Origin of the sequence: Bacillus sp. FSL M8-0166 (genome assembly GCF_038008825.1) — a bacterium.
Taxonomy (GTDB): domain Bacteria; phylum Bacillota; class Bacilli; order Bacillales; family Bacillaceae; genus Bacillus; species Bacillus safensis.
In genome coordinates this window covers 2,356,868-2,587,553 of record NZ_JBBOZZ010000001.1, presented here as the reverse complement: position 1 = coordinate 2,587,553, position 230,686 = coordinate 2,356,868, and the positions used below count along the sequence as shown (strand labels likewise).

The 230,686-nt window shown below is 43.0% G+C and carries 186 protein-coding genes, 2 pseudogenes, 2 riboswitches and 1 other annotated feature; of the genes and pseudogenes, 136 read left to right on the top strand and 52 right to left on the bottom strand.

The annotated features are described in order from the left end of the window. Positions 1 to 99 precede the first annotated feature (99 nt). From rocF to NSS92_RS13165, 28 genes are all read left to right on the top strand, one after another. Entirely contained in the window at positions 100 to 1,011 is a 912-nt protein-coding gene (gene rocF, locus NSS92_RS13300) for an arginase (protein ID WP_251216743.1), read from the top strand. 183 nt (positions 1,012 to 1,194) lie between these two features. Beyond that, positions 1,195 to 1,758, top strand: coding sequence for an RNA polymerase sigma factor SigW (gene sigW, locus NSS92_RS13295; RefSeq protein ID WP_024424449.1), 564 nt, complete (start codon positions 1,195 to 1,197; stop codon positions 1,756 to 1,758). A 14-nt stretch (positions 1,759 to 1,772) separates the two neighbouring features. Beyond that, positions 1,773 to 2,399 (top strand): anti-sigma-W factor RsiW, encoded by a 627-nt coding sequence (gene rsiW, locus NSS92_RS13290; RefSeq protein WP_034284245.1) that lies wholly within the window; start codon positions 1,773 to 1,775, stop codon positions 2,397 to 2,399. Between the two features lie 216 nt (positions 2,400 to 2,615). Further along, positions 2,616 to 3,437 carry a diadenylate cyclase CdaA gene (gene cdaA / locus NSS92_RS13285; protein ID WP_008344027.1) on the top strand — a complete coding sequence of 274 codons (822 nt, stop codon included), beginning with the start codon at positions 2,616 to 2,618 and terminating at the stop codon, positions 3,435 to 3,437. After that, positions 3,430 to 4,839, top strand: a complete 1,410-nt coding sequence (locus tag NSS92_RS13280; protein ID WP_267588159.1) for a CdaR family protein — start codon at positions 3,430 to 3,432, stop codon at positions 4,837 to 4,839. Before cdaA ends, NSS92_RS13280 begins: the two co-directional genes overlap by 8 nt. Before the next feature lie 25 nt (positions 4,840 to 4,864). Next, on the top strand, positions 4,865 to 6,211 hold the full coding sequence (gene glmM, locus NSS92_RS13275; protein ID WP_034284242.1) for a phosphoglucosamine mutase: 1,347 nt from the start codon (positions 4,865 to 4,867) through the stop codon (positions 6,209 to 6,211). A gap of 575 nt (positions 6,212 to 6,786) precedes the next feature. Then, positions 6,787 to 8,589 (top strand): glutamine--fructose-6-phosphate transaminase (isomerizing), encoded by a 1,803-nt coding sequence (glmS, locus tag NSS92_RS13270; RefSeq protein WP_034621707.1) that lies wholly within the window; start codon positions 6,787 to 6,789, stop codon positions 8,587 to 8,589. Positions 8,590 to 8,807: 218 nt separating this feature from the next. After that, entirely contained in the window at positions 8,808 to 9,164 is a 357-nt protein-coding gene (locus NSS92_RS13265; protein ID WP_340868572.1) for a DUF2200 domain-containing protein, read from the top strand. A 162-nt stretch (positions 9,165 to 9,326) separates the two neighbouring features. After that, positions 9,327 to 9,518 carry a PLD nuclease N-terminal domain-containing protein gene (locus NSS92_RS13260; RefSeq protein ID WP_340868570.1) on the top strand — a complete coding sequence of 64 codons (192 nt, stop codon included), beginning with the start codon at positions 9,327 to 9,329 and terminating at the stop codon, positions 9,516 to 9,518. Positions 9,519 to 9,532: 14 nt separating this feature from the next. Further along, entirely contained in the window at positions 9,533 to 10,450 is a 918-nt protein-coding gene (locus NSS92_RS13255) for an ABC transporter ATP-binding protein (RefSeq protein WP_340868568.1), read from the top strand. Beyond that, positions 10,447 to 11,211, top strand: coding sequence for an ABC transporter permease (locus NSS92_RS13250; protein ID WP_340868566.1), 765 nt, complete (start codon positions 10,447 to 10,449; stop codon positions 11,209 to 11,211). The genes NSS92_RS13255 and NSS92_RS13250 overlap by 4 nt, the downstream gene beginning before the upstream one ends. A 115-nt stretch (positions 11,212 to 11,326) precedes the next feature. Beyond that, positions 11,327 to 11,737 carry a RidA family protein gene (locus NSS92_RS13245; RefSeq protein WP_340868564.1) on the top strand — a complete coding sequence of 137 codons (411 nt, stop codon included), beginning with the start codon at positions 11,327 to 11,329 and terminating at the stop codon, positions 11,735 to 11,737. 240 nt (positions 11,738 to 11,977) lie between these two features. Next, positions 11,978 to 12,700, top strand: a complete 723-nt coding sequence (locus tag NSS92_RS13240; protein ID WP_340868562.1) for an ABC transporter ATP-binding protein — start codon at positions 11,978 to 11,980, stop codon at positions 12,698 to 12,700. Further along, positions 12,693 to 14,114 (top strand): sporulation killing factor system integral membrane protein, encoded by a 1,422-nt coding sequence (gene skfF / locus NSS92_RS13235; RefSeq protein ID WP_340868559.1) that lies wholly within the window; start codon positions 12,693 to 12,695, stop codon positions 14,112 to 14,114. Before NSS92_RS13240 ends, skfF begins: the two co-directional genes overlap by 8 nt. 19 nt (positions 14,115 to 14,133) lie before the next feature. Continuing rightward, positions 14,134 to 14,649: a HEAT repeat domain-containing protein gene (locus tag NSS92_RS13230; RefSeq protein ID WP_267587872.1), complete on the top strand. Its 516-nt coding sequence runs from the start codon at positions 14,134 to 14,136 to the stop codon at positions 14,647 to 14,649. Next, positions 14,649 to 15,041 carry a TlpA disulfide reductase family protein gene (locus NSS92_RS13225; protein WP_340868557.1) on the top strand — a complete coding sequence of 131 codons (393 nt, stop codon included), beginning with the start codon at positions 14,649 to 14,651 and terminating at the stop codon, positions 15,039 to 15,041. The genes NSS92_RS13230 and NSS92_RS13225 overlap by 1 nt, the downstream gene beginning before the upstream one ends. Before the next feature lie 47 nt (positions 15,042 to 15,088). Then, the gene (locus NSS92_RS13220) at positions 15,089 to 15,289 is read left to right on the top strand and encodes a hypothetical protein (RefSeq protein WP_267587870.1); all 201 of its coding nucleotides are present in this window, start codon (positions 15,089 to 15,091) and stop codon (positions 15,287 to 15,289) included. Positions 15,290 to 15,429: 140 nt separating this feature from the next. After that, positions 15,430 to 16,557, top strand: coding sequence for a DUF418 domain-containing protein (locus NSS92_RS13215; RefSeq protein WP_340868554.1), 1,128 nt, complete (start codon positions 15,430 to 15,432; stop codon positions 16,555 to 16,557). A gap of 162 nt (positions 16,558 to 16,719) precedes the next feature. After that, positions 16,720 to 17,091, top strand: a complete 372-nt coding sequence (locus NSS92_RS13210; RefSeq protein ID WP_003217079.1) for a GntR family transcriptional regulator — start codon at positions 16,720 to 16,722, stop codon at positions 17,089 to 17,091. A 5-nt stretch (positions 17,092 to 17,096) separates the two neighbouring features. Then, entirely contained in the window at positions 17,097 to 17,978 is an 882-nt protein-coding gene (locus NSS92_RS13205; RefSeq protein ID WP_340868551.1) for an ABC transporter ATP-binding protein, read from the top strand. Continuing rightward, positions 17,956 to 18,561 (top strand): ABC-2 transporter permease, encoded by a 606-nt coding sequence (locus NSS92_RS13200; RefSeq protein ID WP_340868549.1) that lies wholly within the window; start codon positions 17,956 to 17,958, stop codon positions 18,559 to 18,561. The genes NSS92_RS13205 and NSS92_RS13200 overlap by 23 nt, the downstream gene beginning before the upstream one ends. Positions 18,562 to 18,767: 206 nt before the next feature. Continuing rightward, the gene (locus NSS92_RS13195; RefSeq protein WP_251191218.1) at positions 18,768 to 18,983 is read left to right on the top strand and encodes a helix-turn-helix transcriptional regulator; all 216 of its coding nucleotides are present in this window, start codon (positions 18,768 to 18,770) and stop codon (positions 18,981 to 18,983) included. After that, on the top strand, positions 18,980 to 19,279 hold the full coding sequence (locus tag NSS92_RS13190) for a hypothetical protein (RefSeq protein ID WP_106051021.1): 300 nt from the start codon (positions 18,980 to 18,982) through the stop codon (positions 19,277 to 19,279). The genes NSS92_RS13195 and NSS92_RS13190 overlap by 4 nt, the downstream gene beginning before the upstream one ends. Positions 19,280 to 19,334: 55 nt before the next feature. Further along, entirely contained in the window at positions 19,335 to 20,279 is a 945-nt protein-coding gene (locus NSS92_RS13185) for an alpha/beta hydrolase (protein WP_340868543.1), read from the top strand. 435 nt (positions 20,280 to 20,714) lie between these two features. Next, positions 20,715 to 21,347, top strand: a complete 633-nt coding sequence (locus NSS92_RS13180; RefSeq protein WP_340870021.1) for a TetR/AcrR family transcriptional regulator — start codon at positions 20,715 to 20,717, stop codon at positions 21,345 to 21,347. A gap of 50 nt (positions 21,348 to 21,397) precedes the next feature. Next, positions 21,398 to 22,081 (top strand): bacitracin ABC transporter permease, encoded by a 684-nt coding sequence (locus NSS92_RS13175; RefSeq protein ID WP_340868541.1) that lies wholly within the window; start codon positions 21,398 to 21,400, stop codon positions 22,079 to 22,081. A 26-nt stretch (positions 22,082 to 22,107) separates the two neighbouring features. Next, positions 22,108 to 22,866, top strand: a complete 759-nt coding sequence (locus NSS92_RS13170) for a DUF4097 family beta strand repeat-containing protein (protein WP_340868540.1) — start codon at positions 22,108 to 22,110, stop codon at positions 22,864 to 22,866. 219 nt (positions 22,867 to 23,085) lie between these two features. After that, positions 23,086 to 24,474 (top strand): amino acid permease, encoded by a 1,389-nt coding sequence (locus tag NSS92_RS13165; RefSeq protein WP_340868539.1) that lies wholly within the window; start codon positions 23,086 to 23,088, stop codon positions 24,472 to 24,474. A gap of 39 nt (positions 24,475 to 24,513) precedes the next feature. Here NSS92_RS13165 and NSS92_RS13160 read toward each other — a convergent pair whose 3' ends face one another. From NSS92_RS13160 to fabF, 6 genes and pseudogenes are all read right to left on the bottom strand, one after another. Beyond that, complete coding sequence (locus NSS92_RS13160; protein WP_340868538.1) at positions 24,514 to 25,395, bottom strand: glycerophosphodiester phosphodiesterase; 882 nt, start codon at positions 25,393 to 25,395, stop codon at positions 24,514 to 24,516. A 92-nt stretch (positions 25,396 to 25,487) separates the two neighbouring features. Then, the gene (gene glpT / locus NSS92_RS13155) at positions 25,488 to 26,822 is read right to left on the bottom strand and encodes a glycerol-3-phosphate transporter (RefSeq protein ID WP_048238228.1); all 1,335 of its coding nucleotides are present in this window, start codon (positions 26,820 to 26,822) and stop codon (positions 25,488 to 25,490) included. 224 nt (positions 26,823 to 27,046) lie between these two features. Further along, positions 27,047 to 27,817 (bottom strand): SurA N-terminal domain-containing protein, encoded by a 771-nt coding sequence (locus tag NSS92_RS13150; protein ID WP_267587860.1) that lies wholly within the window; start codon positions 27,815 to 27,817, stop codon positions 27,047 to 27,049. 152 nt (positions 27,818 to 27,969) lie between these two features. After that, positions 27,970 to 28,761 carry an AGE family epimerase/isomerase gene (locus tag NSS92_RS13145; protein WP_340870019.1) on the bottom strand — a complete coding sequence of 264 codons (792 nt, stop codon included), beginning with the start codon at positions 28,759 to 28,761 and terminating at the stop codon, positions 27,970 to 27,972. A 780-nt stretch (positions 28,762 to 29,541) separates the two neighbouring features. Beyond that, positions 29,542 to 30,033, bottom strand: a pseudogene (locus NSS92_RS13140) (thioredoxin domain-containing protein); the annotation flags it as partial. A gap of 160 nt (positions 30,034 to 30,193) precedes the next feature. Beyond that, positions 30,194 to 31,426: a beta-ketoacyl-ACP synthase II gene (gene fabF / locus NSS92_RS13135; RefSeq protein ID WP_340868534.1), complete on the bottom strand. Its 1,233-nt coding sequence runs from the start codon at positions 31,424 to 31,426 to the stop codon at positions 30,194 to 30,196. Between the two features lie 103 nt (positions 31,427 to 31,529). Between fabF and NSS92_RS13130 the strand changes: the two genes are divergently transcribed. Then, complete coding sequence (locus NSS92_RS13130; protein WP_340868532.1) at positions 31,530 to 32,366, top strand: helix-turn-helix transcriptional regulator; 837 nt, start codon at positions 31,530 to 31,532, stop codon at positions 32,364 to 32,366. A gap of 54 nt (positions 32,367 to 32,420) precedes the next feature. Here NSS92_RS13130 and NSS92_RS13125 read toward each other — a convergent pair. Together NSS92_RS13125 and NSS92_RS13120 are read right to left on the bottom strand one after the other, a co-directional pair. Continuing rightward, a pseudogene (locus NSS92_RS13125) lies at positions 32,421 to 32,495 on the bottom strand (DUF255 domain-containing protein); the annotation flags it as partial. Positions 32,496 to 32,500: 5 nt separating this feature from the next. After that, a complete protein-coding gene (locus NSS92_RS13120) occupies positions 32,501 to 33,109 on the bottom strand; it encodes a transglutaminase-like domain-containing protein (RefSeq protein WP_340868530.1) in 609 nt (202 codons plus the stop codon). Between the two features lie 1,052 nt (positions 33,110 to 34,161). On the opposite strand from NSS92_RS13120, the gene NSS92_RS13115 reads away from it, so the two are divergent. Continuing rightward, positions 34,162 to 35,382 carry an MFS transporter gene (locus tag NSS92_RS13115; RefSeq protein ID WP_340868527.1) on the top strand — a complete coding sequence of 407 codons (1,221 nt, stop codon included), beginning with the start codon at positions 34,162 to 34,164 and terminating at the stop codon, positions 35,380 to 35,382. A 156-nt stretch (positions 35,383 to 35,538) separates the two neighbouring features. Here the strand turns inward: NSS92_RS13115 and NSS92_RS13110 are convergent, their stop codons facing one another. After that, positions 35,539 to 36,045: a hypothetical protein gene (locus NSS92_RS13110; protein ID WP_340868525.1), complete on the bottom strand. Its 507-nt coding sequence runs from the start codon at positions 36,043 to 36,045 to the stop codon at positions 35,539 to 35,541. Between the two features lie 183 nt (positions 36,046 to 36,228). On the opposite strand from NSS92_RS13110, the gene NSS92_RS13105 reads away from it, so the two are divergent. The 7 genes from NSS92_RS13105 to NSS92_RS13075 all read left to right on the top strand — a co-directional run bounded on the left by NSS92_RS13105 (position 36,229) and on the right by NSS92_RS13075 (position 40,306). Then, the gene (locus NSS92_RS13105; protein ID WP_003217059.1) at positions 36,229 to 36,489 is read left to right on the top strand and encodes a metal-sensitive transcriptional regulator; all 261 of its coding nucleotides are present in this window, start codon (positions 36,229 to 36,231) and stop codon (positions 36,487 to 36,489) included. 122 nt (positions 36,490 to 36,611) lie between these two features. After that, on the top strand, positions 36,612 to 37,094 hold the full coding sequence (locus NSS92_RS13100; RefSeq protein WP_340868523.1) for a DsrE/DsrF/DrsH-like family protein: 483 nt from the start codon (positions 36,612 to 36,614) through the stop codon (positions 37,092 to 37,094). Positions 37,095 to 37,106: 12 nt separating this feature from the next. Continuing rightward, on the top strand, positions 37,107 to 37,460 hold the full coding sequence (locus NSS92_RS13095; RefSeq protein WP_248351639.1) for a rhodanese-like domain-containing protein: 354 nt from the start codon (positions 37,107 to 37,109) through the stop codon (positions 37,458 to 37,460). A gap of 47 nt (positions 37,461 to 37,507) precedes the next feature. After that, on the top strand, positions 37,508 to 38,065 hold the full coding sequence (locus NSS92_RS13090) for a sulfurtransferase TusA family protein (RefSeq protein WP_340868520.1): 558 nt from the start codon (positions 37,508 to 37,510) through the stop codon (positions 38,063 to 38,065). 14 nt (positions 38,066 to 38,079) lie between these two features. Then, a complete protein-coding gene (locus NSS92_RS13085; RefSeq protein WP_340868518.1) occupies positions 38,080 to 39,207 on the top strand; it encodes an MBL fold metallo-hydrolase in 1,128 nt (375 codons plus the stop codon). Between the two features lie 33 nt (positions 39,208 to 39,240). Beyond that, on the top strand, positions 39,241 to 39,471 hold the full coding sequence (locus NSS92_RS13080; RefSeq protein WP_267587851.1) for a sulfurtransferase TusA family protein: 231 nt from the start codon (positions 39,241 to 39,243) through the stop codon (positions 39,469 to 39,471). A 58-nt stretch (positions 39,472 to 39,529) separates the two neighbouring features. Further along, a complete protein-coding gene (locus NSS92_RS13075; protein ID WP_267587850.1) occupies positions 39,530 to 40,306 on the top strand; it encodes a sulfite exporter TauE/SafE family protein in 777 nt (258 codons plus the stop codon). Positions 40,307 to 40,341: 35 nt separating this feature from the next. Here NSS92_RS13075 and NSS92_RS13070 read toward each other — a convergent pair whose 3' ends face one another. Continuing rightward, positions 40,342 to 40,518 (bottom strand): hypothetical protein, encoded by a 177-nt coding sequence (locus NSS92_RS13070; protein WP_165585036.1) that lies wholly within the window; start codon positions 40,516 to 40,518, stop codon positions 40,342 to 40,344. 144 nt (positions 40,519 to 40,662) lie between these two features. Then, positions 40,663 to 42,096 (bottom strand): proline--tRNA ligase, encoded by a 1,434-nt coding sequence (gene proS, locus NSS92_RS13065; RefSeq protein ID WP_340868513.1) that lies wholly within the window; start codon positions 42,094 to 42,096, stop codon positions 40,663 to 40,665. Positions 42,097 to 42,138: 42 nt separating this feature from the next. Further along, positions 42,139 to 42,334, bottom strand: a binding site (T-box leader). A 149-nt stretch (positions 42,335 to 42,483) separates the two neighbouring features. Beyond that, a riboswitch (purine riboswitch) is annotated at positions 42,484 to 42,583 on the top strand. A 77-nt stretch (positions 42,584 to 42,660) separates the two neighbouring features. Here proS and NSS92_RS13060 point away from each other — a divergent pair. Further along, positions 42,661 to 43,848, top strand: coding sequence for an MFS transporter (locus NSS92_RS13060; RefSeq protein WP_340868511.1), 1,188 nt, complete (start codon positions 42,661 to 42,663; stop codon positions 43,846 to 43,848). Between the two features lie 97 nt (positions 43,849 to 43,945). On the opposite strand, the gene NSS92_RS13055 is transcribed toward NSS92_RS13060, so the two are convergent. After that, positions 43,946 to 44,713 (bottom strand): GNAT family N-acetyltransferase, encoded by a 768-nt coding sequence (locus NSS92_RS13055; RefSeq protein WP_340868508.1) that lies wholly within the window; start codon positions 44,711 to 44,713, stop codon positions 43,946 to 43,948. A gap of 201 nt (positions 44,714 to 44,914) precedes the next feature. Here NSS92_RS13055 and NSS92_RS13050 point away from each other — a divergent pair, with 201 nt between their 5' ends. The 5 genes from NSS92_RS13050 to NSS92_RS13030 all read left to right on the top strand — a co-directional run bounded on the left by NSS92_RS13050 (position 44,915) and on the right by NSS92_RS13030 (position 47,523). After that, complete coding sequence (locus NSS92_RS13050; RefSeq protein ID WP_034283105.1) at positions 44,915 to 45,373, top strand: MarR family transcriptional regulator; 459 nt, start codon at positions 44,915 to 44,917, stop codon at positions 45,371 to 45,373. Between the two features lie 106 nt (positions 45,374 to 45,479). Continuing rightward, positions 45,480 to 45,710 carry a hypothetical protein gene (locus tag NSS92_RS13045; RefSeq protein WP_340868505.1) on the top strand — a complete coding sequence of 77 codons (231 nt, stop codon included), beginning with the start codon at positions 45,480 to 45,482 and terminating at the stop codon, positions 45,708 to 45,710. After that, positions 45,707 to 46,168, top strand: a complete 462-nt coding sequence (locus tag NSS92_RS13040) for a DUF523 domain-containing protein (RefSeq protein ID WP_340868503.1) — start codon at positions 45,707 to 45,709, stop codon at positions 46,166 to 46,168. Before NSS92_RS13045 ends, NSS92_RS13040 begins: the two co-directional genes overlap by 4 nt. 29 nt (positions 46,169 to 46,197) lie before the next feature. Beyond that, positions 46,198 to 46,614 carry a DUF5301 domain-containing protein gene (locus NSS92_RS13035; protein ID WP_267587844.1) on the top strand — a complete coding sequence of 139 codons (417 nt, stop codon included), beginning with the start codon at positions 46,198 to 46,200 and terminating at the stop codon, positions 46,612 to 46,614. Between the two features lie 81 nt (positions 46,615 to 46,695). After that, the gene (locus NSS92_RS13030; RefSeq protein ID WP_267587843.1) at positions 46,696 to 47,523 is read left to right on the top strand and encodes an aldo/keto reductase; all 828 of its coding nucleotides are present in this window, start codon (positions 46,696 to 46,698) and stop codon (positions 47,521 to 47,523) included. 51 nt (positions 47,524 to 47,574) lie between these two features. On the opposite strand, the gene NSS92_RS13025 is transcribed toward NSS92_RS13030, so the two are convergent. Next, positions 47,575 to 48,657, bottom strand: coding sequence for an iron-containing alcohol dehydrogenase family protein (locus NSS92_RS13025; RefSeq protein WP_340868498.1), 1,083 nt, complete (start codon positions 48,655 to 48,657; stop codon positions 47,575 to 47,577). A 197-nt stretch (positions 48,658 to 48,854) separates the two neighbouring features. Between NSS92_RS13025 and trhO the strand changes: the two genes are divergently transcribed. After that, on the top strand, positions 48,855 to 49,823 hold the full coding sequence (trhO, locus tag NSS92_RS13020) for an oxygen-dependent tRNA uridine(34) hydroxylase TrhO (protein ID WP_340868495.1): 969 nt from the start codon (positions 48,855 to 48,857) through the stop codon (positions 49,821 to 49,823). Positions 49,824 to 50,165: 342 nt separating this feature from the next. Beyond that, entirely contained in the window at positions 50,166 to 51,785 is a 1,620-nt protein-coding gene (locus NSS92_RS13015) for an APC family permease (protein WP_340868493.1), read from the top strand. 35 nt (positions 51,786 to 51,820) lie between these two features. On the opposite strand, the gene NSS92_RS13010 is transcribed toward NSS92_RS13015, so the two are convergent. Further along, entirely contained in the window at positions 51,821 to 52,021 is a 201-nt protein-coding gene (locus NSS92_RS13010; RefSeq protein WP_034283125.1) for a hypothetical protein, read from the bottom strand. 185 nt (positions 52,022 to 52,206) lie between these two features. Here NSS92_RS13010 and licT point away from each other — a divergent pair, with 185 nt between their 5' ends. The 4 genes from licT to NSS92_RS12990 all read left to right on the top strand — a co-directional run bounded on the left by licT (position 52,207) and on the right by NSS92_RS12990 (position 57,727). Further along, positions 52,207 to 53,043 (top strand): BglG family transcription antiterminator LicT, encoded by an 837-nt coding sequence (licT, locus tag NSS92_RS13005; protein WP_041088833.1) that lies wholly within the window; start codon positions 52,207 to 52,209, stop codon positions 53,041 to 53,043. A 235-nt stretch (positions 53,044 to 53,278) separates the two neighbouring features. Beyond that, entirely contained in the window at positions 53,279 to 55,138 is a 1,860-nt protein-coding gene (locus NSS92_RS13000) for a beta-glucoside-specific PTS transporter subunit IIABC (protein WP_340868486.1), read from the top strand. 19 nt (positions 55,139 to 55,157) lie between these two features. Then, positions 55,158 to 56,579 (top strand): glycoside hydrolase family 1 protein, encoded by a 1,422-nt coding sequence (locus NSS92_RS12995; RefSeq protein ID WP_267587838.1) that lies wholly within the window; start codon positions 55,158 to 55,160, stop codon positions 56,577 to 56,579. Between the two features lie 410 nt (positions 56,580 to 56,989). After that, positions 56,990 to 57,727 (top strand): hypothetical protein, encoded by a 738-nt coding sequence (locus NSS92_RS12990; protein ID WP_087976303.1) that lies wholly within the window; start codon positions 56,990 to 56,992, stop codon positions 57,725 to 57,727. An 11-nt stretch (positions 57,728 to 57,738) separates the two neighbouring features. Here the strand turns inward: NSS92_RS12990 and NSS92_RS12985 are convergent, their stop codons facing one another. After that, on the bottom strand, positions 57,739 to 58,074 hold the full coding sequence (locus NSS92_RS12985) for a hypothetical protein (RefSeq protein WP_024424405.1): 336 nt from the start codon (positions 58,072 to 58,074) through the stop codon (positions 57,739 to 57,741). A 313-nt stretch (positions 58,075 to 58,387) separates the two neighbouring features. Here NSS92_RS12985 and arr point away from each other — a divergent pair, with 313 nt between their 5' ends. After that, positions 58,388 to 58,804 carry an NAD(+)--rifampin ADP-ribosyltransferase gene (gene arr, locus NSS92_RS12980; RefSeq protein WP_024424404.1) on the top strand — a complete coding sequence of 139 codons (417 nt, stop codon included), beginning with the start codon at positions 58,388 to 58,390 and terminating at the stop codon, positions 58,802 to 58,804. A 60-nt stretch (positions 58,805 to 58,864) separates the two neighbouring features. On the opposite strand, the gene NSS92_RS12975 is transcribed toward arr, so the two are convergent. From NSS92_RS12975 to NSS92_RS12950, 6 genes are read right to left on the bottom strand one after another with little or no spacing between them, the layout of a single operon-like run. After that, positions 58,865 to 60,784, bottom strand: a complete 1,920-nt coding sequence (locus tag NSS92_RS12975) for a BglG family transcription antiterminator (RefSeq protein WP_340868479.1) — start codon at positions 60,782 to 60,784, stop codon at positions 58,865 to 58,867. Then, a complete protein-coding gene (locus NSS92_RS12970) occupies positions 60,781 to 61,665 on the bottom strand; it encodes an ROK family protein (protein ID WP_267587834.1) in 885 nt (294 codons plus the stop codon). The genes NSS92_RS12975 and NSS92_RS12970 overlap by 4 nt, the downstream gene beginning before the upstream one ends. Before the next feature lie 57 nt (positions 61,666 to 61,722). Continuing rightward, positions 61,723 to 64,386 carry a mannosylglycerate hydrolase gene (gene mngB / locus NSS92_RS12965; protein ID WP_340868475.1) on the bottom strand — a complete coding sequence of 888 codons (2,664 nt, stop codon included), beginning with the start codon at positions 64,384 to 64,386 and terminating at the stop codon, positions 61,723 to 61,725. A 28-nt stretch (positions 64,387 to 64,414) separates the two neighbouring features. Further along, entirely contained in the window at positions 64,415 to 65,533 is a 1,119-nt protein-coding gene (locus NSS92_RS12960; protein ID WP_106043305.1) for a PTS fructose transporter subunit IIC, read from the bottom strand. Between the two features lie 36 nt (positions 65,534 to 65,569). Then, on the bottom strand, positions 65,570 to 65,899 hold the full coding sequence (locus NSS92_RS12955) for a PTS fructose transporter subunit IIB (RefSeq protein WP_024424400.1): 330 nt from the start codon (positions 65,897 to 65,899) through the stop codon (positions 65,570 to 65,572). Further along, positions 65,896 to 66,417: a PTS sugar transporter subunit IIA gene (locus tag NSS92_RS12950; RefSeq protein ID WP_225315567.1), complete on the bottom strand. Its 522-nt coding sequence runs from the start codon at positions 66,415 to 66,417 to the stop codon at positions 65,896 to 65,898. The genes NSS92_RS12955 and NSS92_RS12950 overlap by 4 nt, the downstream gene beginning before the upstream one ends. A gap of 179 nt (positions 66,418 to 66,596) precedes the next feature. On the opposite strand from NSS92_RS12950, the gene NSS92_RS12945 reads away from it, so the two are divergent. Beyond that, a complete protein-coding gene (locus tag NSS92_RS12945; protein ID WP_340868468.1) occupies positions 66,597 to 69,263 on the top strand; it encodes a S8 family peptidase in 2,667 nt (888 codons plus the stop codon). Positions 69,264 to 69,368: 105 nt separating this feature from the next. Then, complete coding sequence (locus NSS92_RS12940; RefSeq protein ID WP_061110437.1) at positions 69,369 to 69,851, top strand: Ig-like domain-containing protein; 483 nt, start codon at positions 69,369 to 69,371, stop codon at positions 69,849 to 69,851. Positions 69,852 to 69,925: 74 nt separating this feature from the next. Here NSS92_RS12940 and mmuP read toward each other — a convergent pair whose 3' ends face one another. Continuing rightward, on the bottom strand, positions 69,926 to 71,329 hold the full coding sequence (gene mmuP / locus NSS92_RS12935; protein WP_024427433.1) for an S-methylmethionine permease: 1,404 nt from the start codon (positions 71,327 to 71,329) through the stop codon (positions 69,926 to 69,928). A gap of 46 nt (positions 71,330 to 71,375) precedes the next feature. Then, positions 71,376 to 72,314, bottom strand: a complete 939-nt coding sequence (mmuM, locus tag NSS92_RS12930; protein ID WP_267587830.1) for a homocysteine S-methyltransferase — start codon at positions 72,312 to 72,314, stop codon at positions 71,376 to 71,378. 336 nt (positions 72,315 to 72,650) lie between these two features. Here mmuM and NSS92_RS12925 point away from each other — a divergent pair, with 336 nt between their 5' ends. The 4 genes from NSS92_RS12925 to NSS92_RS12910 all read left to right on the top strand — a co-directional run bounded on the left by NSS92_RS12925 (position 72,651) and on the right by NSS92_RS12910 (position 74,644). Beyond that, positions 72,651 to 73,481, top strand: coding sequence for a YitT family protein (locus NSS92_RS12925; protein WP_034283328.1), 831 nt, complete (start codon positions 72,651 to 72,653; stop codon positions 73,479 to 73,481). A gap of 98 nt (positions 73,482 to 73,579) precedes the next feature. Then, positions 73,580 to 73,897 carry a PadR family transcriptional regulator gene (locus tag NSS92_RS12920; RefSeq protein WP_267587829.1) on the top strand — a complete coding sequence of 106 codons (318 nt, stop codon included), beginning with the start codon at positions 73,580 to 73,582 and terminating at the stop codon, positions 73,895 to 73,897. Beyond that, on the top strand, positions 73,890 to 74,477 hold the full coding sequence (locus NSS92_RS12915; RefSeq protein WP_267587828.1) for a DUF1700 domain-containing protein: 588 nt from the start codon (positions 73,890 to 73,892) through the stop codon (positions 74,475 to 74,477). Before NSS92_RS12920 ends, NSS92_RS12915 begins: the two co-directional genes overlap by 8 nt. Next, positions 74,474 to 74,644 carry a hypothetical protein gene (locus NSS92_RS12910; RefSeq protein WP_267587827.1) on the top strand — a complete coding sequence of 57 codons (171 nt, stop codon included), beginning with the start codon at positions 74,474 to 74,476 and terminating at the stop codon, positions 74,642 to 74,644. The genes NSS92_RS12915 and NSS92_RS12910 overlap by 4 nt, the downstream gene beginning before the upstream one ends. Before the next feature lie 17 nt (positions 74,645 to 74,661). On the opposite strand, the gene NSS92_RS12905 is transcribed toward NSS92_RS12910, so the two are convergent. After that, entirely contained in the window at positions 74,662 to 75,879 is a 1,218-nt protein-coding gene (locus NSS92_RS12905; RefSeq protein WP_142946530.1) for a multidrug effflux MFS transporter, read from the bottom strand. A gap of 213 nt (positions 75,880 to 76,092) precedes the next feature. On the opposite strand from NSS92_RS12905, the gene NSS92_RS12900 reads away from it, so the two are divergent. Beyond that, a complete protein-coding gene (locus tag NSS92_RS12900; protein ID WP_267587825.1) occupies positions 76,093 to 76,641 on the top strand; it encodes a GNAT family N-acetyltransferase in 549 nt (182 codons plus the stop codon). Positions 76,642 to 76,688: 47 nt separating this feature from the next. Here NSS92_RS12900 and NSS92_RS12895 read toward each other — a convergent pair whose 3' ends face one another. Then, entirely contained in the window at positions 76,689 to 76,892 is a 204-nt protein-coding gene (locus NSS92_RS12895; protein WP_340868457.1) for a hypothetical protein, read from the bottom strand. A 111-nt stretch (positions 76,893 to 77,003) separates the two neighbouring features. On the opposite strand from NSS92_RS12895, the gene NSS92_RS12890 reads away from it, so the two are divergent. Beyond that, positions 77,004 to 77,543: a DUF402 domain-containing protein gene (locus NSS92_RS12890; protein WP_267587823.1), complete on the top strand. Its 540-nt coding sequence runs from the start codon at positions 77,004 to 77,006 to the stop codon at positions 77,541 to 77,543. 39 nt (positions 77,544 to 77,582) lie between these two features. Here the strand turns inward: NSS92_RS12890 and NSS92_RS12885 are convergent, their stop codons facing one another. Then, the gene (locus NSS92_RS12885) at positions 77,583 to 79,196 is read right to left on the bottom strand and encodes a S8 family peptidase (protein WP_340868454.1); all 1,614 of its coding nucleotides are present in this window, start codon (positions 79,194 to 79,196) and stop codon (positions 77,583 to 77,585) included. A 187-nt stretch (positions 79,197 to 79,383) separates the two neighbouring features. Here NSS92_RS12885 and NSS92_RS12880 point away from each other — a divergent pair, with 187 nt between their 5' ends. From NSS92_RS12880 to NSS92_RS12865, 4 genes are all read left to right on the top strand, one after another. Next, complete coding sequence (locus NSS92_RS12880; protein ID WP_340868452.1) at positions 79,384 to 80,865, top strand: amidase; 1,482 nt, start codon at positions 79,384 to 79,386, stop codon at positions 80,863 to 80,865. A 37-nt stretch (positions 80,866 to 80,902) separates the two neighbouring features. Next, positions 80,903 to 81,475: a TetR/AcrR family transcriptional regulator gene (locus tag NSS92_RS12875; protein ID WP_267587820.1), complete on the top strand. Its 573-nt coding sequence runs from the start codon at positions 80,903 to 80,905 to the stop codon at positions 81,473 to 81,475. An 80-nt stretch (positions 81,476 to 81,555) separates the two neighbouring features. Continuing rightward, entirely contained in the window at positions 81,556 to 82,578 is a 1,023-nt protein-coding gene (locus NSS92_RS12870; RefSeq protein WP_340868450.1) for a quercetin 2,3-dioxygenase, read from the top strand. A 157-nt stretch (positions 82,579 to 82,735) separates the two neighbouring features. Next, entirely contained in the window at positions 82,736 to 83,869 is a 1,134-nt protein-coding gene (locus NSS92_RS12865; protein ID WP_340868448.1) for a zinc-dependent alcohol dehydrogenase, read from the top strand. A 209-nt stretch (positions 83,870 to 84,078) separates the two neighbouring features. Here NSS92_RS12865 and NSS92_RS12860 read toward each other — a convergent pair whose 3' ends face one another. Continuing rightward, the gene (locus tag NSS92_RS12860; protein ID WP_012008812.1) at positions 84,079 to 84,516 is read right to left on the bottom strand and encodes a MarR family winged helix-turn-helix transcriptional regulator; all 438 of its coding nucleotides are present in this window, start codon (positions 84,514 to 84,516) and stop codon (positions 84,079 to 84,081) included. Between the two features lie 263 nt (positions 84,517 to 84,779). On the opposite strand from NSS92_RS12860, the gene NSS92_RS12855 reads away from it, so the two are divergent. From NSS92_RS12855 to NSS92_RS12840, 4 genes are all read left to right on the top strand, one after another. Further along, positions 84,780 to 86,288 (top strand): class I adenylate-forming enzyme family protein, encoded by a 1,509-nt coding sequence (locus tag NSS92_RS12855; protein ID WP_340868446.1) that lies wholly within the window; start codon positions 84,780 to 84,782, stop codon positions 86,286 to 86,288. Between the two features lie 66 nt (positions 86,289 to 86,354). After that, a complete protein-coding gene (locus NSS92_RS12850) occupies positions 86,355 to 87,737 on the top strand; it encodes an amino acid permease (protein ID WP_041106205.1) in 1,383 nt (460 codons plus the stop codon). A 100-nt stretch (positions 87,738 to 87,837) separates the two neighbouring features. Then, positions 87,838 to 88,203 carry a VOC family protein gene (locus NSS92_RS12845; protein WP_267587816.1) on the top strand — a complete coding sequence of 122 codons (366 nt, stop codon included), beginning with the start codon at positions 87,838 to 87,840 and terminating at the stop codon, positions 88,201 to 88,203. A 112-nt stretch (positions 88,204 to 88,315) separates the two neighbouring features. After that, positions 88,316 to 89,176, top strand: a complete 861-nt coding sequence (locus NSS92_RS12840) for an alpha/beta fold hydrolase (RefSeq protein WP_267587815.1) — start codon at positions 88,316 to 88,318, stop codon at positions 89,174 to 89,176. Between the two features lie 39 nt (positions 89,177 to 89,215). Here the strand turns inward: NSS92_RS12840 and NSS92_RS12835 are convergent, their stop codons facing one another. Beyond that, positions 89,216 to 90,643: an alanine/glycine:cation symporter family protein gene (locus NSS92_RS12835; protein WP_267587814.1), complete on the bottom strand. Its 1,428-nt coding sequence runs from the start codon at positions 90,641 to 90,643 to the stop codon at positions 89,216 to 89,218. A gap of 33 nt (positions 90,644 to 90,676) precedes the next feature. After that, positions 90,677 to 91,657, bottom strand: coding sequence for a glutaminase (locus NSS92_RS12830; protein ID WP_267587813.1), 981 nt, complete (start codon positions 91,655 to 91,657; stop codon positions 90,677 to 90,679). Positions 91,658 to 92,174: 517 nt separating this feature from the next. Here NSS92_RS12830 and NSS92_RS12825 point away from each other — a divergent pair. The 3 genes from NSS92_RS12825 (at position 92,175) to NSS92_RS12815 (ending at position 95,684) form a co-directional block, all read left to right on the top strand. Further along, a complete protein-coding gene (locus NSS92_RS12825) occupies positions 92,175 to 93,461 on the top strand; it encodes an ATP-binding protein (RefSeq protein WP_340868441.1) in 1,287 nt (428 codons plus the stop codon). Between the two features lie 4 nt (positions 93,462 to 93,465). After that, positions 93,466 to 94,407 carry a response regulator gene (locus tag NSS92_RS12820; RefSeq protein WP_340868439.1) on the top strand — a complete coding sequence of 314 codons (942 nt, stop codon included), beginning with the start codon at positions 93,466 to 93,468 and terminating at the stop codon, positions 94,405 to 94,407. A gap of 191 nt (positions 94,408 to 94,598) precedes the next feature. Further along, complete coding sequence (locus NSS92_RS12815) at positions 94,599 to 95,684, top strand: SEC-C metal-binding domain-containing protein (protein ID WP_267587811.1); 1,086 nt, start codon at positions 94,599 to 94,601, stop codon at positions 95,682 to 95,684. A gap of 49 nt (positions 95,685 to 95,733) precedes the next feature. On the opposite strand, the gene NSS92_RS12810 is transcribed toward NSS92_RS12815, so the two are convergent. Continuing rightward, positions 95,734 to 96,768 (bottom strand): DUF5105 domain-containing protein, encoded by a 1,035-nt coding sequence (locus NSS92_RS12810; RefSeq protein ID WP_267587810.1) that lies wholly within the window; start codon positions 96,766 to 96,768, stop codon positions 95,734 to 95,736. A 560-nt stretch (positions 96,769 to 97,328) separates the two neighbouring features. Between NSS92_RS12810 and NSS92_RS12805 the strand changes: the two genes are divergently transcribed. Next, the gene (locus NSS92_RS12805) at positions 97,329 to 98,258 is read left to right on the top strand and encodes an aldo/keto reductase (protein ID WP_340868435.1); all 930 of its coding nucleotides are present in this window, start codon (positions 97,329 to 97,331) and stop codon (positions 98,256 to 98,258) included. Positions 98,259 to 98,289: 31 nt separating this feature from the next. Here NSS92_RS12805 and NSS92_RS12800 read toward each other — a convergent pair whose 3' ends face one another. Further along, on the bottom strand, positions 98,290 to 99,255 hold the full coding sequence (locus tag NSS92_RS12800) for a sensor histidine kinase (protein WP_340868433.1): 966 nt from the start codon (positions 99,253 to 99,255) through the stop codon (positions 98,290 to 98,292). 11 nt (positions 99,256 to 99,266) lie between these two features. Continuing rightward, positions 99,267 to 99,968, bottom strand: a complete 702-nt coding sequence (locus NSS92_RS12795) for a LytR/AlgR family response regulator transcription factor (RefSeq protein WP_340868431.1) — start codon at positions 99,966 to 99,968, stop codon at positions 99,267 to 99,269. A gap of 161 nt (positions 99,969 to 100,129) precedes the next feature. On the opposite strand from NSS92_RS12795, the gene NSS92_RS12790 reads away from it, so the two are divergent. Then, positions 100,130 to 100,870: an ATP-binding cassette domain-containing protein gene (locus tag NSS92_RS12790; RefSeq protein WP_025092774.1), complete on the top strand. Its 741-nt coding sequence runs from the start codon at positions 100,130 to 100,132 to the stop codon at positions 100,868 to 100,870. After that, on the top strand, positions 100,870 to 102,045 hold the full coding sequence (locus NSS92_RS12785) for an ABC transporter permease (RefSeq protein ID WP_340868428.1): 1,176 nt from the start codon (positions 100,870 to 100,872) through the stop codon (positions 102,043 to 102,045). The genes NSS92_RS12790 and NSS92_RS12785 overlap by 1 nt, the downstream gene beginning before the upstream one ends. Positions 102,046 to 102,101: 56 nt before the next feature. Here NSS92_RS12785 and NSS92_RS12780 read toward each other — a convergent pair whose 3' ends face one another. Continuing rightward, positions 102,102 to 102,653: a hypothetical protein gene (locus NSS92_RS12780; protein WP_340868426.1), complete on the bottom strand. Its 552-nt coding sequence runs from the start codon at positions 102,651 to 102,653 to the stop codon at positions 102,102 to 102,104. A gap of 344 nt (positions 102,654 to 102,997) precedes the next feature. Then, positions 102,998 to 104,059, bottom strand: a complete 1,062-nt coding sequence (locus NSS92_RS12775) for a DUF4352 domain-containing protein (protein WP_340868424.1) — start codon at positions 104,057 to 104,059, stop codon at positions 102,998 to 103,000. Between the two features lie 527 nt (positions 104,060 to 104,586). Here NSS92_RS12775 and NSS92_RS12770 point away from each other — a divergent pair. Both NSS92_RS12770 and NSS92_RS12765 read left to right on the top strand, forming a co-directional pair. Beyond that, complete coding sequence (locus tag NSS92_RS12770; RefSeq protein ID WP_024424361.1) at positions 104,587 to 105,015, top strand: cell wall hydrolase; 429 nt, start codon at positions 104,587 to 104,589, stop codon at positions 105,013 to 105,015. A gap of 119 nt (positions 105,016 to 105,134) precedes the next feature. After that, entirely contained in the window at positions 105,135 to 105,914 is a 780-nt protein-coding gene (locus NSS92_RS12765; RefSeq protein ID WP_340868422.1) for a glucose 1-dehydrogenase, read from the top strand. 20 nt (positions 105,915 to 105,934) lie between these two features. Here NSS92_RS12765 and NSS92_RS12760 read toward each other — a convergent pair whose 3' ends face one another. Together NSS92_RS12760 and NSS92_RS12755 are read right to left on the bottom strand one after the other, a co-directional pair. Beyond that, positions 105,935 to 106,975 carry an acyltransferase family protein gene (locus tag NSS92_RS12760; RefSeq protein WP_048238171.1) on the bottom strand — a complete coding sequence of 347 codons (1,041 nt, stop codon included), beginning with the start codon at positions 106,973 to 106,975 and terminating at the stop codon, positions 105,935 to 105,937. Positions 106,976 to 107,186: 211 nt separating this feature from the next. Continuing rightward, positions 107,187 to 108,179 (bottom strand): LLM class flavin-dependent oxidoreductase, encoded by a 993-nt coding sequence (locus NSS92_RS12755; RefSeq protein WP_267587803.1) that lies wholly within the window; start codon positions 108,177 to 108,179, stop codon positions 107,187 to 107,189. A gap of 414 nt (positions 108,180 to 108,593) precedes the next feature. Here NSS92_RS12755 and NSS92_RS12750 point away from each other — a divergent pair, with 414 nt between their 5' ends. From NSS92_RS12750 to NSS92_RS12680, 15 genes are all read left to right on the top strand, one after another. Beyond that, positions 108,594 to 109,196: a TerD family protein gene (locus NSS92_RS12750; protein ID WP_048238169.1), complete on the top strand. Its 603-nt coding sequence runs from the start codon at positions 108,594 to 108,596 to the stop codon at positions 109,194 to 109,196. A gap of 20 nt (positions 109,197 to 109,216) precedes the next feature. Continuing rightward, a complete protein-coding gene (locus NSS92_RS12745; RefSeq protein ID WP_039176267.1) occupies positions 109,217 to 109,798 on the top strand; it encodes a TerD family protein in 582 nt (193 codons plus the stop codon). Positions 109,799 to 109,837: 39 nt separating this feature from the next. Continuing rightward, positions 109,838 to 110,416 (top strand): TerD family protein, encoded by a 579-nt coding sequence (locus tag NSS92_RS12740; protein ID WP_034664245.1) that lies wholly within the window; start codon positions 109,838 to 109,840, stop codon positions 110,414 to 110,416. 140 nt (positions 110,417 to 110,556) lie between these two features. Then, positions 110,557 to 111,336 (top strand): TerC family protein, encoded by a 780-nt coding sequence (locus tag NSS92_RS12735; protein ID WP_024424355.1) that lies wholly within the window; start codon positions 110,557 to 110,559, stop codon positions 111,334 to 111,336. A gap of 99 nt (positions 111,337 to 111,435) precedes the next feature. After that, positions 111,436 to 112,623, top strand: coding sequence for an HpcH/HpaI aldolase/citrate lyase family protein (locus NSS92_RS12730; RefSeq protein ID WP_340868416.1), 1,188 nt, complete (start codon positions 111,436 to 111,438; stop codon positions 112,621 to 112,623). Beyond that, positions 112,613 to 113,944, top strand: a complete 1,332-nt coding sequence (locus NSS92_RS12725) for a phosphoribosyltransferase family protein (RefSeq protein WP_267587880.1) — start codon at positions 112,613 to 112,615, stop codon at positions 113,942 to 113,944. The genes NSS92_RS12730 and NSS92_RS12725 overlap by 11 nt, the downstream gene beginning before the upstream one ends. Continuing rightward, complete coding sequence (locus NSS92_RS12720) at positions 113,937 to 115,046, top strand: cysteine protease StiP family protein (protein ID WP_340868414.1); 1,110 nt, start codon at positions 113,937 to 113,939, stop codon at positions 115,044 to 115,046. Before NSS92_RS12725 ends, NSS92_RS12720 begins: the two co-directional genes overlap by 8 nt. After that, entirely contained in the window at positions 115,043 to 115,858 is an 816-nt protein-coding gene (locus tag NSS92_RS12715) for an HAD family hydrolase (protein ID WP_267587800.1), read from the top strand. The genes NSS92_RS12720 and NSS92_RS12715 overlap by 4 nt, the downstream gene beginning before the upstream one ends. A 70-nt stretch (positions 115,859 to 115,928) precedes the next feature. After that, a complete protein-coding gene (locus NSS92_RS12710) occupies positions 115,929 to 117,545 on the top strand; it encodes a YceG family protein (protein ID WP_267587799.1) in 1,617 nt (538 codons plus the stop codon). A gap of 14 nt (positions 117,546 to 117,559) precedes the next feature. Beyond that, positions 117,560 to 118,654 carry a toxic anion resistance protein gene (locus tag NSS92_RS12705; protein ID WP_024427234.1) on the top strand — a complete coding sequence of 365 codons (1,095 nt, stop codon included), beginning with the start codon at positions 117,560 to 117,562 and terminating at the stop codon, positions 118,652 to 118,654. Between the two features lie 398 nt (positions 118,655 to 119,052). Beyond that, the gene (gene opuAA / locus NSS92_RS12700; RefSeq protein ID WP_034283228.1) at positions 119,053 to 120,321 is read left to right on the top strand and encodes a glycine/proline betaine ABC transporter ATP-binding protein OpuAA; all 1,269 of its coding nucleotides are present in this window, start codon (positions 119,053 to 119,055) and stop codon (positions 120,319 to 120,321) included. A 10-nt stretch (positions 120,322 to 120,331) separates the two neighbouring features. Continuing rightward, positions 120,332 to 121,177: a glycine/proline betaine ABC transporter permease subunit OpuAB gene (opuAB, locus tag NSS92_RS12695; protein ID WP_142946592.1), complete on the top strand. Its 846-nt coding sequence runs from the start codon at positions 120,332 to 120,334 to the stop codon at positions 121,175 to 121,177. Continuing rightward, positions 121,177 to 122,058, top strand: a complete 882-nt coding sequence (locus NSS92_RS12690) for a glycine betaine ABC transporter substrate-binding protein (RefSeq protein WP_340868408.1) — start codon at positions 121,177 to 121,179, stop codon at positions 122,056 to 122,058. The genes opuAB and NSS92_RS12690 overlap by 1 nt, the downstream gene beginning before the upstream one ends. A gap of 107 nt (positions 122,059 to 122,165) precedes the next feature. Further along, on the top strand, positions 122,166 to 122,918 hold the full coding sequence (locus tag NSS92_RS12685) for an alpha/beta fold hydrolase (protein WP_340868406.1): 753 nt from the start codon (positions 122,166 to 122,168) through the stop codon (positions 122,916 to 122,918). A gap of 110 nt (positions 122,919 to 123,028) precedes the next feature. Continuing rightward, entirely contained in the window at positions 123,029 to 123,751 is a 723-nt protein-coding gene (locus NSS92_RS12680; RefSeq protein WP_340868404.1) for an SDR family oxidoreductase, read from the top strand. A gap of 49 nt (positions 123,752 to 123,800) precedes the next feature. Here NSS92_RS12680 and NSS92_RS12675 read toward each other — a convergent pair whose 3' ends face one another. Beyond that, positions 123,801 to 124,928, bottom strand: a complete 1,128-nt coding sequence (locus tag NSS92_RS12675) for a M20 peptidase aminoacylase family protein (protein ID WP_340868402.1) — start codon at positions 124,926 to 124,928, stop codon at positions 123,801 to 123,803. A 153-nt stretch (positions 124,929 to 125,081) separates the two neighbouring features. On the opposite strand from NSS92_RS12675, the gene NSS92_RS12670 reads away from it, so the two are divergent. From NSS92_RS12670 to NSS92_RS12660, 3 genes are all read left to right on the top strand, one after another. Beyond that, positions 125,082 to 126,512 carry a YfcC family protein gene (locus NSS92_RS12670; protein WP_024424344.1) on the top strand — a complete coding sequence of 477 codons (1,431 nt, stop codon included), beginning with the start codon at positions 125,082 to 125,084 and terminating at the stop codon, positions 126,510 to 126,512. Positions 126,513 to 126,729: 217 nt separating this feature from the next. Next, positions 126,730 to 127,677 (top strand): L-lactate dehydrogenase, encoded by a 948-nt coding sequence (locus NSS92_RS12665; RefSeq protein ID WP_025092786.1) that lies wholly within the window; start codon positions 126,730 to 126,732, stop codon positions 127,675 to 127,677. A gap of 43 nt (positions 127,678 to 127,720) precedes the next feature. Continuing rightward, positions 127,721 to 129,343 (top strand): L-lactate permease, encoded by a 1,623-nt coding sequence (locus tag NSS92_RS12660; protein WP_087976277.1) that lies wholly within the window; start codon positions 127,721 to 127,723, stop codon positions 129,341 to 129,343. A 246-nt stretch (positions 129,344 to 129,589) separates the two neighbouring features. Here NSS92_RS12660 and NSS92_RS12655 read toward each other — a convergent pair whose 3' ends face one another. After that, on the bottom strand, positions 129,590 to 130,579 hold the full coding sequence (locus tag NSS92_RS12655) for a LacI family DNA-binding transcriptional regulator (protein ID WP_340868396.1): 990 nt from the start codon (positions 130,577 to 130,579) through the stop codon (positions 129,590 to 129,592). Positions 130,580 to 130,688: 109 nt separating this feature from the next. On the opposite strand from NSS92_RS12655, the gene NSS92_RS12650 reads away from it, so the two are divergent. The 7 genes from NSS92_RS12650 (at position 130,689) to NSS92_RS12620 (ending at position 137,264) form a co-directional block, all read left to right on the top strand. Continuing rightward, positions 130,689 to 132,014, top strand: coding sequence for a DegT/DnrJ/EryC1/StrS family aminotransferase (locus NSS92_RS12650; protein ID WP_340868394.1), 1,326 nt, complete (start codon positions 130,689 to 130,691; stop codon positions 132,012 to 132,014). Continuing rightward, positions 131,989 to 132,855 (top strand): HAD-IIB family hydrolase, encoded by an 867-nt coding sequence (locus NSS92_RS12645; protein ID WP_267587791.1) that lies wholly within the window; start codon positions 131,989 to 131,991, stop codon positions 132,853 to 132,855. The genes NSS92_RS12650 and NSS92_RS12645 overlap by 26 nt, the downstream gene beginning before the upstream one ends. Next, positions 132,852 to 133,898, top strand: coding sequence for a Gfo/Idh/MocA family protein (locus tag NSS92_RS12640; RefSeq protein ID WP_267587790.1), 1,047 nt, complete (start codon positions 132,852 to 132,854; stop codon positions 133,896 to 133,898). The genes NSS92_RS12645 and NSS92_RS12640 overlap by 4 nt, the downstream gene beginning before the upstream one ends. A 54-nt stretch (positions 133,899 to 133,952) precedes the next feature. Continuing rightward, the gene (locus NSS92_RS12635) at positions 133,953 to 135,143 is read left to right on the top strand and encodes an MFS transporter (protein ID WP_267587789.1); all 1,191 of its coding nucleotides are present in this window, start codon (positions 133,953 to 133,955) and stop codon (positions 135,141 to 135,143) included. 103 nt (positions 135,144 to 135,246) lie between these two features. Further along, a complete protein-coding gene (locus NSS92_RS12630; RefSeq protein WP_024424337.1) occupies positions 135,247 to 135,876 on the top strand; it encodes a LysE family translocator in 630 nt (209 codons plus the stop codon). Between the two features lie 104 nt (positions 135,877 to 135,980). Beyond that, positions 135,981 to 136,364 (top strand): UPF0715 family protein, encoded by a 384-nt coding sequence (locus tag NSS92_RS12625; RefSeq protein WP_267587788.1) that lies wholly within the window; start codon positions 135,981 to 135,983, stop codon positions 136,362 to 136,364. A 141-nt stretch (positions 136,365 to 136,505) separates the two neighbouring features. Next, positions 136,506 to 137,264, top strand: a complete 759-nt coding sequence (locus NSS92_RS12620; RefSeq protein WP_340868388.1) for a YqcI/YcgG family protein — start codon at positions 136,506 to 136,508, stop codon at positions 137,262 to 137,264. Here the strand turns inward: NSS92_RS12620 and NSS92_RS12615 are convergent. After that, on the bottom strand, positions 137,259 to 138,575 hold the full coding sequence (locus NSS92_RS12615) for an amino acid permease (protein WP_034283246.1): 1,317 nt from the start codon (positions 138,573 to 138,575) through the stop codon (positions 137,259 to 137,261). The two genes, NSS92_RS12620 and NSS92_RS12615, sit on opposite strands and share 6 nt — an antisense overlap. 112 nt (positions 138,576 to 138,687) lie before the next feature. Here NSS92_RS12615 and NSS92_RS12610 point away from each other — a divergent pair, with 112 nt between their 5' ends. From NSS92_RS12610 to NSS92_RS12570, 9 genes are all read left to right on the top strand, one after another. Next, positions 138,688 to 139,284, top strand: a complete 597-nt coding sequence (locus NSS92_RS12610) for a DUF1989 domain-containing protein (RefSeq protein WP_047202087.1) — start codon at positions 138,688 to 138,690, stop codon at positions 139,282 to 139,284. Positions 139,285 to 139,482: 198 nt separating this feature from the next. Then, positions 139,483 to 140,304, top strand: a complete 822-nt coding sequence (gene nadE, locus NSS92_RS12605) for an ammonia-dependent NAD(+) synthetase (protein ID WP_340868385.1) — start codon at positions 139,483 to 139,485, stop codon at positions 140,302 to 140,304. 319 nt (positions 140,305 to 140,623) lie between these two features. Further along, positions 140,624 to 141,481: a citryl-CoA lyase gene (locus NSS92_RS12600; RefSeq protein WP_267587784.1), complete on the top strand. Its 858-nt coding sequence runs from the start codon at positions 140,624 to 140,626 to the stop codon at positions 141,479 to 141,481. Then, positions 141,478 to 142,911, top strand: coding sequence for an aldehyde dehydrogenase family protein (locus NSS92_RS12595; protein ID WP_340868381.1), 1,434 nt, complete (start codon positions 141,478 to 141,480; stop codon positions 142,909 to 142,911). The genes NSS92_RS12600 and NSS92_RS12595 overlap by 4 nt, the downstream gene beginning before the upstream one ends. 9 nt (positions 142,912 to 142,920) lie before the next feature. Beyond that, on the top strand, positions 142,921 to 143,694 hold the full coding sequence (aroD, locus tag NSS92_RS12590) for a type I 3-dehydroquinate dehydratase (RefSeq protein ID WP_340868379.1): 774 nt from the start codon (positions 142,921 to 142,923) through the stop codon (positions 143,692 to 143,694). Positions 143,695 to 143,732: 38 nt separating this feature from the next. Beyond that, on the top strand, positions 143,733 to 145,493 hold the full coding sequence (locus NSS92_RS12585) for a thiamine pyrophosphate-binding protein (RefSeq protein ID WP_340868377.1): 1,761 nt from the start codon (positions 143,733 to 143,735) through the stop codon (positions 145,491 to 145,493). Between the two features lie 23 nt (positions 145,494 to 145,516). Continuing rightward, the gene (locus NSS92_RS12580; protein WP_340868375.1) at positions 145,517 to 145,897 is read left to right on the top strand and encodes a cupin domain-containing protein; all 381 of its coding nucleotides are present in this window, start codon (positions 145,517 to 145,519) and stop codon (positions 145,895 to 145,897) included. 123 nt (positions 145,898 to 146,020) lie between these two features. After that, positions 146,021 to 147,223, top strand: a complete 1,203-nt coding sequence (locus tag NSS92_RS12575) for a CaiB/BaiF CoA transferase family protein (protein ID WP_340868372.1) — start codon at positions 146,021 to 146,023, stop codon at positions 147,221 to 147,223. A 46-nt stretch (positions 147,224 to 147,269) separates the two neighbouring features. After that, positions 147,270 to 148,583 (top strand): MFS transporter, encoded by a 1,314-nt coding sequence (locus NSS92_RS12570; protein ID WP_267587780.1) that lies wholly within the window; start codon positions 147,270 to 147,272, stop codon positions 148,581 to 148,583. 43 nt (positions 148,584 to 148,626) lie between these two features. Here NSS92_RS12570 and NSS92_RS12565 read toward each other — a convergent pair whose 3' ends face one another. Further along, positions 148,627 to 149,985: a hypothetical protein gene (locus NSS92_RS12565; protein ID WP_340868370.1), complete on the bottom strand. Its 1,359-nt coding sequence runs from the start codon at positions 149,983 to 149,985 to the stop codon at positions 148,627 to 148,629. 148 nt (positions 149,986 to 150,133) lie between these two features. Here NSS92_RS12565 and NSS92_RS12560 point away from each other — a divergent pair, with 148 nt between their 5' ends. The 5 genes from NSS92_RS12560 (at position 150,134) to NSS92_RS12540 (ending at position 155,420) form a co-directional block, all read left to right on the top strand. Further along, positions 150,134 to 150,907 carry an IclR family transcriptional regulator gene (locus NSS92_RS12560; RefSeq protein WP_340868369.1) on the top strand — a complete coding sequence of 258 codons (774 nt, stop codon included), beginning with the start codon at positions 150,134 to 150,136 and terminating at the stop codon, positions 150,905 to 150,907. An 85-nt stretch (positions 150,908 to 150,992) separates the two neighbouring features. Further along, positions 150,993 to 151,550, top strand: a complete 558-nt coding sequence (locus NSS92_RS12555) for a shikimate kinase (RefSeq protein ID WP_142946482.1) — start codon at positions 150,993 to 150,995, stop codon at positions 151,548 to 151,550. Positions 151,551 to 151,892: 342 nt separating this feature from the next. After that, a complete protein-coding gene (locus NSS92_RS12550; RefSeq protein WP_041106634.1) occupies positions 151,893 to 152,840 on the top strand; it encodes a dihydrodipicolinate synthase family protein in 948 nt (315 codons plus the stop codon). Positions 152,841 to 152,915: 75 nt separating this feature from the next. Further along, a complete protein-coding gene (locus NSS92_RS12545) occupies positions 152,916 to 153,923 on the top strand; it encodes a LacI family DNA-binding transcriptional regulator (protein WP_095407685.1) in 1,008 nt (335 codons plus the stop codon). A gap of 120 nt (positions 153,924 to 154,043) precedes the next feature. Further along, a complete protein-coding gene (locus NSS92_RS12540) occupies positions 154,044 to 155,420 on the top strand; it encodes an MFS transporter (protein ID WP_267587774.1) in 1,377 nt (458 codons plus the stop codon). Between the two features lie 230 nt (positions 155,421 to 155,650). Here the strand turns inward: NSS92_RS12540 and NSS92_RS12535 are convergent, their stop codons facing one another. Continuing rightward, a complete protein-coding gene (locus NSS92_RS12535) occupies positions 155,651 to 156,424 on the bottom strand; it encodes a class I SAM-dependent methyltransferase (protein WP_163114406.1) in 774 nt (257 codons plus the stop codon). A 116-nt stretch (positions 156,425 to 156,540) separates the two neighbouring features. Here NSS92_RS12535 and NSS92_RS12530 point away from each other — a divergent pair, with 116 nt between their 5' ends. Beyond that, entirely contained in the window at positions 156,541 to 157,446 is a 906-nt protein-coding gene (locus NSS92_RS12530; RefSeq protein WP_340870016.1) for a LysR family transcriptional regulator, read from the top strand. Positions 157,447 to 157,587: 141 nt separating this feature from the next. Here NSS92_RS12530 and NSS92_RS12525 read toward each other — a convergent pair whose 3' ends face one another. Further along, entirely contained in the window at positions 157,588 to 158,373 is a 786-nt protein-coding gene (locus NSS92_RS12525; RefSeq protein WP_340868363.1) for a carbon-nitrogen family hydrolase, read from the bottom strand. Between the two features lie 211 nt (positions 158,374 to 158,584). On the opposite strand from NSS92_RS12525, the gene NSS92_RS12520 reads away from it, so the two are divergent. Then, positions 158,585 to 159,541, top strand: a complete 957-nt coding sequence (locus tag NSS92_RS12520) for an acetylxylan esterase (protein WP_340868361.1) — start codon at positions 158,585 to 158,587, stop codon at positions 159,539 to 159,541. A gap of 35 nt (positions 159,542 to 159,576) precedes the next feature. Here NSS92_RS12520 and NSS92_RS12515 read toward each other — a convergent pair whose 3' ends face one another. Next, positions 159,577 to 159,891 carry a hypothetical protein gene (locus tag NSS92_RS12515; protein ID WP_034283282.1) on the bottom strand — a complete coding sequence of 105 codons (315 nt, stop codon included), beginning with the start codon at positions 159,889 to 159,891 and terminating at the stop codon, positions 159,577 to 159,579. Positions 159,892 to 159,983: 92 nt separating this feature from the next. Here NSS92_RS12515 and NSS92_RS12510 point away from each other — a divergent pair, with 92 nt between their 5' ends. The 5 genes from NSS92_RS12510 (at position 159,984) to NSS92_RS12490 (ending at position 166,193) form a co-directional block, all read left to right on the top strand. Then, a complete protein-coding gene (locus NSS92_RS12510) occupies positions 159,984 to 160,754 on the top strand; it encodes a nucleotidyltransferase domain-containing protein (RefSeq protein WP_340870013.1) in 771 nt (256 codons plus the stop codon). A 161-nt stretch (positions 160,755 to 160,915) separates the two neighbouring features. Continuing rightward, complete coding sequence (locus tag NSS92_RS12505; protein ID WP_340868358.1) at positions 160,916 to 161,833, top strand: proline dehydrogenase; 918 nt, start codon at positions 160,916 to 160,918, stop codon at positions 161,831 to 161,833. Between the two features lie 23 nt (positions 161,834 to 161,856). Then, positions 161,857 to 163,404, top strand: coding sequence for an L-glutamate gamma-semialdehyde dehydrogenase (gene pruA, locus NSS92_RS12500; RefSeq protein ID WP_340868356.1), 1,548 nt, complete (start codon positions 161,857 to 161,859; stop codon positions 163,402 to 163,404). Between the two features lie 125 nt (positions 163,405 to 163,529). After that, positions 163,530 to 164,762, top strand: a complete 1,233-nt coding sequence (locus NSS92_RS12495) for a PucR family transcriptional regulator (protein ID WP_251216849.1) — start codon at positions 163,530 to 163,532, stop codon at positions 164,760 to 164,762. 132 nt (positions 164,763 to 164,894) lie between these two features. Further along, complete coding sequence (locus NSS92_RS12490) at positions 164,895 to 166,193, top strand: arsenic transporter (RefSeq protein WP_324290919.1); 1,299 nt, start codon at positions 164,895 to 164,897, stop codon at positions 166,191 to 166,193. Positions 166,194 to 166,235: 42 nt separating this feature from the next. Here the strand turns inward: NSS92_RS12490 and NSS92_RS12485 are convergent, their stop codons facing one another. Together NSS92_RS12485 and NSS92_RS12480 are read right to left on the bottom strand one after the other, a co-directional pair. Continuing rightward, complete coding sequence (locus tag NSS92_RS12485; protein WP_034283291.1) at positions 166,236 to 166,913, bottom strand: amino acid ABC transporter permease; 678 nt, start codon at positions 166,911 to 166,913, stop codon at positions 166,236 to 166,238. 12 nt (positions 166,914 to 166,925) lie between these two features. After that, the gene (locus NSS92_RS12480; protein WP_267587761.1) at positions 166,926 to 167,798 is read right to left on the bottom strand and encodes a transporter substrate-binding domain-containing protein; all 873 of its coding nucleotides are present in this window, start codon (positions 167,796 to 167,798) and stop codon (positions 166,926 to 166,928) included. Positions 167,799 to 167,979: 181 nt separating this feature from the next. On the opposite strand from NSS92_RS12480, the gene NSS92_RS12475 reads away from it, so the two are divergent. Further along, entirely contained in the window at positions 167,980 to 168,309 is a 330-nt protein-coding gene (locus NSS92_RS12475; RefSeq protein WP_142946724.1) for a YckD family protein, read from the top strand. Positions 168,310 to 168,349: 40 nt separating this feature from the next. Here NSS92_RS12475 and NSS92_RS12470 read toward each other — a convergent pair whose 3' ends face one another. Continuing rightward, positions 168,350 to 169,114, bottom strand: coding sequence for an MBL fold metallo-hydrolase (locus NSS92_RS12470; protein WP_340868349.1), 765 nt, complete (start codon positions 169,112 to 169,114; stop codon positions 168,350 to 168,352). A 115-nt stretch (positions 169,115 to 169,229) separates the two neighbouring features. On the opposite strand from NSS92_RS12470, the gene NSS92_RS12465 reads away from it, so the two are divergent. Further along, a complete protein-coding gene (locus NSS92_RS12465) occupies positions 169,230 to 169,646 on the top strand; it encodes an Lrp/AsnC family transcriptional regulator (protein WP_048238129.1) in 417 nt (138 codons plus the stop codon). 28 nt (positions 169,647 to 169,674) lie between these two features. After that, positions 169,675 to 170,481, top strand: a complete 807-nt coding sequence (locus NSS92_RS12460) for an aminoglycoside N(3)-acetyltransferase (RefSeq protein ID WP_267587757.1) — start codon at positions 169,675 to 169,677, stop codon at positions 170,479 to 170,481. 1 nt (position 170,482) lies between these two features. Here NSS92_RS12460 and NSS92_RS12455 read toward each other — a convergent pair whose 3' ends face one another. From NSS92_RS12455 to NSS92_RS12445, 3 genes are all read right to left on the bottom strand, one after another. Then, complete coding sequence (locus tag NSS92_RS12455; RefSeq protein WP_267587755.1) at positions 170,483 to 170,869, bottom strand: competence protein ComJ; 387 nt, start codon at positions 170,867 to 170,869, stop codon at positions 170,483 to 170,485. Between the two features lie 120 nt (positions 170,870 to 170,989). Continuing rightward, complete coding sequence (locus NSS92_RS12450; protein WP_340868347.1) at positions 170,990 to 172,687, bottom strand: methyl-accepting chemotaxis protein; 1,698 nt, start codon at positions 172,685 to 172,687, stop codon at positions 170,990 to 170,992. Between the two features lie 127 nt (positions 172,688 to 172,814). Then, positions 172,815 to 173,243 (bottom strand): NucA/NucB deoxyribonuclease domain-containing protein, encoded by a 429-nt coding sequence (locus NSS92_RS12445; protein ID WP_048238125.1) that lies wholly within the window; start codon positions 173,241 to 173,243, stop codon positions 172,815 to 172,817. Positions 173,244 to 173,610: 367 nt separating this feature from the next. Between NSS92_RS12445 and NSS92_RS12440 the strand changes: the two genes are divergently transcribed. The 12 genes from NSS92_RS12440 (at position 173,611) to NSS92_RS12385 (ending at position 226,570) form a co-directional block, all read left to right on the top strand. Beyond that, entirely contained in the window at positions 173,611 to 175,680 is a 2,070-nt protein-coding gene (locus NSS92_RS12440) for a hydantoinase/oxoprolinase family protein (protein ID WP_340868346.1), read from the top strand. Then, positions 175,670 to 177,658: a hydantoinase B/oxoprolinase family protein gene (locus NSS92_RS12435; RefSeq protein ID WP_340868344.1), complete on the top strand. Its 1,989-nt coding sequence runs from the start codon at positions 175,670 to 175,672 to the stop codon at positions 177,656 to 177,658. The genes NSS92_RS12440 and NSS92_RS12435 overlap by 11 nt, the downstream gene beginning before the upstream one ends. Further along, positions 177,655 to 178,740, top strand: a complete 1,086-nt coding sequence (locus NSS92_RS12430; RefSeq protein WP_267587750.1) for an ABC transporter substrate-binding protein — start codon at positions 177,655 to 177,657, stop codon at positions 178,738 to 178,740. The genes NSS92_RS12435 and NSS92_RS12430 overlap by 4 nt, the downstream gene beginning before the upstream one ends. Positions 178,741 to 178,748: 8 nt before the next feature. After that, the gene (locus NSS92_RS12425; RefSeq protein ID WP_340868339.1) at positions 178,749 to 179,840 is read left to right on the top strand and encodes an ABC transporter ATP-binding protein; all 1,092 of its coding nucleotides are present in this window, start codon (positions 178,749 to 178,751) and stop codon (positions 179,838 to 179,840) included. Continuing rightward, on the top strand, positions 179,840 to 180,709 hold the full coding sequence (locus tag NSS92_RS12420; protein WP_340868337.1) for an ABC transporter permease: 870 nt from the start codon (positions 179,840 to 179,842) through the stop codon (positions 180,707 to 180,709). Before NSS92_RS12425 ends, NSS92_RS12420 begins: the two co-directional genes overlap by 1 nt. After that, a complete protein-coding gene (locus NSS92_RS12415) occupies positions 180,702 to 181,505 on the top strand; it encodes an ABC transporter permease (protein ID WP_024424298.1) in 804 nt (267 codons plus the stop codon). The genes NSS92_RS12420 and NSS92_RS12415 overlap by 8 nt, the downstream gene beginning before the upstream one ends. A gap of 368 nt (positions 181,506 to 181,873) precedes the next feature. After that, positions 181,874 to 181,967, top strand: a riboswitch (cyclic di-GMP riboswitch). Positions 181,968 to 182,112: 145 nt separating this feature from the next. After that, complete coding sequence (locus NSS92_RS12410) at positions 182,113 to 192,819, top strand: non-ribosomal peptide synthetase (RefSeq protein WP_340868333.1); 10,707 nt, start codon at positions 182,113 to 182,115, stop codon at positions 192,817 to 192,819. Between the two features lie 22 nt (positions 192,820 to 192,841). Then, complete coding sequence (locus tag NSS92_RS12405; RefSeq protein ID WP_340868331.1) at positions 192,842 to 203,536, top strand: non-ribosomal peptide synthetase; 10,695 nt, start codon at positions 192,842 to 192,844, stop codon at positions 203,534 to 203,536. Between the two features lie 47 nt (positions 203,537 to 203,583). Beyond that, positions 203,584 to 207,417, top strand: a complete 3,834-nt coding sequence (locus NSS92_RS12400; RefSeq protein ID WP_340868330.1) for a non-ribosomal peptide synthetase — start codon at positions 203,584 to 203,586, stop codon at positions 207,415 to 207,417. Positions 207,418 to 207,480: 63 nt separating this feature from the next. Next, positions 207,481 to 217,614, top strand: coding sequence for a non-ribosomal peptide synthetase (locus NSS92_RS12395; RefSeq protein WP_340868328.1), 10,134 nt, complete (start codon positions 207,481 to 207,483; stop codon positions 217,612 to 217,614). 13 nt (positions 217,615 to 217,627) lie between these two features. Continuing rightward, the gene (locus tag NSS92_RS12390) at positions 217,628 to 225,823 is read left to right on the top strand and encodes an amino acid adenylation domain-containing protein (protein ID WP_340868327.1); all 8,196 of its coding nucleotides are present in this window, start codon (positions 217,628 to 217,630) and stop codon (positions 225,821 to 225,823) included. Between the two features lie 6 nt (positions 225,824 to 225,829). Continuing rightward, positions 225,830 to 226,570, top strand: a complete 741-nt coding sequence (locus tag NSS92_RS12385) for a thioesterase II family protein (RefSeq protein WP_340868326.1) — start codon at positions 225,830 to 225,832, stop codon at positions 226,568 to 226,570. 36 nt (positions 226,571 to 226,606) lie between these two features. On the opposite strand, the gene NSS92_RS12380 is transcribed toward NSS92_RS12385, so the two are convergent. Beyond that, positions 226,607 to 227,521, bottom strand: a complete 915-nt coding sequence (locus NSS92_RS12380) for a DMT family transporter (protein ID WP_267587731.1) — start codon at positions 227,519 to 227,521, stop codon at positions 226,607 to 226,609. A 130-nt stretch (positions 227,522 to 227,651) separates the two neighbouring features. Between NSS92_RS12380 and NSS92_RS12375 the strand changes: the two genes are divergently transcribed. Continuing rightward, the gene (locus tag NSS92_RS12375; protein WP_340868324.1) at positions 227,652 to 228,989 is read left to right on the top strand and encodes an aminotransferase-like domain-containing protein; all 1,338 of its coding nucleotides are present in this window, start codon (positions 227,652 to 227,654) and stop codon (positions 228,987 to 228,989) included. On the opposite strand, the gene NSS92_RS12370 is transcribed toward NSS92_RS12375, so the two are convergent. After that, positions 228,986 to 229,678: a 4'-phosphopantetheinyl transferase family protein gene (locus tag NSS92_RS12370; RefSeq protein WP_340868322.1), complete on the bottom strand. Its 693-nt coding sequence runs from the start codon at positions 229,676 to 229,678 to the stop codon at positions 228,986 to 228,988. The genes NSS92_RS12375 and NSS92_RS12370 overlap by 4 nt on opposite strands. Positions 229,679 to 229,867: 189 nt before the next feature. Then, positions 229,868 to 230,512: a YczE/YyaS/YitT family protein gene (locus NSS92_RS12365; RefSeq protein ID WP_267587726.1), complete on the bottom strand. Its 645-nt coding sequence runs from the start codon at positions 230,510 to 230,512 to the stop codon at positions 229,868 to 229,870. Between the last annotated feature and the right edge of the window lie 174 nt (positions 230,513 to 230,686).

The following is a 230,686-nucleotide window of genomic DNA, read 5'->3' as shown; positions in this document are numbered from 1 at the left end:
TTGGCAGAGTGAATGTATAACTATTCAAAATGTTGTTGAGTTGAGTCAGAAGGCATCAAGAAAGTAAAATATAAGCATGAACGGAAAGGGGATGTACATATGGGAGAGGAAAAGAAGGTCACGATTGTCGGAGTTCCAATGGACTTGGGGCAAACGAGAAGGGGCGTCGATATGGGGCCGAGTGCGATTCGTTGTGCAGGCGTAAAAGAAAAATTGGAAACGCTCTCATTTGATGTAGAGGATCTCGGTGATATTCCAGTTGAACAAAGAGATGATGAGAAAGGTTTATATACAAGTGAAAAGCTAAAAAATTTGACTGAGAATGCTGGTGCGAATCAGCTGCTTGCTGAGAAGGTTGACAGTATTGTGCAGTCAGGTTCATTTCCACTTATTTTAGGCGGTGATCACAGCATTGCGATTGGCACTCTTGCTGGGGTATCCAAGCATTATGAAAACTTAGGTGTCATTTGGTATGATGCACACGGGGATTTGAATACGGAGGAAACGTCTCCTTCTGGGAATATTCACGGCATGCCGCTTGCTGTCAGTCTCGGTCTTGGGCATGCTGATTTAACGAACATTGGCGGTTATTCTCCTAAATTGAAGCCTGAAAATGTCGTTTTAATTGGTGCTCGATCCTTAGATGAAGGAGAACGGGCATTGATTCGGGAAAAAGGTATTAAAGTGTATACGATGCATGAAATTGATCGTTTAGGGATGACAAGGGTGATGGAGGAAGCCATTGCCTATCTAAAGGAAAGAACAGATGGTGTCCATCTATCACTTGATTTAGACGGGCTAGACCCAGCGGAATGCCCTGGCGTAGGCACACCGGTTGCAGGCGGCATTAGTTACCGGGAGAGTCACCTCGCAATGGAGCTTTTAGAGGAGGCAGGTATTTTAACGTCTGCTGAATTTGTGGAAGTAAATCCGGTATTAGATGAGAAAAACAAAACAGCAGAAGCGGCTGTTGCGTTAATTGGATCGTTAATGGGTGAAAAGCTATTGTAGAGCGGGACTTGTTCCCGTTCTTTTTTGTTTTGGGAAAATTTAAGGATATGTTAAGGTTTTTACCGGTTGATAAGCGTAACACACTGTCAAAAATTTGTTACACTATTTTTTAGAGGAGAATGAAACCTTTTGGAAAGAGGTTCGTATACATAAAGACCGGTGAAGGCAGAGGTTGAATATACTATGGACACAATGATTAAAAAGAGAATTAAGCAAGTGAAAAAAGGCGACCAGAACGCATTTGCAGACATCGTAGACCTGTATAAAGACAAAATTTATCAGCTGTGCTACCGTATGCTTGGGAATGCACACGAAGCGGAGGATATTGCGCAGGAGGCGTTTATTCGTGCCTATGTGAATATCGAAAGCTTTGATGTGAATCGTAAGTTTTCCACGTGGCTGTACCGCATTGCAACCAACCTGACCATCGACCGTATTCGCAAAAAAAAGCCGGATTATTATTTAGATGCAGAGGTGGCAGGAACAGAAGGGTTAAATATGTATTCTCAAATTGCTGCTGATGGCATTTTGCCAGAGGATGAGGTGGTGTCTCTTGAATTATCGAGTACCATTCAGCAAAAAATTCTAAGGTTACCCGACAAATATCGTTCGGTCATCGTATTAAAGTATATTGATGAACTCTCGTTAAAAGAAATTAGTGAGATTCTGAATATACCAGTTGGTACGGTGAAAACGAGAATACACAGGGGTAGAGAGGCTCTCCGGAAACAGTTGAGAGACCTTTGAGTGAGGTGATTTTGATGAGCTGTCAGGATAAAATCGTCCAGCTTATGCATCAGTATTTAGACGGGGACATTGAGCCCCAAGACGAAAAAGAATTAAAAAGCCATCTGCAATCGTGTGAGGAATGCCGTACTCATTTTCAACAAATTGAGAAATCCATCGCGCTAGTGCAGAGTACATCTCATATAGAAGCACCATCTGATTTCACTGCAAAGGTGATGGCAGGTCTTCCAAAGGAGAAAAAGCGTGTGTCGGTTCAAAGATGGATCAAAGCTCACCCGCTGATGGTAGCCGCTGCCCTCTTTCTCATTTTGATGGGAGGCAGTCTGTTTACAAGCTGGAATACCGATCATAATTTCAGTGTGTCAAAGCAGCCGAATCTCGTCGTTGAAAATGATACAGTGACCGTACCAAAAGGGGAAACCGTAAAAGGTGATATCACTGTCAAAAATGGCAAGCTGATTGTAGAAGGCAAGGTTGATGGAAATGTCACCGTCGTCAATGGGGAACAGCTGACTGCTTCTGCCGGACAAGTCACTGGTCAAATTAATGAAATTAATGAAGTGTTTGATTGGATCTGGTACAAAATGAAATCAACAGCACAAAACGTGATGCGGGTCATTGGTCCAGAGGAGCAAAAGTAACTCAAGCGATTTAAGAGCAGTCTCTAAGGGGGCTGCTCTTTTTCTATACATTGGTGAGATTCAAGCATACTAGCAAGTCAGCCAGATATGGCAACTATTTTCCTTGCTGAAACAAAATGTGGTATAATAGCCACGCTATGTATTGATACATAGGCTCTTTTTTTATTAAAAAATGCATCAAACGAAGAATAACTGAAAATTCTGGAGGACGAGGAAATGGCTTTAGGGGATATTCCTTTTTTGCAGTACCTCGGTAATGCTGTTGATATTCTCGTTGTTTGGTATGTGATATATAAATTAATGATGGTCATCCGCGGAACAAAAGCGGTTCAGCTTTTAAAGGGAATTGTGGTCATTGTTCTCGTCAGGATGGGAAGTGCGTATCTCGGTCTTAACACACTTCAATGGCTGATGGATCAAGCGATTACGTGGGGATTCCTTGCGATCATTATTATTTTTCAGCCAGAGCTAAGGAGAGCGCTTGAGCAGCTTGGGCGCGGCCGTTTCTTCTCAAGAAGCGGGACACCTGTAGAGGAACAGCAGCAGAAAACGATCGAGGCAATTACAAAAGCAATTAACTATATGGCAAAACGGAGAATTGGCGCGCTGCTGACAATTGAGCGCGATACTGGAATGAATGATTACATAGAGACAGGAATTCCTTTGAATGCAAAGGTGAGTTCAGAGCTGCTCATTAATATTTTCATTCCGAATACACCGCTTCATGACGGTGCTGTCATTATGAAGCGGGATGAGATTGCAGCTGCAGCTTGTTATTTACCGCTGTCAGAAAGCCCTTTTATCTCTAAGGAGCTTGGGACGCGTCATAGGGCGGCAGTTGGGATAAGTGAAGTGACAGACAGCTTAACTGTCATCGTTTCTGAGGAAACTGGCGGCATTTCTGTCGCAAGAAATGGTGATCTCCACCGAGAATTGACAGAAGAAGCGCTTGAAGAAATGCTGATTGCTGAATTTAGTAAGAACAGCAAAGATGCTTCCTCGACCAAATGGTATTGGAGGGGCAAGAAAAATGGATAAGATTTTGAATAATCGCTGGGCCGTTAAGCTTCTTGCATTGGTCTTCGCTTTATTGCTGTATGGTGCAGTCAATTCAGCGCAAGCGCCCACGCCGAAAAAAATCGGTGAATCCTTTTTCCCAACATCGACGACAGATGAAGCAACTTTAACCGACATTCCTGTTAAAGCGTATTATGATGACGAGAAGTACGTCGTCACTGGTGTGCCGCAGACAGTCAATGTCACGATTAAAGGATCAACTAGTGCTGTGAAAACAGCAAGACAAACAAAGAATTTTGAAATTTACGCAGACATGCAGAACTTATCGACAGGTACACATAAAGTGGAGCTGAAGGCAAGAGATGTATCGAAGGGACTCACACTATCGATTAATCCATCTGTGACGACTGTGACGATACAAGAAAAAACGACAGCTGAATTTCCTGTTGAAACCGAATTTTATAATCAAAATAAAATCAAAGACGGCTATTCACCTGAACAGCCCATTGTGAATCCGAAAAAGGTCTCAGTCACTGGATCAAAGGACGTCATCGACAAAATTTCTGTCATTAAAGCTTTTGTGAACTTAGAGGATGTTGATCAGCAAATTGAAAAAGAAGCGAAGCTCACTGTGTATGATAGCAGCGGGAATGAGCTGCCAGTCGAAGTGAGTCCGTCCGTGGTGGATATTACGGTTCCAATCTCAAGCCCGAGCAAAAAGGTTCCGTTTAAAATTGAGCGGACGGGCAGCTTGCCAGAAGGGATCAGCATCTCAAGCATTGAGACAAGCCCGAGTGAGGTCACAGTGTACGGCTCTCAAAAGGTGCTGGATGCACTTGATTTTATTGATGGTGTCAAGCTGGACCTAAGCAAGATCAAAGATGATACGGAGATTGATGCCGACATTCCCCTGCCAGATGGTGTGAAAAAGGTATCGCCCGAAACTGTTAAGATCAAAGTGAAGGTTTCGACAGCTGAAGAAAAAAAGATCGATAATGTACCGATTTCTGTCGTGGGTTTGAGCAAGGATCTCACATCTGATTTTGTGAGCCCCTCTTCTGGACGGCTCACGTTAACAGCAAAGGGATCAAAGAGTGCGATTGATAAACTAAAGGCTTCAGATGTTGAAGCCTATATCAATGCAGGGGACTTGAACGAAGGAACCCATGAGGTCAAAGTTCAAGTGAATGGTCCTCAAAATGTGACATGGACATTATCAAGATCAAAGGTCAAAGTGAAACTCACTTCTACTGATACAGAGGATCAGCCGGCGTCTACGAATGATCAGAAGGATCAATCCTCTGATGAAGATGATCAGGATGAGAAGAGTAAAGAAGAATCCACGCAAGATAAAGCAAAGAAAGAATCGAGTCAAAGACAGCGGGTCAAAGAAGATAAAAAAGAGGACGAAGCGTCCTCTTGAATGGTAAAAAAGGAGCGATTGAAACATGGGCAAGTACTTTGGAACTGATGGTGTAAGGGGTGTAGCGAATAGCGAATTAACGCCAGAGCTCGCATTTAAAGTTGGGAGATTTGGCGGCTATGTGCTCACGAAGGATAAAGAACGTCCAAAGGTACTCGTTGGACGAGACACACGTGTATCCGGTCATATGTTAGAAGGAGCGCTCGTTGCAGGCTTACTTTCAATTGGAGCTGAAGTGATGCGTCTAGGTGTGATCTCAACACCCGGTGTGTCTTATTTAACGAAGGCAATGGATGCAGAAGCGGGTGTCATGATTTCTGCTTCACACAATCCAGTTCAAGACAACGGCATTAAATTCTTCGGCGGTGACGGCTTTAAGCTGTCAGATGAACAGGAAAACGAAATTGAGCAGCTGATGGATCAGCCGGTCGATCAATTACCACGCCCAGTTGGAGCCGATCTTGGGACGGTGAACGACTACTTTGAAGGCGGTCAGAAATACTTGCAGTTCTTGAAGCAGACAGCGGACGAGGATTTCACAGGTATTCACGTGGCGCTTGACTGTGCACACGGTGCAACCTCTTCTCTAGCGACACATTTATTTGCAGATTTAGATGCTGATGTGTCCACAATGGGAACATCACCAAACGGATTGAATATCAATGATGGTGTAGGCTCCACTCATCCAGAGGCACTTTCTGCTTTTGTGAAGGAGAAGGGTGCAGATATTGGTCTTGCGTTTGATGGTGACGGTGACCGTTTAATTGCAGTCGATGAAAAAGGTGATATCGTAGACGGCGATCAAATTATGTACATATGTGCACGTTATTTGAAGGATGAAGGCCGGTTAAAGGATGACACCGTCGTGTCAACGGTCATGAGTAACCTTGGTTTCTATAAAGCGCTTGAGAAACAAGGCATTAAGAGCATTCAAACAGCTGTTGGTGACCGCTATGTGGTCGAAGCGATGAAAAAAGACGGCTATAATGTCGGCGGCGAGCAGTCAGGCCATTTGATTTTCCTTGATTATAATACGACAGGTGATGGCATGCTTTCTGCGATCATGCTTGTGAATACACTCAAAGCGACAGGGAAAACATTATCAGAGCTTGCAGCGGAAATGGAAAAGTTCCCGCAGCTTTTAGTGAATGTGAAAGTGTCTGATAAATATAAAGTAGAAGAAAATGAAAAAGTAAAAGCTGTGATCCAAGAGGTCGAAAAAGAGATGAATGGTGACGGCCGTATCCTTGTTCGTCCATCGGGGACAGAGCCGCTTGTACGTGTCATGGCAGAGGCGAAAACAAAAGAGCTGTGTAATGAATATGTGGCTCGAATTACAGCTGTTGTGAAAGAAGAAATGGGTATTGAGTAATAGATGAAAGCAAATCGCTAGCAGCGGTTTGCTTTTTTTCGAATAAACGACATAATTGGATGGATCTATACGAATGATATAAGCGAGGGCAACTTGAAGCTGCCTTCATACATAGGAGAGCACATCAAAGGTAGAACGTGACAAGCCTCATCGCATATAGTGTATGGAGGTCTCACTTTCTCAAATGAAGGGGTTCACCCGCTAAATTGTGATTGACGGAGGTCAGACCTTATAGTACAATCATCCTTGTGTTACTGGATTTTTATTCTATCAGGAAAGGCAGGGTAGATGTTCAGAAACTCTCTTATAATTATAGCGCCCGAACTAAGCGATCGGACGAAAGATGCTTAGTTGACGAGGATGGAGGTTATCGAATTTTCGGCGGATGCCTCCCGGCTGATCAAAAAAAGAGATCACAGCCGTAAGTGTTTCTTTAAAGCAAAGAGGTGACTCTTTGTACAAAGGGAATACACATGATCTCCCAAATTAAACATGTAGAGAGGGACGAAGAAATGTCCCTTCTATTTTAGTAGGCTTTCTTTGTCCCTTTCACATGATCGGGAGGAAGAATATTTATGTGTGGAATCGTAGGTTATATTGGTCAGAATGATGCGAAGGAAATCTTATTAAAAGGTTTAGAGAAGCTTGAGTACCGCGGGTATGATTCAGCAGGTATCGCTGTGGCAAACGAAGATGGCGTGCATGTGTTCAAAGAAAAAGGACGTATCGCTGAGCTTCGTGAAGTCGTGGATGCAAACGTAGCATCTTCAGCAGGAATCGGACATACGCGCTGGGCAACTCACGGTGTACCAAGCCATCTAAATGCGCATCCGCATCAAAGTGCTTCTGGCCGTTTTACGCTTGTTCATAACGGTGTCATCGAGAACTATGTACAATTGACACGCGAATATTTACAAGACGTCACACTAAAAAGCGACACAGATACAGAGGTTGTTGTTCAAGTCATCGAACAATTTGTCAGCAGAGGTCTTGATACAGAAGAAGCTTTCCGTCAAACGCTTCTTCAACTAAAAGGCTCTTACGCGATTGCCCTTTTCGATAACGAAAACAAAGAAACAATCTATGTGGCGAAAAACAAAAGCCCATTATTGGTTGGTTTCGGCGAAGGATTCAACGTTGTGGCTTCTGACGCAATGGCGATGCTTCAAGTAACAAACGAATATGCGGAATTAATGGATAAAGAAATGGTCATTGTCACAAAAGACGAGGTCATCATTAAAAACCTTGACGGTGATATCATGACACGTCCTTCTTATATCGCTGAGCTTGATGCAAGCGACATTGAGAAAGGCACATATCCTCACTACATGTTAAAAGAAACGGACGAACAGCCGCTTGTTATGCGCAAAATCATCCAAGAATATCAAGACGAAAACGGCAAGCTGTCAGTCGCTGGCGATATCGCAAGCGCAGTAGCAGAAGCAGACCGCATTTACATTGTGGCTTGCGGAACGAGCTACCATGCTGGACTTGTCGGTAAACAATACATTGAAGACTGGGCGAAAGTACCTGTAGAAGTCCATGTAGCAAGTGAATTCTCTTACAACATGCCGCTTCTATCGAAAAAGCCGTTGTTCATCTTCCTTTCTCAATCTGGGGAGACTGCGGACAGCCGTGCTGTACTTGTTCAAGTCAAAGAGCTTGGTCATAAAGCATTAACGATCACAAACGTACCAGGATCTACGCTTTCTCGTGAAGCGGACTTCACATTGCTTCTTCATGCAGGACCAGAAATTGCAGTGGCTTCAACAAAAGCCTACACAGCACAAATCGCTGTACTTGCAATCCTTGCATCCGTTGCAGCTGAATTAAACGGTCAATCTCTTGACTTTGATCTTGTGAAAGAGCTTGGTATTGTAGCAAACGCAATGGAAGCCCTTGTGGATCAAAAGGATGAAATGGAACAAATCGCTCGCGATTTCTTCACAGTGACACGTAACGCATTCTTTATCGGAAGAGGACTTGACTACTATGTGTGCCTTGAAGGTTCACTGAAACTAAAAGAGATTTCTTACATCCAAGCAGAAGGCTTTGCTGGCGGAGAACTCAAACACGGCACAATTGCTTTAATTGAAGAAGGCACACCGGTCATTGCCCTTGCAACGCAAGAGCACGTGAACCTCAGCATTCGCGGTAACGTCAAAGAAGTCGTTGCACGCGGAGCAAACCCATGTGTCATCTCACTAAAAGGCCTAGAAGACGAAGGCGACCGTTTCGTCCTTCCAGCTGTACACCCAGCACTTGCACCACTTGCATCTGTTGTCCCATTACAGCTGATCGCTTACTACGCAGCCCTTCACCGCGGGTGTGATGTGGATAAACCACGTAACCTTGCGAAGAGTGTGACGGTGGAGTAGGGATTAAATAAAATCGGATTTTTGATACCCCTTTAGATATCGTTTCTAAAGGGGTGTTTTTGTTTCATAAGAACTGGAACGTACGAAGCTTTTTGATTAAGGGTACAATATTGGAAGATTTACATGGGTTATAATGTGCTAAGTACATTATAAATATAATGCCAAGCGCACCTTGCGCAGGTAATACAGGTTAAATAACAAAGAAAGAGAGCAGACACATGACCAAACATAAAATTTACACAATGAGCTTTGCAAAAGTCTATCCTCTCTATATCGCAAAGGCAGAGAGAAAGGGAAAAACGAAGGCTGAAGTTGATACGATCATTTGTTGGTTAACGGGATACAGTCCAGAAGAGCTGCAGGAACAGGTGGATCAGCAGATAGACATTGAAACCTTCTTTGCTGATGCTCCTGAGCTGCATCCTTCCCGCAACTTAATTAAAGGAGTCATCTGTGGTGTACGGGTAGAGGACATTGAGGAAGAAACCATGAAAAACATTCGTTATCTAGATAAGCTGATTGATGAGTTAGCGAAAGGAAAGACGATGGAAAAGATTTTGCGAGGTTCATCATGATCATCACAAGCAAGCCCAGTGAACTAACCTTCACTGGGCTTTTTTATATTTCTAGACCATTCGAATGATAAAAATAAAATCCATTTGAACGAATTCCCTCTTCATGTCGTCAAAAGAAGTGATATCAAAACAAATTGGTGTATGAAAAAGGGAGTGGCTTGGATGGATATGAAGATGATTTTACCTCTCGTTTTGCTGCAAGCGATTTTGATGGTGATTGGTTTGTTTGATTTGTTGAAAAGAGATCCATCGAGGATCAGAGGAGAGGTGAAGTGGATTTGGGCTTTGGTGATTGTGTTTGTGGCAAGTGCCGGTCCTATTGCGTATTTGATTTTTGGCCGTAAACAATCTTAAAAGGGGGAATTCGCTTGAATATGCTGGAGTGTCATGGGCTGACGAAATCGTATGGCCCGAATGAAGTTTTAAAAGATGTTTCGTTTTCTGTTGGGGAGGTTGGATGTGTTGGCTTTTTAGGAGCCAATGGAGCGGGGAAGACAACGACGATCCGGATTTTGACGGGGCTTGCTCGTCCTACTTCTGGGGCCGTGAAGGTGGCTGGTTTGGATGTCGCAAAGGAGATGGACCAAATCAGTCATGTGATTGGGTATTGTCCGCAGCATCCTGCATTTTATCAGGATATGACGGGGCAGGAGTGGATGCATTGGGTTGGCGGATTATTTCACTTAGAGAAAAAAATCATTCGCTCCAAAACAGAGGAGCTGTTGAAGCTTTGCCGGGTGTATGAGGCGAAGGATCGTGCCATTGGCAGCTATAGCGGAGGCATGAAGCAGAGGCTTGCCATTGCGCAGGCGCTTATCAACAGCCCGAAGGTTCTCATCTTGGATGAACCTGTGTCTGCACTTGATCCCATGGGGAGAAAAGACGTTCTGACATTGATTGAGCGTCTGAAACAAGAGATGTTGATCTTTATGTCTACCCATATTTTAGATGACATTGAACGTGTGGCAGATCATATTATCATGATCAACAGTGGCAAAATTGAGATGTCTTCTTCCATGAAACAGATCAAAGAAGACTATATCCAGCCAGTGATTGAATTTCAATTAGAACAACAGGATACGAAATTATTGGCTTTGTTAAAGGAGCGGGATTGGGTGGAGGAATGCATTGAGGCAGGGGACGGTTATCAGGTGCGAGTGAACGATCAACAAAGGGCATTGAAGGAGCTGCCTCGTCTGATTACTGAATCTGGCGGTGTTATCCTCCATTATCGCCTATCTAAGCTGACGCTTGAAGATATTTTCATGAAGGTTGTGACTGCATGATGATGTTGAAAAAAGAATTTAGGGAGTTATTCACTAGTTATAAAATTTTATTTGTGCCAATCATTTTTACGATTTTAATGATCACACAACCTATTACACTCAAAATGCTGCCAGATCTTTTATCGAAATCAGCGAATTTACCTGAAGGCTCCACATTTTATATACCAGAGCCTAGCGCTGGTGAGGCTTTAGCGAGTGCATTGAGTAAGTTCGATTCGCTTGGCGTTTTTATTCTCATTATGATCGTGATGGGGACGATTGCAGGAGAGCGTGCCTCTGGTGTGACAGCCATGATTATGGTGAAACCGATCAGTAGAACGAGTTATTATGTCTCGAAAATATGCGCCTATGCTTGTTTGACCTTGTTTAGTTTGGCGGTGGCGGTGCTTGCCTCCGTTTATTATGTGGACATCCAATTTGGGCATCTGGATTGGGTCAATGTCGTAAAAGGAACACTTCTTTATTATCCCAATTTATTGCTGATTGTCGTGTCGACCATTTGTGCTTCGGCATTCTTCACGCGTTCCGTCACAGCTGGCGGTGTATCGCTTTTGATCAACCTTATTCTGTTTACCGTTCCTTCATTTTACGAGGATACTTTAGGGAAGTTTGCACCTAAAGGCGTGACAAGTGCGGCTGAGGAGATGATTCATAGAGGGACTTATTCGGATCAGGCGCTTACAAGTTTTCTAGGTGTATCGGTATTGATTGTTTTCTTTTTCCTCATCGGATGGTTTCTTTTTAGAAAACAAGAATTATAGCAGGCTGTTGCGATTGTTTCTGTAAGTTTACTATGAGCATAAAAATCTGAATACGGTTGAAAATTTGATATGATGATAAAAATTTACTGTATTTTCAGAAAAGGGGTTTTTATTCATGAGAACATCACGTAATCCTGAGACCATTCATCCACCACTTGCACCATATACCCATCAAATAGAGACAACTGGAGCACAGCGGTGGTTAACCTTATCAGGTCAGGTGGGAATGGAGGCGGATGGGACAATCCCCGAAAGTCCGTTGGAGCAGCTTGAACTAGCGTTAGAGAATGTGAAACGAAACGTAGAAGCGGCAGATATGGCTTTGGAAGATATAACGAAACTAGTATTTTATCTCGTAGGAGAGTTCGATGCTGAGAGCAGAAAACGAATCATGGGGCAGTTTTTGGGCGATCATCTGCCTTGTATGACGATGATTTATGTGGTGGCATTGGCTTCTTCTGCTTTAAAGGTGGAGGTGGATGCTTGGGCGTGTCAGGAGATGGTTTTGGGTGATGGGGCGGTTTAATGGAATGGTGGTTTAATAGATAAAAGATTGGGATACTGCAACCCAATCTTTTTTTATTGTGTACATAATGTATTTCCTTTTTCAGTTGTATATAGAATAGATTATCTCATTCCTATTACCTTGTTATTCTCTATATGGTAATATTAGGTTGAGAGATTAGTGGGTCTAATGACATTCGTTTTTGATTTTATAACACACCATAGATAAGCATACATCACTCTAATCAAAAGGAGAGATTTGATGCCATTCATGGAGGTTCAGAATGTAAGCAAACGATATAGCAATGGTGATGGGATAGAGGATTTGTCGTTTTCCATCGAAGCAGGTGAGGTTGTGGCACTGCTTGGGCCTAATGGTGCCGGGAAGACGACAACGATTCGATGTTTAACGGGTCTGTATAAACCAGATGGAGGGGAAATTCTCATAGAGGGTTTCCCGCCTGGTCATTCCCATGTTCAAAAACAAGTCGCGCTTATTCCTGATCACCCCTATTTGTATCCAGACCTAACGGTTGCTGAACATGTTCAATTCCGTGCTCGTGGATATCATAAAGGCTTAAAACAGATCAAGGAAAAGGTATATGAAGCGTTGAAAGAAGTACATATGGAAAAGAAGATGAATGAACTGTGCGGAAGGCTGTCAAGAGGCCAAAAGCAGCGTGTCGTCTTAGCAGGAGCCATTGTTCAAGATGCCTCCCTTTTTATATTAGATGAACCGACTGTTGGGTTAGATATACCGTCAAAACAGTGGCTGTCAAATTGGCTGAGACAAAAAAGCAGTCAAGGTGGGTCGGTCTTTGTGTCGACTCATAGTCTGGAGTTCGTTCTCGATACGGCCAGCAGGGTGGTATTGATTCGAGACGGTGCCATCATGAAGAACATGGATGTTCCTCAATTAAAGGAAGAACAGAGTGAGTGGAGGGCAAAAGTCATTCAACTTCTGGGGGAGTGGTCAAGTGAATAACACACTCTCCCTATTATGGATGAAATCTCAAAGGCGCTTTATCAGTAAAAATCAAGAAAAGAAAATGCCTTTTCTGATCTTACTTCTTTTCATTGCGGCAATTGGTTTTCAGCTAAGCGCAGTTTCAAGTATGGGTGATTGGAATACAAGTGTAGCAGGATGGATCATTGTCTGTTTGTTTGTTCTTTATACGGGTTTTGGTTTGTTTACAAATCGGCTGCCTAGTCAAATGAACGATATCATTTGGTTATATGGAAATGGCGCTTCTCTATGGACAGTTGTCATCAGTGTATGGTTGTATCACATTTTTTGGCGAGGGGCTCTTCTTATTGTCTCTGCTGTGGCTGCGGATCTACTTCTGTTTTTTATGACGCATCAGTACCCGTTTCTGCTTGGAAAATCACTCATCCTGACAGGGCTGTTATGTTTGGTTGAAACTTGGATGATTGCGATGTCTTGTGCTAGAAGCATTCGAGTATACAAGCGTTTGCTCTTAATCAGTTTTTTATTGATGTTTTGCTGCTTTGCAGTGCTCGCTTTGAATCAGTTGATGATGAAACAGCCCTCATTAATGAACATTGCTGATTCTTTGATGTTTCAAGCTGGGCGTATGATCGAAGAGTTCTCCATTCTTTCTGTCTTCATTTTTATTGGAGTGATGTTTCTATCTTTCATGATGATGTACAAGGCTAGTCATCGTTTAGAAATGAAGGAGTCTTTAGTTAAGGAGGCAGTATTTTGGGAGGAATTTGAGGGGAAACATATTCATTCAAGTCCAATCGTTCAAAAAAAGGGCAAGACATGGTGGGGACTTCCGTCATTAACGGGCAGCTGGGCTTTTCTTTGGATTGAATTATTGCTGATAAAAAAATATATCACCTTCCATGTGCTATTTACCATGCTGTTAATTGGTACTTACTATGTCGTCTTTACTTATTTTTCAGATTGGCTGAATCTATTCTTGATCGTCATGGCGGCATCCGTTCTTTTTAGTTCATATTATGCAGGGATTGTAAGACACGCACAAACAGGAGTGCTCTACCTTTTTCCAGGTGCTTTATATCAAAAAATCATTCTGTTAGAAGTGTTTCAAACCTTTTGGCTGTATGCTTTCTACTTGATTTCTCTTTATTTGGTTGAGATTCAGGATGTTTTGTATTGGACCTTATTTGGTGGAGGAGTTTATATATGGTTTTTGGCCATACGGCTCTTTGCCTTTATGCAGCCTCTGAGACGAGAAATGAGTTTTGCTTTGGCCGCCTATTATCGATCCTTGCTATTTGCGTCTGTGATCAGTGCGATGGTCATTATTAGTATTCATCTCATCACTGATGGCTTGTTGACTACAATTGTATCCCTAGCGGCTGGGGCTGGATTTTATGTGCTTTGTTATCGATACCGTGCGGTTCATTAAAAAGAGGAGTTGATTGTAAATGAAACCAGAAAATAAGCTGTCTCAATCAGTTCAACAATTGGCCAATACAAATGAAGTAACGATCGTTCAAGCAATAGGAGATTTAAGAAAATATGGAAAAGATGCAGTGCCCGTCCTTGTTGAGGCTTTAAAAGAAAAAGGCTCTCTGCGGAACATTGCAGCAGCTGTACTTGGTGAATTTGGAGCAGATGCGGGGGACGCAGCAGAACCGCTAGCTCGGCTATTAGAAAGTGACGAAGAAGATACAAGAATGGCCGCTGCCATGTCACTCATGAGGATTGGGCAGCCTAGCTTGCCATTCCTTGTGGCACTGGCTAAACGTTATGAGGGACCTACTTGTTTCTGGGCATCATGGTGTATCTCTTGGATTGATCCATCAAAAATTGAAAAAAACATGTACGAGTGCTTAAAACAAGAACAAGAAAATCCAACAGGTAGCGTTACTCCTTTTGCTGCAGAGGAAGCATTAGGGAAGATTATTGCTTTTCAGCTAAAGGAAAAGGGGGATGAATAGTGGAAACGCAGAAACTCAACTGGCCTGAGAATCTTCCTTGGATTTACCCTTCAGATCGAAGGAGTTTACCTAAGGGACAGCATCAGCTTCTTTATTTTTGGTCAGTCAACTGTCCTCCTTGTGAAGAATTAACCAATCATATTCTACAACGTGTGAATGAGCTGGGTATTCATTTAACCTGTGTCCATGTTCCATATACAGAAGAGGAAAAATCTGAAGATGTTGTTTCAGAGTATGCAGAGGAAAAGAATATGACCGCTCCTATTGTATTGGATCAGAATTATGAGATTGCTGCAAAGTATAAGATTCAAGGGTTACCCAGCTTTTGCCTCATAGATGAAGAGGGAAAGTTATTAGATCGGAAGGAGATACCGGCTGGGAAAGAATATTGAAAAAGTTAGAAAAACATTCAATTGGATAAATAGTGGAGGAGAGAGTGTTGTTTCAATCAAACAAAGAATTAAAAAGAAACGTCATTTTTTTCGCAGGGGTTGGAGCGGTTTTGCTGATTTTAATGATGCTGAAATGGTTGCCGAGTTCTGCAGACTGGGAAATGGCGTTGATTTTATTCGGTTTGGGAATGTTGTTTTATTTGAAGCGTGTGCTGCGGAAAGAAGAACATCATCATTCATCAGTATGATACCTAGAATGTATATTCTAGGTTTTTTTATTAAATTTACCTTAAAACGCACTTTTTCACATGGGGATGTAAACCATTTTTTTAAAAGTGTGGTAGGATAATTATGCTTTATCTTTATATTGTTCGAAGGAGCTGTCGTGTTGAAGGGATCTAGGGTTGAGTTGATTGATAGTTTACGTGGTTTTAGTTTATTAGGTATTTTGATCGTGAATATGCTTAATTTCCAATATGATTATGATTTTGAGAAAATGTTTGATTCGAGTTTTTGGGGACAGAAATTCGGTGTATATGTGACGGAAATTTTGTTCCAAGGGTCTTTTTATCCGATCTTTTCCTTTTTATTTGGGTATTCTTTTATCAAGCTGATTGAATCGACGAAGGCCAAGGGGCTGAATACGAATGCCATTGTTGTTCGCCGTGGTTTTGGTCTTATTGTTCTTGGGATGCTGCATTACATCTTTATTTGGAATGGTGACATTCTTCTTTATTATGGAGCTTGTACGTTTTTCTTAATGATGTTTTTGAGCAGCCGGATTAAAACAATGCTGATTTGGTCGGGTGTGTTAGGTGCGTTGTCATTAGTCGTTATGCCATACATGATGAAATTTGTTTATGGGACTGATGATTTATTAACCGATGTGTATGCGAAAGGTGATTATGGGGATATTTTGCTCAGCCGGATTACGGTTGAAGACGATATGATGATTGTGACCATGATTCTGGCGATCGTGACCATTGCGCTTATGCCGATATTAGGTTTTCTTTTTGGTACGATCATGGTTGGCCCGTTTGCACTGCTTGGTATGGCTGTTGGGAAACGAGGACATCTGACGGAAGAAGATCGAGGAATGGCTTATCGAAAAGGCTGGGTGTGGATGATAGTGATCGGCCTTGCGCTAAAATGTGCGACGTTCATTGATGCTCCTTGGAGTGAATTGGTGATTACGCTGGGTGCCTATGTGCTGACGATTGGGTATATTCAAGCCTTTATTGTTTTCTACTATTCGAAGGCAGCCCAAGGTTTCAAACGCCTGCTTGCAGGGCTTGGCCGTTTGTCTCTCTCAAACTATTTGGCGCAGTCGATTATTTGTACAACGATTTTTTATTCTTATGGACTTGGTCTATTTGGACAATTGGGATCAATGTTTGGGCTGCTGCTTGCTGTCGGACTGTACACAGCACAGCTGTTCATCAGCTATCTCTATTTGAAAAAATGGAGAAGAGGTCCTGTGGAGTGGCTTATGGGAAAATGGGTGTATTGGAAATAAATTGTGTTGGAGAAGGCCGCATAGCTGAAGAGCTGTGCGGTTTTTTAAGTTGAGTTGCAATCAAAAAATAGTTGAATATTCTTTTAGTTTGTATATAATGTATATATAGTATATATACATTATTGTGTTCCAAACACCAGTACTGAAAAAAGAGGTTTTTATATGCAAATTACGATTTCAAACCATTCTAAGGAGCCCATCTATGAGCAAATTACGAATCAAATCAAATCGATGATTTTAACGGGTGAGCTTGCAGAAGGTGCAGCACTGCCGTCTATTCGAAAGCTGGCGAAGGATTTACAAATCAGCGTGATTACAACAAAGCGAGCGTATGAAGAGTTAGAGAAGGCAGGATTTATTTATTCAATTGTAGGCAAGGGATCATTTGTTGCGGAACAAAACCTAGAAGTGATGAGAGAGAAGAAATTGAAGGTGATCGAGGAACAGCTTGGAGCGGTTGTCACAAACGGAAAGGAATTAGGTTTATCTTTTGATGAATTGCAGCAGTTATTAAAGTTCTTGTATGAGGAGTGAGAAGAGTGGAGCATGTGATTGAATTCAAAGGGGTGTCAAAACGATTCAAGGACTTTTCAGTTCAGAATCTCGATTTACAGGTCAAAAAAGGCTTTGTCACAGGGTTTATTGGGGAAAATGGAGCGGGTAAGTCGACCACCATTAAAATGATCATGAATTTGTTAAAACCAGATTCAGGTGACGTAAAGATTTTCGGATTAGATTATCATACTCATGAAAAAGAGATTAAGGAACGAATCGGATTTGTTTACGATGCCAATGTTTTTTTTCCAGGGTTGAATTTAAAGGACATCAAACGGATTGTGGCTCCTGCCTATAAACGTTGGGATGACCAGCTTTTTTATCAATATATTGAGCAGTTTGGTCTGCCGCTTCATAAAGCGATCAAAACATTCTCAAAAGGGATGCAGATGAAGGCATCCCTTGCGATTGCACTATCGCATCATGCAGAGCTGATTATTATGGATGAACCAACTGCTGGTTTAGATCCGGTCTTTAGAAGAGAGCTGCTCGGTACGTTACAAGAATTGATGATTGATGGAAATCGAACGATCTTTTTCTCAACACATATGACAACAGATTTAGACCGGATTGCAGATTATATTGCGTTTATACAAAATGGAAGATTGGTCTTTCAACAGTCGATTCATGAGGTAGCGGAGAATTATGCGCTTGTGAAGGGAAGCTTGGATTTGTTGGATCGAGACACTGAAAAAGCCTTTGTCCATATTCAACGTACAGCAGCAGGGTTTGAAGCATTAACAGATCGTATTGGTGAAGTGAAGCATATTTTTGGAGATGATGTTGTGATTGAACGGGCATCGCTTGAGGATATCATGTTTTATTTGAAAGGCGGTGTAGAGCATGTTTCATTTAATGAAGCGTGATGTGATTTTGCAAAAGAAACAGCTGATTATTTTTCTTCCGTTTATCTTATTTTTTATTCTCATGGATGTGCCTCCGGCATTGACGTTTCTCGTCGCCAGTTTCTTCATACCTTTTAACACATATGCGTACGATGAGAAGGCAGAAACGAATATCCTATTAAACTCTTTGCCTTATACACGTAAAGAAATTATCGCATCACGTTATCTTGGTGCCATTTTTTTTATGGTGATTGCGATCGGGCTGACAAGTGCTGCTTTATTTAGTTTTGGGAAGCTGTTTACGATGATGGATATCGCACTTGGCAGCGGGCTGTTTTTACTATTTGCGGCGTTTACATTTCCTTTGTTTTATATTCTGAAACCTGGCTATATCTCAACGGCAGTGATCATTGTCTTTATCATTTTATCTGGTATAGGGCCGCCGGTTATGGCTTATTTAGCAGAGCATTTCAGCGTGATCACTGATTTTGTGATGAATGTATCGATTCCGATTTTATATACTGGATCAGCTGTAATCATCATGTTGATCTACCTCATGTCTTGGGGGCTTTCGACCGCTATTTACCAAAGAAAAGTATTTTAATGCAAATATCATATGAACATTGATAGAGAATCACTCATTTTGAGAGCATTTTTCAAAATGGGTGATTCTTATTTTTTAGGAAAAGGCGGAGAAGATTTTGAGGCGAAGTTGACATGTAGAAGAAAAGGGGTTATCGTTATTTAACATGATGTTAATTATTTTTAACATTATGTTAAATAAAACACCCTTTAAGAAAGGAATTTGAAATGGAGATTAAAAATAGAATTAAGGTATTACGGGCAGAAAAAGACTGGACACAAAAGGATTTGGCAGAGAAGTTAGGTGTGACTCGTCAAACTGTGGCAGCGATTGAAAATGGTAAATATTCTTTGTCCTTAAAACTAGCATTTCAAATTGCGAGAACATTTGAAGTTGATTTATATGACGTATTTCAAGAGGTCGACAAGGAGGAACAACGATGATGACGACGATCATACTTTATTCTCTGATTATCCTTTCTATCTTAAGTACGGCCTTTCAATATAAGAAAAGCCGTGAATATAAGCAGGATGAACGGGGTCAATTTATTTTAGCGAAAGCCGGAAGTTTTTCTATTGTAGGTGTTGCTTTAGCTTATCTATTAGTTGTTATCATTCAATCTTTAGTCCATCAATTTTCATCTCCAACAGAATGGTTTTATATAGCCATTACATTTATGTATGTATCAAGTGTTTGCGCAAATACAATCGGTATCATCTATTGTGAAAGAAAATATTAATTTTCATCGATGGATGTAAGCTAGAGTTCTTCATCATGAAGGGAAGAGAAAACCAATGAAAAAAATATTGAGAATCATGCTGATCTCCTTATGCACCATTATCACGGTCATGGTTGTTTTTCTAGCAAGTGTTTACTTTGTAAACCTATTTAGTAATGAAAGGGAGAAGGGGAAAATAGAAGCTTACGGGCAAAAGGTTTCGGTGGATGGGAAGCATATGAATGTGCTCATTCAAGGCGATGGGAAAGAAACGATTGTACTTCTCCCAGGCTATGGAACTGCTTCACCAGTGCTAGATTTTAAGCCTCTAGTAGATGAATTATCACCTTATTATAGAGTCGTAGTGATTGAACCATTTGGATATGGTTTAAGTGACGATACAGATAAAGTACGGACAAGTCAAAACATTGTAGATGAGATTCATGAATGTTTGCAGAAGCTCAATATTAAAAAATACACGATGATGGGTCATTCGATTTCTGGGATATATGGATTGGAATATGTTAATCAGTATGAAAAAGAAGTCACAGCATTTGTTGGAATTGACAGCAGTGTTCCTAAGCAGGATACGGATGAATTGCCAGTCTCCGGTTTACAGCTGTTTCATCAATCAGGTTTTTACAGATTGTTAGTGAAATTAAATCCAGATCAACTGATTATGCCTAAAGTGGATGACAAAACGAAAGATCAGATCAAAATGCTTACATTTAAAAACTTTCTGAATGAAAGCCAAGCTAGTGAGGCAGAAAATTTCACCAATAATTTTAAAAGCGCTGAGCGTTTACATTATCCTAAGAAACTTCCTGTTATTTTCTACCTATCCGATCAAACGGAGGCAGAAACACCAAGCTGGAAGCCAATGCATGAGGATTTGCTGAAAAACTCAGACTATGGAAAAATAGTGACTTTTAAAGGTGGCCATTATTTGCATCATACGAAATCAAAGGAAATAGCAGATGATTTTAGAGGTTTTCTAGCTGAAATTGAAAATAACCGTTAGTTGTTTTTTCACATCATTTCGATACTCAAGCTTCTGCTGGTGTTTATTAAGCACTAGACATATATCGCAATTTTGATCAAAACATGTGTGCCGTTTGTTTTATGATCAAGTAGAGGAGCGCGAGATGTTGTATAGTCGAGTTACGCAAGAGGTGAATTCCTATTTGGAGTCACTTTTGAAGGATGAGTTGTGCGCTGAGGCAGGTAGTGGGGTATTCTCATTTGGAATATGTGCGGAATCGGCGGTTAGCTACGACTGCACAGCTTCTTTTGAATTTATAGTTTGAGCTTGAGGAGACCGTGTGAGCGGTCTTTTTTTTATTCTATACAAATCTATATGAACAGTTTATAATGAAAAATATAAATATACATACCAACGGTCGGTATGTAAGAGGGGGCGTTTCAACTGGCCAGAAATAAATATCCAGAAAAGACAATCCAGCAAATTTTAGATGTGTCGACGAAGCTGTTTCAGGAAAAAGGTTATGAAAAGACGAGTTTGCAGGATATCATCCATGAATTGAACATGTCTAAAGGGGCTATTTATCATCATTTCAAATCGAAGGAAGAAATATTACGTGCCGTGATGGAGAGGCAATTTCGTCATGCGACTGAGAAGCTTGAAGATCTGATTAAGCATACAGAAGCAGTTCATGCAAAAGAGAAGCTGCAGCTTATTTTAGAGAAGCTTGTGGCAGATCCACAGTCTCACTCAATTGATGGAATCCTAGTTGACCAGATCAAAAACCCGCAATTTGTGGTGGAAGGGATGAAGGCAGGAGTCAATCAGGATGCGCTTAAAATCAAACAGCTGATTCTTGAAGGAATTGATGATGGTTCGATGACAACTGCTTTTCCTGGTGAAGTGGCAGAAGTGTTTATGCTTCTCGTGAATATATGGCTGAACCCAACGCTATTTGCTCGTGATGAGCAGGAAACTAGTCAGCGTTTACTGTTTTTACAACAGATGATGAAAGGGCTTGGAGTGGATGTGGTGAGTGATCTATTCATTCAAAAGGTCACAGCTCATTATGCTGAGATTGGTGGATATGATCAGTCTGGAATCTAAATGGTTAGATAAGAGACAAAAGGAGAATTCATTTCATAGGAGGATGCCTTATGCTTCACTTCGTAAAACTTGAGCTAAGAAAAAGTCATATGAAAAATTATATTCAAGCTAGTATGATTATCAGTATTGTACTGCTGGTGTTTATTTATTTTGTCGCGTTTGTTGCACAGGTTGAACAGGAAATGGGTTTTCAGCAATATCCGAATATCTATTTGTTGAGCAGTATAGTATGGATGATCTTTTTTTCGATCGTCACAGCCATGATGTATTGTCGAGTAATAGTGACTGCATTGAAAGAACATGAATCTCATTCATCCAGTATGAGGTCATCCCTCCTTTCGAGAATGCTATGGATGCTGTGCTTTTCTACGATTGCCATGCTATGTAGTATCATTCCGTCATTTGTTGTGTTTAGTGTCACTGAAACGTTCTTCCCCATTGTCCATGATGCGCTGACAGCTGATGTGATGTTCACTGTGATCAAAACGTACCTAGTGTTTACTTGCTGTGTCAATGGGATTGGCATGATTGCGATGAGAGTGGGGTTAATGAAGAAATCTACTTCCATGACCATTCTGACTGCGATTGTTCTATGTGCTGTTTTAGGAAACATATTAATCGCTGTTTATGGAAATGATCAAATGAACTTCATTTTGTCAGGGGTCATGATCGCAGCTGTTCTCATTGTGATGTTGGAATTGTGGGGCAGCATCACCCGGCTTCAAGCGAGATAAGCCACGATGGAAAAGGAGGGAGACATGTGGAGCATACGGTTCAAATTGAAGAATCGGTCGTAGAATTATCGCTTGATTGGCTGCTCGGAGAGGTGCGTATCCATCACCATGATCATCCTTATCTCATCATTCGTCAAACGACCAATCAAGTCTTTCCAAAGCGCTATTTGCTGCATCATCAGGTAAAAGATGGGCGGCTGGTCGTTCAAGATAGGCGAAAAAGAATATTCAGCTTAGGGCTGCACCTTTATCAAACGGATGTCGCTATTTATCTTCCGAAAAATCAATTACAGTCTATGTCCATTCGTTGTAAAGGAGCAAATCTTCAGGCAGAAGGGCTGAAGGTGGAAAATGTCTATGGTCATTTAACCTCTGGAAAGACGATGCTGTCAGGTGAAATCAAGCATCTTCATTTAGAGACAGTAGGTGGACTTATTTCTAGCCGGCAGCTGGCCGCGCAGACATTGTCATTGCACGCCATATCGTCAAAAGGTGAGTTGACGGGTGCTTTCTCAGATGTTGATCTGCATGTAACAGGTAGAAGGATACAAATTCATTCTACAAGCATGCTAAATTCACTTAAGTCTATTTCAACTGGAGCATATGTCAAAGTGGCGATTCCGGAAAATGATGGGTTTACTTGTTATGTAAAGAAAAGATCCGGCGCTTTTCGGAATGACTTTTCTTGCCATCGGAAGCAGAAAAACTTGGTGCATAAGAATGGACAACGATCCTTTGAGGTTGATATAAGGGGCGGTCAGTTTCTACTAAGTCATCAGCATTGAATGAACTTTTATCCTTTGATTCAATATATCAATATAAAACAATTTGAACCTCGTTTTATGTCAGAATATTTTGTTAATAGTGTTTTCCTCAAAAAAACAATTGTTTTTTAAGGGTAGATTTATTATGATAATATACATCGAAAGATTGATGTTTCTCAATCAGAATGAAAATTCTGATTTTTTATTTTTTATGTTGTTTGTTGATGAGGGGGAAGAAAAGTGGCTCAAAAGGAATTAAAGAGAGGGTTAAGTGCCCGCCATATTCAAATGATCGCTCTTGGCGGCACAATCGGTGTTGGCTTATTTATGGGGTCAGCGAAGGCCATTCAGTGGACAGGTCCATCGGTTCTTCTAGCGTACGCAGTGTGTGGTATTTTTATCTTTTTTATTATGCGTGCGATGGGAGAAATGTTATATCTTGAGCCGAGTACAGGGTCATTTGCTACATTCGGGCATCAATATATTCATCCGCTTGCAGGGTATATGACGGCTTGGAGTAACTGGTTCCAGTGGGTCATTGTCGGAATGTCTGAAATTATTGCTGTTGGGGCTTATATGAAATATTGGTTCCCAGAGCTGCCTGCGTGGATTCCAGGGTTAATTGCGATGATCATTTTAGGAGCGGCCAACTTGATTTCGGTTAAGTCATTCGGTGAATTTGAATTTTGGTTTGCGATGATCAAAATCGTAACAATTATCTTGATGATTATTGCAGGTCTAGGCATTATTTTCTTCGGATTTGGAAATGGCGGAACTCCTATTGGGCTGTCTAACCTTTGGGCGCATGGCGGGTTCTTTACAGGTGGGTTTAGCGGATTCCTGTTTGCATTGTCTCTCGTTATTGCTGCCTACCAAGGTGTAGAGCTGATTGGGATTACAGCAGGTGAGGCGCAAAATCCGCAAAAGACGCTGACCAATGCCATCAAAAGTATCATCTGGCGTATTTTGATTTTCTATATCGGTGCGATCTTTGTCATTGTGACTGTGTATCCTTGGGATCAGCTGAATACTCTTGGCAGTCCATTTGTGGCGACGTTTGCGAAGATCGGGATTACAGCAGCGGCTGGTATTATTAACTTTGTTGTCATTACAGCGGCGATGTCCGGCTGTAATAGTGGGATTTTCAGTGCGGGACGTATGCTTTATACATTAGGTGTGAATGGGCAGGCGCCTGCTTTCTTCACCAAAATTTCGAAGAATGGTGTACCGTATTTTGGGACATTCGCTGTGCTGATTGGTCTAGCGGTAGGAGTTGTCCTCAATTATGTTGCTCCACCAAACATTTTCGTCTATGTGTATAGTGCGAGTGTCCTTCCTGGGATGGTGCCTTGGTTTGTCATTTTGATTAGTCATATCGGATTCAGAAAGGCGAAGGGGGCAGCGCTTGATCAGCATCCGTTCAAGATGCCGCTAGCACCGTTTTCTAACTATCTTACAATCGGATTTTTATTGATGGTTCTTGTGTTTATGCTCATTAATCAGGATACGCGTATTTCTCTTATTGTAGCAATTGGGTTCTTGATTTTAGTGGCACTTAGCTTTTTTGTATTTGGAATTGGAAAACGAAAACCGATCGAAACAGCTTCTTCTGATCAAACGGTAAAATAATCAAAGGCCTTGCGGGATGGACCGCAAGGCTTTTTATGTTTAGAGTGAAGCTTTTACACGGTTAAAGTCATCTGGAAAGTTGGTGAAAAGACCGGTGACGCCGTATTGCAGAAGACGTGTCATGTCTGCTTCGTTGTTTACCGTATATGGGTGGAGGAGGAGTCCATGGCTTCTGACCTGCTGTACATTTTCAGGCGTCAATGCTCTAAAGTTTGGGCCGACACCCACTGCATAAGTTTTGATGAAGTCGAGCTGATCGTCTGTGATGGACGTCATTTGGGCTCTGTCTAATAGCTGTACTTTTGGAAGGCGTGGAGCTAGTTTCTGCAGCTTTAGCAGGCTGTCTTCACTAAAGGATTGAATGATGACCTGCCCTTTTCTTGTGTGCTTCCCAAGCAGATGATGTTTCTTTAAGGCGGCCAATAGTTTTTCTTCCATTTGCGGATAAAGGTCTGGTTTTTTTGTTTCAATATAATAATTCTCTCGTTTGCCGAAATAGCGCAGCACCTCATCTAATGTAAGGACTCTCTGTCCGATATAGTTGGCATTTTGTCTGTCGGGATTGGCTTCGTTAAACCAGGTACCAGCATCAAGCTGTTTGATTTCGGCAAGTGTGAGGTCTTTGACCCAGCCTGTTCCGTTTGTGGTTCGGTCAACGGTTTCATCATGCATCACGATGAGATGTCCATCCTTTGTCATTTGAAGGTCGAGTTCGAGGTAATCTGCACTCATCTTTGTGGCGAGCTTGTAGGAAGCCAGGGTATGCTCTGGTGCATACCCTGATGCTCCGCGGTGTGCAACGGTTAAGATGCGATCTGGAGATAAAAGGTTTTCATGTGCCGATACGGTGGCCGGCACCCACACAAAAGACAGTAAAGCAAAAGAGAGCAACACGAAAGCAAGTAATCTACTTTTCTTCATATTTTATCCTCCTTTTACGGTAACTGCCTCCATCATAAGAAATAGATGTAAAGAGCATGTTGGGCGGATATGAATCTTTTATGTGATTTTCATTAAGCTTGCTCTACGCGTTTTCCTGTATTCCATGTCATAGCGAGGAAAACAATCGCAAGCACACAAGAACCAACTAGTAAAATGAAGCCTCCTGTCCAGTCATAGTGATCCACGACGACACCCATCATGGCATTGGCAAAGGCAGAGCCGCCAATGTAACCGAAGAAGCCTGTCAGTCCGGCAGCAGTGCCAGCGGCTTTTTTCGGAGCGAGATCAATGGCCTGAAGTCCAATGAGCATGACAGGTCCGTAAATCAAAAAGCCGATGCTGATAAGGGCAATGTTATCGACCATTGGATTGCCAGCAGGGTTTAACCAGTAAACAAGAACGGCAATTAACACCCCGGCCATAAAGAGGACGCCTGCTGGTGCGCGGCGGCTTCTAAAGAAGCGGTCACTGATCCAGCCGCACAATAATGTACCGGGAATGCCTGCATATTCATAAAGAAAATAAGACCAGCGTGAATGCTCTGGTGAAAAGCCCTTTGCTTCTGTTAAGTAGGTCGGCGCCCAGTCAACGACACCGTAACGGACAAAGTACACAAACACGTTAGCAATGGCGATATACCATAGGAATTTATTGTTGAGTACATATTTAAATAAAATCTCTTTCACTGTTAATTCTTTTTCTTGATCCTCATAGTTTTGTGCCGGATAGTCATTTCGATATTCCTCGATTGGCGGAAGACCAGTGGATTGCGGGGTATCCCGGACGAGAAGAATGATCACGAAGGAGACGATAATGGCAATGATGGCAGGGAAGAAAAAGATACTTTTCCACGTTGCAAACAGTACAATTCCTAATGTGATAAGCGGTGCAAGAATCCCCCCGCCAATATTGTGAGCGACGTTCCAAATGGACATCTTCGTACCACGTTCACTAACCGAAAACCAGTGCGCCATCGTACGTCCGCATGGCGGCCACCCCATGCCTTGAAACCAGCCGTTTAAGAACATGAATAAAAACATGATCCATACACTGGATGTGACCCATGGAAATGAGACAAATAGGATATTGATAAGAGCTGATAAAAAGAGTCCGGCAGCTAAAAAGTATCTGGGGTTACAGCGGTCTGAGATCATCCCCATGATGAATTTACTAAAGCCATAAGCAATGGATACGGCAGCGAGTACAAAGCCTAATTCACTTTTCGTAAACCCCTCTTCCTGTAGATATGGAATGGCAAAAGCGAAATTTTTGCGCAGCAAATAGTAGCCCGCATACCCGATAAAGATGCCTAGAAAGACTTGCAGACGCAGCCGCTTATACGTCTCGTCTGTTTTGGCATCATCAAGCCTGTCGATATGCGGAGCAGGTTTAAACCATTTGAACATAAAGATCCTCCTTTTGTAGATGTCCGATTGATTGAAGCAAAAGTACGAGATCAGCGCCTCATCTTGTACCTTTTCAGAGACAAAAGAATTGTTAGCGCTTTCTTTTGTACTCCCATCATATCGGATGGAAGAGATGTTTATGATGAGGCTTTTGTCATAAATTTGGAAAAATGGTTCGTGAAGTAACAAAAAAATCCGCACAATGGCGGATTTTTTCTTAGCGGTTATAGAGACACATTAATTTTCGCAGATTTCTTTAGTTTTTCAATTTCTTTTTGTACTTCTTTCTGCTTTTCTTGAGATTCTAGCTGTTTTTTAATTTGTGATTTAACCTCTTTGTATTCTGGTACTTTTTGCTTTTGTTTTTTCATTTGGTCTGCGTATTGGTCATAATACGCTTTGACGTCTTTCTCAGAGACGGAGGCTGATTTGATTTCTTTGTCGACATATTGACTGTATTTGATGCTGTCAGCAATGTCACTTTTCAGCTGATCCAATGTGAGTCCGCTCTTTTTAAGTGCTTCTTCGAATTGAGCGTTGTCTTTAAACTGTTTCTTTTCTTCCTTTAGCTGCTTATCTACCTCTTTGTCAGAGGCTTTGAAGCCCTTCTTCTCAGCATCTTGCAGGATGAGCTCTTGGCCTACGAGCGCATCAATGGTTTGTTTCTTGACTGCTTTCTCGCCTTCTTTAGAAGTTGGGTCTTGCCCGGACTGCTGAAGCTGGCCTTGAATGGTAGATAAGGCGCTATTGTATTCACTGCCTGTGATTTTGTCTTTGTTGACGGTCGCAACGACCTTTTGATCATCGATTTTTTGTGCGTCTAATTTCTTTTGCATTTCTTCCATTTGCTTTTGCTGATCTTTTTGATCAGCCTGTGTTGTTTCCTTGTTTTTGGCTGCATCGCTTTGCTTATCCTGTTTTGCATCGTTTGATGAGCAGGCTGCAAGCCCAACAGATAACAAACAAGCGATGAGGGTATATGATACCTTTTTCATTATTTTCTCTCCCTTCGGTATGAGAACATCTAGTGCGCATTCTAACCGTTTTTTAGGAAAAATAAAACCGTACAGACAATTTGTTAGCGGATTGACATGTTTTTTATCTGTTTGTCCTCATTTTGTCTTCTCATAGTCATCTTATGACAAACTTAATCATGGAATAACTGTTCCATCGCCTCATCGATATGGGTGATCGGCTGGCGGCAGCTGTAGTTTTCACAAATATACACTGTGGTGCTGCCGCCGATTGTTTTGTAATCTTTTGCAAATGGTGCGAGCTTTGCTAGGTCATTTCCTGTTTCGGCGGTCAATATGATATCAAATGGCATAAATCGTTTCCGAAGCGCCTGTAAAAGCTGTTCTTTTTGCGGATCTCCGTTTTCCCCAAGAATGATGATTTCTCTTTTTGCCGCATATTGACTTAGAAGCCCTTGCAGAAATGCTGTGTGTCCGCTTGGGTAGGAAGAGACATCGACATAAAAGGCTTTGAACATCTGTTCTAATGTTTTCAGCCAGTCTTGACGTCCAGTCATTCTGCTTAGTTTAAGAAGCTGGTGGAGTGCGGTGCTGTTTCCAGAAGGCATGGCACCGTCGTACACTTCTTTTTCTCGAACGAGGAGCGATTCCGCATCTGATCCCGAGAAGAAAAAGCCCCCTTTTTCCTTGTCCCAAAACAACTCAAACATGTTCTCAGCAATGGCTGTGGCTTTTTCCAGCCAATCTAATTCGAAGGTCGCTTCGTATAAAGACATATAGGCTTTTAGCATATGCGCATAATCCTCGATAAAGCCGAGATGCTTCACGTCACCTTCTCTGTAGCGGACCATGAGCCGCTCATGTTGAATAAGATGTGTTTCTAGAAAAGACATCGCCTGCTTCGCCATACGGATTGCCTCCTCTGCATCGAATACCCTTCCTGCTTTGGCGAGAGCTGTGATCATCAGCGCATTCCAGGATGTGAGCACCTTGTCATCGACAAGCGGTGCGGGTCGCTGCTGTCTGACTGATTGTAGAATTTGCCGGGCTTCTTGCAGCTTGGATTGAAGGGTTTTATCGTCGATCGAAAAAGAGGCCTTGATGTCCTCAAAGGAGGTGGAAATGGTGTGAGGGATGTTCTCCCCTTCAAAGTTCCCCTCTTCTGTGATGTGATAGACTTCGCAAAATAAAGCGCCAAGCTCCTCGCCTAAATGGGTGATGATCTCATCCTTTGACCAGACGTAATATTGTCCTTCTTTCCCTTCGGAATCTGCGTCAATCGCTGAATAAAAGGAGCCGCCCGGATTCATCATATCTTGTTTGATAAATTGGATCAGGCGTTGGACAAGCTTTTCATACTCAGGGTTTGAGTTGAGCTGATACGCTTCTGTGTAAGCTTCCATCAGCAAGGCGTTATCATACAGCATTTTTTCAAAATGCGGCACAAGCCATTTTTCATCCGTCGAATAACGAGAAAAGCCGGAACCAATATGGTCATATATACCGCCATTTGCCATCCCATCTAACGTTTTCGTGACCGCATATAGCGCATTCTCCTGCCCTGTCCATTCGTAATAGCGCATCAGAAATGAGAGCATATGAGGTGCAGGAAATTTCGGCGTGGAGCCGAATCCGCCATACAGCGTATCAAAGCTGCTCATGAGCTGATAATAGGCTTTGTGAATTGCCTCTTGAGACAGTGTGTTTTCTGTCTGCCCTGCTGCTTTAATCCGCAGATTATTTGTCGCTTTCTCTGCCAATGATTCAATATGATCTCGGTCGTTATGGTACGCATCCAGCAATTGTGTCAGTGCCTCAATGAAGCCAGGACGCCCGTATGCACTTCTTTTTGGAAAATATGTCCCCGCATAAAAAGGCTTTTGATCCGGCGTGACAAACACGTTCAACGGCCAGCCGCCTTGCCCCGTCATCATCTGACAAACAGACATGTACATCGAGTCGATATCTGGACGCTCCTCACGATCGACTTTAATCGAAATAAAATGCTCATTTAAGATGTAAGCGACTTGTTGATCTTCGAAGCTTTCGTGTGCCATGACGTGGCACCAATGACAAGTAGCGTAACCAATACTGACAAGCACAGGTTTATTTTCAAGTTTGGCTTTGTCAAAGGCTTCTTGCCCCCACGGGTACCAGTGAACTGGGTTGTGAGCGTGTTGAAGGAGGTATGGTGATTTTTCATTGATGAGTGGGTTGGGTGTTTGGTTGTTTGACATGGGTCACCTGCTTTCTAAATGTTTTTAGTATTCTCTTTTCTCCATTTAATATATCAGATTGCTGAGGCCCGTCATCATTTGTCTGTGAGGAATTCCCAAAATGAAAAAAATCAAGGGCTATAAACCCTTGATAGATTCATTATTTCATCATTTAACTACTTCAATCGTAATGCTTTAACAAGATGGCTGAATTATGTCCTCCAAAACCAAAAGAATTGGATAGCCCGTATTTCAAAGGAAGCTGTCTCGCTTCTAATACAACATCTAAGTTGCAATCTGGATCTAGCTTCTCTACATTAATCGTTGGCGGAATCATACCTCGTCTCAAACTTTCCACTAAAGCAATGGCTTCTACACCGCCGGCAGCACCAAACATGTGCCCAGTCATTGATTTGTTTGCCGTTGTTGGAATTTCACTTGAACGTTCACCAAATAATTTCTTAATAGCTAGAACTTCTGAACGATCACCTACTTGTGTACTTGTTGCATGTGCACTAATAACATCAATATCATCTGTTGATATATTTGCACTTTTCAATGCTTTTTTCATGGCTAAGTAGGCACCCTTGCCTTCTGGGTGGGATGCTACCATATGATGAGCGTCTGAACTAGCTCCGTATCCCACTACTTCACATAGTATCGGTGCATCTCTAAGAATTGCGTTTTCTAATGATTCTAATACTAAGATACCTGCCCCTTCACTCATCACAAAACCATCTCTATCTGTATCGAATGGACGGCTGGCTCGACTTGGGTCTTGGTTTCTAGTAGATAGTGCATGTGCGTTTCCAAAACTAGCCAAGGATATCTGTGAGACGGCAGCTTCTGCTCCTCCGGCAAATATAATATCTGCATCATCATTTCGGATCGCATTGAAAGCTTCGCCAATAGCGGTGTTCCCAATAGAACAAGCTGTGACTGGTGACAATGATGGTCCTTGTGCTCCTAATTTTATGCTGATTTGGGCCGCAGCTGCGTTTGAAATCATCATGGGTACAAGGCTGGGGCTTACTCTTGAGGGACCTCTTTTATCTAATACATTCACTTGATCAACAAGCGACTCTATGCCCCCGATTCCTGAACCAACATATACGCCTAAACGTTCAAGGTCAACTTGATCTAACTGTAATTGTGAATTTTCTAATGCTTGTTCGGCTGCTGCTAAGGCAAACTGACTAAAACGATCTAATCGTTTTGCTTCTTTTCTCCCCAATATTTCATCTGCATCGAAATCACGAACGATTCCAGCAATTTTTGTTTTATAATCAGTCGTATCAAAAGAATCAATGAGAGATATACCCGATTGTCCTTTTATTAGTTGATTCCAAAAGCTATTTACATCATTTCCTAGTGGAGAAATAACTCCCATTCCAGTAATGACAACTCTTTTCATGATCATTCCCTCCTTGTTTTTATTAACTTTAGCCATTGTGTTATCCTATTACAAGTTGTTGTTTATCCTAGTATAATTAATAATATTTTAAAGGGAGATCTGAATGAAACCTGAAACTAGACTTCAAGCATTATCAGAATTTCTAAAGAACCAACGTTCGAAAATTACGCCTCAAATGGTTGGTTTACCTGTAGGCACCCGCAGAAGAACACCAGGACTCAGAAGAGAAGAAGTGGCTCAACTAGCCGGTGTGAGTCTTACTTGGTATACATGGTTAGAGCAAGGCAGAGATATAAAAGTATCTACTTCGGTATTAGATGCTATTTCTCGTGCATTACAATTAAATAACGATGAAAGGAGATATTTGTACGCTTTAGCGTTAGAGGAAGGAGTGAAACAATCCTTTATCATTGAGAATGAGAAGGAAATCAGTCCGGCTTTAGTGAAAATTTTGCAGGAACTTCGTTATTGCCCGACGATTATATCTGATAGAAGAAGTCAGATTGTTGGCTGGAATCAAGCAGCAGCTAACGTATTTTTGGACTTTGAACAAATCGTCCCGGCAGAAAGGAATATCATACGCTTACTATTCGCAAGAAAGGAATTTAAAAGTTTAGCGGTGAATTGGGAGCATTTTGTTAGAGGATATATCGCCATATTTAGAACGTATTATGGACAGTATGTGGCGGATGACTGGTATGAGCAATTTATAGAAGAAATGGAGCAGGCATATCCTGAGTTTCGTAAAATTTGGAATGAAAATGAGATCAGCTATGCGCCTGAAGTATTAATTGAATTTCGTCATGCTAAGGCAGGTAAAATGTTGTTTAATCTCACTTCATTACAAGTGTATGGGGAGACTGATTTAAGATGCAGCGTCTATACTCCAGTTGAGGATACTGAGACGGAGCTTAAGTTAAAACGTTTGATTGAAGGCTAGCTATCGTTTGGATGAAGTTATTGAGTGCATTTAATATAAAGTAGATTCTATGCAGTGACAAGTGGCATAACCGATGCTGACAAGCACCGGTTTATTTTCACGTTTGGCTTTGTCGAAGGTTCTTGGCCCCAAGCCTATATCGTTTCTGGTAAATGATGTTTATACATCTCAATAGCGTCTGTATGTTCTTTTAAAATACTCATTGTTTTTGGATGGGGTCTTACATATATCAAAGGATAGTCGACTTCATCTAATTCTTGTTGGGTATGAAAAGCTAATCTTTCATGATCAAGTGAAAATTGAGCATCAATTCCTGTTTTGTTGCCGCGTGCATCTAATCGAATCCATTTATTAAGTGAATGAAGAAATACAGCATTTAATGCGTGAATGCAATATCCTTTATCTGGCGTATCGAACAACATTAACCGCTGGTAACAAAAACCTGTAGGTATTCCTTGTGAGCGCAATAGGGCAGCTAATAGGTTGGACTTTGCGTAGCAAATTCCTTCTTTAAATCTTGATACCTCTGATGCATGACAAGTCACTCGTTTGGATTGAATATCCCATGTATGGGGAATTTCATCTCGAACAAACTCATAGGCTGCTTTTGCTTTTTCTATTTCTGTCTGGAAAGGATTGAAAAGTTCATTTGCAAGTGTACAAATAATAGGATTAGAATAATCAACTTCATTTAATTCAAGTAAATAATCATTAAAGTTTTTCGATTCACATTTCAACTTCATTTCTTCACCCCCATATTTTAACGAATGATACTACATTATAGAACATGATTAGAAATATATTAAGAAAGAATAAAAGAGATTGCTACTCAGTATAGTTTGAATATTTATAGAGTGTTATGAAAGATGTAACACAAATTATGATTAGTTCTCTGCCTTAAAAATATGTAGTGACATCAATTTCAGGTCTTAACCTCACTAAAGTTCCTTCGCAAAAATTCATTAGTTAAACCTAGGAAAATTTGAAAGGTCCTAGACACTGTTTAAAAATAAGATAATGACAAAGCTATCACTATAATCATTATCATGTTTTTAAATGGTTTCTTAACAAGCACCATTGACAAGGTTCCGACTATAGCAAAAATCAAAAGTGAACCTAATGCAATCCACCTTGTAACCCAATAACCGATAATTAAAGCTACTGCAGTAACTAATTCTTAGATACCTGTAAACACACGAAACCATTGTGGTAGTCTCAGCGTTTTAAATTCTTCGATAGCCGTTTTATCGCTTGTTAATTTTCTATAACTTGCATAGGAAACATAAATATCAAAAACGTTTGCATAATAATCATGACAATATGCATATTTTACATCTCCTTGTGATTATTAATAGATATTAGAGTAGAATAGTATGATTTAAGATTTACGTATGGTTTATAACGATATCCCTTTTAGGCTGGAATCCGTACGTATGAGACCTGTTTGATAATCATGATAATTTGCCTACAGTCTATAGGTTTTAAATTATAGTGAGTTTCTACTTTGAAACTAATTAATTAGTAACAATAAAGCAACAACTTAAATAAATATTAGACTTGCGACTATATTTGTTGTAAAATTGTAAAAAATAAGAAAAATACCCATTTGATAGTTTGGATATTTAGACTTAAATTCAAGTGAGACTTTTATTTTTTAAACAGTTTCTTTTGGGAGGGTACAAAGAGTGAGTTTCGAAGAGATAAAAACTAAATTTATTGATAAGTCAGCTAATATTGGTGTAAATAAAGTCTTTTTTATGTAATGTTGAAACGAGTTAAATCTGGAGGAATTACTATGTTAAATAAATATAGTTCAAGGTTATACGTATTAACCGTTCTTTTTTCCTCAACGTCTTCTTCAATGTATATAATTGCTTTAACTTGGATTCTATATGAAATATCAGGTAATGCATTCTATTCTGGCTTAATGGTTGGAATTGGTTTTATCCCAGGATTGTTAGTAAATCTCTTTTCAGGAGTTATTATTGATCGCTTAAATAAAAAAAAAATTATCATTATTTCTTTATCAATTCAGAGTTTAATGATTTTATTTCTGACAATCTTTATTGCTACCAACTCATTAGTTGTTTGGACAATAATTACATCTCACGTAATAGTCCAATTGTTGAGTTCAATTATTAGACCTGCTATGCAGGCCCTTATTGTACAAACTTTTTCGAAAAAAGAGTATACAAAGATCATAGGAATTTCAACAAGTATCGGTGAAATAGGATGGATTCTTGGGGTTAGTTCCACAGGGTTTTTATTTATATTTTTAGATGCAGTATATATTTTTTTGATAATATTAATAATTAGCCTCCTATCTTTATTATCTTTATCTTTTATAAAATCTATTAATGTTAATTCAATTCAATTAGAACGGGAGAAAAATTCGATATTATTCGATCTTAAAGATGGTTTTAACTATTTATTAAAAAATAAGATCATCTTAGGACTTTTTGGAATTGGATGTGTTGGTCAGCTAGTATTGCATTCAAACACTGGTCTGCTTTCTGTTTATACTAAGACATATCTTGGTAAACCAAGCTTTATATTTGGTTTACTGGAAGCAGCCTTGTCTACTGGGGCGATAGTTGCAGGTTTAATTATTTCATGGTTATTTTTAAAAACAAAATCTTTTGTCCCAATTATCTCTATAGGTGTTGTTATTTTAGGGCTTTCTCTCCTTTCTTTTAGTAGAACTATTATTTTTTCTTTTTTTGGTATTTTCTTTTTAGGTTTTGGTACTGCTTTGTTAAGAGTAATTACACAATCCATACAACAAATGATTACTGATTCATTATATCATGGTAGAATGGCCAGCTACAGAATGTTTATTAACCAAGGATCTGTAGTTATAGGAAGCCCAATACTAGGACTAATTAGTGAAACTTATGGAGCTAATTTCGCTTACATGGTTTTACTAATACCAACCATTATTGCTTTGATATATACCATAGTTTTTCTCAAACAAAAAAGTACTCAAAAAATAATTTCATCAGTAATATCTAGATAAAGAGATATTAATAAATATAAAAAAACAAAACTTTTTATTAATATTACAGTTAATCTGACACTATTTTTTGCAAAGAATGTTTACATATAAGAAATAAAAATTCATTTTATTTAGACGGTTATTTAAAATTTATATGAAAGAATAATGGCAGGAGGTCTATTTCTTCACCAACACATATTGTAAGTTTTCTAATTCAAACATATCAATCAGTTCATCGATCTCTTTAAAATTGATATGTTTTCCAAATCGTTTTTTGCTTAGGTCAATTTCTACATCCAATTGATCATCCTTTTCTTTCGTTTCGAGTCCATCTACACAAGAATAGATTTCGATGGTTTCTCCTTTTGACAGCACTTTTTCAATGAATTGAAAAAGTGCACGAAGAGAATGAATGATGTCTAATTCATAAACAAAAGGATGCGTGAATTTGTTTCTTACCGCTTCATAGACGGGATCTAGATGATCAATGTGAATGCCTTCGAAATCCTCTTCTGTTTCAAATGCTTCTATCAAAAGTTCTTCTTTTTGATAGGTTTTTGGCTTTTTTTGTTTTTTATCAAACGTTCTGATATTGAGTTCAGAGAACGGTTTATATGTAGGGTTTTGACCAAAGGTACCAAGCGGCAGTTCTTTGTTTGCTCCAATATAGTGATGTAAAGTCATGGGCTGCCCTCTTTTCTTCAATGATTTCTTGTTCGTTGATTATTTTCTTTTTATCAATAAATGGTGGAATATGCAATTCTTTTCATATAAGTTCTCTACAAAAGAGAAGGGCAAGTCGTTTGACTAAATACCTCTTAGGGTATACTATCTGTTCATAGAAAGAATAGAAAGGGGTGCTTGTGAATGGAATATAATCAGCAGATGAAGAACCGTCTTCGCCGGATTGAGGGGCAGATTAAAGGGGTTCTTGCGATGATGGAGCAGGGAAAGGATTGCCGCGAGGTGGTGACGCAGCTGTCTGCATCACGCAATGCCATTGATCGTGCAATGGGTGTGATTGTGAGTACAAATCTTGAGCAATGTGTCCGTGAAAGTCTTGAACAAGGCAAGGATACGGAAGGTCTTGTGAAAGAAGCGGTGGAGCTATTGGTGAAAAGCCGGTAAGAAATTCTTCAGCCTTTGAAGGTTGACGGATTTTTTTACTTGTTATAATATACCCTTACCGGTATGTGTATATATTTTTATTTTCTATATACCCCTGTGGGTAATGATGAAGGAGGAGCAGGATGGAAGAACAGAAAAAACGCACAACGATTGTGCTATTTAGTGGAGATTATGATAAAGCGATGGCAGCTTACATTATTGCCAATGGTGCAGCAGCCTATGATCATGAAGTGACGATTTTTCATACCTTTTGGGGGCTGAATGCCTTGCGCAAGGATGAGATGGTGCCTATGAAAAAGGGTTTTTTAGAAAAAATGTTTGGCAAGATTATGCCGCGCGGGGCTGATCGAATGGGCATTTCAAAGATGAATTTTGCTGGAATGGGTCCAAAGATGATTAAGCACGTGATCAAAAAGCACAATGCCATGACTTTGCCGCAGCTCATTGATATGGCGAAGGAACAGGATATCAATCTTGTGGCATGTACAATGACGATGGATCTTTTAGGATTACAGGAGAAAGAGTTATTAGATGACATTCAATATGCTGGTGTGGCCGCTTATTTAGCAGAGGCTGAAATCGGACGTGTGAATTTATTTATTTAGTGAGGTGATGAAATGATTCAAACGATTTTGTTCATCATGGTGATTGGCTTACTCGTGAGCCGCTTTCTGCCGGTTCGAGGCGTGAACCAAATGGATGCAGCCGATATGAAGAAAAAGCTGAAAAACAAAGGTCAACAACTAATTGACGTACGATCTCCAGTAGAATTTCAAACAAACCATATTAAAGAATTTCGAAACATTCCTTTACCTCAGTTAAAAGAACAAGCTTCTCAGCTTGAGAAGAATGAAGAAATCTACGTGATATGCCAAAGCGGAATGAGAAGTATGCAGGCAGCGAAAATATTGAAGAAACAGGGATTTACTCATATTACAAACATCAAGGGTGGTATGAATGCTTGGCATTAAGCACGCATAAAAATATACCCCCACCCCTATATGAAGGAGGACATCACATGCAGCAACCAACAGTCATTTTAGATGCAAAAGGATTGGCATGCCCGATGCCGATCGTGAAAACAAAAAAACAAATGAATGAGCTTTTGCCAGGAGATGTGCTTGAAGTGCAAGCTACCGATAAAGGATCAGCAGCGGATTTAGCGGCTTGGTCAAAAAGTGCCGGCCATGAGTTTTTAGGAACAAAAGTAGAAGGACAGGTGCTTCATCATTTGATTCGTAAGGGCGGAGCAGCGCAAGAGGAAGAGTCCATGATTTCGGAAATATCTTTGAATGCCTTTCAACAGAAGGTAAAAGAAGATCAATCTCTGTTTATTTTGGATGTACGAGAGCTGGATGAATACGAGGCGGGGCATATCCCAGGAGCCGTCCATATCCCGCTTGGTGAGGTGGAACATCGTGCCGAGGAGTTAACAAGAGAATCGGACATTTATCTCATCTGTCATTCAGGCAGAAGAAGTGAATTAGCCGCGCAAAAGCTCAAAGAGAAAGGATTTCAACAATTAATCAATGTGGTGCCAGGTATGAATAGCTGGACAGGAGCCATTGAAAAATAGGAGCTGAATAAAACATGACGGTAAAAGCCATGACTGCAGAGCAGTTAACAAAAAAGATCGTGGGCAAAGAGCCGCTCTTTTTGCTAGATGTGCGAAATCAAGCAGATGTGCAGGACTGGAAGATTGAAGGGGAAGCAATCGTTGATTTGAATGTGCCTTATTTTGATCTGCTTGACGGAGTAGAGGGCCTTTTACAGCACATTCCTAGTGACCGTGAAGTGTTGGTGGTTTGTGCCAAGGAAGGTTCCTCTATCCTGGTGGCGGAGATGCTGTCAGAGGCTGGCGTGCCTGTTCATTATTTGCAGGGCGGCATGAAGGCATGGAGTGAGCATCTAGAGCCAGTGAAAATAGGTGATTTAAGCGGCGGTGGAGAGCTGTATCAATTTGTACGGATGGGCAAAGGGTGTCTGTCCTATATGATCATGTCCAATGGAGAAGCCGCGGTTGTGGATGCAGCTCGAATGACGGAGGTCTATATGGATTTTGCGAAAAAGCATGATGTCTCTGTGACGCATGTGATGGATACTCACCTTCATGCAGATCATATTTCTGGTGGGAAAAAGCTGGCTGAACTAACTGGTGCTACCTACTGGCTGCCGCCAAAAGATGCCGAAGAGGTAACCTTTGAATATAAACGTCTTGAAGAAGGACAGCGGATAACGATTGGAACAGCTTCTATTGATATTCAACCTATTTATTCCCCGGGACATACAATCGGCTCAACATCTTTTATCGTAGACAATCAATATCTTCTTTCAGGTGATATTTTGTTTATTGATTCAATTGGAAGACCTGATCTTGCTGGAATGGCGGAGGACTGGGTAGATGATTTGAGAGAGACGCTTTATGAACGGTATATGGCGTTTTCAAAGGAATACATCGTTCTGCCTGCGCACTTCATGACCATAGAAGAAATGAATGAAGACGGCAGTGTTTGGAAGGAGCTCGGCTCACTTTTAAAAGAAAATCATGGGCTTCATATTGAAGATCAAAATATGTTTAGACAGATGGTGACGGAGGGATTGCCTGCACAGCCGCATGCCTTTCAAGAGATTCGTAAAGCCAATATGGGGAAGCTGAACCCAGATGTGGAAGAGCAGCGTGAAATGGAAATTGGTCCAAACCGTTGTGCGATTCGGTAATGTCCAATAAAATAAGAGAAGAGGAACGATTAAATGACATCAGATCAAATTTTAGACGTAACAGGGCTCGCATGCCCAATGCCGATTATTCGAACGAAGAAAAAAATGAACGACTTGACTGAAGGTCAAGTTTTAGAAATACATGCAACAGATAAAGGGGCTAAAGCTGACTTAGCTGCATGGGCGAAGTCAAGCGGACATGAATTGATCACGCAGACAGAAGAAGGTCACGTGCTGAAGTTCTGGATGAGAAAAGGGTCCTAAAGGATGTAGGGGTATCTGCTGAAGATCCCCTTTTCCTTTTGTAAAGGAGGAGACCAGCATGGATTTTGCATTTTTGATTACTCTTTTTATCATCGGATGTATTGGTTCCTTCTTATCAGGAATGGTGGGGATCGGGGGATCTGTGATCAACTATCCTATGCTGCTTTATATCCCGCCTCTTCTCGGTGTGATGGCACTATCAGCACACGAGGTATCAGGGATTGGTGCTATTCAAGTGCTTTTTTCGACGCTGGGTGGGGTATTGGCCTACCGAAAAAGCGGATTTTTACATCGCTCGCTGATTTTATATATGGGAAGCAGTATATTGGCGGGCAGCTTATTAGGCAGTTATGTATCACATTTTATGCCGGAGAAAGGGATGAACCTCGTCTATGGATTACTCGCCATTGTGGCGGTTATTCTCATGTTGATTCCGAAAAAAGGACAGCGTGCAGACGCAGAGAGAGAAGTCACTTTTCATAAAGGACTGGCATCAGGTATTGCCTTTGTGATTGGCAGTGTTTCCGGGGTATTAGGTGCAGGCGGCGCATTTATTTTAGTGCCTGTGATGCTGTCTATTTTAAAAATTCCTGTACGGATGACGATTGCGTCGTCACTTGCGATTACGTTTCTTTCTGCGATAGGCGCATCGACTGGAAAGGTATTGACGGGTCAGGTCATGCTTCTTCCTGCGATTGTGCTGATGGCGGCAAGTTTGATGGCAGCTCCGATTGGTGCGAAGGTCGGTCAGAAAATCAATGCCGTCTACTTGCAATGGGCACTTGCTGTGATGATTACGGCGACAGCGGTCAAAATTTGGCTGGATATTTTATAAAGAAAAGACCAACAAAGCAAAAATGTTGGTCTTTTTTATTTGACGTCATCGTGCTCGATATACGTTTCTAGTGCTGGGTGGTACTCTTTTTGATAATGAAGGTTGGGACATGTTTTCACGACTTTGCCTTGCAGGGCATTGGACTTTGAGACTTCTAATGCTGATTTACATTTAGGACAGCGTTCGGCAAAGAATGAGGGCCAGCGTTTCATGTATCACCACTCCAGTTAAAGTCTTAAAAACCGATTATATTAATATGAATTATAGGGGATCATGCAGGTGAGGTCAATGGGTGTTTGGGTCTTTTTAACAAAAAAAGAAGCATCAAGAGAGATGCTTCTTTATCGTTCATATTCTTAATAGGCTTTCGCCCAGAATACCGTATCAGATGCAGGCTTTCCGCAGCATACACATGTGTCAGAAAGGGTTTCCTGCTCGAATGGGATACAGCGTGAGGTCACCCCTGTTCTTTCTTTAATGTCGTTTTCACAGGCTTCGTCACCGCACCACATGGCTTTAATCAATCGGTTTTCTTCCGCTAGAATTTGCTCGATGTCTTCCATTGTGTGGGCGTGTGATGTCTTTTCATGTAATCGTTCTTTCGCTTTTTCGTACATGGTCCGCTGGATGTCTTCAAGCGTTGTTGTGATGGTTTGTTCAAGTGCATCTAACGTGACAGCTTGCTTTTCACCAGTGTCTCGTCTTGCAAGCATCACCTGTCCTTTTTCGATGTCCTTTGGTCCTACTTCTACACGTAGCGGAATACCTTGCATTTCACACTCGTTGAATTTCCAGCCTGGCTGTTTATCGCTTGCGTCGATGTCAGCACGTGCGATGCGGGCGAGTCGATTCTTCAATTCGTAGGCATGATCTAGCACACCTTCTTTATGAGAAGCGATTGGCACGATACGCACTTGGGTTGGCGCAATATTGGGCGGGAGGACGAGCCCTCTGTCATCGCCATGCACCATGATCATAGCGCCGATGATTCTTGTTGTAAAACCCCAAGAGGTTTGCTGGACATGCTCTAGTTTTCCTTCACGGTTTAAGAATTCGATGCCAAATGCTTTGGCAAATCCGTTCCCAAAGAAATGAGAAGTGGCAGTTTGCAGCGCTTTTCCATCATGCATCAAGCTTTCAACCGTATAGGTGAAGCGAGCGCCGGCGAATTTTTCCTTCTCTGTTTTTCTCCCTTTAATGACAGGAATGGCAAGTAGATCTTCGCAAAGAGAAGCGTAAATGTGAAGCATTCTTTCTGTTTCTTCAATCGCTTCTTGCTCAGTCTCATGGCACGTGTGCCCTTCCTGCCATAGGAATTCAAGGGTTCTGAGGAAGGGACGTGTTGTCTTTTCCCAGCGGACGACATTGGCCCATTGGTTATATAGCTTCGGTAAATCGCGGTAGGAATGAATAATGTTTTTGTAATGCTCAGCGAACAGCACTTCAGAGGTTGGTCTGACGCAGAGCCTTTCTTGTAATTCGGATTCACCGCCATGTGTGACCCACGCTACTTCAGGAGCAAAGCCTTCGATATGATCTTTTTCCTGCTGAAGCAGGCTCTCTGGGATAAAAAGCGGCATATAAACATTCTCATGACCCGTTTCTTTAATCTGGCGGTCAAGTTCGTCGCGAATATTCTCCCAGATTTTAAAGCCGTACGGCTGAATGATCATACTGCCTCTCACGCTTGAATAATCGACGAGCCGCGCCTTTGTGACAACATCTGTATACCACTGGGCAAAGTCGTCTTCCATGCTTGTAATTTTCTCAACAAATTGTTTCTTTGACATTGCAGGTTCCTCCTTTTTTAAAACAAAAAAGCTGTACTTTAAGTTAGGGACCATTCCTGGTGGTACCACCCTAATTTAAAGCACAGCTTTACACTCAATCATGATAACGGTATGAACCGCTGTATGAAACAGAACTAAATCGGCAGGTTCACTTGAAGATGTCAGTAGGAACTTCTCAGCACCGTTCCCTCTCTGTTAAAGATCGATTCAAGCTACTATTCCAGATCTACGTTGATCCTTGTTCGTTGATTTTTCATCAGTTTACCTGTAAATGGTGGAGAAAGCAAGCTGTTCTGATTCCCTTTCCGGCGCCTTTTGCTTAATGATTGGAATGGCACTATTTTTCTATTTTTACAGCTTGCGAGTTATGTAAGGCTGTGCTAATATATGTGAAGAAAAAAATAGACTTGTATAACCTCAATAATATGGTTTGAGGGTTTCTACCAGGATCCGATAAATCCTGATTACAAAAGCGCGCTTTCCTTTTTTGTAATCAGGGTTTTTTTGTTTGTCTGCACCCTGTATCAAAAGTGAAAGCGATGATATACAGAAGGGATGTTAGACATGAACTGGAGAGTATATTTATTAGCCGTTTCTACTTTTGCGGTTGGATTAGTTGAGCTTGTGGTCGGGGGCATTCTGCCAAGTCTTGCAGAGGATTTGAATGTGTCTCTTGCAACAGCCGGACAGCTCATTACGGTATTTGCGATTGTGTATGCCATTTCAGCACCCGTCCTGCTGACAGCTACAGCCAAAATTGAACGAAAGCGCCTTTATTTAATCGCGTTATTGGTGTTTACAATAGGAAATGTGTTCACTTATTTTAGTTCGACCTTTGCCCTTGTCATGATATCAAGGGTGTTGATTGCGATGAGTACAGCGCTTGTGGTGGTATTATCTTTGACGATCACCGCCAAATTAGTGGAACCAGCGCATCGTGCAAAAGCATTAGGGCTGATTTTTATTGGTATTAGCTCCTCACTTGTTCTCGGTGTACCGATCGGTATTTTTATTACAGAGAGCTTTGGCTGGAGAGTGATGTTTTTAGGAATCAGTATTCTTTCTGCCATATCGATGGTGCTGATCTATTTTCTATTGGAAAAAATGCCTGTTGAAAAAGTGACGCCTCTTAGAGAGCAGATTCGTTCTTTAGGACATCCGAAAATTTTTAGTGCACACTTGATCAGTTTGTTTATGCTTGCTGGCCATTATATGCTTTATTCTTATTTCACTCCATTTCTGATGGAAGTTCTGCATATGACCCCGTTTTGGATTAGTATTTGTTATTTGATCTTCGGGCTTGCGTCTATTGGCGGGAATGGATTTGGCGGCTGGCTTAGTGACAAACTAGGATCAGGAAAAGCCATTTTGCTTGTGACGATGTCGTTTGCGATCGTCATGTTTATCCTTCCCTATACAGCGGGGGTGTTTATGCTCTTTATGGTGATGGTTGTCCTATGGGGAGCGCTCAGCTGGGCACTGACGCCTGCTTTGCAGAGTTATTTGATTCAAACAGATCCTGTCACGTCTGATATTCAGCAAAGTTTAAATACATCGGCCTTGCAAATCGGCATTTCGATTGGATCTGCGGTTGGCGGAGTCATGTTTACGATGACCGGTTCATCTGTTGATCTGGCTAAATTCGGTGCTGTGTTTGTACTGATTGCCTTTAGCTGTGCGGTGATTTCGTTGAAGAGACCGCCGCTTTATATGGATCGTCAGCATCATGCTGAAATGAAGACAAAGAGCTAAAATAAAGATCATTTTAGCCCTTTGTCAACAATCTGTAGCTGCCTATCTTTAGGCAGCTTTTTTATGTTCATTTCAAATTCACACGAAAAGTACCTTTCTATTCAAAAACGGCCATTTCGCCGATTGATTGAAAGCCGGCACGTTGATAAATATTTTTACCGTCCGCTGATGCTTGTAAGATGACACACTTTTGTTTATTCTCTGTCTGGGTCAGAAGGTAATGGAACATGTCACTGCCAAGTCCTTTTCCGCGGTGTTCTGCCCTTGTTATGACATCATAAATACCGTAGCTGTTGTTTGTCTCGAATAATAAGCCTGTTGTGACCGGCTTATGGTGTTCATATCCCACGAACATGTGAGCTTTTGAGTGCAATGCTTCAATCGAAAAACGCTGGAAATAGTCTTCTAAGGCGGCGGCCTCAGTCGACCCTTTGAATAGTTCTATAAAGATATGTTTGTAATCAAACAGTGTCTGCTCATCAAGTACTTCCTTGATTGTAAGTGATGAGGATGTGACTGGATCAATGTCACCTGTATGCTCAAGCATCATGATGGTATTGCGTTCGACCTCTTGAAGCTGATATTCCTTTAATAAATCAGCCCAATCAGGATGGAGTAAACGGTGATCGACCCATGTGCTGAATATGAGTTTCTGCGTCTGCATGTGTTCAATGGCTGCTTTCACTTTTTTCGGATCTTGAATTTGAGCTGATGTCGGTAAGAGCAAATTGAACGTGTCAGTCGATATATGAGTATTTGATAGAACGAAATCGTCAGATGCAAGGAAGGTTCCGTTCGCAGCAGAAGAAAACAGGTGTATCTTTTCTTCTAACTGGCGAATGGCCATTTGTTGTTCGGGTTTCATTTAGATCACCTTTTCATTATGATAAGTTGGATGACATCCCAATGATTATAGCATGTGACAGGATGAGGGGAATCTAGTATAAAAGTACATGTGCAATTATCAGGTCTTATGATCTATTATTTTACTCGCATCGACATTTCTTTTGACTCCTTTCTTCATTATTAGTACCATTTTATTAACCAGTTAAGAGTGGAGGTTCAGATGGAAACAAAAGAGCAGATTGTATTAAAAGCGATTCAAGATCTGATTATGCATAGGGAAAAGAGACGGAATGATCCAACAGATCCACTGATTACCACGACTGATACACTCAAACAAGAATGGACACTCACACAGCTTCACATTTTATCGATGATTCAAGCCAATCCAAACGAATCAAATAATACATTTCTATCTCAACAACTAAAACTATCAAAGCCAGCTATTACAAAGGCTGTGAAAAAACTGATTGAAAAAGGCATGGTGGACTATTGCCACCGGCAAGGTGATAAGAAATCTGTCTATTATTCTTTGACAGAGGAAGGCAAGCAATTGGCAGCGCTGCATGATGAGCTGCATGAAAAAGCAGTCACGTCCTATTTAGAATTTCTTCAGCAGTTTCATGAAGATGAATTACAAGTGATTGAGCGCTTCTTAAAGGCTTGGAAAGAAAAGATATAGATAAAAAACCGAAACCATCGTAAAGAGGAGATGATTTCGGTTTTTTTATGGTAAAATTAACATATATTGACGTTATTCGCGACCATGATGAAAGGGAGAGAGCTCATTGGAGAAAGAAATGATAGAAAATTATAAAAAATACGTATTCATCATGCCATTCGTGGGATTGTTTGTCAGCTTGATATTATTTGTTTATTTTTTTGGTATTGCAGGAGCTGGAGAACCGATTTGGGCCGCTGCTTTGTATTGTGCCCTGCCCTTTTTGGTGAATACGATATGTTTCCTGCCTTTATGTATTTATTTTAAAGTCAGCAAAAAAAATGAGGAACATACGTGATTGTCGTCAGTGCTTGTCTTGCTGGGTTGAAGGTTCGTTATAATGGCAGCCATCGATTAGATCAGCGAATTGAGGAGCTTGTTCAGGAGGGAAAGGCGGTCACAGTTTGTCCTGAGCTCCTTGGCGGCTTCTCCACGCCAAGACCTCCCGCAGAAATCATTGACGGAGACGGACATGATGTATTAAAGGGCCTCGCCTCCGTTATCGATGTGCATGGAACTGATGTCACAGAGATGTATGTAAAAGGTGCGAAAATGGCGCTGGAACAGATTCAGTCTCTGAATGCGACAGCGGTTGTGTTAAAAGAGTACAGCCCCTCCTGCGGCAGCCGGATGATTTATCGCGGAGATTTTAACGGCAGGACAAAAGCTGGAGATGGTGTGACATCCGCCTTGCTCAAACAGCATGGAATTCAGGTATTCTCTGAGGAGGATGATTGGACTTCGTTGTTTGTATAGGTGTGGTGTGAATAGAAGGAGGAGTTAGGTTGAAAAAGTGGATGATTGGTTTAATTGTCATTATTTTATTAGGAATTGGTATTTATTTTATAATCAATGCAAAAACATACTCTTTTGATGATGTGGCCTCAATTGATCAAAACAAGGTGACTTCGATTCAAATTGAGCATGATAATGAGCGTGTTATGGTGGAAAAGAAAGAGGATATTCAAAAGCTGCTGAAGGAATTTTCGGGTATGAAATTAAAGAAAACGAATGAGGTTAAAAAAGCCTCAAAAGAGTCTTATTGGATTAGAGTGTATGAGAACGAAAAGGAAATTTATGGACTGGTTTTTTATGATCAAAGCTTTTTAGAGAAATATGATTTTTCTAAAACAAAAGATCAAACCAGCGAATATCAAATCGTTGATGCCAATCAAGTCGATATAGGAAAATATATCAAATAAATCAGTCAGAATTTCATGCATGATCAATAGAAAATTCGGGTATAGTGCTTGGTAAGTAAAAAGGAAGCGGAGGTTTGTTTGATGAGTGGATTAACAGATACAGTCACATTAGCAAACGGAGTAAAAATGCCGAAGCTAGGCTTTGGTGTATGGCAGGTAAAAGATGGGGATGAGGCTGTAAATGCAGTCAAAGACGCTCTAGAAGCGGGCTACCGCAGCATTGATACAGCAGCAGCCTATCAAAATGAAGAAGGGGTAGGCAAAGCCATTCAGCAATCAGGCATCTCGCGCAATGATCTATTTATTACGACAAAGGTCTGGAATAATGATCAAGGCTATGAATCAACACTCGAAGCCTTTGAAACAAGTATGAACAAGCTGGGACTAGATGTATTAGACCTTTATTTAATTCATTGGCCAGTTGAAGGCAAATATAAAGAAACATGGAAAGCGCTAGAGAAACTATATAAGGATGGACGCGTTCGAGCTATCGGAGTGTGTAATTTCCATCAGCATCATTTAGAGGATTTATTGGAAGAGGCAGAAGTTGTGCCAATGGTGAATCAAATCGAGCTTCATCCGAAGCTGACACAGGAGCCTTTACGAGACTACTGCAAGTCGAAAGGAATTCATGTAGAGGCGTGGTCGCCATTAGGCAGCGGGAAGCTTCTAAACCATCCTGTTCTCCAGGATATCGCGAAAAAACATGACAAGTCAGTAGCGCAAGTGATTTTACGCTGGGACTTGCAGCATGGCATTATCACCATCCCAAAATCTGTGACGAAGAGCCGAATCATTGAAAACACACAAGTCTTCGATTTCGAGCTGTCCACACATGAGATGGGTGTCATTGATCAGCTCAATGAAGATGAACGCACAGGTCCAGATCCAGATAACTTTGATTTTTAATCGAAAGAAAAGCACAGGTGCGATGCCTGTGCTTTTTATTTGCCCTCATGTTTAGACAGTTTTTTCGGGTTGATAGGTTTCAATGATTTGAATGGCGTCGACAATCTGTTCTTTAGCATAGTCTCCAATCAAACAAAAGGTTTCATCTTTACGTGCCGCATGGTTTGCCACTGTGAGTGCCGCCTCTTCCAGTTGAGTTGTCATACCAAGATCGCGCATATTTCTAGGTAATCCGAGTGTTTGGTAGAGTTCAAGTAATTCCTCTACCTCGGACATTCGGTTTTCTGCGGCAAGCTGGACGAGGATGCCGTAAGCCACTTTTTGTCCATGTAACACATGATGCGTTTCATCAATAAATGTCAATCCATTATGAACGGCATGAGCACCTGCCATTCTTCCATAACGTCCCCCATAGCCGCCGACTGTTCCGGCTAACGTAATAATCGTATCTGTCACATCTGCAAATGCTTGTGAAAGCTGACCTGTTTTTAAGCTGTTGACAGCTTCTTCACTATGAGAAAGAAGAATGTCTCGAACATATACCGCCTGCTTTAGTGCGGCATGTACCATGAGCGGCAAGGCGCCTTTTGTGTTACGGATAATCGCTTCCGCTTCATACCATTTTGCCAGCGTATCACCAATTCCACTTTGAAGGTAGGAAAGAGGAGATGAAAGCAAAAAAGTATGATCAATTAAGGTGAGGTAGCTCGATCGTTTGTGATAATCGACTCTCATGAAATTGCCCTTATCATCATAAATGACGCTGAGAGGTGTAGACGCAGCACATGTGCCGGGAATCGTTGGCACCATGATAACTTCGATTTGAAGAGCGTCTGCGACTGATTTTGCGGTATCTAAAATCGTTCCGCCCCCGATGCCGATGATCACATCTGACCCGTTAAGCTTTTCTGCGATCCGTTTGACCGCATTGGGTGAACTGTATCCTTTGTGCTGAATGACAGGCCACTCGGGCGGCAGCTTTGTGTATTGTGAAAAAGCTTGGTATGAATCATATCCTGTCACTACAGCAGGTGACTGAAAAGGAGAAACAAGGGATTCTAGTTCATGATATATTCCCTTTTGAGAAATAAATTGGTTAGGGCCGCTTCTGACAATATCTTCTGGCTGGATCATGTATCATTGCTCCTTTACACATCATATTGTTCATAAATCATCTCATTTTACAGAAAGTTCTGTCAAATAATCAAATATATGAGAAGAAAGACCCTTCCGTTTTTTGGAATTGAGCCGCCGACATTGCCTTTAGGTATGTATTTCCTGTATGATAAAGAACGGTATGTTTTGATTAAATTTAAGAGGTGTTTATATAGATGGAAAAACAATATCGCGTTTTACTTTACTATCAATATGTCCCCATTGAGGACCCAGAGGCGTTTACAGCAGAGCATTTAGCATTCTGTAAGGAGCTTGGTTTGTTAGGCCGTATCCTCGTATCAGCAGAAGGCTTGAACGGAACGGTTTCTGGAACCATTGAGCAAACGGACAAGTACATGCAAGCGTTAAAAGAAGATCCACGCTTTGCGTCTATGCCAATTAAAATTGACGAAGCAGATGGTCATGCGTTTAAAAAAATGCACGTCCGTCATCGGAATGAACTAGTGAACCTTAGCCTTGAGGATGATGTGAATCCATTAGAAATAACGGGGAAACATCTTAGCCCGGTTGAATTTTACGAGCAAATGCAATCACCTGATACTGTTGTGATTGATGCGCGTAATGATTACGAGTTTGATGTTGGTCACTTCAGAGGGGCAGTCCGTCCTGATATTGAGACATTCCGTGAATTACCTGAGTGGATTCGTGACAATAAAGAGATTCTTGAAGGCAAAAAAATCCTGACGTATTGCACAGGCGGCGTACGCTGTGAGAAATTCTCAGGCTGGTTAAAGCGTGAAGGCTTTGAAGATGTCTCTCAGCTTGATGGCGGAATTGTCACTTACGGAAAAGACCCAGAAGTACAAGGGAAGCTGTGGGATGGTCAATGCTATGTGTTTGATAATCGCTTAACAGTACCAGTGAATCAAACAGAGCATGTGGTTGTCGGAAAAGATTTCTTCACGGGTGAGCCTTGCGAGCGTTATGTGAACTGTGCGAACCCTGCATGTAACCGCAAGATGATTGCCACTGAAGAGAGTGAGCATAAGTATATGCGCAGCTGCAGTCATGAATGCCGCACAAGCGAACGGAACCTGTACGTGAAACAGCACAATTTATCTGAAGAAGAAGTTCAAGAAAGACTAGCTGTCATTGAAAAAGAACAAGCGATTTCACAAGGATAGAGGGGACCCCCTTTATCCTTTTTTTCTATACTTGGCGTGGGTTAGAAGGGAGAGGAAGTCATTTCCTCTATCTTTTTTGTTTTGTTTTTTTCAAAATAAGGGTAAAGGTAGTTATTCAGTCTAATAGATTGAACAGGTGAAAAAGCGCTTTCTTTTGAAATAAGCATGTTCGACTATTTCAGAAAATGGAGAATTGAGAGATAATATAACAGGCGAAAAAATGAACAAGGGTAAAGGTTCATTAGAAGAAATATTTGCCAGTGAAATGAAAAGTGAGCTGCTTTGAAAGAGAGATGCTTGCTTGACACATGCTCTGTATTTTAATCGAAAGGTGTTATGAACATGAATCATTTGCATCGTAGGATGGGAACTTTCGCTTTAATGATGGTAGGTCTTGGCTCAATCATTGGTTCAGGATGGCTCTTCGGTGCTTGGCGTGCGGCTCAAATCGCCGGCCCTGCTGCTATTTTATCCTGGTTGATTGGGATGGTTGTGATTTTATTTATCGCTTTGTCTTATAGTGAACTCGGATCGATGTTTCCAGAGGCAGGCGGAATGGTGAAATATACGCAATATTCACACGGATCTTTTATTGGGTTTATTACAGCTTGGGCGAACTGGATCGCCATTGTCTCCGTGATACCTGTTGAGGCGGTTGCTTCCGTTCAGTACATGAGCTCATGGCCTTGGGAGTGGGCAAAGTGGACAACCCACTTGGTCACAAAAGGAGTGTTGACGACAGAAGGTCTTATGGTCGCCAGTGTGCTTCTTGTGATTTACTTTCTGCTTAATTATTGGACAGTTGGGTTATTTTCAAAAGCGAATACATTCATTACTGTATTTAAAATTGTCATTCCAGGATTAACAATTGGTGCGCTCTTATTCGTAGGTTTTCATAGTGAGAATTTTACTTCTGGAACAAGTATTGCCCCTAACGGCTGGGCGAGTGTGCTGACAGCTGTTGCGACATCAGGGATTGTATTTGCCTTCAATGGCTTCCAAAGCCCGATTAATATGGCCGGTGAGGCAAAAAATCCAGGCCGGTCGATTCCAATTGCCATTGTCGGATCGATTTTCATTGCAACTGTGATTTATGTCCTTTTACAAGTCGCCTTTATCGGTGCTGTTGATCCATCTATGATTGTGAATGGCTGGGGTCATTTGAATTTCAACTCGCCATTTGCTGACCTTGCCATTGCGCTTGGGATTAACTGGCTTGTTCTAATTTTATATGCGGATGCGTTTGTGTCACCTTCGGGTACAGGAATTACGTATACCGCAACGACGTCTCGTATGATTTATGGAATGGAAAAAAACAAATACATGCCAAGTGTGCTTGGCCGTCTGCACCCTATTTACGGCGTGCCTCGTCCAGCAATGTTTTTTAACTTAGCCGTATCGTTTATCTTTCTGTTTTTATTTAGAGGCTGGGGTGTACTTGCAGAAATTATCTCTGTCGCTACACTCATTTCTTATCTGACTGGACCAGTGACCGTCATGACGCTGAGAAAGACAGGGTCAGATTTATATCGTCCGCTTAAAATAAAAGGACTCAGCATCATTGCTCCTCTCGGCTTTGTCTTTGCCTCATTGACGCTGTATTGGGCAAGATGGCCGTTAACAGGTCAGGTGCTGTTCATTATTCTCATCGGTCTTCCTATCTATTTTTACTATCAAGCAAAAGCGAAGTGGAAAGGCTTCGGCCGCAACTTTAAGGCGGGTGCTTGGATGGTTGTGTACCTGCTTGTGATGATGACGATTTCCTGTCTTGGCAGTGACAAATTCGGCGGTTATAACATCATTCATTATGGCTGGGACATGGCACTGATTACAGTGGTTGCTCTGCTATTTTATATGTGGGCACTCAAAAGTGGATTTGAAACAGAGTTTTTAGAGGATGCGAAAAAAATCAATGATGAGCTGCGTGCTTCTCAGAAAGAAGCTGCAGCAACAAAAGAATAAAGAAACGGCTGCCTGAACATTCCGGGCAGCCGTTTTTATTTGGATGAAAGGTGCATCACATGCCGTTTCAGCCAAGTGGTGACGCCGCGCAAAACGGCCGCTGTGACAAGTGAAATGAGCACATATCTCCAAAGCTGACCTAAGCCTTGTCCACTCAGCCAGAACACGATGCCTAGAATGATGAGGGTGAACATGAGCAAGAATAAAAATGATGCAGACCAGAAAAAAGACTTCACAGAAGGTCACCTCCTCAGAAGTATTGTATGCAGGCAATTGAAGGAACAGACCAGCTATGAAAGGGTAGAATCATGGTGAAATCTATTGCAAAAGTCAGATAAAAACACCAAGTGATTTGACAGTTGTGTTAAGATGAGAGCATATTTTGAGTAAAGTTGTTGGTCATAGACGGAGGTGTTTGGAAATGCAGATTCAAAAGGTTCTAAACAATAATGTCATTAGTGTCATAGATGAACAAGGAAAAGAAATCGTTGTCATGGGCAGAGGCATCGCTTTCCAGCGACGTCCCGGGGACCCGGTGGACGAAGCGTTGATTGATAAAGTCTTCCGCCTGGAGGATCATTCCGTTCACGAGCGGATGAAAATGCTGCTTCAAGAGGTTCCGTATGATGTGGTCAAGGTGACCGAAGAAATGATCCAATATGCACATACAAAGCTGAACCGAAGATTAAACGAAAGTCTGCATGTATCGCTGGCAGACCATATTCATTACGCCATCGAACGATTGAAGAAAAATCATCTGATTGAGAATTCGCTTATTTGGGAGATTAAACGCTTATACAAAGATGAATTTCTCGTGGCAAAGGACTGTCTTGAGATGATTGAAGAGCGTCTTCATATTGAACTGCCTGAGGATGAAGCAGGCTTTATTGCTATGCATATCATTAACGCAGAGCTCAATGAGGATATGAATACGACGGTCAATATCACAAAGGAAGTCAATGCCATTCTCACCATTGTGAAATATCATCTCAACATGGAATTTGATGAGGACTCACTTAACTTTTATCGTTTTCTCACGCATTTGCGCTTTTTCGTCCAGCGTCTGATTAACGAAACACTGCTTGTCAGCGAAGATCAGGACTTATATCAGCTGATCAAAGTGAAATATCCGAAAGCATACGATTGCGCAAAGAAAATCGCAGAATACGTCTATCAAACCTATCACCGTGATCTCACATCAGAGGAGATGCTGTATCTATCAATTCATTTGAATCGACTGATCAAACGAGAAAAATAAAGATAGATTTTAAAAGAAAGCGTTGACATGAGAAAAGGTGAGTGGTACTATTTGCTCATAAACATAAAAGAATACGGTTTCACAATGATCGTCTTAGAGGATTGTGACTGTTCGGCAGGCAAAACCTAAACGTTCACTGAAAAAGCGCAACAGCAAGCTGCGACTATTTTTGGTGCCCGTTTAGGTTTTTATTTTGCCCAAAAACGTATTTTTTTGAAAAAAAGGGGGTTTTTGCATGAGTTATCGTCAATTAGCAGAAGACATTATCAAACACATTGGCACAGAGAAAAATGTTCACTCATTGGTCCATTGCGCCACAAGGCTTCGTTTCACATTAAATGACAGATCAAAAGCAGATAAAGCGGCCATTGAAAAATTAAATGGCGTCGTCACAGTCATGGAAAGCGGCGGCCAATTTCAAGTGGTCATTGGCAATACCGTACCAGAGGTTTATCGAGAAATTGGAGAGTTTACGAATCTATTAGAGGATTCCGCTGCTTCATCTGCAAAATCAGGTGAAGAGAGCACAAGCCTCTTCGGAAAATTTGTCGACATTGTATCGGGGATTTTCACTCCACTTCTTGGTGTCATGGCGGGTGCAGGTATTTTAAAAGGTCTATTAGGCATCTGTATCAACGCAAAATGGTTATCTCCTGAAGATACGTCGTATCAAATTTTATTTGCTGCGTCAGACAGCTTGTTCTACTTCCTGCCATTATTGCTCGCATTCACTTCTGCTAGGAAGTTTAAAGCGAATCCGTTTGTCGCTGTGACGATAGCAGGTGCACTTATTTACCCAACCATTCAAGAATTGTCAAAAGGCGGCGGAGATGTGACCTTCTTCGGAATTCCAGTCGTCTTAATGTCTTATACATCTACGGTTATCCCAATCATTTTGGCAGTGTTTGTCATGGGATATATCGAACGTTTCTTTAACAAAGTCATTCATGAAAGTGTCAAAAACTTTATTACTCCACTGATTTTGCTTGTCACGGTTGTTCCGCTGACACTCATCGTATTTGGACCATTTGGTGTGTATGCAGGGAATGGCATTGCAGCTGTTTTGCTGAAAGTATTCTCCTTTAGTCCTACACTTGCAGGTGCTTTAATTGCGATGGCTTGGCAGGTACTTGTCATCTTCGGTATCCATTGGGGACTTGTGCCAGTCATTTTAAATAATATCGCAGTCCATGGGAAAGATCATATTAAGCCGTCCACTGCGCCAGCTGTATTCTCACAAGCCGGTGCCTCAATCGGTGTTATGCTGAAAACAAAGAATAAAAAACTGAAATCATTGGCTGGATCGACAGCAGTTTCTGCTGTGTTTGGGATCACAGAGCCAGCTGTATACGGGGTCACGCTTCGTTTGAAAAAACCATTTATTGCAGCCGTTATCTCTGCCGGAGTCGGCGGTGCGATCATCGGTTATTCACAAAGTATTGCGATTGCGTCAGGCCTTCCAAGTTTACTGACACTTCCGATTTTCTACGGTCAAGGCTTTACAGGGTTCATCATCGGAATCTCGGTCTCGTTCGTCCTATCTATCATCTTAACTTATTTGATTGGATTTAAAGATCCAGTAGATGAAGATGAAACGCCGGCAGCCGCTTCTGCACCGGCAATTGAAAACGAACATGGGGTCAAAGCAGCTCATGTGAAAAGTCCTTTAAAGGGCGAGGTCATCAAGCTGGAGGAAGTGCAGGATAAGGCATTCTCATCTGGTGCACTAGGAAAGGGCGCAGCCATCATTCCATCAGAAGGAAAACTGTTTGCACCAGTCTCAGGAGTTGTGACAACGGTGTTCCCAACTGGACATGCGTATGGTCTAACCTCTGAAAGCGGGGCAGAAGTACTCATTCACATCGGACTGGATACCGTACAATTAGGCGGAAAGCATTTTACTCCGAAGGTTGTTCAGGGGCAAACCATCACAGAAGGCGAACTGCTTGCAGAGTTTGATATCGAAGCCATCGAAGCTTCAGGCCTGTCAGTCACAACACCCGTTATTATTACCAATTCAGGTGAGTTTAGCGATATCATTGAAACAGAAGAGAAACAAATCACACCAGGACAATCATTTTTACATCTAGTTTAATCAAGAGGAGGAAAGAATCATGAGATATTCAACACTAGCATCATTTCCAAAAGACTTTTTCTGGGGCGGATCTACTTCCGCCTATCAGGTAGAGGGTGCGTGGAACGAGGATGGCAAAGGGCCTTCTGTCATTGACATGAGAGCAAGTTATCCTGAAGGGACAACGGATTTTAAAGTCGCAAGCGATCACTATCACCGTTATAAAGAGGATGTGAAGATGTTTGCAGAAATGGGTTTGAAGGCTTATCGCTTTTCCATTGCGTGGACACGGATCATTCCAGATGGAGATGGGGAGATCAATCAAAAGGGGATTGAATTCTATCATTCTCTCATCGATGAATTGCGCCGCTATGACATTGAACCAATCGTGACAATGTATCATTTTGATCTGCCTCATGCGCTTCAAGTAAAGGGCGGGTGGTCTAACCGAGGGACAGTGGATGCGTTTGAGCGCTATGCTGAGGTTCTGTTTCAGGAGTATGGTCAGAAGGTAAACTATTGGCTGACCATTAATGAACAAAACATGATGATCTTACATGGATCAGCGCTCGGTACACTTGATCCAAATTTAGAAAATCCGAAAAAAGAACTGTATCAGCAGAATCACCATATGCTCGTTGCACAAGCAAAAGCCATGTCGCTCTGTCATCAAATGTTGCCTGAAGCGAAAATTGGACCAGCGCCAAACATTGCGCTCATTTATCCGGCTTCTCCAAAGCCTGAAGATGTGCTTGCTGCGGCGAATTACAATGCGATCCGCAACTGGCTTTATCTTGATATGGCCGTGTTCGGCCGTTATAACAACCTTGCATGGGCGTACATGAAAGAAAAAGACATTCTTCCTGTCATCGAAGAGGGAGATATGGATATTTTGAAAAGCGCGAAGCCAGACTTCATTGCCTTTAACTACTACACCTCTCAAACGGTTGAAGCGAGTAAAGGAGATGGCAACGACGAATTTGCCCGCGGTGGAGATCAGCATTTGAAATCAGGTGAAGATGGCGTCTACAAAGGCGGCAACAACCCATTCTTAAGTAAAAATGCGTTTGGCTGGGAGATTGATCCTGTCGGCTTCCGTTCAACGATGCGGGAGATTTATGACCGCTATCAGCTGCCGCTTATTATCACGGAAAACGGATTGGGTGCATTCGACAAGTTAGAAGAAGATGGATCAATTCAGGATGATTATCGAATTGATTATTTAGAAAAACATATCGAACAAATCAAATGGGCGATTACAGACGGCGTCGAGGTATTCGGATACTGCCCGTGGTCAGCCATCGACTTAATCAGCACACACCAAGGATGCTCCAAGCGCTACGGGTTCATCTACGTCAATCGCGACGAATTTGACCTAAAAGACCTCAACAGAATTCGCAAAAAGAGCTCTTATTGGTATGAAACATTGATTCAGCAAAATGGAGACAACATCGGGAAATAACATATGAAAAAGCCAATCACCTTATGAGCGGGTGGTTGGCTTTTTTTCTTTCTTCACTCTATTGGCAAGATCATATTGTTCGAGTTGTTCTAAAATGATAGTGATTTTAACAGCCTAATAAACTGCGCCTACTTCTTCTTCAAACCACACTGCAAAGAGCATCAAACCACAAATAATAATTGCCCCTAAATCCATCACATGAATTTCTATGGTCAATGTTCAACTCCACAGTGAACGGATTCTACCACAGAAATTTTCATCAAAACGAAGTTCTAAAAAATAAAAAAATGATTGCGGACACCGCAACAAAAAAGAAATTTTCTTAAATCTATCTTAAATCCATTGATACACTCATTTTAATTTGATAACCTTTATTTGGTATTTAATGCAAAAGGAGGAATGCGAACAAAATGTTCAAAAAAACACTTTTAACCCTAATTACCCTAGCTCTTGTCATATCAATATGGACTCCATTTTCATCAGAAACATCAGCGGAAACACACTTTATCAATTCACAAGAATTAGAAGCGTTAGTAACACTAACAGTTCTACAAAATGAACAAGTTACCAAAGAATTAGACGAACTTGAAATGAAAATGGGAGAATACATAGAAAACCTTCCATTTACAGAAAAAGAATTTGAAAGCATGTCAGAGTCAGAACAAAATAAAGTGATAGATCAATATTTCAACAATGAAAAATTTTTAGCTTTAGAAAACCGAATGAAACAACTTGACTCCAAAAGTAGTCAGAGTGAAATCACAACACAAGCACTACCAATATTCTTCGTACCAATCGCAATGACCGTAGGAAGAGTTGCTTTGTGGGCCATAAGATCAAAAGGCGCAAAAGTTGCACTGAAGTATTTGAAGAACAGAATAAAAGGTTTTGGGAAGAACTATCATATCGATTGGTATGTAAAAAATAGAAAAGGAAAAGTCGAGAGTCTCGTAAAAGTGTTCCATAAAAAAGGAAAAAAGAAAATACGAGTATTTGCAGTTGATAACGGAGTCATACCACTAAAACCAGGATCATCAAACTGGTACTGGCATTTTCATGTAGCTCCAAAAATTCAAATACACCATGCTCTTAGAGCATCAGTACCAAGTAAACACAAAGCTGTAAAAGGTAGAACAATACTCCACTAAAAAAAGCCCTTTTATAAGGGCTTTTCTTTTTTAGCATCGTAATCTTTAATAATTTCAATTGGATCAATTGCATCATCATCTTGTACATATTGCTCTACATAAGGAGTCATCAACTTCTCAAACTGATTTTCATCATCTACTAATGCAATACAAGTTTCATATCCTTCAAAATCAGATGGGTATAAATTTGCAACAGCACTACCAGTTTTTAAAGCCTGATCTATCGCATTTTTTAATTCCAATAGACCCTTCCTGTTTCCTAAAATCAATGCTTCTCTATGATGAGTTTCTTGAGCATATATATTACACATCTCTAAAACATCATCATCATCCACTTGAATAGACATACAAAAAGCACCTCCAAAGTAAAATTTAGTTAATTATATAATTATTGATGCCAACATGCCAAGACATCAAACGTCTCATAGGCTACTTTATCCTTATCTTCTTCAATCCTGATCAGATTTCCTTCCTAGGCTTTCAAGAAGACTGCTTTGTATGTATTCTTGCTGTTTTTTCAACTTGCTGGAGTTTACAAATCACATCTTACTCTCTACTATCATTATACCCCGAATATAATTAAATTTATAGACTGTTTCTCGCCCATATCTAGCCGTATACTGTTATACGCAAGTCAAAAACGATAAGGGGTGTGGCTGTATGAATGACAAGCAAAAGGTGTTAGATCCTGGGCCATTTTTTCATGGGACAAAAGCGGAATTGAAGATTGGGGATCTGCTTGAACCGCTGCATTTATCCAATTATCAGGATAAAAAATCGAACCATATCTATTTCACCGGAACACTAAACGCGGCCAAATGGGGTGCTGAATTAGCTAGGTCTGATGCGAAAGAAAGAATTTATATTGTAGAACCGTTAGGCGAGTTTGAAAATGATCCAAATGTGACTGACAAAAGATTCCCCGGCAACCCAACACGTTCTTATCGATCGAAATCTCCGTTGAAAATAGTCGCAGAATTAGGTTCATGGGAAAGACATTCCGATGAAGAAATCAATCATATGCTGAGCTCCTTAAAAAAATTAAGTGAAGAAGGAAAAAATGTCATCTATGATTGATGACGTTTATCTCAATAACACAATGGCCGCCTCATGAACTGGGCGGCCTTTTGTTTGATCTTATTGAAATAACGCATCCATCAGCTCATTAAATGTTTTGGCTTGCTTGAGGGAGTAAATGCGGTCTGGATTATCTAGTAAATCGACGGCCTGTTCAAAGAATTGGTTCATGCAGGCAGCGTCATCCTTATGAATCGCTAATAAAAAGACAAGTGATACTTGGTCTCCCTGCCAGTCAATCGGCTGTTTTAAGCGTGCGATGGCTACAGAGGAGGTGCCTTCATTTGTGATGAGCGGGTGCGGCATTGCAATGCCGCTGCCAAGATAGGTAGACGACATTTGCTCCCTCTCAAGCACCGAGGACCGAAAAGAAGACGATACTAGCTGATGCGCCTCTAAACGGCTGCATAATGCGTCTAATACCTCATCTTTGCTGCTTAGATCAGCATTCATTAAAGTCAATCGCTCTTGAAAAAACGCCATCAGTTCTTTTGAGGGTGCCCCGTGTCCATTTAATAAATGAATAACTTCATTCACACGCTGTATATCATGATGTTCAAAAAAGGCGCTGACCTGAATGACTGGTTTCCCTTTTGATGTGAGTGGAACGGTTGTGATGATGACGTCACACGGCAAAGTGGTGCTCATGAGATAATCCTGATAGGAATAGAGCTCAACGATGTCAAGCTCGTGCTGAAAGGCTGCCTTCAATTTAATTTCAAGCAGTCTGGCCGTCCCTAGTCCAGACCCGCACACGATAATGGCTTTCTTTTTTTGCGAGGTGTCGAGTTGACTTCTTTCAAATGAAGCAGCGATATGCAAGGCGACATATGCGGCCTCGTCTTCATTTGGCGTCCGCACCAGCTGTAAGGCATTTAGTCCGCTGACAGCCAAATCAAATGGGTAAGGGTAGGACGCTTTGATCTCATGCAAAAGCGGATTTTGTAATGATACGCCATATTGGATTCGATTTAATAGCGGCTTCATATGAAGCATCAAGTCTTGCTGCAGGATGTTGTCCTCAGCAAAACGATGGCTGCTTATTTTTTCAATGTGCTGTAGAAAGACTGTAACCGCCTGTTGAACTTCCACTGTCGTCTGATGCTGGGCGGCTTCTTTCCACGTTTGATTCGCTAATAGATGCATGACTAAGTAATCTGTTTCATCCTCTGATAAGGTCACATAAAAAGTGTCACTCACCTGCTGTATGATTTTTTGTGCAATTCTCATCAAAACTGGTGATCTTTGTGTGCGGGCGGTAATGGCGGATACCCGCTGTTTTTTTCGTGTTTGCTGAATCGCAATGGCTAAGTGAATGACTAAATTTTTTAAGGCAATGTCTTTAATGAGCAATGACTCTTGATGCAGGTTCGTCAAAACAATAGATCGAATGGTTTCAAGAGAAATATCAGGAAAATGGAGCTGCTCCCGCTCGGTGATATGAGAGAGTGCAGGCTCTTCCTCAAGAAGTAAGTCTGCATAGCACGTTCTTTTTTGCAGCTCATCTCCTTCAATCTTTAAGCCAAATCCAGGCTTTGATACAAGGGTCATGCCGTAACGGGCTAACAGCTCTCGTCCTTTTTTTAAATCACTGCTGACCGTCATGCGGCTGATAAACAGTTCTTCAGCCAGCTGGTCAATTTTTAAGTAATCGGATTGAAGCAACAGCTTTCTCATCATAAATCGTACACGCTCTTCTGGCATGACGGGGACAAGAGAGCGGGCAGGAAGCTTTTGCTGATGAAGCCAAAGTAAGAAAGCGTCTTGGTCACTCGTTAAAAGAGTATATCCCTTTCCGCGGATCGTTTTAATCATAGCGCCAGCTTCCTTTAAATACTCATTTGCCTCCTTGATTAAATTGCGGATAGAGCGGTCAGATAAGCGAAAAGAGGCAGTGAGCTCCTCCAGCTTCACGAACCCCTTTGTTTCAAATAGCCGCTGAATCAGCTGATAGGTTCGAGGATCTGCCGTCATCATCATTGCGCGGCTCCTTGCGCCTGTAAGGCATCAGTTCCAAGAGCGATGGCGCCCATTAAACCAGATAATCCATCAAAGGATGGTTTTGTGATAATTTCATGTAAAGGCTTTGGCAGCTGCAAATAGCCGTGAAGCCGTTTGTCTGTTTCATCAAGAATAAGCGGCAGCATAGCCGGCTGTTTCATCACGCCTCCACCTAGAATGATGCGCTCTGGTGAAAGGGTGAGCAGCAGATTAGCAGTCATTTGCCCGAGATAGTAAGCATGAAGTGACCAGGCAGGATGATCCTCTGGCAGCATTGGTGCCAGTGTATGATAGCGTCCTTCTATGGCAGGCCCAGATGCCAGTCCCTCTAAACAGTCATGATGTATAGGGCAGCAGCCTCCATAGGTGTCATGAGGATGCCGCTGAACGGTGATATGACCCATTTCTGGATGCAGCAATCCGTGAATAAGGCGATGTTCAATATAGGCACCGCCGCCTATTCCAGTCCCAACGGTGATGTAGACCAGAGAAGCAGGCTTTTCTGCTTCAGTTGAAAAACGGGCTTCTCCGAGTGCTGCACAGTTTACATCGGTATCAAGCTTCATCGGGAGCCCGAGGGCTTGTTTTAAGGTAGAGAGGAAAGGGAATTGGCGCCAGGCTGTTTTTGGTGTGTCTAAAATCGTCCCATAGCGTGGGCTTTGCTCTTTCACATCGACAGGCCCGAATGCCCCAATTCCAATTGCATCGACAGGATGCTTTGTAAAATAATCGATCACTTGCCGGCATGTTTCATCTGGATTCCCTGTTGCAAAGGAAGTCATGTGTTCAATCGTTCCGTCTGTAGTTCCGTAGCCGCAGACAAATTTCGTTCCGCCTGCTTCAATGCCTCCAATTCGCATGATCAATGCCCTCCATTAAAGAGGGGCGGAATCCAAATGGATCCCGCCCCTACATGTTCATTTTTTCTTTACAATGTAGGTTTGTACCTGACAAGGTGTAAGCGGTTCAATGTGTAATGATCCATGTTGTGCTTTGAGTATATGTCCTTCAGGTGTTTCTCCTAAATTCGCTGTTTCTCCGTGTTGTAGAGATGAACTATTGATTGAAGCGGCTGTTTGACGCGTTAAATATGGATTGAAGAGACGGATGATAATGCCTGTTCCATGCTCTTCTTTTTTCAGAGCGCTTAGAATGGCTCCGTCTGTCTCAATGTCAAGCAGGCTATAAGTAGATTGTAAGTCTTCTTTTTCATCTCGGAAAGAGAAAATTAAACGACCGTTTAAAAAGTCTGCCCGTTCGTAGCATTGAACAGGGGTGGTATACCGTTTGGCAAGCTGCGCTAAGTGTCCCTCGCTGACTGCGTTCTTGCTATAGTGCATACCAAATGAGAATGACAGTGCACCTTGCAGCTGAGCATCAGGTGTCTCCACAATTTTTTCACCAGATGCGCGTCCTGGACGGTAAAGAAGGTTTTCTTTCCCCATTTTTCCGAAACAGCGGAAGAGGGTATACGCAATCGTTGTGTAGCCTTCTCCTGTGATTTGGTATTCTCTCACGCAGTCGGTTAACAGAGCGACACCGTATGCTTTGTCACGAAGTGCAGCAAAGGATTGCATCGGTTCAATGGTGATCGGTTTTTCTTCCCAATGTTCATTGTTCCACCATTCAAGCTCTTGCGTCAGCTCTGTTGGGCGTTCGATTGTACCAAACTGTTGATCGCTCAGTGATACGTTTGATGCGATGCCTGTATCAAAAAGAACACGAAGGCGATGATCTAATGCGTGGTTGTCGACATCTACATGAAAACGGATGACAGCCTCATCTTTGTTTAATGCCACCTTTGCTGTGATCGGAAGTGAAGTCGCAGCCGATTGCTGAGAGCGCTCCTCTAGGTCATAAGGGACAGTGAGCTGAAGATGGATGGTCAGCTCTTGCTGCAGGCCGCTTTTAGACACTGAGATGTCTGTTGATGAAAGATCCTTGGATGACACATACAAGTCCTCACGAGGTGGTGAATAGTTGTAAGAATCCCCATCGTCTCCGTTGTCTTCAAAGATCATTTGTTCAGAGAATGTCCGCCCAGTTTGTTTATCTGTGATGTCCAGTGATCCGTTGTCATTTGCCGCAATGCGGTAATACGTATTTTCAATCACTCGTCCTTCAGTTTGTTCCCATAGAGATTCGCTTGATTCATCGAAGACCATGCTGACCTGTGTATAACCAACTGACGGTAAGTCGATGGCTTCAATCAGTAGAACGGCTTTCCATACTTGCTTTGGCATGTAAACTTCTTTACTTGGGTTAAGAGAAATTTGCTGTGCCAGCACATAATCTGTGACATCGGTTTTGCTTTTCACTGTGTACTGAAGCGTTCGTCCATTTGCATCCTTTAGTGTAAATGGACGTTCCGTGATAAAGGTTTCAACTTCAATGACTTCAGAACGCTTTGAAGGCAGCGTATTGAATAACGTGAAAGTGATTTCTTGCTCTGTTTGCAGTCGAATTGTGATGAGACGCATGTGCAAGTCCACAAGATTCTCAGCGATTTCCTTTGCCTGCTTGTAGCGGAAGAAGACATCTTGGTTTGTCGTGTCACTATTACAGCCGCCAATGCTGTCATGCGCTGCATTTTCAAACATGAGGTACCAAATATCGCGAACCGTATCATGCGGATAGTCGTGTCCAAGCGAATAGCTGATCGTTAGGATGGGCTCCATCACATTCACGAGATAGTTTTCAATTTGGTTGTTTAAGATTTTTAAATCCGCTCGTGTTGAAAAGATAGATTTATGAATCCGCATATGCTTCGCATGAATGAGCTCTCCGTGTAATGTCTCGAAAGATGTCCGCTCTTTTTTCACTGCTGCAATATAATCTTCTAAACTGCTGATTTGATAGTGATTCTCGTCCAGTTCATTGGCTTTTTCTAATAAGTCAGGCAGATTTTTGCGGATCGGTGCTTGGTCAAAACCGTTCGGGAAATAGACATTTTTTGTGGTTGCTTTTGCTTGCAGCGCACCGATCTTTTCAGATAAAAAGGCTTGTAAGTCCTCATCCTTTTCAGGGATATTTCCACCGTAGTAGTAGCCGAATGGCAGATTCACAGCAAAGACTTCACTGCCATCAGCACCGCGCCAATTGAATTCAGTATGGTTCGTCATATGGTCAGAAACGCCGCGCCAAAATGCTGTATCGACAATGCCGAAGCCGCGATAAATTTGAGGCATTTGTGCGGATTGACCGAAGGAATCAGGGACATAGCCGACTTTCATCACGTGGCCGAACTGCTGACAGCGTTCAATCCCATATTGCAGGTTTCGCACAATCGATTCACCTGAAATGACGAGCTGGTCGGTTTGGGTATACCATGGGCCGATGATGAGACGTTTCGCTGTGACAAGCTTTTTGATTCGATTCTCATCCTCTGGACGCCATTTCAAATAATCATCTAATAAGGAAGCCTGGGCATCGAGCATGAAGTAATGGAACCTTTCATCTGTTTCAAGGGTGTCTAAAATGTCCATTACGCTTTTCATTAAGTAGATACGGGAGCGGGAGGTGGTAAAATACCATTCCCGGTCCCAGTGAGTATGTGGAATCACATGTACATTGACAGTCATTGATCAACGACACCTTTCTTCGTTTAAATTATCCTTCTAGCACAAGGTCAAAATCGTCTTCTTCTTTCTGCTTCTGATCATGTTCCGGCGTTTTTGGCTCTTTTTTCTCAGAGAAATTCACAAGCAGGTTGGCGCCAATACCGATGACAAGTGCGCCAGTAAGGGCTCCGATTAAATAAGCCCACCAGTTTCCGACTGAGAAGAAGCCATATAGCCCGCCAATTGGCGGCATGATGTCATGAACTCCTAATAATGCAGCGACCCCGCTTCCAGCAGCACACGCGACAACATTGAGCGGAATCAATTTCAAAGGATTGACGAGGGTAAAAGGAATCGCCCCTTCTGTAATACCGATAATGCCCATGACAAGGCCGCCTCGTCCGGCTTCTCTAAAGGTTGGGGAGAAGTTGCGTTTTCGAATCAATGTCGCAAGCCCGTATCCAAGCGGAGGAATGACAATGGCAATATTGACGAGAATGGCAGGGAGATAGACGCCTGATAGGAAGAGCGCGTTACCAGCCATCCAAGCTGATTTATTCACCGGTCCGCCAAGATCGAAGCCAATCATCGCACCTAAAATGAGAGCGAGTGCGAGAGTACTTGTTCCATCAGCGACCATGCCTTTGATCCATTCAATTAATGCCGTGTTCAAAGCGCCTAATGGGCCGCCCAGAAGAACTGACATAAGAAGCCCGGTTAAGCCAACGGTAATGAGCGGCAGGATGAGCAGAGGGACGAGCCCAGCTGCAGAGCCTTGAATTTGAATTTTTCTTTTCACAAAAAGAGCAACATATCCTGCGAAGAAGCCTGCAATGACGGCACCTATAAATCCAGCATTGGTTGAGCTGGCGAGGGCACCGCCGATAAAACCGGCCGCAAGACCTGATTTATCCGCAATCGAATAGGCGATAAATCCAGCGAGCAGGACGTTCATTAAGCCAATGCCTGTCCAGCCAACCTGCTCCATCAAATAGGCGCCGTGCAGTATGCCGCCAGCATCCTTATAGGTGTTTAAATCTGAAACACCAAACCCTAACCCGACCAGTTTTGCTAAACCAACGATAAGTGAGGCACCGATGATTACAGGAAGAATATAAGAAATACCGGTCATGAGATGGCCTTCAATGACTTTTAATTTTGCTTTCATTTTGCTTTGCTCCTTTCTATATGGCATTGCTCATGTTTATTGAGATTCAGACTTTTTCTTTTCTACAAGTGCTACAGCTTTGGTGATGATTTGTTCGGCATTTTTTAAGGCACGTCCGATTTCGACACGTACAGTGGGAATGCCTGAGAAGCGTTCAGCATCGTTGATATGCTGATTTGAGGCAATGATGCAGAGGTCTGCCTGCTGTGCTTCCTCTGCTGTAATGCCGTTCACCTGTCCCATAATCCCTTGCTGTTCGATTTTGATCTCGTGTCCGAGCTGTTTACCCGCATTTTCTAACGCTTTGGCTGCCATTGGTGTATGAGCTAATCCTGCTGGACATGAAGTGACACCGACAATTTTCATTGTGTAATCCCCTCTTTCAATTGTTGTTCAATGACTTCGTAATAGTAATCAGCTGTTTGACCTGGTTGAATCTTTTCGATAAAAGCAGGTTCCATTAGACTGGTCGCAATACCTGACAGTAATTTCAGATGTGTGACATTTGCTTCTTCTAGTGGAACGAGCAGTGTAAATAAATAGCTTGTGGGCAAATCGTCGAAGCTCCCCCATTCAATGGGTTGTTCAAGTTCTAAAAAAAGAAGTGAAGCCGTTTGTACAGCGGAGCTTTTTGTATGTGGAATGGCGAAGCCTTGCTGAAGTCCTGTTGAGACTTCGTCTTCGCGTGTCAACAAATCTGCTAATAGCCCCGCCTGATCGTTTGTAATCTGAAGGTCTTCAGCTTTCTCGGAAATGTATTGTAAAATCTCATTCTTTGATCGTCCGTTTACTTGTGTGAAAACATGATCTTTTTGGAACAAGCTGATCCCTTCTCTCTTGTTTGTTAAGCGCTTACAAGTTGATTGTAATGTACTTTTCAGCATGGTTAAATAGCATCATTTTCCGTTTGAAATGGCAAAAAGTTTATGAAGCTATCCGTCTTGCTGACTGAATATCTCAAATCCTAGCTTAAAACGAGTTTAATTATGTAAAAAACAGATTCTACTAAATGTCTTTCTGTGATATTCTTCCAAGGTATCATAAAAGATAAGGGGGTCTTTTCATGTTCAAAAAGCAGGTCAAATCCTGTGTGGCCGTACTCATGGCCATCATTCTATGTATGGCAGCATTACCTGGATACGAGGCTGCAGCTGCCAGTCATGGAACAAGTGTCAATGAAGCCATTGGATTAAAAAATGGTGAAGTCATCTCAGGTACATTACAGAATGAAAAGGAAGAGTCGTGGTACCAAATCACGCCATCTGCACAAGAGGTGGCAAAACATACACACATGCAAATTTCTGTGAAAAGTAAACAAGTGCTGTCCGTATCGGTCTATCCAAGTAAGGACAGAGCGATGAAGGATGACACATATTCAAGATATCGCGTGGACACATCTAGCGGAGAAACAGAGATCAACTTCCCGCATGCATGGGCAGGTCCCTATTATGTCAAAGTGCTCTATTTAGGTTCGGAGGAAGACAGCCGTGATGAGGAAGAGGATGCGGCATATACAATCGGATATAAAGGAGCTAACCTCCCGCCTTCTGAACCTGTTTTCCCTGAAGACGATGAGCCTGAAATCATCATTATAGAGAAAAAGTACGGGCGTGAAATTCTTCAATCGATTCGTACAATCGAAGATAAACGATTCAATGAAACGGCAGAGGGTCGGAAGCTGACGCGTCTGCTCCAAAAGACAAAGCCGTTTCTCAAATCGAAGCTCATCAAACATCAAAAAGAGCAGCAAAAGGTATACAATCATCTGCTCACATTAAAAACACTGCTAAGTGACGTAGAGAAAAATGGTGCTTTTAGTGGTCATATCGTAACAGAAAAAGAACAACAGGCGATCCGGTCCCTTTTTGATATGCTCAAAGAAGCAAGTCCGGCTTATTTAAAAAAGGAATTAGAAGCCGTCAGTCAAAAAATTGGCATCGATCAGCTTGAAGGAAAATCAGCTGGTTATGTATTAGAGAAACAAAAGCTAGTAAAAGAAGAGAAGGTTAAAACGAATAAGATCATTTTTAAATTAAAGGATGGCCAAACACTTCAATCTGCGAAAAACAAGATGAAAAGCTACGGCATCCAAGAAAACCGTGTGACATCACAGTCAGTCAGTCCTTTATTCAAAGGAATGTATGTCTATGATGTACCAGCAGGTCAAGAATCAGCTGGAAAGACACTAAAAGCAGGCAAAGCGGCCATCAAAAGCACGGCAAGAAAGCTCTCCAGCATGCCGAATGTTGAATTTGCAGAGCCTGTTCAAACCTATCGCGCGCTAAGCAGCGACGCGCAGTATGGTTATCAGTGGCCGCTGAAAAACAGTGCGCAAAACAGCGGGAAAAAAGGCGCTGACGTCAAATTTGAACAAATGAATACACTGATTGGCACAAGCAAAATGAAGCAAACATTAATTGCTGTTGTGGATACAGGTGTAGACAGCCGTTTGACGGATTTAAACGGGACTGTTCGTACAGACTTAGGTGCGAATCTCATTGGACGAAACAAAGATGCGATTGATGACAATGGACACGGTACGCATGTGGCAGGCATCATTGCCGCAAAATCCGATAATCATTACTCAATGGCAGGTCTCAACCAACATACGGGCATCATTCCGGTGAAGGTGCTGGACGCCTATGGCTTTGGCGATACAGAGCATATTGCACTTGGCATCAAGCATGCAGTGGACAAAGGCGCAAAGGTGATCAACATGAGCCTTGGCGGCTACTACAGCAGGGTGATTGAATATGCAATGAATTACGCTGCTCAAAGAAATGTACTAGTCGTTGTGGCGAGTGGAAATGATGGCGTACCAGAAATGGGCTACCCTGCGACGTCAAAATACGCAATGGCGGTTGGCGCAAGCAACCGTATGGATATTGCTGCTGAGTTTTCAAGCTATGGCAAAGGGCTGAGCATGTCAGCACCGGGTTCTGATATTCCGAGCTTAATGCCTGATGGGAATGTCTCATACCTTAGCGGGACATCAATGGCGACACCATATGTGGCAGCAGCAGCAGGGTTACTGCTTTCTAAAAATCCATCCTTGAAGCCAAATCAAGTGAGAAATCTTTTGCAAAGTACAGCAGATGACATTTCATTTAAATCGATTGATGGAAAAGACGACGTTTTCTATGATGAAAACGAGGAGCCAATTGTAGATCCGAAAATCCCGGGTATCGATTGGATGACAGGACATGGGAGACTGAATGCATTTGCTGCATTAAGTGCTGTCGAATTAAACGCATCTGTAAGCAAAGTGGAGGATCAGCATCAAAAGGTGACAGGTAAAGCAAAAGCCGGCGCTGCTATTTCTGTGTATAGAGGAAAAACCCTGCTTGGAAAAGGCACAGCAGGCAAAAAAGGAACCTTTAGTGTGAAGATTAAGCATCAGAACAAAAACAAGGTCCTTCACATTAAAATATCAAAAGGAAAGGCCGCTACGACGCTCAAAACCGTCGTGAAAAAAGGCAAAGCACCAGCTAAGCCGAAAGTGAGCAAAGTAACAGTCAAAAGTAAAGCGGTCAAAGGGACTGCGGGTGCAGGCTTGACCATTAAAGTGAAAAACAAATCAAAGAAAGTCATCAAAACAGTCAAGACCAATAGCAAGGGTGCATTTACTGCCCAAATCAAACCGCAAAAAGCCAAAACGGTTTTGTATGTGACCGCTTCAGATGTGAGAAAAAGAGAAAGCAAAGCGGTAAAAGTGGTTGTGAAAAAATAAAAGAAGAACTTCCCTTTCTAAAAAAGGGAAGTTTTTTGTTTTTAACTGGAAAAATACCAATTAATGTCGATAGTAATATAGTAGGAAAAAAAGGAGGATTTATCGATGAAAAAAATCATGTTTGCTTTCTTTCTATCATTGCTTCTCGTATTCCCAAGCTTTGCACATGCTGAAGAAACAGGTGCAGTACCAGCATCCGTTCAAGTCACAAGTGTCACAGCAGCCGATAGTGGAATAGTGAATTACGGCTATGGCAGTAAATATCGCGTGGGTTCTTATTATCCAGCTACGTTTAAAGGAACACTAAAAGATGCAAGTGGAAACCTCATGCCTAATCAGCCGATCAAGCTTTATTTTGAAGCAGCAATCAAATCATATGCTCAAACAGCGACAGGCACAACAGACGAGAATGGACAGTTTTCACTGACGTTTCAAGTTCCAGCAGGTGCAGGCTACCAATCATACAATAATGCAGGCTGGTCAACGCATTACTACGATATCGTTCCAGTGACGTTCACGTCAAACGACATCAAACTATCTTCAAATGTCACAAGTGTGTACCATTTGGCATATACATCACGTTACTAATCTCATAGAAAAAAAGGATGTCATCAAGTGACATCCTTTTTTGTCAGATGATTTATATAGAAAAAACCCTGATGTTATACACCAGGTTTTTCTCGTTTTTTCTGAATCCAAGCTGTCACGTAATAGGCAGCATAGCAGAGCGCAATGAAAGGAATGCCGCAGATGAGGGCAATCCGCTGATTTGGATCAAAGGCAATGCCGATGACAGATGCTAGACATAGGAGGAAGGCAGCAATCGGAACCACTGGATAGAGCGGGGTTCGAAAGGATAAATCATGAAGCTGTCCGCCTTCCTGTAAAAATCTTTTCCGAAACATAAACTGTGAGGCAGCAATCCCCATCCATACGACCACAACGGCCAGTCCAGAGATTGAAACAAGGACAAGGTATACCGTTTCTGGTGCGATCACACTCGATAGCAAAGAAAGAATACCACCGATCATACTTAAAATGAGTGCATTCAAAGGAATTCCTTTTGATGTCAGCTTCGCTAGTTTTTTAGGAAGTGTCCGTTCCTCAGAAAGCGACCAAAGCATACGAGATGATGCGTATAATCCTGAGTTTGCGGCAGATAAGATCGCGGTCAGGATGACAAAATTCATGAAATCTGCGGCATAAGGAATTCCGATACGATCAAATACTACGACAAATGGGCTTTTGATCACCCCGGCTTCTTCTACTGGAATCAAGCCAGCCAAAACAACGATCGTTCCAACGAAAAACAGGACGAGACGCAGGACGGTTGTGCGAATTGCTCTTGGAATGGTCTCGTCAGGATTGACGCTTTCACCCGCAGCAATCCCAATCAACTCTGTACCTGAAAAAGCAAAATTGACAGCAAGCATCGTCATTAAAATCGGTAAAAAGCCGTTTGGAAAAAGTCCGCCTTCCCCAGTGAAATTAGAAAAGAACGGAGCGGCCTCACCGCCCTTTAATGGGATCAAACCAAACATTGCAGCTCCGCCAAGAATAATAAAGAGAATAATAGCCATCACTTTAATACTGGAAAACCAAAACTCTGATTCTGCAAAAAACTTGACTGTAAATGCGTTAAGTAAAAAGATGAGAAGAGCAAAAACTCCACTCCACATCCAAACTGAAGTGTCTGGAAACCAGCGCTGCATTAATAATCCTGCCGCTGTAAATTCCGAACCGAGTGCCACTGTCCACGTCAGCCAGTATAGCCAAGCGACCGTATAGCCTGTACCAGGTCCAATGTATTTTGTTGCATACGTATGAAAAGCCCCTGTGACCGGCATTGCGACAGACAGCTCACCTAAACAAAGCATCACGAGGTACACAATTAATGCCCCGACAAGATAGGCAAGAATGGTCCCCGCAGGTCCGGCCTGATTGATCGTATATCCAGAGCTTAAAAAGAGCCCTGTTCCAATGACGCCGCCTAGAGAAAGCATGAACAGATGCCGGCTCGTCATTTTTCGTTGATATTGTTGTGACTGATCTTTTGCTTGTTCCATGTCTTCCCGCCCTTTTGCTTAGAAGTATGTGTGTTGATTCATGATGCTATGATGAGGTTCGTTTTAAGATGTCATTGATATCTTCTGGAGTCGTCCGGCAGCAGCCGCCGATGATATGCGCGCCGTCTTTGTACCATTGATAAGCACATTCGCCAAAAGTAAGATGTGACGTATCTCCGCTCCATACTTTTTCTTCAGGATCATATACTTCACCTGAGTTTGGATACACCACAATCGGTTTGCTCGTTCCTTTTTTCATCTCTTGAATGAGAGAAGTGATAAATTGCGGCGGCGTACAGTTCACGCCGACAGCAGCGATTTGTTCATAAGGCTCAAGTGCCTGTACACATTCTCGTATGAAATCACCTTCACTAATGTGCAGGTCATCCTTTGCGCTGAATGTGATCCAAGCAGATGTCCCGCTGAATTCATTCTGCAGCAGCTTTGCAATGGCTGTTGCTTCAATCAGACAAGGAATCGTTTCGCATGCAAGAATATCTGCACCCGCTTCTACTAATGCCTGAATTCTTGGTCTGTGGAAATCAATGAGCGCCTGCTCAGAGAGTCCGTAATTTCCCTTATATTCTGAACCATCAGACAAATAAGCGCCGAATGGCCCCACAGATCCAGCGACAAATGGTTTTGTCCGTCCTTCACGACGCGCTTCATCCTGCCAAAAAAGATCGCGTGCATCTTTCGCTAGAGTGACAGAGCGTTTCATGAGTTCAATCGCTTCTTCTTTTGTATACCCTTTTTCAGCAAAGCCTTCAATCGTTGTTTGGTAGCTGGCGGTTGTGGCACAGTCAGCACCTGCTTGGAAGTAGTCCAAGTGTACTTGCTGAATCAATTGTGGCTGTTCAATAAGTATTTTGGCTGACCATAAACGATCGTTTAAGTTACAGCCCTTTCGTTCAAGCTCTGTTGCAAGTGCACCGTCTAAAATCAAAGGTGCGTGAGCCTGTAAACGGCTTTGAATAGGATTCATCGGAATCAAACAGCCTCCTTTTTAGATCGGAAATGATGGATATGATATGAGGCAGTAGTTTAAATGACTAAAGTGTTTTTGTCAAGGTGAGGAAAAAGCATCATAGGGCGGAAAAACCCTGAAAACATGCGGGTTTTGATGCATAAAAATGCAGTCAAAATAATAGACAACCAAGTCATTGACAGCCTCTAAAAAGAGATATATATTATGGAAAGACTGATTTCAGAAAGCTTCATCAAAAGGCGCCGTCTTTTGATTTTTATGTTGTCCAACGACTGTCTTCTTTCGTGCAGAAAGAGGGTTTTTTATATGCTTAAAAAAGGAGGAAAGAAGAAATTGAAAAAATGTGTAAAAGATATAGCGATGATTCTAGTTGGTTCTTTTTTATTTGCCGCAGCAGTGAACATGTTTGTCATTCCGCTTGAATTTGGTGAAGGCGGCGTCACGGGGCTGTCCATCATTTTTTATTATTTGTTTGAGATTGCACCGTGGCTGACGAACCTCGTGTTTAATGCCATCTTATTGCTTGTCGGGTATAAGTATTTAGACAAGAAGACCACGATTTATACTGTGGTTGCTGTTGCAAGTAACTCCCTATTTTTACACCTGACCACAACATGGGTCGTGAATGTACATGAATTGATCATTGGAGCGATTTTTGCAGGAATTATCATCGGAATTGGGATTGGTCTTGTGCTCAGAGCCGGTGGAACAACGGCGGGTTCTGCCATTCTCGGAAGAATTGCCAACAAGTATTTAGACTGGAACGTGAGCTATGCTATCTTGTTCTTTGATCTAATTGTTGTGTTTGCTTCCTATTTTATTATTGGTGCGGAAAAATTAATGTTTACCATTGTGATGCTGTACGTGGCGACAAAAGTGATGGACTTCGTGATAGAAGGACTTAACACGAAAAAGGCAGTGACGATTATTTCTTCATGCAAAGATGATATTGCGGAAGAAATCAATCACACCCTAGATCGAGGCGTAACGATTTTAAACGGACGCGGTCATTATTCAAAGGAATCGAAGGAAATTCTTTACGCAGTCATTCAAAAGCAGGAGCTCATGCGCCTTAAGAAAATTATTAAGAAAATAGATCGAGACGCATTCGTGGTTGTCCATGACGTACGCGATGTGTTCGGAGAAGGATTTGTGAATATATAAAAATGCAAAGACCCTAAAAAGGGTCTTTTTTTATTCTTTATACCTCTTGTCACACAATACTATGTAATGTATAGTATAAATGGTTAGGAGTTGTAAACATGAATGCACAATTAAAAAAAGGATTACTGGAATTTTGTGTACTGGCGGTATTAAAGAAAGGCGATTCCTATGGTTATCAAATCATTAAAGATATGTCCCATTGTATTGAGATTTCAGAATCGACATTATATCCGATTTTAAAGCGTTTAGAGCAAAACAATTATGTGGAGACCTATTCCCAGGAACATAACAGTCGATTAAGAAAATACTACCGCATGACAGAACGCGGGCGGGAGCATATGGCGCAGTTTTTAGAGGAATGGGATCAGGTGATGGCGATTTACGACTTTATTTCTGGAGGACAGAGCAATGAATAAAAAAGAATTTTTGAGCAGCCTAAAGAAGCATCTGCATCTTCTAGGCGAAAAAGACAGTGATCGGTTTATCGAATACTACGATGAAATGATTGAGGATTATCAGGAAGATGGCTACAGTGAACAGGAAGCGGTTCAGCAAGTCGGGCAGCCTGCCATCATCGCTGAAGGGATTATGAAGGAACAAGGAATAAAAACCGTTCAGGTGCCGACGTTTGGAGAAAAAGCCACAAGGCTCTCCATCCTCATTTTAGGCTTTCCGTTATGGGGCAGTATTCTAGCAACAGTCTTCCTGCTGATTCTTTCTGCGTATATGGTGATTTGGTGCATTCCGCTCGTGACAGGTACAGTGACGCTGGTTGGTCTGCTCGGCGGTTTTTGGAGCATCATTGGTTCTCCATTTATCTTTCAGGACGGTTTGCATGTGGTGGTGACGCAGATTGGCGTTGGTATTCTTCTATTAGGTGTCGGATTATTATGCGGCATAGCCACGGCGTATTTGACAAAGCTATTTGTGCAAATGACTATTCAAACTACTAAGGCATTCATGGGAATGTTTAAAAAGAAGGTCGTGAGAGTATGAACGTGAATGATTTAAAAAAGCAATGCATCAAATGGGGGGTCATCTTTACCGTTGCCGGAGGAATTGTCATGGCAATTGGTTTTGGAATATCAGGATTTGATTTAGATGCATATCACAACAATGACCAGAGCAACGTGTTCCGCACCATCAATTGGAGCAAGCCATAATAAATGAAAAAACCCGCTTATGCGGGTCTTTTTTTCGCTCGGGCCACAAAGAAGAAATAACAGCAAAGTGCGCCTAGATCACAAAGCATAATGATCAGACCCATTGGAAAGGCTGTTTGGCTTCCGGCTAGTCCGACAAGAGGTGTCATGCAAGCACCTAATAGCATTTGCGCAACACCGATCAGTGCAGCCGCACTTCCTGCATGCGCTCCGTGATGCTGCATCGCAAGAGACGGGGCAGAGGTGCCGACAATTCCAACGCTTGAGACAACAAAAAACAATGGAATCAGAATACCGTACAATCCTGCATCAATCGAGATCATGAAAAATAAAGTGACTCCCCCTAACGCAGCTGTCAGCAATCCAATGCGAAGGACTTTCTCTTCACCAATTTTCGCAGCGACTCGGGCAAACACTTGTCCAGCCGTGATGATCCCAAGACTATTTACCGCAAAGGCCGCACTAAATCCTTGTGGAGAAAGGTTAAAAATATCCTGAAGCACAAACGGTGAACCAGAAATATAGGCAAACATCGCTGCGAAGACAAGACCTTGCGAGAGGGCATATCCAACAAAGAGACGATCGCTCGCTAGAATTTTCATCGCACCTAGGATCTGTTTGAAGCCCCCAGTCTGTCTGCGTTCCGCAGGTAAGCTTTCTTTCAATGAAAACATTGATCTTAGGAGCATTAGCGCTCCGAGGATTCCTAGAAGAACAAACACACCCTGCCACGTCGTGAACCGTAGCATTTGTCCGCCAACGATAGGTGCCGCTGCCGGAGCAACTCCGTTGACTAACATGAGCAGAGCAAAGAATTTCGTCATTTCTGAGCCTTCATAATGATCTCGCACGATAGCTCGTGCAATGACAATGCCTGCTGATCCAGCAAGTCCTTGAATCAATCTAAGAAGAATGAACGTCCAAATCGATGTGACCACTGTACATAAAAGAGATGCTGCAATAAAAATGATCAATCCAATCATGAGCGGCTTTCTTCTGCCGACTGTATCACTGATTGGACCTGCAATCAGCTGTCCAAGCGCAAGTCCAATCAAACAAGCCATGAGACTTAACTGAGACAGCGCCGTGCTTGCTTCAAAGTCACGGGCGATATTAGGTAAAGCAGGTAAATACATATCCATTGCCAGCGGAGCAAGGGCTGTTAAAGATCCGAGCAATGCGGCAAGGAGAAATCGATTTTTTTTCGATTCTTGGGGATAAGATAAAGAACTCATATGATGACAACACTCCTCGTATACTTCCTCAACACAGCATAATGAATCAAGCGTTCCTTTTCAATGAAAATTTTTCAAAGATGATTTCGTGCAAAATGATTGATCTTTCGAATGAGACTCTTTACATTGAATGAGTAGAGAAAAGAGTAAGGCTATCGCATGCAGTGATTGCATGATACGTATATCCACTAATAGAGAGCAGGAGGTGCTGACATGAAGCAGCAAGAGCTGATCATTCGTCAAGCAGTCAAAGAAGATCATGAGGCCATCACGCACGTGCTGATCAAATCCTATGCACAGTACGAGCCTCAATTTACAGAGGAAGGCTGGCAAGATTATTCTGCCGCGCTTGCAGCAGCTGTAGATAATCCAAACATGGAGCTGATGCTTGTGGCGGAGCTTGACGGCAAGGTCGTGGGGACGCTGCAAATGTTCCGGTCATCAGAGCAAGCGTATGACAAACCCGAAATGGGCATTACATCAGCCATCGTCCGGTTTTTAGGAGTAGATCCCGATGTGAGGGGAAAAGGCATTGCAGAATCATTGCTGCGTAAAAGTATTGAACTGACGCAATCATGGGGCGAAAATGTCCTGTATCTTCATACATCTGATAAAATGCAGGCCGCCATTCGCCTATATGAAAGAATGGGCTTTGAGCGTGCGCTTGATAAAGAATTTGTGAACCAAAATGGGACACATGTCAAGAGCTATCAATATGTGATCAAGAAAGAACAGCCGGCAGGTTCATCACATCACGCGTAATAAAAGGAAGAGCAAGTCCTGCATGGACAGCTCTTCCTTTTTTCAATTTACGCCCACAGTGCCAGCGCCCAATATGATACCCCCCAGGAGATTAAACCGAACATGACAAAGAATTTTAACATGCGTTCATAAGGAGACAGCTTTCGTTCTCTCTTCGTTTTCATCAGCTGCCAATAAAGGATATAGCCGCAAATCATGAGGATGATTTGTCCAAGCTGTGTAAAGTGTTCAAGAATCGTGATTCCGTTCATTTATTTCACCTCATCATAGGTCTTCCATAAGTAAATGCGGCAATCCTTTATTTCTTCAGAAAAAATCGGTGTATACTGGAAAGAAACGAGATGTTTAGAGGGAGTTGTGACATGTTGTTTTCGCTGCATGCGGATCGTTGGGATAAAGTCATCGAGAGAAAAATCAAATACGATCAGAAAGTTGTGGAACATACCTGTCAGCTGTTAGACGCACAGGGACAGCAGGTTGTGCTGTTTCACAAGATTAAAGACCCGTTTACGATGAGGGCAGGTGATGGTGCTCTGACCATTCCAAAAGGGAGCTATACGACCGCCTATTATTGGAAGGATCGTCCTTACAACATATATTTCTGGAGAGATGATCAAGGGAAGGAACTAGGGTCTTATTTTAATATTGTGGGAGATACACAGTTCAACGGCCAGCTGGTCATGTTTGAAGACCTCATTATTGATCTTCTCGTTCTTCCAAATGGTGATGTCTTTGTGCTGGATGAAGATGAGCTGCCGGAGAGTTTAGCAGATTTTGAACACGGTACAGTGCGGCGGGCATTAGAGAGCGTGATGGCTTCGTTAGAAAGCATTCTCGATCAAGTGAGGGCAGATGCCGAAGGGAAATATCATCACAGCTTGTTTGAGCCGATGTTGAGATAGAAAAAAACGATTCCTCGCTGAAAGGAATCGTTTTTTCTGTTAAACCTTAATACGGTTTAATCGTTTTTGTAAATTGGTTTTTGTTTTGGAGGCTTTTAGCTGTTTGACAGCGCTTTGAGCCGCTGCTTTTGTTTTCTTTGTTCGTTTGGCTTCCGCTTTTTTGACCTTTTGTTTAGCGTCTGTCACTTTCTTTTGATAAGCGACTTGTTTTTTGACTTTGTCGAGCCGGTTTTGCAGGCTTGTTTTTTCTTTGCCTTTGTTTAGTTTTTTGATGGCCGTTTGAGCACTTTTAATAGCGCCCTGTGTTTTGTTCTTTTCAGCTGTTTTGACCTTTGCACGTGCCGAGCGGATATCAATGGCTGCTTGGACTTTCTTCACCCGTTCTGTGAGTGCTGTTTTTTGCTTGCTTGCGGTGAGCCTGCCAATTCTTGTTTTGGCTTGATTGACATCTGCCTGCTTTTTAGATGTTTCGGCTGTTTTGACAGCACTGGCTGCAGCCTTTAAAAAGGTGGATTGCGGCACATATTGCACGCGGCCATAGCCGAATTGCGGATCCTTCCCTTTTGCGCCAAGATCCACTGTATAGCTGCGCAATAAAGTGCGAAGCTGTGCATTTGTTTTCTTCGGATGAAGCTGCTTTAACAGTGCCAGCATTCCTGTGACATGCGGTGCAGCTTGTGATGTCCCCGTTGCATACCAATATTCATTTTTTAAATAAGTGCTGATGACGTTCTCGCCAGGGGCAGAAAATTCAATCCCTTTCCCTGTATTCGAGATAGACGAAAGTTTGTCTTTGTCAGTCGTTGCAGAAACGGCAATGACGCTATTGTAAGCGGCTGGGTAGCTAATATGATTCTTTTTCCCATCATTTCCGCTTGCAGCAACCACAAGCAGTCCTTTTTTATAGGCTTCATCCACTGCTGAATGCAAGATGGGGATATTGTCTTCAAAGCCTAAACTTAAATTAATAATGTCCATCTTGTTGGTAATCGCCCAATCGATGCCTCGAAGCAGACTATACAGGTCGCCTTCTCCCTTTTTATCTAACACTTTCACAGCATACAGCTTCACACCAGAAGCGACGCCGACTGTTCCATAATCGTTATTAAGCGCACCAATCGTGCCGGCGACATGTGTACCATGTCCTTCATCATCTTTATAAGAGGATGTGTAGTTCACGAATGATTTACCGCCGGATACCTTTAAATCCTCGTGTGAGAAAATACCAGTATCTAGAACGGCTACTTTTACATTTTTACCAGTGACACCTTCTTTTATTGCTTGCTTGATATTTAGTTTTTGCAGATTGTAAGATTTTTGTACCAATGCATCCTGATTAGTAGCAGCTGCTGTTTTCTTCACAGTTGAAGCCGCGAGTTTGACCTTTACGTTTTTTGAGACGTAAGCGATGTTTGGGTCTTTTTTGAGTGAGGTGACCGCTTGTTCATCTGCTGTCACAGCGACAGCGGGAAGATGTATGTACTGTGCGTTCACTTTCTCACTTTCCTCAATCGCTGTTTGTTTTCCTTTTTGATTTTTATAGACGATGATGACATCTGTTTCTTTTGGCGGTGCAGCTGCCTGCGAATGGAAGGGCAAAGCAGTTGTAAACGCAAGAAGAAACGCAATGACGATAAGTAATTTCTTTTTCAATGCGTGGCTCCTCTCATCCGATAATCTCGGTCTTTTTTTCTCTATTATATCGGAGAAAGCAGAGGGATGGGATAGTAGAATTGTCGTCTTGTTCAGAAAGTTATTTTTACAAGTAACCTGAAATTGAAATTCATAGAATTCTAGTAGACAATAGAGACATCATGATAAGAGAAAGAAGGACATGCTGATGAACGTAAAAGAGTATATGACGTATGATGCGACTGGCTTAGCAGCACTTGTGCGGAATAAGCAGGTAACGCCCGAGGAGCTTATGCAGGCGGCATTTGATAGATTGAATGAGGTCAATCCAGAACTAAACGCTGTGATACGGACGAGACAAGATCAAGTTTTAAGAGACATCAAGGAGTTACATGAGTATCAGCCATTTGCGGGTGTTCCGTTTGTGCTAAAAAATATATCGCAAGGGATTAAAAATGAACCGCTGACAGCAGGAGCTTTGCTATTAAAGGATGTAAAAGCAAATTCGGATTCGCACTTTGTTGATCGGTTGAAGCAGGCTGGTTTTCTCATGATTGGACATACAAATACACCGGAATTCGGTTTAAGAAATGTGACGGAACCTGCTTTACATGGTCCAACGAGAAATCCTTGGAATACGGACTATTCTCCGGGCGGCTCAAGCGGCGGGACAGCAGCTGCTGTTGCAAGCGGCATTGTACCTGCTGGCGGAGCAAGTGATGGCGGTGGTTCCATTCGGATTCCAGCATCCTTTACCGGTTTGTTCGGCCTTAAGCCCACGCGGGGGAGAACGCCGGTAGGCCCAGGCGCAGGAAGGCAGTGGCAAGGGGCTTCCATCGACTTTACACTCACAAAAACAGTGCGGGACAGTGCAGCCCTTCTTGATCTTCTTCAAGTCATTCAGCCTGAAGCTGCTTTCCAAACTCCATTATACGACGGCAGTTACCAAGAGGATCTGGTGAAACGTACATCTTCTATGCGAATTGCTTACAGCGTAGAATCTCCAGTTGGCACGAAGGTCAGTGAGGAGGCGAAGCAGGCGGTTCAGCAAACAGTGAAATGGCTGAGTGAGCAAGGCCATCAAGTAGAAGAAGCCAAGCCGGAAATTGATGGGGTTCATCTCATGCAGCAATATTACGTGATGAACAGCGGAGAAATGTCTGCGTTATTCACTTCCTTGGGTCGTTCGTTAGGGCGTCCAGTAAAGCCGGAGGAAACGGACATCGTGGCATGGGTGCTGGCGGAGGCTGGCAAGAATGTGACTGCTGCTGCTTATACAGAAAGTCTTGATGCGTGGGATCGGGCTGCTGCACAAATGGCGTCATTTCATCAAACCTACGATCTCTATGTGACACCAGCTACTGCCTATTCAGCTCCAAAGGTTGGTGAACTTATGCATTCAGATCAGGAAACAGCCGCACTTTTACGTGTGTCATCTCTTTCAATGCAAGCACAGCAGGATCTCATTTATGACATGTTCCTCAAGAGCTTGACCTACACCCCATTTACACAGCTTGCCAACTTAACAGGTCAGCCATCAATGAGTGTTCCTGTTCATCTCACAAGCGCGGGCATGCCTTTAGGGGTACAGGTGACAGCACCTAAAGGAAAAGAGGACTGGCTGCTCAGGCTTGCGGCGGAAATGGAGACATCCTCGATTTGGAAAGGAACTAGTCAATTAAATCGATAACGCATGATCAGCGACTTTGGTCTATGGAGGGAAAAGAGTGTCACACGTGAGTACGAAGGACAAAATCATTCAAACGGCAGCACTTCTTTTACGTAAACAGGGATACCATGCGACAGGATTGAATCAAATTATCAGAGAGAGCGGCACACCTAAAGGCTCTCTTTATTATTACTTTCCAAATGGAAAAGAAGAGCTGGCCATTGCATCTGTTGAATATATTAGTCAAAAGGTCATCAATCAAATTGAAGAAGGCTTTGCCTATTCGGATGACCCATATATCGCCATCGATCGTTTTATGACAAACATCATTCGAGGATTTATGAAGAAAGAAAGTGAAAGAGGGATTCCGATTGTCTTGCTGGCGGCAGAGTCCAAGCCTGAAAACACGCAGCTCCATGCTGCATGCAAACAAGAAATGATCCGCTGGCAGGAGCTTGTAAAAGAAAAGCTAATGAACAGCGGGTATGAAGAAAACAAAGCGGATGAGCTGGCTTCTCTCCTGCACTCAATGGTGATCGGGGGGCTCTCGATGACCACTGCACTCAAGCAAACGACCCCTTTAGAACACGTAAAAAGTTACCTTAGACACTTATTTATGCGAGATGAGTAAAATCTCTCGCATATTGTCTATCTATTATATCAATTGGTCTATATAATATAGATAGTCAATTAGTCATGAGGAGTGATGGGATGTCGGAGCAACCGCAATCGATCAAGCAATCCGAAGGTACCTCTTTTTATACCGTGTCTGGTTCCGGAAAGCTGTATGGGCTGGAGAATCAGCTTGTTCATATGCTGGCAGAAGCAAATCAAACGAATCAGCTGTTTGAGCTTGCCTTAATCACAGGTGGGAAACGAGCATATTTCCCGCTGCACTGTCATGAGCACTTATTTGAAACCATTTTTGTGCTGGAAGGAAAGCTTGAAGTGATGCTGGACGGTAAAAAATATATGGTAACAGCCTTTGATTATATTCATATCCCGCCCAAAACGATTCATGGCTACAGAATGCATAGTCACAAAACTAGGTTTATTTCATATACATTGGGCGGACAAATGACAGATGTCTATCAGCAAATTGGGAAGAGGCTTTTTCAGAATGAATGGTCTATGACTCATCATGCTTTCGATGCTGCCAGTTTTCAGCAGGCTGAAAAAGAAAGCGATATCATCCTGATGCATGGAATCAGAGAACTGTCCAATACAACCAAGCCCCCCGTTTTATTTCATAGTCAGCTCCCTCATGAGGTACAGCCCTATGTGTTAGAGGCTGGTGAAGGGAAGCAATACATTATTGATGGGCAGATTCATGAGCTGATTGCAACAACAGAAACAACAGGTGGCGGATTCAGTCATTTTGTGGTTGAAGGAGCGAAAGAGAAATATTTCCCGCCGCATTATCATCAAGTTCATACTGAAGCACTCTATTGTGTTGAAGGGAAAATGAACGTTCATTTGAACGGAGAGGATATTTGCTTGATGCCGGGTGACTTTGTCTATATCCCGCCGGATACGATCCACTCTTATGAATTTGTGTCTCATTCAAATAAAATGTTGGTTTTGCTGCTTCCAGGAGAAATTGAGCAGGTGTATGAACAGTTTGAAGAATCTCCAAGTCCAAGTATATGTCCTTATTTTATTCAAGAAGGGAACTTCATGTTCAATCGGGAGACTTCCACTCAATATGATTTGTTTTTTGTTGAAAAAGATTAACTGTGTAACGCGTTACACAACATCATGAGTCTGTCGAAACAATCGACGGGCTTTTTTGTTTTTTGCCTCCTCCACATAATTTTCTCATTTGATGAATGAACCATTCATTCAAGGTGAAGCTATGTAAAGATGCCTTGAGCTAAAGGAGGAAATGCATGTGAGGGCTGTTACTTATCAAGGGAAAAATAGCATTGCAGTGAAGAAGGTAGATGCACCGTCTATTCAAGATCGGGAAGATGTGATTATACGGATTACATCAACATCAATTTGTGGATCAGATTTACATTTGTATCAGGGAAATTTCCCGCTTCCAATCGGCTATGTGATTGGTCATGAACCAATGGGGATTGTGGAGGAAGTTGGCCCGGATGTCACAGCGGTAAAAAAGGGAGACCGTGTTGTCATTCCATTTACGGTTGCATGTGGTAAATGCCAATATTGTGATCATCACTTAGAAAGCCAATGCGACAACTCAAACCCGCACTACGATTCGGGTGGACTTTTTGGCTATAGTGAGAAATATGGGAACTATCCCGGAGGACAGGCAGAGTATTTACGCGTACCTTTTGGAAATTACACCCCGTTTAAGATCCCGGATGATTGTGAGCTGGAGGATGAACAATTGCTGTTCTTATCAGATGTCCTGCCAACCGCCTATTGGAGCGTGGAGCACGCAGGTGTGAAAAAAGGCGATACGGTCATCGTGCTAGGCTGCGGTCCTGTTGGGTTAATGGCACAGCAATTTGCTTGGCAAAAAGGGGCAGAACGTGTGATTGCCGTCGATTACATTGATTACCGCCTGCAGCATGCAAAACGGATGAACGGTGTGGAAGTCTTTGATTTTACAGAAGATCCCGACATGGGAGAAACGTTAAAGGAGCTCACTAAGGGTGGAGCCGATGTTGTGATTGATTGTGTAGGAATGGATGGGAAGAAGTCGCCGCTTGAAAAAATTGAGCAAAAGCTCAAGCTCCAAGGCGGAACGATCGGACCCATACAAATTGCCACAAAAGCCGTTCGCAAATGTGGAACAGTGCAGATGACGGGTGTGTACGGTGGCCTATACAACATGTTCCCATTAGGTGCTTTCTTCGCAAGAAACGTCACCCTGAAAATGGGCCAAGCTCCGGCGAGAGGATACATGTCAAAGCTTTATCAAAAAGTGACAAGCGGTGAAGTTGATCCTAGAGCGATTATCACACACAAATTGCCATTAGATGAAGCTGCTCATGCGTACCACATCTTCAACGAAAAACAGGATGATTGTATAAAGGTCGTTTTAAAGCCATAAAAAAAGAGGCTTAGGAGTATTCCTAAGCCTCAGCGTGTAGACAAACCCTCGCATTCGGTGTCAGGTCTGCGTGCCGGTGCTCACGAATGCCCAATTCGCTCCGCTCCGGTACTCGTCCTTCCTAGGGCTGCAAAGGTTTTCTATCACGCTGAAAAGAAGACAAAGAGCATTTAGCACTTTGTCGAAAATTTAAGGGCTTAGGAGTATTCCTAAGCCTTTAATGTGTGCTCGTCCATCATTTTTTCGATTAATTCAAAAAATGTCTTTTTATCTTCCTCTGAAAGGTGGTTGAATAATTGATTCACAAGCAGCTGGCGATTGTCGATCATTTGTTTAGCGATTTGTTCGCCCGATTCAGAGAGTTCAATCCACACAGTACGGCGGTCATTATTATTTCGAGAGCGGATAATCAGCCCTTCGTCTTCTAAGTGATTGAGAGCGGTTGTTGTTGCAGAGGGAGATAATGAAACTTCCTGTAGAATATTTTTCACAGTACATGATTGATGGCGGTAGATGATACGTAAAATAAACCCTTTGACATTCGTCACGTTTTTCGGAATATTTTCTTCATCTATTTGTTTCGTCGCCTTTAAATACTTCGTCAGTGCATGGTCTAACAAACTTGCCTCTAGCTCGAAATGTTGCATTCTCCATACCTCTTTTCCTATTGCATTCGCATTTTCCGATCAATTACTAGGTCTATCTTATCATAATAATCATCATGATTTAAACCAAAATGGAAGACGGATATAAAATTACCTATATTATCAATTAATATAAAGAACAATTCCAAAATGAAATGATTTTACTTTCAGCTATTTTTATTTTAGAATGTGAATGAGATAAAATCTGCCAACCCAATTCACTGGAAAATTGGCTATTGGAAATCAAACGTTTGGAGATGAAGATATTGAATACTTTACAGGCATTACTAAACGACAGAATGGAACGCTCTTCACAAATCGAAGCGGTAACTGGCGGAGGTGTGTCTTATACATTTGAAGAATATGCAACACGCATCGCCCAGCTTGCTCATTACTTACATCAAAAAGGAATTCGAAAAGGTGACCGCGTTTGCTTTATTTGTCAAAACCATCATCACTTTTCAACAATTATGCTGGCAGCCATTAAAGCAGGTGCAGTCGCAGTTCCGCTTAGCTGGCAGCTTACTTCTTTTGAGCTGGAAGGTATTTTGAAAAAAGCAGAGCCAAAGGCTTTATTCTTTGACCGAGAATTCCGTGACATGATTTCTGCGGTGAATGTGTCTTTAGACAACTGCCTCATGGTGGAATCTGGTGTGAATGCGAAAACAACGCAGCTGTTTGAAGACCTATTGGCTTCAAATGATGGCAGTGATCTTGCGGAAGAGGTATCAGAAGAGGATCTAGCGATGATCTTATTTACCTCTGGGACAACGGGTAATCCAAAAGGCTGTATGGTTGGACATGGGCGAATCTATCAATTTTTAACAAGACGCGGGAATCGAGGATTTGACTTGAAAGGAAAGCGGTACTTGGCGAGTCACCCTCTGTATCATATGAGCTCAATTAATCATCTGATCGCCGCTGCGATTGAAGGGTATACGCTTGTTTTCTTACATGATGCAACACCGAAGCGCATTTTAGAAACAATCGAAAAAGAAAGAATTACGTTCATGATGGCTTTCCCATCAGCTTATACGTACATGCTGGAAGAAATGAAACGCGGTTCGTATGATCTTTCATCCTTTGAAATTGCGATTTCTGGCGGTACGAAGGTGCCGGTCCGTTTGATTAAAGACTACAAAGAAGCAGGCATTCAGATGATGCATGGCTACGGAAGCACGGAAGCATGGGTTGTCAGTGCGTGGCACCCTGCGATGGGCGAGGATAAAATGGGCTCTGCTGGCAAAGTAGATCCAGATGTAGAAGTGAAAATCGTTCATCCTGAGACTGAGGAAACACTGCCAGCTGGAGAAATTGGCGAAGTCGTCATGAGAAGCCCCTTTTATTTCTTAGGCTATTATCATCAGCCTGACGCTACTGCGAAGGTGCTCAAAGATGGCTGGTTCCATATGGGAGATGCAGGCTATCTAGACGAAGATGGTTTTCTATTTATCACAGGCAGATACAAAGATGTCATTTTATACGGCGGAGACAATATCTATCCTGACCAAGTAGAAGAAGTCATTGAACAAATTCCAGGTGTGATTGAATCAGCTGTCATCGGGGTGCCGGACGAATTATATGGTGAAGTGCCAAGTGCGTATATCGTAAAAGACGAATCCGCCGATTTCTGCGAAGAAGATGTGGTGTACTATTGTCAGGAACGTTTGGCAGATTACAAAGTGCCATCCATTCATTTCATCAGTGATCTGCCAAAAAACAAGCTTGGTAAAATTATGAAGAAAGATTTACGTGAATTGGTTGTGAATGCTTAGTACCTATTCTGCTATAATGAAATTTGAATGATTTTTTGTTTTTCTAACGTTTTGGAGGGAAAGGGTTTGCGACATATTCTTCGTAAGAAACACGTTCACGATTTGTTGGAACAGAGCAGACAGCAAAAGGTAAAAAAAACGCTGGGCGGGCTTGATCTCACGCTTCTTGGTATAGGGGCAGTGATTGGTACAGGGGTTATGGTGTTAACTGGAATTACAGCGGCTAAGGATGCAGGACCGGCTGTCATTTTCTCCTTTGCGATTGCAGCCATTGTGTGCAGTTTGGCAGCACTTTGTTATGCAGAAATGGCTTCAGCGCTTCCTGTATTCGGCAGTGCATATATTTATTCATATACGACCATGGGCGAGCTTGTAGGCCATTTAATGGGATGGACCTTATTATCCGTCTATATGCTGACTGCTTCAGCTGTCGCCAGTGGCTGGTCGAGTTATTTCAACAGCCTGCTCGAGGGGTTTGGAATTTCTATTCCACATCAATTCTTAGCGGGGCCGGAGCAAGGCGGATATATGAATCTGCCGGCGATTATCATTGCTTTACTGATTGCGTGGATCTTATCTAGAGGAACGAAGGAAAGTAAAAAATTTAATAATATCATGGTGTTTGTGAAACTCGGTATTATTGTTCTTTTCATTGTAGTAGGCGGCTTTTACGTACAGCCAGCCAATTGGCAGCCGTTTATGCCGTTTGGCGCAGAAGGCGTCATTGCCGGTGCTGCTGCTGTATTTTTTGCTTTTTTAGGGTTCGATGCAATTTCTGCTTCAGCAGAAGAGGTGAAAAATCCGCAGCGGAACCTGCCAATTGGGATTATAGGTTCATTACTTATTTGTACGATCATTTACATTGTCGTTTGTTTGGTCATGACAGGCATGGTGCACTATACAAAGCTGAATGTCACAGAGGCTATGTCCTATGTCCTGCAAAGTGTACATCAAAATAGTGTGGCTGGTATTATTTCTGTAGGTGCGGTCATTGGATTGATGGCTGTGATTTTCGCCAATAATTATGCGGCAACTCGAATTGCCTATGCGATGGGCCGAGACGGACTTTTGCCTAAAGTGTTTTCAAAAACAAACAAAAGCGATACGCCTGTTGCTAGCATATGGATGATTGGCGGAATGACAGCTGTTATTTCAGGCTTTATTGATTTGAAGGATCTGTCCAACTTAGCGAATATCGGTGCGTTATTAACGTTTGCAATGGTCAGCTTATCTGTGCTTATCTTGAGAAAGACACATCAGCAGCTTGAGAGGGGCTTCAGGGTTCCTTTTGTGCCTGTTTTGCCGATTATCTCAATGGGCTGCTGTTTATTCCTTATGCTCAACTTACCAGGCCGGACATGGCTTTACTTTGGGGTTTGGCTGTTAATCGGTGTCGTCATGTACGCAGCGTATTCAAACAAACATAGTGAATTAGCGAAATCTTCATGAGAAAAAGGTGCAAATCCGTTGACGATTTGTGCCTTTTTTCATACGATTTGGGATAAGCTATAAAAGAGATGATGGACGGAATAAGAGGAGGATGAGGGATATGATTAGTGTTAGTCCTTATATTGTTGTAGAAGATGTGAAAGAATCTCTTCAATATTATCAAGGGATTTTTGGTGGGGATATTCATATCTTAAATGAACATCAAGACCGTGTCCTGCATGCTGAATTACATCTTGGGGAATCACTGCTTCATTTTTCAGATACGTTTGGACGCACACCAAAGCCAGAGAATCTTAGGTTGATCATGCAGTTTGACAATGAAGAAGAACTAAAGGCTGTATATGAAGCGCTGGAAGCTGATGGAGATGTACTGGTCGAATTACAGGATACCTTCTTTGGCGCACTTCACGGACAAGTACAGGACCGGAAAAATGGGTTGATCTGGGTTCTGAATTTTATGAAATAGACTAAGACCTTCACGAGTGTGAAGGTTTTTTTGTGAGTGTTTTTATTTTCTGAAAAATGGAAAATATGCTATGTTGGAAGAATAAAAGGACAAGGAGAAGGGTGGCAAAGGAATGGAACAAATTGAATTTCAATCAATCCAAACAAATGGTGTAACACTTCATACAGCAATGGCTGGACCGGAAAATGGCCCGCTGCTTGTGCTGCTCCACGGGTTTCCTGAGTTTTGGTACGGCTGGAAAAATCAAATCATCCCTTTGGCTGAGGCAGGCTATCGTGTTGTCGTTCCTGATCAAAGAGGCTACCATTTAAGTGACAAGCCAGAAGGAGTCGAATCCTACGTATTAGATCAACTGAGAGATGATATTGTGGGTTTGATCAAGACGCTGAGCCCTAACCAAAAGGCGATTGTCGGCGGACATGACTGGGGCGGAGCTGTTGCTTGGCATTTGGCTTCAACCCGTTCTCAATACGTCGAGAAATTAATCATTGTTAATATGCCGCATCCGCGGGTGATGATGAAGGTTCTTCCTTTTTATCCGCCGCAGTGGAAGAAAAGCTCCTATATCGCTTTTTTTCAGCTTCCGAATGCTCCAGAGGCAGCACTTCAAGAAAATCACTTTCAAAAGCTGGATGAAGCCATTGGGCTGACGGCAAGACCACATTTGTTCACGAAGGAAGATGTCTCAAGCTACAAGCTCGCTTGGACGCAGCCGGGCGCCTTGACCTCAATGCTGAATTGGTACCGAGCCATCAAAAAAGGCGGCTTTGAAAAGCCAATTTCCAAACGAATTCTCGTTCCTGTTCGCATGATCTGGGGGATGGAGGACAAATTTTTAAGCAGAAAGCTGGCGAAGGAAACGATTAAGATCTGTCCAAATGGCCAGCTGATCTTTGTCGATGATGCCTCTCATTGGATCAATCATGAAAAACCAGAAGTCGTCAACAAACTCATACTCGAATTTTTGACATAAAGAAAAAAGCTCTGATCAGACGACCAGAGCTTTTTTGATTTATCCGATTTGATTCTTTTTCAATGAAGCAGGTTCGTCGTCCCAGCATTCGATTTTCTCATTGTTTGGAACGGCATTTTTATAGAAAACAGGATCTTTGCCTTCTTTTTTCTGTCTCGTGTAATCCTTCAGTGCTGCAAAGGCGACCTTAGACAGCATGGTAATGGCGATGAGGTTGACGATGACCATGAGTCCCATGAAGAGATCGGCTAGACCCCAAACGAGAGGAACAGTGGCAACCGCACCGAACAGAACCATTCCAATAACGGCAATTCGATAGATGTTCAGCCAAATTTTGTTCGCTCCAAGGAATTCAATGTTCGTTTCCCCATAGTAATAGTTACCGATCAATGTACTGAACGCGAATAGGAAAATCATGATAGCAAGGAAGCCAGATGCCCATGGTCCAATGTGCTGACTGAGAGAAGCCTGCGTTAATTCAATTCCTTGCAGGTTTGTTGTTTTATACGCATCAGAAAACAGAACAAGAAAGGCTGTGCTTGTACAAATAATTAACGTATCTGTTAACACGCCGAATGCTTGGATTAATCCTTGTTTAACAGGGTGGCTTGTTACAGCCGTTGCTGCTGCGTTAGGTGCACTACCCATACCAGCTTCATTTGAGAAGAGACCGCGTTTAATCCCTTGTAATAAAGCACCGCCTAGCGTACCGCCAGCGAACTGTTCAAACCCGAAGGCGTGTTTCACAATCGTGCTGATGACACCAGGAAGTTCCGTGATATTTGTGACAATAACAAAGAACGCAATTCCGATGTAAGCTACTGCAAGCACAACGACAATGTATTCAGAAGCCTTTGCAATCGCTTGGATGCCTTTGAAAATGATCGCTGCAAAAATGACAGCCATCACAATACCGACGGTTAAACGGTCTAAACCAAAGGAGTTTTTAAAAGCGACAGTGATCGTATTTGATTGAACCGCATTAAAGACGATTCCAAAAGAAATCGTAATCAGGATCGCAAATAAAATCCCCATCCAGCGCTTGTTTAATCCTTTTTCCATGTAATAAGCAGGTCCACCGCGGAAGCCTGTTTTGTCTTTTACTTTATATACTTGAGCTAGTGTACTTTCAACGAAACTTGAAGCAGATCCGATAATGGCTACGATCCACATCCAAAAGATTGCGCCAGGGCCGCCAATGGCAATAGCGATAGCAATCCCTGTGATATTCCCTGTCCCTACTCGTGCTGCCATACTGATGGCAAATGCTTGGAACGGTGATATCCCCTCTTTTTCTTTTCTTCCTTCTTTCAGGACACGCAGCATTTCTTTGATCATTCTCACTTGCAGGAAGCGTGTTCTATATGTGAAGTACACTCCAACACCAAGTAATAGAGCAATCACAATATAAGTCCAAATAAAATCATTTGTATGTGTTAAATAAGATAGCAAAGCTTTTTCGTTCATAACATCACCTCTTCGAATTCATCACTGTTCTTTTTAAAAAATACTGAGATCCCACTCTTTAGCGAGCTTTTTCAGCATCATGACACCTGTAATACTATTTCCGCAATCGTCAATGGCAGGACCGTAAATGCCAATTCCACAGCCTGTCTGAAACGGGAACTCTCTTCTTGCGCTTGGCGGAACGCAAGCCATAATTCCTCCAGACACACCACTTTTGGCTGGAACGCCTACGAAAGCAGCAAAATTCCCAGACGCATTATACATGCCGCATGTCAGCATCAATGCCTTTGTTAGTCTGGCGATATCCTTTGGGATGACTTGGACTTGTTTAAAGGGATGGTAGCCATCACTTGATATAATCAGTCCAATCAAGGCGATGTCCTCTGTTGTGACCTCGATGGAACATTGCTTTAAATACACTTCTAACGTATCCTCGACATCCGATTCTAAATAATTGGTTTCTTTTAAATAATAAGCAAGTGCCCGGTTGCGATGTGCAGTTGCCCATTCTGATTGATAAACCTCTTCATTAACAGAAGGACGCTTACCTATTAAGTTTTCGATTAAATCGAAAATATATGCTAGCTTTTCTGTAGAAGTCTTTCCGGGAAGGATGGAGGATACAGTAATAGCTCCAGCATTAATCATTGGATTAAAGGGCTTCCCTGGTTTATGCATCTCAAGACGGTAGATGGAATTAAAGGCATCACCAGTTGGCTCTACATCTACCCGATCCAAGACGTAAGGTACGCCTCTTCCTAAACAGGCAGCTATAAAGCTGATGACTTTTGAGATACTTTGCAGGGTAAAGGGAACGTCCCAATCACCATATCTTACAGATGATCCATCTGGGCCTATCACGCTGATACCAAGTTGAGAGGAATTCACTTTTCCAAGTGCTGGAATGTAGCCAGCATTCTGCCCGTTTGTGTAATATGGACGTATTTCTTCTGCCCATTGATCAACAGAAGACTGGCATGCGTGTTGTGTATTATTAGAAATTGCTGTTTTCATACGATTCCTCCAATCAAAAATCTAAAAGTACCCTATTGAATTGGCGGATGACAAAAAATGCGATCAAATAGGCACGAAAACATGTTACACATCTTCAAAGAACTTGTCATGCGCTGCTTGCACCACTCCTTTACACCTAAATATATGTTCAAATGAAGGCATTGTCGGCGGAAAAACAAAAAGGGTTTTTAGTGAAAATTCAGAAAACGCTTACATATAGTTTCACTAAAATTGTTCATTCAATTTATCTTGGAAACTACACAATCTGACGTAAATCTACAGAAAAACTTACAAATAAAAATCAGTCTGTCGATTATTGTCTAAACAATTCCTATGATTGTCGTCAATGATCAAAACACTGAATAGCTGAAAGGTCACCTTGCTGCCCCGGAGAATAGTCATAAAAAAGGATTTTAGAGATAAAAGGAGCCGTGAAAATTATTTTTTTGCACATTGTGGAGAAAAGAGTCTCCTTGTATACTGTGGCTATGCAAACAGGGGAAGGGATGTCAGTCATTTGAGTTTAAATCAGCTTGTCAAAAAGGACGCATTCATTTTAATTTTTATGATGGTCATTGTGCCGCTTGCAGGAGAGCTGAAGTTTTATCCTGTGAATGAGACGTTTCGCATCAGCTTTGGCGCACCTGCGTTTTTCTTTTGTTTATTACTCTTAAGAAAATCTAGACCGCTATTGCCGGGATTTTTAACAGGCGCAGCTATTGTGTTTTTTCGGGTAGGATTAGATTTGATTCAGCAGAATGCTGATCTAGCTTCATCATTTTATCAGCAATTCCCAAGCTTCTTTTTCTATTTCACTTATGCTTTCCTGTTTTTTGCCGTCAGTACGGGACGCTTTAAACAGCGCTCTATTTTCATTGGGATCATCGGTCTGATGATCGAATTAGTTGCTGATTTTGTCGAGCTGTTTGTACAATTTTTAGTGTTTGATACAACGATGACCTTATCAAAGTTGAGCGATATGTTCCTCATTGCGTTTGCTCACAGCTTTGTGGTGATCAGTTTTTTTAATATGATGAAGCTGTATGAGGCTCAATCAAGAGAGAAGCAGATCATGAAACAAAATGAGCATATGATGATGGTCATTTCGAATTTATATGAAGAAACGGTGCACTTAAAGAAAACGTTAAAACATACAGAGCATATTACGCAGGAATCATACCGGCTTTATCGTCTGCTGCATGAACACGAGGCAGGGAAAAAAGTGAGTCAGGAGCTGTTAAAGCTCGCAGGAGAAATTCATGAAGTGAAAAAGGACAATCAGCGTATTTATGCTGGGCTTTCAAAGCTGATTTCGAAGGAAAATATGCAAGACTATATGAAGGCGGAAGAGCTCGTTCAAATTGTGATCCGGATTCAAGAGAAGTATGCTCTATCTCTTGGGAAAAACATCTCCTTTACATCGGATATAAGGGGCATTCATCTGCATGATTATCATGTGTTTATTTTCTTATCGCTGATTAATAATTTAATGGCCAATGCAGTCGAAGCAATAAAGGATACCGGGATGATCTCACTCGAATTAAAAGGAAGTCATGATAAAATAGAGATTCGGATTGAAGATGATGGACCGGGGATTCCTAAAAAAATGAGAGAGATTGTGTTTGATCCAGGTTATACCTCCAAATTTGATGCATTTGGAACACCGTCTACTGGGATTGGCTTATCCTATGTGAGAGAGCTGGTTCAAGAGCTTGGCGGTCATATTCAAATCGAACCAAAAGAAACAAAAGGTACAGCTTTTCTGCTTGTCCTTCCTATACAAAATTTAATACAGAGAGGGTGAGTGTATGCGATTCTTCATTGCAGATGATGATCGTGCAATACGCTCGATTTTAGGTCAAATCATTGAGGATGAGGATTTGGGAGAGGTCGTAGATGAAGCGGGTGACGGAGTTGGTTTAGAGGCGCATTCACTGAACCTCAAGAAAGTAGACATCCTTTTGATTGATCTTTTAATGCCTGCTAGAGATGGCATTCAAACCATTCGCCATATCCACCCTGAATTCAAAGGCAAGGTCATTATGATTTCCCAAGTAGAGGCGAAAGAGATGATGGCAGAAGCCTATGAACTAGGGATTGAATATTATATCCATAAGCCTGTTAATCGCATTGAAATCGTCAGTGTGATTCGAAAAGTCATGGAGCGTATCAAGCTGGAAAAATCGATTTACGATATACAAGCATCTCTTCGCCACGTGCTGCCATTAGAGCCTGTGATTTCTCAAGGTGCCGGAGCTGCTGGGGCGAAGAGAAGAACGATGAAAGAGGCTGGGGAATTCCTCTTATCTGAGCTGGGAATTGTCGGTGAGAGCGGCTCTAAGGATTTATTGGAGATACTCATCTACTTACATGAAACACAGTCAGCCAATTCTCATGAGGTCAATTTCCCGCCGCTAAAGCAGCTGTTTATCAAAACAGCAGAAAGAAAACTGGATCATGATGCAACCGATGTAGAGGTGATGCGGGAAGTGAAAGCGGCGGAGCAGCGGATTAGACGAGCTATTCATCATTCCTTGAATCATTTTGCCTCACTAGGATTAACAGATTTCTCAAATCCTAAGTTTGAGCACTATGCGTCGAAGTTTTTCGATTTTACCGATGTCAGCCAAAGAATGAAAGAAATGCAGAAGACATCTTCTCCCGCAGGATCGACGGGCAGAGTCAATACAAAGAAATTCGTTCAAATCTTTTATTTTGAGGCAAAGCAGTTATTCGAAGGAATGAGCTGAGGAAAATTTGTTGGTATGATTGGAGAAAATAAACAGAGGAAGGCTGTCTTTCCTAGGATCTGTCTTGCTCTTCAGGTGTCTTTATGATTTAACTGATCATTCTGATTTTTCTTTTTTCTTGAAAATAAAACCCTCCTGTGCAATCGTTTGTTAAAATAGTGAGGTTAGACTAGAATGTCGGAGGTTTTATTTTGGGAAAAATTAAACGAAATGCGCTCTGCCCTTGCGGAAGCGGAAAAAAATATAAACATTGCTGTGGTCAAAAATCAGGCGGAGAACAAACGTCTGAGCTTGTGTTTAAGGAAGCTGTACAAGTTCAAAAGGATTTAATGAATTATGCTTTTTCTAAACATCAGAGAGCAATCAATCAATTCATTAATGAGTTTTCTTTCCTTGCAGATATGGATAAAGAAACGCAACAAATCTCAGTTTTTCATTTGAGTGTATGGGGCATCTTCTTCCGTCCATTAACTGATCAGAAAGAGACTATTTTCCAAGAATTCCTGACAAAGAAAGCAGAGGATATTACCCGTCCGAAAACAAGACAAGTGGTCCAATCTTGGACAGATATGGAACCATCCTTGCTTTTATTAAATGAAAAAACGGACGAGTCTCTTTACTTTGAGAATATGGTAACAGCGGAGAAGGTTGAAGTAGATGTAAAGCCTGATCAAACGGTACTGCCTGAGAAGGGAAGTCTCGTGCTTGGTTTTCCTGTTCAATTTGAAGAAAAAGCAGAGTTTTTCATTCAATATACGATGTTTGCGAAAGAGTTTACAGATACTCTTCTTCTTCAGGTCCGCCAGCTTGTTGACGCACATGAAGCAAATGGAGGAGCGCGCAGCACATTTATGAGAGAATCATTCCCTGATGTGCTGAAGTGCATGTTTGCGAAGCAAGAAGTAGAAGAGTCAGAAACACCTGCTCAAACAGAAGGCGATGCAGGTCTATCAGCAGATCGTATGGACTGGGCAAGTGAAGTTCAGCTCGAAACAGCTAAGCTGATTGAAGACGGAATGAAGGAGCACGGTGACCAGAGCCTGACAGATGGTGCTTTAACGGTTTGGAAAGCCTACTGTGATCAGAAATCACCTGTGATCCGTAAAGCAGCGTCATTTGCTGCGGGAATCGAATACTATATTCATTCACTTGCAAGCGATGCCCCGCTTTCTCAAGCACAAGTAGCGAAAAAGTATGGCATTAGTGCGTCTACTGTATCGAGCCGTTTTAAAGATATCGAAAAAGCGGTGAAAGAAGAGCAAGAGGCGACAGTATAATCTAAAAAAGACGCGGCACCTTCAAAGGCCAGCGTCTTTTTGTAAAATATTATTCTGTGATGATAAAACTGTTCATATATTCTGTTGTTTTAAAGTCGTTTAAATCAATTTTCCACTGACCCTCACTGTTACGTTTCATTTTCACTTCAAATTCAGTAGGGCTTGATGCCGAAGGAAGTTTTTCGAATTCACTCGCATATATTTTTAAACTTTTTTTATACAACTCTTTTTTGGTGATGTTTCCTTTGTAAAATTCTTTTGAAATATCAGCCATTTTCTTCTCTAATTCAGATGCGTCAATGCCTGTAACTTTTGCTGCAACTTCAGCTTCTTCATTCTTAATGGCTTTTACACTAGTTTCTACCTTGGCTTTGTCCTTCACTGTGTTTTGAATGCTTTTGTACATGTTTAGAATATCTTCATCACTGACTTCGTTACCATAGATACTTGCACTTCTTCTAAAGTCTTTAACAAACATTTCATTATATTTATTCACAATATCAGCTTTGTTGTCACCAGTTAGTTCAGGAAACTGTTTATTATCCTTACCGAATACGATGACATCTGTGTATGCATTAAGAGCCTTTGCTGGGTTGTCTAATTTATCTGCTGTATCAAGAATTTTTTTTCCGTCGAGATCAATTTCGATTGGATCATTATCTTTATTGATTCTATTTTCATAAACGAGTTGATATTTTTCACCTTTATCTACCAAGAAATAAAGAGAGCCTGTTACAGATTTACCCTTATTTAATGAATTTGATTTAAGTCTGTCTTTACTGCTATAAAAATCTAATTCTGACACTTGTGAATCACCCTGATAAAGGGTGAAATGACTGCTTGATAATGAAAGTGGTTTATTATCTTTGTTCGTAATGGTTAAGTTGACTTTTAACACGATTTCATTATCTCGGAGAGTGGTTGATGTATCGTCAGGCAAAGTATATTCATAGTTATTCAATTTTACCTCAACCGTATTAGAGGACTTTTTTTCGGAATCTGTTGTTTTTACTGAGCTTTGACAAGCTGCAGAGAAAATCATCATTAATGAAATTACGACTAGTATACTTAATTTTTTTACCATTTCATACTCCTTTGTATATATTTACCCTTTCTTTAACGCCATCAGTCTAATATAAAAGTGATATATTTAATGGGAATCGGGTTTTTTAAAAGGGTTAATTATCCTAATCTCAATTTACCCTATTTATTTTATCGATTTTGTTCATGGTAAGGAATAGGTTTTAATCCCTATTTTGGAAAGTTCACTCCTGAAAACATGAGGGTTTTAGAGGTTATTGAGAGGAAAAGACTAGTAAAAAAGAATTAATATATCTAGAGTTTTTATTTTTAATGAAATAATTTTCAAATATAGATAGTAGCTCTTTTACAAGACGATGACGAATATCGAAGATAATACTTTCTTAGTATTAGGAGGTTCTTCAATCTGGCTACAAAGAGTTAAACTATACAATTTAACGTTTGCCAATGGTCACCCTTTCGTTTTAGTCTATCTTTATCATACGCATCTTCTATTTTCGCGGCGTCCACCTGCAGGTTGATTTTTAGAGAGCGGTATACTTGAATGTTGGAAATGATTCGTGGGAAAATAAGGATGATTATGTAGATAAGGGAGATGAGCTTTTGAAAAAGGTAACGCTTGGACGAACTGATTTGCAGGTAAATCCGATAGGGCTTGGTACGAATGCAGTAGGTGGACATAATTTATTCCCGAATCTTAGTGAGGATGCTGGACGGGAGCTTGTGGAGACGGCTCTTGATCAAGGTGTCAATTTCCTAGATTCTGCTTTTATTTATGGGCTGGGCCGTTCAGAGGAATTAATCGGTGAGATCATTGCCAAAAGAGGCGGCAGAGAAAAGCTTGTCCTTGCGACAAAAGGGGCTCATAAGGAAGTAAACGGGCAAATTGAGCTTGATAACAGCCGTGATTTCTTAAGAGAACAGGTTGAAAATAGCCTGAAACGGCTGCAAACAGATTATATTGACTTGTACTATATGCATTTCCCGGATGGGCACACGCCGCTCGAAGAAGTAGCAGGCACATTAAAGGAATTGAAGGACGAAGGGAAAATTAGGGCGATTGGTGCATCAAACCTTGATTTTGAACAGCTTCAAGCCTTTAACCGAGATGGCTACTTAGACGTGCTTCAATCAGAGTATTCTCTACTGAAACGTCAGGCAGAGCAGGATCTTCTTCCATACTGCGTCGAGCATGGTATTTCCTTTATCCCTTATTTCCCATTGGCATCAGGCTTGTTGACTGGGAAATTTACAAAGGATGCGACATTTGATGATATTCGAGCAAAGGACCCGCTTTTCCAAGGCGATGCATTCCTTTCAAATCTCGAAAAAGTAGACAAGCTGAAGGCCATTGCTCAATCAAAGAATGCAGAATCAGCACACGTCGCACTCGCTTGGCTCTTAGCCCAGGATGGCATTGATGCTATTATTCCAGGGGCAAAACGAGCAGACCAAGTCCTGCAAAATCTAAAAACAAACGATGTTCAACTAACAGAAGAGGAAATCAATCAAATCGACAAGATCTTCTCTTAACACTAAAAAAAGGTGCAGCTATGCACCTTTTTTATGACATTGTGAGAGGGATTTTGATGACGAGCCGTAAATTTGGAGAACGATAAGTGAAATCAAGTGTACCGTCTGCCTTTTCAACAAGCTGATGAATGATATACGTCCCCATGCCCTGATGATCGCCGCCTTTTGTCGAGCGGCCAAAAGTTTTGAACAAATGATCTAACACGTGTTTTTCCATACCCTTTGTGCTGTTTTCACAATGGATTAAATATAGCCCGCTCCGAATAGAGGTCGTGACCGAAATGCTGCCTTCTTTTCCGGCTTGCTTCGCTTCAATCGCTGCATCTAGGGCATTATCAAGAAGGTTGCCAGTAAAACTAACCTGATCCGCCTTTGAAAAGGGAAGCGATGAAAAGGGTGCTTGAAGGTCTAGTGAAAGTGCAATGTCCTCTTTCTCAGCCCGTTGGAAAAAGGGGTGTAGGGTTGAGGCCAAATAAGCATTTTCTCCTTTCATCCATGGGAAATGTTTGACGTATTGCTGAATCAAATCTTTGATCTCATGCTCGTCGTTCGACGCGGAAAAGGCATTTAAATGTCTGGCTGTTTCATGATGTTTACTGCGCAGCTCAAGAAGTAATTCGTTGGTTCTTGATTCTGCGTTTATGAGTTCTTGAAGCCGCCCATTTAACTGTTTCTCTGTCTGCATTACCTTCAATGAGAGGATGTCGACTGTCACCATGATGATGAGTGCCAAAAGACAGCTCAGCCCATTCTGTTGCGTTAGAAACAGCGAAAGGCCTGCGCAGGTGATGAGTATAAAAGCGCCTAATATCACATCACCGCTCGTATGAGGCAAAAATCTTTTGTACATAAAGAATGTATAAACACACATCGCGCAAAAGGTAAGAACCCACAACACAATGGATGATAGCGGCAGAAAAGCTTCAGCAGCTGCATGAAACGCAAGACCCAGCCATATGAGAGCATAAATGCGAAATCCAAGATAGAATGCGTTCACGTTTGTTCTCCTTAAAAATAGTATTTCTTAAAGAATTCTAATTGCTGCTTGGTCATCATCGCTTTTTTATCTGTACCTTCAAAAGACACGATATACGAATTTTTAGCATACGCCGAGAAATTCTTAATGTAATGAATATTGATGATAAACGATCGGTGGGAGCGGATAAAATCCTTTTCAGCCAGATCGCCCTTTAACTCGTTTAAAGTTTGATATGTCTGGATTTCTCCTGATGTTGTCACGATAGTGGTTGACCGGCCCGTTCGCTCAACAAAAATGACATCCTTTTTCTGCAGCACATGAATATCTGACTGCTGTTTAATGAGAAGCCGTCCATGAATGCTTTTCTCCTGTTTGGTGGACATATAGCGCTCTAAGCATTTGGCAATTCGATCAGCTTGGTAGGGCTTCATAATATAATCATGTACATTCAAATCAAATGCATGGACCGCATATCCACTATTTCCTGTCACAAAGACCACATCGACATTCAGTGCGTGAGAGTGGATGAGGTCCGCTAATTCATAGCCGGACATTCCAGGCATTTCAATGTCAGCGAACAACAGATCAATGTCTCCTTGTTTGACCTTCTCATATGCATCCTCTGCTGACTGCGTGACAAAGACAATGTCCACAGCCTCCATTCTGCCCACAATGGCGTGCAGCTTTTCTAAATCTACTCGGTAATCGTCGACGAGACCTACTTTTATCATAAAAATCACCTATGACTCTTCTTATTATTTGTCTATTTTACCATTTGTTTTTTTGAAATAGATCATTTCAAGACAGAAAAAGGACGTTTCGCGACATTTTTATATCAGGCAAGCGTTATTTTTTCTATCATAGACTTAGAAAGTTGAAAGGGGCGAACCAAATGATTACTCTCAGCGATTGCAGCTGCTGGTTTAAAGATAAGAAAAAAGTCGTGAAAGCGATGAAACACATGACGTTCTCCGTGAAGGAAGGGGAAGTCGTTGGCATTCTAGGAGAAAATGGTGCAGGAAAAACGACATTATTGCGCGCCGTAGCCACATTATTAGAGCCTACACACGGAACAGTCACTGTCGCAGGCTTTGATACAGTGAAAGAAGCAACAGAAGTGAAAAAGCGAATTGGTGTCTTGTTTGGCGGAGAGACGGGGCTTTACGATCGTTTGACGGCAAGAGAAAACCTTGAATACTTTGGCAAATTATATGGCTTAGATCAGCATGAAATCAAAGCAAGAATAGAGGATTTGGCAAAGCGTTTTGGGATGAGACAATACATGGATCGCAAGGTGAAAGGATTCTCAAGAGGAATGAAACAAAAGGTGGCGATTGCCAGAACGTTAATTCATGATCCTGACATTATTTTATTTGATGAGCCGACAACAGGCTTAGATATCACGTCGAGTAATATTTTCAGAGATTTTATCCATCAGCTCAAGCAGCAAAATAAAACGATCCTCTTTTCAAGCCACATCATGGAAGAAGTCAGCCAGCTTTGTGACAGTGTCATGATGATTCATCAAGGAGAGCTTGTTTACAAAGGGACACTTCCAGAATTATATGCACAGGAACAAAGTGAAGACTTGAACTATATCTTTATGTCGAAGCTCGCTAGGGGGATTTCATAATGTGGAAAACCGTCTTTTTGAAAGAAATGACAGATGCGCTAAGGGATCGAAAAACGTTGCTCTTAACCGTACTGATTCCTCTTTTGACCATGCTTGGGCTGGTGTTCTTTTATGAAAGCATGATTGCAGATCCAGGGGATAAAGCCTATACAGTCGCCATCAATGAACAGCTTCCAGCCGAAATGAACCAAATGATCAAAGAGGTCAAAAACCTACACCTTGAAACATTTGATGATCCGCAGCAAGCTGTCAAGGATGGGGAGGCAAATGCTTATCTGGAAATGCCGAAAGAAGCAGGTGATATGCTTCAGCATCAAAAGCCATTCGCCATTAAAATTCATGGATATACGACAGATGATGATTCGGTGATCACAGTTCAAATGCTGCAATCATTGCTGGAGCAATATCAAAACCAAGTAGTCGAGAAGCGTTTAGCAGCCGATCAAATCGACACGTCCGTTATTCATCCGTTTGAGGTGCAGTCCGTTGATGTAGAAGAAGGGGATGAAGGGGAAAACGGAGTGACCGCTATGCTGTTGTCGATTCTCCTTCCGATGATTTTGGTGACCTCCGTGATCTCAGGAGCTTTGCCGGCTGCGCTTGATATTGTAGCAGGTGAAAAAGACCGAAAATCTATTGAAGCGTTGTTCCTGACACCTGCCAGCAGACTCCAGATCCTCATCGGAAAATGGCTCGCTGTCTCCATGTTCGGTATTTTAAGTGGGATTGTGGCGATCGGCATGCTGCTTCTATCCACTTTGCTCTTTACAGAAAAGCTGAAGCAAGCTCTGAACTTTGGTGATCAAATGTGGAGCATTATCGGCGTCATGTTTGCGGCGTTAATCATCTTCTCCTTCATGGTATCGATGATTGAACTGCTACTCAGTGTCGTTTCAAGCTCAGTGAAAGAAGCACAGTCTTACATGTCCATGATCATTACGCTAGGTGTGCTCCCAATGTTCTTTACCATGAGAGCAGGTGCTACGCAGCTAGATACGTATTACTTTGCCATCCCATTCCTTAATATTCATGCGTTGTGTAAGCAACTGATGTTTGGGATCATTGATCCAATGTCAATTGCACTCACCCTAGGCTCTACTGCGCTCGTTGTGGTTATCTTATTTGTGGCCGTTAGAGTCATGTTTATGAAAGAAAAATGGATGCTTGCGAAATAAAGAAACGCCCTCTATGATAGAGGGCGTTTTCAGGTGAATGCTGATCATCGTATTTTTCAGTTTAAGAAACCGAATTGATCCAAGTTCTCTAAATAAAATTGAAAATACTCGTCATGAATACCATCTGGATATTCTTCTAACCCATTTTCAATAAGTGCACCTACAATTAAAGCATTTATATACCTATTAAGTTTTTCACAACTATCTCTTACTTTAAATTCTGAAACATATAACCCATCTTTACTTTCTAAAATGATATCAATTCTTCTACCTTCTTGTTCATCAAGCAATAAGTGATTATACTCCCATTCTTTGACTCTCTTGGGGTTTAAGGGATGTTCACGATTATCAAGTATTTCTTCACGATGATTCTTTTTTTCCTCATCTGAAAACAATTGAATCAATAGACTCGGATCATCAATGACAAAACATTTATATATCTTAGTATATTCAAAGTGATCATCATTCAATAAATCTAAAATCTTTGTTTTTGAAAATTCTCTAGCTTTAAATTTAGACGTTATCATCTCAGCAACTCGTTCTTTAGTAAAAATCAATTGATCTTTTTTATATAAATACTGTTTATATAGCTTTTCGTAATTATACATTATTCACCTCTATTAACTTTAACAGGACCTCCGTAGAATGAATGAGCTTTTAATTTCATGGTAAATTTTCTCTTTGAAGTGGTTACTAATTCTAGCATAATAACAATGATAAAAAGTTTAAAATTACCTTAAAATGAGCATATAGAACCTTTTTTTGAATATTTTATTAAAATGGAATTATTTATATTTCGAAGAGTTTTATTAAGGAATAACTTAAATAGAAAAAAAGAGTTGGTGAATGAAAATGATGGTTTACTTTTGGTTTTTTATGATAGAGGGGGTTCACGTTCGCCAAACCAGATGATAAATCATAACAAAAAAACCCCCGGAATCGGGGGTTTTCTTTAGTTCTTGATGAATTTCTCAACTAATGAGCTTGTTTTGTAATCGTTCAAATCAAGTTTCCATTGGTCGATATCATTTTTCTTCATGTTGACTTCTACTGTCTCTTCAGAAGATGATGGTCCTAATTTTTTAAACTCATCTGGGTAAATCGAAAGTAAGTATTTTTGAGCTTCATCGTAAGAAGCTGAACGGTTTTTGCTGTAGAACTCAGTCGCTTTCTCTTTCAAACGATCGACAAGCGGGCTTGCATCAATTGGTGTAAGAGTCACAGTCACGACAGCTTTATCACCACTGATGGCTTTAGTTTTTGTTGATACTTTTGATTTTTCAGCTAATGTTTCTTTCACTGCTTTTAAAAGCTTATCAAGGTTTTCGTCCTTCGCTGAGCTAGAAGAAATACCTGATGAAGTGATGTAACCTTGTTTGAATGATTTATCAAATTCATTCACAACAGTTGATTTGTTATCACCTGTTAGTTTTTCGAAATCGTCGTTTTTCTTACCAAAAATCATCACATCAATATAAGAAGAAAGGGCTTTTGCAGATGCTTGAAGTGTATCTGCTTTTTTCATTAAATCTTTACCTTTAATATCGAATTCTAGTGTTTTGTCATCTTTTTTCGATCCACTGCCTGGCTCTGTGTACACAAGCTGATAGTCTTTTTCTTTATCAACAACAAAGAAAAGACCGCCTTTTGTGACTTTGTCTGCATTTAAAGAGCTTGAAGATAATACTTCGTTGTAGTCATCTGGAGAGATCGTAGATACCTGTGCGTCATCTTGGTAAAGCGTGAAGTTGCTTTTATCAACATTGAGAGGCTCTTTGCTGATATTTTTTACAGATACATTCACTTTTAGTACATACTGATCATCCTGTACAGATGTATCGTATTGAGGTGGTAATGTGTACTCAGCACTTTCTACCTTTACCTCTGCTGCATCAAGAGATTTTTTGGTATCGTTTTCTTTCGCAGCTGTTTTGTCTTTACCACCACTACAAGCAGCAGCGACAATAGTTACACACAAGATCAGAAGAAACAGGGATAATTTCTTTTTAAACATGGCGTGTTTTCCTCCTCGGGTTTATGGTGAATTTCATTGAAAAGCTGTAGTTCATATCATTCTTTTTGCACAAAAAGAAAAATACTGTATGTTTTTTACTGTAGAATGAAGCGAAAGTACTGTCAATACCTCAGTGCGTTTCCGAGGTTGATTGGCTTCAAGTAGTAAAAATGACACTAAGTTGAGAGGAGAAACTTGTAATTATTATTCGATATCTCCTGTAGAAACTCAACATTTTATATTTTAAGGTTTTGAGTCGGATTATTGAATAGGTTCAAATGACTGTTTTTGAAGATGATGTCGCAATTAGAAGGATTTTTATGACTTGTAAATGAGTATATAGTAATGAATATTTTTTCCTGTTATGTGTATGGTCACTTGGTTTGAGTGTTGTTGGCAGCAAGACACATGTCCAGCAAATTTAGACAGGCTGCCTGACACTGAACGTGCTTTTTCATGTCAAAATGGCAGTCATCTACAGAGAAACGCTACATAAAATAAAAGAGAAACGAACTGGAGGTGGATGTATGGCAGTGGTAAGAGCGACAAGCTCTGATATTGATTTAATGGCCAGACTGCTGAGGGCGGAGGCAGAAGGTGAAGGGAGGCGAGGGATGCTGCTCGTAGGAAACGTGGGCATCAATCGTTTGCGTGCCAACTGCTCTGACTTTAAAGGGCTGCGTACGATTCCACAAATGATTTATCAGGAGCATGCATTCGAAGCGGTCACGCATGGTTACTTTTATCAACGAGCACGAGAAACGGAAAAAACACTTGCGCGGAGAAATATTAATGGAGAACGTTTTTGGCCGGCAAAATTCAGCCTTTGGTATTTTAAACCGCCTGGCGATTGTCCGGCGACTTGGTACAATCAGCCGTTTGTGGCAAGGTATAAGTCGCATTGCTTTTATCAGCCAACCGCCGAAACGTGTGAAAATGTCTATAACACCTTTTAACTTGATGAAACGCACAATCCTCTTAGGGTACGAATGCAGAGGATTGTGTTTTTGTTTTTTCCAAAATGGGTAACCATTGTGTATCAACAAGATGAAGCACGTGAATGGAGGAAATCAAGATGTATCAAGATTTAAAAGGGAAAACAGCCATTGTCACAGGCTCTTCAAAAGGAATTGGACAAGCGATCGCATTGCGGTTTGGACAAGAGGAAATGAATGTGGTTGTAAACTATAAAGGCGATGAAGATGGGGCTGAAGAGACCGTAAAAGCCATTCAGCAGCACGGAGGTCAAGCGGTGAAAGTACACGCAGACGTCTCCAAAGAGGAAGGTATCCAAGCCATCATGGATACAGCACTGGAGCATTTCGGTACAGTAGATGTATTCGTTAATAATTCAGGCTTCAACGGCGAAGAAGCGCTGCCGCATGAGATGACGCTGGAGCAATGGCAAAACGTCATCGATGTGAATATGACAGGCGCATTTTTAGGCGCAAAGGCTGCGCTCACCCATATGATGGAGCATGACATCAAAGGGTCCATTTTAAACATTTCCAGTGTCCATCAGGAAATTCCGCGCCCGTTCAATGTTCATTATTCCACTTCAAAGGGCGGAATGAATATGATGACGAAGACGCTGGCTCTTGATTATGCCGAAACAGGTATTCGAATCAATGCGATTGCGCCAGGTACCATGGCGACTGAATCGAATGATGATTTGCAGGATGAACAGAAAAAACAAAAGCAGCTTGAGAAAATTCCGATGAGAACCTTTGGTGAACCGAAGGAGATTGGGTCCGCTGCTGCATTCCTCGTTTCTAAGGAAGCGGCGTATATCACAGGCACCACCTTATTTGTGGATGGCGGAATGACACTTTATCCTTCTCAAATCAATGATTAATACAAAAAACATCCGCCTGTTCAGCCGGCGGATGTTTTTTGTTCGTAGCGTTGTGCGGCTTTGGCTGGTTTGCCGAGCAGCATCGGATACTTGCTCAGGAAGGAGATACATGGCACCATGAGCAGCAATGTGCCGATCGTGTAAAAAAGTGTCCAAGAGAGCTGCGCTGTATCAGCAATATTGATACCAAGTCCATAAAAAACAAATGCTTTCATGATATCGATGCCGGCAAACTGCAAGACAAGAATAACAATAGAATTTCGTCCTAGATACGTCAAAATAGGGGATGTTTTCAATTTAAAGCTTAAATAAATCACGGCAGCTGAACCGAGCAGAGCACATGCATAGAAAATAAAGAGATCACCGTAGTCGTTGACGCGCATATCGATCCGTGAATTAAAGCTCTGCATGTAAGCCGTCAGCACAAGAAGGCCTGTACATAAAAGCAGGGTTGGATCTGTTTTTAATTCCACAAACCACTGCTTTGCTAAAAATCCAATCGAATAAAACACAACAGCCGTCAAGGCAACATTGGCATTCCAAGGAAGACTTTGATCTAAAAGCAAGGTAGTAGCATATCCAGCACCGCCGCAAAGAACAGTCAGCAAGATCACGGCAGCGGGTTTTCCTTTTGTCAGACGATGCATAAAGAAAAATAAAATTTCCACTAAAAAGAGCGTCGTTAAAAACCAAATCGCAGGGTTATGTGTGAGTCTTGCTTCATCTGCATTGGATATGAAAATACCTGTAAACGGAACGAAAGGGTCAATATCCGTTTGTCCCTTGAATGCGAAAAAACGAGTAACGGAGAACCAAAATACATACGTAATGATGGAGAAATAAAGATAGGGCAAGAGTAAGCTTTTGGCTTTTTTCTGAATAAATGACAGAGCAGGGGATGAGGATGATCGAAACATCATACCTGATAGTAAAAAGAAAAGCGGCATATGAAAAGAGTAAATGAACTGCTTGAGCGAATCTGGAATGGGCACATGCGCCATGACCACGAGCAGAATGCCGATTCCTTTAGCTGCATCTACCCAATCGAGTCTCTTTTTCATATCCTGTCATCTCCTTCTTTCTCAGCGTTGTAAACCGTTCTTTGAATATGTACCTCTACTATATAAAAGGTACACCTCTTATGCGTTTACAGTTCGCTAACGATTAGAAGACACATTTGCGATCAGATGACAGACGGAAGGATTTTGACATCTTGATGTTACATTTCCCATTTTTTATGACAATGTAAAAAAGAAGCCTGGGAAACTGGCTTCAAAATAATTCTGCTATTCGCTTGAAGGAACGCTGTTTTTCGATTGGATCAAAGGAATTGTTGAGAATCATGATGTCATCCGTTTGATAGCGGTCCATCAAGATCTGTAATTGCTCTTTCACCGTTTTCTTCGAGCCGACAATCATCCGCTGGCGGTTTTGCAGCACTTTTTTCTTTTCCTGTGTGGTGTAGTGATAGGCACTTGCTTCTTCTATAGAAGGAACGCGGCTGTCCAGTCCTTTTTCAACACGCAGCAGCCATAAATCTGTACTGCTGGCGATCCGGTCTGCTTCTTCATCTGTTTCACCGCAGATGACAAAGACGGCAAACATAGATTGTGGCTGCCTGGAAAAGACAGATGGAGAAAAGTGTGATCGATACGTCTCAAATGCTTGCTTGCCGCGTGCAGGATGGATAAAGTGGCCAAAAATATAGTTGATCCCAAGCTCCGCCGCCTGCATGGCACTATTTTCTCCAAGTCCGAGCAGCCAAACCGGCGGATGAGCATCAACAAGCGGTGCAGCTTTCACGCCTGCATGCGGATGATCAGAAGGCAGGCTGTCTGATAAGTAAAAAAGAAGGTCCTTCAGCTGGCGGTCAAACTGAGACAGGTCTTTATGCACGCCGTCCGTCAAAGCGAGTCTCGTCCTTTCAATCCCGCCCGGAGATTTGCCGACTCCGATCTCAATCCGTCCAGGATAAAGGGCTTCAAGCTGCCGCGTGACCTCTGCTACTTTAAAAGGACTGTATTGAGGAAGTAAAATGCCGCCAGATCCGGTACGCAAGGTCGATGTATGAGCCGCAATATGAGCCATTAATATTTCAGGCGCTGTACTAGCGAGCCCTCTTGTGCTGTGGTGTTCAGCAAACCAATAGCGCTCATACCCAAACGTTTCAGCCAGCTGAGCCAGCTGCGTTGTGTGAATCAATGTCTCCTGCGCTGTCTGACCTTTAGGAATGGCGACTTGATCTAATATATGAAGTGATGGCATCATCAACATCCTTTCATCAACATGCTGAATATAAGTATAAAGAAATCCATGGATGGAAGGAAACGAAAGGGTTTATCCTTTGATCACATGCTTTTATCTTTTCTATATCAACATATGAAACCACATCAATACGCTTCTTTTCAGCAAGAGCTGCTCATCGGGAACTTTCGACAATGTTTCACATGAAACAATTCATTTACGACATGAACCATTTTTAATATGCATCTTTCGTTAAAAAAATATGAAGTGTTTGAAACCTATCTTGAACATAGATCGTATATACTAGTAAATAGAAAAAAGAGTAAGAGGCTCCAATGTCATTTCATGAATTTTGTCGAATTTTCATGTATGATGATTTTAATAGGGTCCATCGCTTAATAAATAGATTTTTATTATGCTGGAGGAGTGATTGATTTGGCGATTACATTAGAAAAAGGTCAACGTATTGATTTAACAAAAGGGAAAGCAGGGCTAACGAATATTCTTGTTGGACTTGGATGGGACCCTGTATCACAAGGCGGCGGATTTTTAGGAAAGCTGTTTGGCGGCGGAGGCGGCGCTGATGTTGATTGTGATGCTTCAGTACTCATGCTGAAAAATGATAAGTTTACGGAAAATAAAGATTTGATATATTTTGGCAACCTAAAAAGCAAATGTGGCAGTGTTGAGCATACAGGTGACAACCTGACTGGTGAAGGAGACGGAGATGATGAACAAGTCCTCGTCAACTTGAGCAAGGTGCCGGGTAATGTGAATAAATTGGTGTTTGTCGTGAACATTTATGATGCCCTTAGAAGAAACCAACACTTTGGTATGATTCAAAATGCTTACATTCGCATCGTTGATCGTTCAAACAATCAAGAATTAGTGAAATATAATTTAAAAGATGATTATGCAGGAAAAACATCATTAATCGTCGGAGAACTTTATCGTCACGAGAATGAGTGGAAGTTTGCGGCTCTTGGAAATGGTACAAATGATGCGAAGCTTGCCGATATTACGAGAAACTATATTTAAAGAGAAGGGAGAGGTTCCTAGTGGGAATTTCTTTAGCAAAAGGTCAAAAAATTGATTTAACAAAAACGAATCCGGGCTTAACAAAAGTAGTCGTCGGTCTTGGCTGGGACGTCAATAAGTATGACGGCGGACATGACTTTGATCTAGACGCAAGTGTATTCCTTTTAGATGCGGCAGGTAAAGCAAGCTCTCCATCTGACTTTGTCTTTTACAATCAAACAACTGGCGGAGGCGGCAGTGTCGTACATACAGGCGATAACCGCACTGGAGAAGGGGACGGAGATGACGAGCAGGTCAATGTTGATCTTGCAGCTGTACCAGCAAGTATTGAGAAGATTTCATTTGTCATTACGATTCATGATGCAGAAGCGCGCAGTCAAAACTTCGGACAAGTGTCTAACGCATATGTACGTATTTTAAATGCGGCATCAAATGAAGAACTCATTCGCTATGATTTGGCAGAGGATTTCTCAATTGAGACAGCCATTATTGTAGGTGAATTATACCGTCATGGTGGGGAATGGAAATTCTCGGCTGTCGGATCAGGCTATCAAGGCGGCCTTGCACGCATTGCAACGGACTTCGGCTTAGATATCGGATAACGATAGCTTCCTATTTTCAAAGACAGGAGAGATACGAATATGGCGATTCAGCTTTCAAAAGGACAACGTGTCGATTTAACAAAAACCAACCCAGGGCTGACGAAAGTGATGATCGGTCTTGGCTGGGATACGAATAAATATTCTGGCGGAGCCGAATTTGATTTGGACGCTTCGGCTTTCTTGGTGGATGCAAACAATCGTTGTCAGCAAGATACAGATTTTGTGTTCTACAATAACCTTCAGCATCCGAGCGGCAGTGTCACTCATACAGGTGATAACCGGACGGGTGAAGGAGATGGAGACGACGAGCAAATTCTCGTTGATTTCTCGAAAATTCCTGCTAACATTGATCGTATCGGAATTACAGTTACGATCCATGATGCAGAGACGCGCAGCCAGAATTTTGGACAAGTCTCTAATGCATTTGTTCGTGTTGTAAATGAAGAGGGCGGGGAAGAATTGATTCGCTTCGATTTAGGGGAAGACTTCTCAATTGAAACAGCTGTTGTGGTATGTGAATTGTACCGACACGGAAGTGATTGGAAGTTTAACGCGATCGGAAGCGGATTCTCTGGCGGCCTTGCAGCTCTTTGTCAAAATTATGGGTTAGAAGTGTAAATAAGAGAAACAAATCAATTCAAGAGGCGCTGTCAAAAACTCATATGAGGGTCTTTTCCAAAGTGAGAAAGAAACAGCGATCAAGAATAACAGCAGGCGAAAGCCTGCTGATGCTTCTACACTTATAGGAGGAAAACCAGTTGGACATTTTGAAACATATGTTGGATACGTATGCCTCGTTTTTTGATTGGCATATGTGGGCAGAGGTATTAACAGACCCTGTCTCTTGGGGGCTTATTGGGACGCTTGTCGTGCTTGAAGGATTGTTATCTGCAGATAACGCACTTGTATTAGCTGTTATGGTGAAACATTTACCTGAAAAGCAGCGTAAAAAGGCATTAACCTACGGATTAATTGGCGCTTATTTCTTCCGTTTCCTATTCATTGGCGTAGGGATGCTGCTTATTAAGTTCTGGTGGATTAAGGTTCTCGGAGCTGCTTACTTAGCATGGCTTGTTATTAAGCACTTCTGGTTAGGTGACGGCGATGATGAAGCGAAGGAACTGAAAAAAGAAGGCTGGTTGATTCGAGTCTTTGGTGTGTTCTGGGCAACTGTTATTTCTGTTGAAATTATGGACCTTGCCTTCTCGGTTGATAGTATTCTTGCAGCATTCGCTGTATCTGAGGAAGTATGGATTCTACTATTAGGCGGAATGCTTGGAATTCTCATGATGCGTACAGTCGCACAGTTATTCCTTGTTCTCATTGACCGTATCCCAGAGCTCGAGAATACAGCGTTTATTCTCATCGGGATCATTGCCATTAAAATGGGCTTGAGTGCTGCTCACATTGAAATTCCGCATCTTGTATTCTTTGCGATTATTATCCTAGCATTTATCGGAACGTTTATTGTTCATAAAATCAATAAGAAGAAACATCAAGAAGTGACAAACGAAGCTGCGGCTTCAAAAGAAGAATAGGACGATCAAAAAGGAATGGAGTTGATTAGCGGCTCCATCCTTTTTTGAATCATCAAGTCATTTGTTCGATTTTCTCTCAACAACAGGAGGTGGCACAGCATGCGGTATTTTCAGTTTTTATCAGAGGCGAGGCAGCACGATATTTTTTTCAAACGGCCGGGGGCGATGCATTTGATGACGCCAAGGCACGTACTTGCGCATGCATTAGGTGCTACTTTGTATATGCCTGCGACAAGACAGGATATAGCAGACATGCTGCTGTCGCAGAAATATGAAGCGCTTTGCTCTGTTGTATTTTGTTTAGAGGATGCCATTGGTGATCAAGAAGTGGAACTGGCTGAACAGAATCTAGTAGTACAACTCGCCAAACTGTCGGATAAATTGACGCATACACCTGAAATGGCTGAACAAATGCCGTTTTTATTTATTCGGGTTCGTTCGCCGAAGCAGCTGCTCAAAATGGCAGATTTGCTTGGTTCATCTCTTCATTTATTGACGGGTTTTGTATTTCCGAAGTGTTCTATTCATAATGCGAAGGATTATTTGGACAGCTTGAAACAGGCGTCAGCACAAACGAAGACAACGCTGTACGGTATGCCCATTTTGGAAACACCCGATTTATTAGAAAAAGAAACGAGATATACGGTGCTGTCTAAGTTAAAGCAGATCATGCTGAATGATGAAGAATATATTTTGAATATTCGTATTGGGGCAACCGATCTTTGCGGCTTATATGGCATTCGCCGTGATCGCGACACCACCATCTATGAAATCAAATTGATTGCTGATTTGATCACAGATATTATCAATTATTTTGGCCGTTCCTTTGTTGTTTCTGGTGCTGTATGGGAACATTTTGGCCCTGCACGAAAGGAACAAAAACCATTCATCCGTGCGCTTTCTAAGGGCGGTGAGCTGTCCTTATCTGAAATCGATGACGTACAAGGTTTACTCAAGGAGACAAGACTCGATGTAGCCAACGGCATACATGGAAAGACAGTGATCCATCCAACACATCTCAAGCCAGTTCAAAGCATGTACGTTGTGACAAAGGAAGAGTACTTGGATGCATTAAGCATTTTGGAACATGCTGACGGCACAGTTGGCGTGATGAAGAGTGCCTTCTCTAATAAGATGAATGAAACGAAGCCTCATTACAGGTGGGCAGAGCACATTTTAATTAAGTCAGACATTTACGGGGTGTTTCATGAAAATAGAAGCTATATCGACATACTCACAGAATCAGAAGCGGCATACGCTGAACATCTTGGAACATATGGAGGTTGAGCTTGACCTCAAAGAAGGTGCGCTCCAGCTGGAAAAAGAGCATCTTTTTGAGATGGCGGCAAGGGTGAACAAAAAAAGAGCCTTTTTATTCGTTAGTAAGGTACTTGGAAAGCATATTCCTGTTCATCCAGTGAAACCGCTCCTTGTCTCGGGTCTTTTAGCGATGGCATATGCCAAAGAGCAAACGGGAAAGACGCCCCCGCACCAAGATCTTATCGTAGAGGCACTCAAGACGGATGATCATGCGGCGTTAACGGCAGCCTATGAAACACTTAAAAAAGAGAAGTTACCAGCAGGCAATGAGCCTATCGTCATCGGCTTTGCGGAAACGGCAACAGCCCTTGGTCATGGTGTGTATGATGTGATAGAAGGCGCATCTTACATTCATACGACACGCGAACAGCTGCTGGATCTTGACCCGTCGTTGGTATTTGAAGAAGAACATTCGCATGCAACAGATCAGCTTTGTTATGCAGACGAAGCATTACTTCGCACAGACCGCCCCATCGTGTTAGTAGATGATGAAGTCACGACAGGCCGTACAAATATCAACATCATTCGTGACCTTCATGCAAAGTATCCGAGGCATTCTTATACCATTCTTTCCATTTTGGACTGGCGGACGGAGGAGCATGAGAAAGCCATGTGCCAGCTTGAAGAAGAGCTTGGAATTCACATTACATCATTGTCTTTATTAAAAGGGCAGATGGTCTTTCGAGGCAAAACGCTCGATGAGCCAGCTTATTCGTATGGGATTGCTGAGCAAGAGAAGCGGCCAAGTCTCTCTTTTCACTCTCTTCAATCTTTCTTTAAGCAAGTGCCGTATTCACTTTCTCATGCAGCAAATTCTGCTGGTCATTCGCCATATATACATGAAACGGGTCGTTTTGGTTTAAATGCGATAGATACGGTAGCGCTTGACCAAGCAGCTGCTGAAGCGGGATTGAGGCTGCGGCAGGAACGCAAAGGAAAACAAACACTCTGTTTAGGGACAGGTGAGCTGATGTATGTGCCGATGAGATTGGCTGCACATATGGGGGAAGGCGTTCTCTTTCATTCAACGACGAGAAGCCCCATTCACCCAGTCGAAAAGGATGGATACGCTGTCCAAAATGGGTTTGCATTTATGAATCCAGAGGATGCCCGAATTCAGCACTACGTGTACAACATTCCAAAAGGTGAATATGATGATGTATTTCTCTTTTTTGAGAAAAAGGTTTCTCAGGAGGCATTGCTTCCGCTTGTTCACTTATTTGCTGAGCGGCATGTGAAGCATGTGCATATTGTGACTTTATCAGACGAGGTGAAGGTGAATGGCTAATGTGTATACAAAGATGGGGAGCTATCCAGAGCAGGATGTAACCTTCTTACTCAAAGATTTATCCTCTATTGAGATGGAGAAAAGTACAGAAGAGCGGGAGCGTTCAATTCAGAGCGGTGCACATTATTCAGAAATGCTGCCAATTGAGTACAAACCAACGGCATCTTATATGACTTTATTCTATCAATCTCTTGAAGAAAGTAAGGAAAAGGTAGCAGAAGCAGTAGCTGTTGTAGCAGAACAGATTGTGAAAAAGCGAGGCTTCCAAACCATACTTTGCAGCTTGGCGCGTGCAGGGACACCGATCGGGGTGCTGATCAAACGATATATTCGAAAGACGTATGGTCTCGATCTGCCCCATTATAGCATCTCTATTATTCGCGACCGTGGAATAGACGAGAATGCACTGCATTATATGCTGAAAGAACATCCAGGTTTTGAAATTGCCTTTATCGATGGATGGACTGGAAAAGGTGCGATTTCGAAAGAACTCCAAAAAGCTGTTCTTGATTTTGAAAAAAAGTATGGTGTACGTCTCTCGAGTGAGCTGGCTGTACTGGCTGACCCTGGCTATTGTACACATGTATACGGAACGAGAGAGGACTTTCTCATTCCAAGTGCCTGCCTGAATTCGACGGTGTCTGGACTTGTCAGTCGTACGGTACTAAACAACCGCTGGATCAATGCCGATGATTTCCATGGGGCCAAGTATTATGAAGAGCTGCTTGATGAGGATGTGTCCAATCTGTATGTGGATACAATTGAAGAAGCGTTTTCCGGCCTTGAACCAAATGTACAAGAGAAAGCAGAAACCATACTTACGCAAGGGACGCCGGCTGATTGGCGGGGAATGGCATCCATTGAAGCAATTGGTCAGGAGTTTCAAATTGAAAATACCCATTTGATTAAGCCGGGAGTTGGTGAGACGACCCGCGTGCTGCTTAGAAGAATCCCTTGGAAAATCTTGATTCAGCCTGGATCTCAGGAAAAGCTGAAGCATATTTTGCTTTTGGCAGAGGACAGAGGTGTTCCTGTCATTGAATATGCCAATATGTCCTACACGTGCTGTGGATTAATTCGTCCGCTGGAGCAAACGTCATGAAGACATATGCATTTGCCAGTGATTTAGACCGGACACTGATTTACTCACATCGAGTGCTTGAGCAGTATGCGTATGAAGGAGAGTATGATTTAGTTGAGGTGCTGGACGAACGGCCGCTTTCCTATATGTCTGTTGAAACGAAAAAATCTTTGCAGGCGATTCATCAATCAGGCTGGTTCATTCCAGTGACGACAAGAACAACCGCACAGTATGAACGAATCACCTTCTTTGAGCAAGAGCTTAAACCGGAGTATGCCGTCACAACAAACGGGGGCTGTATTCTTCATCATGGCAAGCCGCTTGAGGATTGGCAGGCTATTGTTGATGAGAGACTTAGAGAGTGTATGCCAGTCAGAGAGATGCTGAGGGCGATCTCCGAGCTTCCAGTTGCGGCATGGGTGAAGCGTACCCGTACAGCAGAAGGAAGATTCCTTTATTTGATTATGAAAGAGGAGTATCTATCTCACATTCCGCTTGCTGAATTGAAGATGTGGGGGGAGGAGAGAGGCTGGCAGGTTTCTCTTCAGGGACGGAAGCTTTATTTTATTCCCCAGCCGCTTAATAAGTGGGATGCTGTTGCTTTTCTAAAGAACAGGCTGCAGCTTGAATACGTCTATGGTGCGGGTGATTCCCTGTTAGATGCGGGGCTCATTCGTCAGTCAGATATGGGCTTTGCCCCAAGGCATGGAGAAGTTCTCGACTTTGACCCATCACTTGAGCCGACATCGGCATCTGGCATGGCCGCAGCGGATGAAATCACCGCTTGTGTCATCGAGCAGATGATGAACGCAAAAAAGCCTTCGATTCGATAGCAGAAGTAGAAGGCTGAATGATATGATAGTAGTAGCTTTCGAGAAAATATAGGAGAAAGGAAGGAGCGGCGTGAGTTATAAAGAAATCAATGTCACCCATACTCGGGCGGAGCAGGAAGTCTGGAAAAACGTGCTGAAAAAGCCGCTCCCTGAAAGAGACGGTTATGTAAAGGACGAGCATACGTTGTCCTTGCCGCGTCTCGCCGCCCGGGTCCTTGGAACTCCGCATGATGCAACCGATTATTTTATTTATTTACATGAATTATACGAAACAGACGGCATGCATATTTTAAGTGAAACACTCAATCGTCATATTGAGCCGGAGCATTTTCAAGCGCTGCAGCGTATTCATTTGATTAACCAAGAAGAAAAGGGATTGTCCGTGAATCGCTTTGTGGCTTTTTTAGATGGTGAACAGCTGATTGTACGCCATCCAAACCCTGTGATGAACCGGCATATCCGTCTTTCATTGATCAAGGTGTTTGAGCATTTCAAGCAGCTGCATGAAGGTGGATTTCAGCATCCTGATTTCCGCCGGGTCCTGCTGGATGTCGTGAAGTTTTCAAATAATCATCTAGGTCCATGGCTGAAGGAAGTCAATATAGAAGAAAAAATGCCGGCTGTCATTTGGTATGGAGAGGCGAATAAAAGTCAGCTTTATTTTCTTTACTATGTCATGCTGATTGGCTGTGATGTTGTGCTATTTCATCCAGAAGGCGAGGATTCGTTCCGCGAATTAGATCCAGAAGAAAAGCTGACTTTTATTGATCAGTACCCGGGAACTTCAAAGCTTGAGCCGTTCCCTACCGAAAAGCCTGAGAGGAAATCAACGGTGGCGTACCGCTCGACAAGAGAGCTTGAAGAGGTGCTTCACACGGAAGATTCAATGCTGTATAAGCCGTGGCAATTCAGAGATCATACTCCTCATTCCATTACGCTCAAGACAACGTATGATGAGCTGTTTTTAATTGCAAAGGAACGATCCTTTATCCGCCCGAATTTCAAAGCAGACCGGGACACGATACAGATTCCAAATCTCTTTGCGAAAATGATGGGAGTCACACGAGACAAGCGTGAATACTGGGATCGCATCCATACGTTAATGGAGGGGAAAGAGACGAAGACCATTCGCCATTTTCCTTTTACGAAAGAAGTGACTTCGAATTATCAATTTCATTATCAGCATGCACTTTCATCTGCTGGAGAGATTGACCCTGCATTATTAATGAAAAGCAATGTGTGGCAGTTTTCTCATCTATATGAGGGCGCGCAGCGTGCGATAGCAGAGGCGGTATCTCGAATCTGTCAGCATCCGAAGCTATTAAAAGAAGGCAATGAGACCGAATTAGATGTCCGCATTTATTTATTCAAACAGGTTCTGCATATGAGCCAGGACCTCGTTGAACTGATTCAAACCTTTGATTATGCACAAACCGTACCGAAAGTGATTTTATACCATACGGAATATAATGGTGAGCTGACACGTTCTGATGCGGCCGCCCTGATTTTCCTAAATGAAATGGGTGTGGATCTCTTCGTATATCATCCGGCGGGATATCAGTGTATCGAACGGTATATCGATGACCAATTATTTGATACCCATTGGCTTGATGAGATGGTCATGAACCAGGAGTTTAAAGAGCCGTCCATCGTCAGAAAGTTATTTCAATCCATTAAAAACCGATAAGGAGATCAAAGCTTATGACAAATACAAACGGAAATGACATCATTTCAATTGATAAAGAGGAAATCACGATTGAGAAGGCAGACGATATTCGCGTTCAGCTTCGAAATGAACCAGAAGTGCAAAATATCGCGAGACAGATCGATGCAAAAAATCAGTTGGAACTGCTTGAATACGGAAAACAGCCGGCCGTTGAAATCTCTAAGTTCTCTGATCGTATCCTTTCGATGATGCGTTCAACAAGCGTCACTGATTCAGGAACAATGCTGACGCAGCTTGGCAAGATTATGGATCGCTTTGATAAAAATGATTTTGACGAACCGAAGGGTGGTTTGTTGTCAAAAATCTTTAAGCGCGGCGGCAGCATGATCGAAAAGATTTTTAGTAAATATCAAACCCTCGGTGCAGAGATTGAAAAAATTAATGTAGAAATTAGTAAATATAAAGATGAAATGACCAAATCGACTGTGACGCTTGAAGAAATGTATGAGCATAACATTCAATACTATTTGGAGCTTGAAAAGTATGTCGTAGCCGGTCAAATGAAAATCGAAGAATTAAAGCAATTGGTTCCTTCATATGAAGAAAAAGCAGCTAGTGGAAACCAGCTGGCACAAATGGAGCTCGATACGCTTCGTAATGGCATTCAAGCGCTTGAAGAGCGTGTATATGACCTTGATATGGCACGAATGGTGGCGCTTCAAACGGCACCGCAAATCCGTTTGCTTCAGCGTGGGAATACGAAATTAATTGGTAAAATCAACTCTGCCTTTATCATCACCATTCCAATTTTCAAAAATGGGATCATTCAAGCTGTGACAGCGAAGAGACAAAAGCTTGTGGCTGATTCTATGAGTGAGCTGGATAGAAGAACAAATGAAATGCTGAAACGAAATGCTGAAAACATTTCAAGTCAAAGTGTGGAGATTGCCAAATTATCTGGCCGTCCAAGCATCGACATTGAAACGATCGAATCTTCCTTTAATACAATTGTACAAGGGATGAAAGAGACGAAACAGATCGAAGAAGAGAATAAGCGATTACGCGAAGATGGAACAAAACGTATGCTTGAGCTTCAAGATAATATTAAGCGGGCTGCCTTGGAGTCCTAAAAAACAAGCTGTCTGTAACTAAAGTTGCAGGCAGTTTTTTATGAATTTAATTTAAATTTGAGAAAAAAGGTTTTTATGTGACCATTTTCGGGTAAATCCTGTTCAGGGGAATGGTTCGCCCGTGATTCAAAAAATCCGCTATGACAAGGATTCGGCTTATTTTTTAGCACAATTAGGAATTTCCAGTAAAATATTGTCTGATGAGAGGAAATACCCCGTAAAATATGTAGTTTATGAAGCATTCTATAGGATTTACGAGTAATACGGCGTATAAACTCTAATGACCAGACCTCTATATGGAATTCATACATATTGTGGGGAAATAAGCGAATTCTAAAGATTGTTTGCATCATAACGCTTATGTTACGGTTATAAAGATGCTAATTTGGAGGGAAAATATGAATTCTGAAGAGAGAAATATCAAAATCAAGATAAATAATGTATCTAAAATTTTCGGTAAAAATGCTAAAAAAGCATCTCAAATGCTTGAAAAAGGGAAAACAAAAAGAGAAATCCTAAAAGAGACCGGCGCAACTGTTGGTGTCAATCGAGCAAATTTTGATGTATATGACGGCGAGATATTTGTCATCATGGGGCTATCAGGGAGCGGAAAGTCCACACTTGTGCGGATGCTAAACAGGTTAATCGAACCAACCTCCGGTGAAATATATATTGATGGGGATATGATAACAAATATGTCAAAGGATCAATTGCGTGAAGTCAGACGGAAAAAAATCAGCATGGTTTTCCAAAACTTCGCATTGTTCCCGCACCGTACAATTCTTGAGAACACAGAGTATGGTCTTGAATTGCAAGGTGTAGATAAAGAAGAGCGCAGATCAAAAGCGCTTGAATCTTTAAAGCTTGTTGGACTTGAAGGCTTTGAAGAGCAATACCCAAATCAATTAAGTGGTGGTATGCAGCAGCGTGTTGGATTGGCACGTGCTTTAGCAAATGACCCTGACATTTTATTAATGGATGAAGCATTCAGCGCACTAGATCCTTTAATTCGTAAAGATATGCAGGATGAATTGCTTGAGCTTCATACATCTGTAGGAAAAACGATCATTTTCATTACCCATGATTTAGATGAGGCGCTTCGTATTGGTGACCGCATTGTACTCATGAAGGACGGAAATATCGTTCAAATCGGAACACCAGAAGAAATTCTGATGAACCCATCGAATGAATATGTTGAACGCTTCGTTGAAGATGTTGACCTTTCTAAAGTATTAACCGCTGGTCATATTATGAAACGTGCAGAAACAGTTCAGATCGATAAAGGGGCACGTGTTGCGCTCACGCTCATGAAAAACCTTGGGATTTCATCTATCTATGCAGTAGATAAGAAAAAGCATTTATTAGGTGTCATTTCTGCCCAAGCAGCGAAAAAAGCGGCAGAAACAGGTGCATCACTTGAAACTGTTCTTGATAAAGAATTTACCACAGTATTGGAATCAACGTATTTAACAGAAATCTTTGATGCAGTGTCTGATGCGGCAAACATTCCAATTGCAGTTGTAGATGAGAAAAACAGAATGAAGGGCATTGTGGTCAGAGGTGCATTGATTGGTGCATTATCAGGTAATGATGAATATATCAACATGTCTTCTAACAAGCTAGAGGAAATTAAGACACAAGAGCCTTCTGCACAGGAGGTAGAATAAGATGTTTAGTATGAGTGATTTACCTAGAATTCCGTTCGCGGATTATATCGATCGATTTGTTGACTGGTTAACATTAACGTTTGGTGGTTTCTTTGATGGCATCACAAATGGATTAGCTGGAACAGTAAATGGAATTGTAGCTGCACTTGGCGTGATTCCATCCATTATTTTAACCCTTATCTTTGCCGGCATTGCTTGGTGGATCAGTACAAGAGGAGTTGCTCTTTTCACACTTATTGGATTTTTGCTGATCGACTATTTAGGCTACTGGCAGCCAATGCTTCAAACACTTGCGCTCGTTCTGACCGCTGTGGTCATTTCTATCGTGATCGGGGTTCCGATCGGTATTTGGGCATCACAGAAGGAAACGGTGCGTAAAATTGTGACACCTATTTTAGATTTAATGCAGACAATGCCTGCATTCGTTTATCTATTACCAGCGATCTTTTTCTTTAACATTGGGGTTGTTCCTGGGGTTGTGGCATCGGTTATTTTCTCCATGCCGCCAACGATTCGTATGACCATTCTCGGTATTAAACAAGTACCAGCGGATTTAATTGAAGCAACCGAAGCTTTTGGTTCAACTACATTCCAGCGTTTGTTCAAAGTTCAGCTTCCACTTGCAACAAAAACCATCTTAGCTGGTATTAACCAAAGTATCATGCTGGCTCTATCCATGGTCGTTATTGCGGCAATGGTAGGTGCCCCAGGACTTGGTTCAGAAGTATATAGTGCGGTAACGCAGCTGAAAACAGGTATTGGTTTTGAAGCAGGTATTGCCATTGTTATTGTGGCGATTACACTTGACCGTATTACACAAAACATTAAAACGAAAAAAACCAGGGGGAATGCTTAATGTGGAAAAAGTCTCTCTACATTGGGATGACCGCCCTGCTTGTCTTTTTACTAGCCGCTTGCGGCGCTCAGACAGATTCAAATGCGAGTGCAGCACAGCAGGTCAATAAAACGATTATTGGGATTGATCCGGGGTCAGGTATTATGGCCCTAACCGATCAGGCCAAAAAGGATTATGGCTTAGAGGATTGGACGGTTGTGTCTGCATCAAGTGCAGCCATGACTGCAACGCTTAAAAAATCTTACGACCGTAAAAAGCCAATCATCATCACTGGCTGGAATCCACACTGGATGTTTTCCCGCTATGATTTAAAATATTTAGATGATCCAAAAAAATCTTATGGTGAAGCGGAAGAAATTCATACGATTTCACGTAAAGGATTTGCAAAGGATCAGCCGGAAGCAGCCAAAATGCTTAGTCAGTTTAAATGGTCTCAAGATGACATGGGCGAAGTCATGATTGATATCCAAGATGGTGTGAAACCAAAGGATGCCGCCATAAAATATGTGAAGAAACATAAAGACCAAGTGGCGAAATGGACAAAAGGCGTGAAAAAGTCGAATGGTGACAAAGTCAATCTTGCCTACGTTGCCTGGGATAGTGAGATTGCAAGTACCAATGTCGCGGCAGAAGTATTGCGTGAACTCGGGTTTAAAGTGACTTTGACTCAAGTCGAAGCAGGTCCAATGTGGACGGCAATTGCAACCGGAAGTTCGGATGCATCTTTATCCGCATGGCTGCCAAATACGCATAAAACGTATGCAGCGAAGTTTAAAGGAAAATATGATGACCTTGGTACAAGTATGAAAGGTCTTCGAATGGGGCTGGTCGTTCCAACATATATGAAGAACGTAAACTCCATTGAGGATTTGAAAAAATAGTCAATGATGTAGTGGTTCCCTTATAATAGAAGGGAGCATGTTGAAAAAGCAGTCTGCTCAAAAAGCGGCTGCTTTTTTCTTATATAGAAGGATGGAGTTGTCGGGCGATGGATAAATCAATCATGATTTTTCTGCATGGTGGAGGAGTAAGCAGCTGGATGTGGCAGGAGCAGGTTGAAATATTTAAGGACACGTATGAATGCTTTGCCCCTGATCTCATTGGACACGGGACAAGAGCAAAAGAACAGATATTTTCAATGAATGAAAGCACCCAAGAAGTTATCTCATGGATCAAGGAAAACGCGAATGGCCGTCAAGTGATTCTGATTGGATTTTCTTTAGGTGCGCAGATTGCTGTTGATGTGTTATCAAGAGAGCCAGATATCGTAGACATAGCAGTTATCAATAGCGCTCTTGTGATGCCTTTGCCATGGCTCCACTTCATGGTGAGACCCCTCTTGCCACTGACGTATCCATTATTAAAGAAAGATTGGTTTATCGAGCTCCAAGCCGAAAAGATGGGGCTCCCGCAACATGTACTGCATCATTATGCGGCGGAATCGAAACATCTGCAAAAGAAAACCCTTCTTACGATGTTTCAAGAAAACCTTCATTACAAGCTCCCAGACACGTTTCAGCAAGCGAAGGCACGCATTCTTGTCACAGTGGGAGAAAAAGAAAAAGGCATCATGAAACGGTCAGCCAAAAAAATAACGAATTCACATACGAAGGCAGCAGGCGTCATCGTTCCCGGTATTGGACATACATTCACTTTTGAGAAGAAAGAACTTTTTACAGAAATGATCAAAAGCTTGATAGAGGCACGTGCATTACCAGCCGAATTAAAGGAAATCCAGTAGCCGTTCCAATTATTAAGTGAAGACGAGCATAAAAGGGGCGGTGGTCTCTTAAAATCTGTATGATATAGGTATAAAACGCTTTCAGTTTGTGTGCCATAGAAGGAGGAGCTATGAGTAAAAACTATATCATATTCGGTGCAAGTCAAGGATTAGGAGATGCTTTTGTAAAGGGTCTTCCATCAAGTGGAGATACAGTTTGGATTGTGTCGCGAAGTGAACCAAGCAGTCTGAACATAGATGACGGTGTACATAGAAATTGGCTGAAAATCGACTTATCAAACCAAACGCATATCCCTTATATGCTCGAAGCACTGGAGAATAAGACGATTGATGTACTCATCTATAACGTCGGTTTATGGGAAAAACGAGGCTTTGAAGACGATTATTCCTTTGAGCACGATCAGCCAGAGGATATTGCACATTTAATCAATGTGAATATCACCTCAACCATTACGTACATCCAGGCACTGCTTCCGCACGTAAGGAAATCGGAGAATGGGAAAATCATCGTCATTGGCTCAACGGCGGGTCTGGATCATACAAACCTGCCGCAAGTCTCGTTTGTTGCATCTAAATTTGGCCTGCGAGGAATTGTGAATGCACTGAGAGAGCATGTGAGAAAAGATAAAATATCTGTCACCTGTATCAATCCAGGAGAGCTGGCGGCGGAGGTCCCGTATGAAGATGGAGCCGAAAAGGCCATCACTCTATATGATGAAACGAGAATCCCTGTCCAGGATATTGTGGAGCTTGCCAGATGTGTGATTCATTTATCTAGGGTATCTTGCGTGAAAGAAATCAATGTTCCAGCTATGACAGATCTGAATGCATAATATAAAGCAGACCACCCGCCCTGAAGAGAAGGCGGGTGGCTTTTTTATTTTATGATGAATGCTGCTCGAGTGTTTGATAGACAGTCTCAGTCAAAATCTCAATGCCGGTAAAGATTGCAGAGCGGTCGAAGGTCATATACGGATGATGAAGACCAGGCTTTAAATCACAGCCTAATCCGAGCATCGTGGATTTGATATGTGGAACCTTTGCTGCATAAAAGTGAAAGTCCTCTCCACCTGTTGTGACGATCGGGGGATCAAGCTGCTCTTTGCCTAAAACCTGTTCAATCGCGTGAGACATGATCTGGACAGCTTCTTCATTTAAGGTGGCGGCAGGTAGACGATGGTCTGTTGAAAGTGTAATGGAAGCGCCAAAGGCATCCGCTACAGCATGAACCGCTCTTTCAATTTCTTTTTCTAGTTCATCCATCACTTCGTTTGTTTGTGCCCGTACATCTAATGTAAAAGAGGCTTTGCCTGGGATGATGTTTGAGCTGCCCCCGCCAGCATGTAAATTGGTCATTTTGACAGAATGAGCGACTCTTGGATCGACATGGATATGCGCGAGTCTCTGCACGAGGGTTGAAGCCACTTCTATTACGTTGACGCCAAGGTGTGGACGTGCACCGTGCGCTTCCTCGCCAATAATGGTGCCGACGTAATGATTACTTGATCCGTGCAAAATGGCAGGAGCGCAGCGTCCGTTTAATGTTTCTTGGATTGGGCGCACATGTACGCCATATAAGTAATCGACATCTGCGAGCACACCTTTTTCAATCATTTTCAGCGCACCGCCGCCTCTTTCCTCGGCAGGCTGAAAGATGAAACGAATTGTGCCGTTCGGGCGTTCTTTTTCCTTTAATGCCATGAAGGTGCCAAGAGCCATTGTCATGTGTGCATCGTGGCCGCATGAATGATTGGCTTGAAACTCACCATCTACTTCCTGCCAAAGTGCATCAATATCGGCTCTCACAGCGACCACTGGTGCGCCTTCTCCAATTTCACCGATCACCCCTGTACAGTCGTCAAATGTTTGAGTTTTGCAGCCTGATTTTTTCAATATATCTTCAATATAAGCAGTCGTTTCTGTTTCTTCCCAGCTTATTTCTGGGTGGGCATGCAAGTGTTCAAAGATGTCTGTCACGGTTTGTTTCATTTCGTTTGTCAAAGTTGTCATGAGAAGCCTCCTTGCTGACAGATAATCTGCCAAAACATTATTTTAGTGAAATAATATTGCTCTGAAATATCAACAGTGTTTATAATATAACACATCATTTGATTATTCTGAAAATTAAGTGAAATTCCGATCGGGACAAAGGGGTTTTGACACATGAAAACAGCGACAGTATCAGCACCAGAGAAACAAAAACGAAAACTTCAAATGCCGGATGCGTATGTTCTCTTATTTATGATTGCACTGATTTGTACGATAGCAACGTATTTTGTACCAGCGGGTGAGTTTGACCGAAAGACATCTGGGGAGATCACAACAGCCGTTCCTGGCAGTTATCATCGCATTGATCAATCACCAGTGAGTCCAGTTGGATTTTTCACAGCGATACAAGAAGGAATGGTAGGATCCTCTTCTATCATTTTTCTGATTTTATTTACGGGCGGAACCATTGCCATTTTGGAGAAGACAGGTGCTATTAACGGGATGATTCACCATGTCATCAGCCGGTTTCAAACGAAGCAATTATTGTTTATTTGTATTGTTGGGGGATTATTTTCAGTCCTTGGAACGACCGGAATTGTCGTGAACTCTGTCATTGGGTTTATTCCGATCGGCATCATTGTGGCACGATCCTTGAAATGGGATGCTGTAGCAGGAGCGGCTGTCATATACATTGGCTGTTATGCAGGGTTTAACGCAACGATTTTATCTCCATCTCCATTAGGTTTATCACAAACGATTGCAGAGCTGCCGATCTTTTCTGGCATTGGCCTGCGTGTCATTATTTATCTTTGTTTTCTTATTTCTAGTATTGTGTACATCTATTTATATACAAGACGTCTGAAGAATAAAGAAAAGGGAAGCATTCTTGGCGATCAATGGTTTCCTGCTAAGGGGCTTGGCGGAGCCGATGCGGAATCTGTGGACAAGCCTGCATTTACTGGCAGACATAAGCTGATTTTAGCGGTGTGCGGATTGTCACTTGGAGGTTTCTTATATGGCGCACTTCAGCTTGGCTGGACCGATAAGGAAATGGCGGGTGTGTTCATTTTTATGGCTATCGCTGCTGGACTGCTCGGCGGATTAGCGGCCAATGATATTGCGAAAACGTTTATTATCGGGTGCCAAAGCCTTGTATACGGCGCACTTATTGTTGGGATGGCACGCTGTATTTCGGTCATTTTAGAAAACGGGAAGCTGCTTGATACAGTGGTCAATGGCTTGGCAAGTATGCTGACAGGCTTTAGTCCAATCGCTGGTGCGATCGGGATGTATATTGCGAGTGCGCTTCTTCACTTTTTGATTTCATCAGGATCAGGAGAAGCCGTTGTCTTTATCCCGATTCTTGCGCCGCTCGCTGATTTAATGGGCATCACAAGACAGGTAGCTGTAGAAGCGGTGATGCTTGGCGAAGGGGTGGTCAACTGTATCAATCCGACTTCTGGTGTGTTGATGGCTGTGCTTGCTGCAAGTGGTATTCCTTATGTAAAGTGGCTGCGTTTTATGGTGCCGCTTGCCCTCATTTGGTTTGTCATCGGTCTTGTGTTTATTTGTATCGGGGTCATGATCAACTGGGGACCTTACTAATGATGTATGAAGCTGCCGAAGAGCGTTTGGCAGCTTTTTTCTTGTGGAAATATGTATGGAGGCAGTGCTTTGAAAGCACAATAAATGTGTTCACAAATTCGCTACATATTTTTTTTGAGCAGCCCCCTTGCAAAAGTTTGTGAAATGTTGCACAATAAGAATGTGAAATACTTCACATAACAAAAACAGCCTAGTTTTACTCAGGAGGATGAGATAAATGACAAACGAAAAAGTAAACAAAGTAGCCCTTATTGGAGCAGGTTTCGTCGGCAGCAGTTATGCCTTTACATTAATAAATCAAGCGATCACAGATGAATTGGTTGTCATCGATTTGAATCAAGACAAAGCAATGGGTGACGTGATGGATTTAAACCACGGAAAAGCATTTGCCCCGCATCCTGTGAATACATGGTATGGAGATTATGAGGATTGTAAAGATGCAGATATCGTCTGTATCTGTGCTGGTGCAAACCAAAAGCCAGGTGAAACAAGACTCGACCTTGTTGAGAAAAATTTAAATATATTTAAAGGCATTGTAGAAAACGTAATGAAAAGTGGATTTGATGGTATTTTCTTAGTTGCTACAAACCCAGTGGATATTTTGACATATGCGACTTGGAAATTCAGTGGTCTTCCAAAAGAACGAGTGATTGGCAGTGGTACGACGCTTGATACGGCAAGATTTAGATACATGCTCAGTGAGTATTTTGAAGCAGCGGCACACAACGTGCATGCGTACATCATTGGAGAGCATGGAGATACAGAGCTTGCTGTTTGGAGTCATGCGAATATCGGAAGTGTACCAATTACAGAATTAATGAAGAGAAATGATCAATACAAACAAGAAGACTTAGATGAAATCATGGAAAATGTCCGTCATGCCGCTTACCAAATCATTGAGAAAAAAGGCGCCACTTACTACGGCGTAGCAATGAGTTTAGCCCGCATTACAAGAGCGATCCTGCACAATGAAAACAGCATTTTAACTGTCAGCACTTACTTAGATGGAGAGTACGGAGCAGAAGATGTCTACATTGGTGTACCTGCCCTTGTGAATCGAAATGGCGCAACAGAAGTGATGGAGCTCGCACTGAACGACACGGAGAAAGAAAAATTTGCACACAGTGTGAATGTGTTAAAAGAGATTTTGGCTCCTCATTTTTAATCAATTAAAAGCAACCTATCTGAGCAGAAAAGGATGAATCACTATGTGGCAGCAAATATATGATCCGTTTGGTAATGAATTCGTCAGTGCATTGGTGGCAATGCTCCCAATCTTGTTTTTCCTTCTTGCATTAACCGTTTTTAAGCTAAAAGGTGTTTTAGCCGCTTGTTTTACCTTAATCGTCAGTTTTGTAACAGCTGTTTTCTTCTTTCATATGCCAGTTGAAAAGGCATTATCTGCTGTGCTGCTCGGTATATCTAATGGGCTGTGGCCGATTGGATATATCGTCATCATGGCGGTATGGCTCTATAAAATTGCCGTGAAATCTGGTAAGTTCGATGTCATTCGTTCTAGTATTGCAGGAATTTCTCAAGATCAACGTCTTCAGCTCTTATTAATTGGTTTTAGCTTTAACGCATTTTTAGAGGGAGCTGCTGGGTTTGGCGTACCGATTGCGATCAGTGCCGCTCTCTTAACAGAGCTTGGGTTTAAACCGCTGAAAGCTGCGATGCTCTGCTTAATAGCCAATGCTGCTTCTGGTGCATTTGGTGCTGTGGGCATCCCAGTGATTACAGGGGCGCAAATGGGCAATATGACGCCGCTTGCATTATCTCAAACCCTTGTATATACGATCCCGTTTATTTCATTCTGTATTCCGTTCCTCCTCATTCTGATTGTAGATGGATTCAAAGGAATCAAAGAAACTCTGCCAGCCTTGCTTGTTGTGAGTGGAACCTATGCTATTTTGCAAGCTGTCACAATGGTGACGATGGGTCCTGAGCTTGCCAATATTATTTCTGCTTTGGCAAGTATGGGAATTTTGGCTTTATTTCTTCGGAAATGGCAGCCAAAACACATTTATCGTGAAGAAGGAGCGCCAGATATTGAACAGAAACAAACGTATCGCGGCGTTGAAATACTGAAAGCGTGGTCTCCGTTCTATATTTTAACTGCTGTTATTACGGTATGGAGTCTGCCAGCATTTAAAGCATTGTTTGCTGTAGGAGGACCGCTTAACTGGACGACCATTTTAGTGAAAATGCCGTTTTTACATCAGCAAATTGTGAAATTACCACCAATTGCACAAACAGAAACACCTATTGATGCGATCTTTAAAATTGATGTCATCAGTGCAACGGGTACTGCCATTCTGATTGCGGTGATGCTGACTGGACTGTTTAGCAGACATATTACATTAACAGAAGGCGCTGTCTGCTTAAAAGCAGCGGTGAAAGAGCTTTGGGTTCCTGTTCTTACTATTTGTTTTGTCATGGGCTTTGCCAACCTGGCAAACTTTGCTGGACTAAGTTCAGCCATTGGACTTGCTCTTGCCAAAACAGGCGATCTGTTCCCGCTTGTCAGCCCGGTGCTTGGCTGGATCGGTGTGTTTATTACGGGGTCTGTCGTGAGTAACAACGCCTTATTCGGTAACCTTCAAGCGGTCACTGCTTCTCAAATCGGCTCACAAGCAGGCTTGTTAATTGGGGCGAATACGACCGGTGGTGTGATGGCGAAATTAATTTCTCCACAATCTATCGCTATCGCTACAGCAGCTGTTGGAGAAACAGGGAAAGAATCTGAGCTCTTCAAAAAGACCGTGAAGTACAGTTTCATTCTGCTCGGTATTGTATGTATATGGACATTCATTCTTGCTCAATTTGTATAGGTTGATAGACTAAAAAAGACTGAGATCTCTCTCAGTCTTTTAGCGTGTAGACAAACCCTCGCATTCGGTGTCAGGTCTGCGCTCCAGTGCTCACGAATGTTTTAATTCGCTTCGCTCCGGTACTCGTCCTTCCTAGACTGCAAAGGTTTTCTATCACGCTGAAAAGAAGACAAAGGGCTAAAATCAACATCATGTTAGCCCTTTGTCAACAATCTGAAGGACTGAGATTTCTCTCAGTCTTTTTCTTTATGTAGATTCTCTTGTCACGAGCCGGGTAGGCAGCTGGATATGTTCGCGCTGCAATGGTTTTTGGTCTTGCAGGAGTGCGATCATTTGCTGTACAGACCGCTGGCCAAGCTCTACGATCGGTATGTCAATTGTGGTGATCGTTGGAGCTGTCACCTCACATATGTCTTGGTTGTCATAGCCGATGACCGCTAGATCCTCTGGGATTTGATAGCCATATGAAATGGCCTGTTTAATGAGCCCTGCTGCGACTTGATCATTGCCGGTGAAAATGGCATCAGGCGCATTCTTCATGTGATGGATGGCATCCATTAAGCGAAAGCCGTCTTCAATGGTAAAGGCCTCTCCAAACAGCCAATCGTCTTGCAGCGGCAAACCGTGAGCAGAGAGTGCATCAAGATAGCCCTGTCTCCTTTGTTTCTGTGCTTCACTGCTTTCTGTATCAAAGCAAAACCCAATCGATTTTCGCCCCGACCGAATCAAGTAGTCGACCGCTTTATAGGCGGCTTCCCGTTCATCGTATCCGATAATCGGGATGTTTGCTGTTTGATGATATTCATTTGCCATGACAATGGGACCGTTTGTTAAAAATGGCTCGATCTTTTCCCACTGATTTTCTAATGCCCCCAATATGACCCCATCTACTTCTTTTCTTTTTAATAATTGAAGCCCTTCAAGCTCTAATGCTTCTTGATAAAACGTCTGAAGCACGATGGCTTTATATCCTTGATCCAGCGCTTCCTTTGAAATGCCGTTAATCAATTGTGCAAAGAAAGGATGGTCCACAGCTGGAACAGACACAGCAATGGTTTTTGTCTGATGTGACCTTAGTGTGCGGGCTGCTGAACTCGGTGTATATTCCATTTCTTTCATCACCTGTAAAATGAGCTGCCGCTTTTCTTCTGACACATATGGGTGATGGTTTAGCACTCTGGAAACGGTGGTGGTTGAAACCCCGCAGCGTTTGGCAATTTCATAAATTGTACACATATTAACAAATCCTTTACACAAAGTTATTGTTCTGAAATCGATAACATCATTTACAATGTGAAACAAGTTAAATATTAACAAAAGGAATTGATTAATTGGAGGGAATGGAATGCAAATATTGACGAAGATATCAGGTAAAAGCAAGGATTATCTTCCTTTGCTGGACATGATCAATCAAGGTGTTCAAGTAAAGGCCGATTCAGTTGAAAAGCATCTAGCAAATGAAAAACTGGTGACGTTCCTTGAGCAAGATATAGAGCGCACAGGTTTGGAAAAAATTCTCTTCCATTATAAACAAAATAAGGAAAAAAAGATACCGTTTCTGCCAGTTGATAAACTGATTTCAGAGGATGAAATCGATGATATTATGCTGGTGCTGAAGGAAGTATTGAGCTCTGGACGTTTTACTTCAGGGCCATATATTCCGACGTTTGAAAAGGCGATTGCTGAGTACTTAGGGAAAAAATATGTCATTGCCACGTCAAGTGGAACAGATGCATTGATGATCAGTCTCATATCAGCAGGCGTCCATCCAGGAGACGAGGTGATTTTGCCAGCCAATAGCTTTGCTGCAACAGAAAATGCAGTGCTTGCCATTGGGGCTGTTCCGGTTTATGCCGATATTGATCCTGAAACCTACTGCCTCTCACCGGGTGAAATAGAGAAGCATATCACAGATAAAACGGTATGCATTCTACCGGTTCATTTATATGGAAAGCAAGCGGATATGAAGGCGATTTCGGCGATTGCGAAACAGCATGGGTTGAAAATTATTGAAGATGGCTGTCAAGCGATTGGCAGCAGCGGACTTGGTGCTTATGGAGATGGACTTGTTCTCAGCTTTAATCCATACAAAAACCTTGGGGTCTGCGGAAAGGCAGGAGCCATCGCTACAAATGATGAGGCCCTGGCAGAAAAATGCATGGAGATCAGCTATCACGGCTTTGAAGCTGGAAAGAAAAATGTCAAACGCAGTGACTACGGCTTTAATTCCAAAATTGATAATTTGCAGGCAGCGATCGGACTCGAACGAATGAAGTATTTAGGATTGCAAAACTTTAAACGTTTTTACTTAGCCAAGCGATACATTGACCAGCTGCAAACGCTTGAGGATGAAGGATACATGAAGCTTCCGAAGCTGACGGATGATCATGTCTGGCATCTATTCCCAATCAGAGTACTGAAGGGAGACCGAGATGAACTGGCAGCGAAATTGCTGGAAATGGGCATAGAGACTGATGTCTATTACCCGATTCTATCGCATCAGCATCAAACAAATCTTGTTTCTCAAAAATATAGACAAACGACACTTCCACACACGGAAAAAGCAGCGCAGCAATTACTTCACTTGCCGCTTTATCCAGGAATGCCGCTGCAAGATCAGGAGAAGGTCATCGAGGGGGTTCAACATGTTATCAAGTCTTCCATTCAATAAAAAACTGCTGAATCAGCCGCAGAATCCGCAGTGGATCGTCTTCTGTGACTTTGATGAAACCTATTATTCTCACGGAATGACAGAGGAGCAGAGAGAGGATATCAAGCGGCTGGAAGCCTTTGTAGCAGAAAAGAGTGAAGCGGGACAGCTCTTGCTGGGCTGGGTGACGGGAAGCAGTCTCGATTCTGTCACGAGCAAAATGGAAAAAGGCGGTTTTCATCAATTCCCGCATTTCATTGCGTCGAACTTAGGGACTGAGATTGTATATACGTCGGATGCTCATTTTGGACAGCCAGATGCAGAGTGGATGAAGCGGCTGGATGCGCAGGGCTTTTCAGATGAAAAAATAGAAGACATCCTGGAAACTATTCGAGAAAAGGGAATTTCCCTTAGGCCGCAAACGCAGCTGGGCAGCTCAGGGTATAAGAAGAATTTCTATTATCAGGAGCAGGATGAACGGACGGATCTTCATCACCTATCATTTATCCAAACACTGGCTAAAGAGCGAGGTGTGGCGGTCAACATCAACAAATGCAACCCGCTTGCAGGAGATCCTGCGGATTGCTATGATGTCGATTTTTTACCAGTCGGAACAGGGAAGGATGAAATTGTCCGCTTTATGCTGAACCAATATGATTTATCAAAAGATCAAGGCTTTGCCTTTGGTGATAGCGGGAACGATTTGCGGATGCTTCAATCCGTCACACACGGTTTCCTTGTCCAAAATGCGACAGCCGAAGCCAAACGGCACCATCACCAAATTTGTCATCATGGGTATGCAAAAGGAATCTATGAAACACTGAAAACAGTGATGTATAAACATGAGGAGGCACATTCATGAAGAAAATTGGAATTGTTGGAGCAGGGAATATTGCAAAAGCACATGCAAGAGCATTATCAACGATTAAAGGTGCAGAATTATCCGGTGTCTATGATTTGCATGAGTCGGTCGCACAGGGATTCATTAAACAGTACGGCGGACGTGTGTATTCAAGTATTGAGACACTGGCAGATGCATCTGATGGGTTGATTATTGCTTCTCCTAATTTTTGTCACAAGGACCATGCCCTTCAGTCGCTAAGAGCAGGACAGCCGATTTTATGTGAAAAACCGATGGCTGTGTCGCTGAAGGAAGCGAAGGAAATGGTGGAGACAGCCAAACAGTTCCAAGTTCAAGCCAGTATGGGTTTTAACTATCGTTATTTATCTTTTGTGAATATATTGAAGAACTTGATTGCCAACGGTGAATTAGGCCGCATTTTAACCGTCAGAACTCATTTTAAGAAAAACAGTGCCCTTAGAAGAAAGACCTTTTCATGGAGAGACAGCGGCGAAAGTCTCCGTACGAGCGGTGCACTAGGGGATCTTGGTATTCATTTAATTGATATGCTGTGGTACTTATTTGGAAGTGAAATGAAGAAAGAATCACTTAACACCAAGATGCTCACACATGTAAAGGAAAAAGAAGAGAAAAAGGTTCAGGTGGATGATCATACCGAAATTTTCGGGCAGATGGAGAATCAAGTGTTCTTTCATTTGGTGACATCCAAAAGCACGCAGCCTGAAGAATGTGGGTTTAGTGTAGAAGTCGTTGGTCATGACAAGGTATTCAAATACCATACGAACATGAAAAACGAATATGAGATCAGTGATGGATTGTGTGTGGAGCGTCATCAAATGCCGCAAACCTTGCTGACAGATCCGTCAAATGAATTTTACGGATGGTCCGATACATTCCGTGATCAGCTGATGCATTGGGTGAATACAGATCCATACCCATCTCATATGAAGGTCGCTGATTTTGAAGATGGTTATCGCGCACAGGCTGCGCTCAATACATGCTTTGAGAGGGAAGAGGCAGTCGTCTCTGCCCAGGCATATTAAAGAGGTGGAGCGGAGGATGTGATGACTCCGCTCCTTTTTAGAGGAAGTGAAAAGATGAAAAAGGTATTTTATTTTGGCTGTGTCTTTTATTTTTTTATTGGGACCATTCATGTGTTTTTTGGCAGCTTAACGCCTTATTTGCTGTCGAGTTACGATAAAGGTCCCGGGGAATTATCATCTTTAATTTTTTTTCAGTTTATTGGTTTTTTGACAGGTGTTCTGTTATCCCCCATTCTAGTGAGAAAAAAAGGCTATGGCGCTGTTCTGACCATGGGTCTTTTGCTGATGATCGGCTCACTTCTGCTGGGGCTATTGGTGCCGGGCTGGACAACGCTTGTGCTGGCAGGTTTTTTTCTTGGGAGCGGCGCAGGCAGTCTTGAGACAACAGCCGGTGCGTATGTCATTTCGATGGCTAATAGTGCAAAGCGCATCAGTATCATGGAGGTCTTCTTTGGATTAGGTGCGCTGTTATTTCCGCTAGTGATTCTGCTGACTGTCACAGAACAGACATGGCAGTATGTGTTTTTATTTCAGGTGGGTGCGCTGACATTTTTCCTTATGCTTTGGCTTGTTTTTATGAACAAGCTGCCTCATGGGCAGATGGATGCTCCTTCCACAGGAGGGACGCGGAAACCGTCCTTACTTGTTGATCGAAACAATCGAATGATCGTGGTGATTATGATTTGCTTTGCCTTTTTCTACGCAGGGATTGAAACGAATTTTGCGAACTTTTTGCCGTCGATCATGCTGGAAAAAGGGGGAGAAAATTGGGGCCTCTTTGCGGTCTCTACTTTCTGGACAGCGATCGTCATCGGCAGAACCGTGATTGCGAGAAAAGCTGATCAGCTGCATCCGCTGCGTTTTTTAAAGCTAAGCGCATCACTTATGATTCTGCTGCTTTTGATATTTGCTCTGACAACCCACATCGCCGCGCAGCTGATCCTCATCTTTTTCATCGGCCTTTGCGCAGCTGGCATGTTCCCAATCGCACTGACAGCATCTGCCTTAATGATTGAAAATGCCATCGATGAGGCAACGAGTTATTTTATTGCAGCCGCAAGCTTAGGCGGAGCCTGCTTGTCCTTTTTGATTGGATTTAGTCTTGAATGGGCAGGAGCGGCAAGTGCCGTCTTTGTATTTGCCTTCTTAGCTGTTCTTCTGTTTGCAGCTGCGATTCAAATGAATCGTTCTAAGAAAAAAGAAACGGTACACGCGCAGCAGTCGGCACTGAAAGCAGATCGCTAAGCGGCTCCCCGTGGTCCACCTGAAATGATGACAAAGGACTTGTACTAAAACGCAGAAAGTTTGAATAACATGTACAAGTCAGCATCAAAAGGAGGACGTCTATGTGGCGGTGTTTTTTGGTTATATCTTTTTAGGGTTGTCACTTTCAGCGCCTGTTGGGCCAGTCAATGCAGCCCAAATCGACAGAGGGATTAAAAGTGGATTTTGGCATGCGTGGATTTTTGGTGTGGGGGCTATGGCTGCGGATATTGTCTATATGCTCCTCATCTATTTTGGTGTCGCCCAGCTTTTGACTGCACCTCTTGTAAAAACCTTTTTGTGGCTGTTCGGCTTTTTCGTTTTGACTTATACCGGCATTGAAAGTCTGCGTAAAATCAATTTGCAGGAGAGTCCGAAAAAGGACAGCGAAAACACATCAATTGGCAAATCGTTTATGACCGGATTTTTCATTTCTCTATCTAATCCGCTCAGTATTTTGTTTTGGCTTGGCATCTATGGCAGCATTTTAGCCAATACGATCGAAAAGTATGGAGCTTCCCAAATGCTCATGTACAGTATGGCTATTTTTATTGGCATGCTGATCTGGGATTTCAGCATGGCGCTGCTTGCTAGTTCGTTTAGGCGTTATTTAAGTGAACGTGTTTTACATGGCTTATCCGTTCTTGCAGGTCTATCTTTACTTGGTTTCGGCGCTTATTTTGGGTATCAAGGGATTATGGCGTTGATTGGGTAGAAAAACAGACTGACACATTCAGTCTGTTTTTTTGTAAGGATTGACAGACATAACACATTCTTGAATAATGATGGAATAGAAAATGGTTTGAAGGAGCTTTTGCTATGCGTATGTTTCTGCCAGTATTCAACTATGTGTGTATGCTGATTTTAACAGTCATCACTGCAACATTCGTTTATACGTTTTTATTCATGCCGCCTGAAGTGGGCTTTAGTTATGTGGAGATGACCAGTCTGATTATTTTGCTCGCTTATGTTATTTTTGCTGCACCGATTCAGTTTGTTTTACACCGGCATCCTAAGAGGTTTCGAAGCCGTGACTTACTGATTTATTTTATTGCGGCATGGGTGGTTTGTTCGGCTTTGGCTTTATGGATTGATTATGGGCTTGTTGTGTTCATCAGCTATAAAGTCTATTTGTTTAGCTTCTGCGCTGCCCTTATTTATTGGGTGCTGGATTCCGTCTTTTTGATGAAGAACCGATCGTAGGAATGACGAAAGGCTCTCTATTAACTTACACTAGTCTGATCATACATTTGTCATGCGCTAGGAAAGTCGTGGAAGGACAGTCACCACAGCCATTTGCACCTCATAGGCTATGGAGAAGACGCTAAAACGAGGTGTAAGGAAATGGCCCAGCTGTATGCAAAAAGTTGCCTTGATCAAAATCTACGATCACTAGAAGAATGGAAGCAGGATGCTTTCACACAATTTGGCGAGATGGTAGGAGATGAAGCAGATACATTCCCTTGTGTACCCGGAAGACAGGGATTTTTTCTCGATCATTTACGCTATGGGTTTGTTGGTGACCCGAGGGAAGATGAAGCGGTGGATGAATTAGCCCAGCTGCTGAGAGAATATCAAGGCTGTGCGAAAGAAACCGGTCAATATGCTTCATTTATCTGTTTTTTTGAAACACCGCAGGATTTAAAGGAAAGCTCGCTTGAAGAGTTTGAGCAGCAGTTTTGGTCGCTGCTTCAACGGCTGCATCATAAAGATGAAGAACCGTGGCCTGAGGAGATTCCGTTAGATACTCATCATCATGAGTGGGAGTATTGCTTTCATGGTGAAGCGTATTTTATTTTGTGCTCCACACCTGCTCACAAACTCAGAAAAAGCCGCCACTTCCCTTATCTCTTGATGGCATTTCAGCCTAGATGGGTGTTTGAGAAATTGAATGGATCGACCAAGTTTGGACAAAAAATGAGCCAGCTCGTTCGCAAGCGGCTCAAAGCATATGATGAAGTCAGTGTTCACCCATCATTAAAATGGTACGGGGACCCGACCAATCATGAATGGAAGCAATACTTTCTCCCAGATGAAGAGGCGGAGAAACCAGCCTCCGCCAAATGTCCATTTACTGCATTAAAAAACATGATGAAATTATGATGCGGTCTGATCCTGCTTCCACTTTTTCCTCATAAATAGCACCATGATGGCAATCACTGCAATGATCCCAAGGCTGATAAAAAAGCCAGGTCGTCCGCTTGCCTCTGTTAATGTGCCTGATACAGCGGCTCCAATTAAGAGCAGCGCAAGAATCATTTCGCACGTTTGGCGAGTGGATGGCTTGGATAGCTTTTTACTTGAGAACAGAATAAAGATCCATGTGTACAGCAGGGTAAGACCAGCTGCTGTTGTGAGATGCTCGTAGATGTGTTTGGACAAAAAGAGTGCAAGCAAAATCGAGACAATTAAGCCAGCAGCAGTTAAGATAATCGAAGACCATCTCACATGCGATGGATCTTTTTGTTTAAAACAAGCAGGTGCATCTTGATGCTCTGACATTGTGCCAAGCAGCGTTGTGACTGCATAGAGAGAGGCAACCAATGTCGAAAAACCAGCAATAATGAAAATGCCATTAAAGATATGAAGAAAGATCGATAAATGAAACGGCTCTAATGAAGTGATAAATGGACTGCTGTTCTCATTAAAGGCTGTCACTGGGACAAGCAAGAGAGCAAGTCCGATCGATACGATATAGATGACAGCTAGAATGATCAGCATGACGCGTCCAGCTTTTGCCGCATCCTTCGGGTCCTTTAAATGAACCGCCATCAAACCCATGACTTCAATTCCCCCAAATGCATAAAACGCGTAAATCAAACCATTCCAAAGACCAAGCGGGCCAAGAGGCATCCATTCGTGATCCTTGTTAGGAAGATGCAGGGTCGGTTTATGTTCTGTCAAAATGCCGAATAACACAAGCACCGCGAGAATCATAAACAGAAAAATCGCCGCTGTTTTCAGTACCGCAAGAACATTTTCTGTCTTTTGAAAAGAAGAAAGCCCGATGATAATGACGAGCAGGGCAAGAGCGGAATAAATCGCAGAAAACACCCAAAGCGGAACAGAAGGAAACCAGTGGCGGGTAAATAGAGAAATGGCTGTTAACTGACTTCCTGTTATCAGCATTTCTGCAAACCAATACACCCAGCCATTGCTAAACCCTGCCCAGCGTCCATATGCTTTACGAGCATAGGAACAAAACGATCCTTTATCAGGGTTATCGGCTGTCATCGCAGCCAAATGTTTAAAGACGAGATACGTTCCGACCGCAGCAAGCAAAAAGGAGATGCAGACGGAATAACCGGATTTTGTAATGGCGATGCTGGAACCAAGGAAGAAACCAGTGCCAATTGTACAGCCGACTCCGATGAGAGAAAGCTGCCACCAAGATAAAGATTGTTCTTCTTTCAATGCAAGTGCAACACCTTTCTATTTCAATGACATTAGCTTGTGACCGCCTCTTTTTTTTATACATGATCAAGGGGACATTTTGGGCATACTGTCATGGAAAGGAGTGCATGTGATGAACGGAGAATACGTCATTTTACCAAAGGGTAGACTCGGCTTTCGTTTAGGAAAAGGCCAATGTATGCGAGTGGTTGATGTCGAAGGCCAGCAAGTAGCAGATGTGATGGCCTATCATGAAAAGGATTTTTATGAAAAATTTGACCAAGGTGCGACAATGGACAGCCTATTTTCATCCAAAGTGAAAAAAGGCGATAAGCTCTATTCTAATTTATATAAACCGATGTTTACGATCATTGAAGATACAGTGGAATGCCATGATTTATACATGCCCGCCTGCCGCCAAGAGATGTATCAGCTTTTATACGGCCGGACGCACTTAGAGGTCATGCATACATGCTACGATAATTTGCGGACTGCTTTTGAGCCCTTTGGAATTCCAAAGGAGGATATGTACTATCCCTTTAATGCCTTTATGAATACAGTCATTGATGAAAAAGGAAAGCTGTCTGTCGAGCTGCCAAAATCGCTGCCCGGTGACTACATTCGCCTGCGGGCTGAAATGGATCTCATTGTGGCCGTGTCTGCATGTCCTGCTGATATTGGGAAGTGTAATGGATCAAGCTGTACATCCATACGGGTAGAAATCGATTAAAAAAGAAAAGGACCAGTCCATAAAGACGTGGTCTTTTTCACTTGTGAATGTTTGATCATCTAAGAAATAGGGGAACGTCTAACAAAATGTTCTTGATGAAAACATGGTATAATGAAGATTCAAAAAACGTTGTTAAATCAATGAATTGTGAGTAAAACCTGTTCTCTTCATGTAGAGGATGCTTAGGAGGAAAAGTGTATGAGTTTGCAGAAAAAGATCAGCCAAGAGTTGCATGTGCAGCCCTCAATTGACCCAAAGCAGGAGATCGAAAAACGGGTTGGATTTCTAAAAGAGTACTTGAAAAAAACCGGGGCAAAAGGATTCGTACTCGGCATTAGCGGCGGGCAGGATTCAACGCTTGCCGGATGTCTTGCACAGCTTGCTGTCAGTGAGCTTCGTCAAGAAGGAAAAGAGGATGCGGTCTTTATTGCGGTACGCCTTCCGCATGGTGTGCAGCAGGATGAAGATGATGCACAGCTCGCTCTATCATTTATTCAGCCAGACAAGTCGTGGAAATATGATATTGCACCTGCAGTGTCCGCATTCAGTGATCAATATCAAAAGGAAACGGGCGGACCATTGTCTGACTTTAATAAAGGGAATGTCAAAGCACGCATGAGAATGATCGCGCAATATGCTGTCGGTGGTGAGGAAGGATTGCTTGTCATCGGTACAGATCATGCAGCTGAAGCAGTAACCGGCTTCTTCACGAAGTATGGTGATGGCGGTGCAGATGTTCTTCCGCTCACAGGTTTGACAAAACGCCAAGGCCGGGCGCTTTTAGAAGCGCTAGAAGCACCGGAACGCCTGTATTTAAAGAAACCAACAGCCGATCTGCTGGACGACAAACCTCAGCAAACGGATGAAACAGAACTCGGCATTACGTACAATGAAATTGATGATTACTTAGAAGGAAAACCAGTGTCGGATCAATCAGCAGAAGCGATTGAAAAGCGCTATGTTCAATCAGAGCATAAACGCCAAGTACCCGCTTCCATGTTTGATGACTGGTGGAAATAAAAAAGAGACCTCTCCAGAAGATGGAGAGGTTTTTTTATGTCGAATTTCAAGCGGGTTTGACAAAATAACCAAAAATTCATTAAATTAGTAGAACGATATACTTGAGTCCATTTAACTAAATATCGATTTTTTTGATCAAAAAAAGCAAACATAATTAGTTCGATTCACTTAATTTCACTTCTATTGACAGTATTTTCAGAAAAAATAATTGACGAACGAAAAGAATGCGCTTACAATGAAACCACATTCCGAAAAGTGAAATTAGATTCCACTGGATGGAATAAAGGGGTGATTCACCTCCAAATAAGAAGCTAAAGGAATGATTCACACAATGAAAAATCGAAGTGCACTGGAAATTTACAAAGAGGGAGGCGCTTGGTGGGAGACTGAGATTAGTCATATTCAAAAAAATTCAATTGAACTTCGAGGGTTTCCGATTGAAGAACTGATTGGTGAATTGTCTTATCCACAAATGCTCTATTTACTGCTTGTTGGTGAATTATTGGATGATTCAAAAGCAGCTCTTTTTGAAAGTGTTCTTGTCGCAGGTGCGGACCATGGACCAAGAGCGCCATCTATTGCAGCAGCTAGAATGGCGGTGACTTGCGGCATTTCGTTTAATTCCTCTGTTGCAACAGGGGTGAATCTATTAGGTGACATTCATGGCGGAGCCGGAGAGAAGGCTATGCGTATGTTATACGAGGCCAAAGCGATCTACGATGATCAAAAGGATATACACTCTGCGGCAAAGCAAGTGTGCCAAACATGGTTAAATCGTAAGGAAAAAATTCCGGGAATCGGCCATCAGCTTCATGATGATGATCCGAGGGTGAGACGTCTATATGAGCTGAGTCACACACATGTCCAGCAAGGTCTTATCAGCGGCACATATTTACGGTTAGCCGAAGCGATTAGACATGAGCTTGAACAACTGAAAGGGAAGAAAATCACGATGAATATAGATGGTGTATCTGCTGCCATCCAATGTGAATTAAACATTCCAGCAGAAGCAGCAAAAGGCATTTTTTCCTTATCCAGAGGAATGGGCATCGTGGCGCATGCATATGAGGAGCTGACAAAAGGAGCCCTCGTGAAGGGACCTTGTCCGAATGAAGAAAGCTTGGTTCGTTATGCAGGACATGGAACGCGGCACTTGAAGGAGGGAGAAAAAATTTGAGTGGTTTAAAAGCATTGTCATATATAAACGGCGAGTGGCTGGATACAGGTCGTGTGAAAACAGATATCATCAATCCTTACTCAGGAGAAAGGATCGGAACATCCTATCTCGCCTCATCAGAAGACATAGAACAGGCACTTTCTATTGCGCAGCATGCTAAAAAACAAATAGCGGGAATATCGGCAATCGAACGCTCAAAGCTTCTAACAAAAGCAGCCACCTTGCTTGAAGAACAAAAAGACCATTTTGCAAAACTGATTTCGCTAGAATTAGGCAAACCGCTTAAAAATACAAGAGATGAAGTTTCGCGATCAATCGAGACGCTGGCGCAATCGGCGGAAGAGGCGAAGCGATTAATAGGTGAGACCATTCCTGGCAATGTATCATCGCGTGGACAGGGAGCAATGGCCATGACATTTAAAGTACCAGTCGGAGTTGTGCTGGCGATTACCCCTTTTAATGCACCGCTCAACTTAATTTGCCACAAAGTCGGTCCGGCCTTTGCGGGAGGGAATGTCATTATTTTGAAGCCCGCACCGCAAACATCAGCTGTTGCCACAGCGTTTGTCAAACTCCTTCTCGAAGCAGGGTTTCCTGAGGCTGGTTTGCAGCTTGTGATTGGCGGGGTCGAGGCTGGGAAACAGTTAGTCACTGATGAAAGAACGAATCTCATCTCTTTTACCGGCGGGGCTACCGGAGGTGAACATATTACAACCTCTGCGGGATTAAAAAAGGTACTGCTCGAACTCGGAGGGAATGGCGCGACGATTGTTCATCACGATGCAGATATTGAACAAGCCGCATCCCTTTGTGCCAAAACAGGCTTTAGTAATTCCGGTCAAAGCTGTATTTCTGTTCAAAGAATTTATGTCCACCAGGAAATTATGCCGTCGTTTACTGAGGTATTAAAACAAAAAGTAGAGCAGCTTGTCGTTGGAGATCCGCTGTCCAGTGAGAGTGATATCGGCTGTATGGTCGATGTACAGGCCGCGCAGCGTGTTGAAGCATGGATACAAGAGGCAGAGAGCATAGGTGCTAAGCTTTTATGTGGGGGAAAAAGAAATGGAGCGAGCATCACACCGGCTATTTTGCTAAACCCTCCGAAACAGGCCAAGGTCGTCTGTGAGGAAGTGTTCGGTCCAGTTGTCAGCATTCTCCCTTATGAGGAGCTGGAGGAGGCAATTAAAGAAGCAAATGATAGTCGATATGGTTTGCAGGCAGGGATCTTTACGAATCAGCTGGATGTGGCATTACACGCAGCAAAAGAGCTTGAAACTGGCGGGGTTGTCATCAATGGGACATCGAATTTTAGACTGGATCATTGGCCTTATGGTGGGATTAAGCGAAGTGGCCTTGGAAGAGAAGGTCCGCGTTTCGCCATCGAGGAGATGACCGAAACCAAAATGGTCGTGCTTCCAAATGGTCTGTGAAAGGGGCGTATGGATGTGAATGCATTTCAGCAAAAGGTAAAAAGTGTGCAGACAGGCGGTCAGCCAATGATTTGTACGCCGCTCATCGGACAAACAAAGGAAGAATTATTTCATGAGGTCGAGGTGTTAACTGAGAAAAAGCCTGATGTGATAGAGTGGCGGGCGGATTTTTTTCATCACCTTCATGACAAGGAACAAGTGATAGAAACCCTTAAGGGAATGGTAGAAAAGGCAAAGGGCATCCCATTTTTATTCACCATTCGTTCTGAAAAGGAGGGAGGCGAAAGTATATCACTCTCGGAATCTGAGAAGGTTTCTTTGCTTGCCGAGCTTTGTTCCACTCAGCTTGTGGACGCCGTTGATTATGAATTGATGCATGATGTGACACATATACAGCAAGTCAGTCAGGCGGCTAAAAGAAATGGGGTCACCTTGATTGTGTCGTATCACGATTTCCAGCGTACCCCTGAGGTAGATCGTCTCGTGCAGCTATTCGTCAATGCAGAATCAGTCGGCGCCGACATCGCAAAGATCGCAGTGATGCCGCATTCCTATGACGATGCATTAACACTGCTCTCAGCGACCAGCCATGCGAAAAAGCAGCTGTCAATTCCCGTTATTTCGATGGCAATGGGGGAATACGGGGCTTTTACAAGAATGATTGGCGGACTTTTTGGATCTATCATGACCTTTGCTGTAGGGAAAGAAAGCTCAGCTCCCGGGCAAGTGGCGATACAGGATTTGAACAATGTTCTATCTATTGTGTTTTCAAAGAATAAGTGAGTAGCAGATTCATAGCTGCACCGTGAGAGGAGAGAAACATGAAGAAGAATATTTCTACACAGGTTATTCAGTACTTAGAAAATCGGGGAGTCGAGCATATTTTCGGTCTCTGCGGTCATACGAATATTGCTTTTTTATCAGCGCTTGAAAAAAGCCGGATTCAATTTGTAAATGTCAGGCATGAACAGATAGCGGCACATGCAGCAGATGGTTATGCGCGGGCAAAGAAACAGACGGCTGTTGTTCTCAGTCATCTAGGTCCTGGACTCACCAATGCGGCAACAGGGGTAGCGAATGCAGCACTTGATTCCATTCCAATGGTTGTCATTGCAGGAGATGTCCCAAGTCATTACTACGGAAAGCACCCACATCAAGAGATCAATCTTCATTCCGATGCCTCTCAATACGAAATTTACCGGCCGTTTGTGAAAAGAGCATGGCGAGTCGATATTCCAGAATTATTTCCAGAGATTTTATCAAAAGCATTTCAGTTAGCTGAAAGCGGCCGTCCAGGCCCGGTGCTTATTTCTGTTCCAATGGATGTGTTCTCAAAGGACCTAGATGTGTCCCTGTTTGAACAAATCAACCATCATACACACACCATTGAAAAACCTTCTATTGATGATCAAACGGCCAATCGGATATTAGATCGATTACTGCAGGCAGAAAAGCCGCTCTTATATGTAGGGGGAGGTATTTTACTAGCTGATGCAGCTGAAGAATTAAAGGCATTTTCTGACCATCTGAGTATCCCTGTTGCCCATTCCTTGATGGGGAAAGGAGCCATGCCGGATGATCACCCAATGACCCTTGGAATGACAGGGTTTTGGGGGACAAAATTTATCAATGATCAGTGCAAAGAGGCGGACTATATATTGGCTTTAGGCACCCGTTTTGCTGAAGCTGATGCGAGTTCGTGGGAATCAGATTATACGTTCCGCTTCCCATCAACCAAGCTCATCCATATTGATATTGACCCGAATGAAATTGGACGTAACTATCCTGTTGAAATTGGAGCAGTAGCCGATCTTAAGCAAGCCTTGACTGTACTCAATCGAGTGGCGAAAGAAAGGCAGCCAGAAGGTATCGATCGTCCTGAACTGAAAAAGGACATTGCGGCATATCGTGAGGAATTTCAAAAGAGCAATCTGACGAATGTTCAAGATGAATCCTTCCCAATGAAGCCGCAGCGCATTTTGCAGGAAGTGCGGGAAGTATTGCCGCCAGATGCCTTTATTACAACGGATGTTGGCTGGAACAAAAATGGGGTCGGACAGCAATTTCCTGTGCTCACGCCAGGGACCATTTTAACGCCAGGCGGTTTTGCAACGATGGGATTTGGAGCCCCTGCCGCACTTGGGGCAAAAATTGCCCAGCCTGACCGTGTCGTTGTGTCACTCGTTGGGGATGGCGGCTTCGGTCAAAATCCATCCGTTCTCGCAACAGCCGTTGAAGAAAACATTCCTGTTGTGTGGATTGTGATGAATAACAGTGCATTTGGCACAATAGCCGGCTTGCAAATGGCGCACTATGAAACGACGTACGGCACTGTTTTTAGAAAAGGTGGAGAAAGCTATTCTCCGGATTTTGCTGCCATTGCAAGAGGTTATGGGATGAAGGGAATTAAAATCACCTCTGCTTCTGAATTCAAAGAAGCTTTAGCTGAAGCCATTGCTTCTCAGCAGCCTTGCGTTATTGATGTAGCAATGAAAAATGATCCTGTACCTACGGATGGACATTGGAATATTAATGATATTTATTCACCAAATTCAAAGCGCTCACATGTCAGCGTGAATTAAACAGAACGAGGGAGGAATGAACAATGAAAATTAAAGTATTGAATCCGTTTCAAGATGGGAACCCATTATGGTTAGGCTTAGATCATCCAGAGGAGCAGATGATTCGAAAGGTATTTCAAACCATTACACCAGATACTGTTGGATCAGAACATATGATGGCGGGTCTCACCATTTTTGAACCGGGGGAAGCAAGTTCAGTGCACAATCACCCGGGTTCAGAGGAATTTGATTTTGTGATTAAAGGATCTGGCGAAGTCATTTGTGATGGAGAAAGACAGCCCTTTAAACAAAATGATTTTATGTTCATTCCTGACGGTGTTCCGCACCAGCATGTCAATACAGGAGATGAACCTTTATGGCTCATTTGGCTCTACACACCGCAAGGGCAGCTTCCAAAGGATTAAAAAACTGCACCGGTAAGCCTCCTTTTGAATCATCAGGGCCTTCCGGGTCAATCAGAAAGATGAAAAGGGCTAAAATAGAAATGATTTTAGCCCTTCATCACTTGAATGAAAGGGAGTCAAGCAATGAATATGAATACACCGCTCGAAGGAATAAAAATATTAGACGTCTCTACGATGATTGCTGCACCCTATGGCGCGGTGCTTCTAGGGGATTTTGGTGCAGAGGTCATCAAAGTCGAGATTCCTGGTAAAGGCGATACGCTGCGGCATGTTGGCCCTTTTGCAGATGGGGAACCACTTAGATGGTCAGGTCTCTCACGGAATAAGAAATCCCTTACACTGGATCTGCACAAAGACGAAGCAAAAGACATTTTTAAAAAGCTTGCAGGTCAGGTCGATGTGCTGATTGAAAATTTCCGCCCTGGAACACTCGAAAAATGGGGCGTTGGGTACGATGTGTTAAAAGAAATCAACCCTCGTTTAATCATGATTCGTGTATCGGGTTATGGACAAACGGGTCCGTTTAAGGACAAGGCCGGATTTGGAACACCGGCAACGGCGTTTAGCGGCTTTACATATATTCAAGGGTTTCCAGACCGGCATCCAGTCAGCCCTTCCTTTTCTCTAACTGATTATATTGCTGGCATCTATGTGGCGTTTGCTACTGTGACAGCGATGTATTACAGGGATACACATCCAGAAGGAACTGGGCAAATGGTGGATTTGGCCCTCTACGAATCTGTGTTTCGTATGTTAGAGTTTTTGGTTGCAGAATATGACAAGCTTGGAAAGGTGCGTGAGCGTTCACCGGGGCTAAGCGGACATTCAAGCCCTGCTGGTACCTATGAGACAAAGGATGGGCATTATTTGGTTCTTGTGACGAGTACAGATTCGACCTTCAATCGATTGGCAGAGGCAATGAATCGATTAGATTTACTAGAGAATGAAAAATTCGCGGTCAATGCATCCAGGCTGAAGCATAACAAAGAAATGGATGCGATCGTCTCTCAATGGATCGCGTCGAAAACAAGGGATGACGTATTAGAAATTTTAGATACACATGGTGTCCCTGTGAGCCCAATCTTAAGTATTCGGGATATTTTTGAGCATCCGCAATTTAAAGCACGAGAGAATATCGTTGAGGTGCATCACCCTCGTCTTGGAAAAGTGAAGGTGCCTGGGATCATTCCGAAGTTTGAAAAAACACCTGGAAGTATCCGTCATATTGCACCTGATTTAGGCGAACATAATTATGAGATTTTAACAAATATGCTTGGCTTAACAGAAGAAGAGTGTAAGCGGTTAGAAGAAAAAGGGGTTATTTAATACGCTCAAACCGAACCGCACGCTGCGGAAACAAAGGAGGATGGTTATGAAAGTGCATTCAGAACTGAAGGGGAATGAATTGCAGCCCGCATATGTGAAACCAACGAAAGCCCGTTTTGGCATATTGATTCTGTTGTTTTTTATTACCGCTATTAATTATATTGATCGAGCCAGTGTGTCCATTGTTGCTCCTGCGATTCAATCTTCATTGCAATTAAATCCTGCCTTATTAGGCCTGATTTTTTCGGCATTTAGCTGGACATATACAGCGATGCAAATACCAGGCGGTTTTATTCTCGATAAATTTGGATCAAAGGTAACGTATGGGATATCACTCGTTACTTGGTCTATTTTCACAGGCTTACAGGCGTTTGCGAACAGCTTTGCCTTTTTATTCGGCTGCCGTTTGTTTATTGGGATTACAGAATCTCCCGCATTTCCTGCAAATAACCGTATTGTCACCACATGGTTTCCAAGGCGGGAACGGGCTTTTGCAACAGGTGTTTATACTGCTGGAGAGTATGTGGGTCTTGCATTTGCGACACCTCTTCTTTTTTGGATTATGACGACTTTCGATTGGAGAACCGTCTTTATTACGGCAGGTGCGCTCGGTATCATATTTGCTTTCTTTTGGTACAAGTATTATCACGAACCGAAAGAGCATCCGAAGATAAATGAAAATGAATTAGATTTAATCCGGCAAGGTGAAGGGCTGACAGTCGCATCACAGGAGAAGCTGAAATGGGCAGACTTTGCCGCCCTTCTAAAATATCGTAAATTAATCGGGCTTTATATTGGCCAATTCTCTGTTGCGTCTACTCTTTTTTTCTTTCTAACGTGGTTTCCGACCTATTTGGCAGAGGCGAAAAATATGGCGTTTCTCAAGGTAGGTTTTGCTGCTTCTCTTCCTTACATTGCTGCATTCTTTGGCGTCTTGTTTGGAGGTTATGTGTCTGATTGGCTGCTCAAAAAGGGCGTATCCGTTAATGTAGCGAGGAAGCTGCCGGTAGTGGTGGGCTTGCTGATGACGAGTACCATTGTTTTAGCAAACTTTACAACAAATATCCCGCTTGTGCTGACCATTTTATCCATCGCTTCATTTGCGCAAGGACTGTCTAATATCTCTTGGACGATGCTGTCTGAGGTAGCACCGCGGGAAATGGTTGGGCTGGCTGGCGGCGTATTTAACTTTTTTGCTAATTTAGCTGGGATCATCACTCCGCTGATTATCGGATTCATCGTGTCGGCGACAGGCTCTTACAATGGAGGAATTTTATTCGTCAGTTTAGTCGCTTTAGGCGGGGCATTGTCGTACATTTTTATCGTAGGTAAAATTGAACGTATTCAATTAAAACCATAGCGGGAAAGCAAAAGAGAACTCATACCAAGATGAGTTCTCTTTTCTATGTATAAAAGATCACGGTGATGATCGCTGCACATGCGATACCCATGCTGATATAAAGGCTAGCAAACCATATATTCCAGCGAGTGATACGGTAAGGGTTGACCTTCATCAAATCAGCTAATAGGGAGACAGAAACATTAAAAGGACTAAACATAACAGTTGATGTTCCAGCAACGATCAGCATGATTGCAATGGGAAGAGCAGGAAGTTCATGGATGACTGGTGCCATCATGCTGACTAACAAAGCAAGTGAGACAAGCGGGTGAAAACCGCAAAGAGCGGTGATCAGAAAATACAACCCAATGACACAATAAACCCAAATGGCATGGTCAGATATACTGACAATAAATGCTTGAATCGGCTGCATACTGTTTGTGGCAAGCAGCATATCGACAAAGAAACCCGCACTTAAAAATAGACACATATAATTGGAGAGCTGACGGGTTCGTTCTTTCCAATGAGGAACAGAGACGGCGGTATATTGTTTTCTTTTTTTGATAACAGAAGAGAATAATAGAGCAAATGGAATAATCGTTAGTACAACAGCGAATAAATAGCCTTTCCCAATCCATGCATCGACAAGTGAGACGGCTGTCATAAAACTCAGCAGCATGAAAGCGAGCTGAAGGGTTTTTCGCTTAATTCGATGAGGATTGGCGTTTGTTTCTGCAGACTGAATAATGTTTGGTAATCGTTTGCTTTGATGAGAAAAAAGCATCCAATCTATCGCCAGCACGACGACCATTAAACTAAAAGTAATGGGTGCAATTTGATAATATTTTAGTTTGGTTGCATCAATGGTGACGCTTACCAGTACTTCAACAGGACTCCAGCTTAAACATAATGCATATGACCTTAAGAGGTTGCGTGTATAAAGATGTTGTTTCACTTGTTCTTTTAGGGATTCGAGCGACGGTTTGAGCGATGTATATAGTAAGGGAATCGTCGCGATATTTAAAAACATGCCGAGAATATGAGTGACAAATGAACTCTTGCGATAAAGCTGGTTTGGGCTCGTTGTACGCAGCGTGAGCAGTTTATTTAATTGTGTATCGAAATGTCCAACATGTATGAGAGAATGAATAAAAGGCAGCATGAAAAAGAGAGAAAGCAAGCCCAGCATGGAATGAAAGTGAAGAAAAAGCGTGTGCAATGGCTGGCCGGATAAGAAGAATAAGAACAAACCAATGATGAGAAATACAGCACCTGTTTTCAAATAAAGCCCATTTGCTTTCTTAAAAGAAATGGTGAGTGAAGCAGCGGCCAGCAGACCAACAAAATAGGAGAGTATGGGAGCAGGAAATAGTTGATGAACAATATATAGACTTATAAGAAGTGTAAAAACGAGCAGGTACATTCAAATATCTCCTCCATCAAATATCTTCAATTGATTTCATTCCGACTGGTGGAATTTGTTTTCTTTTAGTGGAACGTTTAAAATGGATTATAGCAAAATCGATCGTTGATGTCGATAAGAAATCAAAGGGGAAAAGGAGAAAATGAACATGGCTGATAAGAAGTCAAAAGAAGAATCAGGACTGCGTACAGTTCAGCGTGCTTTGGATATTCTTTATTGTTTTAGTGAAGAACGTCAAGAGCTGACGCTAACGGATATTTCAAAAGAGATGAATTTAGCAATGTCTACGACAACGAGACTGCTCAAGGCGCTTGAAATGAATCATTTTGTGGAAAAGAATCAAGAAACAATGAAATACCGATTGGGTCAAAGGCTTTATCTCCTCGGATACATTGCAGGGAAGTCCATTAAATTGAGAGAACTGGCTAAACCACTCATGTACACACTTCGTGATGAAACAAAAGAAACCGTCAACTTGTATGTGCTGGATTCAACAAGCAGGGTTTGTATTGAACAAGCGGAAGGGCTGCAATCGATTCGGCATCTTGTCAAGATTGGTGAGAAGCTGCCATTGCACGCAGGTGCAGGCGGAAAGGTATTATTGGCATTTCAAAGTGAAGAATTTCAACAAAAAGTATTAGCGTCTGAGGCTGATCATGTGATGAGAGATGACTGGCAAAAGGAACGTAAACATATTCTTGACACGTATACTTCTTGCAGCATCGATGAACGAGAGGTAGGATCTGCGGCAGTAGCGGCACCAGTCTTTAACATTCATGGGGAAGTGAAGGCTTGTTTATCCATATCGGGTCCAACCCACCGGTTTACTGAAGAAATCATTCCCCAGCTGCAGCAAAAAGTGAAAGAACAGGCACAGAGGCTTTCTGAACAGCTCGGCTACGTCGTCAAACACAATTTTTAAGATTGCCTATCTTTTCACGCTCCATTTATCATATAATAGAAACATTATGTAGCATTCCTTGTCGTAGGGAGGACGTGTCACGACCATGAAAAACAATAGAGAAATTCCTGTAAGACAGCGGAATATTGTCCTCATTGGCTTTATGGGTGTTGGGAAAACAACCATTGGGCAGCTGGTTGCCAAAAAGCTATATAGAGATTTTATTGATGTCGATCAGGAGATTGAGAAAAAGTACAACATGACGATTCCAGAGATGTTTCAGCAAAAAGGAGAAGCATTCTTCAGGCAGGCTGAAAAGGATTATATCGTCGATTTATGTGAACATACACAGCTCAAGATCGTCTCCCTTGGAGGCGGTGCATTCAAACAGGAAGAAATCAAACGCGCCTGCTTGAAGCATTGTACCGTTCTTTTCCTTGATCTATCGTGGGAGAATTGGAAGCAGCGGCTTGATATTCTAATTGAAAACCGTCCTGTTCTTCACAATCGGACGCTTGATGAGATGAAAGAGCTGTTTGAAGAACGCCGGGAGATTTATTCTCTTCATAACTCCAGAGTGGAAACAGATCATTTAGAGGCTGAGGAAGTCGCTAATTATATTGTGGACACACTCAAGCTTGGCTGGGATTTATATTCGAAATAAAAAAAGTCTACCGTTTAGGGTAGACTTTTTTCTATTGAATTCTTTTCCTTCGTACATAGGATGATGCTTTGACAACCAACATTTATTTATCCTTTTTTTGGTGTGTGGCCGTTTGGAAAAAGCGTTAATCCTGCTTCAATCAGTTCATGATGAGGAGGTTTTTGATATAGATCATTTTCTTTTCCGGAAAAATAAAAAAGTATCTAAATTTTAATAATATTTATTTGAATTATTAAAATTTTTAAAAAATAATGTTGACATCTTCTGTGAGAACATTCTATGATTGTTTACGTAAACGCTTACCGTAAACGTTTACTATAAACGAATGGGGAGGAATTTGTGATGAAAAACAAAGAAAAATGGAGCGGTGTATTCCCGGCGGTCTTAATTCCTTTTAAAGATGACTATTCAATTGATGAACCTGCTTTTCGTAAGCTTGTTCGCTGGGTGGCGGAGCACGAAGGGATTAACGGGATTGTTGTCAATGGACATACTGGCGAGATTATGACTTTGCTGCCACATGAACGAGCTGAGGCTGTGCGTATTGCAGCCGACGAATTAAAAGGGGAAGTACCTGTCATTTCCGGGGTTTCAGCTGAAGGGACAATTGAAGCAATCCAGCATGCAAAAGCCGTTCAAGAAGCTGGCGGAGAAGGTATACTTCTCATGCCGCCGCATTCATGGCTGAGATTCGGTATGCAGCCTGAATCACCTGTCCAATTCTTTAAAGATGTTGCAGAAGCGATTGATATTTCAATCATCGTCCATCAATATCCAACTTGGACAAAAACCTCATATACAACCAATCAATTACTAGAAATGTCGGAAATTGAAAATGTTGTCTCATTTAAAATTGGCCAAAGAGACATGGCACAATATGAAGTCGATGTGCGCGCATTGAAAAAGCATGCACCAGATGTATCGTTGCTCACATGTCACGATGAATATTTATTGCCAACATTAGTTCAAGGAATTGACGGGGCGCTTGTAGGTTTCGGCTGTTTTGTGCCAGATTTGATCGCTGAACTTGTGAAATGTGTGAGAGAACAAGACCTTGCAGCGGCTAATAAAGTGTACGATAGAATCTTTGAATTAAAGCATGCTGTGTATAAAATGGATGAACCTTCCTCTACCTCTCATCTGCGAATGAAGGAAGCGATGTTCCAGCGAGGTTTGATCAGCAGTTCGCTTGCTAGGAAGCCGGTATTACCTTTAACTCAAAAGGAAAAAGAAGAGATTCGCCAGGGCCTTCAAAGTGTTGGTTTGCTTAAGGAAAACGTCAGTAGATAACAGACCATTGATTTCATGATGAAGGTGAGTCAGGTTATAATAGAGAAAAACAACAGACTCCCGGAGGTATGAAATGTGTCAGTAAGTATTAAAGATGTAGCATTGAAAGCAGGAGTGTCTATAGCCTCTGTTTCCCGAGTATTAAGTGGTAAACCAGGAGTAGGTGCTCAAACGGCTGAAAGAATTAAACAAGTGATTGATGAGTTAGGCTACCGCCCTAATTTAGGAGCGAGAGGGCTCGTGAAAAGAAAGACTGGGAATATCGCTGTAGTGGTTCCTCGCGGTTCTTATATTTTGAATAATCCATTTTTTTCGACGATTTTAGATGGTATAGCGAAGGAATTAGATGAGACCGAATTCAATATGCTGATGTCATTTACATCTGTACAGCAGCAGCGATTACTTGAGACGCAGGCTGTAGATGGTGCCATTTTATTTTCTCCAAGAAATGAAGAATTGAGCATGGATTGGTTAAAAAGTTTGGCTATTCCCATTATCGTTGTCGGAAGTTACTTAGAGGATTCTCCATTTCCATGTGTCAGGCCAGATGATGAAGAAGGTGTGTGTCAATCTGTAACAGCCTTATTTGATAAAGGTCATCGAACCATTGGGCTGGTGAATGGTCCAATGAGTTCGATGCATAGTGTGAGGTATTACAAGGGGTACGAGCGCACACTGAAACGTTTAGGATTAACAATGAACAAAGAGCTTGTGTTTGAGTTAGATGAATTTGATGGGGGAAAAGTAGTAGAAGTGGTTTCTCAATTTCTCCAAGGAAACCAGCACATGACTGGAGTTGTTTGCTCTTCGGATTTTTTGGCGATGGGGGTCATGAAAGCTGCAGATATCGCAAATGTGTCAATACCTCATGATTTGTCTGTCGTTGGTGCCGATGATGTGCCCATTGCAAGTTTTTTAACCCCTTCTTTATCTTCTGTTCATGTTGATTTAGTTGGAATGGGAAGAAAAGCTGTTTCTTTACTAGCACAGCTATTGGAAGGAGAACAGTTAGAGGCGATGGAGCATATCTTCCCTATGTACTATATAGATCGGGGCACCACGGGAACGCCAAAAAAGCAATGATGGATGCTGAAAACTCGTAAGATCGCTTGAGAATTTCTCTTGATTTAAAATGTAAGCGATTTCTTTAGCGCTCTTCGGCATGTACTTTTGCATCATTTCCTCCAATAAGGAGGAGATACCATGACGTTAGAACTCAGTGGAAATTCAAATTCTCATGATGAGCAAGTTGTTGATAGAGCTTCACAACTATTGACTAGGATGGAAAGTGTACCTTTTTCGAGATGGCATTTAAAACCTCGGATCATTATGGGATCTGCTACCTTTTTTGATGCTTTTGATGCGCTATCTTTAGCGTTTGTTCTCCCGGTCCTCATCGGCATGTGGAATTTATCACCTGCTCAAATTGGTCTTCTTATTGGGTCTGGTTATATAGGACAAGCGATTGGTGCTATTTTCTTTGGGTGGTTAGCAGAAAGGCGCGGCCGTGTATTTAGTGCAAAGTGGACGATATTCCTCATGTCTATTATGAGTATCGCATGTGTATTTTCAGGTAATTTTATGGCCCTTTTTATTTTCCGTTTTATACAAGGGATTGGAGTTGGAGGAGAGGTGCCGGTAGCAGCCTCATATATCAATGAGTTGTCCCGGGCCCAAGGAAGAGGCAGATTTTTTATGCTTTATGAGATGATTTTTCCATTAGGATTAATGATCTCAGCTCAAATTGGGGCATTTGTTGTACCTAGCTTTGGGTGGAAATGGATGTTCTTGATTGGAGGCATTGGAGGTTTAATCGTCTTTGTATTCTTTTTCATGCTGCGTGAATCGCCAAGGTGGCTTATTTCGAAAGGCAGGTTAGATGAAGCCGAAAGAATTATTGAAGAAATTGAAGCTAGTACTGACAAACGAATGCCTGTAGCAAATCAAGTATCCAGCAGTACTGAAAAAGGCGACTGGAAAGAGCTATTTTCAACTTTTTACCGTAAAAGAACATTGGTCGTATGGGGACTATGGTTTTCTGCCTACTTTGTATCGAATGGTTTAAATAACTGGTTACCGAGTCTTTATAATACGGTTTACCATTTGCCAGTCGGAGATTCATTAAGGGCAGCATCTCTCACAAATATTTTACAGACCATAGGGGTATTCGCTTGTGCATTCTTAATTGATAAAGTGGGACGGAAGCGCTGGGCAACCATTGCATTTGTATTAACAGGTGTTTTATTAACTGCTTTATGGATCAGCGGAGCGAATTCTCCAGAAAGCGTCATCTATTTAGGGTCCGCAGCTTACGGAATGATGGGGACAATTACAGTTCTTCTTTATCTATATACACCTGAAATTTATCCGACACGTATGAGGGTGATTGGAACAGCGTTTGCTACAGCATGGCTTAGGCTGGCCTCAGCGATCGCTCCTATTATGATAGGTTTTATTTTAGAGGTAAGCGGTGTTTCAACTATTTTTATTCTTTTTGCAAGTGTGACTGTAGTGGGAGCAATTCTTGCTTTTAAAATGATAGAAACGCGCGAGAAAGTATTAGAGGATATTGCGCCGTAAGTTACGCGTGCAGTGAAGAACTTATTCCAAAGAGGGTAGGTTCTTTTTTTATTCAGAGGACCTAAAATGCCTCACCTATCTTCGTTCATTTATCATATAATAGAAACATGATCTAGCACTCCTTGTCGTGAGGAGAGACGTGTCACGAACATAAAAGCCACCTGTGAGACAGTGAAGATGTATATTCGAAATAAAAAGTCTACCGACGATGGTAGACTTTTTCTATCAGTTTAATTCTTGATTCCTTGAAGCAGTGCAGCTTTTAAACAGAAGGAAATGGGCTGATGCTGTGCATCGAATTGAAGCTGAAACAGCTGCTTTGTGTCAGAGTCTGCGGCTTGAAGGTGGGAAACGATCTCCTTTTGAACATTCTCTGGTGTGCGTCCACGTATAATCCAGTCCTGATAATCAATATGCAGATCCCAGTAACGAATATCTTCTTTAGTCAAATGGTTGTCAGCGAAGAGCTGTTTCCATTCTGATAACGAGCTTTCCCGCACATGAGAAGGGTCTCTCAGTCTATTTAGATGATTAATAAATGAATCCTGTGCAGGGTTTTCGGGTGCATAATGATCAACGAGGAGAAATTTGCCGCCTTTCTTTAAGACTCGACTGATTTCCGATATGGCTGCCGGAAGGTTTGGAAAGTGGTGAGCAGCAAACCGGCACGTCACTAAATCAAATGATTCATCAGAGAAGGGCAATGCTTCTGCGGCTGCCTGCTTAAAAGTAATATGTTCTAGGTGGCGTTCTTCCGCAAGTGCTGCTGCAACCTCGATCATTTTTTTTGTGACATCAATGCCGACCCCTTTAGAGATAACGTCTGAAAAGGAAAAAACGGTATGTCCTGCCGCACAGCCAATATCAAGTAAATGCTCATGTCCCTTCGCATTTGCTGTTGTTTTCATCCATTCCAGCTCTTCTCCAGCTGCAAATATAGGTGAATCTCGATAGTTCTCGGCATTTTGTGAGAATTGGTTCTCGGCTTTAGCATATGGATTCATTTCTTTTCCCCCTTTGTGGTCTCTTTATCGTAGAATTCCTTCTGTTATTTGTCTAAGACATAAAAGATATGACATGGATAGTTAAAACCTATGAGGTGATGAAAGTGGATATACGAATGATGGAATATGTCATTGAAGTGTACCGGCAGCAAAGTTTTACAAAAGCAGCGGATCAACTTCATATTGCCCAGCCTTCTTTAAGCCAGCAAATGAAGAAGCTGGAAGAGGAATTAGACACACCGCTATTTATTCGAAAGTATGGACAAGTAACGCCCACACCTCAAGGGAGACGATTCATTAAAAGGGCTGAGAATATTTTGAAGGAAAGAGATGATTTGCTGCGTGAAATGGGAGAAGCAGCTTATGAAATCGGGAAAGAGCTGAACATTGGAGCGCCAGCAGTCACAGGGGGATATGTCTTGCCCGGCTTATTAAAAACCTTTTGTCAAACGTATCCTCATGTTCACGTTCAACTGATAGAAGATTCACCTCGTGAGCTCGAAAAACTTCTATTGGCTGGAAAACTGGATTTGGCTATTTTATCTATGCCTGTCGAGCATGAATCACTGAAAACGAAACAAATGCTGACAGAGCCGCTCCTTCTTGCAGTTCCGCAAGCTGCTCAGCCTTGGTTATCAGAGGAATTAAACGAGATCATCAAGCAAGCAGGGCAAAAAGAAATGGTTCCCTTTCAACTTCTTGAAGGTATCCCATTTATTATGCTGAAAGAGGGATACGGTTTTCGGAAAGTGGTTACGGAACTGTGCCGTCATCACGGTTTTCAGCCAAAAGTGGCTTTTGAAACAAGTCATATTCAAACAGCACAGGCATTGGTCAAAAACGAACTAGGTGTGACTGTTGTGCCGAAAATGGTGGCACAAGAGGACAGGAACCAAGTCACCTATTTAAACATTGATTCATGCCCAACCCGCACACTTGTGTTTGCATATGTGGAAGAAAGGTATTTAACGAAAGCAGCTCAAGCCTTCATGGACCTTTATCAGAATCAAGGGAAAGCTTAAACAAACGTTTAATTAAACGCAAAAAGCAAGGGAGCACCCTGCTTTTTATCTTATTTTTTCAGCGTGATAGAAATTCTTTGAAGTCTAGGAAGGACGAGTACCGACGCGGAGCGAATGTAACATTTGTGAGCAACCTGCTTTCTAATAGACATCCAGACGTTGATCCGTCATAACCGGAATTTGCTGTCTGACTTCATCCACTAGCTGAAGATCAATTTCCGCATAATAAATGTCTTCGTCATCGCTTGTTTCAAGCAGTATGCGGCCGAGTGGATCAATCACCATAGAGTGTCCAGGGAATTCCGTGTCCCTGCTTGTGCCCGTTCTGTTAACAGCAATCATAAATGACTGGTTTTCAATCGCTCTTGCGATGAGCAGGCTGCGCCAATGGTCCACTCTTGCTGACGGCCATTGCGCCGTATTGACGAGCACCTTCGCTCCTTTGTTCACAAGTGTTCTGGAAAGCTGCGGGAAGCGGAGATCATAGCAGATCATCGCACCAATCGTTACATCTTCACCATAGTCAAATAAACCAAGCTGATCACCAGCGGTTAAATAGTTATGCTCATCCATTAAGCGGAATAAATGAATTTTATCATAATCTAACAAAAGCTCACCTTGGCGGTTAAAGACATACATTGTATTGGTGATGTTTTCATCTTCTGTCCTCTTATTTAAAACACTGCCTGCGATGAGATACACTTGATGCTTGCGGGCAAAGGAGGAGAAGAGCTGTTTTGTGTGATCGCCGTTTACATCCGCAAGCTGATCGGCTTGTTCAAGGGCGTAGCCGGTATTCCACATTTCGGGCAAAATGATCAGATCAGGCTGCTCGCGGACCGCTTCTTCTAAAAACGCTTCTGCTTTTTTAAAATTCACTTCAGGTTCTCCAATTTGTACGTCCATTTGGACAAGGGCGATTTTCATATGGGTTCCTCCTTTATTCGCTATATGTCATGTGAAAATCATGAATGTATGTCATGGTTTATTCTAGTCTTCAAGGCCAGTTTCTTTATCATAAAGGTTTCCATCATCTTTGCCAATAGAAATGTCAGAAGGTTTTGTTAAATGACTTTCTCAATCAAGAAATGAGTGGTATGATACTCATAACTAATAAAACAAAGGGGAATAGTATGATATGCAATTGTTCGATTTATCACTAGAAGAGCTAAAAAAATATAAACCAAAGAAAACAGCACGTCCTGATTTCTCAGACTTTTGGAAGAAATCGCTCGAAGAACTGCGCCAAGTGGAGGCAGAGCCAACACTTGAACCTTATGACTATCCAGTGAAAGGCGTCAAGGTGTACCGCCTGACGTATCAAAGCTTTGATCATTCTCGTATTGAAGGCTGGTACGCGGTACCAGATCAATCAGGTTCTCATCCAGCGCTCGTTCGTTTTCATGGCTATAATGCCAGCTATGACGGCGGCATTCACGACATCGTCAACTGGGCGCTGCACGGCTATGCAACATTTGGTATGCTCGTCCGCGGTCAAGGCGGCAGTGAAGATCAGGCGGTGACACCAGGCGGTCACGCTTTGGGGTGGATGACAAAAGGCATTTTATCAAAGGAAACCTACTATTATCGCGGTGTTTATTTAGATGCGGTTCGTGCACTCGAAGTCATTCAGTCCTTCCCGGAAGTGGATGAACACCGGATCGGCGTGATTGGTGGGAGCCAGGGAGGCGCATTAGCGGTTGCAGCTGCAGCCCTTTCAGACATTCCGAAAGTCGTCGTGGCAGATTACCCTTACTTATCAAACTTTGAGCGTGCAGTGGACGTTGCATTGGAGCAGCCTTATTTAGAAATCAATTCATACTTTCGAAGAAACAGTGATCCGGAAGTGGAGGAAAAAGCATTTGAGACATTAAGCTATTTTGATTTAATCAATTTAGCTGGATGGGTGAAACAGCCAACATTGATGGCGATCGGTCTGATTGACAAAATAACCCCGCCATCTACTGTGTTTGCGGCATACAACCATTTAGAAACAGATAAAGACCTGAAAGTATATCGCTATTTTGGACACGAGTTTATCCCGGCTTTTCAAACAGAGAAGCTCTCCTTCTTACAAAAGCATTTACTCAAATAAAAGATCAAAGAGGCCGCTCTAGGAGGGCCTCTTTTTTAATAACTCGTATTCTGTCTCGTTTTTTCATCAGGCACTAACGCTGTGATAATAAGGGCAAGAGCTGTGATGATATGCAGGATGAATCCAAGTATCGGAATCCAGGCAAGGCACGATGTGATAATCCCAATGATGCTTCCAATCACTGGTCCTTGGTCTCGCTTCGATAAGACGAGTGTGATAATATGCAGAATAAGCATGACCATGAGCGGTGTATAGCCATTGCTGATCACAAATAGTCCTCCAATGACAGGGATGGCAAGACAGGCTTCAAAAATCCCGGTGATCCATTTCATGATGCGAGATATAGACATGAGATCCAACTCCTTTTTCATATATGTCTTATTCGTATTTTCCCAAAACGTGAAGAAGTCATGCAGGATTCTATAGAAAGAGTTGATGGATGATGAGAGAAAGAATCGAGGAAGAGCTGAAAATCATCGAAGAAACGTATGATGTAAAGATTTGCCTCGCTGTCGAATCAGGCAGCAGAGCATGGGGATTCCCCTCGACTGACAGTGATTATGATGTTCGTTTTTTATATGTTCCTCGAAAAGAATGGTATTGGGCGATGGAAGAACATCGTGATGTCATTGAACGGCCGATTGATGATGTGCTTGATATAAGCGGCTGGGAGCTTAGAAAGGCACTTCGCTTATTCAATAAATCGAATCCGTCCATCATGGAATGGCTGTCTTCTGACATCATCTATGCTGAATCCTTCTCTTTGGCAAAGCAGCTAAGAGAATTAAAGGATCGAGCGTTTTATCCTGCAGCATTGATGCATCATTACCTCAATATGGCGAAGCGGAATGAAAGCGGGCATTTACGAGGAGAGCAGGTGCGAATCAAGAAGTATTTCTATGTGCTTCGTCCGCTGCTTGCCTGTCAGTGGATTGAACGCTACCGGACGGTTCCGCCGATGGACTTTCATGAACTGCTCGAGGAACTAGTGGAGGAAGGACCGCTTTTAGCGGAAATCCATGAGCTGCTCAAACGTAAAATGGACGGCGAAGAAATGGATGTAGAGAACCGCCTCGCTTATGTCCATCCATTTATCGACAAAGAGCTCGCGCGATTTGATGAATTGGTGAAAAGCTACAATCAGCCGAAAGACAACCTGATGCAAGAATTAAATGAGCTGCTGCAGTCTACCCTTGATGAGGTGTGGGCGTAAGCAGGGAAGAGCCAGCCGGATCGCGGCAGGCTCTTTTTTATCTCTTATTGTGATAAAACCACAAAAAAAGTCAGAATTTTTGTCATCTTCAAATATTGTAGCGGACAGCTTATGAGCTTTACAATAAAGACATAGCTTACAAAGAGTGGGAGGTGCCCTTTATGGAGTCGGTCACAAGAAATTTCTTCTTGTTTTTGTCAAAGAGCAGTCTCTTGAACCATATTGCTCGTAATTGGGGAAGTGCTGTTGCATCTAAGAAAATCATCGGAGGGAAGGATTTTGAGAGTGCCATCCCTGTCATCAAACGATTAAATGAACAAGGAATGGCCGTGACAGTTGATCACCTTGGTGAGTTTGTCACAAAGGCAGAGATTGCAAATGAGCGGACGACTGAGTGTATTCAAACCATTCAGCGGATTGCAGAGGCGGGACTCAATTCCCACGTGTCACTTAAAATGACATCACTTGGCCTGGATATTGACGATGACCTTGTGTATCGCAATATGAAACGTATTTTAGATACGGCAGAGAAGCACCGTATCATGGTGACAATCGATATGGAGGATGAACAGCGCTGTCAAAAAACGCTGGACATTTATAAAGAGATGAAATCTCAATATGAGTATGTCAGTACGGTCTTGCAGGCGTATCTGTACAGAACAGAAAAGGATCTTGATGACCTAAATGAGCTGCAGCCATTTTTAAGACTTGTAAAGGGTGCCTATAAGGAATCTGCCGAAGTGGCGTATCCAAACAAAAAAGACGTCGATCAGAATTATCAAAAGCTGATCGAAAAGCAATTGCTCTCAGGGAACTATACAGCTATTGCGACACATGACGATCAAATGATTGAGTTCACGAAAAATATTGTGAAAAAACACAATATACAGACAAGTCAGTTCGAATTTCAAATGCTGTATGGTATGAGATCAGAAACGCAGCAGGCACTTGTGAAAGAAGGCTATCAAATGAGGGTCTATACTCCGTATGGACGAGAGTGGTATGGCTACTACATGAGACGTCTTGCAGAACGGCCGGCAAACATTGCCTTTGCTTTAAAAGGGATGACGAGAAAATAATTTGAAACGGGAGCGTGACAAAAATGACAACACCTTACAAGCATGAACCATTCACGGATTTTAGCCAGGAAGAAAACCGCAAAGCGTTTGAACAAGCATTAGCTAAAGTAACAGAATCACTTGGTCAAACCTATCCGCTCGTGATTAATGGAGAAAGAATCGAAACGAAAGACAACATTGTTTCGATCAATCCAGCGAAAAAGGATGAAGTGGTTGGAACCGTATCGAAGGCCGGGAAGGAAGAGGCAGAGCAAGCGGTTCAAGCAGCAGCGAAAGCATTCGAAACATGGCGCTACACGTCTCCAGAAGAAAGAGCTGGCGTATTGTTCCGAGCTGCGGCAAGCATTCGCCGTAAAAAGCATGAGTATTCAGCCCTTCTTGTAAAAGAAGCAGGTAAGCCTTGGAATGAAGCGGATGCAGATACAGCAGAAGCGATTGACTTCCTAGAGTATTACGCCCGGCAAATGCTGGAGCTGGCGAAAGGGAAACCAGTGAACAGCCGCGAAGGGGAACGCAATCAATATGTTTACACACCAACTGGCGTGACGCTCGTTATTCCGCCGTGGAACTTCTTGTTTGCGATCATGGCAGGAACAACAGTAGCGCCAATCGTCACTGGGAATACAGTTGTTTTAAAACCAGCGAGTGCGACGCCTGTCATTGCAGCCCGTTTTGTGGAGGAGCTTGAGCAAGCCGGTCTTCCAAAGGGTGTTGTCAACTTTGTACCAGGAAGCGGAGCAGAGGTTGGGGATTACTTAGTAGATCATCCGAAAACAAGTCTGATTACATTCACTGGATCAAGAGAAGTAGGGACACGTATCTTTGAACGCGCGGCAAAAGTGCAGCCAGGACAGCAGCATTTAAAACGTGTCATTGCTGAAATGGGCGGTAAGGATACAGTGGTTGTTGATGAGGATGCAGATGTTGAATTAGCGGCTAATGCCATTTTCACATCAGCCTTCGGGTTTTCAGGTCAGAAATGTTCAGCTGGATCTCGGGCTGTCGTCCACGAGAAGCTGTATGACCAAGTGGTTGAGCGAGTGAAGGAAATCACAGAAACGAACACAACGGCCAATCCACTTTCTGCGGATGTCTACATGGGACCTGTCATTGATCAAGCGTCCTTTGACAAGATTACGGATTATATCGAGGTTGGCAAACAGGAAGGCCGCTTAGTCACTGGCGGAACGAGTGATGATTCGGAAGGATACTTCATCCACCCGACCATTTTTGCAGATCTTGAGCCTACTTCCCGCTTAATGCAAGAAGAAATCTTTGGACCAGTCTTAGCTTTCTCGAAAGTTTCTAGCTTTGATGAGGCACTTGAGGTAGCCAACAACACAGAATACGGTTTAACAGGTGCTGTCATTACGAATAATCGTGATCACATCAATCGTGCGAAGCAGGAGTTCCATGTGGGGAACCTTTACTTTAACCGTAACTGCACAGGTGCCATCGTTGGTTACCACCCATTCGGCGGCTTCAAAATGTCAGGAACGGATTCAAAAGCAGGGGGTCCAGATTACCTAGCTCTGCACATGCAGGCAAAAACGATTAGTGAAATGTTTTAATATGGAAAAGCATGAACCTGCACTGACGGGTTCATGCTTTTTTTGCCTGCCTGCGACTTGTTTCTATACAAATCTGACTGGAAAGAAGTATGATAAATGTATCACTTAATCAGGGAGCAATCGGGATGGAAGAGATATTAGAAAAGCTTCATACATTTTTTGATGTCGATAAATTAATTGCATTTATTAGCGGCTATTTAAAAAAACCAGTCATTTTAGAAAGCACAGAGTGTCAGCTCCTTGCTTATAATTCTTACAGCATTCAGCAGTTTGACCCAGTCAATCAGCAAACGATTTTCTCAAAGGAATGTCCGGGATCTGTGGTCGATTGGTTAAAGAGAACAGGGGTAATCGAGCGGCTTTTCGCGGAATCAAAGCCTTTTTATGTGAGCGGTCATGACGAGCTCGGATTTAATCGGCGGGTAGCTGTGAGTGCCAAGCATAAACAAGAGGTAGTAGGCTTTATTTGGGTGCAGGACATTGAGGACTCCCTCTCTCAGGAGGAGCTGCAATTTTTACACGAAGCTTCCTTTCAGGTTGGAAAAGTGATTTATAAGAATAAGAAACAGCTTGAGAAAAAGGAAGGCAAGATTGAAGAGTTTTTCAAAAAGGTCATGGATGATCATTTTTATACAGAAGAAGAGCTGAAATGGGAGGCCGAGAACTTAAGCATTCCACTGCCAGCCGTATTTACCGTCATGGTCGTCCACGCTGCCGATAACAAAAGTGAGACGGCTGAAGATGTGAAGGATGTCATTCGAACGTATTTGCAGCTAGAGGATAAAGTGAATCACGTCTATTCGGTTCAAGCAGATATCGTCGTCATATTAGGAAGCCTGTCAGACCGGCACTCACCGAAAGCGACTGCCGCTGATGTCATTGCACATCTGCAATCAAAAACGCATGCACATCCTTCCCCTTTGTATATCGGGATGGGAAGAGAGTATCGAGATGTCATGAAAATGAGTACAAGTCGATTTGAAGCGATAGAGGTCGTGAAGGCAGTGAAAATTGTCGGAGGACAAGAACTGATTCCATATGATTACGAGAATCTGGGGGTCTTCCGGTTTTTAGATTCCATTTACAGCCATCAAAAAAAGAAAAACGACTTCAATCCAGATTTGTTACGTTTAAAGGAAAAAGACCGCGAGAGTCAAACCTCGTTTTTAAAAACGCTGGAAGTCTACTTATTGAATAACTGCAAGCTAAAGCCAGCTGCGGAGCAGTTGTTTATTCATCAAAATACATTAAACTATCGAATGAAACAAATTTTTGACATGACCTCGATCGACTTAAGTCATTTTAGCCAGCGGTGTGAGTTATTTATTGAATTGATGCTGATGAAAAAAGATCAATAATCATGATGGAATCCGCAGGTGCACGGGATCACCTGCGGATTTTCATGTGAAATGTGAAAATGGCATACAACTGATGCATTTCGTTGTATGATAGATAAAGATTTTATGAGAAAAGTGAAAGGGGGGCCACCTTTGGGATCAGTCACCTTAGCCATTTTGATTTTCATCATGACCCTCGTCCTTGTCATTTGGCAGCCAGGACGTGTCACCATAGGATGGTCAGCATGTGGAGGTGCCATTCTTGCACTTGCCTTTGGCGTCGTTCATCTGGGCGATGTGTGGGAAGTCACGCAAATTGTATGGAATGCCACCTTTGCCTTTATTGGCATTATTATCATTTCGTTAATTTTAGATGAGATCGGTTTTTTTGAATGGGCTGCACTGCATATGGCAAAAGCCGCAAGAGGCAACGGTGTCCGAATGTTTATTTATTTAACATTGCTCGGCGCTGTTGTGGCTGCTTTTTTTGCCAACGATGGAGCGGCACTGATTTTGACCCCAATCGTTTTATCTGTGGTGAGAGCGTTGAAGCTGGATGAGCGTATGGTGCTTCCTTTTGTGATGGCAAGCGGCTTTATTGCAGATACAACCTCCTTGCCATTTGTCATTAGTAACCTAGTCAATATCGTATCAGCCGACTATTTTCATATTGGTTTTCTAGAATATACAGCGAATATGTTCGTGCCAAACCTTGTGTCGCTTGGAGCGAGCATGCTGGTTCTGTATGTGTTTTACCGAAAGCTTATCCCCAAAACCTACGATCTGTCACAGGCGAAGGAACCGGCATCAGCTATTCGAGATATTCGCATGTTCCGCTTGTCTTGGTATGTGCTCGGCTGTCTGCTTGTTGGTTATTTTGCGGGGGAGCTGATCGGTGTTCCAGTGTCCATCATCGTAGGCGGCATTGCCCTTGCTTTCTTGTGGCTGGCGAGAAGAAGTCCGCAAGTGGCGACAAAGCGAGTGATCAAAGAAGCGCCGTGGTCCATTGTGTTTTTCTCGATCGGCATGTATGTCGTCGTATATGGACTGAAAAATGTTGGCCTTACTGAAATATTGGCGGCATGGATCCAGCAAGGGGCATCACATGGCTTGCTTGCAGGAACGATGTTTATGGGCGTGCTTGCCGCAGTGCTGTCTTCTGTAATGAACAATCTGCCGACCGTTTTAATTGATGCGATTGCCATTGGACATACAGATACAGCAGGTGTCATGAGAGACGGACTGATTTATGCCAATGTCATCGGCTCCAACCTTGGGCCGAAAATGACCCCAATCGGCTCATTGGCGACATTGCTGTGGCTTCATGTCTTAAAGAAAAAAGGCGTCCATATCTCTTGGGGGGCTTACATGAAAGCCGGAATCATCCTGACCATCCCAACCTTGATTCTCACTTTACTCGGGTTATATGTATGGTTATGGCTCATTCATTAAAAAGAAAAAAGAGCAGATCTCATGGATCTGCTCTTTTTTTTGCTACAGATATTTCGCATAGCGTTTTTCTAAAAAGTCCTGAAGCAATGAGACGACACTGCAAATGCCCCAGTAAATGAGTGCGACCAAAATATACATGGTCATATAATCGAATTCTCGTCCGCCAACAATTTTTGCTTGCTGGAAGAGCTCTGGTACAGTAATCATTGCTGCCAGTGAGGAAGCTTTGATTAAATCGAGCATGACATTGGTCAATGGCGGCAGGGCGATGCGGACGGATTGAGGCAAAATGACACCACGCATCGTTTGCCAATAGCTGAGACCTAATGATTTAGCAGCTTCCACCTGTCCACTTGGAACAGAGGAGAGGGCCGCCCGGTTAATTTCTGCAATATAGGCAGCACTATTAAAGCTGAACCCAATAATGGCGGCAGTGACCGCTGTGAACTCAATGCCGATATAGGGGAATCCAAAATAGAGAATAAACAAAATCACCAGAATGGGCACGCCTCGCATGAATGAGATATACAGCCGTGCAGGCAGCCGAAGAATCCATGAATTCGCCATCCTGGCAAGAGCGATAAAAAAGCCAAGAATAGTACCAAAAAACATGCTCACAAAGGAAATGAGCAGCGTCAGCCAGATTCCTTTCATAACAAACGGAAATGACGCCTTTGCCAGTGCAGGATTAAATATATATTCTAAATGAATATCTCCCACGATTGCGGCTCCTTACTTGGAAATGTCGACATCTTCGACATCAGCATCAATTTTCTTTGAGACGTCTGCATGATTAAAGAATTTCTCAGAAATCTTTTTCATTGTTCCGTCTTTTTTCATGTCGCCTAATACACGATTCAATTCTTTTTGAAGCTCTTTGTTGTCCTTCTTCATGACAAAACCTTGTTCATTCGGCATGTATTTCAAGTCAGGGTGAATCGTAATATTTAGTTTAGGAAATGCAGCAAGAGCCAGTGTCTGCAAGTAATAATCATTTAGAATGACATCTGTTCGGCCGTTTGCAACATCCTTTAAGTATTGCTCGTTTGTTGCATTATCATAAATGACTTCCTTTGCACCGTACTTACGAGCGACATCCATATAAATCGTCGTGGCAGCACCTGCTGCTTTCTTTCCTTTTAAATCTTTTAAAGTTTTAATGCCAGATAAATCATCTTTCCGTACGATAGCCGTTCCGTAGGAATATTTATAAGGGGTTGAAAAGGCAAACTTGTCTTTTCTGTCATCTGTGATGTCGATATCATTTGCAGCGGCATCCACTTGACCAGAATTAATGGCGCTCAGCATCCCATCATAGCCCATTTCTTTAAATTCTACTTTCACATCAAGACGTTTAAACGCTTCTTTGACGACTTCTACTTCATAGCCAGTTAATTGATCCTTGCCGTTAGAAGTATCATGATAAGACGTTGGATAAAGGGTGCCTGAAGTAGCAACGACGATTTTCCCCTTCTTTTTAATCTGATCCCACTTTGTGTCTCCAGATTGAGATGAGCCTGATTGACTGCAAGCAGACAAGATAAGTATGAAAGCAGATACAACAAGCATGATCCATATAGGTTTTTTATGATAAAAACGACTCATTTAAGAATCCTCCTCTATTTTTTATACAAAACAAAACATAGCACGCTTTTTCTGTTAGGACAACGTTTTCAGAAGAAAAGTGAAAATGTAAGAATATTATAGGCAATTTGAGTTTTGAAATAATGTATAAAAAAGGAAAGTGAGCGCAAAATAAAGACGAATAAAGGAGGGAACAGCAATGATGAAAAAAATGAGTGGCTTGATCATCTTGTCGATGATGCTGTTATTTGGTTTTCATATAGAAACGGCTCATGGAGAAACACCTCAAATGGAAAAGCGCCCAGTGACACATCAAGTGAAATTAACAGCAGAACAACAAAAACAAATTGAAATCCTTGAGCAGCAAATTCTTTCTAAGCGAAAAGAAGTCATTGAGAAATATGTACAGTATGGCGTGTTAACAAAGGAACAAGGCACACACATCACGAAACGAATGGATGAACATTACAATCACTTAAAGAATAACGGATTTGTTCCATTACTGAAAAAACCACAGCACCATCGCCCATAATAATGAAACCGGCAGCGAGATGCCGGTTTTTTATTGTTGATCAAAAGGTGAGACTTTCCCCATCTTGAGGGACAAAAATGGCTTGATCTGCATGATGCTCTTGAATGTAAGCTTCTAAAGCAGCTCTTGTTAACAAGCAATGATTCACAGCTTCAAGATGACAGGCGACAATTTGAGCTTTTGGCTGAGAACGGTGAATGTCTAAAATTTCTTCCTTGGTCATTGTAATCGGATCGCCTTCCAAAAATTGAGCAGCTCCGCTATTGACCACAATGACGTCTGGCTTGCGTGTATTCACAACCTCTTTCGGTTCATCACACCAAATGGTATCACCTGCAATATAAAGGGTAGGTTCATCAGGATGAGAGAAAACAAAACCGCTCACCTGCCCCATCCGCTTCGCCGTTTCTCCTGTCCCATGCTGTCCGCCTGTACGTTTAATATGAACGCCGCAAATGTCCATTTCATCTTCAATGCATGTGACATGATGAAATCCAGCTTCTTCAACTTCTTTTCGATCCTTATCCGATTGAGTATAAATTGGTTGATCTTGAGCTAATTTCCTTTTTGCCTCATCGTCAAAGTGATCCACATGTAAATGAGTGAGTAAGACTGCATCCGGGTGTAACAGACTGTCTAAATCAATGTTTACAGGAAGCTCCACAATAGGGTTGTTCAAATGTTGATTGGCTGTATGAGGGAACGGTGGATATGTTCCTTTTGCTGCTAAAAAGGGATCGATTAAAAAAGTTGAATGACCATAGTGAAGGTATAAAGTAGCATTGCGAATGAGTGTAATTTTCATAAAAAGGCCTCCTTTTTTTCTAATTAAGTTTACAGTATATTAAAAGAGTTCTATGTGACAGAGGATCATGAAAGTCTTTCATCGGAAGGGCTTGATTTTTGAAAGAGGTGAGCCAATGCTAGACCAAACAGATATGAATATTTTAAAAGAACTATCAAAGAACAGCCGATTAACCATGAAAGCTCTAGGTGAAAAAGTTCATTTAACTGGTCAAGCTGTTGCAAATCGGGTGTTAAAGCTAGAAGAGGAAGGCGTGATTGAAGCGTATACCATTTCAATTGATTGGCGGACACAAAAGACGATTCAAACATTTTTGCAGCTCTATACCCGTAGTCATCATCATGAACCACTTCTGTCGTTTCTTTATGAAAAGGAAGAAATCAAGAATTTGTTCAAGATAAGTGGTGAGGGCTGTTATATGGCTGAAGGACATTTTTCCAGTCATGATGAACTTGATCAATTTTTAACGGAGCTGACAAATTACGCAAATTACAAACTGTCTATTGCGGTTAAACGTCTCATTCATCAGTAATAGAAGAGACGCAGGAGGAAAAGGAACGATGCAAAAATTAATCGAAAATCAAGCTGAACCGATGACAAAGGAAAGAATCAAAGCAGACTTGGTTCAACTTGGTGTGAAAAAGGGCATGATTTTATGTGTTCACTCATCTTTATCATCAATCGGCTGGGTAAACGGAGGCGCTGTAGCCGTCATACAAGCATTGATGGAAACCTTAACAGATGAGGGGACACTCATTATGCCGGCACAAACATTAGAACTTTCTGATCCCGCCGATTGGATCGATCCGCCTGTTCCTTATTCATGGTGGAAATCGATCAAAGAAACAATGCCTGCATTTGATCCAGCTTACACGACGCCAGCAGCAATGGGAAAGGTGGCGGAAACATTTTGGAAATACCCAGGTGTGGCGAGAAGCAATCATCCCAATTTTTCATTCACAGCCTGGGGGAAAAGAAAACATGAAATTCTGAAACACCATGCGCTTTCCTTTGGATTAGGAGAGCATTCGCCTCTTGGCCGCATGTATGATCTTCATGCTCAAGTGCTGCTGCTTGGTACATCATTTGAGAGCATGACAGCTTTTCATCTAGCTGAATACCGAATCCCTCAGCAGGACCTCATGACAAGAGGAGCTCCTATTTTAGAAAATGGGTGGAGGGTATGGAAAGAGTACCAAGATATCATCACAAGAGAAGAACTATTTGAACAGATTGGCCGTGATTTTCTGCAATCAGGAGGCATCTATCATTACAGTCAAATCGGACTTGCCAATTCATATTTATTGCCCATGAGAGAATCGGTAGACTATGCGGAAAAGTGGCTTGATCTATACGATCAGTCGTAATCTACACCGTTTGGAAATTTACATAATAAACGTCTTGATCAGGCTGCTGTGAGGTATAGCAGGTAAGCTGATAGTCTCCTTTTGGAATGGAGAAAGACAGCACTTGGGCCATGACGCTTGTGATATAAACTTGATCACTTGTATGCGTAAAGGGCACTGTTATGGCTCTATCAACCGAGACTTGGGGCTCATCGCTATTTAATGTCACAACAATAGACGCTTTTCCATTATTGACCCCTTCAAAGGAAACTCCTTGATCTCCAGTTGCATATCCTTGAAGAATGTCCTCATCTGTCCAATCAATGACAGGTGGTGTTTCGCTTCCGGTGTATACCGTGATTTGGTGGTAGGAGATAGATAGGGAATAAGCTTGTTTCAAGTGATTCATATAAAAAACTCCTTTATTTATGAATTTTTGTTGGAACGTGAATGGTTGAATGAGTGATTCTTGAGGAGAATGTTAGGCAGCAAGACGATTGTCGCCGTCTTGCGCTATTTGTTGTGGGATCTAGATGTGAAATTGCGAGACCATTGCTTTTAAATCTCCTGCTAAATGGGCAAGCGCTTCTGATGAAGCTGTTACTTCTTCCATTGCAGCAAATTGTTCTTCTGTTAAACCGGCTACTTGCTGTGAATGTTCACTCGTTCGTTTAACGCCTTCTGTAATAGAGGCAAAAGACTGTTTCGCATCGTTTGTATAAGCTGCGATTTTTTGAGATGCAGTTGATAAATGCTTAATGCCATCTGCCATTTCTCTCATTGACTGCTGGATATTATGAAATGATTCCTCTGTATGAGAGATAAGGACAGCCCCTTGGGCAGCTTCCTCTCTTACTCGTTTGATAGCATTCGTCGAATGAGTCATCTCTTTTTGTATTTCAGAAATGAGATGGGAAATCATGTTTGATGATGCTTGAGATTCTTCAGCGAGCTTTCTCACTTCGTCTGCGACTACAGCAAACCCTTTTCCGTGCTCACCTGCCCGTGCTGCTTCAATTGCTGCATTAAGAGCAAGCAGGTTTGTTTGGCTGGCGATATCTGTAATGACTTTGGAAATATGATCAATTTCAGCTGAACGTGTTTCCAACGCTTGAATCGCTATACCGTTTTCTTCAATTGATTTTGCAATAGACGTCATTTGTGAATGAACTTCACCGATATTGTGTACACCTTTTTGGGCCACTTCTTGTGCGGAGTGACTTCTTGAAGCCATTTGTCCTGCATTTTCAGTGATGTTTGCCAGCTCGTTTGATACTTGAATCATCGTGTGCTCACTGGCTGTCATTTGAGCTGATTGTTCTTCTGATGATTGTGCTACTTCTTGGATCGTGTGGGTGATTTTTTCTGATGCTGCACTCGTTTCTTCTGCGCTAGCTGACAGCTGCTCAGAGGATGTGGCCACTAATTCAGACGTGTTCATGACATTTAGAATGGTTTGATTTAGTTTTTCACGCATCTTATTGAAATGATCAGCCAGGTCAGACAATTCATCACCGGCAGTATCGGTTACATTGATGGTTAAATTACCTTCGCCTGCACTCTTAATGGCAGAAGCCATATACTTGAGACGTGCCTGAATCCGCTTAGTGAAAATAGAAATAATGATGACCGAAACGATCAGACTTAACAAAAGGACGATGACAAATTTTATATAGAATGACTGAAGCATTTGTGAAATCATGCTTTGATTGGCGCCAGTATAAAAAATACCAATTGTTTCGCCTGCTTCATTTTTGATCGGCATATAAGCCGTTTGATAATCTTTCCCGGCAACATTTGCTGTGCCGTAATAGTTTTCTCCTTTATCTAAAACAGTGGTCTTCACTTCAGGAGAGACTTCTGTACCTACAGCTCGTTTCCCGTTTAATAAGACATTCGTGGCAACACGGGTATTTCCTTGGAAAATCGTGATGGTATCACCGGTATATTCGGCTAATTGATCAACCAATTTGTCATGATCATTGATTTGAGTATTTCCTTTGTATAGCTTGTCCTCTTTTATCTGCCACGGGCCTGCCACTTTTTCATTTAGGTAGGCGTAGCCTAGCTTTAAATCACCTTTTGCTTTTTCAGTTGCCATTTGCTTGATGTTTTCTGTCATTTCGCGATTCACCACATAACCAACAACTGCGGAAAAGATGATGAGGACACTTAAAAAGATCAGCAGAATTTTGGCACCAAGCCTCAGTTTTCCCTTTTTCTTCATGCTTTTTGACTCCTTTAGGTATAAGGTAGGATATCCCTCCTTAAGGATTATCGGCATGAAAATTGTGTTTAAAATACCTGCATGCAGTCATGTGAAAATTTTTTTAATATAGAAAAGGGAAAGGCTGTTAATCGATGATAAATTGAATTCTTGTGCCGTCAGGATCATCCGATAGTTGATGACTTACCCATGAGCCTGCGCCTCTATTATCTGAAGGGCGTACATATTTGACAGAAGCTCCTGTGCCTCCTTCTTTACACATTGCCATTGGCCATTCGTCCCGATCATACCCGCGCTTTGTTGGAACGCCATGTAATGATCGATCCCTCTGCTCATCACTATGTTTACGGTCAATTGTGCAAATGGACGAATGACCTTCATCAATGGCTTCTTCTATGTGCTTGGCTGTTTCGGGATAGCGATCTGATGGAAAGTGAATGGTTTTGTCATAAGATGAATTCGCTGTCTCTTGTTTCCCTTGCTCCAACTTGATATAGCCTGTTGCTACACCAATGACAATTAATAAAAGCAAGAGAATGATTTTAAGAAGTTTCATAGATGCTGGCTCTCTTTCTTGTTTGCGTATTTTGTAAACAGAAGTATAGCAGAATTACTTACCAATTTCTCCTGGTTTTGAAAAAACGTCTTTTAAAATTCAAAAAACAGATTTTACACGATTTCTTGATTTTCATTTTTGTAGAAATTCATAAAAATTTTAATTTTGTGGATCATAAAACGAATATGCTCATTCAAAATGGCTTTATCACTGCTTTTTGAGCTAATTTCAAGAATTTAACACACAGAAATTTTAAAAAATTAAAATTGACTAGACCGATCTGCTTTAATAATATGGAATCAAATATCAAAAAATGTCGTAATTTATCGAAATATGATTCTAATTACATTGCAGGGAGGAAGTACAAATGGCGGATGTCTCATATCGGCTCGGAATAGACATAGGCGGCACATTTACTGATTTATCGCTGATAAATGAAGCAACAGGGGTGCTGACTGAACTTAAGACGCCCACAGTGACAGATGACCCAGCTCAAGGAATTATCAATGGGCTAAATCTTCTAAAAAAAAGGGGTGTTGATTTATCCAAAATCCAATACCTCGTTCACGGTATGACAATCGGTCTTAATACATTATTGCAGCGAAAAGGAGCAGATTTAGCCCTTTTTGTGACGGAAGGCTTTCAAGATATATTGTCACTTCAACGTTTACGACTACCCATTCCTTATGACTTCAATTCTCGTTTGCCAGAACCATTGATACCACGAAAGCATGTATATCCAATCTCTGAAAGGTTGATACACGATGGTACGATCAAAAAACCTCTCCATCTGCAGCAATTAGATGATGCAGTCCAGCATGTTATGTCTAAAAAGCTAGCAGGTATCGTCATTTCTTTTTTACATAGTTATCAAAACCCAGTTCATGAATTACAGGCAAAAGCCTATATCAATTATCATTATCCGCAGTTAGAAGTCCTCACCTCATCTGAATTATGGCCTCAAATGAGGGAATACGAGCGTACAGTGATGTCTGTGGTTAATTTGTATATTCAACCAAAGGTGAAACAGTATTTACAAACATTGAAAAGCCGTTTGAAAGAAGAAGGTGTACCAATTTCTCCATACATTACACAGTCAAATGGTGGTTTAATGGATGCAGAAAGTGCAGCTGCCTCACCTGTTAAGACTCTCTTTTCTGGCCCGGCAGCTGGTGTCATCGGTGCGGCAAGAATTGCAGCATCAGCGAGTGAATCTAACCTGATCACTTTTGATGTCGGGGGAACGAGTGCAGATATCTCGATTATTCAAAATGGACAGCCGACAATGGCTCAATCGAATCAGCTTTCAGGTTTCCCTATTATTCTTCCATCTGTTGCGATGTATTCAATAGGAGCAGGGGGAGGTTCGGTCGCATGGATTGATCAGGGAGGGCTTCTCAAAGCAGGACCGGAATCAGTTGGCTCAAACCCGGGACCAGCTTCGTATGGAAAGGGAGAAAAAGCGGCTTTAACCGATGCGTTTCTCATATGCGGTTATCTCAATCAAGAACGTTTTGCCGGAGGACATTTACAATTACAACTGTCTGCGGCGAAAAAGGCCTTTCAGCCAATTGCTGATCAGCTCAACAAAACGGTTGAAGAGGCGGCTGACCAGCTGATTCAAGTAGCCGTAGCCAATATGTACACAGAATTAAGCAATGTGATGGAGCAGCAAGGGTTTGACCCTAGAGATTTTAGTTTGCTGGCGTTTGGCGGAGCAGGACCGGTTGTAGCAAATTTCCTTGCGAGAGAAATCCATGCAAAAAATGTGATTGTTCCTCCAAGTCCTGGCACATTATGTGCACTAGGTGCTCTGACCGCTGATTTTATTCATGATGCGGTGCTGTCTAAGAAAATATGCTTACAAGACTATTCGATCAACGAACTAAAACAAGATTATGAGATGCTGTCGCGAAAAGCGACTGATTGGGTCAGTCAGCAGAACATTCAGCATATCAATCAGACGTCCATTCTATTATTAGCAGACGCACGTTATCAAGGACAGGCATTTGAGATTGAATTGCCATTATCGATTGATTGGCTAAAGCAGGAACAAGATATCCACCAACTCATTGAAGCCTTTCACAAATTGCATCAGCGTCAATATGGTCATAGGGATGATCAGGCAAAAATCGAATTTACGCATTTACGCGTTCGAGTCATAGGCGAGACGCCTCCGCTGCCTTTCTCACCTGTTCAAGAAAGCAGCGGTCAGTCTTTGAAACCATATGAATATAGACGAATCTTTATAGAAGGAAAAAAATACGAAGCATCGGTTTATAACCGGGATACGCTGTCAGTAGGTTCTATTGTAAATGGACCTGCCGTTATTGAGCAGGATGATACGACAACATTAATTTTGCCAAACTGGACAGGCAGCATTGATCCATCAGGTAACTTAGTGATTTCAAAGGAGGCGGCTTTACATGAGAACTGACCCAGCAAAGCTTGAGATGATGCGAAGTTATTTTAATGCGATTGCATCGGGTATGGGGCATGTCATTGAACGGACGTCATTTACGACCTTCGTCAAAGAATCTGCTGACTTTGCGACAGCATTAGCCACACCTTCTGGAGATTTCTTTGTTTATCCGAAGACAGTAGGTGTGACGATCTTTTTAGGGCTGAGTCTAAGAAAAGCGATTGAAGAAAGCGGGCCGATGCAGCCAGGAGACATTATCATCACAAATGATCCTTATACGACAGATGGTTTGGCGACTCACCTGCCAGATGTCCATATCATTAAGCCGATTTTTGTAGATGGTGAAATTGTCAGCTATGCTTGGTCTTTTGTTCATGTCAGTGATGTGGGCGGACTTGTGCCTTCGAGTATTTCACCGACAGCGACGGATGTTCATCAAGAAGGATTAAGAATTCCGCCAGTAAAAATTTATGAAGGCGGGAAAGAGAATAAGGTCGTACGTACCTTTTTAAGAGCTAACAGCCGCGCTAGTCATTTAAATGATGGTGATATCAATGCAATGATTGCTGCAGTCAATACAGCAGATATTCGGTTAAAAGAAATGATTGAGAAATTTGGAAAAAACGAAGTGAAACAAGGAATGATAGACTTGCTGAAGCAAGCAGAGGATCGTGCTGGAAAGGTCATTGAAGCTATTCCGGATGGAACGAGTGAATTTGCTGATTATTTAGATGATGATATGATTTCGGACGTCCCTATTCGGTTGAAAATCAAGCTAACGATCAAAGGGAAAAGGTTGACGCTCGATTTTTCTGAGTGTGATCCGCAAGTGAAAACAGCCTTTAACCTGGTCACCAATGGTCAGAAGCATTCCTTTCTTTATCAAGGGTTGATTAATTACATCATTAGTAAGGATCCTTTTATACCGATCAATGGTGGAATAACGTATCCAATTGAAGTGATCTCTCCTAAAGGAACGCTGGTGCATCCAGAATACCCTGCCTCTGTCGGAATTAGGCATTCAATTACGATGAGGCTGTACAATGTCGTGTTAGGCGCCATTGGTAAGCTGTTACCTGAAGCAGTGCCGGCAGCAGGAGCAGGTCAATCTGCCATTGTGGTTCTCTCTGTACCTGATGATCAAACGGGAGGCAGGAAAATGTCCGTTGTCGAGCCATTAGGCGGAGGCGGCGGTGCTCAAAATGGTACTGATGGAGTGGACGGTATTGATCATTCATCTGGCTTTTTGAAGAATACCCCAATTGAGAGCTTGGAACAGCATATTGATATTCATGTTCATCGATATGAGATTCTGCCGAATACAGGTGGAGCTGGTGAAAATCGAGGCGGACATGCGATTGGTTTGGAATTTGAAATGATGAAGCCTGAATCGATGGTGACAGCACGAGGAATGGAACGGATGAAGTTTCAGCCTTGGGGGTTAATGGGCGGCCGAGCAGGAGCGGTTGGTGAGGTCAAGCTGATCACAGCTAATGGTGAGAAACAAGACCAGCCCAAAATAGATGTTCTGCGCCTTGAAAAAGGTGATATCGTTCAATTGGTTTCACCAAGTGGAGGCGGCTGGGGGAATCCATTAGCTAGAAAGAAAGAAAAAGTCCTTCAGGAAGTGGAAGCAGGTCTATTAAGTGAAGAAAGAGCGCTGCAGCAATATGGTGTGAAAGTGTATTTAGACCAAAATGAATGGAAGATTGATGAAGTGCAAACGAGCAGGATGCGTGAAAAGGTTGATGATCCTGCATCTACTGAGTTGTGGGATTTCGGAGAACAAAGAACAGCTTATGAGAAAGTATGGACGGACGAAGCCAGCAGTGAGCTAGCCGTTCAGCTGCGTTCCTATCCGGCTAATGAACGTACGCACTATAAACATGCAGTTCATCAACATTTCAGTCATAGAAATGAGCCGTTAACAAAGGAAGATATTACTCAAGCACTTCGTCAAATGAATGGACAAAAAGGGGGAAATGAATCATGAAAAGAAGATTAATCGCTATTTTTGCAGGCATCCTATCAATCGTTTTACTGCTGACCGCTTGTGGTGGAAATGGAAAGGATCAAGGCAAACAGCAGCAGACCGTGATTGTTGGTGTTTATGGAGGCGATTGGGAAAAGAATATCAAACCAATCCTTGAAAAGTTCGAAAAAGATACGGGAATTAAAGTGCAAACCGTCTCTGGGGCGGATTCTGAATGGTTTACAAAATTAAAAGCGTCAAATGGGAAAAATCCACCATATGACTTGCTTATTTTACAGCCTGATACGATTCAAAGAGGCATCGCAGCAAACGTTCTTGCGCCTATCGATGAAGATCAAGCACCGAACGTCAAAAAACTTTACCGCTCTGTCCAAAAGAAGCTCACTGTTGATGGAAAACAATATGCAGCAGGCTTTAGTATGGGTCAGCTTGGAATTGCTTATAGAAAAGACCTCGTAAAGCAGGAACCAAACAGTTGGACTGACCTATGGAGCAGTCAGCTGAAAGGGAAGGTAGCCATTTCATCTCCGACTTATTCAGCCGGTTTGCAATTTTTCTCTGCACTTGTTCATGCTCAAGGGGGGACAGAATCAAATCCTAAGGATATTGATAAAGCATTTAAAAGTCTCGCGCAATTAAAAGGTCATGTAGCTGCTTTTCCAGATAACCCAGGATCGATTCAAACCTTGTTAGAACGTGGCGACGTCGCGGCTGTTCCATATTGGGACGGGCGAGTATTTGCACTTGAAGAAGAAGGAATGGATATTGGTTTCTCATATCCGAAAGAAGGCGCTGTTGCAGCTGTTGCAAGCTGGGCTTTAACGAAGGGAAATCAGCACGAAGAAGCGGCATACAAACTATTAAACTACTTGAGTGGAAAAGAAGCTCAGGAAGCTTTTTCGGAAAAATCTTATTATGGCATGTCGAATTCTGATGTGAAATACGGTGACAAGATTAAGGGGAAAGTGAAAGTTGGAGAAAATTATTACAGCAAGCTGACTTGGGTAGATTATGAAACAGCGACCTCTGAGCTTGGCAATTGGACAAATCGATGGAACGAAGTATTAGGCGGAGGAAAATAGGTGATCGCATGAGTGGAATCCATTTAGAACACATCAGTCAGCACTTCGGTGAGCAGATTGCTCTCAACGATGTCAGTCTTACGGTGAATGAGGGAGAGTTTTTCTCCCTTCTTGGTCCTAGCGGCTGCGGAAAATCAACGTTATTAAACATCATTGGCGGTTTTTTAGAACCAACAAAAGGCGTCGTCTATATTGGTGATCAGGATGTGACAGCTTTGCCGCCTTACCAAAGAAAAACAGGTATGGTCTTTCAAAGCTATGCACTCTTTCCGCATCTGACTGTATTTGATAATGTGGCGTACGGGCTAAAGGTTCAAAAGAAAAAGAAGGCGGAAATCAAAGAGAAGGTGATGGAAAGCTTGTCTCTTGTTCAATTAGAGGCATTTGCGAAACGGATGCCCCACCAATTAAGCGGTGGTCAGCAGCAGCGGGTAGCAATTGCAAGAGCGCTGGCGATTCAGCCGGCTGTTCTCCTTCTTGATGAACCGCTTAGCAACCTAGATGCTAAACTGAGAAAAAACATGCAGACAGAGCTTCGAAATATTCAAAGGAATGTCGGGATTACAACCATTCTCGTGACACATGATCAAGAGGAAGCTTTAAGTCTTTCTGATCGAGTTGGGATTTTAGGAGAGGGAAAAATCCAGCAGATTGGAACACCTTTAGAGGTGTACCGTCAGCCAAACAATCGATTTGTAGCTGAATTTATCGGACAGGTGAACATCTTTGAGGCCGTGTACAATGAGTCTGATGCTGCATTTACGGTTTCTCATATAACCCATTCAAACGGTCAAAAGCTTCAGCTGCAGGCTGCGGCACATCAAGAGAAGAGGGAAAAGCAATTACTTATGCTGCGTCCTGAAAGAATCAGCATCTCTTCTGAGCGCGAGGAAGTAAAGCCGAACCATGTATCGGGCGTGCTGGCAGATGTGAGTTATATCGGGCATTCATTACGTTTGGTTGTGGGGCTTGATCATGGTGAAATCATTGTCCATGCTTCTGATGCCGCATTTCCCAAGCTGCCTAAAGTTGGAGAAACCGTTCATATCCATTGGCAGCCTGAAGATATTGTTTTCTTAGATTCGAAGGTGCATACGTGATGCGATTCAAGAAAAAGAATCAAAGATTTCATTGGTTTATGCTGCTGCCAGCCTGTTTGTTTCTTGTTGTATTTCTACTAGCTCCGCTTGTGATGATGCTCGTCCTCAGTTTTCGCGATGTCGATTCGATGATGAATACATTACAAACGTATAGTTTTTCTCAATATATTCATGTGTTCACGACAGATGCATATGTGAAGGCGATTGGAAGTACTGTGTGGGTGGCTTTGCAGACAACGGTGATTTGTTTATTGATGGCTTATCCCGCAGCATACTTGCTCGTCAAAGCACCTAATCCGCGTCTGCGGGCATTTTTCTATATCCTACTTGTATCGCCGCTTTTGACAAGTGTTGTGATTCGGACGTTTGCATGGATTGTTCTTCTTTCGCAAAATGGTCTGATCAATGGCATGTTACTAGATTTACATGTGATTGAGAAGCCGCTCTCGATGCTGTGGAATATGAATGCGGTCATTATTGCCTATGTCCAAGTCATGCTGCCATTTGCAGTACTGCCTATCGCAACAAGCTTAACCGATATGGATCGTCACTTAAGACCGGCTTCTATGAGTCTTGGAGCTGGCCGTATTCGAACCTTTTTTCATGTCACCTTACCACTGACCATTCCAGGCATGGTGACTGGCGCGATCATCGTCTTCTCACTGGCAGCAGGAAGTTATATCACCCCGCTGTTAGTCGGCGGACGGATGCAGCCGCTGCTGCCGCTGTCAATTTATCAGCAGGTTATGCAGGTATATAATCTGCCTCTTGCTGCAGCTATGTCCTTTACATTGTTGGTTTGTGTACTTGTGGTGGTCAGTCTATTAAGCTATTTCTTGAAGCGTTGGGAGGCGAGGATGCATGCGTAAAAAATCAATAGGTGACCGCTTGCTTTCCATCCTGATTTGGACTGCTGGGTCATTGGTTTATCTTTTTTTAACCATACCTGTTCTTGTGATCGTCCTATCTGCTTTTAGTCCAAATGCTTTTCCTGAATTTCCGCCGACTTCGTTCTCTGTTCGCTGGTTTCATGAGGTCGTGTCAAATCCAGAATGGATGGAATCTCTGCGGATCAGTGTGATTCTGCTATTCATCGTGACGCCTCTCACGGTTCTTTTAGGGACAATGGCTTCGTATGCTTTAGCAAGGCTTTCCTTTAAGGGAAAGGAGGCTGTCCAAGCTTTCATTCTGTCACCTCTCATGATTCCTCAGGTGGTGTTAGGGATTGCTATGCTTTACTTGTTTACGGCTATGGGTTTTACAGGGTCTTTGTGGGCGCTCGTCATTGGTCACGTCATCATTGGTTTTCCCTATGTGGTTCGAACGGTAGGCGTAAGTGTTTCGAATTTAGATCCGCGGCTTGAGTTGGCTTCAATGAATCTTGGCGCAGGACCCATTCGCACGTTTTTTCGAGTCACACTGCCTTTGATTAAGCCGGGAATCATTGCAGGCGGGGTGTTTTCAGCTGTGACGTCATTTGGGGAAATATCGATCAGTTTGTTCGTTTCCTCTCCTCAAACCATCACAATTCCCGTTAGGACCTTTAATTACATTGAGCAGACCTTTGATCCGAGTGTCAATGCGATATCTGTCATATTTATTATCATTTCTATCATTGCGCTGCTCATTATTGAGAAAACGATTGGTCTGTCTAAGGTGATGTAAATATAATGAAGAAACAAGGAGTTGTCATTTGAAATGGCAGCTCTTTTTTTTGTTGTTTTTACAGTAAAAAAATTCATTTTTTTAGGGAATGTAGTTCTTAAGATTTAAGAATTTGCGGGAAAATAAAGGAGACCTCTATCCTACATTTTCGGTCATATTTTCAAAATTTAAGGGAAAACATGAAATTTTTGCGGTATTTAGTCGATTATTTTCGGTTGAACGCAACTATTATTAGTTATTTTCGGTAAATATCGTCAATTATCAGGTGATCCCTTCGGTATGACGCATGAATCTTTACACCCATTTTTCGGTGAAAAAAACAATATTTTCATATAAAGTGGACGTAAATAGAAAATATCTAAAAGAAAAGAAGAAAAAGGCAAATCTATGGAAACATAGAGACGCAAAGCCATGTCCTAAGGTAAATGATTCTTTTTTTGCTATGGTCGGCAGGCTACCGAATGAAAATGGGAGTCCCTCCGTTTTATTCGGGGTGGGCTCCTTTTCTGTTAAACCGTCTATTTTAATGAAATAGACTTGGTTCTTTTGATATAGAGGGTGCAGGGTGAAATTGGTGGAGAAAACATAGAAGAGGCGGAGGATGAGAATGAATACAGTTTATTACCCCTTAACACATGCGCAAAAGCGAGTATTCTACACGGAAAGATTTTATCCAGGTACAAGTATTTCTAATTTGGGTGGTTTCGCCAGATTGAGATCAGTATCAGGTCTCGATCCTTCTTTGGTCGTTGATGTGCTTCAAGCATACATGCGACAAACTGACTCTCTTCGGCTGAGGCTCGTGTATCGAGATGAAGAGGAGGAGCCCGTTCAATATATCAAACCTTATGAAAAACAGACGATTCGCATGGAGAAGGGCTGGAGTGAAGAGGAAGTAAGGGCTTGGGCAAACGAGCAAATTCGTGAGCCGATGCCATTGATTGACAGCCCCTTGATTGAATTTACGGTGTTTCAAATCAGTGATCAAGAGTGCTGGCTGTTCTGTAAAGCACATCATATTGTGGCGGATGGTATTTCCATCATTCTAATGGGAAATCGCATTATTGATTTATATCATGGCATGCTGCAAGGAGTAGACATCTCGCCAGTTGAGGAGATTTCCTTCGTTGATCACATCATGAGTGAGCAGACCTATGAATCTTCTAAACGTTTTCAAAAAGACCAAGCTTTTTGGAATGAGCAATTTGCTCATATTCCAGACTTCGCATCTTTAAAACCGCATAAGGGATACGAGATGAGTTTACATGCGGAGCGATTTTCAGGGGATGTTCCAGATTCTTTAAAGGAGAAGCTTCGTGTCTTTTGTGAAGAGCAGAAAGTCAGCATGCTTTCAATGTTTATGTCCACTGTCTATATTTACTTACATCGTTTTAGCGGTATGGGAGATGTCGTTCTTGGAACCTTTATGGGCAACCGGACGAATGCCAAAGAAAAAAAGATGATTGGGATGTTTGTATCCACGATTCCAATGCGTGCATCTGTTCAAGGGTCGCAATCGTTTCTTGATTTCGTAAAGCAGGTCATGGCGGATCAAATGAAGATCTTACGTCACCAAAAGTACCCTTACAATCTGCTCATGAATGATTTGCGGGAAAGAGAAGGGTTTACAGGACGCCTTTTTGATATTTCTTTAGAATATCAGGTCATGCAGTGGCAGAAAAAAGAGAATCTGTCGTTCATTACTGAACCAATTTTTAGCGGGAGCGGAATGAATGACATTTCAATACATGTGAAAGACCGCTGGGATACTGATACATTGACCATTGATTTGGATTACCGTACAGATGTATTCACAGAAGAAGAAATGAGTAAGATGTTTGATCGATTCTTGATATTACTAGAAGCGGCCGTCTCTCAGCCTGATCAGCTGATTGGGACACTGCCTTTACTTTCAGCAGGTGACCAAAAGGAGCTGCTGCAATTATCTGAGGGAGAATCGTTTGAAAGACCAGCAGCAAAACCGGTTCATCACATGTTTGATGAGACAGCAAACAAGTATGCAGATCGGGCAGCTGTTGTAGCGGAAAATGGACTATTTACTTATGGAGAGCTGCATCGACAGGCAGAAAAGCTGGCACGGTTTTTACAAATGAAAGGTGTCTCACGTGATGTGCCTGTTGCTGTTTTGATGGATCGGAAGACAGATGCCATGGTGGCGGTTTTCGGCATATTAAAGGCTGGCGGGGCTTATGTACCAATTGATCCTGCATTACCTGAGGAGCGCATTCAATTTATAGTGGAGGATTCAGGTGCTTCTATTGTGTTAACAGAGGAATCGTTCGTTCAAGAGTACCCAGCCCTCTCGGAAAAATTGATCGTGCAGCAGCAAATATTATTAGATGATGGACAGCTGCCTGAGCTCGCCGATCAGACGGCACCGGAGGATTTAGCCTACATGATTTATACATCGGGTACGACTGGAAAGCCGAAGGGCGTCATGATTGAGCATCTTCAGCTTCATCATTTGGTTCATGCTTTGCATCATGAGATTTATCAAGGGGCGAATGAGCTTCAAATGGCGCTTCTAGCCCCATTCCATTTCGATGCATCGGTGAAACAAATCTTTGCTGCCCTTTTATTTGGACATACGCTTCATATCATCCCGCGAGAAACGACGAGAAATGGCATGCAGCTAGCGGCTTATTACAGAAAACATCAAATTGAAGCGGCGGATGGAACACCGGCGCATGTGCAGCTTTTACTTGCTGCGGATTTGGATGGGCTGTCATTGACGCACATGTTGATTGGGGGAGAAGCGCTGCCTGCGAAAGCAGCACGTTCACTCATCGAAGCGGTTCGTATGAGTCAGCCTGATTTTACTCTGTGGAATGTGTATGGTCCAACTGAGACGTGTGTGGATGCAGCGGTTCATCGTCTAGATCTCAGTGAGCTGAGCGAATCAACTGAACAGCGCTATGTTTCGATTGGAAAACCGCTTGGTCATCATCGTGTTTATATTTTAAATGAATATGATCAATTACAGGTGCATGGGGCTGCTGGAGAAATGTGCATTGCCGGTATAGGTGTTGGGCGAGGCTATGTGAATCAGCCTGAATTGACGGAGAAGGTATTCACAGCAGATCCGTTTTCTCCGCATGAGCGGATGTATCGAACGGGGGATCTAGTCAGATGGCTTCCGGATGGCACGATTGATTATCTTGGCAGAATGGACGATCAAGTGAAAATAAGGGGTTACCGCATAGAAACAGGCGAGATTGAAGCGGTGATGGAGCAGGTAGATGGAGTTGATAAGGCTGTTGTGCTAGTGGTTGATGAAGCGGATGGAGAAAAGGCGTTAAGTGCTTACTATCAAGCTCGTCAAGAAGGTGTGTCTGTTGACATGCTGCAAGCGGCTATCAAACATCAGCTTCCAGCATACATGATGCCTCTTTATTTCAAAGAGCTCGATGCTTTTCCACTCACAGTCAGCGGCAAAGTCGACCGTCGTGCACTTGCTGCGTTAAAAGGTGATAGAGCGGTACATGCTGTTTATACGGCACCTAGAAACGTTATAGAAACAAAGCTTGTTCATTTGTGGGAAGACATTCTTGATCAAGAGAAGATCGGTGTATATGATTCTTTCTTCGAACGAGGCGGGCATTCGCTCAAAGCGATGACCGTACTTACACAGGTTCAGCGAGACTTTCAAGTGGAGGTGCCGCTGTCTGTTTTATTTGAACAGCAGACGATTGCTGCTTTGGCTGCTTATATTGAGCAAGCAGATAGGTCTTCTGAAACGGTGATACCAAAAGCGCCGGCTGCAGATCATTATCCATTGTCGCCTCCTCAGCAGCGCGTCTATATGGTGAGTCAATTGGAACAAAGCACTGCATATCATATGCCTGCTGTTGTGAGGTTAAAAGGAATTCTGCAGCTTGAGAAGCTGACTGAAGCCTTTGAAAGGCTGATCTCACGTCATGATATGCTGCGTACTTCTTTTCATACGATAAAAGGTGTTCCTCGTCAGCGGATCGCTTCATCAGTGTCCTTTCAAATAGAACAGCTGACAGACGGTACGATGGAAGAAAACATGCAGCAATTTGTCAGACCTTTTGATCTTGAGTGTGCACCACTTCTTAGAATTGGTTTGCAGTCATTGCATGATCAGGAGCATTTGCTCTTTTTCGATATGCATCATCTGATTTCAGATGGTCTTTCGATCGATTTAATGCTGCGTGAGCTGTCAAATGCTTACGCGGGATCTGTTAGAGCACCATTGAAGCTTCAGTATCAAGATTATGCTGTTTGGCAACAGCACCAAGGCTTTCAAAAAGAAGAGGCATTCTGGCTGCAAGAATTTTCGGGGGATATTCCTGCTTTACAGCTGCTGACCGATTATCAGCGTCCAGCTGTCCAGTCTTTCGCAGGTGATCGTGTCATCAAAGAAATAGATGAAGCGTTAAAGAATCAATTACAGGAGCTCGCAGCAAATCATCACACGACATTGTATACGGTGCTGCTTTCTGCCTACTATACATTGCTTGCAAAATATACGGGTCAAAAGGAATTCGTGGTCGGAACACCGGCGGCAGGGCGTGTGCATACAGATTTGAATGACATGATCGGTATGTTTGTCCAGACACTTGCTTTGCGGTCGGAGGTAGATCCGAATGGAACCATGTCTCAGCTGATTGAGCAAGTAAAGAAAAAGACGATGCAGGCATTTGAGCATCAGCAATATCCATTTGAACGGCTGCTTGAAAAGCTGAATGTGCCAAGAGATTTTAGCCGTCATCCATTGTTTGATACCGTCTTTACACTGGCGCCGGATCATGGAGCAGCCCAGCATATTGGAGACATGCTGGTCGAGGTTGAAGAAACCAATTTCCATATTGCGAAATTTGATTTAACACTGCAAGCGATGGAGTCAGATCAAGGTTTATCCTTTGTACTTGATTACAGTACGGCGCTATTTAAGCGAAGTACAGCAGAACAGATGCTTAAACACTATGTTTATCTGCTGGAACAGATGGTTCAAGCGCCGCAGGAAGCTATTCAATCCTATCGATTACTGTCTGAACAAGAAGCAGAAGCTCAGTTAAATAGGTGGAATCCGTTACCTTCGCCTTATCCAGCAGAAGAAACCATTGTGATGCAGTTTGAAAAACAGGTGCAGCAGCATGGTCATCAGCCTGCATTGCAATGTGAAGATGTGGTTCTTTCTTATCAAGAGCTGAATGACCGAGTGAATCAGCTGGCTCATTATTTACGTAAAAATGGTTTTGAAGAAGGGATGAAAGCGGCTCTATTCTTTGAACGGTCTAATGAAATGGTGCTCTCTGTTTTGGCTGTGCTTAAGGCGGGCGGTGTCTATGTACCAATTGACCCCGATTTCCCTGATGAGCGCGTGAAGCACTTCTTAACAGACAGCGGTGCACAATTCTTATTGACACATCAAGTGCTGCGCCATCGCTCGGTGCTCACTGCATTTGAGGGAACCATCATAGAAACAGAAGACCAAGCGATTGCTCAGCAGTCATACAGCCCTATAGATGCTCATATTTTACCTGAGGACTTGGCGAATTTGACCTATACATCTGGTACAACCGGTAAGCCTAAAGGAAATATGGTGACACACCGGAACATTTTGAGAACGGTGAAGCAATCGAATTATCTCACGGTTCATCATGAGGACACGGTGATGAGCATTTCAAACTATGTATTTGATGCCTTTATGTTTGATGTGTTTGGTGCTTTATTAAACGGAGCGAAACTCATTGTTCTGCCAAAGGACCAAATCTTAAACATGAATGAGCTTTCTGGAGCGATTGAGAAGGAAAAAGTCAGTATTTTAATGATCACGACAGCTCTTTTTCACTTACTCATCGATATGAAAAAAGACAGCCTGAAGAACGTAAGAAAAGTGCTGTTTGGCGGAGAACGTGCTTCTGTGCCTCATGTAGTGACTGCACTTGAGACAGTTGGGAAAGACAAGCTTGTTCATATGTACGGACCTTCTGAGAGCACAATTTTCACCACATATTATCCTGTGAATCACATTGAGAAGCAGGCGTTATCCATCCCAATCGGAAAGCCAGTGAGTCAAACGGCTGTTTATATTGTAGATGAGTTTGGACATGTTCAGCCGCCGGGCGTGGCGGGAGAGCTATGTGTCGCTGGTGATGGACTGGTGAAAGGATATTATAAGCAGCCAGAACTAACAAACGAAAAGTTTGTCAAAAATCCTTTCCGCCCTGAAGAGACCATGTATAAAACGGGCGATCTTGCACGCTGGCTGTCAAATGGAGATATTGAATTCATTGGACGGATCGATCATCAAGTGAAGATTCGCGGACAGCGGATCGAGCTTGGAGAAATTGAACATCAGCTGCTGCGGCATCCTCAGGTGAAGGAAGCTGTCGTCATTGCTGCTCCGAATGACACGTTATGTGCGTATTTCACAGCAGAAGGATTTGTCTCATTAACTAATTTGCGCGAGCAAGCAGGACGTGAACTGCCTGTGTATATGATGCCGGCATTTTTCATGCAATTAGACGAGCTTCCTTTGACGAATAACGGCAAGGTCGATAGGCGGGCGCTGCCGGCGCCTGATCTCAGTGAGCAGGGGGCAAATGAATACACCTCTCCTCAAACAGAAACAGAGCGTCTGCTGGCGAACATTTGGGAGGAAGTTCTTGAAGTGCAGCGAATCGGCAGGCATGATCATTTCTTTGAATGCGGGGGCCATTCGCTGCGCGGCATGAAAATGCTGAACAGGCTGTATGAAGAGATGCAGGTGGAGCTCACTTTGAAGTCTTTATTTGAATCCCCAACATTAGAAGGGTTCGCCCTTGCAGTTGATCAAGCGGATCAAACGGAGATCAAGCGAGTGGAAGTTGCCAAAGAGGCGGCCTATTATCCAGTGACATCTGCTCAGAAAAGACTGTTTGTTTTGGAGAAAATGACTGATGCGGAGCAAAGCTATCATATGCCGGCTGCCTTAAAGCTAGAAGGTGTCTTTGATGAAAAACGATTTGAAAAGGCAATTGATCAGTTAGTCCAACGTCATGAAGCTTTCCGAACGAGCTTTGATTTTGTTCAGAATGAACCTGTTCAACGGATTGAAACAAATGTCTCTATAGACATTGAAAAAATTGAACAGAACGGCCGGGACATACAGGAATTGATGAATGACTTTATCAGGCCATTTGATGTAGAAAAAGCGCCTTTACTCAGAATAGGGCTGGTTTCCGTCTCCGTAAATGTCCATTATTTACTGATTGATATGCATCATATCATTTCAGATGGTGCGTCTGTTGGCATTTTAATTGAGGAGCTTTCAGCCCTGTATCGAGGAGACAAACTAGAGGAATTACCTGTTCAATATAAGGATTATGCAGTTTGGTCAAAAAGTGAGGCAACTGCTGCGCAAAAAGCAGCTGAAGAGGCATTCTGGCTGGATCAATTACAAGGGGAGCTGCCTGTACTGGCACTTCCGGAAGACCTGCCAAGGCCAAAAGTGCAAACATTCGCAGGAGATCGTGTCTCATTTACAATCGAAGGTTCGCTTAAAGCGAAATTGGACGAACTCGTTAGAGCGCTCAACAGTACGACCTATACAGTCTTGCTTGCTGGCTACAGTATTCTTTTAAGCAAGCTTTCAAGACAAGAGGATATCATCATTGGTTCTCCGGTTGTTGGCAGAACCCATCCTGATATTCAATCTGTGATCGGCATGTTTGTGAACACGCTGGCACTTAGAACAAGACCAGCAGGACATCAGACAGCTGCTGAATTTGCGTCCAATGTTCATCAGCTTGTGTTAGAGGCAAACGAGCATCAGCTGTACCCATTTGAAGAATTGGTAGATCAGGTGCAAACGGTTCGCGACACAAGCCGTCATCCAATTTTTGACGTGGTATTCTCAATGGAAAATGCGGATATTCGTGATTTATCAATGGATGGGCTTCACATTGTTCCACAGCCATTCGAAGAGAATATTGCCAAATTTGATTTGACCTTAACTGGAAACGAATCCTCAGATCAAATTGAGCTCGTGTTTGATTTTAATTGTTCTATCTTTCAAAAGACGTCAATTGAAAAGTGGAAAGGATATTTCCTTCATTTGCTGGAACAAATGGTGTCAGCGCCAGATCAATCGTTAGATCAAATCCAATTATTGTCACCGCAGCAGCAGCAAAAACAGCTGGATGAATGGTCAGGACCTGTCCTAGACGTCCCGTCAAATCAAACCGTTCATGCCTTGATTGAGGCTAAGGCACAAGAAGCACCGCATCAAAAAGCAGCGGTCTTCTGCGGAACGAGCTGGACGTATGAAGAGCTGAACAGCCGGGCGAATGTAGTTGCTTCAAGACTCATCGCAAACGGCACAAAACCAGGAGACCGCATTGGTATTCTCACCCGCCCATCTCTTGATATGACAGCCGCTGTCCTTGGGGTTCTCAAGGCAGGTGCGGCATTCGTTCCAATTGATGCAGACTATCCGGCGCAGCGTATTGCATACATGCTGGAAGACTGCGGGGCAGAGGTTCTTCTGATGCAAAAAGGACTCACTGCACCACCTTCATTTACAGGTCATGTTCTGTTCATAGAAGATGCCGTAGAAGGAGAAGCTCACGAGATTCAGGTTCATATCAAACCAACGGATCTCGCTTATATGATTTACACCTCTGGGACGACAGGACAGCCGAAGGGTGTCATGGTTGAGCACCAGTCCCTTGTGAATCTTGCATTCTGGCACAATGATGCCTTCCAAGTGACACACGAGGATCGAACTGCGAAATATGCCGGCTTTGGTTTTGATGCCTCCATTTGGGAGATGTTCCCGACGTGGATCGCCGGCGCAGAGCTGCACATTATCGACGAATCAATTCGCCTCGATATGATCAAGCTCAATGCGTATTTCAATGAAGAAGGCATCACCATTGCCTTCTTGCCGACCCAGCTATGCGAGCAGTTTATGTCAATGGACAACCATTCTTTACGCTATTTACTAACAGGTGGAGATAAGCTGAAACAGGTAAAGCCAGTCCCATACAAACTAGTGAATAACTACGGTCCAACTGAAAATACAGTCGTAGCGACAAGCGGAATGATCGATCCAGAACAAGGCACGATTCCGATTGGAACTGCGATTGCCAATACACGTTTTTACATCATGGGTTCTTTATACGACCTGTCGCCGCCAGGCGTACCAGGTGAGCTCGTGATTGCAGGAAAAGGACTGGCAAGAGGCTACTGGAATCTTCCGAAAGAAACAGACAAACGATTTGTCCCAGATCCATTTTATCCAGGCGAGCGTATGTACCGCACAGGCGATTTAGTGAAATGGACAGAGGATGGCGAGCTGATCTATCTCGGCAGAAAAGACCATCAGGTCAACATCCGCGGCTTCCGTATTGAGCTGTCAGAAATTGAAGCCCAGCTTTTGACGCTGGATTCGGTCAAAGAAGCCGTCGTGACAACGGTCAAAGATGCGAGTGATCAAGATGCACTTATCGCTTATGTCATCACGGTTGAAGAAACAACAGCTCTGAAAGAAAGCCTAAAACGCACACTGCCTGAATACATGGTGCCATCATGGATCATAAAACTAGACCAATTTCCAATGACGGCCAATGGAAAAGTCGATCTCAAAGCATTGCCAGCTCCTGATATGGAAGCGAACCAAACGGTATACGAAGCCCCAAGAGACGAAGTGGAAACACTGCTTTGCGGCATTTGGGAAGATGTCCTTGGCGTCAGCCAAGTCGGCATCCACGATCACTTCTTCTTCCTTGGCGGAGATTCGATTAAAGGCATCCAAATGGCAAGCAGACTCACGCAAGCAGGCTGGAAGCTCGATATGAAACTTCTATTCCAGTACCCAACGATTGCGGAGCTGCGCCCATATATCGAAGAAGCCGATCTTCTCACTGCCGATCAATCACCTGTCGAAGGAGAAGTCATTTTAACACCGATTCAGCGCTGGTTCTTTGAACGAAACTTTACGAATCAGCATCATTGGAACCAATCGATGATGCTTCATGCGCCAAATGGTTTGAATGAGGAACTCGTTCAGCAAGTACTGGAACAGCTCATGATTCATCATGATGCATTGCGAATGGTGTATCCGCTCGAAGAAGGGCGCGTAATCCAGCGTCATCGAGGAATCGAGGAAAACAATGTGGCAATTGATGTGGTGGAAGTAAAAGGAGAGCTGTCGCAGCAAATCCAGCAGGTAGAAAAGCTGGCAAATGAAGTGCAGGCGAGTATGTCGCTAGCGGAGGGACCTTTAGTGAAACCTGCCATTTTCCGAACGGATCAAGGGGATCATTTATTGCTTGCTGTACACCATCTTGTCATTGATGGTGTGTCATGGCGCATTTTCCTTGAAGATTTTATGGCTCTTTATGAACAGTCGAAGCGCGGGGAAACTCTTACCCTTCCTGAAAAAACACACTCCTTCCAGGAGTATGCCCAGAAGCTGACCGAATACGCTGTGTCAGATGAGCTGCTATCGGAAAGAGATTATTGGAAAAAGGTGCTTGCGCATTCCGTTCCTCCGCTTCAAAAGGATCATGTCACGGAGGATCAACGAATGCTTCATACAGAGACTCTTCGTTTTACCTTGTCTGAGGAGGAAACGCACAGTCTGCTGACGGATGTACATGAAGCCTACCAAACAGAAATCAATGACATTTTGCTGACGGCATTAGGATTGTCCATGAAAGAGTGGACAGGTGAAGAAAGGCACTTTATTCATCTTGAAGGGCACGGCAGAGAGGACATCCTCCCTGCGGTTAATGTATCACGGACCATCGGCTGGTTTACTAGTATGTATCCTGTGTTATTGGATATGTCGCATGCAGACGATCTTTCTTATCAGATCAAGTATTTAAAAGAGGAACTCAGACACATTCCGAACAAGGGCATCGGCTATGGCGTTTTAAAATACTTAACGCCTGACAAGATGAAGGACGATATCGATTTTCAAGTCACACCAGATATCAGCTTTAACTATCTTGGTCAGTTTGATGAACAGATCGGCGGCGGTGAATTGAGGCGCTCTCCGTGGCATGCAGGACAATCGCTGAGCCCTGAATCTGAGAAACCTCATGCGCTGGATATTGTTGGTTTCGTAGAACAAGCAATGCTCCATGTGACGATTTCCTATCATCACCTTGAATTCGAAGAACGTACGATGGAACAGTTCAAGGATCTCCTAGAAAAGAATGTGAAGGCACTGATCTCACATTGTCTATCACAGGATGAGAGTCAGATCACACCTAGTGATGTGGGGGATGAGGATCTCACCATGGATGAACTTGAAAAGCTAATGGATCTATTTTAAGCAAAAATGAAGAGGTGGACTTATGAGCAAGCAGAAAATTCAAAAGGTATATCCTTTAACACCAATGCAAGAGGGCATGCTGTATCATGCCATGCTAGACCCTAACTCCTCCTCTTATTTCACACAGCTTGAGCTTGGAATAAGCGGAGATTTTGATCTCGATCTTTTTGACAAGAGTCTCAATGAACTCGTACGGACATATGACATTCTGCGTACAGCCTTTGTCTATCAGCAATTACAAAAGCCTCGTCAGGTTGTACTGGCTGAACGTCATTTAGATGTGTATAGAGAAGATCTATCTCATCTGAATCATCAAGAGCAGAAAAAGGTATTGGATCAATATAAAAAGCAAGTGAGAAAGCAAGGATTTCACTTAACGAATGATCTGTTGTTGAAAGTCGCTGTTTTTCAGCTAAATGAAACAAACTGGCACCTGATTTGGAGCAACCATCACATCATTATGGATGGTTGGTCCATGGGTGTGTTGATGAAAAAACTGTTTCATTACTATGAATCTTATCGGAACGGACGAACGCCGGATCGCTCACAAGGTAAGCCTTATGCGGACTATATCCAGTGGCTTGGAAAGCAAAACAAACAAGAAGCGGAAGACTATTGGACGGAGCGGCTGGATGGTGCTGTTCAGCACCAAGGGCTGCTGCAGCAAAAAGAAGCGAACGGACAATATGACCATCAGGAATGGACGTTTACATGGGACGCTCAAACGGTACAAGCCATTCAAGATGCGGCAAGACAATGCCAAGTGACAGCACCGAACCTTTTTCAGGCTGTCTGGTCCGTTCTTTTAGGCACCTATCATGCAGCAGATGATGTCACATTCGGAACAGTCGTATCAGGCAGACCCCCAAGTGTGTCTGGAATTGAGCGCATGGCAGGGCTGTTTATTAATACGATACCTGTTCGGGTGACATTGGATCAGGAGCAGACCTTCAAACAGCTGTTTCAAAAGGTTCAGCAGCATGCACTGGAAGCTGAAAACTATGATTTTATGCCGCTTTATGACATTCAGCAGAAAACAGCTGCTGGAGGAAAGCTCTTTGATCATTTGGTTGGGTTTGAAAACTATCCTTTAGATCAGGAGCTGTCTGGTGACACCATGTCTGCACGTCTCGGTTTTGCCATTGATGTAAAGGACGGATTTGAACAAACGAATTTCGATCTCAATGTCCTTGTCTATCCTGGTGAAACGTGGACATTGACATTCAAATACAATGCGATGGCTTTTGAAGAAAAGGTCATTGAAAACATATCAAAACATCTGACTAATCTCATGAAGCAAATCATTCACAATCCTGATGTACGTCTTCATGAAGTGACATGTATTACAGAAGAAGAAAAGCAGCTGATTGAAGCGTGGAACCAGACGGAGCGAGATTATCCGAAGCACCTGTCCATTCCTGAGCTGCTCAATGAACGGATCAAGGCGCAGCCTGACCATCCGGCATTAGTCGAAGGCGAGCGAACATTCACATACGAAGAGCTTGGACAGGAAATCCGTCGTTTAGCCAGCAGTCTTGTTGAAAACGGCGTTCAGCCGGGGGATGCTGTCGCGGTGTATATGAACCGATCAGCAGATGCGGTGATCACCATTTTGGCCATTTTACATGCAGGGGCTGCTTATGTACCGATTGATCCAGCTCAGCCTGATGAGAGAATCCGTTGGATGCTTGAAGACAGCGGCGTATCCATTTTGCTCTATGCTGACAGCCAGCCGCCAGTTGATGAAAGCATCAAAGCTGTTCATGTGACCGGCATGTCTCATCACTCACAAGCGGAGTTATCGGTCCAGACGTCTCCATCTCAATTGGCATATATCATGTTCACATCGGGATCAACTGGACGGCCAAAAGGAGTTCAAATTGAGCATCAGCATATTGTGAGGTTAGCATGCTCTCAGGAGAAAATAGGGTTGAACACGTCGGATCGTATGGCGCATACAGGAGCTGTCAGCTTTGATGCGATTACCCTTGAAATCTTCACTACGCTTCTGAATGGGGCGACGCTTTATCCTGTTAACCGTGATACTTTATTGGATATTCACCGATTCGAACAATTTATCCAAACACATCAGATCACAGCGCTCTTTTTAACGACTGGTTTATTTAATCAGCTCGCTCAGCAGCGGCCGCAAATGTTTAAAGGATTAAAAACATTATTCACCGGCGGTGATGTGATCAATGTGAAAAGTGCGGAGCTTGTGAAAAAGCATCATCCGTCAATTACCTTGCTGAATGTCTATGGCCCAACAGAAAATACAACCATCTCGACCATTTACGAAGTAAGAGGAGATGAAACGGGTCCGATCCCAATTGGTCAGCCGATCAATCATACGTCAGCTTATATTTTAGATGACTATCAAAGACTGCAGCCGATTGGAGCGCCAGGAGAGCTGTATGTTGGCGGAGATGGTGTTTCAAGAGGGTACATCAAACGTCCAGATTTGACTGATCAAGTATTCATGGCAGATCCTTTTAAGCCGTCAGGACGGATGTATCGAACAGGGGACTTGGCTAGATATGGTGCGGATGGTCAGATCGAATTCATCGGCAGGACAGATGATCAGGTGAAAATTCGTGGCTTCCGTATTGAGCTGGGTGAAATTGAAACGGTGCTTCACCAAGAAGAGGGCATAGATGAAGCAGTTGTACTTGTTCAGCAGCTTTCTTCAGATGAAAAGGAAATCATCGCTTACTTCACAGGGACGCACACAGAAGAAGAGGTGCGAGATGTATTTAATCAAAAACTGCCAGCTTATATGGTGCCGCACCATGTGATGAAGCTGGATACCTTTGCACTGACATCGAACGGGAAGGTAGATAGAAAAGCTTTACCAAAGCCTGACGAGGTGCATCGTGAGGAAATCAAAATCATTCTGCCTGAGACTGAGACAGAAAAGGCACTCGCTGAAATTTGGGAGGAGCTTCTTGGGAAAACGGTTGGGGTAGAAGAGCATTTCTTTATGGCTGGCGGGCACTCGCTCAAAGCGATGATGATGTCTGCGAAGGTTCAAGAAGTACTTCAAAAGGAAGTGCCGATTCAAGTGATTTTTGAGAAGCCGACGATCCGCTCATTAGCGGCTTACATCGACCAGGATGGTCAAGAAGAAACCGGACATCCTATTTTACCAGCAGAGCAGGCGGACGAATATCCGGTATCACCAGCTCAGCGCCGTTTATACATTTTGCAGACACTTGAACCTGACAGCACGAATTATCATATTCCGATCGTCTTAACGCTTGAAGGAACACTCGAATATCAGCGGCTCAAAGCAGCATTTAATCAGTTAATCCAAACACATGAAATCTTAAGAACGAGCTTCCATATGAATGGAGAAGACATTGTCCAAAGGGTGCATGAATGGACTGCGTTTGACCTTCCTGTTCATGACATCAAGGAAGAAGAGGCTGAGGCATTTCTTACTGAACGTCAATCGCCATTTGATTTAACAGCGGCACCCCTTTTGCGGGCTCAGCTGCTGAAAGTCGGTGAGAACCGTCATCTTCTCGTCTTGGAAGCACATCATCTCATTACAGATGGCAGCTCTATGAAGACGTTCATTCAAGATTTGGCGAAGGCCTATGATGGAGAAGCTCTTGCAGAAAGAGCCATTCATTATAAAGATTACGCTGTCTGGCAGCTAAGTGAAGAAGAAACGGAGAAACAGAAGGAGCATGAAGCGTATTGGCTGAAGCAATTCGAAGGAGATTTACCGGTTTTAGAGCTGCCAACTGATTATCCGCGTCCAGCGGAACGTGATTTTTCTGGAGAACGATTCATGTTTGGCTGTGATCAAGCAACGACTCAGCGAATTCATGAACTGCTTCAGAAAACTGATACGACCATGTATATGTTCTTGTTATCTGCCTTTCAAGTGCTGCTTGCCTCCTATAGCGGGCAGGAAGATATCATTGTGGGTTCGCCTGTTGCTGGACGGACACACCCTGATATCCAGGACATGCCGGGGATGTTTATCAACACCATTGCGATGCGCGGAAAACCAGAACAAACCAAAACATTTTTACAGCTGCTTGAAGAAATAAAAGAAACAAGTGTTGACGCTTTTGCACATCAAAGCTATCCACTCGAAGAGTTAATTGCACATCTTCCGTTAGACCGTGATACAACTCGGAGCCCGCTTTTTAGCGTGTCATTTAACATGCAGAACATGGAGGTTCCGGCGCTAAAGCTCGGCGATCTGCACATTTCGCCTTATGCCATTCAGCATCACTCGGTCAAATTTGATCTATCTCTAGAAGCATTTGAACGCGAGGGAGCATTAAAGCTGAGCTTTGACTATGCAGCGGCATTATTTAAAGAAGAGACCGTCCGCCGGTTCGGAACTCACCTCCTGGCGATTATTCGTGAGGCGGTTCGTTATCCGGAGGAACAGATCGGCTTGCTTCGTATACTGGATCAGCATGAACAAATAGAGCGTCTGGAGAAAAAAGCCGAAGGGCAAACGAATCGTCATGAGCCATTCCATGTTCAATTTTCACGTCAGGCTAAGGAAACACCGGATGCTATCGCCGTCATGGATGATCAAAGAAAACTCACCTACCGTGAGCTGGAAGACATGTCACATGCACTTAGCTGTGAACTTAAGAAGCGAGGCGTAGAGAAAGAACAAACTGTGGCACTGATTCTTGACCGCTCTGTCTATGTCATCGTCTCTATGCTCGGTGTGATGAAAGCAGGAGGAGCGTTTGTCCCGATTGATCCAGCTTTTCCGGCTGAACGAATCCGCTACACATTAGAGGATTCAGATGCACAAGTCATCGTGACAAATGAGTCTCTTGCAGATTCCTATCAGAATCATAAGTCGATTCAAGTGGTGCAGGTTGAACAAGCAGTGCATCAAAGCCACTCACTAGAACTGCCGGAAGTATCGGTCGATCAGCTCGCTTATGTCATTTACACATCTGGTACTACAGGGCAGCCGAAGGGTGTACAGCTCACGCATCGTAATCTATCACACTATGTCAACTGGCTGACAAATGAGGTGACATTGCAAGAATGTGATCGGACGGCACTGCTTTCTTCTTATGCATATGATCTTGGTTACACAAGCATTTTCCCTGTTTTAAAAGCAGGGGGGACACTCTATGTTCCTCGTGAAGACGTGTATACAGACCCTGTACGTCTGATGCGTTTGATTGATGAACAAGAGCTGACTTATATCAAAATGACACCATCCTTATTTCATATGATAGCAGATTCTAAGGAACATTCATTTGACGCTTTACGCCTAGTGGTACTTGGTGGAGAACCGATGATTCCTGAGGATGTTGAGACATTTATGATGCAGCATCCATGCGTGGCAGTCATGAACCATTACGGTCCGACTGAGACAACCATTGGTACAGTGACCAAGCTGATCACAACGCAAGAGCTGGACGCTTTGAAGGAACGATCTTTGATCGGGCAGCCAATTGCTCACACAAGAGCGCTCGTATGCAATCAGCAGCAGCGGCTTGTCCCTTATGGCGCACCGGGAGAACTTTATATATCTGGAGAAGGCGTGTCGAGAGGATATTTGAATCAGCCTGAATTAACAGCGGAACGTTTTCTTGAAAATCCATATGACCCTCAAGAGCGAATGTATCGCACAGGGGATTTGGTCAGACAGCATGCAAATGGAGATATTGAGTTTCTTGGAAGAGTCGATGATCAAGTGAAAATCCGCGGCTATCGCATTGAGAAACAGGAAATTGAGCATGCCGCACGTGCACTGGCATCTATTCAAGAAGTCTATGTGAAAGTCCTGCACCTGTCCGGGTTGCCGGAGCTTGCACTCTATTACACAGCGCCTGAACACATTGGAACACTGACGTTTAGAGAAAATCTTGCGGAGACACTGCCGGATTATATGATTCCAACGTACTTTGTGAAAGTCGATCACATTCCACTTACCCAAAATGGAAAGGTGGATGCGAAGTCTCTGCCGCTTCCACATGAAGTGCATATGAACCGTACGGCGTATGTGGCACCAGAAACGGAACTTGAGCGGGCGCTGTGTGACATTTGGTCAGAAGTTCTTGGAGTTGAACAAATGGGCGTTCTTGACCACTTCTTTGAATTGGGAGGTCATTCCCTCAAGGGCATGGTGCTCATTTCGAAGGTGCAGGCGAAGCTGAACAAGCATGTGCCGCTCAAAGTCCTTTTTGAAAAACCAACCATACGGGCCCTGGCAGCCTACTTGGAAGAAACGGATTCTTCGGTGGTGACATCCATTCAGCCAGCGGAAAAGCAAGATTTCTATCCCGTCTCTTCTGCTCAAAAGCGTATGTACGTCCTGCAGCAGCTGCATCCAGAAGCAGTCACTTATCATATGCCAGCCGTTTTAATGATGGAAGGCGGCCTTGATGTGAAGCAGCTGGAAGCAGCGCTTCAAGCCTTGATCGACAGACATGAATCATTGCGGACAGCCTTTGTAGAAATTGACGGCGTACCAGTTCAAAAAGTCTATCGCCAAGTGCCGTTTACATTAGAGGTTGATGAAATAGAGGGCGATCAGGAGAAGTCTGTCATCGAGTCATTCATTACACCATTCTCATTACATCAAGCACCATTAATGAGGGCAAAAGTGGCGAAGCTTTCTGATGAGAAATATGTATTCATGATGGATATGCACCATATCATTGCAGATGGTGTCACACGCAGCCTGCTTATTCAAGAACTGGCAGAGCTGTATGAGAAAAAGACGTTACCGCCAGTTCAGCTGCATTACAAGGATTTTGCGGTATGGCAGCAGGAAGAAAAGCAGCAGGCGCTGCTTGAGAAACAGCGGCAGTATTGGCTGGAGCAATATGCACAACCGCCGGAAGACTTAGCGCTGCCTCTTGATTTTCCGCGCCCTCATGTTCAGTCATTTGAAGGGGATCGAGTCGATAGATGGTTGTCTGCTGAAAAGGTGCAGTCCATCAAAACGCTTATGGCTGAAAAAGGTGTGAGCTTGAACATGGTGATGCAAACGGCATTTGCCATTTTCCTTTCCAAATTAACTGGGCAGACAGATATCGTCATAGGCGCTGTGACCGCAGGACGTACGCATGCTTCAATCGAGCGGGTTCCAGGTATGTTTGTCAACACACTGGCTCTTCGAAACGAAGTGCAGCCAGAAGAAACGACAGCGCAGCTGCTTGAAAAAATGAAAGATCACAGCCTATCAGCCTATGAACATCAAGAATTCCCGTTTGAGGAATTGGTGGCTCAGTTAGATCTTCCGAAAGACACGGGCCGCAATCCATTGTTTAGTGTCATGCTGACAACAGATGACCGTGACCTGACGTTACCGGATTTGAATGGACTCAAGCTGTCGCAAAAGCAGCAAGATACCGTTCATGCAAAATTTGATATAACGCTCGGTGTATTTGAAGAAAATGACCAAGTGGGCTTGCGCTTTGAGTATGCAGCGGCCCTGTTTAAAAAGAGCACCATTCAGCGCTGGAGCCGGTATATTGAAAAAATCATAGACGATATGCTGGCTAAGCTGAATCAGCCGATTTCAGCGCTATCTCTCATAACTGAAGAGGAAAAACGAGAGCTGATCAATGAATGGTCAGGACCACACCTCAACGTTCCGTTAGATCAAACCGTTCATGCACTATTTGAGGCTAAGGCACAAGAAGCACCTCATCAAAAAGCAGCGGTCTTCTGCGGAACGAGCTGGACGTATAAAGAGCTGAACAGCCGGGCGAATGTAGTTGCTTCAAGACTCATCGCAAACGGCACAAAACCAGGCGACCGCGTTGGTATTCTCACCCGCCCATCTCTTGATATGACAGCCGCTGTCCTTGGGGTTCTCAAGGCAGGTGCGGCATTCGTTCCAATTGATGCAGACTATCCGGCGCAGCGTATTGCATACATGCTGGAAGACTGCGGGGCAGAGGTTCTTCTGATGCAAAAAGGACTCACTGCACCACCTTCATTTACAGGTCATGTTCTGTTCATAGAAGATGCCGTAGAAGGAGAAGCTCACGAGATTCAGGTTCATATCAAACCAACGGATCTCGCTTATATGATTTACACCTCTGGGACGACAGGACAGCCGAAGGGTGTCATGGTTGAGCACCAGTCCCTTGTGAATCTTGCATTCTGGCACAATGATGCCTTCCAAGTGACACACGAGGATCGAACTGCGAAATATGCCGGCTTTGGTTTTGATGCCTCCATTTGGGAGATGTTCCCGACGTGGATCGCCGGCGCAGAGCTGCACATTATCGACGAATCAATTCGCCTCGATATGATCAAGCTCAATGCGTATTTCAATGAAGAAGGCATCACCATTGCCTTCTTGCCGACCCAGCTATGCGAGCAGTTTATGTCAATGGACAACCATTCTTTACGCTATTTACTAACAGGTGGAGATAAGCTGAAACAGGTAAAGCCAGTCCCATACAAACTAGTGAATAACTACGGTCCAACTGAAAATACAGTCGTAGCGACAAGCGGAATGATCGATCCAGAACAAGGCACGATTCCGATTGGAACTGCGATTGCCAATACACGTTTTTACATCATGGGTTCTTTATACGACCTGTCGCCGCCAGGCGTACCAGGTGAGCTCGTGATTGCAGGAAAAGGACTGGCAAGAGGCTACTGGAATCTTCCGAAAGAAACAGACAAACGATTTGTCCCAGATCCATTTTATCCAGGCGAGCGTATGTACCGCACAGGCGATTTAGTGAAATGGACAGAGGATGGCGAGCTGATCTATCTCGGCAGAAAAGACCATCAGGTCAACATCCGCGGCTTCCGTATTGAGCTGTCAGAAATTGAAGCCCAGCTTTTGACGCTGGATTCGGTCAAAGAAGCCGTCGTGACAACGGTCAAAGATGCGAGTGATCAAGATGCACTTATCGCTTATGTCATCACGGTTGAAGAAACAACAGCTCTGAAAGAAAGCCTAAAACGCACACTGCCTGAATACATGGTGCCATCATGGATCATAAAACTAGACCAATTTCCAATGACGGCCAATGGAAAAGTCGATCTCAAAGCATTGCCAGCTCCTGATATGGAAGCGAACCAAACGGTATACGAAGCCCCAAGAGACGAAGTGGAAACACTGCTTTGCGGCATTTGGGAAGATGTCCTTGGCGTCAGCCAAGTCGGCATCCACGATCACTTCTTCTTCCTTGGCGGAGATTCGATTAAAGGCATCCAAATGGCAAGCAGACTCACGCAAGCAGGCTGGAAGCTCGATATGAAACTTCTATTCCAGTACCCAACGATTGCGGAGCTGCGCCCATATATCGAAGAAGCCGATCTTCTCACTGCCGATCAATCACCTGTCGAAGGAGAAGTCATTTTAACACCGATTCAGCGCTGGTTCTTTGAACGAAACTTTACGAATCAGCACCATTGGAATCTCTCGATGATGCTTCATGCGCCAAATGGATTTGACCTTTCCATTACAGAACAAGTCATGCAAAAACTGCTTTCACATCATGATGCACTGCGTATGGTATACAAGCAGGAACATGGCGGCATCCTGCAATACAACCAGCGGGAGCTCACGGAACCGATGGCGATTATTTCTCATGATGTCTCAAAAGAGGACGATGTGAAAAAGGCTATTTCCACATATGCCAATGAGTATCAGCGTCAGCTGAACCTCGAAACAGGTCCGTTAATGAAAGTGATTTGTTTCCATGCAGATGATGGCGATCATTTACTCATCGTGACACACCATTTAGTCATTGACGGTGTCTCATGCCGAATTTTACTAGAGGACTTTATGTCTCTATATCAGCAGTCAGCTCAGGGACAAAAGCTTGTCCTGCCGCTGAAAACTCATTCCTTTAAAGAATGGGCAGAGGCCATTGAACGTTATGCACAGTCACAGCCATTAAAAAGTCAGCAGGAGTATTGGGCAGAGATTGAAAGTAAACCATTAACCGCATTACCTGTTGATTATGAAGTGACGAAAAGAAGAGTGGCCGAAACCAAATCGGTTCAAATGCAGCTGACAGAAACAGAAACTGAGCATCTTTTGACCGATATTCATCTGCCGTACACAACGGAAATGAACGATATTCTTTTATGTGCTCTCGGTCTTGCTGTTCAGGAGTGGACAGGTAAGTCCCATGTACATGTGCAGCTTGAAGGTCATGGAAGAGAGGATATTTTATCAGGGCTGGATGTCTCTCGCACGATTGGCTGGTTTACGAGCATGTATCCAGTTGTTCTTGAAGCGAAGCCGGATCAGACCATAGCTGATGCCATTAAAGGAACGAAAGAAATGCTGCGGCGTGTGCCAAATAAAGGAATTGGCTACGGGATTTTAAAATACATGACAGCCGCTGAACCGTCAGGACAGCACGTACATCCTGAAATCAGCTTGAACTATCTTGGACAGATTGATCAGGAAGTGACGACAGAACTCTTTAGGCCGTCGACTTATGATATGGGACGACAAGCAAGCCCTGATTCGGAAGCTGTTTATAAGCTGAACCTTAGTGGTCTTGTTCAACACAATCGATTCATTTTGTCTTGTTCCTATTGTGCAAGTGAATATGAAGAACAGACGATACAGCAGTTCATGGCATTTTTGAAGGAAAAAATCCAATCCATCATCACCCATTGCTTAGCGCAGCACGAACGGGAATTTACGCCAAGTGACTTTTCTGCGGCTGACCTTGAAATGGACGAAATGGACGACATTTTTGACATGCTTGAGGAGAAATTGACTTAACAACAACACGAGATCAGTCATAAAAACAGGAAGGGAGGATGAAATAGATGAGTCAATTTAAAAGGGATCAAGTTCAAGACATGTATTATCTGTCACCGATGCAAGAAGGAATGCTGTTTCATACCCTCCATCATCAAGAAAAGGGCTTTTATGTAGAGCAAATGGATATGAACGTTAAGGGCACACTGCGTCATGACTTACTTGAGGAAAGCATGAATATCATCGTGGAGCGGTACGATATTTTTCGTACCGTGTTTCTCCACGAAAAAGTCAAGCGCCCTGTTCAAGTTGTACTAAAAGAACGTCCTTTTACACTTGATGTTGTGGACTTGCAAGATCTTTCTGAAGACGAACAGCTTGAACGTATAGAGAAATTCAAACAACAGGATCAGCTGAAAGGATTTGACCTCTCGAAGGATTCTCTCATGCGGGCATCTGTTTTCCAAACGGGCCCTGCCAGCTATCGCTGGATATGGAGCTATCATCATATCCTTCTTGATGGCTGGTGCTTTGGGCTTGTGGTGCAGGAGTTATTTGCGATTTACCATGCACTTTTACATGACGTCCCTTACAAGCTAGAACCGGTCAAACCATATAAAGAATATATAAAGTGGCTGGAAAAACAAGATAAACAAGCATCACTTCAATATTGGCAGCAATCATTAGCAGGATTTGATGGACAATCGACCTTTAAAGAACAGCGAAAACAAACGAATGAACATGAATTAGGCGAAATTGAATGGTCCATGAGCAAAGAAGAAACGGCCGCTTTATCAGAGTTAGCGCTGCAGCAAAATGCGACGTTAAGCAGTGCGCTTCAATCGGTTTGGTCGATTCTGCTGAGCAGGTATCAGCGGTCAAATGATGTACTGTTTGGAACAGTTGTGTCAGGGCGTCCGGCAGACTTGGCAGGTGTTGACAGGATGGTTGGATTGTTCATCAATGTCATCCCAAGAAGAATTCAGCTGACAGATCACATGACATTTCGTGCGCTCCTGTCAGAAACACAGCAGCAGTCTCTTGCAGCCGAGCCGCACCAATATATTCCGATTTATGATATTCAGGCAAAGACAGGTCAGCAGCAGCTCATTGATCATATTGTCGTGTTTGAAAATGTCCCAGCCGCAAAGAAGGACGAGCAAGAGGCACGGTTAGGATTCACGGTGGAGGACATGAATGTCTATGAAAAATCAAACTATGATCTCAATCTGCTCGCATCGCCTGGAGAAGAATTACTATTGAAGCTGGCCTTTAACCAAAGAGCGTTTGATCCTCAATTTGTTCACAAGTTAAAGGAACAGCTCAGTCTATTGATCAATGAGGCGGTCAAGCATCCCGATCAATCGGTTCATACACTCCCACTCATCACGAAACAGGAAAAACAGCTGATTCTTGAGGAATGGAATGCACCTGAGCTTGAGCATGACCAGTTGTATTTGTCGAAATGGTTTGAGCATAATGTCCGCAAACAGCCAAATGCAGTGGCACTATCAGCAGAAGAGCAAACGATGACATATGCTGAGCTGAATGAACAGGCCAATCGATTGGCAAGGCATTTGCAAAAAAATGGGGCCGAACATCAAACGGTCATCGCCATTTTAGCCGATCGAACGCCTGAACTCATTGTCAGTCTGCTTGCTGTTTTAAAAGCAGGCGCAGCCTATGTGCCAATTGATCCTGATTATCCAGAAAGCCGCATTCAATACATGCTTAAAGACAGCGGAGCGACGCATCTTCTGACTCACTCATCCTTTATTGGTCAGGCGAAGGGACTCGCGTTTGATGGCACGTATCTATTTGCAGATGATCAGGAAATTTCACTGATGAGCTCAGAGAATCTGCCGCTGGAAGCAGGTTTACATGATACGGCTTATATCATGTATACATCAGGCACAACGGGTCAGCCAAAAGGCATCATGACAACCCATTCCAATATTGCCCGGGTGGTCAAAAATACGAACTACTTAACCATTTCAGAAACAGATACACTGCTGTCGCTATCCAACAGCGTATTTGATGGCTTTACCTTTGATGTATATGGTGCGCTCTTAAACGGAGCGAAGCTTGTCCTGCCGAAAAAAGACACCATTTTAGATATGCACGAGCTGACGGAGCTGATTAAAAGAGAAAGCATTTCTGTTATGTTTATCCCAACTGCTTTATTTCATCTTCTCGTTGATGAAGAAACCGATTGGATGCGCAGTGTGCGCAAGGTGCTGTTCGGAGGGGAGCGTGCATCTGTACAGCATGTGAGAAAAGCCTTTGATGTCATGGGAAAAGGCAGACTAGTCAATGTCTACGGCCCAACCGAATCAACGGTTTTCGCCACCTATTATCCTGTAGATGAAGCTCCGCCGATCGAAGCGCATTCTATTCCAATCGGAAAGCCGATTAACCAAACGGGTGCTTATATATTGAGCCGGCAAGGACAGCTTCAGCCGATTGGAATGGTCGGAGAACTTTGTCTCAGCGGCAAAGGACTTGCGAAGGGGTATTTGAATCGTCCTGATCTGACAAAAGAAGCCTTTATCACACATCCATTTGCTGCGGGAGAAAGGCTGTATCGTACGGGAGATTTGGCTTATTTTCGAGCAGACGGTCTGATTGAGTATGCAGGCAGAGTGGACGATCAGGTGAAAATTCGCGGCCACCGAATTGAGCTGACAGAAATTGAAGCCCACCTTCTCTTGCATCCGGGCGTAAAGCAAGCTGCCCTTATAACTGATCAGCATGGCTCGCAGCATACAAGACTGCTCGCCTATATGACGTGTGAGGAGGAGTGGAAGGACAAGGTTGATGTGATCAAGTCAGGGCTGAAGGAAAAACTTCCGGCTTACATGCAGCCTCATGAACTGATCAGACTAGAGAAAATGCCGCTGACACCAAATGGAAAGGTTGATAAACGTCAGCTGCCAAAGCCAGAGGTGCCTCAAGGAAACCGCCATGTGAAGCTTCCGGCAAATGAGGTAGAACAAAAGCTGCTTGTCATGTGGCGTGAAGTGCTTGAACGAGATGATATCAGTACAGATGACCATTTCTTTGAGCTTGGCGGACATTCTTTAAAAGCGATGTCGCTTTTATCAAAGGTGTCGAAGGAATTCGATGTTCAGGTGCCTATTCACTTGCTGTTTGAGACGCCGACAATTGAAGCAATCAGCCGTTATATTCAACAGCAGGATCATGAAGCTGCCGGCTATCTTGTATTCAATGAATCTCAAACTCCAACAGTCTTTGCTCTTCCGCCATTACCGGGCTACGGCTTTATCTATCAGGAAGCTGCCAAAACGCTTGATAGCGTTCGTTTGATCGCCTTTGACTTTATTGAAGCTGATCACCGCATGACGCAATACGTTCATCATATTCAGCACCTTCAGCCTGAAGGGGCGCTGACTTTGATGGGCTACTCTGGCGGGTGCTATCTGGCTTTTGACCTCGTTCAATCGCTTGAACAAGCAGGGCGGACGGTGGAAAAGGTCATCATGATCGATTCCTATAAGAAAATTGGTGAAAGTGATTTAGAAGGACGATCCATCGATGACGATATCGCAGCGATTGTCCATCAATCGAAGCAAAGTGAACTTGCCCAAGAAGAGCTTGTTCAAGAAGCGCTTGCTCAAAAAACGCGGGCCTATTATGAAACATTTGTTAAGGGGGTAAATCAAGGAGAGATACAAGCAGATATTGATTTCATCCAATCGGAAGAGCAAATTGAGATTCCAGACTGGATGGACAGTTGGGAAGGTGCGACGACCGGTGCTTATCGATATTATCAAGGCTACGGTGAGCACGCTGACATGTTCAAAAACAAAGAATGTGCAGCCCAAAATGCCCAGCTGATCAAAAAAATAGTTAATCAAAAAAATAGAGAAGCCGTTTTGTAAACTTTAGTTCAGGCAGGGGTGCATATTGGCAGCCCTGCCTGTCAAAAAAGGAAAGGAACTCATATGAAACCATCAATTATGAACGAATCAAATGTACATGAATCAATGGATACGATTTTACAAGATGTACAGAGAACCATTTTACAAACCAACGAAATCGAACGCTTCGCTGTTTTTTCTCGTGAAAAAACCATTCGACCGCGGCCATATCACCTCTCTCATTTATTTCTCGACAATCACATGGAGCAGGAGGCCGCAGCTGAATCAATACAGATGGAAACGGCTTCCCCTGCTTTAGCGGACATGCCGCCCGCCCTTTCCTATGGAGGGGATCTAGATGTTAAGGCAGGAGCCCAAACCTTGCAGGACGCCTTAACAGAGGCGGCAAAAACGACAAATGGGCTGACTTATATCGTCAATAGTGAAAATGAACTCACACAATCCTACGCGCAGTTAAAGGAGGATGCCGAGCGGGTTCTGACAGGTTTAAGGGCGTTAGGACTTGAACCGGGTGATCCTGTGTTCTTTCAGTTTTCATCCAATCATGCGATGGTAACAGCCTTTTGGGCGTGTGTGTTAGGCGGATTTGTTCCAACACTAGTGTCCGCTGCACCGACCTATCGGGAAATGAATGCCTCCGTGAAGAAACTTCATCATGCGTGGCACCTGCTGGAGCATCCGCTCATTTTAACAGATGACTCGCTGATTGATGAGGTGCAAGGCTTAGCTTTATTGTGGCATACAGACAAGTTACGTGTCGCAGCCGTTGAGCCGATGCTTTCTTTAGAAAGAGATATAGAAGCTTATCCCGCGTCACCGGATGATTCAGTCTTTTTTATCTTAACGTCTGGAAGTACAGGGATGCCCAAATGCGTAGAGCATTCTCATCGAAGCGTGCTGGCGAATGTCAAAGGAACAGTGGCAGCCAATGGGTTTACACAAGAGGATGTGTCGTTAGACTGGATGCCTTTAGATCATATTGGCGGTATTGTGATGTTTCACCTTGTCAATGTGTACACGGGCTGTGAGCAGGTTCGGGCAAGAACAGATGATTTTATCGCTCAGCCGCTGCGCTGGCTTGACTGGATGGACCGCTACCGTGCAACGAAGACATGGGCGCCTAACTTCGCATTTGCGATGATCAATGATTATGAGAAAGACATTTCGTCAGGATCTTGGGATCTTTCTGCTATGACTTGTATGATCAATGGGGCAGAAGCGGTCGTACCGAAGACGATTCACCGATTTTTACACTTGCTGGCTCCGCACGGCTTAAAGGGAGACGTCATTAGACCGGCATTCGGCATGTCTGAAATCTCTTCAGCCGTTGTCTTCTCTTTTGCGATAGAGCGGGGAGATGAAAGCAGCGGTGTTCTAACCTTTGAGGAAACATCACTCACAGAGCAGCTAAGACCAGCGGAGGCACGTGAGACAGGAACCGTCAGCTTTACAGAGCTGGGAAGACCGATTCCGGGTATCACGATTCGTATCGTGAATCATCAGCATGAGCTTCTTCCTGAAGATCATATTGGCAGTGTGCAGATTAAAGGGCCGACGACAATGAAGGGCTATTACAAGAATGACGAAGCGAATCAAGAAGTCTTTCAAACAGACGGCTGGTTTCACACGGGGGATTTAGGTTTTCTGCACGAAGGAAGGCTGACATTAACCGGTAGAGAAAAAGACATGATCATCATCAACGGGAAAAATTATCACAACTATGAAATAGAAGTCATTGCAGAGGAAGTACCCGGCGTCGAAACGAGCTTTGTAGCGGCTTGTTCCGCTCGAATGGAAGCATCTGCATCCGACGAGCTGATCCTCTTTTTTACACCGAAGCTGTATGAACCTTCTTATATCATGAGGGCAAGTCAGAATATCAAATCCCATATTGCAACAAAAATGGGACTGTCTGCATCGCGCGTGATTCCTGTCCAGAAGCATGCCTTTCCGAAAACAAGCTCTGGAAAAATAGAGAGGGCGCAGCTCAAGAAGCGATGGCAGGAAGGCGAATTTGATGAAATCATCAAGGAGCTGGACATTAGACTAGAAAATGAACACACCTTGCCTGATTGGAGTTTACAAAAGAAGTGGACACCTGCTCCGCTTCATGAAGCTGAAACACAAACAGCAGGGAACACGGTGATCTTTGCAGACACATTAGGGCTGGCAGATCAATTGAGATCCCTTTCAAGCAATGAACAAACTTATATTACGGTTGAACCGGGTCAAGCATTCACACAACTCACACATACACACTTCATCATCCACCCGAATCGGCCGTCTGACTACGAACAACTCTTTGAGACGCTCCGTTCGTATGGCGTTTCGGTGAAACAAATCATTCACCTTTGGAACTACACAACTCAAGAAGACACACTTCATGCAGCGTTGGCGAAAGAAGCACAGAAAACTGGCAGCATGAGTGCATTATATGTAACAAAAGCGATCGCTGCCTATGAGGAGCCGGTAGAGATCACCTTTGTCTCTGCTCATGCGATGAATTTGCCGGAAGATCAAACACATGATGTGGAGAAAGCAACGACAGCAGGACTGATGACAGCTGTTCAGCATGAATGGCCGTTTATCAAGGTGCGGTGTCTTGATTTTTCTCTGGCAGAATCGGATGCTGGCCGTTCTCATGCATCATCGATCATGACAGAGCTCTCACATGACACAAGCCATCATATCGCCGCTTATCGCGAAGGTGTTCGTTATACTCCTCTTTTAACACCGCTTCATCTGGAAAAAGAACAAAGGATGAAGGAACCGCCATTTGAATCATCCGGGCTTTATGTGATGACAGGCGGGCTTGGCGGCATTGGACGAATGCTGAGTGAGCACCTGCTGACATCCTATCAAGTGCATCTTGTGCTGGTTGGAAGAAAAGCGCGAGAGGCTTTATCTGTGGAGCAGCAAGACGTATTGATTTCACTTGAGAATCTAGCGGAAAAGCGAGGCGGCACAGTTCTTTATGAAAAAGTGGACATCACTGACGCAAAAGCCATTGAAGCCCTGATCTCAAGACAGGAGACGGCTTTAGGCAAAAGGCTGCATGGCGTTATTCATTTCGCTGGCATCATTCAAGAAGAGCTGCTTCGTGACATGACGTCTGTGTCATTACATGGGATGTACGAAGCGAAGGTATATGGCACGATTGCGCTTCATGAAGCAGCCTCTAAACGGCAGAATGTCTTATTCCTTTCTAGCTCGTCAGCTCGAACGTTAAAGGGCGGGATGACCGTTGGCGCTTATTGTGCGGCCAATGAGTTCGTTGAACAATTTGCTCATTATCAGAGGCTGACATCTACAGTGAAGCCGTATTGCTTTAGCTTTAGTATGTGGGATGAGACCGGAATGAGTGAAGGCTCGATGATCAAAGGCATGCTAAAAGAAAGGGGCTATCTCCCGATTCCAAAGCGGGCGGGCATTCAAACAATGCTGGCATGTTTGATGACAGATGCTCCCCTCATTTATATCGGGTTGGATCGGTCGAAGCAGGAAATTCAAGAAATGATACAAGGGGAGATTCAAGCAGAGCAGGCCGTATATGTCTTTTTCAAGACCGATCAAACAAAGGCTGTTGAAGAAAGGCTGTATCAGTCCATTTATACGTGTGTACAGTCTCGTCTCTCTGGTGAATGTTCCGTACACCTATATCCTGAAGAATACTGGAAAGAAACAGAGGATGGGATACCGGACGAAGTGCATTTCAATGAATTAATAGAGGAAAGTGGACATGATTCAGAGGACAGAGCACCTCAAACCGAGACGGAGAAACTCTTGGCACACATTTGGTCCGAGTTGCTTGATGTCTCAAACATCAGTTGTGGTGATCATTTCTTTTTACTCGGAGGTCATTCGCTCAAGGCAACGCAAATGCTATCTGCTGTTAGACAAAAAACGGGATTTGACGTGCCGCTCGCTGTTCTTTTTGAGCATACGAGACTTGGAGAGTTAGCGGACTGGATTGATTCACATGCCAAAGCCGATGAAGCGATTCCGATACGGAAAATAGAAAAGGGTCAGGAGCTTCCGATGTCCTATGCCCAGCAAAGACAGTGGTTTCTCTATCATTTACAGCCTGATCTGCCATTATACAATAATACGATTTCCTTTCGGATGAATGGTCCTTTAGATGTAAAGGTGCTTCAGCGCAGCTTGCAGCAAATGGTGCAAAGGCATGAATCACTCAGAACATCCTTTGCGATGAGCGGCGATGAACCGGTACAGATCATACATGAGCATATGACTCTTCCAGCGCTTGAGGTGGTCGATGTATCAGATCTGGCATCACAGGAAGAAAAAGAACAAAAAGCAGCTGAGTGGGCGAAAAAAGAAGCGGGCACCCCTTTCCGCTTAGAGCATGATGCACTTTTTCGCGCGAAACTGATTCGGCTGTCAGAAACAGATCATTTGCTGCTGATGTCCATTCACCACATCGTGTCAGATGGCTGGTCGATTGGCATTGCCGCAAGGGAGCTATCCGAATGGTATACAGCGATGATCGAGGGGAGGGAGCCTGATCTCTCACCGCTGCCGATTCAATATGCGGATTACGCACTTTGGCAGAAGGAGTATTTGACGGGAGAAACACTGCATCAGCAGCTTTCCTATTGGAAGGAGCAATTTGCGGTACCTGTGGAAGAGTTGATGCTGCCGTATGACTACATGCGTCAGGCCGTTCAATCCTATAGGGGAAAAACGAAAAAATACCGCTTGTCGAAGCCGCTGTCTGAGCAGCTGGCTGCTCTTTCTAAAAATACAGACAGCACCCTCTATATGACATTACTTTCGGCTTTCTCTACCTTGCTGCATCGATTGTCTTCACAGGATGAGTTTGTCGTTGGATCCGTCATTGCCGGGAGAAATCGGGCGGAGATGGAGCAGCTCATCGGATTTTTCGTGAATACACTGGCACTTCGGATTGATCATAGCGGCAATCCGGCTTTCACAGAGCTATTAGAGCGAGTGAAGGAAACAACAATGGGCGCCTATGCGCATCAGGATGTGCCGTTTGAGATGGTCGTAGATGAGCTGAATATTGTACGTGAGGCTGGCAAGCAGCCGCTGTTTCAGGTCATGTTCGTTCTGCAAAACCTGCCCCTTGAAGCTTCTCCGATGGGTGAGGCGACATCCGTTTTAGCCATTGAGGATAACGATACGGCTAAATTTGATCTATCCCTGTTTGTTTTTGAAGGGGCGGAGGGTCTTCAATTAAAACTGGAGTATGATGCAGACTTATTTTCTGACGACACGATGGAACGGTTCCTTCGTTACTACGAGCAGCTGCTTGTGTGTATTTGCGAAAATCCAGCGCAGCCGATCAGACAAATAAATTATCTTCCAGAGAAAGAGAAGCAGCAGCTGCTCTATGAATGGAGCGGCAAAACAGATCAACCATCAGGCCCGCTTCTCATCACAGAACGGTTTGAAGCGCAGGTGAAAAAGACACCTTATGCGACCGCCCTCGAATCTGGGGAAAACCAGTGGACGTATCTGGAGTTACAAGAGAAAGTCGACCGGCTTGCCGCTTATTTGCAGCATCGAGGAGTGAAGCCGCATGAACCAGTGGGGCTTCTGATCGACAGGTCGCCAGAAATGATTTTTGGGGTGCTGGCAATTGTAAAAGCAGGCGGGGCCTATGTCCCAATTGATCCTGAATATCCAGATGCACGCATTGATTATATGCTGAGGGATACAGGTATTCAGCTGTTACTGACAAAAAATGAATGGCTGAAACAAGTCTCGATCAGTCAAACCGAGCTCATTTGTCTGGATCAGGGGTATGAAGAGTTTTTATCAGAGGCAGAACTCAAACCTGCTGCTTTAAAACCTGATGGACTCGCTTATATCAATTACACATCAGGATCAACCGGTCAGCCAAAAGGGGTTTTAATTCCGCATCAAGCGGTCATCCGGCTTGTATGTGAAACAGATTATGTCACCCTTCATGAACAAACGCGCATTTTACAAATCGCGAGCTTTTCCTTTGATGCCTTTACGTATGAAATATGGGGAGCCCTGCTCAACGGGGGAAGGCTGATACTGACCGATCGAAATACGATCTTATCAATGGATACGCTGGCTGACACGCTGACATCTTACAAGATCACAACAGGATTTCTGACAGTGCCGCTGTTTAACCGATTAACAGAGGAACATCCAGAAGCTTTATGTGGATTCGATGCCTTATTGGTCGGTGGTGATGCTTTGTCAGCTGCTCATATCCGTAAAGCGCTGCCGTATCTGCCTGAAGGTCTTTTAAACGGCTATGGACCAACTGAGAATACGACGTTCTCCTGTGTGCATCACATTCGGGCACTGGATGAAGGGCAGGCCACGGTTCCTATCGGTCAGCCAATTGCGTATTCACAAGCCTATATACTAGATGACCAGCTGCAGCCGGTTCCGCAAGGTGTCATTGGAGAGATCTACGTAGGCGGTACAGGGCTTGCACTCGGTTACCTTGGAGATGAAGAAAAAACATCGCAATCATTTATCCCGCATCCTTTCCAAGAAGGAGCGCGTTTATATAAAACAGGCGATATGGGCCGCTGGCTGCCAAACGGCATCATCGACTGCCTTGGAAGAATCGATCATCAAGTGAAAATTCGCGGACACCGCGTCGAATGCGGAGAAATTGAAGCCGCTATGCTGCGCTTTGAAGACCTCATAGAATGTGCGGTCATTCCGCATCAGCATGAGAGTGGTCATAAGCGATTGCTCGGTTATTTTGTCCAAAAGGGCAGCATCACCACGCAACACATTCGCCATCAATTAAAAGAAATACTGCCAGATTATATGGTGCCAAGCCTATTAATAGAGCTGGACGAACTCCCGCTCACGGCAAATGGCAAGGTAGACCAAAAACGTCTCCCGCCGCCAGAGTGGAAACAGGAAAAAGTGGATAAACCGGCTGACAGCGCACTCAGTGAGGAAGAACGCGTACTGGAAAAAGTGTGGACCCAGCTGCTCGGTACTCCTTCGATTGGCGTACATGATAACTACTTTGAGCTTGGCGGAGATTCGATTATTGTCATACAAATGGTGGCGCGCTTAGCACAGGAAGGCTACGTCATTCAGCCGAGAGATGTATTTGAAAAACAGACGATTTCACAGCTGGCACTCGCAATGAAAAGGGCAGATGTTTCTGTAACCTATGATCAGTCACCTGTGACAGGAGCTGTTCGTCTGCTTCCGATCCAATCATGGTTCTTTGAGCAATCATTGACAAACCAAGATTATTGGAATTTATCAGCGCATATGGAATTCAAGCAATCCATACAGCTAAAGCAGCTGACACAGGTTCTCTCAAAAATTGTCGATCACCACGATATGCTGAGAGCGGTTTATACAAAAGCAGCAGATGGCTCGTGGATTCAAACCATTCGTGCACCTGGCATCACCCCTTGTGTCACCTTCTTTGATTTGACGAGTGTTTCTCAGGAGGAAGCGCTGGAACAAATCCGCATGGAGACCGCCGCTTGTCAAGGAACGTTGTCATTAGAGCGAGGAGAAGTGTTCAAAGCCATTCTTTTTCACACAAGTAATGGTACGTCTGAACTCTTTATCGCTGCCCATCATCTTGTGATGGATGGAATCTCATGGCGCATCATACAGGAAGACCTTTTAAATGGACTGAAGCAGCTTGCGGCAGGGCAGGAAATCGCGCTTGCAAAGAAAACCGCGTCCTATCAGCAGTGGGCAGATGCTCTTTATGAATATGCACAAACCGATCAATTACAAGAGCAGGTTCCTTTTTGGCAAAAGATCACGAGCCAAGAGGAAGAGGGTTCTCCTTTTCAAACACCTGCGCTTTTCAATATAGAAGAACATGCAGAGATCCTGTCTATTCAATTGAAGAAGGATCAAACAGATATTTTACTAAGACAGGCATCACAAGCGTACCGAACAGAGGTAAACGATTTACTCTTATCAGGACTCACGCAAGCCGTTGGAAAGCCACTACTCATTACGTTAGAAGGGCACGGACGCGAGGATTTATTTGAACAGATGGATTTGTCACGAACAGTCGGATGGTTTACAAGCTCTTATCCTATTTTTATTCCTTTTATTCAAACCGATGTTGAGAGACAAATCAAAGATGTCAAAGAAACCTTAAGAGCTGTGCCGCAAAAGGGAATCGGCTATGGCTTGCTTCAATACATGACAGCATCTCGTTTACTCAAAAAAGCAGCGCCGCAGATGAGCTTTAATTATCTTGGACAGTTAGATCAAATAGACGGTGAAGCACATCTTTATTTAGCAGATGAACGAAATGGACATGTACATGACCCAAAAGCAGAAAGACAGCATTTGATCGATGTGTACGGATATGTTGTGAACGGTCAGCTTCAGATGAATTTTATGATCCATCGTGAACTGCTTCAGTATGAAGAGGTGCGCTTGTTACCTGAACGGTTCAAAGAAAAAATGGAGGATATTCTGACGCATTGTGTAGAGACAAAAGGCGGCTTTACACCATCTGATTTTCCAATGGTTCAGCTGACGCAAAAGCAAATTGATGAGCTTCCAGACAGTGTAGTGGATGTGTATCCACTATCTCCAATGCAGCAAGGGATGCTGTTTCATGCACTATTAGATCAAGCGTCACAGGCGTATTTTGGTCAAGTGCATATGACGCTCGAAGGCTTAACGGACGGCGCAGCCTATGAAAAAGCCTGGAATCTGCTTGTAGAGCGTCATTCGATTTTGCGGACAACATTTGCTTGGGAAGGGCTAAAGGAGCCTGTTCAGTTGATTCAATCAGAAGGAAGTATTCACCTCACTCAGCACGATGTGCGCCACCTGAGTGAAATGGATCAGAAGGAAGCCATCCAGCGATATTTGCAAACAGATCGTTTAAAGGATTTCAAACTAGAAGATACGGATGAACCGCTGATTCGTATTGCTTTATTCCATCGTGATGAAAACACATGCACGTTTGTTTTTAGCTTTCATCATATTTTAATCGATGGCTGGAGCTTGTTCAGTTTCATTCAAGAATCCTTTTCTTTGTACCGCTCTCTTGTGGATGAACGGGAGGTGGATCTTCCTGCTGTACGTCCATATAAAGATTTTATCGAGTGGCTGCAAAAGCAGGATCAAGAGAAGGCACTAGAGTTCTGGAAACGTTATATGTCAGGAGTAGAGGAGGCTACACCGCTTCCAGGAGACGGCGGGCCCGCTTCGGATGAAGAAGCAGGTGTTGATCAGCTAAGTATCAAACTAACGCCCGAGATGCAGCAGAAACTCGAAGAGATGACAGGCACGCAGAAGGTGACAATGAGCACCTTGATTCAAACAGCGTGGGGGCTGCTTTTGCATCTTCATTCAGGATCAGAGGATGTCGTGTTCGGAGTGACAGTATCAGGACGGCCGGCGGACTTATTACAGGTTGAAAGTATGACAGGGCTCTTTATTAACACATTGCCGCTCCGTTTGCCGATCACGCCAGAGTGGACCATTTCCAAGCTGCTGGCACATACGCAGGAAACAGTTTTTCAGATGCGGGAATTCGAATATACCGTACTGCCAGATATTCAGCAGCTGACCCACATCCCGAATGGAGATTCATTGTTTAACAGCATTGTCGTGTTTGAAAACTATCCGATTGAATCTATCGAGCCATACGGCGTACGCATTTTAGACATTGCGAGTCATGAAGAAACGAACTATGATCTGACCCTTGTGGCGGTTCCGGGAGAGACGCTGGAGCTACGGGTCACATACCGCTTCAATCAATATACAGAAAAGCAAATACAATCGCTGATGCAGCAGCTGATCTACACACTTGAAGCTATGACAGAACAAATGGAGATACCCCTCTCTTCCTTCACGATCGTGACGAATGAAGAAAAAGAGCGGATGATCACCGATTGGGCGAAAAACGCACAAGTCAGCGTGCTGTACCCAGATCAAGAAGAGGTCTATTCAGGTGTGCATGACCCTTCCTGTGAGACGGAAATATATGTCCTGAGCGAAGAGCATCAGCTCATGCCGGTAGGATTTCCGGGAGATATTTTTATCGGCGCAAAGGATATCAAAGCACTTTGCGGGGAGCTTGCCGATTGGATGGAGACGCATAAAATTCCGCATCCATTCAAACATCAAACTGGCGAATACCTCTATCCGACAGGGGATGTCGGCGTTTGGACTGAAGAAAGCAAGATTCAGATTTTGGATTGGATGTAGGAGGAGAAGAAGAATGCTAGTTAGTAGACGAAAAGGACATGCAGCAAATCATATCGTCAGAATCAACGGAAAACGGATGGATCTCAAAGCATTAGAGCAAGTCATGATGCTTCATTTTCCGCTAAAGGAATGTGCAATCATTCCGAAGAAAAATCAAGAAGGCGGTCTATCGCTTGTGCTATTTGCACAGGCGAAGGACCCTTCGTTGACAAGAGAGGATCTGAAGAAAGGTCCGCTTCATCCTCATGAAGTGCCAGCCGCTCTCGTCTTATTACCTTCTTTGCCAAAGACAGAAAGTGGAGCAGTCGACAAAGAGGCACTGCTTTCAATTGAAATCATAGATCAAGAGGAATTAAGAAAGATAGAAGAGCGCACCAAAGCTATAGATGGAGTAGAGGAAGCGGCCGCTTTCATTGAAAGTCAGTCAGAAAAACGCACGCCTTATCACCTAGATGATCTGTTTCCTGATCGACAGCGTACTCAAGGGAACGGACCGCTTTCGAAAAGTGAAGCGAGCGAAACAAAACCATCATCTCTACATGAGAAGCCGCCCGCACTTGTGTATGGCGGAGATGTGATCAAAAAACCAGGCACACCTGTCACGCTGACAGAGGTGCTGATTCGATCAGCCTTTATGTCACCAGACCGCGGGGTGACTTATTTGAAAGAAGGCGGGCGTACGTTGACCCAAACCTATCCTGAATTACTAACTAGCGCTGAACGGGTTCTGTCTGGTTTAAGGGCAGCAGGACTGTCAAACGGCGATCAAGTGTTACTTCAATTGAAAGACCATCAAGATTTTATCACGGTGTTCTGGGGCTGTATTCTCGGAGGTATCATTCCGACCCCAGTCTCTGTGCCGCCTGTTTATGATGAAGTGAATCAAGGTGTGAATAAGCTGAAGGGCGTGTTTCAGCTGCAAAATGAACCTTTCATTATTACGAATGAAGCAAGTGCTGAGGACATTGCTGGGCTGCGTGAGGCATTTGAAACGAAGGTCATGCCTATCTTAACAATTGAAGCGTTGCTGGCGTATGAACCAGATGAACAGCATTATGAGCCAGAGCCGGATGAGCCTGTGCTGCAGCTGCTGTCTTCAGGAAGTACGGGTGTACCAAAGTGTATTCGTCATCATCATCAAAGCATTTTATCTAGAATTATGGCCTTTGAGCAGGTAAACGGCTTTACACATGAGGATGTGTCGCTTAACTGGATGCCGCTTGATCATGTTGGTGGAATTGTCATGTTTCATGTACATGACGTCTACCTTGGCTGCCAGCAGATTAGTCCATCCATCGATCAATTTATCGAGCGGCCGATGGTGTGGCTGGATTGGGTAGAAACATACGGTGTCACAAGGACATGGGCACCAAACTTTGCCTTTGCCATGATGAATGAGTATGAAGACGACATTCGTAAGGGAAACTGGAACCTGTCCACTCTGACTTATATCATGAATGCAGCCGAAGCGGTTGTCCCGAAAGTCACGCAGCGCTTCATGCACATCATGGGTCAGCACGGATTAAGCCGTCATGCGATGGTACCTGCTTACGGCATGTCAGAAACATCCTCAGCCATTGTTCAGTCAAAAAAATTGATGCGGAACAGTGAACGGGATGGACAGCTGACGATTGATCAGACCTCGTTAACAAGTGAGATCGAATATGTGACGCACGATCATCCGAACAAGATGACGTTTACAGAAGTCGGCACGCCGATTCCGTCTGTATGGATTCGAATTGTAGATGAGCATCACGAGGTGCTGCCAGAAGATCAGGTTGGACGCTTGCAGGTGAAGAGTCCAACAATTATGATGGGCTACTATCAAAATGAGGAAGCCAATCAAGAAGTATTTGCGGAAAACGGCTGGTTTCACACGGGGGATTTAGGGTTTATTCACGAAGGGCGTCTCGTTCTGACCGGTCGAGAAAAAGACATCATTGTCATCAACGGCGCTAACTATTTGAATTACGAAATTGAAGCTGTTGTTGAAGAGGTGGACGGGGTTGAAGTCACCTTTGCCGCTGCGTATGGCATTTACAATCCCGAATCAAGCAACGACACGCTTGCCGTCTTTTTTGTCACACAAAGGGATTCAATAGAAGAACAAATCACGATGATTCAACAGATTAGAGAGGCCATCATTCGAAAAATCGGAATAGAGCCTGATCACATCATTCCGGTGAAAAAAGACCAATTTCCAAAAACGGAGAGTGGGAAAATTCAGCGTGCCCAGTTAGGCGCAGCACTAAAAGATGGAGCATTCCGTGACATTGAACAGGCACTCGATCTTGCTTCTGAAAATAAACAAACACTCCCAGATTGGTTTTTCAAACGCATTTGGGCTAAGGAGCATATCGGTCCAACTCAGCCTTTTGCTGACCATCTACTCGTTTTCGAGGATGAAAAAGGACTTTATCAATCGCTTTACGCCCAATTTGAACAAAAGAATCAGCCATATATTTCTGTGAGAAAAGGGCATGAATTTTTGCGTCTTTCCAAAGGGATGTATCAGATAAACCCGAGAATTAAGGGGGATTACGTCAGGCTCGTTGCAGCACTTGAAGCAGATGAATTAAAGACAGGGCGCATGCTCCATCTGTGGAATGTGTCAGACAAAGAAGACATCGTTGATCCTGCGCAGTTCAAAGAGCTGCATGCCAGCACCAATCAATCCATTTTGTACTTGTATCAAGCATTGCGACAAGCAAATAAAGAGCCCATCCGTCTTGTCGTTGTGACAAAAGGTGGTCAATTTGTGAAGCCTGAAGACGATCTTCAGGTGGAGAAAACGCCGCTTGTAGGTCTACTCAAAACCATTCCGCAAGAATGGGAAGGAGCAGAGGTGTCTCATCTTGATATTGAAGCGGAGAATGTAGAACAGGATGCCGAGCATATTGCGGAAGAATTGTCTGCGATTCATATAAAAGCAGAGGTGTCTTACCGAAATGGGGACAGATTCGTACCAAAGCTGGAAAAAGTCGATATGATCGAAGCGCCTCAAACAGAAGGTTTTTTAGAATATGAAGGTCTTTATTTATTAACTGGAGGACTTGGCGGTATTGGGTTTGAGCTGTCTAAGCAGATGCTCCAATTTGGCTTAAAGCTCGTATTGATCGGACGGACACCTCTGGAAGACAGCTTGGAAAAGAAAGAAGCCTTCTCACAGCTAAAAGATGTTGGTGACGTCATTTATATCCAAGCGGATGTGACCAACTTACGTGACGTCGAACAGGCAATTTATGAAGCAGAAAAGCATTTTGGACAATCAATCCGGGGTGTGCTGCATTTAGCCGGTGCTGGCAATGTGTCTGAGCATTTTCAGCAGGCGGACAAGTATACACTGGCTCATACGTCAGAAGAGGATTTCATAAAAGAAATGTCAGGGAAAGCAGACGGAGCATGGGTTCTGCAGGAAGCCTTTAAGTATGATCCGACCGTACCGTTTGTCTTTTTTGGATCGGTTAATGGCTTTTTTGGCGGCACAACATTTGGGGCATACTCTGCGGCCAACAGCTTTTTAGATGGACTCGCGCACGCTCTCACCTTTCAAGAAGGAAGACGAGCGATCTCTTTGAACTTCAGTATGTGGGATAATCTCGGTTTGTCTAAGGGGCATACCGGAGCAGCTCTCACTGTTCGCAAAGGATTTCAATTGATTGGAAAAAAGCAAGGTCTCCATTCATTATGTCTAGGTGCCCGGCTGAATGAAGCGCATCTGTTTATCGGTCTGGACGGAGCAAATCCAGACATCGCCGGGTATCTTCAGCCAGCTCCAATACCGGTCTTTGAGAAAAAGCTTTTTTACACCGTTCAGCCTGGCAAAGAAGTGCATGTTGAAGAGATCACGAGCGTCGCAGCAGGCAAATGGGACATTCAGCAAGTACAGGAAATACCGAAAAAACAAGATGGCTCTATTGATCATGAAGCACTCAAATTGAATCATCACAAAAACGTACAAAGCCTTGAAAAGCAATTGCCAGAAACGAAGACAGAGCAGCTTCTTGCCGCCATTTGGGAGGACATTTTAGATGTAGATCGCGTGTACAAAGAGGATCAATTCTTCGACCTTGGCGGACATTCACTAAAGGCGACTCAAACCATTTCTCGGATCAATCATGAATTTTCAATGAAGGCGCCTTTAAAAATATTATTTGAAAGCAAACATCTCGCACATCTGGCGCAAATGGTTGATGACATCAAAGGAACGCCAGCCGTTCAAGAAGCTGAAATTCCAAAGCTTGAAAAGCAAACAAGTTATGAGCTGTCACATGCCCAGAAGCGTATTTGGTTCTTATCCACATTAGAAAAGAGCCATCATTACAATATACTAGGTGCTTGGAAGCTGACAGGACCATTACACATTCAAGCATTAACAAAAGCGATTGGCCTTTTAACAAAGCGGCATGAAGCACTTCGAGCAGTATTTAAATCACTTGGCGGTAAGCCGGTTCAACTCATTCGTGAAGACCTTCCGCCATCTGTGACAGTGGCAAATTTCTCGTTATTTAATGAAAAAACAAGAGCGAGAAGACTCAAGCAGCTCATTCAGCAAGAGGCAGACCGTGTCTATGATTTAGAAAGAGGACCTCTTGCGCAGTGGACGATAGTAGATATGGGCAAGGAGGAGTATTATCTCCTTTGCGCGCAGCATCACATCATTTCAGATGCTTGGTCACTCAGCCTGCTCATTCAGGAATTAGAAGTGGCATATGACGCACTGCTTGCAGATGAAACGCCGCAGCTCCCAGCCTTAGAAATTGAATGGACAGATTATGTACATTGGGAAAATGAACAATTAAAGCATCATCAAGAAGATCAAACCTATTGGCTCAATACGCTACAAGGTGAACTTCCAGTGCTGGAGCTGCCGTTTGATCGCCCTCGTCCGCCGGTTCAAACATTTAACGGTGCTACAGAGCAAATCGTACTGGATGAACCGCTTATCCGCCGCTTGGAGGCCTTGTGCAAGCAGCAGGGCACAACGCTGTTCATGACGATGCTGTCCGCGTACTACGTCCTGCTTCACAAGCTGTCCGGACAGACGGATATCATCATTGGATCGCCTATTGCAGGGCGGGATGCCAAGCAATCAGAGAAGCTTGTTGGGATGTTTGTGAATACACTTGCGCTGAGACAGGACATCTCAACAGCAGAGACGTTTGCTGATCTCTTGGAAAACGTGAAAGAGATGACATTAAAAGCCTTTGAGCATCAGCATTATCCATTTGACAAGCTTGTCGATGACCTTTCGTTAGATAGAGATTTAAGCCGGTCACCTATTTTTCAGGCGGCCATGGGGTATGTCACCGATTCGCTCGATGTAAACCTTAAAGGACTGACAAGTGAACATGTGATGGTTCATCATACAGTATCTAAATTTGATCTCACCCTGCATATATTTGAACAGGAAGAGCAGCTGTCGATTCATGTGGAATACAATACGGATTTATTTGATCAAGAGACGATCCAACGTTATATGAACTATTATCTCCATTTGTTAGATGGCATGACGGCTCAGCCTGAGCGTACATTTGCTGATTATTGCTTAATGGACAAAGTGGAACAGGCGGCCATGATTATAGGAAAAAATCAAACAGATACGCCATATCCAAAGCGTACGCTTCAAGAACTGTTTGAAGAGCAGGTGCAGCGTGATCCGCATCGTATTGCCTTGTCCTATATGGATGAGCACATGACGTATGAAGCCTTGGATGAGAAGGCGGCAAAGCTTGCTGCTTACTTGCAGTCAAAAGGAATTGGACCAGGCTCCCTTGTACCGATGCTTTTTGATCGCTCCTTTGACATGATTGTTTCGGTCCTAGGAATCGTTAAATCTGGTGCTGCGTATGTTCCGATGTCACCTGAATATCCAGATGCACGCATCCGTCTCATCGTTCGTGATACGCAAAGCGATGTGATCATCACCCAGTCTCATCTTGCAGATCGTCTAGTAGACTTTACAGGTACAAAGATTGTCATGGACAAGCCAATACCAGAAACAAATGCAGTGTATCAAAGAGAATCATCGATCATAGGTGAAGACCAGATCGCCTATGTCAACTACACATCAGGCTCAACAGGTACACCAAAAGGCGTGATGCTTCCTCATGCAGGAGTTGTCCGCTTAGTTAGAGAAACAAACTATATCAAGCTCGGTCCAGATGACAAAATGCTTCAGCTCTCAAACTATGCTTTTGATGCCTTTACATTTGAATTATGGGGAATGCTGCTGAATGGCGGCCAGCTGATTCTGCTCCCAAAATATGCAGCACTGAATATGGACGAATTAACGCAGTTCATTAAAACGCATCAAGTAACAGCCAACTGTTTGCCAACCGCTTTATTTAATCGACTGGTGGAGCACGATCCAAAAAGTGTGGCAGGCTACCGCACATTACTCGTTGGCGGGGAAGCCATGTCTAGTGAGCATGCACGAAAAGCATTGCCGCATATGGAAGGTGTGCTCGTCAATGCTTACGGTCCAACAGAAAACACGACCTTAGCCACCACACATCAAGTCACACATGTGCCAGCAGGCGCAAAATCAGTTCCAATTGGTGTGCCGGTGTCGAACTCAACTGTCGTCATACTGGATGATGCGCTCAATCCAGTGCCAGCAGGCGTCAAAGGAGAAATTTATATCGGCGGAACCGGCCTTGCTAAAGGCTACCTTCATGATCCAGAGCGGACAAAGGAGCGGTTTATTGACAATCCTTTTCCTGAACTAAAGGGAGACAAGCTGTATCGTTCAGGCGACCTTGGTACATGGCGGTCAGATGGCACCATTGAATACCTCGGCCGAAAAGATCATCTGGTGAAAATTAGAGGCTACCGAATTGAATGCGGAGAAATTGAGACAGCCCTGCTCAAGCATCCACAAGTCAAAGAATGTACAGTCATCGCCAAAACGTATGGCAGCTCAAAACGGCTGGCGGCCTACCTTGTGACAAACGGGGAGAATCCTGTTCCGGGCTGGAAAGCCTTTTTGCAGGAAAGCCTGCCAGGCTATATGATTCCAAGTTACTTTGTCGTACTGGATGAAATGCCGGTGACAACGAACGGGAAGGTTGATCAAAAAGCATTGCCAGAGCCAACAGAAACAATCTCCCTTTCCCATGATGACGACAAACCAGTCACCGAAACGGAAGAGCGGATTGTCGCAGCTTTCAAGGAAGTGCTTGGTGTGAAACAAGTAGGTATGTATGACTCCTTCTTTGATCTGGGCGGCGATTCCATCATGAGTATTCAGGCTGTCGCCAAATTAAAAGAAAAAGGTGTTCGTGTTGATCCGAAATGGATTTTCATGCACCCGGCGCCTGCGCAGTTAGCCGCACATTTGGACGCAGTGCCAGAAGCCGCTGAGAACGTCGAAAGGTCTCCGAAGGACTACGTAATCGAGCTGAAAAAAGGCGATCCAGCTGAACCGAGAATACTCTTTGCGCCGCCTGCTGGTGGAACGGTGATGGGCTATATCGATGTTGCTAAGCTCATGACACATCAAGGCGCTGTGTATGCTTTGCAGTCTCCTGGCCTATATGAGGATGAAGAGCCGCAATTCCTCCATTACACGGAGCTTGTGACCCTTTTTATTGATGCCATTGAGACGTTCTACCGTCCGGGCATTGACTATCTCGCAGGGCATTCAATGGGCGGGCATCTTGCCTACGGAATGAATCAGCGGCTCTGCCATGCAGGAAAAGCACCGAAAGGACTCATCATTTTAGATACGGTGCCAGTGCTAAGAGATGAGGCAGATCAGGCACTTCATGCCGATATGAACGAAGAAGAAGTGAAAATGCTCGCACTTGTCCTTGGAATGGGGAATCTGGTCGGCATTCAGCCAGAAGCTTTACAAGGATTGAGCTTCCAAGAAGTGAAGCAGAAAATACTCAAAGAGGCAGAAAAGGATGAAGTTGTTCATCAATTCATGAATGATCAATATTTAGATAAATATTTGCAAATGCAAACACATAATACGATCATGTCACAAGCCATTGAATTAGAAAAAGAACCATTCCCTGTGCCATTTTATATTGTCCAAAGCAGTGATCACGCAAGCGATTTCCAGAAGAAGTTCGCAGACTGGGAGGCTTATACGAAAGAGTCGTGCTCGTATTACCACATCAAAGGCGACCATGTCACCATGATGAAAAGACCGCAGGCAGATGAACTGGCACGGATTCTTCAAACGATTATAAAGGGGTAAAGACGTATGAATCAGTTATTGAAAACCTTTGAAAAAAAATCAGATCTCATTCAGCTTATTTGTTTTCCTTTTGCCGGCGGATATTCCGCCTCATACCGTCCGCTCTTTGAACAGCTAAAAGACATGGCAGAAGTCACAGCAGCAGAGCCCCCAGGGCACGGCACCAATCTCATGCCGCTTGAATCAAGCATTGACCGGCTGGCAGAGCTGTATAAAGAAGGACTCACGGACAAATTGAGCCGCCCATTTATTCTGTTCGGACATTCAATGGGAGGACTTGTGGTATACAGACTAACCCAGCTGCTAGAAAAGGAAGAAATTTATCCCGCAGCAGTGGTGATCTCAGCCATTCAGCCTCCGCAAACAAAACGCCAGATGCTGACCCATTTATCCAATGAAGCATTTGTACAGCATATTGCCGAAATGGGCGGGATTCCTAAGGAATTATTAGAGAACAAGCCAATGATGGATTACTTTACGCCGTCCTTGCGTGCAGACTACCGGGCACTGGAAACCTTCCAGCACACAGATCAATCAATCATCGACACACCTGTTTATTTATTCAACGGAAAGCAAGATGAGAAATGCATGCAAGATGCAAGCGGCTGGCTAAAATGGGCTAAAACCATCGAACGCAAAAATTTCGATGGAGGCCACATGTACATCAACACACACCTTGAGCAATTTGCAGAGCAGATGAGACATGTCATTGAGCTTGCAGCCAATCAACAATTGATCAGACATTAAAAAGAAAGCGGCTCTCTATAAAGAGGCCGCTTTTTCTTATGAATGCTGTTTCTTCACCACATTCCCGCCAATTACTCCGCCAATGACCAGCACCCCTCCGATGAGATGATACCAATCAATCGTTTCGTGTAAAATGAGAACCCCGGCGGCGACCGTGATAAACGCGGATAAATTGTTAAAGATGCTGACCTTTGCCGCTTCAAGCTGAGAGAGTGCATAATTTGATAAATACGCCGTGAGAAGTGATGAAACAATGCCTAAAAAGAGCATCGACCATACAAAGGATGCTTCTGTAAATGGACTGAAAAACTCTGGCAATGAGCCATTGACCGAATGCCGGATAAGCGCGGCGGTATTGAAAAAAACAAAGCCAAAGAAGGTCATCACAAAGGTGAGTTCGATCACGTGGAAGCGTTTTGTAATCACTCTGGCAAACACACTATATGCACTGGATGACAAGGCTGAAAGTAAAATCAGCACATAGCCGATGAAGTGAGAATTCTTGACATCAATTCCCTTCATGACAAAGAGAAGCATCACCCCACACACAGAAAGAAAGGTAAACAGCACTTGTATCCATGTCGCACGTTCCTTTAAAAACCAAGCTGCCAGCAGCATCGTCAGAATGGGAATCGTCGCTTGAATGATGCCAGCCTCTGAAGAAGATGTATACATCAATCCCCACACTTGAAAAGCAAAGAACAAAACAGGATAAAGCAAGGAAAACGGTACGAGATAAATGAGATCACGCCATTGAATAGATATGCGATACTTTTTTCGTAGAAACGGATACAGCAATAGAGCGGCTGCAAAAGAAATGGTAAAGCGGTGTGCCAATAAATCTATTGGGTTTGCTGATTCTAATGCTATTTTGACAAACAAAAAGGAAAAACCAATGATAGAGGCGTATGCGATTGCGGCAGCATACGCTTTTTGTTTTGACATATTCATAACGTGACTCCTTACATGAGCATGCATGCTTCAAATGAATTGACCGGTTCTGTTCTTCTATCGTAATCGGATCATCTAACGTGTACAATAAGAGAACATGATATCTGTACCGGTACAAGGAGGAAAAGGTGTGAGGAAATATGATCAGCTTGTCTTGAGCTTAAAAGAAAAAATGGATTCTGGTGAGTACAGTGCTGGGATGAAAATTCCATCCATTCGCCACTTAGCGGCTCAATTTGCAGTGAGTAAAAGCACTGTCATCAAGGCGCTGGATACATTGGAGCGGGAACATCTGCTGTATTCTGTAGAAAGAAGCGGTTATTATGTCGTGAAAACGAAGCAGCCAGCAGGCAAGCAGGACGGCACATGGATTGATTTTGCTTCATCTGCACCTGATCCCGTTGTGTTTCCATATGTCGATTTCCAACACTGCATCAACCAAGCGATCGATTTGTATCAAAATGACTTATTTATTTACGGCACAGCCAACGGCTTACCATCACTGCTGCCAGTCATTTCAAAGCGATTAATGGATTATCAAGTGTTTGCTCATCCAGAACAGATCGTCATGACCTCTGGTATTCAGCTCGCTTTATCCATTTTAAGCACCATCCCTTTTCCGAATGGAAAACAAACCATACTAGTCGAACAGCCGGGTTATCACTTATATCTCCAATATTTAGAGAAGAATCAATTGCCTGTGCGCGGAATTCAGCGGACGGAAAAAGGGATCGATCTTATCGAATTAGAGCGTATCTTTCGAGAAGAGGAGATTCGTTTTTTCTATACGATGCCAAGATTTCAAAACCCGCTTGGAACGAGTTTATCAAAGCGAGAAAAAAGAGCGATTGCAGCTCTTGCTGAGAAATATGATGTCTACATTGTTGAGGATGATTATATAGCAGATTTAGAATTCGACACAAAAAGAGACCCGATCTATTCGTACGATCAGGCAGGAAAGGTCATTTATTTGAAAAGCTTTTCTAAAATCATTTTTCCGGGGCTTCGAACAGGAGCGGTCGTCTTACCTGAAGAACTGATTAGACCTTTTAGTGAACACAAACGACTGATTGATATCGACAGCTCCATGCTGTCCCAGGCAGCCTTAGAAATATATTTAAAAAGCGGGATGTTTGAGCGGCATAGAGACAGGATGCGGGCGACCTATCGAAACCGCTCCAAGCAGCTCGTGGCAAGTTTAAAAAATGATCAGAGCGCCTATGTGCTGGGAGAACAGGAGCCGGCTACCCATACACATGTACGTGTCGACCGGTCGATTCCCATGAACCAGCTTATTCAGCAGCTGAAAAAGGCATCTGTTTCCATTCAGCCAATTGACCGTTATTACCTGTCGGCCTATCAAAAGGAGCCCATTCTTCAGCTGAATATCTGGCAGGTGAAAGAAGAGCAGATTACACGCGGAGTCGATCTATTAAAGACGGTATTTCAGCAAAGCACGCGTTATTAAAGGCGGGACAGTACATCGCTGCAAGTGAGTCTCTCAACGCTTTCAGCCGCAGCAGGTTTTCGTGTACATACCGCCATTTGGTAGGCAGGGTCAAGTGAGTATGTTTGAACAAAGCAAGGCGCTTCATGATCAGGTAATGCAAGCGTCGCCTGTCCATCCTCTGACAGACGGGCTGTAAAGGACGAAAGCCCATAGGATAATCCTTTTCCAGTCAGCTTGATAAAGGCTTCCTTCATTGACCATAGATGAAAGAAATAGGCTTCCTGCCGTTCTGCCGGTTTTGAGAGTAAATCCTGATACTCATCCGCTGAAAAAAATCGTTCGGCAATCGCCAGATCAATAGGTTTGATCTCCTCAATATCAATGCCCACAGGTGCATCATCTACTGCGCAAACGACCCAATCGCCAGAGTGAGAAAGATTAAAATGAAAAGAAGGAAGATGCCGGACAACAGGTTTGCCATTGCCCTCTGTTTCAAAAACGATCTGATCCATAGGCAGCTCGTACATATCATGGATCGTTTGACGAACCAGCACTTCACCTAACAAGGTTCTTCTTGCATCGATCAAAAAACGAAAGCGTTCAGCCGCAGCACGCTTTTCAGATGACACAAAGGGTTTCAGACGTTCTATTTGTTGTCGTGCATTAATTTCATCTAAGTGTTGTAATTGGATAGCAAAAATCTTCATAATGAACCTCTAATTTTTTACATTGATTGTACCATTGAAGAGCGCCGTGCAAAAGAGGAAAGCCACCTGTTCAGTGAAAGCCCAAAAAGAGAGGAAGATGCAGGGGGATTTCTTCTTATGAATATAAGAAAAATCTGTTTATTTATTTAACCGCAAGAAAAGCCATTCTTATCATAGAATGGCTTGTTCTCATCTGGTAAGGGTTTGAACAGGTTTCTCTGCTGTTTTTGCAATGAGCAGCTGTAGGAGCCGTGTTGATTGCGGTAAGGAGAAACGCAGGACAAGACCTGTGAAGATAGCAGTCAAAATCGTTCCAATGCCGATCGGTCCGCCGAGCATCCATGCAAACAAAAGCACAGTTAACTCAATACCATTTCGAACCCACTGAACGTTCAGCCCTGTTTTCGCTGAGATGAGCAGCATTAATGAATCCCGTGGCCCAGCACCAAGATTGGCTGAGACATAAATGCCAACGCCATATCCAGAGACAACAACGCCGGTAATAAACACATATAAAGCCGGTAAATACCCATGTGGCGCAGGTAATACCGCATTAAAGAAATCAATAAACACGCCAATCAGCACCATATTGAGCAGGGCGCCGATCTTTGGAAATGATTTCGTGAAAACAGAAGTCAGTGTCACAATCAGTGCACCAATAATGATCGACCATTGTCCAATGGTTAAACCAAAATGCTGAAACAGTCCATAATGAAATGCGTCCCAAGGACCAATGCCAAGGATCTTTCCTTTCACTGTCAGCGATAGTCCAAAAGCAAGTACGATCAATCCAGTAAAGTAAAAAAACCAACGTAAAAGATGTTCCCGCTTCAAAAGCTTTCCCTTCTTTCTTAAACACTCGATTTCCATCGTAACATACTCGCACCCCCCTTTAAATGGCTTTGCTCAATTGTAATCGCTTACTTAAAAAAGAATTTTGTCGAATTGTAAGGGTTAAAACATCAAAACAAGCAGCAAGACTTTCGGATTGTTTTTTTTAGCAAAAGA

Bases quoted from the DNA above. Each gene is read 5' to 3' on its own strand.
- rocF (WP_251216743.1), top strand. From the start codon at position 100: ATGGGAGAGGAAAAGAAGGTCACGATTGTCGGAGTTCCAATGGACTTG.
- sigW (WP_024424449.1), top strand. From the start codon at position 1,195: ATGGACACAATGATTAAAAAGAGAATTAAGCAAGTGAAAAAAGGCGAC.
- rsiW (WP_034284245.1), top strand. From the start codon at position 1,773: ATGAGCTGTCAGGATAAAATCGTCCAGCTTATGCATCAGTATTTAGAC.
- cdaA (WP_008344027.1), top strand. From the start codon at position 2,616: ATGGCTTTAGGGGATATTCCTTTTTTGCAGTACCTCGGTAATGCTGTT.
- NSS92_RS13280 (WP_267588159.1), top strand. From the start codon at position 3,430: ATGGATAAGATTTTGAATAATCGCTGGGCCGTTAAGCTTCTTGCATTG.
- glmM (WP_034284242.1), top strand. From the start codon at position 4,865: ATGGGCAAGTACTTTGGAACTGATGGTGTAAGGGGTGTAGCGAATAGC.
- glmS (WP_034621707.1), top strand. From the start codon at position 6,787: ATGTGTGGAATCGTAGGTTATATTGGTCAGAATGATGCGAAGGAAATC.
- NSS92_RS13265 (WP_340868572.1), top strand. From the start codon at position 8,808: ATGACCAAACATAAAATTTACACAATGAGCTTTGCAAAAGTCTATCCT.
- NSS92_RS13260 (WP_340868570.1), top strand. From the start codon at position 9,327: ATGGATATGAAGATGATTTTACCTCTCGTTTTGCTGCAAGCGATTTTG.
- NSS92_RS13250 (WP_340868566.1), top strand. From the start codon at position 10,447: ATGATGATGTTGAAAAAAGAATTTAGGGAGTTATTCACTAGTTATAAA.
- NSS92_RS13245 (WP_340868564.1), top strand. From the start codon at position 11,327: ATGAGAACATCACGTAATCCTGAGACCATTCATCCACCACTTGCACCA.
- NSS92_RS13240 (WP_340868562.1), top strand. From the start codon at position 11,978: ATGCCATTCATGGAGGTTCAGAATGTAAGCAAACGATATAGCAATGGT.
- NSS92_RS13230 (WP_267587872.1), top strand. From the start codon at position 14,134: ATGAAACCAGAAAATAAGCTGTCTCAATCAGTTCAACAATTGGCCAAT.
- NSS92_RS13210 (WP_003217079.1), top strand. From the start codon at position 16,720: ATGCAAATTACGATTTCAAACCATTCTAAGGAGCCCATCTATGAGCAA.
- NSS92_RS13200 (WP_340868549.1), top strand. From the start codon at position 17,956: ATGTTTCATTTAATGAAGCGTGATGTGATTTTGCAAAAGAAACAGCTG.
- NSS92_RS13195 (WP_251191218.1), top strand. From the start codon at position 18,768: ATGGAGATTAAAAATAGAATTAAGGTATTACGGGCAGAAAAAGACTGG.
- NSS92_RS13190 (WP_106051021.1), top strand. From the start codon at position 18,980: ATGATGACGACGATCATACTTTATTCTCTGATTATCCTTTCTATCTTA.
- NSS92_RS13185 (WP_340868543.1), top strand. From the start codon at position 19,335: ATGAAAAAAATATTGAGAATCATGCTGATCTCCTTATGCACCATTATC.
- NSS92_RS13175 (WP_340868541.1), top strand. From the start codon at position 21,398: ATGCTTCACTTCGTAAAACTTGAGCTAAGAAAAAGTCATATGAAAAAT.
- NSS92_RS13160 (WP_340868538.1), bottom strand. From the start codon at position 25,395: ATGAAGAAAAGTAGATTACTTGCTTTCGTGTTGCTCTCTTTTGCTTTA.
- glpT (WP_048238228.1), bottom strand. From the start codon at position 26,822: ATGTTCAAATGGTTTAAACCTGCTCCGCATATCGACAGGCTTGATGAT.
- NSS92_RS13150 (WP_267587860.1), bottom strand. From the start codon at position 27,817: ATGAAAAAGGTATCATATACCCTCATCGCTTGTTTGTTATCTGTTGGG.
- NSS92_RS13145 (WP_340870019.1), bottom strand. From the start codon at position 28,761: ATGATCACAGCTCTCGCCAAAGCAGGAAGGGTATTCGATGCAGAGGAG.
- fabF (WP_340868534.1), bottom strand. From the start codon at position 31,426: ATGAAAAGAGTTGTCATTACTGGAATGGGAGTTATTTCTCCACTAGGA.
- NSS92_RS13130 (WP_340868532.1), top strand. From the start codon at position 31,530: ATGAAACCTGAAACTAGACTTCAAGCATTATCAGAATTTCTAAAGAAC.
- NSS92_RS13120 (WP_340868530.1), bottom strand. From the start codon at position 33,109: ATGAAGTTGAAATGTGAATCGAAAAACTTTAATGATTATTTACTTGAA.
- NSS92_RS13115 (WP_340868527.1), top strand. From the start codon at position 34,162: ATGTTAAATAAATATAGTTCAAGGTTATACGTATTAACCGTTCTTTTT.
- NSS92_RS13110 (WP_340868525.1), bottom strand. From the start codon at position 36,045: ATGACTTTACATCACTATATTGGAGCAAACAAAGAACTGCCGCTTGGT.
- NSS92_RS13105 (WP_003217059.1), top strand. From the start codon at position 36,229: ATGGAATATAATCAGCAGATGAAGAACCGTCTTCGCCGGATTGAGGGG.
- NSS92_RS13100 (WP_340868523.1), top strand. From the start codon at position 36,612: ATGGAAGAACAGAAAAAACGCACAACGATTGTGCTATTTAGTGGAGAT.
- NSS92_RS13095 (WP_248351639.1), top strand. From the start codon at position 37,107: ATGATTCAAACGATTTTGTTCATCATGGTGATTGGCTTACTCGTGAGC.
- NSS92_RS13090 (WP_340868520.1), top strand. From the start codon at position 37,508: ATGCAGCAACCAACAGTCATTTTAGATGCAAAAGGATTGGCATGCCCG.
- NSS92_RS13085 (WP_340868518.1), top strand. From the start codon at position 38,080: ATGACGGTAAAAGCCATGACTGCAGAGCAGTTAACAAAAAAGATCGTG.
- NSS92_RS13080 (WP_267587851.1), top strand. From the start codon at position 39,241: ATGACATCAGATCAAATTTTAGACGTAACAGGGCTCGCATGCCCAATG.
- NSS92_RS13075 (WP_267587850.1), top strand. From the start codon at position 39,530: ATGGATTTTGCATTTTTGATTACTCTTTTTATCATCGGATGTATTGGT.
- NSS92_RS13070 (WP_165585036.1), bottom strand. From the start codon at position 40,518: ATGAAACGCTGGCCCTCATTCTTTGCCGAACGCTGTCCTAAATGTAAA.
- proS (WP_340868513.1), bottom strand. From the start codon at position 42,096: ATGTCAAAGAAACAATTTGTTGAGAAAATTACAAGCATGGAAGACGAC.
- NSS92_RS13060 (WP_340868511.1), top strand. From the start codon at position 42,661: ATGAACTGGAGAGTATATTTATTAGCCGTTTCTACTTTTGCGGTTGGA.
- NSS92_RS13055 (WP_340868508.1), bottom strand. From the start codon at position 44,713: ATGAAACCCGAACAACAAATGGCCATTCGCCAGTTAGAAGAAAAGATA.
- NSS92_RS13050 (WP_034283105.1), top strand. From the start codon at position 44,915: ATGGAAACAAAAGAGCAGATTGTATTAAAAGCGATTCAAGATCTGATT.
- NSS92_RS13030 (WP_267587843.1), top strand. From the start codon at position 46,696: ATGAGTGGATTAACAGATACAGTCACATTAGCAAACGGAGTAAAAATG.
- NSS92_RS13025 (WP_340868498.1), bottom strand. From the start codon at position 48,657: ATGATCCAGCCAGAAGATATTGTCAGAAGCGGCCCTAACCAATTTATT.
- trhO (WP_340868495.1), top strand. From the start codon at position 48,855: ATGGAAAAACAATATCGCGTTTTACTTTACTATCAATATGTCCCCATT.
- NSS92_RS13015 (WP_340868493.1), top strand. From the start codon at position 50,166: ATGAATCATTTGCATCGTAGGATGGGAACTTTCGCTTTAATGATGGTA.
- licT (WP_041088833.1), top strand. From the start codon at position 52,207: ATGCAGATTCAAAAGGTTCTAAACAATAATGTCATTAGTGTCATAGAT.
- NSS92_RS13000 (WP_340868486.1), top strand. From the start codon at position 53,279: ATGAGTTATCGTCAATTAGCAGAAGACATTATCAAACACATTGGCACA.
- NSS92_RS12995 (WP_267587838.1), top strand. From the start codon at position 55,158: ATGAGATATTCAACACTAGCATCATTTCCAAAAGACTTTTTCTGGGGC.
- NSS92_RS12990 (WP_087976303.1), top strand. From the start codon at position 56,990: ATGTTCAAAAAAACACTTTTAACCCTAATTACCCTAGCTCTTGTCATA.
- NSS92_RS12985 (WP_024424405.1), bottom strand. From the start codon at position 58,074: ATGTCTATTCAAGTGGATGATGATGATGTTTTAGAGATGTGTAATATA.
- arr (WP_024424404.1), top strand. From the start codon at position 58,388: ATGAATGACAAGCAAAAGGTGTTAGATCCTGGGCCATTTTTTCATGGG.
- NSS92_RS12975 (WP_340868479.1), bottom strand. From the start codon at position 60,784: ATGATGATGACGGCAGATCCTCGAACCTATCAGCTGATTCAGCGGCTA.
- NSS92_RS12970 (WP_267587834.1), bottom strand. From the start codon at position 61,665: ATGCGAATTGGAGGCATTGAAGCAGGCGGAACGAAATTTGTCTGCGGC.
- mngB (WP_340868475.1), bottom strand. From the start codon at position 64,386: ATGACTGTCAATGTACATGTGATTCCACATACTCACTGGGACCGGGAA.
- NSS92_RS12960 (WP_106043305.1), bottom strand. From the start codon at position 65,533: ATGAAAGCAAAATTAAAAGTCATTGAAGGCCATCTCATGACCGGTATT.
- NSS92_RS12955 (WP_024424400.1), bottom strand. From the start codon at position 65,899: ATGAAAATTGTCGGTGTCACTTCATGTCCAGCAGGATTAGCTCATACA.
- NSS92_RS12950 (WP_225315567.1), bottom strand. From the start codon at position 66,417: ATGCTGAAAAGTACATTACAATCAACTTGTAAGCGCTTAACAAACAAG.
- NSS92_RS12945 (WP_340868468.1), top strand. From the start codon at position 66,597: ATGTTCAAAAAGCAGGTCAAATCCTGTGTGGCCGTACTCATGGCCATC.
- NSS92_RS12940 (WP_061110437.1), top strand. From the start codon at position 69,369: ATGAAAAAAATCATGTTTGCTTTCTTTCTATCATTGCTTCTCGTATTC.
- mmuP (WP_024427433.1), bottom strand. From the start codon at position 71,329: ATGGAACAAGCAAAAGATCAGTCACAACAATATCAACGAAAAATGACG.
- mmuM (WP_267587830.1), bottom strand. From the start codon at position 72,314: ATGAATCCTATTCAAAGCCGTTTACAGGCTCACGCACCTTTGATTTTA.
- NSS92_RS12920 (WP_267587829.1), top strand. From the start codon at position 73,580: ATGAATGCACAATTAAAAAAAGGATTACTGGAATTTTGTGTACTGGCG.
- NSS92_RS12915 (WP_267587828.1), top strand. From the start codon at position 73,890: ATGAATAAAAAAGAATTTTTGAGCAGCCTAAAGAAGCATCTGCATCTT.
- NSS92_RS12910 (WP_267587827.1), top strand. From the start codon at position 74,474: ATGAACGTGAATGATTTAAAAAAGCAATGCATCAAATGGGGGGTCATC.
- NSS92_RS12905 (WP_142946530.1), bottom strand. From the start codon at position 75,879: ATGAGTTCTTTATCTTATCCCCAAGAATCGAAAAAAAATCGATTTCTC.
- NSS92_RS12900 (WP_267587825.1), top strand. From the start codon at position 76,093: ATGAAGCAGCAAGAGCTGATCATTCGTCAAGCAGTCAAAGAAGATCAT.
- NSS92_RS12895 (WP_340868457.1), bottom strand. From the start codon at position 76,892: ATGAACGGAATCACGATTCTTGAACACTTTACACAGCTTGGACAAATC.
- NSS92_RS12890 (WP_267587823.1), top strand. From the start codon at position 77,004: ATGTTGTTTTCGCTGCATGCGGATCGTTGGGATAAAGTCATCGAGAGA.
- NSS92_RS12880 (WP_340868452.1), top strand. From the start codon at position 79,384: ATGAACGTAAAAGAGTATATGACGTATGATGCGACTGGCTTAGCAGCA.
- NSS92_RS12870 (WP_340868450.1), top strand. From the start codon at position 81,556: ATGTCGGAGCAACCGCAATCGATCAAGCAATCCGAAGGTACCTCTTTT.
- NSS92_RS12860 (WP_012008812.1), bottom strand. From the start codon at position 84,516: ATGCAACATTTCGAGCTAGAGGCAAGTTTGTTAGACCATGCACTGACG.
- NSS92_RS12845 (WP_267587816.1), top strand. From the start codon at position 87,838: ATGATTAGTGTTAGTCCTTATATTGTTGTAGAAGATGTGAAAGAATCT.
- NSS92_RS12840 (WP_267587815.1), top strand. From the start codon at position 88,316: ATGGAACAAATTGAATTTCAATCAATCCAAACAAATGGTGTAACACTT.
- NSS92_RS12835 (WP_267587814.1), bottom strand. From the start codon at position 90,643: ATGAACGAAAAAGCTTTGCTATCTTATTTAACACATACAAATGATTTT.
- NSS92_RS12830 (WP_267587813.1), bottom strand. From the start codon at position 91,657: ATGAAAACAGCAATTTCTAATAATACACAACACGCATGCCAGTCTTCT.
- NSS92_RS12820 (WP_340868439.1), top strand. From the start codon at position 93,466: ATGCGATTCTTCATTGCAGATGATGATCGTGCAATACGCTCGATTTTA.
- NSS92_RS12810 (WP_267587810.1), bottom strand. From the start codon at position 96,768: ATGGTAAAAAAATTAAGTATACTAGTCGTAATTTCATTAATGATGATT.
- NSS92_RS12795 (WP_340868431.1), bottom strand. From the start codon at position 99,968: ATGATAAAAGTAGGTCTCGTCGACGATTACCGAGTAGATTTAGAAAAG.
- NSS92_RS12790 (WP_025092774.1), top strand. From the start codon at position 100,130: ATGATTACTCTCAGCGATTGCAGCTGCTGGTTTAAAGATAAGAAAAAA.
- NSS92_RS12785 (WP_340868428.1), top strand. From the start codon at position 100,870: ATGTGGAAAACCGTCTTTTTGAAAGAAATGACAGATGCGCTAAGGGAT.
- NSS92_RS12780 (WP_340868426.1), bottom strand. From the start codon at position 102,653: ATGTATAATTACGAAAAGCTATATAAACAGTATTTATATAAAAAAGAT.
- NSS92_RS12775 (WP_340868424.1), bottom strand. From the start codon at position 104,059: ATGTTTAAAAAGAAATTATCCCTGTTTCTTCTGATCTTGTGTGTAACT.
- NSS92_RS12770 (WP_024424361.1), top strand. From the start codon at position 104,587: ATGGCAGTGGTAAGAGCGACAAGCTCTGATATTGATTTAATGGCCAGA.
- NSS92_RS12765 (WP_340868422.1), top strand. From the start codon at position 105,135: ATGTATCAAGATTTAAAAGGGAAAACAGCCATTGTCACAGGCTCTTCA.
- NSS92_RS12760 (WP_048238171.1), bottom strand. From the start codon at position 106,975: ATGAAAAAGAGACTCGATTGGGTAGATGCAGCTAAAGGAATCGGCATT.
- NSS92_RS12755 (WP_267587803.1), bottom strand. From the start codon at position 108,179: ATGCCATCACTTCATATATTAGATCAAGTCGCCATTCCTAAAGGTCAG.
- NSS92_RS12740 (WP_034664245.1), top strand. From the start codon at position 109,838: ATGGCGATTCAGCTTTCAAAAGGACAACGTGTCGATTTAACAAAAACC.
- NSS92_RS12730 (WP_340868416.1), top strand. From the start codon at position 111,436: ATGCGGTATTTTCAGTTTTTATCAGAGGCGAGGCAGCACGATATTTTT.
- NSS92_RS12725 (WP_267587880.1), top strand. From the start codon at position 112,613: ATGGAGGTTGAGCTTGACCTCAAAGAAGGTGCGCTCCAGCTGGAAAAA.
- NSS92_RS12720 (WP_340868414.1), top strand. From the start codon at position 113,937: ATGGCTAATGTGTATACAAAGATGGGGAGCTATCCAGAGCAGGATGTA.
- NSS92_RS12715 (WP_267587800.1), top strand. From the start codon at position 115,043: ATGAAGACATATGCATTTGCCAGTGATTTAGACCGGACACTGATTTAC.
- NSS92_RS12705 (WP_024427234.1), top strand. From the start codon at position 117,560: ATGACAAATACAAACGGAAATGACATCATTTCAATTGATAAAGAGGAA.
- opuAA (WP_034283228.1), top strand. From the start codon at position 119,053: ATGAATTCTGAAGAGAGAAATATCAAAATCAAGATAAATAATGTATCT.
- opuAB (WP_142946592.1), top strand. From the start codon at position 120,332: ATGAGTGATTTACCTAGAATTCCGTTCGCGGATTATATCGATCGATTT.
- NSS92_RS12690 (WP_340868408.1), top strand. From the start codon at position 121,177: ATGTGGAAAAAGTCTCTCTACATTGGGATGACCGCCCTGCTTGTCTTT.
- NSS92_RS12685 (WP_340868406.1), top strand. From the start codon at position 122,166: ATGGATAAATCAATCATGATTTTTCTGCATGGTGGAGGAGTAAGCAGC.
- NSS92_RS12680 (WP_340868404.1), top strand. From the start codon at position 123,029: ATGAGTAAAAACTATATCATATTCGGTGCAAGTCAAGGATTAGGAGAT.
- NSS92_RS12675 (WP_340868402.1), bottom strand. From the start codon at position 124,928: ATGACAACTTTGACAAACGAAATGAAACAAACCGTGACAGACATCTTT.
- NSS92_RS12670 (WP_024424344.1), top strand. From the start codon at position 125,082: ATGAAAACAGCGACAGTATCAGCACCAGAGAAACAAAAACGAAAACTT.
- NSS92_RS12665 (WP_025092786.1), top strand. From the start codon at position 126,730: ATGACAAACGAAAAAGTAAACAAAGTAGCCCTTATTGGAGCAGGTTTC.
- NSS92_RS12660 (WP_087976277.1), top strand. From the start codon at position 127,721: ATGTGGCAGCAAATATATGATCCGTTTGGTAATGAATTCGTCAGTGCA.
- NSS92_RS12655 (WP_340868396.1), bottom strand. From the start codon at position 130,579: ATGTGTACAATTTATGAAATTGCCAAACGCTGCGGGGTTTCAACCACC.
- NSS92_RS12650 (WP_340868394.1), top strand. From the start codon at position 130,689: ATGCAAATATTGACGAAGATATCAGGTAAAAGCAAGGATTATCTTCCT.
- NSS92_RS12645 (WP_267587791.1), top strand. From the start codon at position 131,989: ATGTTATCAAGTCTTCCATTCAATAAAAAACTGCTGAATCAGCCGCAG.
- NSS92_RS12640 (WP_267587790.1), top strand. From the start codon at position 132,852: ATGAAGAAAATTGGAATTGTTGGAGCAGGGAATATTGCAAAAGCACAT.
- NSS92_RS12635 (WP_267587789.1), top strand. From the start codon at position 133,953: ATGAAAAAGGTATTTTATTTTGGCTGTGTCTTTTATTTTTTTATTGGG.
- NSS92_RS12625 (WP_267587788.1), top strand. From the start codon at position 135,981: ATGCGTATGTTTCTGCCAGTATTCAACTATGTGTGTATGCTGATTTTA.
- NSS92_RS12620 (WP_340868388.1), top strand. From the start codon at position 136,506: ATGGCCCAGCTGTATGCAAAAAGTTGCCTTGATCAAAATCTACGATCA.
- NSS92_RS12610 (WP_047202087.1), top strand. From the start codon at position 138,688: ATGAACGGAGAATACGTCATTTTACCAAAGGGTAGACTCGGCTTTCGT.
- nadE (WP_340868385.1), top strand. From the start codon at position 139,483: ATGAGTTTGCAGAAAAAGATCAGCCAAGAGTTGCATGTGCAGCCCTCA.
- NSS92_RS12600 (WP_267587784.1), top strand. From the start codon at position 140,624: ATGATTCACACAATGAAAAATCGAAGTGCACTGGAAATTTACAAAGAG.
- aroD (WP_340868379.1), top strand. From the start codon at position 142,921: ATGGATGTGAATGCATTTCAGCAAAAGGTAAAAAGTGTGCAGACAGGC.
- NSS92_RS12585 (WP_340868377.1), top strand. From the start codon at position 143,733: ATGAAGAAGAATATTTCTACACAGGTTATTCAGTACTTAGAAAATCGG.
- NSS92_RS12580 (WP_340868375.1), top strand. From the start codon at position 145,517: ATGAAAATTAAAGTATTGAATCCGTTTCAAGATGGGAACCCATTATGG.
- NSS92_RS12575 (WP_340868372.1), top strand. From the start codon at position 146,021: ATGAATATGAATACACCGCTCGAAGGAATAAAAATATTAGACGTCTCT.
- NSS92_RS12570 (WP_267587780.1), top strand. From the start codon at position 147,270: ATGAAAGTGCATTCAGAACTGAAGGGGAATGAATTGCAGCCCGCATAT.
- NSS92_RS12565 (WP_340868370.1), bottom strand. From the start codon at position 149,985: ATGTACCTGCTCGTTTTTACACTTCTTATAAGTCTATATATTGTTCAT.
- NSS92_RS12560 (WP_340868369.1), top strand. From the start codon at position 150,134: ATGGCTGATAAGAAGTCAAAAGAAGAATCAGGACTGCGTACAGTTCAG.
- NSS92_RS12555 (WP_142946482.1), top strand. From the start codon at position 150,993: ATGAAAAACAATAGAGAAATTCCTGTAAGACAGCGGAATATTGTCCTC.
- NSS92_RS12550 (WP_041106634.1), top strand. From the start codon at position 151,893: ATGAAAAACAAAGAAAAATGGAGCGGTGTATTCCCGGCGGTCTTAATT.
- NSS92_RS12540 (WP_267587774.1), top strand. From the start codon at position 154,044: ATGACGTTAGAACTCAGTGGAAATTCAAATTCTCATGATGAGCAAGTT.
- NSS92_RS12535 (WP_163114406.1), bottom strand. From the start codon at position 156,424: ATGAATCCATATGCTAAAGCCGAGAACCAATTCTCACAAAATGCCGAG.
- NSS92_RS12530 (WP_340870016.1), top strand. From the start codon at position 156,541: ATGATGGAATATGTCATTGAAGTGTACCGGCAGCAAAGTTTTACAAAA.
- NSS92_RS12525 (WP_340868363.1), bottom strand. From the start codon at position 158,373: ATGAAAATCGCCCTTGTCCAAATGGACGTACAAATTGGAGAACCTGAA.
- NSS92_RS12520 (WP_340868361.1), top strand. From the start codon at position 158,585: ATGCAATTGTTCGATTTATCACTAGAAGAGCTAAAAAAATATAAACCA.
- NSS92_RS12515 (WP_034283282.1), bottom strand. From the start codon at position 159,891: ATGTCTATATCTCGCATCATGAAATGGATCACCGGGATTTTTGAAGCC.
- NSS92_RS12510 (WP_340870013.1), top strand. From the start codon at position 159,984: ATGAGAGAAAGAATCGAGGAAGAGCTGAAAATCATCGAAGAAACGTAT.
- NSS92_RS12505 (WP_340868358.1), top strand. From the start codon at position 160,916: ATGGAGTCGGTCACAAGAAATTTCTTCTTGTTTTTGTCAAAGAGCAGT.
- pruA (WP_340868356.1), top strand. From the start codon at position 161,857: ATGACAACACCTTACAAGCATGAACCATTCACGGATTTTAGCCAGGAA.
- NSS92_RS12495 (WP_251216849.1), top strand. From the start codon at position 163,530: ATGGAAGAGATATTAGAAAAGCTTCATACATTTTTTGATGTCGATAAA.
- NSS92_RS12480 (WP_267587761.1), bottom strand. From the start codon at position 167,798: ATGAGTCGTTTTTATCATAAAAAACCTATATGGATCATGCTTGTTGTA.
- NSS92_RS12475 (WP_142946724.1), top strand. From the start codon at position 167,980: ATGAAAAAAATGAGTGGCTTGATCATCTTGTCGATGATGCTGTTATTT.
- NSS92_RS12470 (WP_340868349.1), bottom strand. From the start codon at position 169,114: ATGAAAATTACACTCATTCGCAATGCTACTTTATACCTTCACTATGGT.
- NSS92_RS12465 (WP_048238129.1), top strand. From the start codon at position 169,230: ATGCTAGACCAAACAGATATGAATATTTTAAAAGAACTATCAAAGAAC.
- NSS92_RS12460 (WP_267587757.1), top strand. From the start codon at position 169,675: ATGCAAAAATTAATCGAAAATCAAGCTGAACCGATGACAAAGGAAAGA.
- NSS92_RS12455 (WP_267587755.1), bottom strand. From the start codon at position 170,869: ATGAATCACTTGAAACAAGCTTATTCCCTATCTATCTCCTACCACCAA.
- NSS92_RS12450 (WP_340868347.1), bottom strand. From the start codon at position 172,687: ATGAAGAAAAAGGGAAAACTGAGGCTTGGTGCCAAAATTCTGCTGATC.
- NSS92_RS12445 (WP_048238125.1), bottom strand. From the start codon at position 173,243: ATGAAACTTCTTAAAATCATTCTCTTGCTTTTATTAATTGTCATTGGT.
- NSS92_RS12440 (WP_340868346.1), top strand. From the start codon at position 173,611: ATGGCGGATGTCTCATATCGGCTCGGAATAGACATAGGCGGCACATTT.
- NSS92_RS12435 (WP_340868344.1), top strand. From the start codon at position 175,670: ATGAGAACTGACCCAGCAAAGCTTGAGATGATGCGAAGTTATTTTAAT.
- NSS92_RS12430 (WP_267587750.1), top strand. From the start codon at position 177,655: ATGAAAAGAAGATTAATCGCTATTTTTGCAGGCATCCTATCAATCGTT.
- NSS92_RS12425 (WP_340868339.1), top strand. From the start codon at position 178,749: ATGAGTGGAATCCATTTAGAACACATCAGTCAGCACTTCGGTGAGCAG.
- NSS92_RS12420 (WP_340868337.1), top strand. From the start codon at position 179,840: ATGCGATTCAAGAAAAAGAATCAAAGATTTCATTGGTTTATGCTGCTG.
- NSS92_RS12415 (WP_024424298.1), top strand. From the start codon at position 180,702: ATGCGTAAAAAATCAATAGGTGACCGCTTGCTTTCCATCCTGATTTGG.
- NSS92_RS12410 (WP_340868333.1), top strand. From the start codon at position 182,113: ATGAATACAGTTTATTACCCCTTAACACATGCGCAAAAGCGAGTATTC.
- NSS92_RS12405 (WP_340868331.1), top strand. From the start codon at position 192,842: ATGAGCAAGCAGAAAATTCAAAAGGTATATCCTTTAACACCAATGCAA.
- NSS92_RS12400 (WP_340868330.1), top strand. From the start codon at position 203,584: ATGAGTCAATTTAAAAGGGATCAAGTTCAAGACATGTATTATCTGTCA.
- NSS92_RS12395 (WP_340868328.1), top strand. From the start codon at position 207,481: ATGAAACCATCAATTATGAACGAATCAAATGTACATGAATCAATGGAT.
- NSS92_RS12390 (WP_340868327.1), top strand. From the start codon at position 217,628: ATGCTAGTTAGTAGACGAAAAGGACATGCAGCAAATCATATCGTCAGA.
- NSS92_RS12385 (WP_340868326.1), top strand. From the start codon at position 225,830: ATGAATCAGTTATTGAAAACCTTTGAAAAAAAATCAGATCTCATTCAG.
- NSS92_RS12380 (WP_267587731.1), bottom strand. From the start codon at position 227,521: ATGAATATGTCAAAACAAAAAGCGTATGCTGCCGCAATCGCATACGCC.
- NSS92_RS12370 (WP_340868322.1), bottom strand. From the start codon at position 229,678: ATGAAGATTTTTGCTATCCAATTACAACACTTAGATGAAATTAATGCA.